Here is a 228,749-nt window from a genome sequence, read left to right as displayed (position 1 = left end):
TTCCATGTCGGATTCACCCGCGGTGAGAGCACGCTTGGCGGCCCATAGTCGCCAAATGACAAATATGGACGCCGGCTCAACAATGGCTGACTGCATGGCAGCCTTGGCGAACTGCTCGTCGACAATCCGGACCTATCTCGATCGTCGCAGGCAACACAGCATTGCGGGCGATCGGCGCCGGAGAGCCGGACGTCGACCATCAATCTCTGATCGGCAGTTTTGCCGCCGAACGGTGGCGTGTGCCGAGAGCATCCAGGCCAGATAGACGGGCGCGTTGGGGCGCGATCGCAAATGGTCGCAGCTTCGCGTTCGACCGCGCCCCAAAATCACCCGTCACCAGGTAATCGCCTGGTGGACATGCGTCAGCCGATCGCCGCACGAACCGAGAGCGCTGCCCTGGACGATTGCATAACCTCGCCGACATGGCAGTAGCAGACGATCTCGTGCAGTTGGTGGTCGGTCAGTTCGAAGAAGCGCTTGGCTTCGCCATAGCTGTCGTCTTTCAGACCTTCGTCGTGCAATATGGGGTCCGTGAAGGCAACCGCTATCGGCGAGCCATCGCCTCGCATGACATCGCGCTCCGGCGGGGCACGGTATTCAGTCCCAGCGAGCGCGGTCAGGAGCCGGCTGGGCTCACGTTCAAGAAGCTCGGCCCAACGTACGAGACGTTGGGTTCGGCTCATTACCGGCTGTGTGTTGACCTCGGCCACTGCATGCAGTTGGTCCAGTGTTTGGTGTTTCATGGCAACCTCCTAGTAATAGGTTGGTTGACCCCAAACGCCCTTCATCGACATCATAGCGCCGAAGCGTCGATCCGTCATTCGAATTCCATGTCGGGGCAATCGCGGGAGACTGCTTGGCATCCTCTTCAGCAATAACGCCCCTGATCACAAGGTCGATCGTCCGCTGACGTTCGCCTTTTACCCGATCGCGCTTCCCTTCCAGCGCTATACGCACCGAGTTCGCCTGTGCCGCCTGCCCATCAGTAGTCAGAGGCAACTGCTGGGTGTCTTGATGGTTCCTTTGAGGGGGCCGGAATATTTGGTACAAATTTCTGAGCGGGTGATCGGATAACAGGCACGCGCGCCGACCCCCGTATCCCCTCGGTTACACCACACAGGCTCCAAGGACTGGCGGGGCTGGCGACGGCAATGACCGGCGGGGCTCATTTCATACCATGAGACGAGGCCTGAACTTGAGAAGGCTCTTGAGTTTGCCCGCGAGCGTGACGTGTTCGTGGTGACCAAGGTGGACCGTCTGGCGAGATCAGCGGCGCATCTTCACCAGATCGTCAAGACGCTCGACAAGAAGGGCGTCGGGTTCAAGGTGCTGAACGACGCCTCGCTCGACACGACCACGCGGACGGGGAAGCTGGTGTTTAGCATCCTTGCCAGCATTGCCGAGTTTGAGACCGCCCTGAGGAAGGAGCGGCAGATGGAAGGCATTGCTAAGGCGAAGGCCAAGGCAGAGGCCCAAGGCGAGCTGTGGAAGACCGGCAGGCCGGTGACGGTGGATCATGACCTGATCAAGTCGCTGAAGGCCGAGGGGCGCTCTGTGAGGCAGATCGCCAAAGAGGCGGAGTGTTCACCTTCAGCGGTCCAGAAGGTTCTCACGGCGGCCTGAGGAATACGAAGGGCAATAGCCCCACCCACTAGCACTGAAAGGGCCTCCTGGGCCCATACGCACCCCATCCAAGCTTTCGTGCCCATGATCGTGGTCCGTAAGCCATGACGTCCTAGCGTTGGGTCGTCCGGATTCATGCCTTGATACCGGTCCATCCATCCCACGAGAAGCTCGGACATCATCAGGCAGCCCGCAACCAGCCCGACAAAAGGAACGCCAACCGTGCGCGAGGCCAGTTGCGATGGTCGACTATCTGAAATCGGCAATCAGGGAACTCATGCCGGCCTGGCTCATGCGGAAGTCGGTCGACGTGGACGTGCGCAAGGTTGAGCAGCCACCCCTTCGCGATCTGATCGGCGCTCGCCGCCTGTTCGATACCGTGGTCCCGTAAGGTCGGAATCCCAACGATAGGCTCACCGACCCGCAGATGTAGCTATCATTCGTCGCGGCCTTCCGGCCAGCGGCGCCAGTATTCCCGCTCATAGGCGCTGGCCATGGCCTGGCACGACTTTGATAGCGCTGAGGCCGAACATCGCGCGTAGGGCTGGCACCAGTGGCCGCGGCCGCGCGTCGGGCTCGGTGATGGCAAGGAAGCGCGTGCCGCCTCATCGAGGCGTGCCGCCTCATCGATCGCCGACGTGCTTTCGTGGCAAATGCCGGTAGAGCCTGCCGGCAAATCGTCATGGGTGGACATCGGCGACGAAACGCCAACGGTTTCAATGGCCCCATTTTGGGTTGAACGAACTAAGCGGTTGATTTTGGCCGAAACCGCTACGCCCCTTGGGCGCACCAGATATTTCAAGGACTTAGCGAAAATCTCCCCTCGCCTGTCCCATTTTTGGCCAATATCAGCCCCGACGAATCCTACCTTGCAATCTCCGTTGACCCGGCGACTAATCGAAAGAACCGGCGATCTGCGCGGGAAAATGGGGGAAGCAATGGACATGTTGGACAAGGCCGTGCTTGACTTGGAGCAGGCGGCCGATGCCTGTGAGGTCAATTGTGACTTGTTAGAAGAGCAGGACGAGAGGGTGTTTTCAGACCCTGGCGTGCTGAAGGCTGTTATCAACCAAATATTCCAGCGACAATTGGTAATCAGTCGCCACTTATCGCTCTTGGGCACGATACTGCAGGCCGTGCGATCAGATCTGGAGATCCCGGATGTCCAGCGCCCGCCTGAATGAAAAAGCCCGCCACCGTTAAGGCAGCGGGCGCTAATTCGGGAGGTCGGGCAGCCCCTTTGCCCGCAAAAATAATGGTACGCCTCGCTTAGGTGGATAATAAGCTCGTTCCGGTTGAAGCTCTGTATATTCAAGCTGCGTGACTTTTCTGCCACAAGATAAGAAAGCCCGCCACCGGAGCAGCGGGCCCGATTGTTTCGGCTGCAGAATGATCAGCGCCCGCCCTCATGACTGGCGAGAGCTTCATGGACGGGGTTCCAGCAGTGCCTGAGCCAAATGGAGCCCGGACCCTATGGTGTTTGCGAGCCCTAAGTATTGCTGCCTCCGTTGGATTGCCCAAGCGGCAGCTTCGCACAGTTGGATGATGGCCAATGCCTCGCAACTGCAGGCCATGATATCGGCCGCCGTCATGTCGCGATGATCGGCGACGCCAGCACTTCCTGCCATTTCAGGTCATCGCACCACATAAGCGTTTTCGGCGCGTTCGGTGCCGATGACATAAGCTCCGGCCTCCCTTGCAAGCTGCGCCACCATCGAACCGACGGCACCCGCCGCGCCATGAGCGAGCACGCTCTGCCCCGCCCGAAGGCAGCCGTGCTGGAACAGTCCCTGCCAGGCGGTCAGGCCCGAGATCGGCAAGCTTGCGCCAACCGTGAAGTCCACGTCGCCGGGCAGCGGCGCGAGGTTACGGGCCTCTATGGCTATATACTCGGCAAGGGTGCCGTCGCGATGCCAGTCCGCGAGGCCGAACACCCGCTGACCGATTGAAAGCCCCGTGGTGCCGTAGCCGAGCGCAGTGACCACACCGCTCATGGCCCAGATCGACGGCGTCCGGTCACGGGAGGCTCGATCGGCCCAGGTCGAGGGCCACTCCAGTTCGGTGTTGACGAATCCCGCCGCATGAACTTGTACGACGACATCGTTTATTGCCGCCTGCGCTCGGACCGCTCCACCAGCTTCATCCCAGCCGTTCCTGCAGCCTGGTCCGTCACTACGATCGCTTTCATGGGAATTGTCTCCTCAGTGATTTGTTGGTTCGGGGTAAATAGCAGGCGTGGAAGGTCTTTTCGATCTCTCACGCAGTTAGCTATCGGCTCGACGCCTTCCGCGACCACCTTGATGTTGGATTGCTGTGGGATGCCGACGAGACATCTGGCAGGCGCTTTATAGTTCAGAAGCTCCGTCTTGCCGAAGTGACAGCCATAGGAATCCGGTTCGGGCCTGTCGGCTACGAAATGATCCTGTTTTGTCTGGCCGGCCTTGTAACGCTTGCAGTAGGCGGTCCCGGCCGTTTATCGCTTGAGACGATCTTGTCTCGGCCCAAAGCAATCGGGCGCACGAGATGACTACCCTTGGCCAAACCGGCGATCTCGAAGGCTTCTTGGTTTTTGCCCAAACTTTTTTGCCCGGCATGCGTTGTTCGTTCTTCGAGCAGAGGAGAAAGCCATGCAGACGAAGTCACAGACATCAGCTGAAGCCGCCAAGCAACGTCATATCCAGCGTGGTATCGACGCCAAAGACGAGACGAAGAGCAATGGCAAAATCCAACACGCGATGCAAGCCGGCGCCCGCAAATATCCCGAGCCGCCTTTTCCCGAGCAGCATCAACCCAAACCGGGGCATGAATGGGCGATCGAACCCGCTCCGCTCTACGATGCGCCGTACTATCTCGGCTCAAAAAAATTGGAAGACAAGGTAGCGCTTATCACCGGTGGCGATTCCGGCATCGGCCGTTCGGTGGCGGTGCTGTTCGCCCGGGAAGGTGCCGATATAGCGATCGTCTATCTGGCTGAAGACAAGGACGCCGAGGAAACCAAGGCCGCTGTCGAAAAAGAAGGGCGGCACTGCATGCTGATAAAAGCCAATGTCAGCAGGCGCGAGGATTGCCGCAGCGCAGTGGCAGACATTGTGAAGAAATTCGGCCGCATCGACGTGCTCGTCAACAACGCGGCCTTCCAGATCCACTCCACCGATTTCAGCGACCTGACCGAGGAACATTTCGACACGACGTTGAAGACCAATCTCTACGGCTATTTCCATATGGCGCAGGAAGCGGTGCCGCATATGAGCCCCGGAGCAGCGATAATCAACACGGGCTCGGTAACCGGGATCGATGGATCAAAGGCGTTGGTCGACTATTCGATGACCAAGGGCGGCATTCATGCCTTCACGAGGGCGCTCTCGGGCAATCTCATCGACAAGGGCATCCGGGTAAACGCGGTCGCGCCAGGTCCAGTGTGGACGCCGCTCAACCCTTCGGACAAGGAAGCCGACGACGTCTCGAAATTCGGCGCTGACACGCCGATGAAACGGCCGGCGCAACCGGAGGAACTTGCGCCGGCATACGTGTTCCTCGCCTCGTCGCAGTGTTCAAGTTACATCACCGGCGAAATCCTGCCTGTCGTCGGCGGCTACTGAGGCCAAAGCGATGTATTTCATTGCATTGGCAACGGACTATGACGGCACACTGGCGCATGACGGGGTGGTCACCAAAAAGACGCTCGCTGCCGTCGAGCGGTTCAAGAAAAGCGGCCGCAAACTGATCCTGGTCACCGGGCGCGAACTGTCCGACCTCAAGCGTGTCTTTCCCGAGGTTGGCCTGCTCGACAAGGTCGTCGCCGAAAACGGCGCGCTGATATACACGCCGGCAAGCGAGGAGGAGCGGACGATCTCACCGTCGCCCGATCTCAAATTCGTCTCCAGACTGAAGAAGGCGGGCGTCAAGCCGCTGTCGGTCGGCAGGTCGATCGTCGCCACCTGGGAGCCGCATCAGGCAACCGTGCTCGAGGTCATCAAGACGATGGGGGCTGGGGCTCGAAATCATCTTCAACAAGGGCGCGGTGATGATCCTGCCGAGCGGTGTCAACAAAGCCACCGGCCTGGCCGCCGCACTTCAGGACCTTAGGCTATCGCCGCATAATGTCGTTGGTGTCGGCGACGCCGAAAATGACCACGCCTTCCTCAGGGTTTGCGGCTGCAGTGTCGCCGTCGACAACGCCATTCCCGCCGTCAAGGATACGGCCGATCTCATCATGCGCGGCGCGCGCGGGAAAGGCGTCGAGCAACTGATCGACAAAATGATCAAACGCGATCATCAAATTGTATCGAGGCGGCATGACGGCATCGTTCTCGGCTCAGGCGGAGGCCATGACATTTACCTGTCGCCGACTGATACTGTGTTGATCGCCGGCAGTTCGGGCATCGGCAAATCCACCCTGGCCACCGCGCTGACGGAACGCCTTGTCGAAGGCAAGTTCCAGTTCTGCGTCTTCGACCCCGAAGGCGACTATGACGGCCTGGAAGGTGCCGTCCGCCTCGGCGATGGCTCCACCCCGCCGACGAAGACGCAGGTGCTGGACCTGATTGCCAAGGCCGACAGCAATGTCGTCGTGAATGGGCTGGCGCTGCGTGTCAACGAGCGCCCGGATTTCTTCGCCAACCTGCTGCCCGACCTCGGCAGCTTCCGCAGGCGCACGGCGCGGCCACAATGGCTGATCATAGACGAAGCCCACCATCTTCTCCCAAAGCGACGCGACGATACGCGCGCGATCCTGTCACTAGAGTTGCCGGGCACGATCTTGATCACCGTTCATCCCGAGGCGATCTCGACCGATGTCTTGCGCCTGGTAACGGCTATCATCGCGCTAGGCCCCAAGGCGAAGGATGTCATTAAGGCCTTTTGTCACGAGGCCGGCATGGAGCCGCCGAAAGAGATACCCACGCCCAAGGGCTCGCGTGTGCTGTTCTGGCGACCGCATGCGGGCAAGAAACTCAAGACAGTCAAGGTGGCCGAGCCGCGTCAGTCGCTCAAGCGGCACAGCCGGAAATACGCCGAGGGCCAGCTCGATGAGGCTGGCAGCTTTTATTTCCATGGCCCCGACAATGCCATGAATCTCAGGGCTCACAATCTGATGATCTTTGCCCAGATCGCCGAAGGCATCGACGACAAGACCTGGGAGTTCCACTTGCGCGCCGGCGACTATTCGGAATGGTTTCGACACCAGATCCGGGACAAGGATCTGGCGCGCGAAACCATCGCGATTGAAAAGGATAAAAAGCTCTCTCCCGAAGAGAGCCGAAAACGCTTGATCGACGCCGTGCGCCGCCGCTATACGGCACCAGCTACGGCTCCGGAGGAATAGCGCCTCGTTGACCGAAGTCCTTGCCCGCGTTGTCCGTTTTCTGAATTTCCGCTTGGAACTCTCTCGCCGGCATCCCGTTCAAACATTATCGAACCAGGAGAACGGCCATGCCACGAGGCGACAAATCGAAATACAGCGACAAACAGGAACGCAAAGCCGACCACATTGCCGAAGGCTATGAGAAGCGCGGTGTTTCCGAGAAGGAATCCGAGCGGCGGGCATGGGCGACCGTCAACAAGGACGATGGCGGCGGCAAGAAAGAAGGCGGCTCCGGCCGTGGTAAACACACCGGAAAGCCCGCCGCTCACAAGGGCGGCAAAAGCGGCGGCGAGGCATCGGCTTCACGGTCAGCCGCGAGCCGATCGGAATCGGCAAAGAAGGCCGCGGCAACCCGCAAGCGGAATGTCGAGCACCATGCTCATTGACTGCCCAACCAACGTGGCGGGAAAGCAGACATGAAATCGCAACTCGTCAACGAGGTCAGCGGACAAAGGACCTTCGTCGTGGTTCTCGACCCCGGCGAAGAAGCCTTCGCCGCGCTGAAAGCCTTCGCAACCGACAAGAACCTCGGCGGTGCCTCTTTGACTGCGATCGGCGCGTTCGAACGAGCAACCGTGGGCTGGTTTGATCCGGGTGAGAAGACCTACCGCAAAATCCCGATCAACGAACAATGCGAGGTCTTGAGTGCGATCGGTGACGTTGCGGTCAGCGACGATGGCAAGCCTAGTCTTCATGTCCATACGGTGCTGGGGCTGCGCGATGGCACCACCAGAGGTGGGCATCTGCTTGACGGCATTGTGCGACCGACACTCGAGGTCACGCTTGTGGAGGCGCCGGTTCATCTGCGCCGCCGCAAGCGTCCCGAACTCGGCGCCGCCTTGATCGATCTGAATGCGTAAGGTTGGTAAGCGCCTAGCCGGTTCCCTTGCCATCAATGGCGGATGCCTCTGCGGCAAGATCCGATTCAGCGTCGGGATCGAACCGAGGGTTCACTACTGCCATTGCGATATGTGCAGACGAGCGACCGGCAGCGCGTTTGCAGTTCTTGTCTGGATGCCCTGCCAAAGTCTGGTCTGGAATTCGGGAATGCCAACATATCGCAGGTCTTCGCCAATCGCCCAAAGAGGCTTCTGCCCAGAATGCGGGTCGCCCCTCAGCCTTTGCTACGACGCATCGCCAACCGAGATCGCGCTGCACGTCGGTACGTTCGATGATCCGGCTCACCTGGAGCCTCAGTATAACTATGGCTCAGCGCAGCGCCTTGGTTGGGTGTGCTGCGGGATAGACCTTCCGGACCACAATACCGAGGAGAGCTGGTAGGGCCGCCTCTTGCGAGCGGCCAAGATTGCCGTATCACCATGCAGCGGGACAGCACGGCGTGACCGCTGGATATTTCCCGTACAAGATTTTTTGGTGATATCCGGATGCCGGCGGATTTATCGACAGGCTTGACGACAAGCATGTCCGCTGATGCTGCCACAATACCGGCCGTCAATACCAATCCGGCGATGATGATCATAATAGATGCGACTTCATCTCTGGTCCCCTTTCTGACTGTCTGAGCGCACCTGCAGCTCACCTCACTGTAGAGCCGCCCTTGCTTTTAAGGTTCATCTCTTGCCCTGGCGCAGCACCATCACTTGGATGCGGCGAGACGCGATGCTCGTCCTCGAAGATCGGATCCATCTCGAATGGAAGGTTGGGGCCGAACCGAGCAGTTATTGGCCGGGGTGAAATCGTCCGCTTCTGCCCCGGCATGGGCCGGGTTCTTAGGCCTTTGTTGCGAGTCGTCAGACCTCTTGGCGCGACGACTTCCGGGAAATACCGCCCTAACGGCTTGCCGGATTTTGCTCGCAACTCCACGGCCGCGCCGAATTTGAAGGCCAGACATCGAAACCCGTCCCATTTGGGTTCGTATTGCCATGGGCCGGCGTCGACCGGCAACGTGTCGGCAGCCTTTGCTTCATCGGTGCCGTGCTCAACGGCACGCCGAAAGACGATTTCACACTCGTCGGTAGATCGCGAGAGATCAGGTTCGCCCGTCATGGAAGTTCCGTGGACAACGATGGTGTTCGACTCAACGCAGCACTGGAGATCTGGTTCGGTTCACGCTGGAGGCGAGTTCCATTCGCGGCGGGAACGAAGCGCTTGCACGGTGGTTACTTCGCCGGGTCCATGGTGGCTACCCACGAGGTCTGAAGATGTTCGATTGGCTCAAGCGAGGAGAAACGGCGCCGGATCCTCGAAAGGGCATGCCCAGCCCTCGGCTCGATGAAACAGAATTCAAAAGGCGCTACCGCGAACAGTTCAACGATCCGGCTTTCGAAACCGCAAACGCCGAACTCGACATGATCGCCGAAATTGCCTGGCAGGCTTACGCTGACTCCCGCAAAAGCCCGCGGACAAGAAAGGCGGGCGCCGGCTTTGCGGACCCGAGCTACGATCTCTCTGTCGACTGGATCGCCGCCAAGGATGCTGTGGACGCGGCTCAACGCCGTTACAATGACAACAAAAAACGCCGCATCCTGATCGTCAATGGGTCGTCACGCAGCGAGCACACCTGCCCGGGCGAGATGTCCAAGAGCTACCGTTTTGCCGAGATAGCTCGCGAAGTCTTCGAGGCCGGGGAGGCAGAAGTCGAGATACTGGACCTGTCGCGGCTGGCGTCGGAATATGGCCGCACCATCCACCCCTGCAAAGCCTGCTTCTCGACGGCGTCTGCCCTCTGCCATTGGCCGTGTTCTTGCTACCCGAACCACTCCCTTGGGCAAACGCAGGACTGGATGAATGATATCTATCCGATGTGGGTTGCAGCGCACGGGGTGATGATCATCACGCCGGTAAACTGGTACCAGGTGACGTCGCCCCTCAAGCTGCTGATGGACAGGCTGGTTTGCGCCGACGGCGGCAATCCAGATCCAAGTTCGACGCATGGCAAGGAAGCGAAGGAGGCCAAGGCGCTAGAGTTGAAGGGCTGGGATTATCCAAGGCATTTGGCTGGCCGGCTATTCTCGGTGATCGTGCATGGCGACACGGAGGGCGCGGAGAACGTGCGACACTCCTTGTCGGACTGGATGAAGTCGATCGAGATGATCCCGGCGGGGCCAAAGGCGGAACTGGACCGCTATATCGGATACTGGAAGCCCTATGCGACCAGCCACTACGAAATGGACGAGGATACCGACTTCCAGGAGGAAGTGCGCAACGCGGCCCGGACGTTGCTCAGCGCCGTGATGGCCCAGCGGGACGGCGAACTGGGGACTGCTGGCCAATCGCTGGAAGACCCGAGAAAGAAGTAGATGGTCGCCAAATAGGCCGTGCGGTAGCCCTGAGCTTTGGAAACGGCATGGAAAAGGCCGGCCAGCCCTGGGGTGGCCGGCCTTTAGCACGGTCTACTCGGCAGCCTGCATGTTGATCTTGCTTTCCGCCATTTCGGTAAGCTTGCGATCGGTCGCCTGCTCTTCTTTCAGGTTTTTGGCCAACACGTTGGCGCAGTCACTGCGGCCAAGCTGCTTGGCCCAGGCGATGAGGGTGCCGTAGCGGGTCATCTCGTAGTGCTCGACCGCTTGTGCGGAGGCAATCAGCGCCGCGTCGAGAACCTCCTTGTCGTCGACGTCACCGCTGACATCGTCGGCTTCCTCGAGGATACCGTCAATCGCCGGGCAGTTGACCTCCCTGGCCTTGACGCCATGCAATTCGAACACCTGTTCGACGCGCTCGATATGGCCTTTGGTCTGCTCAAGGTGTTTTTCGAATCCGGCCTTCAATTGCGGATCGGTTGCCTTGTCGATCATCTTCGGCAGCGCCTTCTCGATCTGCTTTTCAGCGTAGTAGATGTCGCGCAGCGTGTGCACGAAGAGATCGTCGAGTGTCTTGATGTCCTTCGAAAAGAAGCCCATGGCCTTACCTTTCATTGCGCAGAAGTTCGGTTTTGGCGGCGGCTTGCCCGCCACTCGCGAAGGCCGGGACGCGTCCCGCCTTGCTGGTCAACGCGCCGGTGCCGGAGGAGTTCCAGATTTCCCAGCCGGGCCGTTTCTCCTTTTCGAGAGGCTGCGATCATCTCCGTTGGGAGAGCCTTGACCCGATCACACATTCCATGCCCCCGACGATGAGATGACCCTCAACGCGTAGCCGGCGCGGAAAACTGTCGGAGAAAAAACCGAAAGCGCGCGTTCGATGCCTTGCGCGCCATTCGGCTCCGCGACAGGCGCCGGAGGATTGTTGATCCAAACCTCAAGTGATCAGCTGGTCGATCCCGCTTGCCGGTGGCATGGTAGACCGCACTAGCCACGGCAGCAGCCGTCCCGACACCGGCGCCGGCGGCAAGGCGCTGTCACCCATCTCGACCGAGACCTTGCCGATATCCAAGCCAAGCCGCCCGGCCGCCATCTGGCCGGCGACTGTGCGCACGCCGGTGCCGATTTCGTGCGAGCCGCACTGGATGCGCACCTGGCCGTCGGCTGTCAGGCGGACACGAGCAGCACATGGCGCGCTGGACGTCGGATAGATGGCAGTCGCGCAGCCCATGCCAGTCGCCGTCACGCATGGAACCGACCGCCGCGTCACGCTTTGACCAGCCGAAGGCTTCGGCTGCCTGATCATAGCACTTGATCAGTGACCGGCTTGAGAACGGCTTGCCGCCAATCGGATCTTTTTCGGGCTCGTTGATGCGCCGAAATTCGACCGGATCCATACGAAGCGCCACGGCCATCTCGTCCATGGCGTTCTCGAGCGCGTAGACATAAGGCGTTTCCGGCGGGGAGCGCATGTAGCCCGGCGTGTTGCGATCGCCATGGACGATCGACACATGCGTGAGCACCGAGCCATAGTCATACATCCGGCCCGTCGCCGAGGTGCCGCCGACGACATAAGGGTCCGGGCGTGACGTCACCTCCCAGCCCTCATGTCCGAACGCCGTGATACGGCCGTCCTTGCCGGCTCCTATGCGAACCCGGTGCCTGGTTTCGGCGCGATAGGTTTGCGTATTGAACGCCTGCATGCGGCTGACGACACAGCGAACCGGCCGACCGATGCGGCGTGCCGCAACCGCGACAATTGCCGTTCGAGCGGTCATCGGTCCCTTCGAGCCGAACGCACCACCGATGTAGGGACTGACAATCCGGACGTTGGCCGGGTCGATCTTCAGCTGCCGTGCGAGCTCGACCTTCCAGCCGGTGACATTCTGACTTGGCTCATGAACAGTGAGCTGGTCGCCCTGCCACATCGCAGTGGTTGAGAACAGTTCGATCGGATTGTGATGCTGGGTTGGCGTCGAATACTTCTCATCGATCTTCACCGCCGCATCCGCCCAGGCCGCGTCGAAATCGCCCGCCTTAACGTCCTCCTTGAACATCGGGCTTTTTCCCGCCGCCGCTTCTGTCTTCACGCCTTTCGACTCGAAACCGGCGCTGGGCCGTTCATCCTCGTAATCGGCGTGGATCAACATCGCCGCCTCTTCCGCCGCTTCGAATGTCTCGGCGACAACGAGGGCCATGATCTTACCATCGTGGAAAATTGTTCTGTCGTGCAAAGGTCCGATGGAACTTGCGCCGGTGTTGCCGAATTCAGGCGTGTCTGTCTTGTCCATGTCGCCATAGGTCACGATATCCAGCACTCCAGGCACGGCTCTGGCATCTTGCAGATGGAGCTTGACTACCCTGCCCCGCGCGATGCTGCTGGTGGCAAGGGCACCATAGGCGACATTGGCGGCTGCGATGTCGGCCGGATAGCTGCCTGCCCGGTGACCTTCAGCCGGGCGTCGATACGCACAACCGGCTCGCCCTGATTTTCTTTTGAAACTGGCGCGGCTTGGTTCATGGCTCAGACCTTCATGTCACGGGTTTCGAGCAAGGCCCGCACCAGCGTATGCTTGCCGAGCGGCACCTTGAACGCATTGTGTTCTCGCGGCTTGGCATCGGCGAAAGCGGCGTCGGCAGCTTTCTCAGCCACATCTTCGTCCAGCACCTTGCCCTGGAGCGCCTGTTCCGCCGGCTTGGCGCGCCAAGGCACGGTTGCGACGCCGCCCAGCGCTATGCGCGCTTGCCTCACGGTACCCCCTTCCATCTCCAGCGCAACAGCGGCCGAGGCCAGCGCGAATGCATAGGATTCACGATCGCGTATCTTCAGGTAGCGTGAACGACGGCTCCATGCGTGTAACGGAACATGGATGGCGGTGATGACCTCATCGGCAGCCAGATTCGTCTCGACGTTTGGTGTGTCGCCGGGAAGCCGGTGCAGCTTGGCGAAGTGTATCGTGCGCGCACCGCGCCGCCCTTCCACGTCGACGGTCGCGTCAAGAGCGATCAGGGCCTACGCGAAATCGCCGTGATAGATCGCAATGCAGGCATCACTGGTACCAAGCACGGCGTGCTGGCGGTTGAAGCCTTCCATCGCCGCACAACCTGAGCCGGGCTCGCGCTTGTTGCAGGCCCAGGATGTTTCGCGAAAATATTCGCATCGGGTGCGCTGCAGCACATTGCCGCCGAGGCTTGCCATGTTGCGGAGCTGGCCGCTGGCGGCCAGTTTCAGACTGTCGGCAAGCAGCGGACAGCGCCGCTTGACCTCATCGTTGTCTGCCGCTTCGCCCATGCGCACCAGCGCACCGAAATGGATGCCGTCGTCGTCAATCCTGATCTGGTGCAAGGCAGGCTCGGTCAGCCCGTTGAGATCGAGCAACCGCGCGGGTTGCGCGACACCAAGCTTCATGTAGTCGGCAAGGTTGGTTCCCCCGGCAATTAACTGCACATCAGCCTGTGTGGGCGGCATGGCATCGGCATTTGACGCCATCGCGATCGCCGACGAAACGCTGGATGGTCTTTCATGAATGAAGGGCCGCATCGTTCAGGCCCTCCTGATCTCGTCGCGCGCCTGGACGATCGCAGCGACAATGTTCGGATAGGCCGCGCATCGGCACAGATTACCACTCATATATTCGCGGATGTCATCTTCCGAGCCGGCGTGGCCTTCGTTGATGCAGCCGATGGCCGACATGATCTGGCCCGGCGTGCAATAGCCGCATTGAAAGGCATCGTGGTCGACGAAAGCCTGCTGGACCGGATGGAGTTCTCCATGGGTCGACGCCAGGCCTTCTACCGTCGTGATCTCACGCCCGTCATTCAGGACGGCAAAACTCAGGCACGACAAAACCCGTTTTCCGTCGACAAGAACGGTGCAAGCACCACATTGGCCGTGATCGCAACCCTTCTTGGTGCCTGTCAGGCCAGCATGATCGCGCAGCGCGTCAAGCAGGCTCGTTCTGTTGTCAAGGGCTAGATTTTAGGCCTGCTTGTTGATCCGCATCGAAACCGCCGACAAGTCGCGCGGATCGGGCGTCTTGGCGGAGGCGGCTGGGCCTCGCTGTTGCGCTTGTGGCCAACGGCTGCCGAAACCGTGCCAGTCATGAATTTGCGACGGCTGAGGCCGTTGGATACTGCGGAATCGGACATGCTGCGGACCAAACCAGAAGCGCCCGGCAAAGTTCCCTCCTCACATCGTCGTGATCATTTTATTATATCGAGCAGTCATCCTGACCTCAGTCGCAGGCGATGGAACACAGTGTTGGGCGCCCGCTATTGCCCGGAGAACTCTTGGTCAAGTATGCGAAGGCCCTCTTCATATTCGGCCGCCGACGCTCCGACCTGCCTCGACTGCCAGATGTTGTCCTCTAGGTCGGCGCGTTTTACACGTAGCGCCAGCGGATTCGACGCAGCCCTCCGGACGAAGGCGGAATACTCCTCATCGTGCCTGCGCGACATGGCATCGACCGCCGAGGCTATTGTCGGTCCGAAGCCTGCTTCTTCGAGCTTGGCCCGGGTCCAGCCTTCGCCTTTCTCCAGAACATCATGAAGGTAGGCAACTGTCTTCTCATCGATTGTCTCGACAGCGTCGACGACACGGCGGCAATGCTCGATGTAGGGCTGCCCGGTCTTGTCGCGCTGCGACGCGTGAACTTCCTCCGCAATCTTTGCCGCCCGGTAGAAAATGCTCATCGCGCCTGTCGCCGCCGTGACCGTTCTGCTTATTCAACGAGATGCGGCGTGTGCCGCTTGTCCTCGGCGGGGTCGACATCGATACGAGCCTTTTCCGGATCGAAAGCGCCGTGACCTGCAATGGCCAGAGCAGACGCGTCGGGCGTTTCATAGGCCCACATGAAATCGTCGGACGAACTGCCGACGGCGTGGACCCGCCAGTAGCTTGCGGTGCCCTTAAGCGGGCACCGGCTGGTGGTGTTGGTCTTTTCGAAAAGATCGAAATAGATGTCCTCGAAGGGGATATAGAACTCGGGCTCGTGCCCGTCTTCACGCAGGATTTTTGCCCGTTCCGTGGCTGCGACTATGGCGTCGGAAAATCGCACCGTCACCGTGCCGGAAAACGGCTCTATCGCCAGTCGGCCAATGTGCTGTTGTGAAGTTGCGCCTGAAGTTTGCATTTGATTTTCTCCTTGGCGATTGACTGCAAGATCCGTCATGCATGGAGACGAAATGCGCGGCGGCGCTTCAGGTTCCGGAATGCCCAGTAAGCTGAACGGTGGCCGGGCTTAAAGCGCCTACCGCTTGCCATAGCTTGTGAGAAAGCTCGCCAAACAACCGCGAAACTCCATCGGGGCTTCCCGGGTCGGGAAGTGTCCCACGCCATCTAGCAACACTCGATGGTAGGCGCAGTGAAATGCTCGTCCAACCCACTCGAAGACTTTGGAAAGACGATACGGTCGTCGCCACAGTGGAGCGTTAGAGTTGGCACGGTGATGATCTTGGCCGCTACCTGCCGGCGGGCGAGTTCCCTAGCGTGAATCAGGCTCCGCCCCTTCCGCGCGCGATAGGATTGCAGCGTGACCTCCGGCCAGCCCGGGTTGTCGAAGGATTTGGCGACTTCTCGAAAATCGCATCGGCGGGTCGTCGATGCCGTCTCGGGCCTGAACGCAAATGTCATCGCAAATCCGATGAAAAAACCAGGCGTTTTTGTTTCAGGAGAAGTGCGGTTATCGGGCTTCTCGTTGGGTTGGCACCCCTCCGCTATCCTGCTGTTCTGCCAAAGATGTCGGTTGAACACCGAGCATATTTCGCACGGCCTCGACCAAGGCTGCGGCCCACACGGGTTTTGACAGCATCTTGTGATGACGCAAATCTTCCGGAACGTCGGACGCCGTGTATCCACTGACGAAAACAAACGGAATTCCGCGTTCCACTAGAAGAGGGATAAGGGCAGCGCTGGTCTCACCGCCGAGACCAATGTCCAGAACTGCGGCAGATATGGCTTCATTCTCGATCAGCTTTTTCGCGCGAGGAACGGACGGCGCTGGCCCGACGATGGCGAAGCCGGCCTCTTCCAGAATTGTGCGGTGCTCCTCCGCGACCAGCCATTCATCTTCGACGATAAGGATACGAGGTTCAGTCACGTTTCGCTCTCCCGATGATCAAACGGAAATCCAATCCGCAAGCTCAAACCATCGGAACCGAAAGATGTTTCAAAATTTCCGCCAAGCCGATACTCAATTTCGCCCTTCACCAGTGAAAGACCAAATCCCGTCTTCTCAGGCGGACTGACAGCGGGACCGCCGCTCTCGGACCAATCGAGCTGAAAACCTTGATCGGACTCGGACCAAGTCACGGACACCATGCCGCCTGGCATAGACAAGGCGCCATATTTTCCAGCATTCGTGGCAAGTTCATGGATCACCATGCCAAGCGACAGGCCCTGCTGAGGCTTGAGCCGAATGTCCTCGCCGGTGGTGTTAATGCGTTCCAGCCCGAAGGGCTCGACTTCCTGTCGCACGATTTCCTCGACCGAGGCCTCTTTCCAGCTTTCGCGCGAGAGCACTCCGTAAGCGCGTGCCATGGCGCGCAGACGACCAATGAGCGCTTCCGCAAAAGCCTCCGGAGAGGGAGCATTTTTCAGGGTTTGACTGGCAATGCTGACCGTAACAGCCAGCATGTTCTTGACCCGATGATTGAGTTCTGAGATCAATACCCGCTGGTGGGCTTCGGCTTCAGCCATGGTCGTCACATCGACAAAGGTCACCACCACGCCCTGGATTTTCCGCACGCTGTTGCGGTAAGGGATCAGCCGCACGAGATAGTGGACGCCATCGCTATCCCGCGGCAGTTGGTGCTCGATCATCTCGCCAGCCTTGAAAACCTGGGCGATATGGTCGCGCAGGTGCGGATAATCGAGCCGGCTGGCAAGATCGGTCAGCGGTCTTCCGATGTCGGTCGGCAGCAAATTGAAGAATGAGGATGCCGCCGGCGTGAAGCTGCGGATCACCAGCTTGGTATCGAGAAAAACAGTAGCGATCTGAGTACTCTCGAACAGGTTCTTCAGATCGCTGTTGGCACGATCGAGATCCTCGATCTTGGAAACCAGTTCGGCATTGATGGTGTTCAATTCCTCATTGAGGGACTGCATTTCTTCCTTGGAGGCCTCAAGCTCCTCATTGGAGGACTGAGCTTCTTCGTTGACCGAAACGAGTTCCTCATTGGAGGATTTCAACTCCTCCAGTGCGGTTTCATATTCTTCGATCGTCGACTGAAGGCGTTCGCGCATATCGCGAAGGTCGCGTTCGAAATCTGCAATCCCGGACGCGGTCGGCTCTCGACGCTTCAAAGCCTCCGCCCTCGGCTGCGACGGGCCCATCGGCTCGAACAGGACAAGAAATAGCGGCTCGCCACTGCTTCGATCGGCCAGGGGCTCGATCGTCAATGTGACGAACTGGACACGATCTTCATCTTCTTCAATAGCTATTGCTTCGCGCACAACCGTGCGCCGGCCTTCGGCGGCTTCGCGCAAAGCGCCCCGCAATTCCAGACGCAGGCCGCTGCGTGCCATGGTGAGCAATTGTCTGCTCGGCACCCCTTGCGGCGGCTCGAGATATTTGCCGGTTCTGACCGAGTAATAGACGACATCGCCGTCACTATTGACGACGACGTGGGCCGGAGCGAAGCGTTCGAGAACCTGGGCTTCAACGGTTTGCCTTAGGGAGTAAGACAAGCCGCGGCGGGCGTGCGTGTCATTGGCGCTGGAAAAGTTGCTTGCAGGCGCAGCATTCAACAAGATCGGCAGCCGCGCCGGCGCCGTATGTTCCCGTGCCTTGAAGATTCGTTGTTTCTTGTCGACCGGAGCAAACAGGTCGGCATGCTGGCTGATGCTCTCGGAGGTGCCAAGGAACAAATAGCCGCCGGGCTTCAGCGAATAGTGGAATGTCGGAATAACCTGTTTTTGCACATCGGGGCCGAAGTAGATCAGCAGGTTCCGGCACGACACCATGTCCATACGCGAGAAGGGTGGATCGCGGATGACGCTGTGCGCCGAGAAGATGCAGAGATCACGTATGCCCTTGGTCAAGACGAAACTTGTGCCGTCATTGCTGAAGAAACGTTCACGACGTTCAGGCGAAACGCCCGCAAGCAATGATTCCGGATAGCGCGCCGAACGTGCGACGCCCAGCGCCGCGTCATCGATGTCCGTGGCGAAAATCTGGATGCGCGGCACAGCGGAAAGTGTATCCATATGCTCGCGCATCAGCATTCCGATCGAGAAGACTTCCTCCCCGGTTGCGCAGCCGGGCACCCAGACGCGGATCGTATCGTTGGCGCCCCTGCCCTCGAAAAGTTTGGGGATGACGGTTTCTTCCAAGGTCTTGAAAGCGTCCGTGTCGCGGAAGAAATTTGTGACGTTGATCAACAGGTCGCGAAACAGCAGGCGCACTTCTTCCGCGTTTGAACGAAGCAGATCTAAATAGGGCTCGATCGCGGTGTTCTGTGTTATCTGCATGCGTCGCCTGACACGACGCAAGAAGGTCTTGGCCTTGTAGCCCGAGAAATCGTGTCCGGAATGGCAGCGCAGGATCGCGTAGATTTCCTCCTGGGCCTTGCGAAGTTTCAAAGCACCCGCCTTGCCATCGTCAGCTTCAAGCTCGTCGAGCAGTTCAAAGCTGTGGGCAAATTCAATGAGTTTTGCACCCATCTCATCGGCCGAGATGGCGATATCTATCAGACCGGATCCGATCGCGCTGCGCGGCATATCGGGATTGATCGGACCTGACTCGTCGGAGAGTTGCGCTAGCGTCAGGCCGCCGTGCTCCTTGATTGCTTTAACGCCCAATGTGCCGTCAGAATCGCCGCCCGACAGCACGACGCCGACCGAGTACTCGCCCTGATCCTCGGCCAGCGCGCTGAAAAAAATATCGATGGGCTTGCGCTCTCTGGACACCGAATTTGGCTGGCGCAGTTTCAAACTGGAATTTTCGATGGTGAGGATCGCGTTGTGCGGCATCACGTAGACGGTGTTGGGATGGATATCCATGCCATCTTCAGCGACACGAACCGGAATTCCGGTGTAACGCGCAATCACTTCGTGCAGCAGACTTTCCCGTTCGGGGCTGAGATGGGTGACGACCACGAACGCCATCCCGCCCGCAGATGGCATCCCGCGAAAAAATCCCTCCATGGCCGCAATGCCGCCCGCAGAGGCGCCGATACCGACTATTGGGAACCTCGGCAGCTTTTTCATAGATTATCCTGCTTGTGAGAGGCAACGCGGCAGCGCCGATTTCGATCCAATGTAAACCGGTCCTAATTAAATTCCCATCCGCACCCACGAAAGCAGCCACGGAACCTATGGGCACGACCGCCGTTTAAACTGCGGAGGGCGGCGATGTTATTGGGCATTCGAATTCTGCTCGTCGAGGACGAATTCCTGCTGGCAAACGAACTCGCTTCCTATTTCAGCGATTGTGGGGCGACCGTTTTGGGGCCGGTATCTTCAGTCAGCCGGGCTAGACGATATATCGATTTAGCGGATGGCGCGGTGCTGGACATCGATCTCAACGGCGAGACCGTTTTTCCCCTCGCCGATGAACTGTCGAACCGGGGCATACCATTCGTATTCTTCTCCGGAAACGATCAGATGACCCTGCCGGAGCGGTTCCGATACGCCCAAAATCTCTCCAAGCCGGCCGGGTTCAGGACGGTCGCCGGCATTCTCGCCGCGCAAACAACGCTTGGTGACGACAGCGTTTTCCGCGCCCTTCCAAAACTAAGGCTGTCCGCGCGACTATTGTTAGGCGACCCACAAGCGGCCGATCGCCTCGTTGAACGGACATTGAAGGCGGCGCTGGAGGAGCGGTTGTCGACGCGACATCACCGTCCTTTGAGCGAATGGCTCAATACACTCATGGAGGAGGTGTTCCGCCACGACAGGTCTGCCATTATGAATTAAGGGTCGATAGTTTGCCGCAGGCCGCCCTGTCTACCGGCCCCGGCCGCGGTATTCTGCCGCCAAGAGCGCTTCGCTTCGTCTTGCAAATACGGCCGCATCCTTGGTAGAAATCGTCGTGGCCAAACCTTCACAAACTAAACCTGCTTCATTCCGGGATCCCGTTGAGGGAGACCCTGCACTCGCAGCGCTGCTCGACGAAATCGCAGAGGAAGAAACACCTGAACGGCTGGTGAAACTCGCCCTCGAGTTGTAGCAGCAACTACTGCTGTTAAAGCAGCTGAAAAATCCCAACTGAACCGCCCGCAGCTAGAAATCTTGACTGGCCTCAACAAGGCAGTTCAGCCGGTTCAAGCATCGTCTGCGGCGGAGGCTTCACCGAGATCTTCAAGAATCTGGATACGCGCACGGTTGAGACGACTTTTCACCGTGCCGACAGCGCAGCCGCAAATTTCGGCCGTCTCTTCATAGGAAACGCCGAGCATGCCAATCAACGTCAGGACCTCGCGCTGGTGCGGAGGCAGTTTATCGAGTGCATTCGCGACTTCCCGCGCGCGCACCGACCATTCCTGCGTCGCCTGGACAGAAAGTTTTCCAGCTACACAATCCGCGGCTGCGGGTGCTTCTCGGGCGTACACCTTGACCTTCGTGTAAAACGTGTTTCGCATGATCGTGAACATCCACGACTTTAGTCGTGTACCCGGCTCGAAGCTCTCAAAGGCTTTCAGCGCTTTGACCAGGGTCTCCTGGACAAGGTCATCGGCGTCGTTCGGCGCACCGTAGAATGTGCGCGCAAAAGCCCGCAATGCGGGAATGAGTTCCACGATGGAGTCATCGTCTCGTCCGCCAGAACCGATGCTGCGGTAATCTTTCTCCGCTTGAAACGGTCAGGGGCCCGAGAGATAATGTCTTAATCGGTCAGGGGTTCCTGCGGCCAGAAACCTCGTATCCTGACGCCGATGAGGCGACCTGGAAATCAGAGCCGACTTGGGTCGCCGCCCAACATCGATCACTGCTGCCCTGGCATCTCGGTATTTTCCTGCGGGTTCTTTTTAACGCCAGCCCCGGGTGATGTGTCGGCAGGGGCATTGCCGCCCTGGTTTTGTTCCGGGGCGCGCTTTACCGGCGATGTATGCCACGATCCGCTTGAAAGGGGTGTGAACACAAAGAAGGCTAGCAGGGCGACGAAGATCACAGCAACAATGACGACACCCCACCCGAGCACATTTCGGGTGCCACGCTGTTCTTCCTTCCGGGACACATGTTCCGCCATCACTTGACTCCTTTGTGTCGTTCTACGAGGTCCAAATTTGTCATGGTCGATCGACGCGGGCACGGTCTACTCTTCCAACGCGTGTCACCGGCAACAGCCAAAGAGAGTGGGCCTAATCTTCTCCAGCTTTGCGGGTTGCTGATTTCCCGGTTTCCTTTGGCGTTTTCGGCAGGGGCAGCTTCCGCTTGGATGCAGGCGGATTGACCGCCTCATGCGCCAAACGGGCCTTGCGCAAGCGCGCCGTTTTCTCTTCCCGCGCCTTGCACTCGACTTTCGTGGCTCGCGCGTCCCTGTCGTTTGCGTATCCACTGGCCGCCATAGTCAGCCCTCCGCCTTGAAATTTTTTGCCTCCTTGCTGGCGCCCTCCTTGCCGTGCTCGGCTGCAAGCTCTTTGGCCTGCCTCGGTGAAACGTCGGTGGTCTCAGCCAATTTGATTGCCTCTTTTTCAGAGAGGTCGCCGTCTTTTCGCGCGGGGTTCTTGGTCATCGCAGTCTCCTATTAGAGTCCAAAACGACCGGACCGGCGGTGTGTTCCGTAAAACCGTCGACAGCTCACGGATTGAGGAGGGCTATCGCGCTTCCGTCAAACCAGTCGTGGCGGGAACGGATGCGTTTCAGGCGTCAATGTCAGGGCGTTGGTTCTCACCCGTGAGTGTGGCGAGAAATGACCGCCGCCATTCAGCTGCGTCATTGCGCCGGATGCGCTTGAGCAGTGCACTGTGCCTTGCGATCCTTTCCTCAAGTGGCATCGCGAGCGCTTTGGCGATGGCATCTGCAACCTCGTCGACCGCATACGGGTTCACGATCAAGGACTCCGCAAGTTCTTCGGCCGCACCTGCAAAACGCGACAATACCAGCACTCCGGGATCGGCTTCGTCCTGCGCGGCTATGTATTCCTTGGCGACGAGATTCATTCCATCACGCAGCGGCGTGACCAACCCGACTTGACTAGCGCGCAACAGGCCAGCAAGCCGAGAGCGTGGTACGGCTCGGTGGATGTAGCGGATCGGGGTCCAAGCCAAATCCGCGTATCTTCCGTTCACTGCGCCGGCGGTAGCCTCAAGCTGTGCCCGGATGTCAGCATAGGCGCTGACCTCCTCGCGCGTCGGCGACGCAATCTGCAAATAGGTTGCCGCCCGCTCGTGTTCCGGATGCCTTTCCAAAAGACGCGCGAAAGCCTGCATGCGGCCCGGGAGACCCTTGGAGTAGTCCAGCCGATCGACGCCGATGATTTGCTTGAGACCCAGAATCTGGCGGCGCATGGAATCGATCTGAACATCCTCCCCCGCCTCATTGGCCATGCGTGCGAATGAATCGACGTCGATGCCTATCGGAAAACACCTCGACAACACGGTGCGGCCGTCCATCTCAGCCGAACCATCGATATCAAAAGTAGTGGAGTTGGCCGCCTGCACTGAGCGCCGGAAATTCGCCACGTCCGTTTCGGTCTGGAAACCCACGACGTCATATTGAAGCAGATCATCGATAAGTTCTTCGTGATCGGGGATGGCTACGAACAGGTCAGGCGGCGGGAACGGTATGTGAAGAAAAAACCCGATCCGATTCGGGACTCCCAGCCGCCGCAACTGGGCGGCCAAGGGGATAAGATGGTAGTCGTGAACCCACACCAAGTCGTCGTTGCCCGACAGCAGTCCTGTGAGCGCCGTCGCGAACCGCGCATTTATCTGCCGGTAGGCGTGTAGAAACTCGGTCCGGTGGTTGACCAGGTCGAGCCGGTAATGAAAAAGCGGCCACAGCGTGCTGTTGGCATACCCATTATAATAGAACGAATACTCCTGTTGGGGCAGGGTGAGCGCAGCCGTCTCGATCTTTCCCACGCGTTCAAGATGGATCATAGGTTCGTCGCTGGCGGCGGAGTCCTGATGCTCGGCGCTTGCGCCTAGCCACAGACCTCCGCGCTCCGTCAACGCATCCGCGATGCCTACAGCCAGTCCGCCCGCTTGCGACGGATCGCGAATGTTTCCCAGCCTATTCGAGACGACAACCAGACGACGCGGAATCGCGCGATCGCCAATTAGCTCGGCCTCCCCCCCTACAGCGTCGCGCTCAAGCGGATAACCAGCCGTTTGCGAGGCCTCGTTGGGAATGTCTAACGGACGCTGCAACAAGAGCAAATCCTGAGCGTGAAGATCGCTTGGGGAACGGTCAGCGCAGGCGATTGTTCCACGCAAATACTCCCAGGCATTCCTGACGCCAGGCGAATACAAGGTCGACTCTGCCCATCAGCCACAAACGCAAAGGCCACGCCAAAAGTGCTGACAGTGACGGGCTTGACGCCGCCTCCAGGCAATCATCGATTGCATGTCGAAGCGGATGGACCTGCAGACGATACATTGGCGCTGAAGCGGCTCGTTACCGTCGCCGTTGCGCTTGTGAGTTTAATGCTAACAAGAAGGGACCAACCCTCAATGGGCGACGACAGGGACGAAGGTGCCAGCAAGGGTCGTGACATCCTCGCCCGTAGTTTTGCCAAAGAGGCGGGATCTCCGAAGGAACAGGCGCGCGAACTAATCCGCATGTGAGCCGCCGTGGCTTCACGGTACCGTCCATTCTGGTGTCGGCTATCGCCCACCGGTGATCGTTCCGCATGACACCGACTTCAAGGCGGCGGCCGATACTCACAATCACGGGAAGCGCATTGCCCTTCTCGTTGGGGGTGGCACGCTAGGCGCGACTGGGTCACTGTCTTTATGGGCGTCATCATTTCCAAGCCGGACAAGCCGCGATTGAGTATCGCTCGAATGTGACTCGAGGAAGCATACCGGGTACGCGGACACATGTTCGAGATGGCGAGGCCAGTACTGTCGACTGGCTGACCCGGGGACAGCTCGGCGTTGCATTTTTGCTGACGGGACCCAATGACGGCAATTCCCTGACCAACTGGTCCTCGGCAATATCGAGATCTGGGATGGCTAGAGTTGAGATTCAATCGGCAGGTGACGGACGCAGACCGCCAGGATACGGCGAAACAATCCGGCTTCTGGTTCACTGGTATAGTCTCGGAGCTTGCCTTCATAGCAACCATGCCAGTGTAGAACATTGTGTTTCAGTTCGAGCCGATAGCTCGCTTCCGGAGATATCTCTGATTGGAACTGATTCCGCAGCTTCGCCACCAATTTCTCATCCTCAAAAAGCACGCCCATTTCCGAATTCAAGGACACTGACCGTGGATCGAAATTGAAGGAGCCGACGAAACCGGTCTTTTCGTCAACGGTGAAAGCTTTCGTGTGCAAGCTGGCGCCCTTTGACCCAAATACCGAGATCGCCGGCTGCCGGCTGAACGGCTGGAGCTCAAAAATTTTGACGCCATTCCTCAGCAGCCGCTTGCGATAGTTTGCGTAAGCGCCATGGACGGCGGCGACATCTGTAGCGGCCAGGGAATTGGTCAGAACCGAAACGTCAACCCCGCTGACGATAAGGTCCACCAAGATGGCGGAACCCCTTTTGCCGGGGATGAAATAAGGAGAGACAATTTCCAGACATTGGCGCGTCGATTGAATGACGGGAAGCAACTTCTTGATCAACCAGCTGCGACGTCTCCAGCCACGAACCTTCTCCGGCGGATCGGAAATCACCCGCACTCCTTTCACCCAATGAACCTCGTTGCTGGCCGCAATAAACTCTGCGATTGAGCCCCGCTCGCCGATGCCGTTCAAGAATCTTGACTCGGTTTCGGGATCGCTTCCTTCAAACAGGCTAGCTTGCTTATGCTCGGTCCCTGAACCGAGTGCTTCGATTGGCTTTGATTCCTCGCAAGCCCAGAACGCATCGAATATCTGCACGGTTTGCTGTACCGCAGGGCCAAGGAGCAGCATGTCGAGATCCCGGAAATTGGTCTCCGCCGCATCGAAATAGGCATCGCCAAGATTTCGACCGCCAACGATGGCGAACTTGTCGTCGGCGATCCAAGCCTTGTTGTGCATACGTCGCGTCAGTGCAAAAAGCCGTAAGAGCACTTCCACGCCACGCATGATCCGGCCGCGCCTGATACCGCTCGGATTGAACAGCCTCAATTCGATGTTGGGATGATTGTTTAACGCTAGATATGCAGAATCGTTTTTGCGCGGATTGACGTCGTCAAGGAGCATGCGCACCCGCACGCCGCGTTCAGCCGCCCGAAAAACCTCCTGGAGCAGCAAGCGACCGGTGTGGTCATCGTGCCAAAGGTAGCACATGAGGTCGAGGGTACGCAAAGCGCTCCTTGCCGTAAGCACACGCACAGCGAAAGCGTCATAGTTGTCCGAGACAAGCAGCAAGCCGCTTTTGCCGGCTTTGATGTTGTCGTCTGCAGTTCGCGAAACCGATACGTCCATGAAACGGGCTACCTTTGGACTGAGGTCGAAGCTGGCCCTGCTCAAAATCATAGCAAAAACCATTCAGAGGTAATCTGGTTGCATATGCACCCGCTCATCCCATCATGCCGGAACCGGGCCCAGGTTTCCGAGTTTAGAAAATGCTCGCGACGGCAATTTTCAACAGAGAAGACCGGCACATGCCTACTGCCAAAAAAGCCAATGGCAACAACAAGGACCTGGAGGACCTTTTCCTCGATGGTCTCAAAGACATCTACTATGCCGAGAAGAAAATTCTGAAAGCCCTGCCGAAGATGGCCAAAGGCGCATACGAAGAGCAGCTCTCGGCGGCATTCGAGAACCACCTCGCCGAAACCGAGGGACAGGTCGAACTTCTGGAGGAAGTCTTCGATATCCTCGGCGTCGCCGCCCGCGGCAAAACTTGCCCGGCGATCGACGGCATCCTGGAGGAAGGATCTGAAATTCTCGAGGAATACAAGGGTTCGACTTCGCTCGATGCGGGACTGGTCGGTGCCGCGCAAGCCGTGGAGCACTACGAGATCGCCAGGTATGGAACCCTGATTGCTTGGGCTACCACGCTCGGCAAGGATGACGTGGCGGCGCTTCTAAATGCGACACTCGAGGAGGAGAAGGCCACCGACGAGGCATTGACTGCCCTCGGTGAAGCCGACAGAAGGCAGCTTGATTGATCATCTACCCAACCGCCTCGGCGACCAAAGCGCCGGGGCGGTCCCGAGAGATGAAGGGCATGATCATGCAGTATAAACGACTGGTCTACAAACGACTGGAATGTCTCCTGTTTGAGTTTTCGGCCGCGTTGGTCAGGCGCCGAGCGCTTGCAGCGCAGCGATTGCGGCAGTTCCGAGAAGAGCGCCGAAATCATTGAAGAGCACAGGGGCCGCGCAAAGCCGCCCAACTCGCTAGCGCCAATCCGCGGGTCATTTCGGGCAACAAAGGCGACGCGACATTTCCTATCAAAGTCAAAGGGCCGAAGAAATCGCCGAAAGCCCTCTAGTAGGCGGTCTGCTGGCTCGGCGGTGCCAAGGGACGCTCGTTTAGTGTACAGGTGAGCCACCATGAGGCAGGCGTCAGGGATGTCGCTCGCCGCCAGTCGAGTAAGTCACGCGCCTAGACCAGTCGCATCTGTGCCTTCTCAGTAGCTATGGAACGAAAGCCTTCATAGAGAATTGTTACTTCGTCTCAGCACCTTAAAGGAGGTCGATATGGGCCGAGGTATTTTGCTTTGGTTGCTCGGGGTTCCAATCCCAATCATCATTCTGATTATGCTTTTTGCGCGGTAGGGGGTGAAAATGGGAACCGAGCTTTCATCGACAGACGTCACGCCGGTCCCTGAATCATCCTCATCGGCTGTCAGCTGGGCGCCGATCGTCGCGGGCGCTTTCGCGGCCTCGACGCTCACGGTGATCCTGATGCTGGTCGGCTCGGGTCTAGGACTGACCATGGTTTCGCCCTGGACCGGATCGAGCGCTTCGACCACGACCTTCGCGGTTTCGGCGGCGGCCTGGCTTGTCATTGTTCAATGGCTATCAGCTGGCATAGGCGGCTATCTCACCGGTCGGCTGCGCACCAAGTGGGTAAATGTCCACACCGACGAAGTCTATTTTCGTGACACCGCACACGGTTTCCTTGCGTGGGCGCTGGCAACGTTGCTTGTCGCCGGCGTGCTCGGCTCAGCTCTTTCAGCGGCGCTGGGCACGGGTGTGCAGGCTGCATCCTCAGTGGCGTCAGGCGCCGCGATGGGGGCAACGACGGCAGCCGCCAATGCGGTAGCGACAGATGCCCCATCTTCTGGCATATGGACCGGCTATTTTGTAGATTCTCTGTTCCGGGCGGCGAACCCCGCCGCAGCGCCTGCCAATGAACAGAACGGCTCCACGGCTGCGGACCAAGCAACGGGCATCCTGCTAGCGGGGGCGGCAAATGGCGAGGTATCGCCTGAGGACAAGGCCTATCTGGCGCAACTCGTCGCCGCCCGCACAGGCCTGTCGGACGCCGATGCGAAGACCCGAGTGGATGCGGTGATCGCCAAAGTCGACGATGCCAAAGTCAAGGCCAAGCAGGCGGCTGATACAGCAAGGAAAGCCACTGCATCCTTCGCGCTTATAGGCGCATTGTCGATGGTTATCGGCGCCTTCATCGCGAGCGTTGCAGCAGCGTTCGGTGGCAAGCAGCGCGACGACGAGGAGGCCTTCGTCCTGCCCCACTGAAGTTTGGATCGCATGGCAGGTGGGGAGTTTAGCCTAATAGGTTAATCCATCGCCGGTCGAACCAATGAGATGATCGCCCCTACCCGGATTGCGGGTTTCTTGCGAATCGAAGTTTGGCAATGCCGCGACCGGCCAACAGAATTCCAGCAAATAGAGAACCACGTAAGCGGGGCTCGTCGTTTTGCAGTGGGGAAAGCGTCAGGCCCTGAAGCCAATTGCTCAATAAATGGCGCCAGCTCAGCAGCGCTGATTGACTCTAGCGTCGCACCTTCAGCGGCTTCGGCGTGATCTCTTTGACCTGGGCCTTTACGCCGTCCTGAACTCCTGAACCATCGCTTGTTCAAGCGCCTGTGCTTCGGGCCTTGTCTTTGGTGGTCAGCACGGTGCGCCAGAACGGCTTTTCGAACGCTGACGACGCAGGTTGTGGTCGGCTTGCCGCCACCTATCGGAGTCCGAAGAAGCTCAATATCGCCAACACGATGACAATCGCTCCAACGATCCAATGATATTGTTCATGATCTCTCTCCTGGTGTAGGAAGCTCCCTCTCCGAGGCCTGATTTTCGGCAGGCGACGGGGGCACCGCCTGACGCAAGCATCAACTGTTAGAAGCCGCTAATGTTCCCTTCGATCGAACGTCGGCTTTCTGTCTCGATTGCGCTTCGCCTGGAGGCCTTCGTAATCAGGAGGGCATGTGAAGAACACCGGGCTTCGGTCGCGGCCTGCGGCCTTGCAATCCGAGCAACCAAAGGCCCCAACGATCGCATGACCGCGCCCGGCGAGGCTCCTAGACAAGCAGGTAGGGGGCCAAGGTCTTAGGGCAATCGCGCAAAGGTCTGATGCGCCAAAACAGGCTGGAACAATAGCGCACTCTACAGGTTGGACCTGCCGCCGGGTTTCCAACGCCCGAGCCAACCAGCGCCTGCCGCTGCCGAAAATGGAGCGGCAGGGCTTTTTGCTAACCGCGTGCGGCTGTCCAGCAATGGATCAATTGCGCTTGGCACTGGAATTGCGACGTTGAGATCAAAAACAGCAGGGCGTCACCTCATATGATCGAAAGCGCTACTAAGATCGGCTGCAATCGATGCAAAGTACCCCTTTGCAGCGTCGATGAGCCGAATCTCATGCAGTGAGGTAGCGAAATGTGGTTTTTTTGGCCGGCTTATGGCCGTTCTGAATAGTTCCAGGCCTCCGGCACTCGACTCTTATGCGAGAATAGGAAAATGGCAGCCGAACTGATCCGGAATCCCACTGCTGCCGAAATGGCCGGTATGCAGTCGTGGATTCCCTTACCGAGGCTGAGCGCGCGGACTGGCTGACCCGGGCGGATTCGGCAGTGCCCGCCGAGGCTTGGGCAGCATATAAACGTCAAGGGCGGCTCACTATACAGCCTGCAGCGGGGAGCCACTAAAACGCCGGTGACTTCCGCGGTGATCGCAGCTGTAAAATTCAAACGACCGGATTCGGACCTTAATGGAATTGAAGGCTGAGCCCTGACCCGAAAACGACGTTCGCAGTTCCACTGCCAGACGTCTGCTTCGCGCCGCATGACGGTCATAGAGGTCAACTTCGCCACTGCCTGAAAGCAGAGCTGGATGGCTCCCGCTCCCGGCATCACAATGCCACAGTGAGTTTGCTGTCAGGCAACCCCGAGCCAAGGAGCCATCCGCCATGCAGATTACAACCGTGGGCCTTGATCTGGCCAATCGCATTTTTCAAGCTCACGCCGTCGACGCGTCTGGAGACGTTGTTGTGCGCAAGGCACTGCGCTGATCGCAAGTTCTGGGGAGGCGTGCGGTACATCGCATCATTGGCTCGAGAATTGACGGAGATCGGCCATGAAGTCCGCCTGATGCCACCGTCTTTTATGAAGCCCTATGTGAAGCGCGGAAAGAATGATGCGGTGGACGCGGAAGCGATTTGCGAAGCGCTCGCCAGGAAGCCAGCGCGCGTGGCGAGCGTAGCGATGGCAAACAAGATGGCGGGAACCTATCCAGCGCATCATGCTCCGAACCTTGCAGCGTAAGTTGCGCAAAAGACGAGACACTGAAGCAAAAATCAGATCGAGCCGATCAATCGGCTCCATGAGGTGTAAGAGCGACGCGATGTGATGGCGAGACCGGTCAGGCCGGGAACAGGGATATGCTTGGCACCGGTTCGCTTTCGTCAGCGATGAGAACGATTGTCGTATCGGTATTTGTCCACGCCCTCTTCCCCGAAGAGAGGATGCGATAGGCAGACTTCAGAGCCCAGGCATTGATCACTTCTGCCCGCTGCCAGGTAACTCGGCCTTTTTAACTCGCCCTGATTTTCTTGGAACCGTCGTTACGCTGCGATGTTAGGTGACCGAAGGGGCGTTCAATTTGGAGTTAATCATGAAACGGCTTCTTTTCGCCGCAACCATTGCGGCATTGTCAACTGGGTTCGCCGTTGCACAATCGACCACCACAACCACAGGCGGATCATCGACAACGACAACCACGACGATGCCGAGCACTACGACTGACCAAGGAACGACGACTGACCAGGGAACGGATTCGACCACCACGAGTGGAACGAACTCGAATTCGGCCAAGGACTGCGCGCCGGGTCAACAGAGCGGTAGCGCCAAACAGGCCGCACCCGGCCAGCAGGACACCGAGGCAAAATCTGCAGCTCCTGGTCAGATGAAAACGACGACGGAAGGTTGCTGACGAGCAGCTAGTCCTAAATCGCCCGCTGGCGCAAGCCAGCGGGCTTCGTTGACCAATGGCAGGGTTCCTTCTTTTCGTTGCGTGACCGGCGGCGACCGATCGGTACCTCGTAACCGACGTGGATTAATCGGAGTTTCAGCACGTCTCTTTGAGCCGGTGACGATCAATTCAGGCCCATCTTTCCAGCCCTTGCGGGCAGCATCGGCCATGATATCAGCGCGCATGCTGGATTTTCACATCCGATCCACATCTGCTTGCATCCGCTTGCGAACGACGGCGGCGGTGCACCTAGCTGCTACCGACCACCACTCCGGTGTAGCAGAGCCTGGTAGCGGGCGAGACCACCGGCGGGTATGTCGGCAAGCCGCACCGTAAGCATCGCTGTACGGCTACGCACTCTCTAGCCGTTTCGCAAAGCCCGCTGCCGAAGGGTGGCGGGCATTTTAGATCAGCTTGACAACTTGATGGCCCCAAAGCACCTTCGGTGGGAACGGGAGGGAGCCACCGTATGAAAAAGACCTATAAAAAGCCTGTCCTAACGAAGCGCGGAAACCTTTCCTATCTCACGTCGCAAGTCATCATCGTTCCGTCGGGTCCTGCTTCTGAGTCCTGAGCCGATCTTCGCTATCTGGCCTTGGCTCGGCAGTGCCGCGCCACATAGGCCTTCCACAAGGCGCACGTGCTCGGCGTCGACAGTGACCAACGGCCGGAGGCTGATTGTCAACCCTTGTCGCCGTCGATGCGCGTGACCGGGGCCGGTCAATTCCATATGTTGGCCAATCACAGCCTTCGAAGTCGAATCGGCGACCGAATGCGGGCGCATAAGAGCGGATCGTCACGTTGATGCGACCTGGCGTTACCCGACCGCGCATCACGGCTGTGAGGGCGACCTCATCGCCTACTTTGGAACTACCCCGCGCCATGACAGGGTTCTGAGCGGTCGAACTCTTATTCAAGAAGTTGCTAATATATGCGAAATGGCCGACCCGATTGCCGGTGAAGGCAATCCGCTGTGTCGCGCCGGCCACTGCGGCGGACCGAAGGAGGAACGCCGCCTGCCGGAGTTAGGGCGCGCCAATGACCCGGCAATCCCTTGGTTTACAAAAGTACAGTGAATCTCTTTTTGGGGTAACGCTCAAAAGAGAGTAAAAAATAGGCCTGCGCTGGAAGGGAGGCCGCGATTGTTGACAGCGCAAGAGCGGCCCTAGAAGCCACCTTGTCACGGCGCAGAAACCTGCGGCGCCTCGCGCGAGCTCCTGAAACGAATTCGCCACCGCCAGTGCGACTAATTCCAAGCTGCTCCGGTTACCGTTTGACATCATCCGTACGGTCTTCTCTGTCTTGGGAACCGGAGCACTTGAAGGTCAGTGGCTCGATTTGGCCAAGACCTGGTACGCGAATTCACCGGGTGCGAGCGGGTTGAAAGTCACTTGCTGGATTGGATCATCAAAGCCGGTCATCAAAATTGTTTGGAACCGGTGCAGAAATACCGCGTTGGGTCTGCGGCGGTCGATTCCTTCAGGGATGTAGCCGTCTACTCCAAGGATGAGACGAACCCGCCACCGGCGCTCCCAACAGGTGGCGGGTTTCGTGATGGAGCGCTTGGGCCCGTAAGGACCGGGGATAGCTTTCCTGATAGACCTTTCATCGGGGACAATGCGGACGCCGTGTTGCGCAATCAGCCGGGCCCTGGCTCCAGCCTCGGCCGGCCAGTCTGACGGTTCTCCATTCCACCCAATGTCGGGCCGCCCTTGAATGAATGCGTATTGAAAGATGTAGTCACGCGTAATGGCAAACTTCCTCTATCGCAGCGATCGGTGTGGATGCCTCCCACTGTCGACTGGTCCGCAAGACGGTCGGGCCCGCGCTCCCTTCGATAAAGCAGCGCGGGCCGTTTCGAATTCGAAATTGTGTCAACAATCCGATGAGCCTGCCGTCAGCCGGAGTGCGTTTTCGAAGGCACGTCATTGTCGTCAACGTCGAAATAATAGAGGGCCATTCGCCAAAACTCGACGTTTGAAGTTGAAGCAGAACACCGTTTCCGGCGGTGGCAGCTCCCCGGATTCACACGTCTAGTAGCGTCCGCGCAGCGCGAGCGCCGCGAGGAAAGCCCGCGCCGCAGCGTGGCACGCAATTTGCGGGGCCCATTGCAATAGAGGATGACCTCAGCGCCCTTCAACGAGAGCCCGTGTTTCTTCGGCAAAGAACCCCATTGGATAGATGGCCTTCTGAAAACCGGATCTAGCACTCGTTGCGCCTTTGACATTTCGCGCTCGGGCACGTTGAGATCCCACCGCTTCTGATCCTTCGCAGGGGGTGCCGAGCGCGACATTCGGCGGAGAGCCCGCGGGCGGCGATCGACAAGGCGATGATGTTTTGCGGCTGCTTTGCAGCAGCAGCCGCACCAGAGTAGCCCGGATGAGATCGAACAAATCCTCGCCCACTCGGCCGGCACCGCCTTGTCGAAGACGGCGGCCTGAGCACTCGTTAAATTCGACCGGGGCCGCCGGTCTTTCTCAAGGTGAAATAAACAGTCCGAGCAGGAACGAAACCCCGCAATCAAAGTTGCAGGGCCAGAGCAGAGTGGTGCTCGTCTCTCGGGAGGAGAAAATGCTTGAAGCGGATAGGATCGCAACCAGACGAATAGACATCCTCGTTGAGCAGTACCTCGAGGTCAGGCATCGGAAACATGATTTCGTGTCGATCAGTCTAGCAATCGCAGCCATCCGCCAAGTGACCAGATTTCCAATCCCTGACACGGAGTTGTCGCAGATGATCGCCGAACGCGCGGTTCAAAGCGGCCTCGACGTGCGCTTCGATCAAAATGTGCAACAAATTCAACTCTAGAACAGGAGGACAGCTGTGAGTGAAGACGTAAGACGGGACATATTTGTAGCGGGACTGCGCAATGCGCATGCAATGGAAAATCAGGCGCTTGCGATCATGAAACCGCAACTGAGCCGCATCGAGAACTATCCCGAAGTGGCGGCTCGCCTGGAAGAACATATCCGGGAAACAGAGAGCCAGCTTGCACGGCTTGACGAACTCCTCGATGCCATGGACGAAGACAGCTCGACCATCAAAGACACTGCACTTTCTATGATCGGCAGTCTTACAGCCATGGGGCATGCTGCGGCCGGAGACGAAATCATCAAGAACAGCTTGGCGAACTTCGCTTTTGAGAATTATGAAATAGCTGCTTACAACTCGCTCCTGACGATCGCGGAAGCGGGGCAATTTAACAAAGCAATGGATCTCCTCCAGCTCAACCTCAATGAGGAAGAGGCGATGGCAGATTGGCTGCGCGAAAATCTTCCTAAGGTGACGCTTAGGTTCGTAGAGCTCAGCGACGAAGGTCGCGACGCAAAGGTGTGATTACTGGCTGCAGGGTTTCCGGAGGAAGGCTAATAGTCGCTGACGAAGGATTTGACAAACCACTGTTCGTCCGAAAGCGTACAAAGAAAGAGGTCGTCAGCTAAACAGCAATGGGCGCTGACTCTTGGGAGCGACCATCGCGCTCTTGCCCTGAAGCGAGAGCAAAACGCGAAGAACGTCCCCCCGGCCTTAACCCGAAATCGTCAAAGCGCTTGCGCTGGAATCGGGGCCACGGAGCAGCAGATCACTGAGATAATTTCGTTGATTGGCTTCGATCGTTCCTCGATATTGCGGGAAGCTCGCCTGCTTAAGAAGAGGTAAGTGAGCACGCAATTGTCGGTTTCGTACCGAGTAGGACAGACGCTGCCGCTGCCGTTATTTCTGCTGCATCGTCTGCAAATTGTCTTGGGCGCCGACGATTGAGGGAACGCGTGCTCTCGCCCGTGAGGAGCGAGCGCTATGGACCTGTATCTTGATACAAACAAAAATGGGCTGCTGCGCGTTTCGATCCCGCTGATCTGGACCGTCTCAAGCTGCATCTGCGCGACAGCGTGCTCGAACTACACACACCGCTCGAAAATGCCGGACATAAGATCGAGTATGTTTATTTCCCTTGCAGCGTCCTTGCCTCTGTAGTGGCAAAGAAGAGGTGGGGAGCCGACGCAGAAGTTAGCATCATCGGTTTCGAGGGCATGACCGGCTCAGCTCTCGTCATGGGCGATGACCGTGCCACGCACGATGGCTTTATTCAGATGACCAGCCAGGCGCTGGCGATCGACGCCTCGCAGTTCAAAGCGGCCTTAGACACGAGTGAGACCCTTCGGCCGTTTCTGATGCGCTACGTCCACGCTTTTCACACAAGCCACCTACACCGCTTTGATCAACGCGCGATGCAAAATCGAGGAACGATTGGCTCGATGGCTACTGATGTGTGACGACCGCCTTGTTGGTGGTCGCCTTGTCATTGCCCATGAATACCTGGGAGTGATGCTTGGCGTGAGGCGCCCCGGCGTCACGGTCGCGCTGCAAGTGATTGAGGGGCGCGGGCTCATACAGTCCCGGCGGGGTGAAGTGGTCATCAGCGACCGAAAAGGGTTGATCAATCTCGCAAACGGTAGCTATGGGGATTCCGAAGCGGAATACCGGCGAGTCGTTGGCGAAATCGAGATTCAGCCGCAGATCGTGCCCCAACGGGAACTATCACTCTAGGCGCGAGTTTGGGCAAATGGCCCTGTATTATTTCGATGTCGACGAGAACGGCACGGTTTACCCTGATGATCAGGGCACCGATTGTGAAACCTTGGATCGCGTAAAAGAGGAGGCCATCCGCGCCCTCGTTGAAATGATCAAGGACAGCCTGCCGGACGGCGATCGTCACAGGTTGATGATCAAGGTGCGTGATGACGGCGGCGGCGTTGTCTTGCAGGTCTCGCTAAACTTTGAGGTCGAAGCAGAACACCGTCCCCAAGGCGGCAGCTCTCCGGATTCACACGTCCAGTAGCGTCCTCGCAGCGCAAGCGCCGCGAGGAAAGCTCGCGCTGCAGCGTCGCACGCGATTTGCGAGGGCCCATTGTGATAAGGAATAACCTCAGCCGCCTTCAACGAAAGTCCATGCTTTTCAACAAAGAACCCCATTGGATATGTTTGGCCTTTCGATTCCGGGTCTAGCACCCTTTGCGCCTTTGACACTTTCACCTCCCCTGGAAGAGTATGCGGACAAGACCACTGGCGAATTCATCCGCACGTTTGCCGTCGCGACCTGCGAGCCAAACGGACTGATGACGACCATCCATCATCGTATGCCGGTCATCTTTGCGCCGGACGATCACATGCGCTGGCTTGGGCCGGAGCAGGATCCTCACGACGTGATGAAGCCATTCCCGTCCGATCTGATGACCATGTGGCCGATCGACAGCAAGGTCGGCAAACCCCGGTCATCTCCGCCGCGATCGCAGCTGTAAAATTCAAAATCGGTTTCGGACCCTAACGGGCCTTCAGCCAGGGAAGTTGAAGGCTAAGCCTTGACCCATCGGCGACCTTCGTTTCAGCCCGTTCGATGGCAGCTTTGCGCCGGTGGGTTCAATAGGTCATCGCAACACCTTCTGTAGCCTGTCGGCCGGCGTTTCGAAGTCCAGGGTTTTTCGGGGTCGCTGATTGAGCCGCAGGGCGACGGCGTTGAGGTGGTCCTGCGAGACGTGGGAGAAGTTGGTAGCTCTGGGGAAATACTGCCTGAGCAGACCGTTGGTATTTTCGTTGCTGCCGCGCTGCCAGGGACTGCGCGGATCGCAGAAGTAGACCTGTAGGTCGGTGGCAACGGTAAAGCTCTCTTGTGACGAGCCATCTCCTTGCTCTGGTCCCAGGTTAACGAGCGCCGCAACTCTTCGGGCAATGTGCCGATCGTCTGGGCAAGGGCCGCCACGACGGTGGTCGAGTCCCTCCTCGCCACCTTTACAAGCATTGTGAACCGGCTGTGTCGCTCGACGAGGGTGGCGATGTTCGTGTCGTTAGCACCGGTAAGCAGATCACCCTCCCAATGACCTGGGATGGCACGATCCTCCGCCTCGGCGGGGCGGTCGCGGATGGAGATCATATCGAGTATTTGTCCTTGCCCCGTCCGGCTCTGTGCGCCTTTGGCGAGGCGCATCTGTCGTTTGGCTCGCAGATGCGCCGTCAGTTCCTTCTTGAGCACCCCTCGCGACTGGATGAATAGACTGCGATAGATCGCTTCATGAGATATCCGCATGCTTGGATCGCCCGGGTACTCTCGCCTCAACCAGCCCGCTATCTGCTCCGGCGACCATTGCAGCGCCAGCTTTTGCGCTACCCGCCATCGTAGCCGTCCAGAGCATGCCAGGCGACACTTCTTCGGGCGCAGCGCTCGCTCCCAAGCATGCTTGTCAGCCCGGGTTGCACGATACGTTTGTGCACCGCCATTGCGCGAGATCTCGCGACATATTGTCGATGGGGATCGCCCGAGACTTCGTATTGCGAGACCCGCCGCGATCCCGCGAGAGATCTCTTCGCGCTCCGCCAGCCCGAGCGCCAAGGCCGCTCTACGCCTTGCTGACGGAGCAATGCCGCCGCGTAAGGATACGGTCCGCTGAACGCCGGTCTTGTTCCGGCGGTCCAGTGCCCGCGAGATCGACGAAATGCTCTGACCTTGCTTCCACCGCTCCCAAAGCTCGGCCTTCTGCGCTGACGTAAACCAGATCCGTGACGTCACCATGCAACACCTCCTCATCTTCTCAGATTAAGAGTGTTGCGGCGACCTATTGAACCCACCGCCCTACTCCGGCCATTCCGACGAATGGTTCCTAGGTTCCAAAGCCGATGAGGTGGAGGGCTCCCGCTCCCAGCATCACATTGCTGATCCGCGGCCTATTGGCGGAGTTTGGCATCGATATCCCCGAAGGTTTGGAGCGGGCGCTTAAGCTGGCGCGCCAGATAGCTGGGAGGAAATCTACATTGGATGTACCGGCAATGGCACTGCAGATTCTGTGTACCCTGTGCGGGTGCTCGACACCCATGCCCGGCTCCAGACCATTCCGGTCAATCCTTGCCCAACAAAGAACGAATGAAGTGGCACGGCGGCGTCTATCGACCATACCTGGCATTGGCGATCGGTGCCACAGCGTTGGCGGCCTCAGTTGCTGATCCGGGGCAGTTCCGCTCGGGTCGAGATTTCGCCGCCTGGCACGGGCTGACACCTTCTCAACACTCGAGCGGGGAAAGGACCGTCTCGGGCACATCACCAAGGCAGCGACCGGTACCTGAGAAAGCTCCTTGTGATCGGCGCGACCTCTCTGATCCGACGGGCAAGGCATAAGCCCGAGGCTGCGGATCCGCGCCTCTTCGCGTTGCTCGCCAGCGCACGTGGCGCGCGTAGCGATGGCAAACAAGATGGCCCGCGTGGTGTGGGCTATCATGGCGCGCGGGAAACCTATCAAGCGCATCATGCTCCGAACCTTGCAGTGTAAGTTGCGCAAAAGGCGAGACACTGAAGCAAAAATCAGATCGAGCCGATCAATCGGCTCCATGAGGTGTAAGAGCGACGCGATGTGATGGCGAGACCGGTCAGGCCGGGAACAGGGATAACCCATGCGATGTCGGAGGCATCATAGCTGCAAGCAGATTGGGAGCTTGTTTCGCCGACCCCATCAGGGCCAGCAGCTTCAAAAGGCTGCAGGGATAGGCCGGACAGAAGACGGCACCCGACCAATGCGCCAGAACAACGAATTACCTCTTGCAATACGGGAAGCCATCCACAGAAGACATCGCAGCAGACGTCGTCTCGGCCGAGACGTTGTTGCGCCGCGCCACACGTCTCGATCCCGACTATGCTCGCGCCGACAGTCTGCTGGGCGGAGGGAGGCAGCCCATATGCAGCGAGGCCTCACGAGCGCACTGGCCTGGCCGAGAAGCTCCTCCGCAACCATGTGACAGACCTTGTGCTGCGGCATGTCGACTCCTGCGATGCAGCCTAGTTGGCGACCCCTTTTTCGCATTCCAGCAATCGCTGAGGCTTGGCGAATTTCGCCAGCGCCTCGGAGCTCGCACAGGCCGGGAAGCCGGCCTTGCGCATGGTCTCGATGAAGCGCAGGTGCTCGGCGTCGCTGAAGCCCGGCTCGTTGGCCATGGCTTCGATGGTCAGGTCGGGGAAGCGTTTGAGCGCCTCTGCGACACAGGCTTTCGCGTCTTCCGTTCGACCAAGGGCGGCCAACGAACCGCACCGCATCGACCACTTGGGAAGGTTGTAGGTTTCCAGTGTCATGCGCGCCTGCATCTTCAGCGCATCCTCATAGCGGCCGGCCATGAAGTAGGCAAAGGAGAAGACGCCTGTGGCCCACAATGGGTAGTTCGGATCGAGTCGGATCACCTGATCGACCAGTTCCACGCCGCGTTCGGGTTCCCCGAAGGTGGACGCCCAGCCGACATAGAAGGTCAGGATTTCAGCTGAACCCGGAGCCATGCGCAAGGCGGTGTCCAACTCGATCTTGGCGCGCGCCAAGTCGCCCCTTTCGCCAAAACTCATGCCGAGCACGGCATGCGCCTCGGCGTCGCTCGGATCAAGCCTGACGGCACGCTCGGCCGCTTCCACAGCCACCTTCCGCTCGCTCTCAGGGTTGACGCCGAAGCTCGCTAAGAGACTGTGCGAATGATAAAGCTCGACCCAGGCGCGGGCGAGGCCGGGGTCCAGCTCGACGGCGCGGGTGAGCAAACGAATGGCCTCCTCGATATCGGCTTCGGTCATCTGCTCGAGCTTTTCGGTGCCGAGTAGATAATACTCATACGCGTTCAGGTTTTCTGGCCGCTTGCGTTTCGCCGCCGTCCGTCCGGTCTCCTGGATCAGGCCGGCGCCGCCGCCGAGCCTGTTGGTGACCTGCTCGGCGATCTCGGTTTGGACAGCGAACACGTCTTGATCCGGCCGGTCCCAACGATCCGACCATAGATGGTTGCCGGACGCCGCCTCGATCAGCTGCGCATTGATCCGCACACGGGTACCCTGGCGCTGGATGGAGCCTTCGAGCACATATCCGACGTGTAGCGCTGCGGCGATCTGGCGGACGTCCACCGGCTTACCCTTGTAGGCTTCAGTCGAATTGCGGGCGACGACTTCGAATTCGGGGAAACGTGCAAGGTCGGTGATGATGTCTTCGGTAATGCCGTCGGCAAGGCGCCCGGTGGCCTCGTCGCCGCCATAGTTGCTGAAAGGCAGCACCGCTATCGAAGGCTTGGCGGTGGCAGTATCAACCGGCCTCAGCCACGACCAAGCTCCAGCAGCCACAAGCGCAAGCAAAACAAGGGATACAGCCGCCGTCGGCAGAAAGCGCCGGATGCGGCGAGTGCGCGGGCTCCACCCACGCTTTGCCCCTTGCATTCTGACACTGTAGGTGCGAACCGGCTCGGCGATATTCTTGACCTTTTGAGCGCCGGCGAAGTCGATTGGCAGGCTGAGCTTGCCCTTCATGTGATCGTAGGCAGTGCCCGAGATGAGAACGCCGCCCGGCGGGCAAAGCTGCTCAAGGCGCGCCGCCACGTTCACGCCGTCACCGAAGAGATCATCGCCTTCAACCACCACGTCGCCGAGGTTGATGCCGATACGAAATACTATGCGGCGCTCGGCAAAAGCCTCGCTTTGATGCGCGGCGACCCTGGTCTGAATGGCCACGGCGCAAGCAACGGCATCGACGACGGAGTGGAACTCAACCAGGGCACCATCGCCCATGAGCTTGACGACGCGTCCCTTATGCTCGTTGAGTAGTGGATCGATCACCTCCACCCGGAGCGCCTTGATCGCTCCGAGCGTCGCCGCCTCGTCGGTCTCCATGAGCCGCGAGTAGCCCACGATGTCGGCGGCCATAATGGCCGCCAGCCGCCGCTCCGCTCGAGTGGTCACCACGCTGGCGTGCTCCCACAGCCAAAGGTGTGCGCTCGCATCTGGCTCGCTTCGATCTTTGCAGGTCTCGATTCAAACCGCAAGGCGAATGCGAATGGGCTACGGGGAGTGGGTCGAAATCGATTGCTCGGCAAAGAGGCCTGATCATCCCGAAGGCCGCAGGTCGGGCTAAACGAGCACTGAAGTCGCGCACTGAAGTCGCATCAGATTTCGGCCATCCGCTTTGTCCTCGATCGCGAATTACCTTGCCTTCCCGAGCAGGATCGATCGTTCAGGTCCTATGAGCACGCGGCAGTATGCCCGCCTCGTTGATGAGTGGGTATCGGCGATTGGACTGCGCCGTGCAGAATACGGCACACACTCGAACCAAGGCCTCGATCATTTACAAGGCGACGGGAAATCTTAGAGCTATCCAGATCCTGCTTGGCCACACCAAGATCGAGAACACGGTCCATTATCTCGGGGTCGACGTCGAGGATGCCCTTGAACTTGCCGAGGCGACGGAGGTCGGCCCAAGAGCGGCTCCACTTCGCGACTTGAGCCGCGAATGCTTTGCGCCCAATCTCGGTCATCAAAGTTAGCTTTGCCACTGCCTTAAAGCGGACATTCCCGATGATCGCGCTAGAGGTTGCGGGTGCGCCAACACCGGACTCTTATCGGCGTTTGTCCGATCCGGTCGAATGATTCCGCTTGAGGCCATCTCACGTATCAAGCGTCAGGCTCCAGTACACACAATTCTCGAGCGGGATCACAGGCAATTTCCCGGTAAGGGGCTTTAAGATTCGCGTTCCGATCTACCCAAGAACCGCCAGCACGGTCAGCGCCACGCACTCTCGTTTTTCTGTTCGTAGTCCCTGAACGCCTTTTTCAAACCGCCGAGGACTTCTGCCGCCGTTTCGAACATCGCCTTGAGTTGAGGTTCGTCCACCTTGCCGATGTCGTCGCGAAGATGGTCCATGGTCTCCTGCAGGCGGGCCTGCATTTTCTGGGTATGGTGCCTCGGATCGCAGTCTGCTTCGCTGGCCATGACTTCCTCCTCGATTACCTGTCTACGGAACGACCCGCTGCTTTGAACCAGCGAGTTGCAGGTCCAACGAATCAAACCTGGGTCCGTTCCAGAAGTCAGGTCGCGAATCTGTCAGTGAGCGGCGGGTTGGAACAGCTCGATCACGTTCCCGGACGGGTCTTCAAGCAGGATTTGCGAGCCTCCAACCCCGCTGATGATCTTGTTCCGGAATGGCAGCCCGGCGCCTTTCAGTCGTTCAACTTCCCCTTTCAGATCTTCGACAAGCAGCAGGATGCGGTTCCATCCGCCGGGCACCGGACGGCGACCGTCCGGCATCGGCCGCGCGCCAGAGCTTGCAGCGCCACTCAACAGCAGCCGCAAGGGACCACGGGTCACCGACGCAAACGCTGGCCGTGCGTCCTGCTCGATGGTGAACCCAAGGTGCTGCGTGTAGAAGGCGACGGAGATTGCGACATCATTGACAATGTACCGGACACTGGCTGGCGTCATTATGGATCACCTTTCAAATCACCCCCGGCAATTTTATTAGAAGCGATTTCGTATGGGCAACGCAATGGACCAACAAGTAGCCGCGCCGATACGTGGGTCCGAAGGCGAAGTCTTTCGTGTATTTCTGAGGCTTGGCCTCACATTGTTTGGCGAGCCTATCGCGCATCTCTGTTACTATCGCAACGAATTGGTGTTGCTTCGCAAATGGCTCGACGAGCAAGCGTATGGCGATCTCGTCGCCCTTTGCCAGTTTCTTCCCGGTCCGACGTCAAGGGGACTTGTGGCGTTCGCCTTTGGTGCGGCAGCGCTTCGTGGGTCGATCGCAGATGGCGTATTTACGGGCTCACGCTGGTCGCCGTCGCCGTGGTGGCACAATCAATCTGGGGCATGGCGCGAACGTTGACGCCGGACAAGGAACGCGCCGCCGTTGCGCTTCTCGCGATTGCCGTTGTCGCTGGCGTCGGCGGTTCGTTCGGCAAAATCGCTTCAATCGTTCTTGGAACCCTCGCCGGGCTGTGGCTTTGCCGTGGTGAGGGAACCTCGGTGCCCGGACATTTGAGTTTCCCCGTGTCGGCCCGCAACGGCGCTGTTTCGCTCGCACTCCTTGCTGCCCTCCTTGTCGTTCCGTCGCTGACGGAACGGGCCACGGGCAGTCACGCTGTAGCACTCTTCGATGCCTTTTATCGCTCGGGGGCTTTGGTCTTCGGCGGAGGCCATGTGGTACTGCCGCTGCTGCAAACGGAGGTCGTCAACACAGGCTGGGTGACGAATGAAGCGTTTCTGCAGGGCTATGGACTGACGCAGGCGATGCCGGGGCCGCTCTTCACTTTCGCTGCCTATCTGGGGAGCGTGGCAAGCCCCGTTCCGAATGGCCTGGCTGGTGCGGCGATCGCGCTTGTAGCGATCTTCCTGCCCGGCACGCTGCTCGTTTACGGCATGTTGCCGTTTTGGGACGCCCTGCGGTCGCGCCCAGGCGCTCAGGCTGCGATGCGCGGTGCGAATGCGGCTGTGGTCGGAATCCTGGGGATGGCTCTCTACGATCCGGTATGGAAGAGCGCCGTCGTCACGCCGGGGGATTTTGCTCTGGCTGTGACAGGGTTCGTGCTTCTGGTCGTTTGGCGGATGCCGTCGTGGGTTGTGGTGGTGTTTCTTGCCGCTGCTGGCGCGCTTCGCGCCGCTGCGATGTGACAATGGCCTTTGCAATGGCGCGTGCCTGAATCCTGGCGTTGGCGAAACAGCCGCGAACATTCGGCCGCATTCCCGCGAACCACAGACCCGGCAGCGTCGGATCATGATCGCCGCCGTTGAAAAGCGGAACGCCTTTGCCGTCCAGAACGCCAAGCTTGCCGACCATCGGTTCGAGGCCAGTGCGATAGCCCGTCGCCGCGATCACGATATCAGGGCCGATCAGATGGCCATTGGCCAGGATCACGCCATGTTGGGTAAATTCCCGCACCGCAGGAAGAGCGATGACTTTGCCGGCCTTCATGGCCTCGACTGCACCGTCGTCGGTCGCAATCGCGATGTGCTCCGGGCCAGCCGGCTTACTCCTCCGGCGGCCGCAGAGGGCAGCCCGATTTTCGTCAGGTCGCCGAATGCCAGACGCTGTGTGGCAGCCATTACCGCGTCGGCGGCCTTCATCGGCAGCCGGGCGACCAGCGGCGACAGCAGATGGACCGCGAACTTGAATATCCGCTTGGGAAGCAGGGTTGGGCCGCTCCTTGCGGAAAGCCAGACGTGCGCCGTGTCGACTTTGGCCAGATGGTTGAGGACATCGAAGCCCGAATTTCCTGCGCCAACGACGAGAACCTTGCGTTGAGAATAGGTTTTCGCCTCGCCGAACGCAGCCGAATGGATGATCTCGCCGCGAAAATTCTCCATGCCCTTCCATTGTGGAATGTAAGGGACCCGGTCGCGCCCCGTTGCGATGACGATGTGGCGCGCGATCCTGCGGCCAGCATTGGTTTGAATTACCCAGTGACCGCCCGTCAAAGAGACTTCTCCGACGTCGATGCCGTACTCGATCGCCAAGCCGTGGTATCTGACGAACAGGTTGAGGTATTCGACAACCACCGACTTGTGCGGAAAGGCTGGCGTTCCTTCTGGATAGTTCACGCCTGGAAGCGACGAAAGCGCGCGATGCGAGTTGAGATGCAGATCGTTGTGCCGCCGCCGCCAAGGCTCCCCGACATGATGCTCCTTCTCCAGGAGAAGGACAGCCAGCCCTGCCTTCGTCAAAGCGTATGCCGCAGCCAGTCCCGCGGCTCCAGCTCCTACTACGATGACGTCTTGGAGGGCTGCGTTTTTCGTCACGATTTTTGTCAGCAGTCCAGTTCGCGTCAGTGGGCCAGGAAAGGGGGTCGCCGGAAACTAAATGAGGCGGAATGCAAATGCCAGCTTTGGATTGACGATCTTTAGTCGGGACGTTGGAACGTCCGCTGGCTGATGACTTCAGCCTAGAAGCTAACCGTCAGCTAGCGGCCCCTTCCAGACATTGGCACCGATCACCTAGGGTAGCCGACTCTCCCATAGTCTGTCGCCAGCGACGGACTCTTTGCCAATCCCGCATTTGAAGCCTATGCTGTCCTATCGGCCGCCAGATTCTTCGGATGCGGCCGACAGTGAGAGGAGACGCGCTCTTGCCCGTCAGGGAGAGAGCCATGCCACAGTCCCTTCTTCGAAATCATGTATTGAAAACCCTCTCGTCTGAGGACTTTGCCCTTTTGCAGCCATCGCTGCATCAGGTCGAACTGGAGATTAAAACACGGCTGGAGGTCGCACATCGGCCCATCGAGCATGTGTATTTCCCGGAGGTGGGTATTGCTTCGGTGGTCGCCACCTTGACCGGGGGGCGGCAAAGCGAAGTCGGCATCATTGGTCACGATGGCATGACAGGGGTTGCCGTCATTCTCGGCCAAGACAGTTCTCCCAATGAAACCTATATCCAGGTCGCCAGCAATGGCTGGAGCCTGCCCGTTGGAAATCTTCGCTCTGCGATTGCAAAAAGCTTGTCCCTCCGTGAGTCACTGCTTCGCTATGCTCACGCGTTCCTTGTCCAGTCGTCCCGCTCGGCATTGGTCAACGGCCATTCGAAAATCGAGGAGCGGTTGGCCCGCTGGCTGCTGATGGTCCAAGACCGCGCCGATGGAAACAAAATCTACCTGACACATGAATTTCTAGCGACCATGCTTGGTGCCCGGCGCCCCGGCGTCACGATCGCCCTCCAAATGTTGGAATATCGGGGGCTCGTTCTCGCAAAGCGCGGCGAGATCACCATCGTCGACCGCGCTGGAATGATAAAACTCACACACGGCGCTTACGGCGAGGAGGAGCAGAGTCACTTCGGTCTAGCCTCGCCTAACTGTTCGGTATCGGACAAACCCTTACAGGCTGCCGAATTGGTGCCATAATTCGTATTGGTTTGGGTTTCAGGGAGGAGCTCACATGACCAACACTTTTCACACCGTCACTGTTGAAAGAGCCGCCGAAGCCTATGTGCTCTCTAGAGGCAAGGCCCACTTCCTCTCCATCGCACAGGCAATCCGTGCCATCCGAACGCTCATGCCGGCGTGCAAAGCTACCGACCGCGACTTGGAAGAGTTACTGGCGGCAGCATCCTTTATTCACGGTGTGCCCGTCGCGTTCGACGTAAAAACAGCCGTGGCCGCAGAACCGCAGCTCCATTCATAGGGCCGGCGATGCCGGCGCTCGCGCAGACGCCTACCTTATCAGACGTTCGCCAAGCGATTGTTCGTCACCTGATCGACAATATCGGCAGCCCGATTATTTCGATATCCGGTTAGCCACACCGTGAGGAGAATGCTTCCCCTTTGCGAACTCGCGGATTGGGAACTTGGCGATCTCATTGCCCGAAGCGCGATCGATGCGGGATTTGCGATCGAACTCGACGAGACGGATTCCTAATACGCCTGTCGAGGCAAAGTTTTCCTCGGCGATTTCGCGCCCCGACTCGCAGGCGTCACAGCCAATTGCAGACGATCGGCCCCGAACAGTAAGCGTCTTGTTTTGGTGGTCAAGGGAACGGCTGCTTGCTGGTAATTGGTCCCAATAGCAGACAGGCGGCTCTCGTGAAGAGTTTCGGGCGCCGGCAGGCGTACGAAAGTCCCCGAGGAAGGAACCCGTGGGCCACAGTCGATGGCTATGGGGATTTCGATTTGCGGCTGGTGTCGGCGACGGCGCGACCGCCGCCGGCAAGCGTCGGTTTTGATGTGGACGGACCGCTTCGCCTTTCAGCCACGCGGTATTGTCGGCTCGGCGCGCGGCCGGACGCGACCCGTTCGGCGTCGATGATCACCATGGACACGCGTGGGTCCGTTGCCGGAGGCTGGGCGCCTGCGGCTGAACGCTGGAGCATGCCATGCCGGGTCATGGAGAGTTCTCCCGGTTCGTCGCGGTGGTGTCCGGCGGTCCGCGCGGCTGTCGCCACCGTTCGAACGTCTCGATGATGATCATGCTTCCGCCGCAGCATCGGCATGGCGGACGGAAGTCAGTCGGTTCTACCGAGTTGTCGTCCTCCGACGGCGCAGCAACGTTCAGCAGTTCGCGGGCGCGTGCGAGGCTGCCTTTGCGGGAGCCGCCGGCGAGCAGGCCGTAGTGACGGATGCGGTGGAAGCCGCGCGGCAGGATGTGGAGCAGGAATCGGCGGATGAACTCGTCGGTGGCGAGTGTCATGACCTGCTGCCGATCGGTGCCGTCACGACGATAGTCCTTGTAGCGGAACGTGACCCCTGCTTCATCGAACCGGATGAGGCGGCGGTTCGAGATCGCAACCCGGTGGGTATAGCGGGACAGATAGGCGAGCACTGCCTCCGGCCCGGCGAACGGCGCCTTGGCGTACACCACCCAGCGCTTCTTGCGGACCGGCGACAGGTGCCGCACGAATGCCTGCCGCGCGGACAGGTGCGCCATAAATCCGAAGAAGGCGAGCCGTCCTGCGTCGTGCAGAGCGACCAGCCGGGTGAGGAAGAGCCGTCGGAACAGCTTGCCGAGTACGCGCACCGGAAGCAGGAAGGCCGGCCGAGAAGATATCCAGCGGCTTCCGTCCGGCGCGATGCCGCCGCCCGGCACGATCATGTGGACATGCGGATGGAGCGTCATCGCCGAGCCCCAAGTGTGAAGGACGGCGGTGATGCCGATGCGCGCGCCGAGATGCTTTGGATCCGCCGCGATCGTCAGCATCGCCTCCGCTGCCGCCTTGAACAGCAGGTCGTAGACGAGCGCCTTGTTCTGGAACGCGATGTCGGCGACCTCGGCGGGCAGCGTGAACACGACATGGAAGTAGCCGACCGGCAGCAGGTCGGCCTCGCGCTCGGCCAGCCACGTCCGCGCCGCCGCGCCCTGGCACTTCGGGCAGTGCCGGTTGCGGCAGGAGTTGTAGGCGATCCGCCATTGGCCGCAGTCCTCGCAAGCCTCGACGTGACCGCCAAGGGCTGCGGTGCGGCAATACTCGATCGCCGACATGACCTTGAGCTGCTGCAGGCTCAGATGACCTGCGTGGGCGGCCCGGTAAGCGGGTCCGGCAGCACGGAAGACGTCGGCAACCTCGATCGAGGCGCGCACGCTCAGCCGTCGGATGAGATCTCTTCCGGCTTGAACAGGCCAAGCTTGTCGAGCGGGCTCGTGACCGTGCGCACCGTTCGGGTCGCCACCTTCGCGTAAAGGGCGGTGTTGTTGAGCTTGGCATGCCCGAGCAGGACCTGGATGATCCGGATGTCGGTGCCGTCCTCCAGCAGGTGGGTGGCGAAGCTGTGGCGCAGCGTGTGCGGCCCGACCCGCTTGGCGATGTCGGCGGCCTGGGCCGCCTCGACGACGATGCGATAGAGCTGCCGCGTGCTGATCGGCTTCATCGCGTGCTGTCCGGGGAACAGCCAGCCGTCACGGTGCATCACGCCCTGCTGACGTCCGACCTTCCACCACTCACGCAGAAGCGTGAGCAGGTCCTCCGAGAGCATGGCATTGCGATAGCGCCCGCCCTTGCCACGCTCGACGCGCAGCAGCATGCGCTCGCTGTCGACGTCGGCAACCTTCAGCATCGACACCTCGGCGACACGCAGGCCCGCGCCATAGGCGACTGACAATGCGGCCTGGTGCTTGAGACACGTGGTGGCGTTGAGCAGCCGGGCCACCTCGTCGCGGCTGAGCACCACGGGCAGGTTGCGCGGATGCGCCAGCCGGACAAGCCTGCGCGCCAGGTCCGGGCGGTCGAGCGTGTGGGTGAAGAAGAAGCGCAGTGCCGACACGATGCTGTTCATCGTTGGCACGGGAACGCCGTCCTCCTGCTGCTCGATCTGGAACCGGCGCAGGTCGTCGGCGGTAGCGGTGTCTGGTGAACGCCCGAGGAATGTCGCCAGGCGTCCGATGTCGCGGAGATAGTTGCGCTGCGTCTCGCGTGAGAAGCGCCGCATGTTCATGTCGTCGATCAGCCGCTGGCGCAGCGGGCTGACGGGTGCATCGAGAACGGGATGGTGCATGGTCAGGCTCCTTGTTGAAGAAGCCCGCCATGCTCTGCCGCTGCCGAACCACCCTCAATGCGAGCGCGACGTCCGGGTCGTGATCGCTACCTCACCCCACGCGCCCATCCCGCGCAGCGGGTTCGTTCCTCGGCCCAAAATCGGCCGATTCCGCCAATCACGGGCCGACACAAGTGGCGAACTAAGCACGAGGGGCGACCGTCCAGCGCTGTAAGTCGTGCCCCCTGTTGTTCCTCGCGCCATTGGTACTGAGATGTCGCCGTGGCGAATGCTGCCGCTCTGGCCTGCATGCTGGTGCTCAGCTCCTTTAGTTTCAGACCGAGTTCGTCGTCCATGGTGGATCTCCTATCGTTGCGGTGCGTTGTCTCCGACTGGGACAATCGCCAGCGATGCAAGGCTGACAAAGGAGGCTAGTGCGCCCTAATCCCTCATCAGCGGTTTCTTGGTCCCAGAGTCGTCTCTCCAACACAGGCGCCCCGGCTCCAAACTGCCTTCCCGGGTTTGTTCCGCCTACGTCAGGATAAGACCGCCCGGAACAAATCGGCTATCAGCAGCTTTCACCTCTCATGAGACCTATCGCGTTATTGCTCACCATCTGGCTTACGGCCTGTACGGCACAACCGACGTGCCTGGAGACGCCGAATAATATGAGCTGCAAATCGGGTCCTGAACTGAAACGCGATCTTTCGCACAAGCCAAAGACGGCCCCGATCAATCCGTAGACGTCGCGGGCGCTATGATCATCTTTTGCCGCTGTCGATCAATTGCATGAGTTTGGGCGGGCTCGACAGGCGGGGGCGTATTCAGGAACGATGCCGCACGTTTTGTCGGTAACCCTGATCCACACGCCTTTAGCTTTGCGCACCGTAGCATCACGCTCGGCCGCAATCCGGGAGCCCTTGAGGTGTCGTCGCAACGACACGTGCAGGCTCGGCGTGGATGCGATCATCCGGTTGGCTTTTGTTGTAGGTGATCGGTTTCACGCCGTGGAGACTGGAGTGACGTTAGAGGATATCCGCGTTGGGTAGCCTCTAATCGAAGCCCGCTTGCCTAAGCAGTCGGCGCATGGTTAGGGCATTCTCGGGGGCAAAGCCGTCGTAGTCGTTGTTGAAATAGACCCATGCGCTTCGCGCGCCGCTATCCTTGATCCTCGCGACCCACGCGGCCAGTTCGTTTTCCGAATAATCATGCCGGTACCAGCGCTGCGGCCCATGCAGCCGCAGGTAGACTTCGTCGGCGGTGCGAACCAGCACGTCCGGAAGTCGAGGGCCGCTGCACGAGCAGAATACCGTGCCGGTCTCGCGGAAGGCGGCATAAACCGTCTCGTTCCACCAACTGGCGTGCCGAAACTCCACAACATTGCGTCGGCTGTGGTCGAGCTGACCGAGAATGGCGCTGAGCTTTTCCTCGGTGTAGCGATAGCTCGGTGGTAGCTGGAAGAGGAAGCATCCCATACGATCGCCAAGGATGTCTGCGATCGTGCCAAAATCTTTGACAAGGGTTCCAGTGTCCTCGAACTTCCTGATGTGGGTGATCAGCTCGCAAACTTTTACCGTATAAACGAACTCGCGCGGGCCGGGCTGACGGAGCCAGCTCTTCACATTCTCGATGGTCGGCCACGAATAGAACGAGGCGTTTATCTCCACGGTGTCGAACAGCTTCGCGTAGTGGTTGAACCATTCGGAAGTTGGCATCTCTGCGGGATAGAACTTTGCCCGCCATTTCCAGTAGAACCATCCGGAGCAGCCGACATAGGCGAAGTTCGCCAACTTCTTCGCTGGAACGGGAGGTTTGTTCGCTGTCAGCCGCGCGAGGTGCATTTTCTCGGCGCGCGCTTTGTTCTCCGCCCTCTGCTTTTCGCGTCGAAGCTTGCGCCGCTCACGGCGTTCTTTCAGTGTCATACCTGTCTTCGGGGCGTCGATGTCCACTGCATTCCCTCCCGCCATCTTAACGGGGAGCAGTGCAAATAGCTCCGAACCGAAGCTCCTTGACGCATCGTGGCGACGCGATGGAGGTGCTTTAGTTAGAGAAGTCCGCTCGATGAGGTTGCGCTCGCGATAGAGCCGCTTACTGAAACAGGGCTACTAGCGCCGGTTGCACTTGGGCGGGATGTTGGCGTGGCACCCTGATCGTGGATCAACTCGGATGCGGTGGCGTCATAGGCCTTGTCCGCCAGCACGATAGTACGCGGGCCGAGGTGGTCGCGCAGCGTGTCGGGGACTTGGCCGTCGTACGCCTGACCAGTAGGCCGAGCCGGATCCACGCCACCGCCGAACGCGGCGGGGCAGTTTGGGTGGTAGGACAGAATAGCGTCGAACCCAATTAAGGGCGCTGTCACGGGCCACGCCCTTTCGTTGTCAGCAACCGGATGTTGCATTCCGCGGTCCTCTCCCCGCTGCTACGCTCGCAGTTGACTGCCCATTCGCCGGTCGCAGATCGGACTGTTGCTTTTGCGGCCAGGTTTCCGCGAACTGGGCGGCAAGCCGAACTAGCGCCTACACCAAAGCCCGCTGCCTCGGAAGAGAGCAGCGGGCCGATGCAGAGCCCGACGGGCTTAAGGTGGGTTCCAGCCGCGACGAGATATCGAAGCGGAGGAAAGTTTGTTCCCATGACACACCGAAGAAATGCCGCTCTCCGAAAACAAACTGCAATGGTTGTCGCAATCTTAGGCGGCCTCAGTGCCACATTCTCTCTCTGAGCCAATTGAAAAACCTGTTGCCACCGGTTGTCCGGCGGAGCCTGGCAGCAGCCCATTGCCCTCTCATCGTAGTCCCGACATGACAACTACAGACGACGTCGTGCAATTGCCAGTCAGTCAGTTCGAAGAAGCGCTTTGCTTCGCCATAGGTATCATCCTTCAGGCCCAACGCACGCAGTACTGGATCCTCGAAAGCCACTGTGATTGGCGAGCCCTCACAGCGTACTGTGTCGCGGGCTTCGCGCTTCAGATGCTCGGTGCCGGTCAGCGCTCCCAGGCGTCGCTCGGGATGTTCTGCTAGCAGCTTTGCCCAGCGCTCGATGCGCTGTTGCCGGGTCATGATCGGGTACGTCGACAGGGGTTCCACTTCTGCGATGTTCTGCAGTTGGTTTACAGTTTGATGTTTCATGGTCGGCTCCTCTGGATCGAAGGTCCCTTCCCAACAAAAATTATCGCGCCCCGACGCGCTGACAAGACCGGCAAACGGTTTCTCGACGGATAATCGCGGAGCCAGTGATGGTAGTTGGCACGTTCGCCTGCCAAAAAGGCAATGACCTCGCCGTATTGCTGAGGGGAGCCGTAGCGCCCGGCTGGGATTGATGCCACGTTGCCCGGTGGTAATTGCCTTTCGTAAGGCGGCAAAATCGGACAGGCCGCTTCGTTGAGAACAATAATTTCCCCGTCGATGATTGCGCTCTCGACACTGAGATCCCGAGCCGCCTTAACAAGATCACGGTACTTCGACGACCAATCAAGTCCGCGCCTTGTGTGGATGCGCACGCCGGCATCATCGATGACTATCTGAGAGCGGTATCCGTCGAATTTGACTTCATGAATCCAGTCGTCGCGCTCTGGAGGTTTCTCCACCAAGGTCGGCATTAACGGCCCGCCAGCCGCCGGCCGCCTGCGCGCTTAAGCACCCGACCCCGCACAACTCAACCGGCGGTTCAATTAGCATGCGCTAAAATGGTTCCGATTTTATTTAAAGTTGTCTCTGCGACCCAACCAAAAATGCCCTTGTTTCGTTGCGGCGTTTTCCACGATCGGGAGGCCGAGCATGGGCTATTTTTTCCCACTCTCCATTAAGCTGGTGGACGGGAAATCAATGATGGTTTCGTCTATCTGTAACGCTGAAACAGCGCTCCAAGGACAGTGGCCAAACAAAAGCGCTGCACCATACAGGGACGCTTGCTTGCCTCGCGGCTGCCAAAGGTGGAAACTGCAGCCCGGCCATCGTTTCGCGGGGTTCAAGGCCGCCGCTATCGATAAGCGCCTACTGCAGCCGACTAAGAGGAGTCCGGCGCTCGGCATGTTGGACAACGTGACTAAAGACCTGCAAGCGTGACAGCGAGTGGAACTTTTGCTGCGGCAGCGTGTTTGATCGAGCATGACCAGAATCGCGGTGGCCTTTGAGGCGTTTAAATCCACCTTTGCAAAAGGCGGCCATTTCAGCAATCACATCCGCAACCGCTACGCACTCCGGCTGACGGCAGGCTCATCGGACTGTTGACACAATTCCGAATTCGAAACGGCCCGCGCTGCTTTATCGAAAGGGAGCGCGGGCCCGACCGTCTTGCGGACCGGTCGACAGCGAAGATTATCCGCAACCACCGCTGCATTCCACCAACTTCGAGCATAGGCCCAGGTTCCAAGTCTGCACAAAAAAGCCCGCCGACCGACGCCAGCCGGCTTCGTGATGGGATGGCCCGCGCCTTCGGTCAAGCCTGCGCGGGCCGACCAGGATGACTGAAAGGGACATCTTGGTCACCGACACGGACCGATGAAGGAAGTGCCGGGTGTGACAGAGCAGCCCGAGGGAGGGGATGTTCCCGGCGGGGCGCAAAAAAGCGGCAAAGGCGCCGTCTGCGGCTGACATCAGGCGCATTGCTGTCCAGCGCCCAATGGGGGCCGCCTCTTATTTTGGAGCTAAACCCTGGATGCCATGCGTCCGCAGAGATCTTCTACTCTACGACGCCGAGTTAAGCGTCGAGCAAAACCGTTCCCTGCGGGCGGCTGCAACATGCCAGGACATAGCCGGCCGATTTCTCTTCAGCATTCAGTCCGCCTAGATCGTCCATGGCAACTTCGCCAGATAGTTTGGCTATTCGGCACGTTCCGCAAACGCCCTGCTGGCAGGCCGTTGGGATGTAGATGCCACAGTTCCGTGCCGCTTCCAGCAGGGTCTCTCCGGGCGCGCAGTGATGCTCCACGCCCGAGCGGGCAAAGCGGACCGAAGATGAAATCGCCGATGCCAATTCCGACCGCGAACCATTGCTGCCGCCGAAACTCTCCTCGTGATACTGCGCCGGCGGGAAGCCTATTGCGTCAAGGCAGGCGCGTGCCGTCTTCATGTACCCTTCGGGCCCACAGGCAAAAACGGTGCGCTTGTGGAGATCGGGAACCAGGCTCAGCAGCATCCGACCATCAATTCGGCCGGTTGAACCCATCCAAGCGGGACCTCCCTGACTGCAAACCAAAGTCACTTGAACATTTGGAAAGCGAGCGGCAAGTGCGTCCAGTTCCGATCGGAAGATGATGTCGCCTGGCGTTTTCGCACTGTGAATGAAGCGGATCTCCCTGTCGTCTGCGCGGTCGGTAAGTGCACGCAGCATGGACATGGTCGGAGTCACGCCGCTGCCGCCCGAAAGGAAAACAGGTTTCTCCGACGGCAATTCATCCAGATTGAACGAGCCGAGCGGCCCTTCGATCTCGATCTCGCTGCCTGACGTCAAATGGTCATGGAGCCAGTTGGAAGCGAGCCCGCCCGGCGTTCGTTTCACGGTGATCTGAAGATCAAGCGGCCGCGTCGGCGGTGACGATACCGAGTAGGCGCGCGTCATTGCGGCACCGTTGACCCTTAGGTGCACGAGAACATACTGACCTGCGCTGAAGCAGAACATCCGACCAGCGGCAGACGTGAGAACAAACGTTTTCACATCGTGCGTCTCGTCGATAACACGACGGCAGAGCACAATATCTCGCGTCTTTTGTGCCCATTGCCGCTGACGCATGGTTGGCACGGCATCGGAGGCTTGGATGGAAGCGTGTGCATTCATTGTTCGGCTCGGCATTAGGTAGAGCGAACATGCCAGTTCTTACCCCGCTGAACAGCAGTATTATTCCAGCATTATGATCGGGAATATCGATTAAACCTCCAGCGACATAACGGCGAGATGGAGAGCACGGATGCCTTTGCGAATGATCGGTTCGTGTTTGCGGCGTGCGAGTATCGCCGTGTGGACTGGCTGGTGCAACGTCGGCGCTCCTTCGACCAGGAACGATGGAAGCTCAGCGGTGAACCTGCGCGCATCATCGCTACGCATGTAGCAAGTGCCGCCCGTTCGCCGCAGCATGATCTCCGCCAGAGCTTCCGATCCGGTCGAAAGTCGGCAAATCGCCAATTGGGCCAGCAGCTCTGCGTGCGTTTTCTCCAGCACGACGGTGTAGCCTGGGCGGATGTAGGTGTCGGGATCGACGTCCGACAGTGTTCTGGCCGCAGTCGAAACCATTACATATTCCTCGACCATCAGGTGCTCGTAGGCGACCTCGGGTAGGTAGCGAGGAGCATAAAGCACGGCGATGTCGAGGTTTCCCATGCTGAGGTCGCTGACCATCTGGTTCGAATAGTCAGACTCCACATGGATCGAGGATTTTGGAAGGGCCTGGCATAGTGTCTCGACCCATCCAGGCAGGACCGACCGGGTCATGCCTACCTGTGCGGCTATGCGCAAAGTGCCTTCGAAACGGTTGAAGGCCCGGACATCGTGGCGCGCCTGCGACCAAGTGGACAGCATAGATCTTGCGTAAGCTTCGAACCGGCGCCCTGCGGCAGTCGGCTCTGCCCCGGCGCGTCCGCGCTGGAAGAGCTCGGACCCGATCGCGCTCTCCAGATTCTTGATGCGCGTGCTGATCGTCGACTGGGTCAACCCCAGCCGATCGGCGGTACGATTGAAATTTCGCGACTCGATGATGTCGAGAAAGGTTTCGATGTGATCTAGCTGCACGTAACTTCCGATCGAAAAAGTCGATCATATTGCCCAAGATCATAAGCTTGATCAAATAATACTCAAGGCGGAAGCTGCATGGAAATCGGCCGGGCACCGTCGACCAGGCTGAAGCTAGGGAGCTGAGCAACGTGTTCATAGTCGACTGCGATTGTCATAATTACTGGTCGAGCGCCACTGTATTGGAACCTTACCTTTCCGGCCTATGGAAGGACATGTTCGTCGAGGGCGAGAAGACAGGTCCCGTGGGCGCCTTCCCGCATGGCCATCGTCCTTGGTTTCATCCGCAGGACTTCTCGCGCAAGGATGTCCGTCCGAAAACGGAAGCCGACAACTATCTCATCATGAAAGAGAAGCACCTCGACAAGTACAAAGTCGACGTTGCGATCCTGACCGGCGATGAGCCGATCGAGGCATCGACCTTGGCCAACCCCTATTATGCCAGCGCCTTGGTCAGCGCCTACAACGACTATCAGATCGATCTGTGGCTGCCGAAAGACGACCGTTTCATGGGCTCGATCATTATCGCGCCACAGGATCCGAAGCTTGCTGCCGCCGAGATACGCCGCCTTGGCAGTCATCCGCGTATGGTTCAGGTTCTTGCTTCCCAGGGATCCGTCAAACCTTACGGCGACCCGTTCTACCATCCGATATACGAAGCCTGCGCGGAAGTAGGGTTGCCATTCGCCATACATCTGGGCGGGCATGGCGGCGTGAATTCAACGGCCATTGCGCCTGCCCCGACGACATTCTTCTGGGAGACACACGCCATTTTGCACATGTCGGCGATGTCGCACGTGGCAAGCATGATCGCCCATGGGGTCTTCGAGAAATGGCCGGACCTCTACTTCGTGATCATCGAGTGCGGCGTCGCCTGGGTCCCGTCGGTCCTGTGGCGCCTGGACGCCGACTACAAAGCGCTGCGCAAGGAGACACCATGGCTGAAGATGCTGCCGTCTGAATATTGCCGGCGCAATATCCGCTTTTCCACGCAGCCGCTGGAGCAACCTGCAAACATCCAACATCTCTGGTCCACGCTCGAAGCGATGGACGGGGAAAACACGCTGATGTTTGCGTCGGACTATCCGCACTGGGATTACGACGATGCCAACACGCTGCAAATCCCTCCTGCCTGGAAGAGCAAGATCATGGGACTGAATGCGTTGGAAGTCTACAAACGCATCCCCCCCGCGCAGGCCGCGAATGCTGCCTGAGGAAGCATACGATGCCCGAGAAGACATATATTTGCCGCGTCGACGAGATCGAAACAGGGTCTCCGTTTATCGCCAAGATCCGCAGCCTTTCGGTCGGGATTTTCCGCATCGGAGATTCATTCCACGCGCTGTTGAATGTCTGTCCGCACCGCGGCGCCCCGCTTTGCGAGGGGCCCCAATGCGGAACAACCGCGCCCGTTGAACAGGCGCAATTCATCTATCATCGCGAAAACGAGATCGTTCGATGCGCCTGGCATGGCTGGGAATTCGACATCAAGTCAGGTGAGGCCTTGGTCGATCCGTCGGTTCGCGCTCGCACATTTCCAGTCACCGTCGAGGCGGGGAGCATCTATGTGACGGCCTGATTGAGGTGTTGATTCGAGGCGCTAGAAGAAACGGTGATCGCGACCAATGAGCAGATTGCTTCACAGGTGATTGACGAACAATAACGCGGAAAATCCGCAATGGGAGAGTCAAATGTCAGAATCTGAATACAAGCTTGGTATCGCTCGAAGCCTTATTGGTCGCGGCAAGGTTTCTCGCCGCGACTTCATTCATCTTGGGCTGGCCGCAGGGCTGACCGTCGCCGCTGCCGACAGACTCTTCGCCAGCACGGCACGGGCCGAACCGATGCAGGGCGGCTTCGCCAAGCTCGGCATGGCACATGGCGCAACAACGGATTCGATCGATCCGGCCGGCTACCCCGATACGTTCACACAAACCGCATTCTCGGGCTCGATGTCCAACAGCCTCACCGAGGTCGACGCGAAAGGCAACGTCCAACCGGACCTGGCTGAGAGCTTTGAATCGTCGGATGGGGCCAAAACCTGGACCTTCAAGCTTCGCAAGGACGCAACTTTCCACAACGGCAAGAATGTGACGGCGGACGACGTCGTGACTTCGCTGCGCTATCATATGGGCGAGGAAACCAAATCGGCGGCGAAGCCGCTGCTTGAGCCCGTCGCAAGCATCAAGGCGGATGGCCCGGAAACGGTTGTCTTTACGCTCAAGAGCGGCAACGCCGACTTCCCCTACATTATGAGTGACTACCATCTTGTCATTATGCCGGCCAAGGACGGCAAAGCGGATTGGGGGTCGGGCGTTCGCACCGGTGCTTTCGTGCTTGAGAATTTCCAGCCCGGAGTTTCGGCAAAACTCAAGCGCAATCCGAACTACTTCAAAAACGGCAAACCCTATCTCGACGAGGTAGAGTTCATCGCCATCACCGATCTCGCCGCTCGGATGGCCGCGCTATCGACAGGGGAGGTGGACTATATCGGCCGCGCCGACCTCAAGACCCTCGGCATGTTGAAACGCAATCCCAAGGTGGAGATGGTCGAGGTCACCGGCTATGGCCATTATACCTTGCCGATGAATGTCACGGTGGCGCCCTTCGACAATCCAGACGTTCGAATGGCTTTGAAATGGGCGATCAACCGTCAGGAGATTGTCGACAAGATCTTTCTCGGCCACGCCACTGTAGCCAACGACAACCCGATCGCGCCAGCGATCAAATTCGCTACGAATCCGCAGCCGCAACACAGTTTTGATCCTGAAAAAGCCAAGCACTATCTGAAAAAGGCCGGAATGGAGAACCTGAAGGTGGATCTCTCGGTGGCCGATGCCGCTTTTGCAGGCGCGGTGGATGCGGCTTCGCTTATTCGCGAGACGGCAGCCCAGTGCGGCATCGACGTCAATGTCGTGCGAGAGGCCGAGGACGCTTATTGGGACAATGTCTGGCTCAAGAAACCCTGGTGCGCTTCCTATTGGAGCGGTCGGGCCACCGCCGACTGGATGTTCACGCAAGCCTTCGCCGCCGACTCCAGCTGGAATGAGTCGTTCTGGAAAAATCCCCATTTCAACCAATTGCTTGTTAAGGCGCGGGCCGAGACGGACGAGGCCAAGCGAGCGGCGATGTACGCCGAGATGCAGCAACTAACTCACGACGATGGCGGCAGCATCGTGCTGGTCTTCAACAATTTCGTCAGCGCCCAATCCAAAAAGCTCGCACATGGCGAAGTGGCGCCCAATTGGGAGAACGATGGACTGAAAATGGCCGAACGCTGGTGGATCGCCACGGCATGAAATGGCGGGCCGGAGCCGCGATGGTTGTGAGGCTCCGGTCGGCTTGCTCCGAGTACAGGGCTGCCGCCCAAAGGGAAACGCCACTCACATGAACCCCGTCGCAAGAACGGTTCTGCAGCGCCTTGGCCTCGGCCTGGTCACTTTGTTCATCGTGTCCATCATCATCTTTTCTGCGATCGCGATGCTTCCGGGCGACTTCGCCAAGGCCACGCTCGGGCAGTCGGCGACGCCCGAAACGGTCGCCGCCTTTCAGCGGGAAATCGGCATCGATCGTCCGCCTGTCGAGCGTTATTTCGTCTGGGTCGCGCAAATGCTTCACGGCGACTTCGGCTCTTCGTTCGCGAGCCGCACCGGATATCGGCGTTCCGTGGCCGAGATCATCGCGCCGCGCCTCTACAATACGATGTTTCTTGCAGCGGTGACCGCGCTGATAGCGGTTCCGCTGGCGCTCGGGCTCGGCATTCTCGCCGCGCTGTACCGTAACGGCTGGTTCGACCGGCTGGTGAATGCCGTGACGCTGACAACCATTTCGTTCCCGGAGTTTTTCGTCGCCTATATGCTCGCCTACCTGGTCATCTCGCGCGACACGTTCATCGGATCCGATTTCGCTCAATCGCTCCCGCATTGGGTCGCTGTCTCACTGAGCTGGGCGCTCAACGCAGTTCCCAAATTTCCGACATTGTCGAATGTGAACGACCAGACGCCATTTGGGGAGCATGTCTGGAAAGTGGCGCTGCCGGCAATCACCCTGACACTCGTGATCGTGGCCCATATGATGCGCATGACCCGAGCGGCCATCATCAACATGCTGGCCAGCCCCTACATCGATATGGCGCGCCTCAAGGGAATGTCCTCGTTGGTGATCGTGCTGAGGCATGCCCTGCCCAATGCCTGGGCTCCCATCGTGACTGTGGTGGCGTTCAATTTGGCGTATCTCATCGTCGGAGTGGTCGTGGTCGAGGTCGTGTTCGTCTATCCCGGCATCGGTCAGCTGATGGTTGATGCGGTGAAATCCAGGGATGTTCCGGTCGTCCAGGCCTGCGCCTTGATTTTCGCCGCGACCTACATCCTTCTCAATCTACTGGCCGATATTATTTCCATCGCCACCAATCCCAGGCTCTTGCACCCACGATGACCAGCTTCGAACCTACGGCGACGGTTCGGAGGCAGAGACGCTCACGTGCCTCCCGGGCGAAAAAAGCGCTGAAGAAAGCACCGTTCAGTGCATGGTTCGGCATCGTCGTCATCCTCGGCTACGTCTTTGTTGCGGTCTTCGCGCACTGGATTGCCCCATATGGCGAGACGCAAGTCTTCAGCGAAGCCTTCGCGCCGTGGACCCAGGAGTTCAAATTGGGAACCGATCAGCTCGGCCGCGACATGCTCACCCGCTTGATCTACGGTGCGCGCAACACCATCGCTATCGCGATCACGACTACGTTGCTGTCCTTCGCGGTAGGCGTCTCGCTCGGTCTTCTCGCCGCATTGTACAGGGGGTGGCTCGACCAGATCTTGTCGCGTGCGGTGGACGTGTTGATGTCGATCCCAAGTCTGATCTTCGCTCTGGTGCTGCTGTCGATCTTCGGCTCGTCGATCACCAGCCTTATTGTCATCATTGCGCTTCTTGATTCGACCCGTGTCTTTCGGCTTTCTCGCGCCGTCGGGCTTAACGTGGCCGTGATGGAATATGTCGAGGTGGCGCGATTGCGTGGCGAAGGCGCAAGGTGGATCATCGCCAAGGAAATCCTGCCCAACGTGATGCCGCCACTGGTCGCCGAGTTCGGGTTGCGATTTTGCTTTGTATTCCTGACGATCGCGGCGTTGTCGTTTCTCGGTGTCGGTATTCAGCCGCCGACGGCCGATTGGGGGTCGATGGTGCGCGAGAACGCAACCCTGATCACTTACGGCGATGTCACGCCGCTGCTTCCGGCCGGCGCGATCGCCCTTCTCACGGTCTCCGTAAATTTCGTCGTGGACTGGTTCCTGCACGCAACAAGCGGGTTGCGGGATGAAAAGTAGCGGTCCGGGCTCACGCGAAAAAGGCAAGAATCTGCTTCAAATCCGCAATCTGCATGTGGAGGGGTTCTCGGACGACCGCTGGCATCCGATTGTCCGCGGGATCGATCTGACGCTAAAGCGGGGAGAGGTACTTGGCCTAATCGGCGAGTCAGGCGCCGGCAAGTCCACCATTGGCCTTGCCGCAATGGGTTATGCCAAGCCGGGCTGCCGGATCACAAAAGGCTCGGTCCTGTTCGACGGGATTGATCTTCTGGCAGTCAGTGAAAAACGGCGCCGTCGCCTCAGGGGGTCCCGCATTGCCTATGTCGCCCAAAGCGCGGCCGCCTCTTTCAATCCGGCCCACCGGCTCCTTGACCAGACGGTCGAAACTGTAGTGTCGCACGGGATTGCCACGCGGGAGAAGGCAAACCGGAGTGCGGTCGATCTTTACCGACGTCTTCAGCTCCCAGATCCGGAGACCATAGGTTTTCGCTATCCTCATCAGGTCTCCGGCGGGCAGTTGCAACGGGCAATGACCGCAATGGCTATGGCTTGTCATCCGGATCTCATAGTCTTCGACGAGCCAACGACCGCGCTTGATGTGACGACGCAGGTCGAAGTCCTCGCCTCCATTCGTAACATCGTGCAGGAATTCAACACGGCCGCAATCTACGTGACGCATGACCTGGCGGTGGTGGCGCAAATGGCGGATCGCATCATGGTTCTGCGCCACGGACTTACTGTGGAAGAGGCTGACACACGCCTGATGCTGGCTTCGCCCAGTCAGGAATATACAAAAACGCTCTGGGCCGTGCGCAAGCTCGCCAAGCCCGAAGTTCGGGCCGACGAGTATCTGCTGACGATCGACCACGTCACCGCGGCTTATGCCGGAAGGGTTAAGGTGCTCCAGGACGTCTCCATCAAGGTTCCGCGCGGAAGAACAGTGGCTGTGGTCGGCGAATCCGGTTCGGGGAAATCGACGCTCGCTCGAGTTGTCACCGGACTCCTGCCGCCAATTTCCGGGTCGATTTCTTTTGCCGGCCACGCCCTTTCCACGAGCCTGAAGACGCGGCCGAAGGAAATCCTGCGCCGCATACAGATGATTTATCAAATGCCCGACAATGCCCTGAATCCGCGTCAGACGGTCGAAGAAGTCATAGCCCGGCCGCTCGAATTCTACCTCGGCCTCAAGGGCGCGCAGAAGGATCGCCGGATCGGCGAACTTATGCACATGGTCGAGATGGGCGAAGATTTTCTGGAACGTCTGCCTGGCGAGCTATCGGGTGGCCAAAAACAGCGCGTCTGCATTGCCCGGGCGTTGGCTGCCGATCCGGAGCTTATCATCTGTGACGAGATCACGTCCGCGCTCGACCAGATTGTGCAAGAGGAAATCCTCAAGCTCCTCATTCGTCTGCAGCGTGACCTTGGTATGAGCTACATCTTCATCACTCACGACATTGCCACCGTACGGGCGATAGCCGACGAAATTGTCGTCATGCACCAGGGGAAAGTCGTTGAGCAGGGTTTGAAGAGCGAAATTTTTACGCCGCCGCATGCCGCTTACACCGAGCGACTCTTGTCGTCCGTACCGGAAATGGATCCGGACTGGCTCACAAGGCTGCTGGCCAGTCGAAAAATCTGATAGGGAGGTTGCAAGGGCCTGAGCGGACGCCGCTCGTCATGCCGGGCGAAAACACGCGACCACTGCTTGAAGGGAAAGGCGTCTTGCGAGGGCACACCAATCTGGACCGGCAGCGGCGTTCCATAGCTATGGAACAGCTCCGGCATGGGCGGCAGCCGAATGCGAAGCAACAGGCCGCGCTTGGACAGATCCCATCCCGGAGTATCGAAATAGAGGATTTCTGCTGAAGAATGGTAGGCGAGGATCCAAACGGATTTTTCTTCAGGAGCGTTCCCGCACCCGACCGCGAAAGCTCGAGCTTCAGTTCCGTTTCCTGCATGATTATACCCTCGGCGCAGCGTCGCTTGACGAATCGAAGGGCCCCCACGCATGGTGCGTCATAAGACTGTCATAACAACCACCTGTCCAACCACTGCGGCTGGCTTTAAGCCGGCGAACGACAGTTGCGAGCCCGGAACCACACCTCTCAGTCCTCGTTCATCCGATGATGCAAGAGAAGGACACAAGAGATGGCTACCAAAGAAAAGAAAGAGAAAGCGAGCCGTGTGGTGAAGGGGCAAGAACTGGAGGTGGAGCCTAACGGAAATTGCCGACGTCTCGCCGAAACAGGCGCGCGATTTGTTGCGCAAGCATGGTGCCGACTGGACCAAGCTCAAAGACGAGGCCAAGGATTTGAAGGAAGACTAATATTCCCGGCGCGGCTTGTTATCTCTCTTCTCTCCGCCCATTGCGGCTCGGCTGGTGGCGCGCCGCTTCCGGCGAACGCCGAAATCCGCGCTGTCGACGCTGTAGTCGCCGAAATGCGCGCTGTCGACGCTACAGACCTAAGTATGCGCTCGGTAGCGTCCAAGCCGCTCCACACTGTCCAACCGCATCTCAATGGATCGTGGAATTAGCTGGTTGGCTTTGCCGGCCAGGCGAGTGCATTGTTGTGCACTAACGCTTGCGCAAGAAAACCGGTACGACGTGGTGAAAAGCGATGCCTTCATCGCGGTGTTCACCCCCGGCAATCGCTGCAAACCACGCTGCCGCAGCGCCAAGCGCGGAGCCTGCAGCAGTCGCGAAGCTAAAGATGGCAGTTATGTGGGCTGAAAGGCGCACCGTGCTTTCGTCGAGTTGCGCGTCGGGGCCATTGAGCACGGCGGCGGCGCCGTGCTCGCCAACCATTGCCAAGAAAAACGCTGCTCCAAGTGTCGCAAGGGCCCAGACTGCAATGCCGTGTATCCCATCGCGGAACTCGCTTTCACTTTGGTTGCTGTCTTCCCAGCGCGTGCGCATGCGTCCAGCTACATAACCGCCGGCTGCGGAACTTGCCACAGCAACGATAACTACCCACAGCCCGGCCACCAGTACATTCCAGGAGGCGCCACCATTGGGAAGATTTGGAGAACCCAGCGCCAAACCAGCGCTCGACCCGAATTGCAAAAGAACCACCGAAATCGCGCAAGCGATCACACCTCCGCCAAATATGCCTCCCCACTCTAGGTAGGACGATGTAGCCACTTTTGGGGTCTCTGCAGCGCTCTCGGTTGGGGATATTTTGGCCATATCTTACCGAAGTCCAAAAAATGACAGAATGAACAAAACGATCACGACGAGGCCAACAAGATAGATTATTCCGTTCACGGCATCCTCCTCCTGATTGCGGATCTAAACACAACGTGTCTGTGATGTTTTGGTTGCAAAAGAGCCCGGGGCGGAAATCTGGACGTTGTCGATAAGTGGAAATACCGCCGGAGATCGGCGCTTAAGCGAAGGCCTTCCTGCTGCGGTCAGTGCTGGACGCGGGTGCTGGGAATGGTGTCTTCCTGCCTTTGATGGCCGATCTGCTGGGTGCCGACGGACATATCGAGGCTCTGGATCTGGCGGAGGAAAATGTCGAAGCAATCGAAAGCATGATTGCAACCCAACCGTTTGCCTGACCGATAGCACCAGAACCGGCGACATGACTTCGCTGCCTGAGACCGGCACGTTCGATGCGGTCTGGAGCGCGAACTCCACCCAGTATCTGAGTGACGAACAACTCACCCGGGCAATCGAGGAGTTCCGCCGCGTCCTAAGACCCGGCGGGCTTGTTGTCGTGAAGGAGGTCGATATCTCGGTTGGCAGTATCAGCCCCAAGCCCCCAAACTGATGTGGCGCCTACTCGATGCGCTATCCGATGATACACAGATCTCCGGCGCCATGAGGGGAACTCGCTTGTCAGCCTAGTTTCGCGCGGCGGGCCTTGAGAACGTTTCCGCCATCACAACGCTCGCCGAACGTCGCCAACCATTGCGGTCTGTGGAGCGCGAATACATCGGCAACAACCTCGCATTCTTATCCGGCCTGGCCCGAACGCGCGACCTGCCAGAAGCCGATCTTCGGCAATGGCACGCTGTCGGAGAAGAACCGAAGCGCCTGATTTCCGACCCCGACTTCTGCTATCGCGAAATGTGGGTCCTCAGCTTGGGGGTGCGGATGTAGGTCCAAGGCAGGAGTTCATCAATTTGGCTGTTCGGGTGGCCGTTGACGATCCTCGCGAGCAATCGGTCAGGTAACCGAGCGGCTCGACGTTGTTCAGCTTGCAAGTCTCGATCCAGCGATGCGTCCGTCGTTGAGGAACCGGGCGAGCCCTCCCAGCGCGACAGCGAATAGCGGATCGCCTCGGCGAGCTTGGTCTTCTGGCTGATCAGGCCGAGCTTCTCGCGCAGGCACGGCTCGAGCTCGGCCAGGATCGGCCGGCTCCTAAGCCGCTTGAGCCGGAGGGCTTGGCGTCGAAGGTCATCGAATTTCCGCGCCAGAAATGAAAACCCCGCCGGCCGGAGCCAGCGGGGTTTCCCTCGAAGGCTGATGTAGAAAGCGACGTCGCCCTGCAAGCTAACAGCCTTCGGTCGTGGTTTTCATCTGCCCTGGGGCTGCGGACTTGGCGCTGGTATCCTGCTGGCCAGGAGCCGCCTGCTTCGCACTGCCACTCTGCTGGCCCGGCGCACAGTCCTTTGCTGAGTTGGAGTTGGTCGACTTCGTTGTGGTCGAATCCGTGTTGTTGCTATCTGTCGTCGGCACCGTTGTGGTTGTGGTGGAGGACCCACCCGTAGTCGAGGAGCCACTCGATGATGTCCCCGTCGTCCCAGCGAGAGCGAGACCGGTGGAAAGAGCCATCATGGCAGTACCAATAAGAAGGCGTTTCATCCTTCATCTCCTAATGACAAGGCAATGTCCCTTCGATCCGATAACAAGGGCGGGAAGGATCGGTTCCCATCCGTCAATTGGTTACCGACCATTTGCCGCTCTATCGGCAAGCCCAGATCATGAGCCGCCAGGGCATCGATCTCGATCCCTCCACGCTTGCCGATTGGGCACGCAGCTTTGCCTCATGCCTGCTTCATGAGGACCGCGTGAGGTCTGGCGGCCTTTACGAGAGGCTGATCCGGGAAATCTTTGAGAAGCGCGGGATAGGCTTTAGTTCGCCTGTGACCAACATGCTGAATGCACCTTCGGTTCTGTCTCTCTCCTATCGTCTCAATGGGTCTGAAGAGGTTCAGCGCCATGTTGCCAAAATTCGCGAAAGGTTTGCGGAGGTCATAATTCCGGATGATGGCGATCTGATCTGCCCGGACCAGCTTGAACTGGCTCTCTCTTCACCCACCCGCACTCATTACCATTTGGCGGCGATCGGAGATGTGATGACGGGGATGCGGATGCGGCACCGCATCCGCAGGTTCGGGCCGGACTATTGCTTCGCCTGGGTCCGCCCGATCCTTAGCCGCTGCGCTCTGATTACAGGAAACCTCGAAGGGCCGTTCTCCTCCGATTCCGAGAAGGAAGAAACCACGCGCAACCACTCTTACAAGGTCGATCCCAAGTCTGCCTCGGTCCTGCGCCGCGCCGGCTTTGCTGCGATGACTATCGCAAACAACCACATACAGGATTGTGGTCGAGATGGTGTGATTGAGACCCTGGACACCCTGGAGCAACACCATATTCGGCCGTATGGTGGCGGAAGAAACCAGAGCGTGGCGCACGATCCCGCGATCTTTGACGGGACGGATATCCGTGTCGGACTTCTCGGCTATTACTGGAATCGCCGAACGGCGGCGCATGGCGATCTCCCGGGTTCAGCACAAGATCTAACGGAACTGGTCGAGCGTGACCTCGCAAGGCTGCGGCCGCTGGTCGATCGGATCGCCGTGATGGTACATTGGGGCGTACCATACCAGCGCCAACCTACCGAGGAGGATCGCATGAAAGCACAGCTTTTCATCGATCTGGGCGCAGACGCGGTCATCGGCCATCATCCACATATCCTTCAGCCAGTCGAGATCTATAAAGCTCGGCCGATATTATACAGTGTCGGCAATTTCGCCTTTGGATCGGGAAACAGCAAGGGCGAGTCTATCTTGCCATGCTTCCACTTTGGCGCGAGGCAGATAGATTTGGATATTTTTCCAGTTTACGTTCAAAACAGAGATCCTCGCCTCGACTACCAGCCAAAAATAATGGGAGGGGCGGCCGGCCGCGCGACGATCGATCGGCTGCTCGATTTATCGCCTGGACTGGGCGGTGCAATAGCCGATGTCCAGGACAGATGCCTCAAATTGTCTATCCCGTCGCGCTGAGATGATCGGACCGCCCTCGTTGGAGCCAAGTCGTCTCTCTCCAACCAGACATAGCGGGTCGGGGAAGGCCGTCCTTCGATAAGCAGCAAGTCCCTATGACTGAAACGAAGTCTTTACCGCCCCGGTGGTTTTGATTTGTTTAGAAAACTCTAATGAAATATGGCAACATGCTAATCGTCATGAGGAGGAGCAGGTGCGATTTGTAATCCGTCTGCTGGCTGCGGCGCTGATGGCCTGCAGCCTGATTTACTCAGGTCCGGTGCTTGCCTGGAAGGTGGGCAAGGGTACGACTACAGCAACCATCAACGGGACGAAGCTGACGGTCTATACCTACCACCCCAAGAGCTGCAGCAATCCCGCGATCCTGTTCGTCTTCCATGGGCTAAGCCGAACGGCGTCTTCGTACAGGGATTATGCGCAGTCTCTCGCTGATCGAAACTGCCTGATCGTTATGGCGCCGCTCTTTGACTTGGAAAGGTTCCCAAGCTGGAGCTATCAGCGGGGGGGCATCGTCAACAGCGGCGCTATTCAACCGCGGGATCGATGGACCGTCTGGTACGTGAAGGGCCTGGTGAACTGGGCAAGGACGCGAGAGGGACTGCCGAACGCGCAGTATTACCTTTTCGGGCACTCCGCCGGCGGCCAATTCACGTCTCGTGTAGCGGCCTTCGCCCTGGCCGACGCGAAAAGATTGGTGGTTGCCAACCCATCCTCATATGTTTTGCCCTCGCTGGCGGAAGCCGTAGCCTATGGACTCGGCTGCGTCTCCTCGGGATGCGTCTATACGCCGGATCAAGCCACCCAAGAGATGAAAGCGTATCTGGCTTTGCCGCTGACGATCTATCTCGGAGAGGACGATACAGGCGATACCGATCTAAACGAAAGCGCTGCCGCTATGCGCCAGGGCGCGACACGCCTGGAGCGGGGGCAGTACACATACGAGTTGGCGCAAGCTGTCGCCGCCGCCAACGGATGGCCCTTTAACTGGCGTCTTGTAATCTTGCCGGGCGTCGGGCATTCCGCAAGGGATCTGTTGGGCTCGGATCAGGCAGCGAGCGCATTCGGACTCAAATAGCGAAATTTGCGGTCCTGCAGCCCGGCAAGCCGTAGATGACTCTAGATGTTTAGTCCCGGCATTTGCTGGAGCGGATCGACCTTGAAGCGCTCGGGCTGCGCGCCCCAAGCCTTGCAAATGAACTCATAGGGCATGAGACCTTTGAGGGTCTTGAGCCTGCGGCCGAAGTTGTAGGCCGAGATGAAGTCGGCAAGGTGCAGGCGGAGTTGATCGTGGCTCCCATACTAGAAGCGCCTGACGGTCGCATCCTTGATGGTCCGGTTCATCCTCTCGAGTTGGCCATTGGTCCACGGATGCCTGCCTTGGTCGTTCGGTGCTCGATGTCGTTCCTGGCGCAAGCGTATTCGAAGGCATGGGCCCAGAATCGTTCGCCGTTTGCGATGGCCTCTTTGATTAATGGCACGGCTGAACCGCCGGCTCCCGGCGTCGTGAACTGGATGCCGTTGTCGGTGAGCACGGTGTGTACCTTGTAGGGAGCAGCAATCAGGCGCAGCAGGAAGTCTCTCGATATGGCGGTGGTCGCCTTCTCGTGCAGTTCGACGAAGGGGAACTTTCGAGGTGCGATCGATAGCGACGAACATGTGCAGTTTGCCCTGTTCGGTGCGCACCTCGGCAACGTCGATGTGGAAGTAGCCGATCGGGTAGCTTTTGAACTTCTTCTTCGCTGGCTTGTCGCCTTCTACGTCCGGCAGGCGGCTAATGCCATGACGGTTGAAGGCAACGATGGAGCGACGAGCGCGTCAGCTGCGGGATCGTCAGTTGTAAGGCATAGAGGCAGTCATCGAGCGGCAACAGAGTGTAGCGCCGGAAGGCGACGATGACGGCCTCTTCCTCGGGTGAGAGCACCGTCGATCTCGGCTCTCTTGGACCGGTCGGCAGATCAGCCACCGAAGTCCGCTCCCGCCATTTGGCAACGGTCTTCTGGTTGATCCCGTAACGTTTAGCCAGCGCCCTCAGGCTCTCTTGCCTATGTTGTATCGCTCGACGGACCGCCTCTGTCGTCGTGGCGCTCCCATGAAGAACCTGGCCCATAGCGAATCCCTTGATTCTGAGGACAAGGATGCCCCATCAAAGCCTGGGATCAAACATCTAGAACATCCGAGTTCAGAACCCGGTCTCCCGTGCGGTCAGTGGGCAGGCGGCCGACGTGGCGAGCCGAGCGCACTCTGACCAAGCATCGACAATGCCCTGCGGAAGGGATGAACGCCGAGGTTACGATGCGGCAAACTGTCCAGCCGCGGGATGCGAGAGCGCCTCAAACTCTGCCTTCGTTAGCTCTTGCCCGGTCTGAAACCCCCGCGCCATGACGACGCCGAGATCTTCGGGGATCCGCAACGCCTTTGCTTGGTCCCGCCCCAACTGCGCCAGGAATGCGCACCATTGATCGTATTGCGTCTCGCCGGTCTCGCTCTCCCACTCAACATAGGCATGCTTGGCCAGAGTCTTGATTTCGTCGCTGGGGATCGGTTCGATGCCGTCACGGTATGCGCCTTGCAGGACGTGATAACCGAATACAAGCAGAGCGCAGGCTCAGTCCAGCGCACTCCGTCTCAAACGCCGGTTGATGCTGACGGAAAATCCGTCGGTTTCGACCTCGTGCCACCAATGGACTGGCATATACAAAACGTCACCTGCATTCAGTACGGCAATCTCTCCATGCAGTTGCTTCAACAACGGGTACCGGTCAAAATCGGGATTATTCAGATCCACAAGCGCTCGTCGGGGCTTGTCGGCCGCCTTTTCATGCTGCGGATAGATGAAACTATAATCCCAAGGGGGGAACATTTTTACCGCTTTTGTCCCGTGCAGCTGCACCAGGAATGCGTACCAATGATCATAATGCGCCTTGGCAGTAACGCCTTCGGAAGCGACGTAGGGAGACGAACCAGCGAACTCCAGGTCCCTTGGCCAAGGCAATGCTTCCAAAAGGCTGCTCGGGACTTTCCCACCAAACATGTAGTAGCGCTCGTTTGCGTCGATCAGCGGTTGCCATTTCCCCTGGCCTAGGATCCGATCGAACAACTCGCGAAAGGTCATTTCGCGTGTCATCCCGCTCTTGCGCAAGACATAGGATGCAGTGGAAACCGTGGCATCGTCCCCCGGAACCACCGTGACCTGCCCGGTATGTCCCGCCCATTTGGGGTCATCCAGTCCCCAACCGTCGGAGGCTGCAACCCAGCCTCGAACAAGAAACGGCCGGTTTTGCCGGACCGCCGTGGAGATTTGCCCGCTGTCAATCTCCTCGATCGGCTTCATGTTAAGCTTTGGCAGCGCTGTTTCAGCGAGTTTGGCAACGGCTACTTGTCTGGCCATGGTTCCCCCTTTTAAGATAACCGTCAGGCATATCCTTTGCAGACATCCCCAATCTTACCGCGGATATAGGTTCATTCGCAGTTCCTGTTACGAGCAACCGTGCCGTCTCAACATGGTTGGCGACACAGCCCAACTCTGGCCGCTTGTATAAAGATTGCGCAGCCTGCGACCATCTGGGAGTTAGTTAAGTTAGATTATTCTAATTTAGTAAAATGTAAACACAGTTCGATTTAGGCTGCTTCTCTGCGAGGGCAACTCATGCGAAAGCTGAAGGACCTGCTGCTCGATAGGCGGGGAAACTTTGCCGTGGCAGCGGCCTTGGCGGCGCTACCGCTGTGTTTGGTCTTGGGCGTGAGCGTCGACCTTACCAATGCCGTCACTTGGAAATCCCGGCTGCAAGAACTAGCCGATTCCGCCGCTCTGGCAGCTATAGAGAGCGAGGGAGAAGACGAAGAAGCCGTTCTGGCCGCCAAGAACCTTGCGCTTGGCAACGGCTCTTTTGCGGTCGGCGCGGTGGTTCAAGTCGACATCACAACGCCCACTCCCGTGTCGCGGGAGGCAGCCGTTGAAATCACCGCCGCAATGCCGACCGACTTTATGAATCTTGCCGGCATTCGGGCGATCAGCCTTCACGTCACGGCAAAGGCACGAAAGGCCCCCCCGGAATACTGCATCTATGCTCTCGATCCAGATTCAACCGGAGCGCTGAGTGTGATCGGCTTGGGAAAGGTGTCGGTGCCAAACTGTGGCATCCAGGTAAATTCTTCCAGCCCCAAAGCACTGAGACACGTCGGGCCCGGGAAAATCGCCGCGACAAAAATCTCGGTAGTCGGCAATTACCAAGGCGGCGGATACAGTGTTTCCCCGAAGACGAACCAGCCCTCCCTCGCCGACCCACTTGTCAGCACACCAGAACCGGTCCCGCCGGACGGTTGCGATTACAGTAATCAGACACTCTCGGATGTCACCATTCCGGCCGGGCGGGTGTTCTGCGGGAGCATCGACTTTGGTGGAAAAGTTGTGCTGTCCCCAGGGGTTCACTACTTTCACAATGCGATAGTCGGCATCACCAACAATGCGAAAATCACAGGCAAGGAAGTCACCATATTCGTCGATTCCAAGTCCAGTATCATACAGGCAGGTGGGAACGGCGCCATGGAACTTTCCGCTCCCAAGAGCGGCGTTTATACCGGCATTGCCATCTTCGGATCACGCACGATCCTGACAGCATTACCAACCATATCGCTTGCGACAAATAAGAATTATTCGATAAATGGAACAATATACTCACCAGTGCATCGCCTTAAGATGAAAGGGACCAGTGACAAAAAGTTGTCTACCGACCTAGGGTGGATTGTTGCTTGGCAATTCTCTTACAATGGAGATTCGAGCGTCAACCTGAACGGCTACAGCGGCACTCCGCCAAAGGGTCTCGGAGACACCGCGATCGCGCTACTGCAATAAGGAAACAACCACCAGCTTCGCGGCTGGGGGCTGGCTGAGGCGAGAGTACCCAGGCGATCCAAGCATGCGGATATCTCATGAAGCGATCTATCGCAGTCTATTCATCCAGTCGCGCGGGGTTCTCAAGAAGGAACTAACAGCGCATTTGCCTACCAAACGACAGATGCGGCTCGCCAAAGGCGCACAGAGCCGGACTGGGCAAGTGCAAATACTCGATATGATCTCCATCCGCGAGCGCCCCGCCGAGGCGGAGGATCGTGCCATCCCTGGCCATTGGGAGGGTGATCTGCTCACCGGGGCGAACGACACGAACATCGCCACCCTCGTCGAGCGACACAGCCGGTTCACAATGCTTGTAAAGGTGGCGAGGAGGGACTCGGCCACCGTCGTGGCGGCCCTTGCCCAGACGATCGGCACATTGCCCGAAGAGTTGCGGCGCTCGCTAACCTGGAACCAGAACAAGGAGATGGCTCGGCACAAGAGCTTCACCGTTGCAACCGAGGCAGAACTTCCCCAGAGAAACCAACCTGTCCTATGTCTCGCAGGACCAACTCAACGCCGTCGCCCTGCGGCTCAATCAGCGACCCCGAAAAACCTGGACTTCGAAACGCCGGCCGATAGGCTACAGAAGGTGTTGCGATGGCCGGTTGAACGTACTGGCGCATAGCGGACGTTCAGCACGTGAACTATCGGAGATTTGCGCTAACCAGCAGAACCGGGTGAGCGCGCGCCAGAAAGTCGAAGTCTCCTCAAATTTTCCCCAAAGCCGGATCCAATGTCCTAACTTGCGCTATAAGCACACGCAACTCGGGCTGAGGCGCGACCCAGAAAGTTCGAAATGCTTCCAGGAACCCCAGCCAAACCGGATTCTGGGCAGGCACCTTCGCTCCCCGAGCCTCTCCAATAGCTGGTCACTGCCAGCGGCTATCGCCGGCGAACACGTCTCAGGCACCTCGCCAGCGCCTGATACTGTCATCGGACCGCTTCGCGATGATCAAGACGGACTCGGCTTTCAAGTCGTGCCGTAGTTACCGCGTTAATCCTCTGATTATCCCGTTACTCCTACATGACGACATGGGATGAAATGTTGAGAGTAATTCGCCTCGCGTCTCTTGCGGTGGCCCCGCTCAGCCTTCCTGGCTAACTCAAGCTCGCCGACAAGCATCGCCTCATCGCAATTCGCCGACTCCGACGTCAATCCCAAGCACGAGCGGGGCGAGGCGATGGGACCGGAGATCGCACTCCTCATTTTCCGGTTGGCCCGGGTCGACCGACTTGCACACTCTGTTGGCAGTTGATCCGATTTCTATCCAGCCATATCCGCTGCTTCTACTCGCTCGCTTTGCAGCTTTTATTTTCGACGCACATACCCACTCATGGCGCAACTGCATGATCCAGGGTTTGGGAGCGTGCTTGAGCCTGCTCACATGTTCCCGACGTCGGACATTTGGAGAGCTTGATGGACGACAGGAAGTTTTTGACAGCTGAGGAAGTGTCAGAACGCTATCGCGGCAGCATCTCGCTTGGAACGTTTCGAAATTGGCGGGCCGCAAGAATTGGACCGGCGTACGTCAAGCTTGGCAAAGCCGTGTTGTACCCAATTGAGGAACTCGAGACGTGGGATCAAAAGAATAAAGTGGCATGCCGTGCGTCAAAGCGATTCAGCATAGACGGCGGTGCGTGAGCGTGATTAGTGACGGAAGCAGCATCCAATACCGCCCCCAGTATCCGCTCCGCACGTTCTCGGAGATAGGGATTTTTGTAATACATTTCAACAAGATAGATTACGACGAGAGGAAATTCCACAAGTACCCCACTCGTCCCTATTTGCCCTACGCACTATTCGCTATGAGCGGCGCCCCAGAAAGTTCGAAAAGCTTCCACGACCCCAACCAAATATTTTTCTACTAAATTCATCATTTAATCGAGATGATAGCGGCTGATCCGTGTTGCAGCCGCCATACTGTCCTATGACCCGCAAACCCTTGTATTCCGGGCATGTCCTGACCCGTCCCTTTCTGTCCATGCAACATCTGCAACACGGGTTGGCCAATTGTTCCCGCGACGTTCCCGCCTCCCTGCCCCCTCGTCCGGTGCCGATTGCTGTGCCAATTCTTTCCTGAGACTATCGGCAAGTCCGTGAACGCGACATGGGAGAGAGCAATGGCTGAAACAAATCAAATCGGGGAAAGTAAGATCGGGCAAGGGTGTCCGCTGGCGAGCCTTACGAGGTGACCTACTTCGCCCGGAAGCACGCAATCACAAAGGAGCTAGCCTTGAAAATAATCGCGGAAACGAAGGGCAACAGGGAAGAGGCAAACGCCGCCGCTGAAAAGCTCAAGTAAGAAGCTTGCCCCAAGCAAAAAGCCGCCATCGGAGGCAGCGGGCGGAGGGCCTGAGACACCAAACTTTCGCCATTTGTCGAAACGTCAGTGGTGGCAGATCATCACCCCCTCCAAATGCATGATGTCGAGCGACCGTGTTCTTGTAGCCTGCTAATGCTAGCGCTCGTAGCTCAATCAAGGACAGAGCGGGACCTTCCCAGGGTAGATGCAGGTTCGAACCCTGCCGAGTGCACCAAAAGCCCGCCGCCGTGAGGCAGCGGGCGTTAGTTGGGGAGGAGTCTCAGGGGCTGTCGTCCCCTTCTTGCCCCACCGAACGACGGTCTAGCCGGATAATAAAGCTCGCAGCGGTTGAAGCTTTGCATATTCAAGCTGCGTGACTTTTCTGCCACATAAGATAAGCTCGCCACCGTGGGGCAGCGGGCAGTCGGATATCGCGGCCGAGGAAAAAGGCCCGGAAGCTAAGCCGGGCTCAAACACCAGGATGTCTATTAATGAAGACAACCGAGCATATCATTTAAGCCGGCGCTAATAAACCAGATCAAGGGGCTCCCGCGCCCATCTAGGAAGGCAGCGCTCACGCGGCGAGTCGCAGGAAGTGCTGGTGTCGCTATGGGTAGCCTAAGCAGATTTCAAAGCGATGTCGCCGGACCGAGGAGACTGGAGTTACCACGCTTCAGCATCCACCGGAGGGTCCGAATGAACATCCACAAGAACTCGACGCCGGCAGATTCGAGGGCGATGCGGATGGCTTCCACAGCATCGCTTTCGGCTCTTTTGATGGTCGGCAATTAGAGGCCAGTCGCTGCCGAAAATATCGGCCTGTGACATGCTCACAAGCATGGGAGGGCCGCGAGGAACGGTCGACCATGCCGGCCCGCCCTTCGGCCTTATAACGCTCGACCCAGGTGAGGCTACGGAAGGGCGGCGGCATAGACAGCGGCGGTTAGTGGGGACGATGGCAAAGGAAGAGTTCCAAGCAAACTGGCGTGGGGCACGCAAATATCAGTTTGACGAAGAAACGCGTCGGAAGCAGGCCGCGCTGGATCGTAACTTCCCCGATCCTGATCCTGCCCCTTTTTTGCCGCAGCATGACGAGCCCATATCCACGAGCACCGAAGCACCAGGGGACCTCCCACAGTCGTGACCGAGACGGCGCGGTCTCTTCATCGCCACGATGCTTCTATTCGCGACCGTCGGCTCGATCGTGGGCTACGTCACAATGCTGCTTTTGGGAGGCCACCAGATTGTCTCGCCGGCGCCGACGCAGACGACGGACGCGCAGCCTAAGACCAGCAGCACGTCAGAACTTTCTCTGCCTTCGAAGGTGCCCCTCCCACCGGACAGGCCGCGACACTAGTCGGCGTGATCTTCTCGACCCGCCCTTGGTCGCCGATCTCGGGCTTCCGCGATCACACCATAGGCTAATGCGATCACGGCAGTTCACAATACAACTACAAGCGGTCGATTCCTTAAGGGATGTAGCCGCCTCCATCAGAGGTCCGTCGCGTGGGGGCACGCGGCGGACTGCTGGTGGCCGGCGGCGCGGTTGCCTGGAGCATCGCCAGACGACGTCGCGTTTGTTTAGGGCTCCCTAATGTAAGAACGTGTCTTGCACGTTTCTGGAACGTAGGGAGCCCCATTCTACAACACGTTATATCGGCGAATGATCCCTTGCCAGCCGGCACCCTCTCCTTCGCCGGTTAGGCCCGGTAGTCAAAACCCCCAAGCCCCCCGGCTTAACCGCTGGGCCGCTAGCAGTCTCGCCAGCGCGCGCTCGCCGCCGCGGCGCTACCGGCAGCACGAGATGGTCGGCATCGTTTTCCGCGGCCGGTGGATCGGGCTCTTATTTTAGCAGTCGCTAAATTTCTCAATAATTTGAATGCCAGAGTTTAACGCAGTCGCGCAATTGATGGCGACATTCTGCTGTGGGATTGGAAATGCGAACCCTGTCGCGCACTTCAAACTGGCGCGCGACGGATGATAGAAGGCAAAAGTAGCCAGTTTACCCGCGAGGGTATTAATGGGGTAGGAAATGCGCCCTTCCCTGCCCTCAATGCGTCGATTTCACCCCCGCCACGCCCGATTTTGCCCAAGCGCTCCGGATCTGTTCCAGCGGGCCGCTTCATCGTCGAGGCGCAGCAGTAGGAAGGAACCTGTCGCGGGGGGTGTTCGGGTGCCGAACGACGTCCGAAGCCCTCGGCCTTATACTTTAGTTGTAACCTCTCGCGTGTTTGATATCGTGACGGCGGGAGGAAATTCAGATGGCGGTGAAGTGCGCACTTGCGCCGCATATGGGCGTCTTTCCAGCCATTGAACTGGCTCTCTTGAGAGGTGTGGTTCGGGAAATTTTGCAGTCCAGCGAAGCGGAGCTTGACGAAGAGGACGCCGAAATGATCGCGCGCGCAGTGATCGCAGCCTACAAAGACCGCGCCTCATGTCGCGAGGAATTGCTTGAAGCCGCCCGGATTGCCGCCAGGCGCTGCGCTGCATAGGATTTCACATCTGACGCAATGCAGGGCGGAGTTACTCGTTCTTGCGCCCTGGCAATCCGCGCAAATGAAGGGACGTTACGACATCCGAGCTATCTTGGTCTCCGCGAAGACAAGAAACCGGAGGCGGTCCTGCTCGAGACGGAACGTCATGCAAGCGACCTCGCGGCGTCTGCGACGACCGCCATAGCCACAAGCAACCGTGACCGCGTCATCTATCCGGAGTCCAACATCACCAAGGGACAGCTCGCCGACCATTACGCAGCGGTCGCGGCGATCATGCTTCCTTGGGTTGGCGGCCGGCCGATCGGTCTGGTTCGGTGCCCACAGGGCCGCGCGAAGAAGTGCTCTTCCAAAAACACGATGCCGGCGGCTTTGGCGACAAAGTCCACCACGTCGGCATCACGGAGAAGGACGGGCACGAGGAACCATATCTCTATGTCGACGATGCCGACGGACTGATGACTTGCGTCCAGATGGGAACGATTGAGCTGCATGGATGGGGGTCTCGGATCGAGGATGTCGAAAAGGCCGACCGCCTCGTGTTCGACCTCGACCCCGATGAAGGCCTCGATTTTGAGGCCGTCCGCGCCGCTGCCTTTCAGTTCCGCGCCATCCTTAAATCGCTCGGGCTCACGACTTTTCCGATGCTGACGGGAGGCAAAGGAGTGCACGTCATCGCGCCCCTCACTCCTGACGCCGAGTGGCCAGAGGTGAAGGACTTCGCGTCTCGCGTGGCGCAGGCGGTCGCCCAGACCGATCCGGCCCATTTCACGGCCGTGTTGTCAAAGGCGCGCCGCAAGGGTCGCATCTTTGTGGACTATCTACGCAATCAGCGCGGGGCGACCGCAATAATGCCCTACAGCGCAAGATCACGTCCGGGCGCTCTTGTCGCGGCACCGATCACGTGGGCGGAGATGAAGACAATAGATGCGCCCTCACATTTCCACGTGGGCGATGCTCCTGAATTAAAGAAACGCGCAGCCTCCAAAGCTCTGGCGGGATGGGGTCGCGCTGACCAATCCTTGCCCCATCTGTAGCGTCTGGCGCGGGAAGAGGCAGCAAAGCCAGCATTCAAAGGGCAACGCGGCACTCATGGCCTTGCCTGATTGGAACCTGCGGAGATCAACCTCGTTTGGCTGAAGCCATGGCAAAAATCGATCCGAGGACCGTCGCCAATCTTTTGAGGGAATACGCGCAACGGGCGTCTATGCGCGGCGACAATCCCTATCGCACAAAGGCATACTTGCGCGTGGCAGACAGTCTGACGGCGCTGTCGCAGCCGCTTGATCGGATCATCGCCGCCGGCGCCCTCACCAAGATCCCGGGGATCGGCGACGCGATCGCAGACATCGTGACCAAGCTTTACCAAACCGGCACGCACCCGAGCCTTGAGAAACTGCGCGAGGATGTTCCAGAGGGCGTGATGGAGCTGTTTGCCATACCCGGGCTTCGTCCCGATAAGATACTCAAGCTTCATCAGGCGCTCGGCGTGAACTCGCTGGCGGAGCTCGAGGCCGCAGCAAGAGAAGACCGCATACGCCCAGTGAAAGGCCTCGGCGCCGCGCTTCAGGCAAAACTCCTGCAGAACTTGGCCATCGTGCGAAGCGGCGAAACACAACTTCACCTGCACAAGGCCGCCGCGCTTCTCGAACATGCGGTCATATCGGTGAAGCAAGAGCATCCAGAGTTTTCGCGCGTCGAAATCGCAGGCGACTTCCGGCGAGGTTGCGAACTCGTTTCCGACCTCGCCCTGGTAGCGCAGGGCAGAAAGTCGGCTGGTAGCGAGGATACGACCCTGAGGCTTGTTGTCACGGACAGGAAGCACTTTGGCGCGAGCCTGCTCGAAGCAACCGGTTCGGCAGACCACCTCGAGCAACTGAAGACGTTCGCGGCCAAGAAGGGTTTCAGTCTAAACGCCGACGGGCTTCATCGCGGGAGAAATCTGATCGCGTCAGCCACAGAAGAAGAAATCTACCAAGCGCTAGGCTTACAGTTCATCGAGCCTGAATTGCGCGAAGGCAGGGGCGAGATTGAGCGAGCGGCAAAGCAGAAGCTACCCGCCCTCGTCCGGGATGAAGATCTGCATGGCATTCTGCATTCTCACACGACCGCATCGGATGGCACCGAAACGCTTGAGGCAATGGCTGAAGCTACCCGCATGCGCGGTTTCGAATACTATGGTGTCGCCGATCATTCGCAGTCCGCTCACTACGCAGGCGGCCTTTCGCTGCAGGAGATTGCTGAACAGCACCGCGAAGCTGACCGGCTGAACAAGGAATACAATGGAAAATTTCGCATTTTGAAGGGCATCGAGGCGGACATCCTGGCGGATGGTTCGCTCGATTACCCGAATGATATCTTGGAGCAGTTCGATTTCGTCGTCGCGAGCGTGCACAGCCGCTTCAAGTTGCCCAAGAAGGAGCAGACGGAGCGTATCATTGAAGCGATCGGAAATCCTCGGACGACAATCATCGGGCACATGACCGGTCGCCAGCTGTTGCGCCGTCCCGGTTATGATCTCGACGTCGACAAAGTCCTCAAAGCGTGTGCGAAACACGGCGTCGCTGTCGAAATCAACGCACATCCTTGGCGCCTCGACCTCGATTGGCGCTGGCATCAAACGGCACTTGATCAGGGCTGCATCTTCAGCATCAATCCGGACGCTCATTCGATACGCGAGCTCGACCACATGCATTGGGGTGTCGAGATGGCGCGCAAGGGCGGTGTCCCTGCGAAGCGGGTCCTGAATGCGATGCGTTTGACGGCTCTCCTTGCGCATCTCGCACGGCGCAGGCAAACGTCCTAACCTGCTTGTGCGGCCCGGCCTATCAGCGCAGGAGACCCTCCTTTTTAAAATATTCCCAGCCGCGCAAACTGGAGTGCGAGTTCTTATTGGGGCCATAGCCAGCTGAAGCAGCAGTTCCGCGACCGCTTCTTAGAACACGTTTCATAGCGGCCTTCCCGCGCCTCGCCGCCTATTCTCGCAACTGTCGCTGCGTCCTGTTCGCGCCAGGCCGTAACCAATCGCGGTCGAACACGTGAAAGGTGATGTTCCTTGCCCGCCGCGAAGTTTCACCGTTTTCGTCCCGGCGCTCTGCAGGCGACCATCTTTCAAGCGGCGCCCGATCGTCGGCGCGATGAGCCGATCGCAAAGCCAATATGAGTTCTAATCCGCCAGCAACCATGATGCCCTAAAGGCGCAACCGCGATTGTTAGTGGGGCCGCTTGCACCTTCGGCTAACAACGGCAGAGTTGATCTCAAAGTGCGATATCAGACCCGATGCCGCCTGGCGGCTTTTTAGGCCGCGACCCCCCTGTCTGCTATCGGGACCAATTACCAGCAAGCAGCCGTGCGCCATTAACAGGCGCTGTAGCGGGCGAGCGGCTGGTTCGCGCCTGATTCCGGTCATAGAGGCCTTGCCGCCGTAGCTCCATAAACGGACATTGCCGACCTCCAAGGAGGTCGCTGTTGCGCCCGAAGCGCCACTTCGGCTCGTCCTTCAGCGGCGTGGCGGCCGAGGGGCGTCGTCCTCCGCGGCCCGACCTCGTCCGCAACTCATTGTTGCCGCCAGCGGCTGTGCTCTTGGATGCGCGCGATGACCGAGCGGTAGCGAACATCATGGTCAAGCCTGAAAAGCAAGGACCAACCTCGCGACCCTTCCAGGCCTGCGCCATCATCCCTCCAGCAACTCAGGCAATGGTTCCAGGCCAGGAACTTATGCACCCCGACCCGCTTATCTTGATGACACAGGATTTGCACGCCGGGCCTTCCCGGTCAGCAAGGATCGGAGACCATTCTTTGCGCTTGTGGCGTGAACATCGCAATTTACGCGTTTTGGCAGCAGGCAAGCCAATTCGGGCTGCGGCTTGTCCTACGATCCGTAGGCCTACGAGGGTGTTTTGCAATAAAGGCGTGTCGAGGGACGACATGAACGCCGGAAGGCTGCTTCCTTGAACCCAACGATGTGGATGGCTTTCGTCGGAACGGCCGTGGCGATGCAGTTGCCGCCAGGCCCGGACAGTATGCTGGTGATGGCGAGGGGCATCGGCCAAGGGCGGCGTGTTGCTATTTTTACGGTGGTCGGGATGACCGTTCTGGGCGGGTTTGATCCAGCTCCCACTCCTCGCTTTCGGCATATCGTCGTTGTTCCGAACCTCGCCATTCGCGTTCACGCTCCTGCAGTGGGGCGGAGCAGGCTATCTCATCTGGTTCGGGCTGAAACTTGTCTTCGCATCCCCGTCGAATTCCAGTCCTCCAAAGCAGGACGCTGCCGATCCGTTAGCTGCGGCACGCGAAGGGATGATTGCTAATCTCGCCAATCCCTGGCCAATCACATTTATGGTGGCCTTTCTTCCGCAGTTTGTGGATCCCGCGGCGGGCTCTGTGACTTTGCAGATGCTGCTCCTGGGGTGACCCAGAAGATGACCGGCGCCTTTGTCCTCGGGGCCTACGCAGTCAGTTCGGGAGCCATCGGCGGCTGGATAATGCGACACCCCTCATTCATGTTTTGGCAGAAAAGCGTAGCAGTGTTTCCGGACTACATTATCAGTCTGGAAGACGGCCGGAAATTCAGGTCGATGAAGCGCCATCTCGGCTACTTGGCATGACGCCTGACGACTACCGCGCGAGGTGGGGATTGCCCCACGACTACCCCATGGTCGCCCCGAGCTATTCGGTTGCGCGATCTGCAATGGCAAAAGCTAGCGGTCTTGGGCGCAAGGCGCCGACGACTAAGGCGCCTTCTAAGCGGAAGGGTAAGTCGGCTTAGTTCTCTGTTCGTACCCATAGATGACGCAACGTAAAGTCTCAGATGCCGGTGAAGCGGCGGACCTTTCCGCTTGGCCGGCACCATTCAAGGCAAACTCCAGCGAGCGGCGCCGGCCACCTTGCGGTTGCTGGCAACGAGATGCATTCTCGCACTATGTCGCCGCAGCAATATCTGCCGACGACAACGGTAAGCCAGAGCACCATCTGACTGCGGTGACTGCGGCCCTGCATGCCGCTATGAAAATGCTGGCAGCACCCGCTGAGCTGTTGGACTATCTGCAAGGATGCGTGCGCAAGGGGATAGGAGCAGTGGCCTACACGGTGATCTGGTACGGGAAACATGGAATCGTTGAAAAGGTGCCTTTCGACGCAGAGAAGGCCGCGCGGGACCATACCCTCGCGACTTTTCCAAATCGAAAGTCCGGTATCGTGGCGGTGGAAGTTCGTAAAGACGACGGCACGGTCAATTCAGCAAAGCAGGTGGCAGTTAAAGCCCAAAATCACGCGGTCGGGAGCGTAGTAGAGCCCCGGTCGGACTCGATTTGCCCGAACGGGGAAGGAGTATGGTTCTAGGCAGGTATCAAGACGGCGATACGATGTATGCCGACTACCTTGCTTGTATTCGTGGCCTCGTCGGTCTTGCCCTTGGTGCACGTGTATATGCCGCCTTCCTCGAGCTTGAATTCCTTGTCCGCTTTCTTGATCGTGAAAGCACCAGCGGTAATCGTGCAGACCATGTCATTGTCCATCATCATCGCGGGAGCGTGCGCTCCGGGCTGAAACACGACGTCTACGATTGAAATGCTCTTGTAGGCAGGAATGTCGGAGTTTCCCGTGCCGACCTCCACGACCCTGACGCCTGGGGCAATCTCCTTGCCTTCCGTCGGGCCGTATTCCTTGGCCTTCGCAGATGCCGCCAAGGTGAACAAAGGCGCTACGGCGGCTGCCGTCACACCGAGCGCAATTGCAGACCTGCGATTTATGGTTTTCATCGCATCCTCCCAGATGTTTGGTCACGCGTGAATTTGCGAGACGGTTCATGTTAGCAGGTATGCATCTACTTGGCGCTTGCCATCTATCATCCACCCTTGGCTAAGCCGTAGGCGCTCGGTCTGCTGTCTGGCGTGTAGATCAGGCCAACATTGTTGCCGTTGCATTTCTTACAACGAAGCTTGGGTCTATATCCCACTCCATTGCCGGCGCATCCGAGCCGAACCGGTCGCGGAGCTTCGCAAGGTCGAGTTCCTGGTTATAGTGACAGGCCGGGTTGTGGCAGTAAGCCGTAACCTTCATCTTATCATCGATCAGCGATTGCAGCGTCCAGCCTTTTGACATCGATTGGCGGCCCAGAGGTTGCCTTGAAAGAGTAATCAGCTCCGCGTCAACGACCCAGCCATAAAATTGGCTATTATCCGAGCGGCCAGTCTGCTCTGAGAATCGGCTGATTTGTCATGGGTTTTCATCTGCGCGAAAACTCGCCCCAGCAAGGCCAATTCGTCAGGATCAAAAATGCCGGCATCCACGGCTTTTCGTCTGATAGGCATGCTAATCCTCTTCCCGGAAATCCTGAAGCGAAGCGTGCCGCAGGTCTTCCTCTGCCCGCAGATGCTTCCCACAGATGAGCCCACATGCGCCGAAATGGTTCCGGAAAAGAAAAAAGCCTGCCGCACCCCAGTGTCCAGTTGAGCGACGGGCTGTTGCCTGCGAGCGCGGTACTGTAACTAGGCCGCAGCTGCATGCTGACGGTAAATGGAATATTAAAGCTAGCTAAAAAGGCCCGGCTGGCGATTGGCCTGATAATTTTCCTTTAGGACGGCCAGCGGTGCCAATCCAACGCTATCCGGTTGCGCCGCCATCAACGAAATTCTTAATTGCGCAATTGCTAATATACCCGTAATTTCCTCAGCGCGAGGGACGCCCAATGGAGGATCACTATGTCCGGTAAGCCAGCAATCTTTCCAGCGCTAGATCACCTGCCGACACAAGCCCAAGACCATGCCCCACCGGGTTCGTTCGATATCGATACGCTGTTCCCCTCTGCGGTCGTTAATTCCAAAGGCCCGGGCGAGCATTTTGCTCCCCATGCAACCTTTGACCTACCTGATGCCGGCCTTGCTGGCATCGATCACGCGAGCCTGCCAACTCACATTTCGGATTGGTTGCTGATCTAGCAATTCCCTGCGACGTATGACGGCCCGCCTTGGTTGGCGGGCCGTGAGAGGCTTGCTCTACAACCTCATCGACCACATTACCACCAGCCACCACGATGCCAGACGAAAAAGAACGCGACCCACACGCTGGTCATGGCACGTTCCCTGTGCAGCGCTGGCCCCGTTCATCCAGTGGAACGGGACAGGACCGGTTAGGCCACTTACGGCTGGGTCAGTTGGGTAGATGCGTGAAGTCGTCACGGCTCGCATGGACTGCAGCTAGCAATTCCTTTTCGTCAACGATGCCTTGTTCAAAATTTGCCAGCACAGCGGACGCCAAGGCCTCACCGTCTACCGATCTGCGTTCTAACTTAGCATCGGCGCATATCCAGTTGAACACGCGCTGACAGGTCGCCAAAGCGTCCGGGCCTAGGAACCGACTTTGCGGGATGCGCAGCATCTCTACCCTCCCTCAAAATGGGCGAGAGTGCAGTTAGTCTCCCAAGCGGCGATGCCCCTCACGAGCGCCGACGAAGATAGAATACGCGCTATTGCGCGATTATCGAGTCAATTCCAGGGTAGCGTTTAGCGATCCTTACCCTTGCCTGCCACATGGGCGACGGGCTTTGGAGGGATGGCATCTTTGATAAGCTTCAAGGCCTCATCATGAGTAGGGCCACATCTGCGGGCGTAGTAATCAGCCTCGACCACCCATTCGCTGTCGATTGGTTCTTCTCGGCTCTGTTTTGCCTTCTTGCTCATTGAAGGAACCAAAATGCGAGTAGAACGAAGGAGACAAGAAACAGCGACGCTGCCGCTACCAATGCCCCCTTGCTCGCCTCCCGCCTTGGCCGAGGGTCGGGTACAAGTGTCTTACGATTCGGCAGTTCGTTCATGGGAGAAAAATTTGCGGCAGCAAATTTGGTTCCGCTAATCCTTGACTGCTCGGAAACCCGCCGGGCCATTCACGGCAGCGGCAGGCCGATCCCGCTTTTGGGCTGGACCTGCGGCAGACGAAATTTGAGAGAACTCCGCCTGCCGTCAGCAAAAACCTTTGACGATCATTTGCGTTCCGGATGCATGAGCCCGTCAGGAGCGGAAAACACCGCTGATGACAAGCCTTGAAATAAAAAGGGGGGATTCTATGTTCGCCGAATGGAAGCGATTTTCGATGATATCGCCAACGCCCTCAGAGCGCCCCGTATAGACGCTTGGCGCCCTGTCCGCGCCTTCGCCCTCGACATGGCGGCAAGTTGTTCATGGGCCTCGCCATCGGCCTAGGCGTTGGCCTGGAATAGCGCTGGCCGGTTAGCTGCCCTTGCCTTGCCGTAACCGGTTGGGCTGGTGTCGGGCGTATAGATCAAGCCAACGTTGTTCCCGTCACATTTCTTGCAGCGAAGCTTGGGGCGAATATCCCATTCCATGGCCGATGCGTCAGGGCCGAAGCGATCGCGAAGGGATTTGAGGTCGAGCTCCTGCTTATGATGGCATGCGGGGTGTGGCAGTACGCCGTCACCGTCATCTCGTCGCCGGGCGGATCGAGAACTCCGAAATCGACTGAACGTGCACCTCGATCTACATCATGTCCCTTCGCCGCCAGACCTCGCCGGAGCAACTCCCGCACTGCGTCAGACCGGCTCGACATTCGATTCTCAAATCGCCAAGCGTCCAAGACGGCGAGTTCCTCGACTTGAGCATGGTCTGAGACGGTATGTTCGCTTAGATTGCAGCACAGTGAGATCCACTGATGCAGGGTCAGTTGGCGCCACGTGTGGTCAATTCGAAACACCCGATTCCGTTCCCTTCCAACTGTACGATGTCGTACCCAAACCCGTACCCTATTGCTCACGGTCAGCCTTAGGCGGATATTTAGACCATCGCTTGCCGACTATAAGGGCGCAAGCGGCTGAGAGATGATGCATGTGCTCTTGCCCCAACCGGGAGCGGAGAGCATGGCTCAGCTTCAGCAATCAGTTATTCGCAATCGCCTGCTGGCATCTCTGTCGCCTGACGATTTTGCGCTGGTGCAGCCGCATTTGGAAACCGTCACATTTGAATTGCGCCAACATCTGTTCAGAGCAGATCAAAGGATCACCCATGTCACTTTCCCCGAACGTGGGATTGCCTCAATCGTCGCCGACACTGCGGAAGGACGGTTCGAGGTCGGCATGGTTGGATCGGAGGGCCTCGTGGGCATAGCTCTCTTGCTCGGCATAGACCGCACGCCTCATACCTGCATGGTGCAGGCTCCGGGCGAAGCACTCCGCATTGGGGCCGGCGAGCTAAAGGCCGCGATGGAGCATAGCCCCACTTTGCGGGCTCTGCTTCTTCGCTTCGTGCACACCTTCATCGTACAGGTCAGCCAGACCGCCTATGCCAACGCCGGCTACTCCATCGAGGAGCGGCTGGCGCGCTGGCTGCTGATGACGCATGACCGGCTGGAGCACGACGACATGCCTGTCACGCATGAATTCATGAGCATTATGCTGGGCTCGCGTCGTCCAGGCGTCACAATCGCGGTGCAGATGCTAGAGGGCGTCGGTGCTATCGGGGCCACGCGCGGTCACATCACGGTGCGCGACCGCCAGAAGCTGGAACAGCTCGCTGGCCAGTCCTATGGCTTTGCGGAGAAGGAATACTCCAACGTGTTCCAGTTCCCGATCAAGCGAGGCAGTTGAGGTGGACGTGCGCTACTTCATGAATATTCGCTACCGCGGCCGACTGATATCTGACCCCGAAGGCGACGAACTTTCAAACGAAGCGGCCTTGCACGGCCATGCGCTTGACATTGCGCGGGATCTTGTCTTCGGCACCCGCATGGACACAATCCGCAGCTGGTTCGATTGCAGTTTTGAGATCACCGATGAGGGTGGCAGAACCGTACTCGTAATGCCTTTCGACGAGGTAGTTCCAGAGCCTGGATTTGGATCGGCCTAGCGTGGTTTAAGGCGATCGAGCAACCCGAAAGGTACGGTTTCCTACCATTTATTGACTTTCCCCGCCGGCAGTAATTACATCCATTGAGTAGCAAAATCCGGCCATCCGGAGGGGAGGGTGTTGATGCTGACGCGGCTCGATCTCTCAGTGTTTTGCCCCGCCGACCTTGCGATCTGTCAAGGCGTCTTTGATCAAATTTGTGCTAAGCGAGGGTCGCGCGGGCAACCAAGGAAGCCGAGTTAACCGCGAACGCAGTGCTGGTATTATTTCAGCTCGGATTCATCGAGGAATCCGATCTGTTGGTGGCCGCCATGCGATTCATCGACCGGAACGGTGGCTGGCGCAAAGCTAGCCCTTACGAAAATCCTGCCGGGAGGAGTGGAGCAGGTCTTCGTCGCCGCGCAGGGATTGAAGTGGCAACACTAGCCCTGACTTTAATCCTCTCTGTGTAGCCGATCCCGGGCGACGCACCGTCTTCTCTGCAGGTGGCCGTTCAGTGCCGTGCCCCGCCAAGGCGAGTAGATGTCCTTGTCCAGATCGCCCCGGGCGGCCTCGTGAACGGCGCCGAGCCTGTGGCTCACTTGGGATTTTCCCCACCACCAAATGAAAAGCCCGCTGCCCCGGTGTTCGAAGCAGCGGGCCAGGATACGGCCGGGGGGAATCCGGGGGTGCTACCGGACATCCGGCCAGCGCAATAAACGTTGGCTGCCAGACGATTGTTCCGGTTGCCTCCGTCTTGGTTATTTCCGTACAATTTTAGCGCTTCGGCGTGATCTGCCAAATAGCTCGTACACGGCTCAAGGCCCCAGCGCGCCAACCCTGCGCCGGGGCCTTTCCGATCCCCAACGGAATTACTTTCGCACGATCCATTCCAGCAAGTCGGGATCGAGGTCATCGCAATCGGTGAAGTCGCTGATCAAAAGCGCTGCCTCTGCCCGCCATTGGTCTTCGGGAATGTTCTTTTCGATGACGCATTTTATGAAGGCGCCGCGTAGGATGTCGCAGTCAAACACCGATACCCGATTACCTGGTTGATCCATGATGCCAACTCCCATCAAGGGCGGGAGCGCAAAAGAACTCTCAATCACCGATGCCCTATAACTCAGTCGGTGACGATAAGATTCATAATCCTATCGAATTAGGCAATTCAACGGGATTCCACTGTACGTTTTTTACCAAGCCACGAGCCATTCTTGCCCGACTTCTGGCGAGCGCTAGCTTGGCGGGGCGGCTCCCCATTGCCGCAGTGCCGACGCGGGTTTCACTGTTGTCTCACCGGGCAATGCCGCGTCGGCTTTTTGGGTTAAGCTTGGACAAGGTTGTGCGGCTGTCGAGGGAACTCGAAAGCCCGCGCCTCTTGCGGAAAACGCGGGCCGATCGGAGGCCCGATCTTCGGCAGGCGATGGAGGGCACCACCTGCCGCACGCACCACTGTTAGATATCGCTAATGTTCCGTCAAGGCGGTTTGGTCCGTCGGCTTCCAATGCGGCTTTAGTCGCCTACTTTGTACAGAATTAACCAATCTTCGCATTCGGGAACATCGCGTAACGACCGTGCGTTGTTCTGGTTCAGTCGACCAGGGTTCGCGTTATGGACCAGCGTTTCAATCGCACCTGTCTTAGCCCTCACGATATGGCCATTTGCCAACGCGTATTCGATCAGGCTTGCGCAGAGGAACACCTCGATCCTTTAAGCCGAGAAACTCAAATAATAGCGTCGATAGTCGTGGGGATTTTTCGAAATGCTCATACCAATGAACACAAATTGCTCGAGTCCGTCAGGTCTCGTCGACTTTCAAAAACGGACCGCTAAGGCATAATAACAAACAGGGGATTCACAGATTTCCGGTTTCGATCTAGAATCTGGGAATGGAAATGATAATCTCTCCAAGCTCTCGGAGAGCCCCGCCGGGACGTATAGCGCCCGCTACAAGTTCATCGACCATAGCACCACCGCTGCCACCACGATGCCGGCGAAACAGTATGCGACCCAGACGCTGGTCATTCCCCTTCAATCCGAAAGTCCTGCAGCGAGGCATGCCGCAAGTCCTCTTCCCCTCGCAGGTGCTTCACACGGCCGACAAGCCCCGGCTTGACCCATTGCGTCGCTGGCCGCTTCATGCCGGCGCCGGTCCGGCGTGCTCTAGGACACGCTTCCATAGGCGTCTCGAATTGCGCCCCGCGCGTTGATGAAGGCCGAGCCGACATATCGTCCGGTTGCGCGGTCCGCCATGAGGGCGAACGCCGGCTTACCTGGCTCTCGCTCGACCCCGAGAAGGTCGTATTCTTCCACCATGTAGCTCTCGATCTTCAGCCAGGCAGTCGACCGGCCACTACGGTATTTGCTGTCGCGCCGCTTCGAAACCATGCCCTCGATGCCCATCGCGACTGATCTCCTTGCCGAAGAAAGACGACAACTATGTCCATCGAAGAATCCGCCCCTGGGTGCGTCCGCGACGGTAAAGTGGTTCTGGCGCGCGAGGGCATAGCTCACAGTGCGGTCTTCTCGATTCGCATCGGCAACAGTGAGCCGCTCAACGGCATATGGAGCGCCGGCAAGCCCACGTACTCTCTTCCAGACCCTATTCCTCCCGAGGTGAGATCTGTTGTCGTGGAGACCAACAAGACATCGGCGTCGATCGAAATCAAAACGTTTCCAAAGAACGCCGTTCTTGAAAATCCGCTGGAAGTTCTTGGATGGATGGTGAGCAGCGGTTGCAAACGCCAAGCGTTGGCCCTGGTGCGTCAGCTTGTGACAAAAAAGCAATAGATTATCGGCTTGGCGCGCCGTCATCCGTGCTCGCTCGACCCCGGCCGGGACGTCGCAATTTACGTCGAGACGGCGTTGTTTCGCTAGAGCGGGATGAATTGAGGCTGAATCGGCGTGGGATTCCCTCAGGCGTGCAAATCTGATTCAACCTTCTTGCTGGGCAAGGAGGTCAGCATGGATGGGCAAACCTTACTCGATGGATCTTCGCGAACGGGTTGTTGCATCGGTTGAGCGGGATGGGCTGCCACGACGGCAAGCCTCGGCGCGCTATGGGGTTGGTATCAGCACCGTCATCAGATGGGTGAGCATAGTCGCGAAGAGTCGCATTGAACCCGCCGTCACCCAAAGCATAGCCGGCAGCGTCCACGGTGAAATAGGCGTCTTCCTCCGCCCCCTTCGGCGTCCACAATTCACGGCTGACGAGTTCTGCAAGCGGGGTAGCGGCGGCGCGCTGTAGAAATGAAGGACAGGACATCCGTCTCGATCGAGCGATAGCGGAAGGAGGTACCGTGCGGGCACTCCAGATCCTTCAAAGACAGGATCAGGTCCCAGACATGCGTGGGCCAGTTCGGGTTCTAACGATCCTTCCAGCCGCTGGCGACATCCAGCTGCGCCATGTGGGAATCGAGCGCGGTATAGGTCTCGTCAAAGGCCACGCCGCTGGTCATGTCGAGTACGTGCTGGACGGTCGCGCCGCGATAGGCCGTCGCCTCCAGCTCCGGCAGATAGTGCGTCAGGGACGCGGCCGGGTCGACCACTCCGCGGCCGATCAGGATGCCCGCCACGGTGCCGACCACCGACTTGGCGACCGATTGCGACAGGTGCTGGGTATGCGGTGTCATGCCGTTCAGGTAGCGCTCGGCGGCGATCTTGCCGCCATGGAGCACCAGGAGGCCATCGGCATAGCTCGTCTCGAGGAAACTGCCAATGGTATAGGCCTGCTTCGACCGGCAGTAGGCTTGCCGGCCCCGCTCCGCGCCAGACCTGCGTGGTCGGCAACAGGTCCCGGACATGCTGGAAGGTCCATCGGTCCAGGGCGCGCGATCCCAGTCTTGCCTTCGAATGAGAGAATTGCCGGGTGCAGTCGGATCACGGAATGGCGCCATGATCTCCCACCGGAACCTAGCGGGGCTGCCGACGGTGGCGGGCGAGACGCCGACCTGATGGGCGATGTGCTTGCCGGTCCAATGTTGCCGCCGCAGCGTCATGATGCGCTCGGCGATCAACGCAGCGGTGGCCTGTGGCATATTGGCGGGCCGCGAGGAACGGTCGATCATGCCAGGCCCTCGGACTTATAGCGCTCGACCCAGCGCGCCACGATCTTGGCCGACACGCCGTAGACACGCGCCGCATGGGCTTTGGAGAAAGCGCATTCTATCACCGACAGCGCCATCTCCTTTCGACGCAGCGGCGTGAGACGGCATTCTTGTGGATGTTCATTCGGATCCTCCGGTGAGTGCTGAAGCCTGGTAACTCCAGTCTCCCCGGTCCGGTCGCAAAGAAGGCGGCGTCATGCGTGGAACCGACCGGCACATGCCAAGTTTTATATATCCGGGCTCGGCAGGCTGATCAGTAACTTGGATAGTTCCAGTACATCTTCGAATGCCGCCTCACTTGCCGGCGGAGCTTCGCTTGGGAATCCAGCGATGAAGGGCATTGCGTCAAAAGTGGGTAATGCAACGAGGCGGAAATGACATCTAAAACCAGGTCTGCCACCATCAAGCCTTATAGCGGACCGGTCGGTGGCTGGGGCTCTGCCAAGTCCGTCGCCTCGATCATCGCCAAAGAACACGTGCCTCTGAAAGGCCCAAAGCTGCTTTCGACGCAGAACAAGCCTGAAGGCTACATGTGCGTGAGTTGCGCCTGGGCGAAACCTTCCCAACCGCATCCGCTCGAATTTTGCGAGAACGGCGCAAAGGCGACGGCGTGGGAAGTCACCTCAAGACGGGCTGACCCTGCGTTCTTCGCCAAACATAAGCTAGCCGAGCTGGAGCTCTGGCCGGATCATGATCTGGAGGAACGGGGCCGACTGACCAATCCCATGCGCTGGGATACGACGAGCGACACATATGTCCCGGTCGCGTGGAGCGAGGCGTTCGGCGAAATTGGCAGAGAACTGCGGGCGCTCGATCCCCATCAGGTCGATCTCTACACCTCAGGCCGCGCGTCGCTTGAGACGAGCTACATGTACCAGTTGTTTGCGCGCATGTATGGCAGCAACAATCTGCCTGACAGTTCCAACATGTGCCACGAAAGCTCGTCGGTGGCGCTTCCGGAAAGCATCGGCGCCCCTGTCGGCACAGCAATCCTGTCGGATTTCGAAAACACCGACTGTATTTTCTATATCGCCCAGAACGTCGGGACGTCCTCGCCTCGCCTGCTGCACGACCTCCAGGATGCGGTCAACCGTGGCGTCAAGATCGTCACCTTCAACCTGCTGCGCGAGCGCGGACTGGAACGCTTCGTCAATCCGCAGTCTCCGGTCCAGATGCTCACCGGCAAAGAGACCCAGATTTCATCGGAGTACTATCAGGTCAACAATGGCGGCGATATCGCGGCATTGTTCGGCGTCTGCAAGGCACTCATCGAAGCTGATGACGCCTTGAAGGCTTCCGGCAACAGCCGTGTGGCGGGAGAGGATGGCGAACCGAAGGATCCGAACAATGCGGCAATGTTTGCTTTTGCGGCTTCAATAGCCTCGGTCGATAAAAAGCATGTGCTAGACCACGATTTCATCAATGAGCATACAGCCGGGTTCGAGGACTTTGCCCGGGCCGCGCGGGCACACCAGTGGGATGAGCTGGAGCGGGTGTCCGGGCTGTCCCGCGATGAGATGATGCAGGCCGCCGCCACCTACGCCAAATCCGACGCCGTCATGATGGTGTATGGCATGGGCCTGACGCAACACCTCATGGGCGTCCAGAACGTCCATATGGTCTGCAATCTCGCGCTGCTACGCGGTAATATCGGCAAGCCCGGAGCAAGCATCTGTGCTGTTCGCGGTCATTCCAACGTCCAGGGCCAGCGGACTGTCGGCATTACCGAGAAGCCAGGCCTGGCCCCATTGGACAAACTCTCCGAGCTCTATGACTTCCGGCCGCCGCGCTGGACAGGTCGCTCGACCGTCGAAACGTGCGAAGCGATCATGAACGGGCAATCCCGCGCTTTCATCGGTCTTGGCGGGAACTTCTTGAAAGCGGTGCCTGATACCGCCGCCATGGAAGACGGATGGCGCAAACTACGTCTGAGCGTGCAGATCGCGACTAAGCTCAACCGCAGCCACGTCTTGCATGGCGAAATCGCCTATCTCCTGCCCTGCCTGGGCCGCATCGAGGTGGACGAGCAGGCGACCGGTCCGCAGGCCGTGTCCATGGAGAGTTCGATTGCCCATTTCCATGGCTCTCGCGGAAAGACAAAGCCGGCTAGCACCGAACTGCTGTCGGAACCCGCGATCGTCGCCGGTATCGCCAAGGCCACGCTCGGCGAGACCAAAGTCCCATGGGATGCCTGGGTCGGCAACTATGCCGAGATCCGCGACGCCATCGAGCGGACATATCCGGAGACCTTCAAGGATTTCAACAAGAGGCTTTTCAAGCCTGGCGGGTTCGCCAGACCCCTGCCGGCGCGTGAGCGCAAGTGGGTGACGCAAAGCGGGAAAGCCAATTTCATCACCCCGGACAGGCTTTTTCCGGAATTGTCCACGACGCAGAGCGCCGAAGTCCTTCATCTGGCGACGCTTCGCTCCAACGATCAGTTCAATACCACGATCTATGGCTACAGCGATCGCTTTCGGGGCGTCAACGGAACGCGCATGATCGTCTTCATGAACCCCGCAGATATTACGCGGCTCGGATTTGTCGACGGCGAAGATGTCGATCTTACAACGGCGATCGATGAGCCCACCGTGCGCAAGGTGTCGGGATTGAGGATCGTTTCCTACAATATCCCCGAGGGCTGTTGCGGGGCATACTATCCCGAAATGAACCCGCTCTTCCCTTTGGCCCATCATGACCCGAGATCGAAGACGCCCTCTTATAAGCTTTTGCCAGTCCGCCTCAGCCGTTCGCAACTAACTCCAGATGGTTGAGCCCTATTGGGGAAGAAGACCGCGTGTCAGAGAGGGTAAGCGAAAATCTGAAGTCGGTATTATTGGCCGGAGGCCTCCTGCTTGTCGTCGGCTTGGGAGGCGTGCTTGGCTGGTTGAGGGGACCGAGAGACCTCCGCGTCGATCCGCCGGCGGTGGCCGATCTTGACCGGTTCCGGCTTATGCATAACGGCATCAGCGGAACACCGCCCGAGACCTATTTCGCGCTCGGGAAGCCATATGAAACAGACGCCTACAATCTAAGTCAAGGCAAGCGCCTCTATGCCTGGTTTCGTTGCCCGGCTTGTCACGGAGATGGCAGTGGCGGTGTCGGACCGAGCTTCCTGGATGGTTGGTGGCTTTACGGGCCTGAGATGGTTTCGATCGTCGCTTCCATCCGCGACGGCCGGCCACACGGCATGCCAGCCTTTCGCGATCGGATGGCGATCGAGCAGATCTGGCAGCTCGCGGGATATGTCCAGACGATCGGTTCCTATAAGCCGAAGATTGCTGCGCCCAGTCGCAACGATGACAAACACACGCGCCCGGCCGAAAATCGTGGCCCCGCGATAATCCTGTTCGATCAGGGGCCTGTAGGCGTCCACCCAGACGAGGGGCCGTCGCCGTGAGAACCCCACGCAGCCTCCTGATATCGATCATCGCCGTCATGTCGGGCTGCAGCGGCAACCAGTCGGCGCTTGACCCCCATGGCGCTCCGGCGATTCATCTCGAGCACCTGATCATCGGCGTAGTCGCCGTGTGCACGCTGGTCTGGATTCTGGTAATGGTCATGCTGGCCATGGCGCTTCTAAAGGGACGCCGCGCTGGACCGGAAAGCGCGGCATCCGAGAAGCGATTGACAACGATAGTGACTGCCGCGGTGGCGGTAACTGTTGTCATCATCGCCGGTCTGACGATCGCAAGTTTCTTCACGACCCGCAGCATCGGCGTCCCGAACGACACCGCCCTTACGATCACGGTCAAGGGACAGCAATGGTGGTGGCAGGTGTTCTATGCCGGTTCCGGCACAACGCCCGGCTTTCAGACCGCCAACGAAATCCACATCCCGATTGGCGAGGATGTTCAACTCCGGCTTGAAAGCTCCGATGTCATTCATTCGTTCTGGGTGCCTAGCCTCGCCGGAAAGCAGGACCTCGTGCCGGGGCGGTCCAACACCTTGCTTCTGCGGGCGGAAAAACCGGGCGTCTATCGGGGACAATGCTCGGAGTTCTGCGGCTTGCAGCACAGTCACATGGCGATCATGGTCATCGCCGAGGCGCGAGCGGACTATGAACGCTGGGCCGCATCACAGCGTGGTAATGCGGTGATGCCGGCCGATCCGGACGCAGCCTCGGGACAAGAAGCCTTCCTGCGTAAACCCTGTGCTGCCTGCCACACAATCCGCGGCACGGCCGCCAATGGCACCACTGGACCCGATCTTACGCACATAGGCGGCCGTCAGACCATCGCCGCCGGGCTGCTGGAAACCACGCGCGGTTCGCTCGGCGCCTGGATCGCCGATCCACAGACGCTCAAGCCCGGAAACAACATGCCGATGGTGACGCTCACCAGCGCAGAGCTCCAGAATATCTCCGCCTACATGGAGAGCCTGAAATGACGCGCGCGGATGACCGGAAGCTTCGTGACACGGCATTGAGCGATGCCGAACTCCATCGCCGTCTTGCATCGGTCTGGTCAACACCGCCGGGTCTGTGGGGTTTCCTTTCGACGGTCGATCACAAGATGATCGGCCGGCGCTACATCATCACGGCGTTTGTGTTCCTGGCGCTTGGCGGATTGCTGTCCCTGCTGATGCGGCTGCAACTCGCACAACCCGAAGCCCGTTTTATCGGGCCCGATCGCTACAATCAGATTTTCACCATGCACGGCACGAACATGATGTTCCTTTTTGCCGTGCCCGTGATGCAGGCGATGGCCGTCTACCTCGTGCCGTTGATGGTGGGAACGCGCAACATCGCTTTCCCGCGCCTCAACGCGTTCTCCTACTGGATGTATCTCGCCGGCGGCTTACTGTTATGGATCGCCTTTGTGCTCGATACCGGCCCGGATGTCGGATGGTTCGCCTATGTCCCGCTGTCCGGCCCCCAATATGCGGCTGGAAAGCGAGCCGACATCTGGGCGCAGATGATCACATTCACCGAAGTCTCCGCGCTTGCCGTCGCCGTCGAGATCGTCGTGACCGTCTTCAAGCACCGCGCGCCTGGAATGTCTCTCGACCGGATCCCTTTGTTCGTCTGGTCGATGCTGGTCACGTCTTTTGTTGTCATCCTGGCAATGCCGGCGATCATGATCGCAAGCACTTCGCTTATTCTCGATCGGCTGGTCGAGACACATTTCTTCAATCCGGCCGAGGGCGGCGACGTGCTGCTGTGGCAGCACCTCTTCTGGTTCTTCGGACACCCAGAGGTATACATCATCTTCCTGCCGGCGGTGGGCATGGTATCGACCATCGTCGCGACATTCGCGCGGCGGCCCGTGTTCGGCTATCTGGCCATGGTAATGGCCCTGATCGCCACGGGCGTTCTGGCATTTGGACTTTGGGTCCACCATATGTTCGTCGTCGGCCTTCCCCGGCTTGGAGAAAGCTTCTTCACCGCCTCGAGCATGGCGATCGCAGTTCCGGCGGGAGTGCAGATCTTTTGCTGGCTAGCGACGATCTGGGCAGGACGGCCGCTCTTCAAGACGCCGTTTTTGTTCGTCATCGGCTTCGTTGTCACTTTCGTCATTGGCGGCCTGACCGGTGTCATGGTGGCGTCAGTCCCGTTCGATACGCAAGTCCACGATACCTATTTCGTCGTCGCCCACTTCCATTATGTGCTGGTCGGCGGCGCGGTTTTTCCCTTGCTCGGCGCGATCTATTACTGGTTCCCAAAGCTCACCGGCCGGATGATGAGCGAGCCACTCGGCCGCTGGGTGTTCGGCCTTATCTTTGCCGGCTTCAACCTTACTTTTTTCCCCATGCATATTCTCGGCCTGCGAGGCATGCCGCGCCGCATCTATACCTACCAGCCCGAGATGCCATGGTCCGGCCTGAACATGTTCATCAGCCTCAGCGCGATCGTTCTCGGTCTCGGTTTCCTACTGTTTTTCGTCGACGCGATACGCAGTGCCAGGTCAGGTCCCCCCGCGCCATCCAACCCATGGGACGCCTCGACGCTCGAATGGGCGACGTCGTCGCCACCGCCGCCGTACAATTTCGCCCGGCTGCCGGTGGTCGGCAGCCTCGAACCGTTGTCAGACCGCCCAGATGCCCTTCCCGTCGCTGCAGGCCTTCGTGTCGACCGTCGTGAGCTGTTGGTCAGCAGCGTTGTCGAAGCGGTGCCGGAGGCGCGAGAATCTTCGTCCGGGGATTCGATTTGGCCGTTGTGGGCGGCATTTGCCACCACGGCGACGCTGATCTGGTCGATCTTCACCCCGTGGGCAGTCGTCTGGGGCTCGATACCGATCGCGATCGCACTCATCGGCTGGTTCTGGCCGAAGGGCGTACCGGAGGACGAGTCATGAAGGCTGGTGTTGCACTCGACCTGACCGAACTCCCGCCGCACGGCTTGGGCACCGCGAGCCCGTCCTGGTGGGGAACGCTCGCTTTCATGCTCATTGAAGGCATGGGCTTTGCGCTTTCAATCGTCGTCTATCTCTATCTCATGAGCCTGGCGCCGCACTGGCCGCTGGATGCCGCGCCGCCCGATCTGCTTGCCGGAACGACCCTGACAGCTTTCCTGATGGCAAGCCTTGTTCCCAATATCTTCGTCGCCCGTTGGGCGCGCAACCAGGACCTGCTGAAAGTGCGCATCGGGCTCATCGTCATGTCCGTGCTCGGCATCGTGCCGCTGATCCTGCGCGCCTTCGAGTTTCCGGCAATGCACATCATGTGGGACCAGAATGCTTATGGTTCGATCGTGTGGGTCATGCTTGGCCTCCATACGACGCACATTCTGACTGATCTGGTCGAAACGCTGGTGCTGACCTGCCTCATGTTCTCGCGGCATGGCGACAATGCGCGGCGTTACGGAGATGTCAGCGACAACGCGATGTACTGGAACTTCGTGGTCGCGACGTGGTTGCCGATGTATGCCTGTCTCTATTGGGTTCCACGGCTATGATCAAAAGTTGGCTTCGATGCGGTGGCCTGCTCGCACCGCCACTTGCCTGGGCGCTCAGCACTCAGCTTGGACAGATCACACCCTATCTCGATTGCAGGCAGGCTGTTCCATGGACCGCGGCCTTTGCGGGCGCGTTTCTCGTCGTCTCCATTGCCGGTGTCGCAGCCTCGCGGGCCACCTCAACCGAACTGGTCAAGTCACAGCGTTTCGTCGCCGATGCAGGTTTCCTCATCGCACTGGCGTTTGTCTTTGCGCTGTCGTTGCAGGGGACAGCAACGATGCTGCTCGACCCATGCCAGCGCTGATCTGCACCCTGATCTTTTTCATGAGTGCCACTGCGGCGATGGCGCACGGCGACGAGGTCCATGCTGGCGGGCTTCCCTGGACGTTTGATCTTTGGATCGTTCTGCCTCTCGCGATGCTGGCAGCGCTCTACGGCATAGGCGTCATGAGGCTGGCATGGCGCGCCAGGCGGCCCGGCGGTCTTCTCATCCGCGCACTGTTTTATTTCGGAGGCATGCTGACGCTTGCGGGAGCGCTGCTGTCGCCGCTTCATTGGCTGGGCGAACACCTTTTCACCTTCCACATGATCGAACACGAGATTGTCATGGCCGTCTCGGCACCCCTTATCGTGCTGGCACGGCCGGTTGGCGTCCTCCTGTGGGGGCTGCCCGGAAGAGCGCGTCGCATCGCCGGATCTGCGATGCTTTCCCCATCTATAAGGGCACCATGGGACTGGTTTGCGGGCGCCACAAACGCGACCATCATTCATGGCGCGGCCATCTGGATTTGGCACGTGCCGACCCTTTTTGATGCGGCCGTGACCGACACGGCCGTCCATCGTCTCCAGCATCTCAGCTTCTTTGCCACAGCCATTTTGTTCTGGTGGGCAATTGTGTGGCGAACCGACTACGGGGCCTCGGCCTGGCATCTGTTTGCCACCATGATCCACACCAGCGTCTTGGGTGCCTTGATGGCGCTCGCCCCACGCGTGCTCTACACCGCGCAGACCCAGGCTGCGATGGAATGGGGGCTGACGCCCCTGGAAGACCAGCAATTGGCTGGCATGATCATGTGGATTCCGGCCGGCACGATCTACGCGGCGGCGGCAATGACGATGCTGGCGCTCTGGATTCGCGGATCGAGCGAAAGAAGGCCGAAAAATGCCTGACCTACCTGCCTCTCCCGCTGGCCGCGCCGCCTTTATGGGCATTGCCCTCATCGGGGCGTCGGCCGCCTTTGTCGCGGTCAACATCGCGCGCGACAATCACACTCAGACGGCTCTGGCCAAAGCGATCACTGGCGGCGATCCCGCACGAGCCCCAGAGATCTTTCGTCGTTACGGCTGTTCCGGCTGCCACACCATACCCGGGATACCGGGAGCGGATGGGCAGGCCGGTGCGCCGCTCACCGGCTTGTCAAAGCGCGTGTACATCGCTGGCGTGCTGGAAAACAACTCCGACAACCTTGTCGCATGGATTGTTTCGCCCCGGAGCTTTTCCCCGCGCACGGCAATGCCGGAGACCGGCATCTCCCAAGAGGAAGCCAAAGACCTTGCAGCGTACCTCTACGCGCAATGAGCTTAGGGCATTGTGGACGTCGTACCGCACGGATTGGCTCAAGGATGCGGCGTCGCTATCGGGAGCAAACCCTTGATGTAACGCGCAATCGCCCGGCGGTCGGTGTCAGGCAAAATTGCCGTATTTGCCACCACATCGGCCATGGAGGATCCGACGCGGCCATGGCTGGGTGTCTCCCCCGTTTTGAGCATCGCCGCGATATCGCTCTCGGCCCATGTGGACAACCTGTCCTGGGTGATGTTGGGCACAAATCCCGTGCCTTGAGGATCGATGCCGCCGGCAAAGCGGGTGGCCGGTTTGATGGCGCCAAAGGTGTTGCGGGTCGAGTGGCATTCGGCGCAATGCGAGACGGATTCGACAAGATAGGCGCCGCGATCATGGACTGGATCTCCGTCGCGACGCCCAATCGTTTGTCCTTGACGAAAAAACATCAGTTTCCAAATGCCGACAGACCTCCGGATGCTGAACAGGATCGCAGGATCATGGGGTGGCGTACGCCCAGTAACCTTGGGAAGCGTCCTGAGATAGGCGTAAAGATCTCGCACGTCCGTAGCCGTCATGCCTGTAAAGCTCGCATAGGGAAAAACGGGATAGTAGTGTTCATGCTCTGGCGACACGCCGCCGGTGAGCGCATTCGCCAGGTCGCTGACGCTCCACGCCCCGATGCCATCGGTGGGATCCGGGGAAATGTTGGGCGGCCGAAAGGTCCCGAACGGTGAAGCGAGCGCCATACCGCCGCCAAGCTTCAGGCGATCGGGCTGCCCCGGCATTGCGTGGCAGGAAGCGCAGTCACCTGCCGCGAAGATAAGCTCCCCCTGCGCGACATCGCCGGGACCCGCAAATTGCTGGTCCTCATCGGAAAACGGCGGCCGTGCCGCGGTCACGTACCACAGGGCAGCAGCAGCGCCTGCCGCACAGAGAAAAACGACGAGAGCAAGGTTCCAGATGACGCGCCGCAAGCTCTTGGAAGACTGTCTCTCGCCCTCGCCTTCGATTCGCGCCTTCATATGGGAAAGTTGCTCGAGCGTGCATCGCAGCCGGGGCTTGACCGGGTCGGAGATGTCGAGCTGGTCCCAGGGAATCCGGTACAGGCAATCGCGGTGGCGCAAGCGAAAGAAGTCGAGCATTGCGAGGCCGATTGCCGAGCCGGAGAGTCGCTCGAAAGCAGCGAAAATGCCGACGTGAAATTCGGTGATGACAACATCCTCCCCGTCGCGCTCCGCACGGATCTCCTCTATATGACCGATACTTTTTCCGCGTAGTGATAGGACCCGTCGACCGGCAAGGAGTTCGATGTTTACTGTGGCCATCGTCAAGCTCCCGGGATGCGGCCGATGACGTGATCGCGCAACCAGTCCTGCCAATCGAAGATCGCCGTCTTGCGCACGTCGACGTCGACTTCGATGTCGACGCCGACGTCGCGCACCTTCTTCCAGGCTATGCGGTGCGGCTCGGCATGGCGCTCACCGCCAAGCCTTGCTGCGAGCCATGTCATCCAGCGCCCGGGCCGTGCACCCAGTCGCCGCGCCAGCGCGATCGACCCGAGTTCGATCGCAACTATCCTGGGCGGCATGTCCGGCCTCAGCTCGGCCACCAATCCATCCACCTTGCCAATCTTGACTCGCTCGCGGTCAACAACCTGTTTGTCCAGTAGATCGCGCAGCAGATCCATCATGAACCCCCGAATATCTGCAAGGGAATGGTCACCACCGCAAGGGCGAACCCGAGCGCGATGATCAACATCACCGCGGCGTTCGAGATGATCCCGTTGCGGTGATCTCCAACATAATTTTCATCGTTGAGCAGGAAGAGGAAGGGGACCACGGTCAGCGGCAGGCTGGCAGCCGTCACCGCCATCGAGAAGATAGTCAGCTTCAGTGGGTCAAGGCCAAGCATGATCGGGATGGGAGCAAGCAGCAACGCCAGCGTATAGACTCCGCAAAAGGCGGGGTCCTCGCGGGGTTTGCGGTCCTCGCCCCACGTCCATCCGAAGCCTTGCGCGACCAGATATGCCTGCTGCAGCGCGATTTCGAGTGCCGCGCCGAAGCATGCTATCCCAAGCGAAGCGACGAATAGGACAAACCCCCAAAAGCCGAATATCGGGATCAGCATCAGCGGCAGTTGGTGATAGTCGTTGACCTGGTTTATGCCGTGTGCCCCGAGCACAAGTGCAGCAACGATCAGCACGCCGAGCGAGATGGTGCCACCGAAACTCATGCCAAGTGCCGCAATGGCCCGATTGGTGCCGAGATAGGTTTTGTCCCAGTGATCCTCAATGGCGCCCGAGGAATAGAACATGAAAAGGTAGGGCGATATCGACGCGCCCAGAATGCTGACGGCCATGAACCAGTAGTTCGCCGCGTCATGCTCCGGCAGGCTGGGCACCGCGCCAAAAGCAACTTGTGTCCAATCCGGTTTCAGCATCACCGCCCCGACTACAAAGCAGAGCGTGACAAGGCCGAGAATCGCCACGCCCTTCTCGATGAAACCGAATGTGCCTTTCCACAGAAACAACCACGCCAGGAACGCCACTGGCAGCGCCCACCATTGAAATCCGATACCTGTCGCAAGTTCGGCCGCGATGGCGACGCCGCCGAGCTCCGCCGACATCACCATGAAGTTCACCAGCAAGACCGCCAACAACGGCAACAGGAAGGCGTGGAAGCCGAACCTTTCACGGATTCCGTCAGTGATCGTGTGGCCGCTGACGGCAGCGCACCGGCCAGCCATTTCGACCAGGAAGATGATGCAGACGGTGCCAAGCAGGATTGCCCAGATCAGCTGGAAGCCGAAGGTCGCGCCGGCTTGCGCGGCTGTCGCCATCGATCCCACCTCGAGGAAGCCGCCAACGCTGGTAACGATGCCAAGTGAAATTTCAAGCAGCTTCTTCATGGTTTCGGCGCGACCAGTCTGGCACGGGCGGCGAGGTCGCTCGCGGCCGCCTTGAGTTCCTGCCGCGCCTCGCTCACCCGCCGTGGGTTGTCAGCCGCAACCCCGGCCTGAGCGTGCCGTGCCGCGGCCGACAGCCGACCGATCGCCGTCATGACCGCGCCCTCCGTGGAGAGTTGAGCAGAAATGTCGGACTGCATCTGCCGACCGGCCTCGGCAAGGATCTCGGCCGTCGATTGCAACGTGGCGGATGCATAATGGGAGGGGACGGCCCTAGCGGCCCAGGCGTCCAAGACCATGGTTGCCGTCTGAGATGCCGACGCCGCGATCTTCACCTGCTGTTCGGGACGCTCCGCAGACGAGCACGCTTCCAAAGCAAGCATGATCGACAGCAGGCACAGACGGCAAAGCCGATAGCTTCCGTCTTTGCATGGCAGCTGCGCAGTTATCACCCGGCCAGCTATGTCTCGGACGGACATCAGGGTTCCCGGACTGTGGATTTGGGTTTGCAGGGAAAACGGAGCACATCGTCGGGCAACCGCTGATTTGATGTGCGGGAAGGATTGGGACCGGCCTGTTCCCCGCAGTGTAGCGCACGACGGTGCAACTCCGTAATGCTTGACGCTGAAAAAGCGGCCCGCTGTGCGAAAAGACGTGCAAGTTCGGGGTGAAGTCCGTCACTTCGGCGCGCGGCCACGTGGTGAAAAAATAAGAACAACTCCATTGCGTACCCTCCACGGGTATTTGCATTCGACCTGCCCAACATCCCTTCGTCTCATCTGAGTAAAGCTGCCGCGGACGGATGGTTCCGCGGAACTCACAAATTCCCGACAGGTTGGCAAGCTTCAGAAAACGGTATCGCGGTGCACGCGCCTCAAAATGCTCGGTGATCCTGTCGATGACCCGAGAGACCAGCAATCGGTCGGGACAAACCCGCATGTTTGAGAAGCAGGTGCGCGAGCGGTTCATGGCGCTGTCGAGATCTCACGATTTGTTTTGTCTCTACTGACTGGAAGGGTGCCACTATTTCCGAACTGCTCCTGTCCCCCGTTCTTATCAGTCCTAATGCTGTCCAATATCTCGCCATTGCATTCCACGAACTTTGCACGACTCCGCCAAGTATGGGTGTTGTCCGGCCATTAGGGCGACATCGCAGTCTCATGGGAGATAGTCAGGGAGCAAGGCCATCAAATACTTATATTGACGTGAGCAGAGCAGGATGGACCTGAGATCGAAACGATCGGCAAAAACGGCGTCGGCAGTGTCGTGCTTAGTCTAGACGCGTCGCCCCGCAGGCATTCGACGGGAGAGCCGATCTGAAGTACGGCACAAATAATGTGATTTGGACACTCAAGGCGCCGCTATCTTTCGCCGGGCGTCCCTGTTCGATGGGACGCAACGGCACCAACGGCCTTTTGAGCGTCAATCGCGCCGACGTCGGCCGTCAGTGTCTTCCGCCTCGGCGTTGTGCGATGGCTCGTTCGGCAACACCCGCGGTTTGGCGCTCGCCACGCCGTCGTTTTTCCGGCCATGATCGCCTCGCGAATATTGCCCTTGGGCGTCCTTTTCCACCTGCTTGCTGGGTGCATCTTTCTCTTCGGCCACTTTTTATCCTCCGCTGCGATTTCGGCACGTGCTTGAAGCGAAATAAGCAAAAGCAGCTTGGCTACGCCCCGCGTTTTGGAAGAAGCCGGGGCTCCCGCAGGATCGATCCGCGATCCAAAGCGCAACATTGGCACGATTCACCATGGGCGATGACAAGGACAGCGGTGAGCGTGTGGCCGGGAATGAAACACTGGCGGAGTCCATTGCCAGGGAGACCGGCGTCACCGAGGATCAGGCGCGCGAGCTTATTCGCCTGATCGGCACCGACCGCAATTCCCTGCTCCGTGAGGCGCGGCTGTTGCTCCGCCAACGCCTGGGTTAGGCTTTGCAAGACCCACTCTCAAGCGCCCTCAGCTATCCGGTCATCTTCTATTGCTGGGTGGCAGTCATGGCTTTGAGGACCCGGACCACTTCTGCCGATTCGGTGGGCTTCAACACTGTAATTCCGTGTGAGAATACTCCATGGCTGGCCTCGACGCTAAGGCCCGTATAGACTACAAAGGGTACATTCAAGTCTGCAAACGTCTTAGCCGCCTCATGGCACTCGCCATCCGACAGACTGACGTCAAGAACGGCGGCGGCAGGCGTGTGTTCCTTCAAAAACAGATTCGCCTCGGAACAGGACCTCACCACCGCCACCGTGAAACCTGCCTCGGAAAGCGCGCACTCTAGGTCCAAAGCGATCAAGGCTTCGTCGTCAGCGACCAAGACCAGAGGACTTTCCATGCTCAGCACGTTCATAAATTTAGCATTATGGGACGAGTCGTTGCCGTCCGAACTTGGCCATCAAAGTTAACTGCGATTGCGGCCGGATGGCAATATGGGCCGTGCAACCCTCAAAAAAACACCGATCGTGGAACGAAGTTAATACGAGCCGCGTTGTTGGCGGTTAAGCCAGATTGGGACCGGGAATGGATGAACTGCGGCAGGCGAATGTTGTCGCCTTCAAGAACCCGGAAGTTTCCGGTCACGACAGCCTGAATTTCGATTATCAGGATTTTTTCGAGAATGGCGCCTTCGCGCTTCACTTAGTGGGCGCTGACGGCATTATTCTGCAAGCCAACAAGGCTGAGCTCGATCTGCTTGGCTATCCGGCAGAGGACTATATCGGCCGCCACATCGCGGACTTCTATCCCGACCGGCACGTGATAGAGGACATTCTGGATCGCCTCTCCAGGGGCGAGCGGATCGCGAGATATCCGGCGCGTTTGAGAGCCCGCGACGGATCCATCAAGCATGTCGAAATCACTTCGAGCGGCCATTTCCGCGACGGCGAGCTGATCAACACGAGATGCTTTACGGCTGATGTAACCGACCTTGAGCGGACACGGACGCAGCTCAGGCAGCACGACAGTACCTATCGCCAGATTCTCGAGAGCCTCCCCGTGGCGATCTATACGACTGACCAGGACGGCACCATTACCTACTACAATCGCGCTGCTGCCGATCTGGCAGGCAGGGAGCCCTCCGTCGGCAAAGACAAATGGTGTGTGACGTTCAAGCTGTTCACTGCCGACGGCCAGGAACTGCCGCACGACGAGTGCCCGATGGCTATCGCGCTCAAGGAAAACCGGCCGGTTCGTAATCAAGAGGCGGTAGCGCAGCGTCCGGACGGATCCTTCTTTCCGTTCCTACCCTACCCCACACCTTTGCAAGACGAGCATGGCAACCTCATTGGTGCGGTCAACATGCTGCTCGACCTGACGGACCGCCAGCGTGCGGAAGAAGCCAGGCAGCACTTGTCGGCGATCGTGGAGTCCTCGTTCGACGCAATCGTCAGCAAGGATCTCAACACCATCATCAAGAGCTGGAACCATGGCGCTGAACGACTGTTCGGCTACACCGCCGACGAAGCGATCGGTCAGTCGGTGACCATGCTGATCCCGGATAACCACCAGGACGAAGAACCCCGAATTCTCCAACGCATTCGCCGTGGCGAACGCGTCGAACCGTTCGAAACGACCCGCCAGCGCAAGGATGGCAGCCTGGTTCCGGTTTCGCTGACGATATCGCCCGTGCGTAACGCAACTGGGCAGATCGTCGGCGCTTCGAAGATTGCACGGGACATCACGTCGGCGAGGGAAAACGAGCACCGCATCCGCATGCTGATGCGCGAGGTCAACCATCGGGTGAAAAATCAGTATTCGGTCATCCTGTCGATGATCCGGGAGACCAACAAGCGATCGGAGACGCCCAAGCAGTTTGAAACCCAGGTGCGCGAGCGCATCATGGCACTGTCGCGATCCCACGACCTGCTGGTGTCGGCCGACTGGAAGGGCGCCACAATCCGTGATCTGTTGGCGGCGCAAGCCGAGTCCTTTCCTCGGGGTGACGTTATCGAGATGTCAGGCCCATCCTTGGTCCTTAGTCCCAATGCGGTGCAGTATCTCGGGATCGCCTTCCATGAACTGGCGACCAACTCGACCAAATACGGAGTGCTCTCGGGCGACGAGGGCCGGATTTCGGTCACGTGGGGCATCAACGGTTCCGGTGCTTCGAAGCTGTTTCAACTCACCTGGGCCGAAACCGATGGGCCGGAAGTCCAGAATATCGGACAGGGCGGCTTTGGAACCGTGGTCCTGAAGCGGGCGGCGCCCGCGGCGGTTGGAGGGCAGGGAAATCTCGAGTACGGGCCGCATGGGGTCATCTGGAGCTTGGAAGCCCCGTTACCGGCCGTGGAAGCGTCCGTTGCAAATGGGAGCTAAAGGTCGGGGGTTTCAAGGCCTCTGACGCCTTTGCATGATCTGTAGCCTCAGCCGCGCATCAGGTTTTGAGAGCGCAGCCGACGCGCGCCTCCCTCATGGCGTCGTGTCACGGCCAAGCCTGGATTCTCTTATGGTAGTCGGAAGCCGTCTGCTTGGACCGGCGCCGCAGGCAATCGCAAGATCACAGTTGTTCCTGACCCGACTGCGCTGTCGATTTCGACACTTGCATCTAAGGATCATGGATCACACACTCGCGTCGATCGGTAGAAGCAAGATTGCGGTGATTGCACACGACGACATTCTCAAGGTTCTCCGTACTCGCCTGGCAAATCTATTTTGGCGGGAAAGTTTGGTAGACGCGGCGGTCGCGCGCGCCTGGGTCAAGGTATTGGGAGGGCAGGATGTGGTGGGCAGGTTAGCCCACCTCGCCTGTGAGCTTTACGTGCGCATGAAGGTCATGGGGCTGGTAAGAGAGAATTCCCATCCGTTACCGCTAACTCAAGTTCAGATCGGCGAGACTATCGGCGCGAGCGTAGTTCACGTAAATCGCATTTTGAAGAAACTGCGTTCTGACGGCCTTTTGGAGCACAAAGAAGGACGGCTGGTCATCCTGAACTGGGACGCCTTAAGCGAGATAGCAGACTTCGACCCGGGTACCTAAACCTTCGAGACCCACTCTATTTGGATGTAACGCCAGCCGCTGGCGGTTAGCATCTCCGTTCGCATCCCAGAAATCGTATAGCGAGGCAAGCGGCGGCCCGCGCCGTGAGGAAAGCGCGGGCTCGAGTGTCTTAGGGGAGCAGCCGACAGGGGAGGAGGAGCGCCGGCGCCCTCAACTAACTTCGCGGGCTTTTGTAGTTCCGTAGTAACAAAAAAGCCCGCCGTCTCTGAACAAAACGGCGGGCTTCTCACCAGCACCAAAAAAAGGCCCGCCGGTTTGCCCAGCGGGCAAGTGGGCTGGGGACGCACTGAGAGGTCAGTGCAATAGTACAAGTTCGGATATTTCGAGATGTTCCAGCAACTCACAAATTTGGATCGTACGTGCTGGAAGAGGACGCTAGTTAAGCCTGGCGGAGCAACCTGATGTTTCCCGACCTCTACGGCAACAAAAAGCCCGCCGACTTGGGCCAGCGGGCAATCGTCTGGAGTAGCCGGAATCAACCGGCGCGAGTTCAACGAACGTTGAAGATGTCGGCTGCAACCTCGCACTCATATGCCGCTGGGTGACGCCCTTCATAGGGGCGCCGCCTCGGTCGCCTTATGGTTCGAATGCCGCCGCCTTCTTGCGCGAGCACGTTGGCAGGCGATTCCTTCCCATGGGAAACAGGCATCTTTTTTCCTTTCGACGGGGAAATATATTCAGGCCGCCGCGTTATGAGGGCGCGCGGATGGATGCGTGGGGGTTTAAGGTGAAGGTTTTCGACAGGCTCGAAGAGCTACTCGATGCGGGCGATCTGCAGTGCGCGTTAGCGGAGGCGCGCGCCCTCACGGGTCAGATTGAACGGCGCTCAAACGTGGTTTCGGGTGCAATCGACGACTTTTTGATCGACCTGATGACCCTTGCATTCGTCGCCGAAGCTTTTGGCAATCACCTCGCAGATGCAGCTCGCAAACTGGCTCGGCGAAGGCTCTCGAAAGTCCGGTTGCTTACGCTGAATTGACCCACAACGCGGGGCAAAGTACGCGTCTGCGCCCGCCCAAAACCTGCAGCCCGCCACAGGGAGGCAGCGCGGGCTGGTGGCAGCGGCGAACCGCATCTGCCCCTTTATTATCCTTCCGCGGCCGCCCCCTCTCCCTGCTCGTTTTCCCATGCCTTGTAACAGGCCGTCTTGATTTCTTGGGCTGAGCCATCTTCGTTGAAGGACCTATGCGACGACCCTGAAATTCCCGGCACCGCTAAGCAAGTAAGACGCCCTGGATCGACCCAGAGATCCTTCCTTTATTCGCATGTTTCGCTGAGCTTGCAGGGATGCAAATATGTTCGCCAGTCGGCGCTGCCATACTCAAACGGGCCTGCCGGTCAGGCCCAGCGGGCGGCGATTGCTAGTCCCCTCGCAGTACCACCGAAGCCGCTGGGCCGCAGTGCCATTGAGGGCCACCCTGAAAAGAAGCGATCCTAACGAGCAGCAGACGCCAGTCGTCATCGGGATGTGGCTGATATTGCATAAGTCTCGACTTATGGGCAAGGCGTCGAAATTTACGACGCCCTTGCCTCGCTACGCTGGTCTTCTGGACTCTTTGTTGAAACAGTCGCATCCTCTCTTCAGGGGAAAAGGGGCGTGGACAAATACCGATACTACAATCGCTCTGACCACCGGCGAAAGCGATCCGGTGCCAAGCATAGCCGTGCGCGCCGATGGGCGAGCGTGCCGCTGCGCCTGGTCTTGGTGACTGTGGCCGCGGCTGGGGCGCTGGTCGCGCAGACCCCCATCCAGCGCAGCCAAGGTTTGTTAGAGATCAATGCATCGAACTGGTTCGGTCCAAAGCCGGCGCCGATCGCCGGTATTGCGTCTGTGATCGATGGCGATACGATCGAAATTCACGGGCAGCGCATCCGCTTCAATGGCATCGACGCCCCCGAGAGCAAGCAGTCTTGCGATGACGCCGAGGGATTCGAATATCCTTGCGGTCGACGAGCGGCCGAAGCGCTCGACAAGTTCCTTGCGGCCTCCAAGCCCGTGCAGTGCTCCTTTGTCTCCTGGGATCGCTATGGCCGCTTCGTAGGCGATTGCCGACGTGCCGACGGCACCAGCGTGGCATCATGGATGTTGGAGCACGGTCAGGCCTTGGATTGGCCCCGCTACAGTCAGGGGGCCTATGCTGGGCAACAGGCGACGGCCGAGGCTGCGAAGGTCGGTCTGTGGGTCGGAAAGTTTGAAGCGCCTTGGGATTGGCGTGCACGGCACGCTGACAAGGCACCAGCGATCAGCCAACCTCTCGGGGTCATCAACAACCAAGTGGCGCAAAGCTATTCCTGTCAGCCGCGGCGGACCTGCCCTCAAATCAGTTCGTGTGACGAAGCAAACTGGTATCTGGCCAACTGCCCCTGGGGCGGCAAGCTGGACCGCGATAAGGATGGCATTCCTTGTGAATCGCAGTGTTAAGGGTTTCATGAGGATCGATGCGGCTAGTGTTCTGACAAGAACGACCTTCGGCCCATTGGGACTGATCGCTTTCATGGTGGCTGGATGCAGTTCGGTCGATTACCAGAAGCTTGTCACAGGCCAACTTTCTGGAAGTCTGTTCGTCATGTGGGTCGGAGAGGGCAGCAATTCGGGCGACGGAAATTTTCTCTTCGTGCCCGATCCACGGGATCCATTGATCTTCCACCGCTCAGATCCAGGCTCTCCGGGGAGCACCATCCAGCCGGGTCTCATGTACACTGACGGCGGATCGATCCCGAAAATCGCACAAGTCTTCAAGGGACTATCGCCTTGGGGCTACGCGCCTGCCTATATGGTTCACGATTGGGTCTTTATCGCTCACCACTGCATAGTAGACGGCAGCACGGAGAACCGGTTTGACCAAGTTCGCGGAGTCGAATTCGACGACTCAGCCGCGATCCTCGGCGAAGCGATCAAAGCATTGATCAAAGCCCGACAAGTGGCTCCCGACGATGTAGCGCCTAGTGCCATAACTGCTGCCGTCGGGAGCGCGGTTGCGAAGAACCTCTGGGATGAGAAAGGAGCATGTCAGTCGCTTCAGGTCAGCGCGAAGGACATCGCTGCTGCGGAGGCAGCCATACCGGGATCAACCACCAAGGCGCGGAACTTGAGGGCCTTCGGATTCCGGAGACCATCGTGACTGCAGTTGCCCCCGCAAAGCCGGCGAAGATTGTGGCTCGCGTGACATTTTGAAATGCAAGCCACAAGCGGCGGCCTTCGTTCTTGATAAAGGTCCGATCGACATAGTTCGCCTTGGACTACGCAGTAGAGGTTCATATCTGTTGCGTGGGCGAGCTTCATCTTGGCGATGAGGTGACGGCTACATTCCATCTGCTCGATCATGGCGAGAAGCGTATTCGATTCTTCCAGGAGCTGCGCCATGTCGAAGGCTGGCTGGCAGCCACTGCCGAACAGCTCTCACTCCACATTGACATGTCCGGTCCGAGGGTCGTGCCATACCCTTCCGACATACTGCCGACACTCGAACAGGTCCAAGCCGCGCACCCCGTGCTCGGGACTCCGGTGCGAGCTGGGAAGAGGATTGCGATCGCCAGTTGCCAGGGCCGGCCTTGCATTCCTGACCTGGAAAAGCAAATACTCAGACTAGACGACCGTGGCTTGGTAACAGTCGTTCACGAGCATTCGCCGCTTGGCGATGACGCCCGCGCTCTCAAGGCTTTCGCTCCTGCTTGGCTCTGGCAAAGCCGCGATCCGTCGCGATGAAGCGTTCCAACATCGGCACAATCAGCGCACGGGATCGGCTGATGGCTGACCTGAGTCTCGCCCTAGGATCTCGGCATATCTGGACAGGTCGCGGTGCAACCGCGCCGGCACCTCCACTGTGACTTTGACTGGCTTATCGTCTGCGATCGGACCGAGTTTCAACTTGGCCATTTCAGCCTCCATAGGGTTCGAGCACGAGATCGCGCGTGACGACGACGCGCACGGCAAAGCCTGGCCGTATCGTCAGCGTGGGTGCGATGTTGAGCTGGCGCTGGACGATCTGCTGGCCCACCTGGCTGAGGCTGTCGGAGGCGCCGCCGCGCAAGGCGCGCACGATGTCACTTTCCTGTCCAGACGAGCCGGCCTCCGCGCCGACGCTAAGGATAGTGGTGAGTGCCGCGGCCTTGAACAGCTCGGCCCAATGGTAGTCGACGCCGTCCTCAAGGCCGGCATAGCCTTGAGCGTCAGTGCCAGGCTGGCGTTCGAGAACAATGGAACGGCCGTTGGGGAAGACCAGCCTGCTCCAGACAAGCAGAACGCGCCGCTGGCCGAATCCGACCCCGTTGTCGTATTGGCCAATGACGCGCGTGCCTTGCGGGATCAGCAACGAACGACCCGTCGGACTGTCATAGACATTTTCTGTGACCTGAGCGGTGATCTGACCGGGCAGATCGGAACGGATACCGGTTATGAGCGCCGCCGGGATGACGGCCCCTGCCTGAAGCACATAGGGCGATACCGGCGGCGTGACGCGATCCGGCGCCACGGTGCGCCGATCAGTGGCCGCATTCAGAAAGGCGAGTTGACGGTCTTGCGTGGTGGACTGGCCGATCTGATCGGCAAGGTCGGGGCCGCCAAGGTTCGGCGGGGAGGTTCCTCCGGGCTGGGTTTCGGCCGTCACCCCAGTTGACTGCCCTGTCTGGAAGAAAACACGCGAGATTCGGGCCGCCTCCTCTTCGGCCCGCCGGCGTTGTTCGGCCTCATCGACCATGGGTGTCGCGATTGTCGGCGGCACGACGGGCTGCCCCTTGTGCTGTGCGTCAAGTATCGGCCGGCCAAGATCGCCAGGCAGCGGCGGCCCAAGAACGGGACCGGTGTAGTCGCGTGGCAAGCTGGCCAGTCCGTCGGCGGGCTGCCTGTTGGACGTCGAGTACAGCTCGTCGCCATGCCGGCCGGTTTCACTGGTTTGAAGCGCGTAGATCAGCGCACCGCCGACGCCAAGCGATGCACATAAGCCAATGCCGGCGAGCACCTTGCGGGACAGGCGCGTGACGCGCGGCGGATCGGCGCGAAGCTGCATGGGGGCGGCCGGGATTTCGTTCTCATTCATGATTGCTCCCTCCCCTTTGACGAAATCCGTTCCTCGCATTCGGCGCCGCGTTGGTGCCTGACATCCACGGACCTCTCCTCGTGGCATCGGTGCGAACGATCCTGACGGTCTGTTGCCGCTTGCCACTGCCAAGCCGCAATTCCGCCGCGCCAAAGAGACGGTCGACGATCAGGGTGTTCTGGTAGACGCGGCTGTTGGCAATCTCGGCCTCGCCGTCCGGGCCGATGACGAAGATGGGCGGCATCTCGCCTTGCACGATCCCGCGTGGAAACTCGACAATCAGGGTCTGGCGAAGGTCATGTCGAATGGCACGATCGCCACTATCATGGCGAAGTACGGATTTGGCCCGACGGAGAACGTGCCGCCAGGATTGACGACGTCGCAGTTGTGCGGAGCCGCCAACTGAACGCCATCAGCAACAGAACCCAGCTGGCATTGGTGGTGCAGCCCGCCTTTTTGCTGCCGCGAATCACGTTTGCGACAACCTGATTTTCCTAGCAAAATCCACACGGAATCCGAGGCGATTTGTCGCAGCCCCCGGCTAAGTTGTGGGAAATTGGCAATTATCCCTAGCTCAATGGAGCGAGGCTATAGCCGGGTAGCGCCTCGGCTGGTCAAAGATGGACGGACCAGTCGGGCGCATCCAAAAGCCAAACGGTAAATACGAACGCGATCAGCACCACCAGCGCGATCAGGAAGATGATCCTTTCAGCCTTACTCATGGGCGGTAGGTAGGCAGAGAGCGCCTAGGCCGCAATTCACATGGCCGTGAGTGCGCCTTAGGGCTGGGTAGCGCCTACGGAACCATTTCCTGTCGGCTTACGTTGGGTCGCACGGAAGGGACATCCGACAAATGGTTGACGAGGAAGGAAGGCCACCGGCTTCGACGGATGGCCTTGCTCGCCGTCTTGTCAGCGAAACCGGCATTACCGAAGCTCAGGCCCGCGAGCTTATCCTCTTCTTGGGACCGCACACTTGGTCGTCGCTCTTGCGCGAAGCCCGCATCATGTCGGGAAAGCGCTAGTTCTTCCTGTCAGCTGGGTAGATATGTGAACTCGTCACGCCGCGCGCGAACTGCTTCCAGCAACTCCACCTCGTCAACTATGCCTCGTTGAAAACTCGCCAGTACAGCGGACGCCAAGGTCTCACCATCTACCGATCTGCGGTCCGACTTAGCATCGACGCATATCTAGTCGAACACCCGCTGACAGAGCGCTAAATCGTCAGGACTTAGGAAATGGCTTTGCGGGATACGCAGCATCTCTACCCCTCAAAATGGGGCGAGAGTGCAGTCTAGTCTCCCAAGCGGCGATGCCCCTCACACGAGCGCCGACGTAAGGTAGAATACCTTCAATTTTTCGATTATCGAGTCAATTTCCCGTGCCGGCCCTGTCAGGATCATATTCCTATTTCCGGCCTAGGTTTGTCAACGACATAATCGCCTTTCAGGACGCGTCTCGTCGTAGCCGTTTGGCATCTGAAGTTCCGCATTCCAGGTGTAGATGCCAGTTAGGTTGATGGGTTCCCAACTGAGCGGCGAGATGTGCTTCAACAAAATATCAAGAGTGTCTCGTCCTCGCTCGGTTTCAGCTGGGGCGCCAAGACCGCCGCTGCCAGCTGACACGTTGGCATCATACGCGATCGCGTATATCTTCCTTATATACGTGATCGCGTATATCTTCATTCTATACGCCACTTCGTATATTGACGATTAATACGCGATCGCGTATATTGCGGCGTGGAGACCCACCATGACAGACCAGATCGCTCGCAACGAAAAACAACTCGGTGCCATTCTGCGCCGCGCCCGCAAGAACGCCGGCCTCACGCAAGGCTCGCTCAGCAACCAGATCCACCTGCGCCAGGGTACGGTCTCCCGCCTCGAGGCCGGCGAGCCCGCGATGCAACTCCGCACCTTGATGGCCGCCCTCTCCGCCCTCGACCTTGAACTCGTCGTGCGCGCGCGCAGCAAAGGCAGCTCTGCTGATATCGAAGACCTGTTCTGATGGCCCGGCGTCCGGCTCACATCCCCCTGAAAGTGTTCCTGAACGGGCGCCTGGTGGGCGTCCTGCGCAGGGAATCGACGGGCGCCATTGACTTCCAATACGCCCGCGAATGGCTGGACTGGCGCGGCACCTTCCCGATCTCACTCTCGCTTCCCTTACGCGAAGACCGCTATATCGGCACGCCAGTGACCAACGTCTTCGACAACCTGCTTCCGGACAATGACGCCATACGCAGGCGTGTTGCCGAACGCGTCGGCGCCGACGGCACGGACGCCTACAGCATGCTGGCTGCGCTCGGCCATGACTGCGTCGGCGCGTTGCAATTCCTGCCCGATGGCATGGATCCAGGCCCTCCCGGCAGTGTCGAAGGCAAGCCGGTCAGTAACGAGGACGTCGCCGGGATAATCGAGAACCTTGCTGCCGCTCCGCTAGGCCTCGGCGAGGATGAGGACTTTCGCATCTCGATTGCCGGCGCGCAGGAAAAGACCGCACTGCTGCGCAAGGACGGAGGCTGGTTCAAACCGATCGGCACGGCGGCGACCACCCACATCCTGAAGCCGCAGATCGGCCGGCTGCCGAACGGCATTGATCTCTCCAACAGCGTCGAGAACGAGTATCTGTGCCTTAAGCTGCTGCAAGCGTTTGGCGTTCCCGCCGCCCAAGCGGAGATCGCTGACTTCGGCAAGCGCCGTACGCTGATCGTAGAACGCTTCGACCGGCTGTGGGCCCGCGACGGCCGCCTCCTGCGCCTGCCGCAGGAAGATATCTGTCAAGCGCTGTCGGTGCCGCCGACGCGCAAGTACCAGTCCGATGGTGGTCCCGGAATGCGGGAGATTATCGACCTCTTGAAGGGCAGCGATACGCCTGATGAAGACATTGCCACCTTCTTGCGCACCTGCATCTTGTTCTGGCTGATTGGCGCGACCGACGGCCACGCCAAGAATTTCAGTATTTTCCTCAGCCCTGGCGGACGATTCCGCATGACGCCGCTTTACGATGTGCTGACCGCGCAACCCAGCCTTGATACCGGACAGATTCCGCGCAAAAAATTCAAATTGGCAATGTCGGTCGGCAAGAACAGGCACTATTCAGTACCTGACATCATGCCACGCCACTTCCTGCAGACCGCAGACATTGCCGGTGTAGGCACCCCCGCCATGCGCAGAATTTTCGATGACATTGCTGAAAACGTGGAGAGGGAGGCCGACGAGGTGATCATGTCGCTGCCCCACGGTTTTCCTGAACAGCTGGTCGACGCGGTCAAGTCGGCCATCGTCAAGCGGGCGGCCCTCCTCGCCGGCAACAAGGCCGATGCCATCGATTGATCGAGGTGCGACGAACCGGCTGCAGGGGCTTGCTCGCCCATCCTGTTGCCGCTGCTGATCATCATCGTCGTCATCGGTGCAACAACATTGTCGTCATGACCGCCAGCGGCGTCGAGCATACCCATCATCATGATGAACATGACCATCCGGCTCCAAGCCAGCCGCTTATTGGCCCTGCAATCGATCAGGGTGGGTTTTCGCTGTTGTCGATCGGATTGATATCCTCGGAAATCTCCTGTCGCAGTTTCGGCCCCTTCGCCAGGCGCCTCCCCAGGGCCGTCACGAAGGCATCATAGCGTTCGGCCGCCTTGGCGCGCGCGGCCTGGGCGGCGGGCTCGGGCAACGCCGGCGTTGTCGCGAGCCAGAAACGGACGAACACCGCCAGTGTCTCGACCGCAATGCCGATATCGCGCTCCTGCCTGGCCAGGCGGCGATCGACCTGGTCGAGGCGTTTGGCGATAGCGGCCTCGCGACGTTCATCCGCATCCGGCGACAGGAAGGAAGCCAGGGCTGCTTCCGCAATCATGGATTGGGGTTGACCGCGCCGTACCGCATAATCGCCAAGCATCGTCATGATGGTCTGATCGAGATAAACGGAAATCTGCGCCTTCTTTTTGCGAGCCATCATGACGCCTACAACTCCATGCCGTCATCGGGGTCGAGGGAGACCTGTCGCGCGACGCCCTGCATGAGGCGCGCCAGACGTCGGTTGCGGACGGCATCATCGTCGTCGGCATCTTCGTCCGGTCCCATATCGAATTCGTTTTCAATCGGCGCCGCTTTCTCAACCGCCTGTGCCCGATCGAGTTCGGCTTGCAGGCGTCGCTCCGATCCCGTCGGATCGCCATCGCCCTGCCGTAGCGTTCCGGAAATTTGCGTCGCCTCAGAGTGAGCCAGGATCGGCAACTGGCTCCAGTCATCAGGCTCGGCCTCTCCGGACCGCGCCAGTTCGGGTGGCGGCAACACGCGCTCCTTAAAACTGGCGTGCTCGTAATACCGCGCCTTCTTGGCCCTGATCGGCGGCGCGCCTGCCACCATGACGATCTCGTCGGTCGGCGGGAGCTGCATGATCTCGCCAGGAGTGAGCAACTGCCGCGCAGTTTCTTGCCTCGACACCATGAGATGCCCGAGCCAGGGCGAAAGCCGGTGACCGGCATAGTTCTTCATCGCCCGCATTTCGGTTGCCGTGCCGAGTGCGTCCGAGACCCGCTTGGCAGTTCTCTCGTCGTTTGTGGCGAAGCTGACGCGGACATGACAATTGTCGAGGACCGAGTTGTTGGGACCGTAGGCCTTCTCGATCTGGTTGAGCGACTGCGCGATGAGAAAGCTTTTCAGGCCATAGCCCGCCATGAAAGCCAGCGCGCTCTCGAAGAAATCGAGGCGGCCCAGCGCCGGGAACTCGTCCAACATCAGAAGCAACCGGTGGCGGGATGTCTTGATATGCAGGTCCTCGGTGAGGCGGCGACCGATTTGATTGAGGATAAGGCGGACAAGCGGTTTGGTCCGGTTGATGTCCGAAGGCGGCACGACGAGATAGAGCGTTGCCGGTTGCTTCCCGCCGACGATGTCGGAAATTCGCCAGTCGCAGCGCCGTGTCACCCCGGCGACCACCGGATCGCGGTAGAGACCGAGAAAGGACATCGCGGTGGACAGCACGCCCGAGCGTTCATTGTCGGATTTGTTGAGCAGCTCGCGCGCCGCACTGGCGATAACCGGATGCGGGCCGGCATCACCGAGATGCGCGGTCTTCATCATCGCGGCGAGCGTCGATTCAATCGGGCGCTTCGGATCGGAGAGGAAGGCGGCGACGCCGGCGAGCGTCTTGTCTTGCTCGGCGTAGAGGACGTGGAGGATCGCGCCGACCAGCAGCGCGTGACTGGTCTTTTCCCAATGGCTCCTCTTTTCCAGGCTCCCTTCCGGATCGACGAGAATGTCGGCGATGTTCTGGACGTCGCGGACCTCCCATTCTCCACGGCGGACTTCCAGAAGCGGATTGTAGGCTGACGATCTCGAGTTGGTCGGATCGAAAAGCAGCACGCGACCGTGCAGAGCGCGAAAGCCAGCGGTGAGCTGCCAGTTCTCGCCCTTGATGTCGTGGACGATCGCCGAGCCCGGCCAGGTCAGAAGCGAAGGCACCACCAGGCCGACGCCTTTGCCGGACCGGGTCGGGGCGAAGCACAACACGTGCTCGGGCCCATCGTGACGCAGATAATGGCGATCATAACGCCCGAGCACAACACCATCGTTGTCGATCAGGCCCGCTGCCTCCACCTCTCGCTTTTCGGCCCAGCGCGCCGACCCGTAGGTCTGGACAGTCTTGGCTTCGCGCGCCCGCCACACCGACATGCCGATCGCAACAATGATCGAGAGGAAGCCACCGGATACTGAGATCAAGCCGCCTTTCACGAAGATAGACGGGGCGTAGGCGTCGTAGAGATACCACCACCAGAACAGAGCGGGCGGATAGTAAACGGGCAACCCAGCAATCTCGAACCAGGCTGGACCGAGCCCCATCTGGAAACCGAGTTGCCATGCGGTCCACTGCGTTGCCGCCCAGGTCGTCAAGAGGACGATCAGGAAGACCGTGAGTATCTGACCCCACAAGATTTTCGTGGCGGACATGGCGTGCTCCTTTCATCTGGTTTTCAGAGGCCGAGCCCCTTCTTGCGGCCAAAACTCCAGTCGATGCCGCCATCGCCGCGCACGACACCGGAGACGTGCTGGCCAAGATGCTTTTCGAGTGAGGGCGTCCAGGGGACGAGCTGGAAGCCGAGCCCGTCGTCGATCATGGCGAAGCGGCCGGAGGCGAGTGACAAGCGCTGGCGATAGGCGCCGGCAACAAAGTCTCCGCTGGCGGCGCGCTTGAAGGGCTGACCAGTGTCGGCCGCGAGCCTGTCGCCAAGCGTCCCCAGTTCCGCCCGCCGCAGTGTATCGAGCAAGCTTCGGGTGAAGATGATGCGTCTGCCTTGACGCTCCGCGAGCCCCTGTTTGACAAGATGTTCGGCGCGCCGGTCGAGGGCGTCGCGAACCTCGGCGCCGAAGCCGGCCCCGGCCAGGGCAGCCGGTTCGCGCGCGATCGCCTGACGGTCGAGCCAGGTCGCACCCGATGCCGTAATCTGCTGATCCACAGCAAGGTCGGAGCGCACGGCGAGTGCGGCCCGGCGTTGACCGCGCGCATCATCGAATTTTCGCAGCTCGACGATCGATCCCGGTGCGCCGTCGCCAGCCGCCTCCAGATCGGAGAGCTTGATGTGATGGGTGCGTCCGTCGACACCGTCGACCACGGCATAGGCCGTGCCGATCAGTTCGTCATCGAGCCCACGATCGACCAGCCGGCCGATAACCGGCGTCTCCAGGCTCTCCGCGGCTAGCACATAATTGGCTGAGCCACGCTCGATGCCAGCCGCACTCATCGCGCGGTGGATACGCTTGATGATGTCGCCGCGCTCGCCAAGCTCGCGCAGTGTTGCCTCGGCCCGTTCGTCGATTGCCCATTGGCAAGGCCCGGCCTGTTGGGCAAGACCAAGGGTCTCGAGCTTGCGCAGGCGGCCGATTTTCAGAGCGTGATACTCGTCTGGTTGCTTTTGGGGAGATGGCGCGAGATCAATGAACCCGCTGTCACGGCTGTCGCGAAGCAACTGCCGATCGAGTTGCGTCCACCGCTCGGACTGGATCTGGCTTTCGAGCCGGTGGCGGATATCGAGATCGGTGCGCGGACCCAGTTCCTGGGTAACCAGATCGCGAGCCCGGTCGCGCATGCCTTCCTTGATGTAGTCGCGCGCGATGACCAGATCCTGGCCATCGTCGCGAACCCCTCGCACGATCAGGTGAATGTGGGGATGCTCGGTGTTCCAGTGGTCGACCGCCACCCAGTCGAGCCGCGTGTCGAGGTCCTTCTCCATCTGTCCAACAAGATCGCGGGTGAAGGCGTTGAGGTCCGCCATTTCGAGAGCGTCGTCCGGCGAGACGATGAAGCGGAAATGGTGACGATCGTCCTTGGCGCGAGCGTCGAAGGCCGCGCCATCGGCATTCTCCGTCCCCGGCCCGAACAATTGCCCCTTCTCCCCGTCCCGGCTGACGCCCTCGCGGCGCAGATAGTTGAGGTGGGTGCCAAGTGGTGCGGGGCGCGCGGAATGACGAACGACTCGTGCCTTGACGACGGCGCCGCGCGACCGCGAGGTGATGATGCGGTTGGCCTGAATGCTGGCGCGCTGACCGTGACCAAAGCGGGAGCGGCTTGCTTGTACAATCCGGCCCGATCGCGAAATGCCGCTGCCGGCCTTTTTCGCCGCGGCCAACACCTGCGCGATGAAGGGTCGGGCCTGCTGGGCGCGCGTGGAGCGGATGCGCCCGGGTCGAATGCGAAACTCGCGCTCATCAGCCATGGCGCGGCACCGCAATGTGGAAAAAGAAAAACAAATACAATACCTTGGCTGCTTCATATACATTGCGCCGATGGCCGGCAATGTGCGGAACGCGCCAGAAAATCAAGCAAGAACAACCACCCGACCGCCGCGCAATGTGCGCCCTTTTATCCTGCCATCCCTCGGTTGTTGCCCTGTGCTCTGCCCGCCTCATTGGCTGCGACGTCAAACGAGACGCCAGGGCGCGACCGGAAGGAGACGTCGTCATCGCTGCGATGTCCGGATGTCGGACCCAATGAACAGCTGGCGCGGCTGCGAACCGGCCGCGAAAAGTCTGCGCACCAACGGTGGCGACGAAACCTCGACGGAAGCGTCCTCGCCGGACGGAACACCGGAAGCGGCTATGGACGCGGACGGCACGATGAACAGCGGCGCGATCTTCCAGCTGACGGCCCTGGCATGACCGGCGGTGAGCGCGCCGGATGCATCACCGCCGCCCCAGAACGGGCGAAGCGTCGCAACATAGGCCCGGGTCTCGGCCGGCAGCGGACGGCCCTTCAAGGAGGCTTCGTAACGCCCTGGCCCCGCATTGTAGGCGGCAAGAAAGCCCGGAGAACCGTATCGATCATACAACTCGCGAAGATAGGCGGTGCCGGCAAGGATGTTGTCGCGCGGATCATAGGGATCGCGGCCGAGCTGGTGACGAAGGCGCAGCTCAGCCCAGGTTCCAGGCATGATCTGCATCAGGCCCAGGGCCCCCTTTCGCGACACGGCGCGCGGGTCGCGGGCGCTTTCGAGGTGCATGACTGCCAGTATCCAGCGCTGAGGAACGCGGAAGCGATGCGACGCCTCGGCAATAGGCGCGGCATAAGGATCGTCCGCGGATTTGCGCGGGGCCGGCGTGGATTGTGCGAAGGCGCCCGTCATTGCGTGACAGAAGATCAGCATGCCGCCGATAAGGAAAAGTGCTTTGCACCAAACAGGCAACCAACTGACGGGGCGGCATTCGTGCGCACAGTTCGGCGCCGATGGCCCACTCATCGAGCGCGCTCCGGCCGCGCTTTCGGCCGAATCCAGCGCAGCGACCAGGAGCCGTTGTCAGCTAGGAAGAGACTGGCGCGGAAGCGCCGACCAAACAGTGGATCCTCCAATCGACACGACAGATAGTCGCCAGCCGTCTGTCCGGTTTCCTTCCAGGCCGCGCCGACCTCGGGGCCGCTGCCGTCGCCGATGTGGATACGAAAATCCGGCGCTTTGCCGTCAGAGGTTTTGGTCGGCACGAGCACCAGCTCGGCATCCACGAGCAGCGTTCGAATGCGTCCGGAGTAACCCGATTCTGTTTTGTGGAAGATGCCGATCTCGGCCATGGATTATCTCCTTCCCTTGTTGGCTGGGCTGAATTTCAGTTCGCCGGAGCGAGCCAGGTGTAGTGGCCATCGCCCCTCTCGTCGGTCCAAAGCGGCAGCGCGGCTCCGACGATCGAGCTCGCCGGGAACGGGCCGAAATAGCGGCCGTCGAGACTGTCCTTGACCTTCCGGTTCATGACGAAGATTTCGGCGGCGGTGATGATGTGGCAGCCCTGCCATTCAGGCAGGGCGCGCCCCTTGCGGTCGCGTTCCAGTGCAGCACCGACCGCACGCCCGTTCACCGTTATGACGCGACCGAGGCGGCAGACTTGCTGCCCAGGAAGTCCCTCGATGTGTTTCAGCATCGGCACGCCGAGCGGAAGGTAGCCACGCTTGGCGGCGAACCGGGCGACCTTGTCTGGCGGCTCGATGACAGCCAGCGCGCCAGCCGTTGGTACGGCCATTTTCCTGATCGCATAGAGCCCAAGAGGCGCGCTGGCCGATGCATTCCACAGCAGCAGCGGCGGCATCTCCACGACAGCCGGAGCGACCGTCGCGACGACGGCCGCAAGTGCTGCGGCCATGCAGGCGGCGCGGCTCATGATGTCGCCCGCCTGCGCAACAGATAGGCCCGGTGCTGCTCGAGCGAATAGGCACGAGGCATTGCGCCGGCAATGAGACGGTTGTGGGTCTGACGCCAATAGTCCGGTGCGGCTTCGGCCGGATCGAGACCGATCGCCTCGATCGCATCGATCCGTTGGAGAACCCGCTCAACCTCGTCCCAGCCGGCGATCTTGAGCAGGATCTCGCCGCCTGGCCGGATGTAAGGCAGCGTCTGATAAGGTTCAGCGGGCAACACCGCGCGCACGATGTCGATGCGCGAAACGACAGTGCCAAAGTCATTCGCCGCCCAGCGCACGAACGCAAAAACACTGCCAGGCGCAAATCCGACGGCGCGGCGCCGCTTGTCGATGATCGTCTCATGGGATGGACGTCCAAAGCGGATGCGATGCTCAATCCGCTTCTCGATCCAGATCAGCTCGACCGTCGTGAGGTCGCCGCGCGGCGGCGATTGGGTAGACGACGTCATGCGTCGTCTCCCTCGCGCCGGCCAACGCACCGCCGCTTCTGCTCCTCACCGCCGGTCCGCGGCTTGAGCGCAAGACTGTTAGATTGAGAGTTAGACTCTAAGTTAAGAGTGGGATTTTCCGTTGCGGGCCCGTCCCTTAAGGCCGATCGCGGTTCCCGAAAGCACGAGGATGCGGTTCCCGATGGCACGATAGTTCGGGTTCCCGATGGCACGATCCTGTCAACTGGCGCGGGCGCCGGTTCAAAAGCCAGCAGCACACGGCCGCTGGCTTCGACCTCCGTGAACAGCAGATATCCCGGCAAAGGTTGGCGGCGCACGATGTCACGCAGCTCGAAAGCGAAGCGCTTGAGCGGCGAGAGGCTGCCGGACTTCTGATGCAGATGCCGGATGTCGAAACGCCAGCCAGCGCGCTGGCGTCCGCCATGCTTGCGCACCAGCCGATAGAGCCACCGATCCAGCCCGCCCGTCAGTCCGAAATAGGCCCGGTCTATTGTCAGGATCAGTGCGTCATCCATGACGGCGCGATAGAACCAATCGGGCAGGATCAATTCGACGCCGAGGGGGCGGCCGTTTCGATCGAAGCGCTCCTGCCATTCATTGATCCACGAGAAGCGATGGCGCCGGCCTTCGGCGGGTTGGCGAATGGAAGTGACGACGCTTGTGGACTGCAGGCGGTCGAGCGCCGCCTTGAGGCGAAGGTAGTCTCGCTTCGAGACACCGCGGCCGACGAAGGTGAGCATTTCGTATGGCGTCGCAGCCATCAGGCGCGACGTGCGCAAGCCGGCATCCCGCGCGCTGACGATCTGGCTCGCGGCCCAGATCAGGATATCGGCATCCCAGATCGTCGCCATGCCGTGGTCGGGCATCGCTTCGACACGGATCGCCACATCGCCGGCGCGAAAGTCGATCGGCGCGATGCGCCTGGATTTGGCGAGGGAGAAGAAGGGATAGGCCATGAGGTCCTGCGCATCGCGTGGGGCGACGACACCGGGCAACGCGTGGAACAGATCAAGCTGTCCGCGTTCCGACGGTTGGCGTGGTCGTGCCGACATGGGGGAGATCAGCCGGGTCAGCGCCTCTCGCGCCCGGCATAGGCGATCAGGCGGGCGGCTTGAGGCTTGGCAGGCAGCACCGACCCATGCGGATCTGATGTCGACGTCATGGCGCCGCGCTGGACCCAGGCCTGGAGGTCGGCGACGGCGTAGACGACGCGGCCGCCGAGTTTGCGATAGGCAGGCCCGGTGCCGTAGGTGCGGTGTTTTTCCAGCGTCCGCGCAGAAAGACTGAGGAAATGCGCAGCTTCCGAAGTGCGCAGGTAGCGCGGCGGCAATGGCGCGGCGTCGGCATTCATGGGATGTCTCCTTGCGGCCGTCGCGATTGAACGGCGATCGATGGCCAGGATGGAGGAGCGTGGGGACGGTGATCAGGTGCGCAATTGAGGGCCGCTATTTCGCACCGCCAAGAGCCCATCAGGCAGTGGCGCCGGCGCGCGCAGCAATTGTGATAGCCGCGCTCCACCATCTTCACGCCATCGCGCGTCAAGCAGCGCATGATGAAAGGAAACTCGGTCATGGCGCCCGGCGGCGCGGAAAGCTTCTGCGGTCACCGGCAGAAGACGCCTCGCCCGGTACCGGGCGAGGCGTTTGCCGCTTCACTCACCATTACGGCGGTTGGGGCGGGACCAGATGAGGCTGTGGCCCTCGCCTTCCTCGTCGGCGAAGAGGTTGGCGTAGATCGGAGCGGTGAAGCTCGGATCGTCCAGCTTGAGGCCGAGATAGTCACGGCCCTCGTTGGAGCGCTTGGACCAGGCGGCGCCGATTTCGGCCTTGCCGACCACCACGCGGTGGCTTGGAGCGTTCTCGCCGCTGGCCCTTGTATCGGGGACGATGCGCACGCCCTTGGCCTGGACGCTGAGGGTGACGATCTCGCCGGTGAACTCGTTCGCATTGGTCTTCTTGAAAGTGCCGATGGTAGCCATTTTCAGTCTCCGTTTTCTCGTTTCCGAGCCCGCACCATGCGACCTCGATGGCGATCGTGGGGCCGGAGGCGGCCGCCGCCGCATCGCTTGCGACCGCAGCGAAGCGGAGGATGGCGCAGGCGCGCGTTTCTTGGTTCCGCGAGGAATGGGCTTCGCCCAGGGGAAGAAACGCGCGACGCACCATTGCGGCATAGGCGGTCGAGGCTTCAGCCGTCCTTCGGCCAGATCAGCCCGTTCGAGAGGTCGTTGGTGCGCTACGTCGAAAAGAAGGAGGGAGGCAATGGCGGCATCAGTGGCCCAGAGACAAAACGGACTGGTTTGCCAGGACGTCAGCCTACAATGGCTTGCTCCGCATCAAAGCGTTTGCCCATCCGCTGCCAAGCGCATACGACGACACACTGCGCGTGTCGTGTTTGGGGCTGACAGCAGACCGCCTGCTTCGAGGCAAGGATTTCGATAAGCGGACCTTCAGGCTCTCGCAAACATCGACCTGATCTGACCCCGTGCAGACGGTCAGGCTAGTTGTGTGAAAGCGCCGACTGAAAGTCCTGGTGTCTTGCGCATAGTTGGGGTCGCTCCCGGGCGCGTTTTTTGTCTGTGTTAGCCGGGCCATTGCCCGCCCCTACTGTCATTTGCGATATCCGGCAGATGATTGATGCTGATGTTGTGCTAATTATATGGGCGTCATGAGCGTGGCTAAGAAGGTCCGCTAAGCGCCACTAACAGCCATTCGCCTCCGGAATACTGAATGCCTGGATCCGACCCAACTTGGACATTTGGGACGGTGAGTAGGCTTACCCGAAGCGGACGTCGAGCCCGCAGGTCAATTCAGAGATAAGACGCGTTATCGTCTGCGATGAAGCAACCGGCAGCCGCCTGTTCCGACGAAGGGCGAGGGTCAGCCGATGAATTGCGTATCACCATTCTTGATTTCCACGCCTGGTTTCTCCAGTCGGTACGACCGTAGGGTTGGGTTTGGTCAGCCATTAACTGTTCCGCTAGGTTGGATGTTGACCCCCCCCCAAGAGAGTTAATAATCCCCTAATATAAGCGTCGCACAAAACTACACTCGACATGCAACAACGAGTTGGACGACGCCATTGGGGCTTGGGAAACACAACGCGGCGAAGGGTATCGTCGTAGCCATCACCATTTGAGCCATCACTCGCCCGCGACCGGCCACCCATTGTGCTGGCCGTCGCAAGGCGACAGTGTTGGGGCTTTCGGGTGCGCTGACAGGATTGATGTCTGCCGGAATCTGCATGTCAGGAGCGCAATGATTTTCGGCAGGAAGCGGCTGGTCTTCAATACGGTCGACAGGCGCGGGGGCGTCTGTCGTTAAACAACAGGGGTGAAAAATGGCTACTCAGATCACCGGAGCCGGTGGCACCACGACGTCGTTCTCCAACACGCCGCAGGCGAAGGACGATCTTCTTGCCTATTTGGAAGATGCCACTGGCGTCTTGATCCTGAATGTATTGGCAAACGATCTGGGAGGAGCGGCCAAACAGCTGTATTCCATCGACAACGCAGACAGCCTTACGACAGCAACGAAGATATACGCGCCGGCAGATCTACTGGCACGCGACATCACATACTCCAGTGATAGTGCAGCGCTCGCCGCGCTCCCCGCGACCGCGAATACGAGCCTTCTAGGCGCTCGCATCTGGATAAGCACCGATGGTACGATCCACTACAACAAGGCAGATATCGACGCCCAGGTGCAGGCACTTGGGCAGGGGCAGGTTCTCACCGACAAAGTGACCTACGCCATTCAGCTCGGCAATGGCACGCTAAGCTGGGCCACGGCTACCATTCAGTTCACCGGCGCCAACGACGCCGCGGTGATCACTGTCAATGGTGCCGAAGACACCTCGGTGACGGAAAAGAGCGGTGTCGCCAACGGCACAGCAGGCGACGCCTCAGCCTTCGGCGATCTCAATGCGACCGATGTCGACAATGCGGCGACCTTTAACGTGCAGGCCGCCGTCGCCAAGACCTATGGCACCTTCTCGATCGATGCCAACGGCACCTGGAGCTACACGCTCGACGACAACAACGCCGCGGTCCAGGCGCTTAACAGCACCGGAGCGAACACCACGCTGCATGAACTGGTGACGGTCACCACCGCCGACGGCACCCAGAAGGTGATCGACATCACCATCAATGGCGCCAATGATGCCGCGGTGATCACCGTCAATGGTGCCGAAGACACCTCGGTGACGGAAAAGAGCGGTGTCGCCAACGGCACGCCAGGCGACGCCTCAGCCTTCGGCGATCTCAATGCGACCGATGTCGACAATGCGGCGACCTTTAACGTGCAGGCCGCCGTCGCCAAGACCTATGGCACCTTCTCGATCGATGCCAACGGCACCTGGAGCTACACGCTCGACGACAACAACGCGGCCGTTCAGGCGCTTAACAGCACCGGAGCGAACACCACGCTGCATGAACTGGTGACGGTCACCACCGCCGACGGCACCCAGAAGGTGATCGACATCACCATCAACGGCGCCAACGATGCGGCGGAGATCACCGGCGATGCCTGCGGCTCGCTGACGGAAGCCTCCGGCGTTGCCAACGGCACGGCCGGCACCTCGCCGGCAACCGGCGATCTCGACGCCAGCGATGTCGACAGCGGCACCGACTTCTCGGTGCTGACCAACGGCGTGCACGGCACGCTGTCGATCAACGCGGCCGGCGAATGGAGCTATGCGCTCAACGAGGACGATGCCGCCGTCCAGGCGCTCAACACCGGCGATCCGGCACTCACCGACACCATCACCGTGCAGACCTCCGACGGCACCACCAAGGACATCGTCATCTCGATCAACGGCGCCAACGATGCGGCGGAGATCACCGGCGATGCCAGCGGCTCGCTGACGGAAGCCTCCGGCGTTGCCAACGGCACGGCCGGCACCTCGCCGGCAACCGGCGATCTCGACGCCAGCGATGTCGACAGCGGCACCGACTTCTCGGTGCTGACCAACGGCGTGCACGGCACGCTGTCGATCAACGCGGCCGGCGAATGGAGCTATGCGCTCAACGAGGACGATGCCGCGGTCCAGGCGCTCAACACCGGCGATCCGGCACTCACTGACACCATCACCGTGCAGACTGCCGACGGCACGACCAAGGACATCGTCATCTCGATCAACGGCGCCAATGATGCGGCGGAGATCACCGGCGATGCCTGCGGCTCGCTGACGGAAGCCTCCGGCGTTGCCAACGGCACGGCCGGCACCTCGCCGGCAACCGGCGATCTCGACGCCAGCGATGTCGACAGCGGCACCGACTTCTCGGTGCTGACCAACGGCGTGCACGGCACGCTGTCGATCAACGCGGCCGGCGAATGGAGCTATGCGCTCAACGAGGACGATGCCGCCGTCCAGGCGCTCAACACCGGCGATCCGGCACTCACCGACACCATCACCGTGCAGACCTCCGACGGCACCACCAAGGACATCGTCATCTCGATCAACGGCGCCAACGATGCGGCGGAGATCACCGGCGATGCCAGCGGCTCGCTGACGGAAGCCTCCGGCGTTGCCAACGGCACGGCCGGCACCTCGCCGGCAACCGGCGATCTCGACGCCAGCGATGTCGACAGCGGCACCGACTTCTCGGTGCTGACCAACGGCGTGCACGGCACGCTGTCGATCAACGCGGCCGGCGAATGGAGCTATGCGCTCAACGAGGATGACGCCGCCGTCCAGGCGCTCAACACCGGCGATCCGGCACTCACCGACACCATCACCGTGCAGACCTCCGACGGCACCACCAAGGACATCGTCATCTCGATCAACGGCGCCAACGATGCGGCGGAGATCACCGGCGATGCCAGCGGCTCGCTGACGGAAGCCTCCGGCGTTGCCAACGGCACGGCCGGCACCTCGCCGGCAACCGGCGATCTCGACGCCAGCGATGTCGACAGCGGCACCGACTTCTCGGTGCTGACCAACGGCGTGCACGGCACGCTGTCGATCAACGCGGCCGGCGAATGGAGCTATGCGCTCAACGAGGATGACGCCGCCGTCCAGGCGCTCAACAGCACCGGAGCGAACACCACGCTGCATGAACTGGTGACGGTCACCACCGCCGACGGCACCCAGAAGGTGATCGACATCACCATCAATGGCGCCAACGACGCCGCGGTGATCACTGTCAATGGTGCCGAAGACACCTCGGTGACGGAAAAGAGCGGTGTCGCCAACGGCACGCCAGGCGACGCCTCAGCCTTCGGCGATCTCAATGCGACCGATGTCGACAATGCGGCGACCTTTAACGTGCAGGCCGCCGTCGCCAAGACCTATGGCACCTTCTCGATCGATGCCAACGGCACCTGGAGCTACACGCTCGACGACAACAACGCCGCGGTCCAGGCGCTTAACAGCACCGGAGCGAACACCACGCTGCATGAACTGGTGACGGTCACCACCGCCGACGGCACCCAGAAGGTGATCGACATCACCATCAATGGCGCCAATGACGCCGCGGTGATCACCGTCAATGGTGCCGAAGACACCTCGGTGACGGAAAAGAGCGGTGTCGCCAACGGCACGCCAGGCGACGCCTCAGCCTTCGGCGATCTCAATGCGACCGATGTCGACAATGCGGCGACCTTTAACGTGCAGGCCGCCGTCGCCAAGACCTATGGCACCTTCTCGATCGATGCCAACGGCACCTGGAGCTACACGCTCGACGACAACAACGCGGCCGTCCAGGCGCTTAACAGCACCGGAGCGAACACCACGCTGCATGAACTGGTGACGGTCACCACCGCCGACGGCACCCAGAAGGTGATCGACATCACCATCAATGGCGCCAACGACGCCGCGGTGCTGTCGTCTGCCTCGGTCAACCTGACCGAGACCAACTCGGCAGCCGATATCTCGACCTCCGGAACACTGACCATCTCAGATGTCGACAGTCCGACAACCTTTGCCGCCCAGGCTGGGACCGCGGGCAGTTACGGGACCTTCGCCATCAATGCGGCCGGCGCCTGGACCTACACCGCATCCTCGGCGCATGACGAGTTCGTCGCCGGTCAGCATTACACCGAGAACTTCGATGTGGTCAGCTCCGATGGCACACATACTTCGGTCGCTATCGACATCCTCGGCACCGCCGACGCTCCGCCACGGTTCGCTCCGACGGACATCCAGCTCACGCCTAGCACCACTACCGGAGACGTGAATTTCAGCGCGTTCCAATTCACGGGAACGTTGAGTGCAACCGACCCGGATCCTGGCAGCTTTGTCTACAGCATCACCTCGCAATCGGACGTAGGACTGTTCTCGATCGCCGGCAGCACGCTGAGCTCAGGAGATCTCTCGCCGAGCAAGACATTCTCCGTGACCGTGCAGGCGACGCAGGTCGGCGACCCCGTCGGGCCCGCCTACCAGTACAGCGAGACGTTCCAGGTCATCACCGGCACCAACGGTAACACGGTCGATGGCAGTGGAGCCAATGGCGGCGACGACGTTCTTTACGGCAATGGCGGGGCGGACTCGATCTTCGGCCTGGCCGGCAATGACACGTTGTTTGGCCAAAGCGGCAACGACACGCTGAGTGGCGGCGACGGCAACGACAGGCTCGTCGGCGGCGTCGGTGCCGACACGCTTACCGGCGGGGCGGGCTCCGACACGTTCTACTATGGACCAACCGTCACGGATTCCGCGCCGACTGCCGGCAATTTCGACACCATCACCGACTTCGTGCACGGGGTCGACAAGATCGACCTGTCCTCGATCGATGCCAGCGGAGCCGCCGGCGATCAGGCTTTCCTGTTCGGCGGGCAGAATGCGCTCACCGTCGCCAACAGCATCACCTGGTCGGAAGTCGGCGGCAACACGATCGTCCGCGCCGACGTGACCGGCAACGCAGCAGCTGACTTCCAGATCACGCTGACTGGCATCGGGCTAGGCCTGACGGCGAGCGATTTCGTGCTTTGAGACCATGAGGTGAGCCGCGTTGCGGCTCACCTCCCTTAGCGTTTCCTGATGCAGCTTACGCGTTAAGGTTTACGACAGGAATATCGACAGGCCGCATGGCCGATCGAAGGACCAGGAGTAGTATCGGTTCCGGGCGTTGGACAGGGGGGGCGGTTTTCCGCTGGGTATTTGAGTCTCGACAACAAATCCAAGATCGTGAAGGACGCGCTTCGGGCGTGCCGCTACTATTTCCTGGTCGCGGCGGCGTTCAGCCTGGCGATCAATCTGCTCTACCTGGCCTCCCCACTTTACATGCTGCAGATCTACGACCGGGTGGTCACCAGCGGCAGCGAAACCACGCTGGTGATGCTGACCCTGGTGTTGCTGGCGGCGTTCCTTTCGCTGGCCGGCCTTGACCTGGTACGCGCCTCCGTGCTGACGCGTGCCAGCGCGCGGCTCGACCGGCTGCTTTCGGCAAGGATCCTCGCCGCGTCGGTCGAAACCCCATCGGCAGGCTCCTCGCCGAGCCAGCCTATCCGCGATTTCGACACGTTCAGGCAGGTGATCACCGGCAGCGGCATCCATGCCCTGTTCGACCTGCCATGGTCACCCATCTACATCGGCATCATCTTCCTGCTGCATCCGTGGCTCGGCTTCTTCGCACTGGGCTGCTCATTGCTCCTGGTCGCCATGGCAGTGCTCAACGAGTATCTCGTGCGCTCGCCGCTGAAGCAGGCCAACGACCTGGCGACGACCAACTATAACTTTACCGAGATGAGCCTCAGAAATTCGGAAGTCGTTCGCGCCATGGGGATGATCGACGGTCTCATCCGCCGCTGGGGGCGCGACCGCAACCTGGCGCTGCGGCGCCAGGCGGAGGCAAGCGATCGCGCCGCCCTTATGTCAGGTCTAATCCGTTTCCTGCGGCTAACCATGCAGTCGCTGATCCTCGGCCTCGGCGCCTATCTGGTGATCGAGCGGCAGATCACCGGCGGCACCATGTTTGCCGCGAGTCTCTTGCTGGGCCGGGGGCTACAGCCGGTCGAGCAGATCGTTGGCCTTTGGCGCAGCCTGATCCTGGCGCGGGCGGCGTTGGCAAGGGTCGAGAAGCTGGTCGACGGGGGAGCGCAGAACGAAAGATCGTTCAACCTGCCGAAGCCCACCGGCAAGATTTCGGTCGAGCAGGTCAGCTTTGCAATTGTCAGCCAGCAGAAAGTGCTTCTCCGGGACGTATCGTTCCGGCTGGACGCAGGCGAGGCGCTGGGAATCGTCGGCCCTTCCGGCGCCGGCAAGTCGACGCTGGCGCGTCATCTCGCGGGCGTCATGCAACCCAGCCGCGGCACCGTCAGGCTGGATGGCGCTGACCTGTCGCAATGGGGGCACGATGCGCTAGGCGACCACATCGGCTACCTGCCGCAGGATATCGAGCTCTTCTCCGATACGGTCGCCGCCAACATCGGCCGTTTCAAGACCAATGTCGACCAGGAGGTGATAGAGGCCGCGCGGCTCGCTGGAGTGCACGAGATGATCATCCGCCTGCCGCAGGGTTACGAGACCCAGATCGGCGAAGGCGGCGCAGTGCTGTCCGGAGGATATCGGCAACGAATTGCCCTTGCCCGGGCGGTGTTCGGCACACCGAATTTGATCATTCTCGACGAGCCGAGTTCCAATCTCGACGCCGATGGCGACCGCGCGCTGAGCGACTGCGCGCTTGAGCTGAAACGCCGCGGCAGCACGGTGATCATAGTCTCGCATCGGCCCTCGACGTTGGCCAATGTCGACAAGATCCTTCTGTTGCGCGATGGCGCCGTCGAGGCATTCGGGATGAGAAACGAGATCGTGGCGCTGCTCAACCAGCGCGCGGCGCCAATGGCGGTGGCGACCCAATGAGCTGTGGCCGGAGAGATCGATGAGCGACGGCGCCCTCACTTACCGAAGCCTGCCCGGCGAGGTCGGCATCGTGGCTACGGATTCGATCCGGGTGCCGGCCTGTGTCGGCCTGCTGATCATAATCGCCTTTTTCGGCATTTTCGGCGGCTGGGCAGCCTTTGCCCCACTGAACGGTGCCGTGCTCGCCGACGCCATCGTCAAGGTGGAAGGCAATCGAAAGAGCGTACAGCATTTCGACGGCGGCACCGTGAAGGAGATCCGCGTCAAGGATGGCGACGTCGTCAGGAAGGGCGACATAATGCTGAAGCTGGACGACACCAGAATCCGGTCAGAGTTCAATCTCTATGCCCAGCAATATGCGCTGTTGGGCGCAACCGATGCCAGGATCCGGGCCGAACTGGATGGCAGCGAGGCCGTTGCCTTTCCCAAGGACATTCTCAAAGAGCACGAGGACTACCTCAGGGATGCGATGGCGAACCAGATCGCCGATCTGGAAAGCCAGCGTGCCTCGATGGCCGGCGCCAAACAAATCCTCGCGCGGCGCATTGCCGAGCTCGAGGAGCAGATTCAGGGCAAGCAGTCTCGGGTCGAATCCTACCAGGCCCAGCTGCAATCGACGATCGACGAGAAGGCCAGCCTGTCAAAGCTGCTCAAGGCCGGATTGACAACCCGCCCGCGCATTCTGGAGCTGGAACGATCCGCCTCGGATCTGCAGGGTCTGATCGACGAGAACCTCGGCGCGATCGGCGGCAGCCAACAGAGCAAAGCCGAACTTCAGAGCCAGATCGCGCAATTGACCTTTGAACGCCGAGCCAAGCTGTCGGCCATGTTGATCGATACGCAATCGAACCTTGCCGACCTTGTGCCCAAGATGTTTGCCGCCCAGGCTGCCATGGACCGGGCCGAAGTGCGCGCGCCTTATGACGGCCAGGTGATGGATCTCAGCGTATTCTCGATCGGTGCGATCGTAGCGCCAGGCCAGACAATCCTCGACATCGTGCCGACCGAGAATTCGCTGATCGTCCAGGCGCAGGTTCGTGTCGAGGACATATCGAACCTGAGACCCGACATGGCCGCCGAGGTTCGTTTCACGTCCTACAACCAGCGTTCGATACCCATAATTCATGGACGCGTCACCCGCATTTCGGCGGATCGCATCACCGACACCAAGACGGGGTTTCCCTACTACCTCGCCGACGTGGCAGTCGATCCGGTGGAATTGGCAGCGGCCCCACAGATTGCGCTTTACCCAGGCATGCCGGCGTCAGTCATGATCGTTACCGAGGAACGCACCGCACTCGACTACATTTTAGGCCCGCTGGTTGTGTCGTTTCACTCGGCGTTTCGCCAGAAGTAATGGGGTTCGCGCCAAACCTAATCGCGATTCCAATATCGACGGGTGGTCAGGCTCGCAACGCGCAAAGAAGGCGGAGAACTCCCCCAGCATTTCCACCCCGGCCTGAAGCCGCCGCGAGCTAATACGTGCGCAAATGGCGCGTCCCTGACATTCCATCTGTTTCCGATTTGGGTGGCGGACATCGGCAAATGACTGCTTCTGGTCGAATGTACCTCTAATCACTTCGTCCGATATGTGGCGCAAAGCCGCCATCCGCTTCAGGATTGAGAGTAAGCGTTGGGCTGGAGACAGCGCAAGAAAGTGAACAACGCGGCCGACGGCACTCGTCAGAGATGGCGCCTTCGCGCGCGCAGCAATTGGCGATAGCCGCGATCGACCATCCTCAGCCCGTCGCGCATGAGGCGATACGTCTGGTAGCGAAAAGTGGAGTCATGCCAGTCGGCGGCGCTGACCAGCCGCGGACCGAACAAGGCGGTCGCGACTTCAAAATGGGATGCCCGCTGGGCGCGGCCATCAAGGCATCGCAGCATGTGGCCTAGGCGCCGGCGCTGGGCCGTAGTCAAGCGGGCGTCGGGAACGTGTTGCCTATGGATAGAGCGGATGAACCGTTCGATCGCCTGGAGCCTGTCGTGCGCCATGTCGTCGAGCGGGATGATGGCGGCAAGGGGCTCGCCTGGCTTCGCGTCGTCGAGAAGCGCCAGTTGCGTTCCGACCGGCGAAGAGCGCATGTGAAGGCCCACCTCGTCATGCCGGCCCGCGGCCAGCGAGACGCCGGAGGCGATGCCCTCTCGCGCTCGCAGATCCGGCGGAACTTCGACAAGGTTCACGACCCCAGGATCGATCTGAGGTGCCCAATAGACTGGCTGCTCGACGGCGGACTGATCAGGCCTGGCTGCGAAACTGTAAACCCCAGCGCTTGCGCAACGCGCGCATCGCCTTGGCGGAGTGGGAGGCGGCGAAGTCCTGCTGATACTGGGGATTGCGTCGCAGGAACTCCCAGGCGATCACATCGGCGGCGGCGGCTTTGACGAACGCATATGCTTGTGGGTCACGCCACTGTGATGTATCTGGCTTCATCCGCATCCTTCCCTTCTCAAGGATTTGATAGAGGGACGCGGCGTTGGACGAAATCCTTGGATTCCGTCATTGACGAATGGACGAAGAGAGATCTCGGCGCCGAGCAGTCAGGCCGAGAGTTTGCGATGCCTACTGGCTCGCGCCTTGCAACGTCTTGAATGTGTCCGTCCAGGCGCGATAGGCATCATCATCACCTTGGCTCCAGGCACTGAAGGCGCGCCAGGCAGCGAACGATGATGCAGGCTGCTCGAACAGCGCACCGATCGACTGATTGCCTGCGGGCCAGCCGGGAGGCTGACCGCTTATCGCTTCATGCGTGAGGCGCCGCAGATCGGCCAAGACCGAACGGATGTGCGGCAGCGGAAATTCGCAGAGGTCGGTGTTGTCAGTCGCCTCCCGAAGGATGACCGCGAGCTTGGCGACCACGCCCGCCAAGGATTGAGCAGGCGTCGCGGCAATCTCAGCCAGCAAGGCGTCGGCCTTTTCAGCGCCATCCTGCTCTTCCTTCAGGAAATCAGGACAGTCGCGGTCGGCGCAAGCCCCCTCCCCGCGCCCAATCACTTCGCCGACAGGAAAGAGCGCGCCGCTCGCCAGGAGCCCCGCCTCAGCCTGCTGCTGCCGGACACACGAGGCCAGCATTCCAACGTGAGCGTCGATCCAGGCAAGGGACAGGACCAGTGCTGGATCGGCCAACGGCGGATCTTCGGTTGCATGGCCAACCAAAGGCTTAGGATGCCCGGCGATCAACGAACTGCGTGGCTTCCGTCCAGGCGTGACGGATGGCAAAGTCGTGGTATTGTCGGAATCAGCCATGATCCGAGCTCCACACAGCTTGGTTTTGGTCAGGTCGGGCACGGGTGTTCGTGCGCTCTGCTCGACCGTTTCACCGCAGCATTGGCGAGATTGGAGATCACCCCTCCCAGGCCACATGCGTCGGTAAACGGTGGTGATTTAAATGAACGCAGGCAAAAAATCAAGCCCTATGGCATCAAATGATACTTTTGGTATAGATGAACTTACAAGCGGACAAATGCGAGCCGCACGCGCTCTGCTTCAATGGGATCAGAAAACGCTGGCGGAACGGTCGAAGGTTTCCCTGGCTACAATCAAACGACTTGAGCCTCTGGCGGGTCCGATAAGGGCAAACAGAGTGACTATTGACGCGTTGCGGCGTGCATTCGAATCCGCAGGTATACAGTTTCTTCCGGAGAATGGTGGAGGCGCTGGCGTCCGCCTCGCCAAACGTTCTGATCAATCATAGGCGAGCTTCCGGGGTCACCGGCAGAAGACGCCTCGCCCGGTACCGGGCGAGGCGTTGGCCAGCTATCACGAAGCGTCTTTGGGCGTCAGAGGACATTCCCGACGGACCAACGACCATTCAAGGCCGCGATATCGACGAGGTCTATGAGCGCGTGATGGAGGTGGCGCGGGCAGAGGCTGACGGAAATACACTTATCGTTCATCTCGACCTGCCATCCCTCGACACCGTGATGTTGCCACTGCCAAACAACTACCCGATGGCTGAGCCGCTTGAATCCGGTGCTCGTCAGGAATGGCTGAGGGAACTCGTTGGCTGGTGGCAGCTCGGCCGGTCAAAGCTGGAACAGCGCATGCCATTTGTCCATGGGAGCCGGTTGCGTCGCTATGGTGGCAAGATCGATCAGATCGAGCGCATCAAGAAGCTTCTTAAGCAAAAGGCCAGCACACGTGCTCTGGCCGTGTTGGTGGATCCGTTCCGCGACTTTACCGCTAATGGAAGCGGCGAGGAGTTTGCCTCCTGCAGCCTCGTCGAATTCAGCGCAGGATTCTCGGAAACGGTCGGAATTCAGTGGAAGTAATCGCGTTCTATCGAGCCCAGGAGTTCGCGCGATGGTGGCCGATCAACGTCGCCGAGCTGCGATCGCTGCAGTTGGAGGTGTGTCGCCATCTGGATTTCGCTCCTGGGCGGATCACAACTATTGCTGCCGACGCCCGAACGCATTCCCGCAGCCTACGCAGGTTGCCATGCCAATTGTCGATCGCTGGCTCGACCAGGCACCTGAGCGGTTGCATGCCCTGGCGAATGTGCTCGTTCAGAAGGGCGCGCGAAACGAGAAGGAGCGCGTCGCGCTTGGGGGTTGGGGCCGCTGCCTAATTGAGCTTGAAGATGTGGCCAAAAACTACAATCCAGATGGCGTGCCGGTCGCCGTTGAAGGTCTGGAAGTACTGGCATCCTACGTGCAGATCAATATCGAAGGCGACGCTAAGCTAAGTGGGCTCGTACGGGGACTGACAAGATTGGCCGAGGACAATCGGAGCTTCGAGCATTGAGCGCGTGATCGGGCGGCCTTTGACACTTGGTCCAAGCGCACACTGGCATCCATTGCTGACCTTCGCGAAATGACGGCGCTGCGTGTCTGAGCCAGCCCACCTGCGGAATGCGAACGGCAAAGCCCTGCCTTCTCGTAAAGGCGCGCGCCCCTATCCCAGTACCGCTGTTAAAGCCATAGTGAGCAAATAGCAGACGTGCGGTTCGAGCTGTAGCGCTGCCTCGGGCCGGGTTCAAAGGACCACCGGCCGCAACTTGTCCGGATCATCGCTCATGTGGATCGATCTCGCGGACGATCTGGGAAACCTCTCCTTCATATTCGTCGGCCCGCACCACCGTGAGTGTTCCGACGCCGGCGCGGAAGATAACGATGCTGACCATGGCTGGTGGCGAGGCTGAGGGCGAAGGCGTTGGCTTCTACGAGGGACATTTTTCCGGCTCCTGTTCTGGAAGCGGGAAGCGATCCCCGCGTGACAGGCGCCCGATGTGTCCGGCCGAGGGCCGCAATCACCGTGAAGGCAAGGCCGAACCGGCGGCACGCTTTGCGTAGTCCGACCCTTTATGGGTTGATGGCATCAGGCCCTCGGACCGGACCAAGGAATTGCGCCGACAAACGCGGCGATTGGTTCCCTGTTCTCCATTCCAGGACGGGATGGGATGTGAATCTCGTGGTTCGCCGCCTTGCCCTCATCGACGCCACATCGGCGAAGCGGTCGTTCGATCAACGCGCCGAGAGGGACGGAAATCAGAGCGAATGACTTGAGGCGAGTGGAACTGGTGGCCCGTCACGCGGCGCCGAACTTCATCACCGGAATGCCCAGCCTGCGGGCCTTGTCGGCGAGATTGTCCTGGATGCCAGAGCCGGGGAAATGAATGACGCCGATCGGCAAGGTGTCGAGCATGGCGTCATTGCGCTTGAAGGGCGCGGCCTTGGCATGTCTGATCCAGTCCGGCCTGAAGGCAATCTGCGGCACCTTGCGACTGTGAGCCCATTTGGCCGCGATCAACTCGGCACCTTTTGGTGATCCGCCGTGCAGCAGGACCATTTCAGGATGTTTGCCATGGACTTGGTCTAGCTTGGCCCAGATCAGCAGATGATCGTTGAAATCGAGCCCACCGGTGAAGGCGACTTTCGGTCCGGGTGGCAACAGCACCTGGCTGTCTGCATGCTTCCTCGCGGCAACGAAGTCCCGGCTGTCGATCATTGCCGCGGTCAGGTTGCGATGGTTGACGACAGAGCCCGAACGCGGGCGCCAGATCGAGTGGGTGTGACGCTCGTAATGCTCGGCGGCCTGGTCGCGCATCAATTCGAAGGCGCTGCGGCGTTCGAGCAGTGTCTGACCTTGGGCGATGAGGCGCTCGAGCTCGACCGACTTGACCTCGGATCCGTCTTGTTCGCGCTGCAGCCGTTGCTGGCAAAGCTCGTTTTCATCGAGCTCGCGTTCGATCCGCTTGGTGGCGCGATGGAACAGATTGACCGTGCCCCACAGCAGCTCTTCGAGATCGGGCTCAAGGCGTGTGTCGGCCATCGCCACCAGGAGAGCGTCGAAGATGTCGGCGATGCTGGCTGCCACGACCCGGCCTTCGGGAAGCGGGCGCGGATCGGGTTCATCGTCGAAGGGACGGTAGCCGTAGAGCTGAAGCTCCTGCAGCACGTGGTCGATCGGTGATGATGCGGGTTGCGGCTCGAAGTCGGTATTGTGCTCGGTGCTCATGGCGGCTTGCCTTCGGGGGATCGGCCGCGCCCATCGCGGCCTTCATGGCGACGAAGGCGATGGACGGTCCGGACTTGCACCCGAAGCGCCAGCGCAGGGCCGGAACGGAAGTGAAGGATGGCAAAGCCCGGCTATTTTGCCTCGCGATGGAAAGGCCCGAAGACGGGGCCCCGCGCGATCCGACGCGTCGGGTGGCAAGGGCCGCCGGAAAATAGCCGAGCACGGCCATTGCCTGTCCGGACCGGCGGGCGCCCGATCGCCCTCTGGAAGGCCGTGGGCGGGCCCTCGCCCTAGCGAAGGTCCCCCTGCGACCCGAGCCACGCATCGCTGGCGCCCCCCTCTTCCCCTTTCCGGTCAGGCCGCCAGCTTCATGAAGCGTTCGACATCCTGCGGCGCGATCTGGACACGCAGGATCGCCCTCAATGCATCAGTACCGAGCAGACGCAGATCTTCGTTGAAGTCACCGAGCCGCGGTGTGAGCACCATCGCCTCGATACCGGCCGCGCCGGTGCGTTCAATGAGGGTTGCCACCGCTGCGTCGCCTGCCGGATCATTGTCGCGGGCGATGTAGAGCCGCCGCAATATGTCAGGGAATAGGATTGCGGACAGATGTGCCGCCGACAGCGCCGCGATCGCTGGCATGGTGGGCAGGAGAGAGCGTTGCGACAGCATGGTCTCGATGCCTTCGCCGGCGGCCATGACGTCGTGGCAGCAGCCGAAGCGGACGGCGTGTCCGAGCAGTTCGCCCATGGCCCGCCTCGGCGTGTCGATCGGAGCGCGGCCAAGATTGGCCGCGCTGAATCCGCCCGGATCAAGCCAGGTGCGGTGGGCGCCGGTGAGCTTGCCTCTGAGGTCGGTGACCGCCGCAATCATCGCCGGCCAGGTTTCGGTCAGGCCGCGCTCCGGACGATAATAGCAGCGCGGATGAAACCGAAGGCTCCCGGTTTCATGCAAGGCTGTAATCGCGCGTCCACGCAGATACGTCTCCACAAGTGTTCCTGGTATCGGCTGCGACATGGAGACCAGTCGCCGCGCCGCTTCGGGAGAGCCGCCAGCAGCAGGAACGGCTTGCTCCCGCCGGTCCTTTGGTCCGCTCGTCGTCAGGGGCATCGACAGAAAGCTGCGCGCCTCGTCGCAGACGTCCTTGAAATCGACAAGGCCAAGCGATTCCCGAATGACGTCCAGAAGGTCGCCGTGCTCGCCGGTGGCTGCGTCGGTCCATTTGCCTGCGGCGCCCTTGCCGGAAACCGTTCCCGTGAGACGGACAAACATCGAGCGCCCCGGCGCATTGCGGGCGTCGCCAACCAGCCAGTAGCGGCCTTCGCGGCGACCATTGAAGAGGTAGTGGCGGCAAACCACCTCCGCCCGCTGAGCGAGACGGCTTGCCAGTTCGGATGCATCGCGAGGCGGCATCAGCCGGCCTCCCTCTCGCTGATACGCTGTATCGGATGACGCTCGATGACCTTGGCGAGCACCGTGGGCCCGCTTGCGTCCGCGGGCACGAACATGCGCAGCTTCCAGGATATGATCTCATGGAAAAGTCCGTAGGCCGCGAGCCGCTCGCGCATGGTATCGGTAAAGCCGGACAGCTCGATGCGATAGGCGCCCATGACGCGGACGCGGCGCAGATGAAGTCCCTCGGCAAGGTCGAGCATCGTGCGCCCATCCGCAACGGCGTTGAAGGCATCTGATGCTGTGATCGCGCTGACACCGGTTGCGAGCGCGCCGGCGGCCCATGCGGCCGAAACCCTGCGTCCGATGATGCGCTCCCCCCAGTCGGTCTGGAGCCGATAGACCCGGCTCGATTCGTTTGGAAGTCGCTTCCAGATCGGCAGCAGCAGCCCCGCGACGATGTGGATGGTCGAGTCCGAGAAAGCCGGGACGCTCGCGACCTCGGCACTCCAGGCGGCGGTGAAGGTCTCGCGATCAGCTTGCTGCCAATGACTGTCCTCCATCATACGCAGGGAGGCATGGTGTTGTTCCATCGGCCGGATCAGCCTGACACGCCGTTCGATTTCGCCATCATCGAGCATGAACGATGGCGCGGGGACCTGCAGGGCAGCACGCCCTGAGCGTTCGTTGACCAGCAGGACAGCGCGCTGGTCGTCGAGCTGGGCGACAGCTTCCTCGACGGGCACGGGTCGATTGCGCTGGCGCTGATCGATGGTGAGGAGCTGCGTTTCGGCGCCGGTGCCCGGATGGGTGTAGATCGCCCGCCGGTCGGTGACGACGAAGCTCTCTGCTCGCAGCGTTTCGAGCCCAAGATCATAAATCCCAGCGGCGATGGCGCCTTCCACCTTCGCGGTAAGCAACTGCTCGAAAGCCGCGAACAGGATGTCCTGCAGTTCGATGGTGAGCGCCAGCAGTCTATTGAGGAAAGTGGTGATCGGCGGCAACTCGTCCTTGATGCCGTTCTCGTCCGTCAGCGTCAGCCCCGTGGTCTGCTCGAACAGCGTGAGTGAGCAGCCCTCGACCTTGCCGCGGACGATCAGCAGGTAGAGCTGGCGCAGCGCATCGCGCGCATAGTGCGATTCCAGATTGTCCTCTGGCCGGAACAGGCCTTGCCCGCCGGTCTGGCGCTGACCCCGCGTGATTGCGCCAAGCGTATCGAGACGCCGGGCAATCGTGGAGAGGAAGCGTTTCTCGGCCTTCACGTTGGTGGCGATCGGTCGAAAGAGCGGCGGCTGCGCCTGGTTGGTCCGATGCGTTCGGCCAAGGCCCTGGATGGCGGTATCGGCTTTCCAGCCAGGCTCCAGAAGATAGTGGATGCGCAGGCGCGTGTTCCGCGCCGAAAGCTCCGCATGGTAGCTTCGGCCCGTCCCGCCGGCATCGCTGAATACCAGAATGCGCTTGATGTCATCCATGAAGGCCTGCGTCTCGGCGAGATTGGCCGAGGCCGCGCGGACCTCGACCATCAAGCGTTCGCCCTTCCTGACGATGCGTCGCGACCGGCCCGTCACCTCCGCGACCATGCCGGTACCGAAGCGCTGGACGATCTGGTCGAGCGCGCCAGGAACCGGTGGTAAGCTCGCCAGCTTCTCGATCAGGGCCGTACGGCGCGCGACCGCCTCGCGGCTTTCAACGGGTTGGCCGTCGCGAAACACCGGCCGCGACGACAGGTTCCCTTCCGAATCCGTGAAGGGTTCGTAGAGTTGAGCTGGAAAGGAATGCTGGAGGTAATCGAGCACATATTCGCGCGGCGTAATGTCGACGCGGACATCGTTCCATTCCTGCGTCGGCACCTCCGCCAGCCTGCGTTCCATCAGCGCCTCGCCGGTGGAGACGATCTGAACCACGGTCGAATGCCCGGACTGGACATCCTGCTCGATCGAGCGGATCAGTGTCGGCGTCTTCATCGACGTCAGCAGGTGACCGAAGAAGCGCTGCTTGGCGCTTTCGAAAGCCGAGCGCGCGGCGGACTTGGCCTGGCGGTTCAACGTGCCGCTGTCGCCGGTGATGTTGGCGGCCTGCATGGCCGCGTCGAGATGGTTGTGAATGACCGCAAAAGCGCCGGCATAGGCATCGTAGATCTGCCGTTGCTCAAGCGTCAGTTGGTGCTCGACCAGTTCATATTCGACGCCGTCGAAGGAGAGCGAGCGCGCCGTATAAAGGCCAAGCGCACGAAGGTCCCGGGCGAGCACCTCCATTGCCGCCACGCCACCCGCCTCGATCGCCTCGACGAACTCCGCGCGGGTCGAGAACGGGAAGTCCTCGCCGCCCCAGAGGCCAAGCCTCTGGGCGTAGGCCAGATTGGCGACGGTGGTCGCGCCAGTGGCGGAGACATAGACTACACGGGCGCCGGGCAAAGCATGCTGCAGGCGCAAGCCGGCGCGACCTTGCTGTGAGGGCGCGACATCGCCACGCTCTCCCTTGCCGCCGCCGGCATTCTGCATGGCGTGCGCCTCGTCGAATATGAGCACTCCGTCGAAATCCGAGCCCAACCATTCGACGATCTGCCTGACGCGCGAAACCTTTTCGCCGCGGTCGTCGGAGCGTAGCGTGGCATAGGTTGTAAACAGGATGCCTTCCGGCAACGTGACGGGCCGCCCTTGCGGGAAGCGCGACAGCGGCGTGACCAGCAGACGCTCCATGCCGAGCGCGGCCCAGTCGCGCTGCGCGTCCTCGAGCAGCTTGTCTGATTTCGAGATCCATACAGCCTTGCGCCGGCCTTGCAGCCAGTTGTCAAGCACGATGCTCGCCGACTGCCGGCCCTTGCCGACGCCGGTTCCGTCGCCGATGAAGAAGCCGCGCCGGAAGCGCACGGCTGCCTGCGCGTCATCGGGTGCTGCTTTGACAACATCGAGCGTGTGGTCGACTGACCACGAACCGGCGAGAAACCCGCAATGGGCCTCGCCGGCAAGGATCACCGTTTCGAGCTGGGCGTCGGAGAGCGACCTCAGGATATCGTCGGGCAGGGTCGGGCGATAAGTGGGCTTTGGCGGCGCGACCGACGCCATCGCTGCGGACTGAACCAGCCTGGTCGGGTGAGCCTGTGAGCCGGGAATACGGATCGTCTGCAATCCATAGTCCTCGTAGATCGCGTCGGTCAGCCGTGCTCCCTCGTCGGGCGTCCAATCGACCGTCTCGTACGACAGTTCAACGCCGACGGGCTCGGACAGCTGCCGGTGAACTGGGCCTGTGACAGTGCGGGCGAGATAGCCGCGGACGGTCGGTGGAGTGGCGGGAACGACCTTGGCCGCTTCGGCGACCGGCAGCCGGGCCGGAACGTGTTCCTCGATCCAGCTGAGCAAGGTGGCGACATCCGGCGCAACGCCGAGTGCATTTGGGATGAGGGACGTATCACCAGCAGGCGTCTTGTCGATGACCGTCAGTCGGGTCTCGATCGTCGTGCCATGCTTGGCATAGACGGCGCCGCTGATCGTGGCGGTGAAAACGACACGACCATGCTCCTGGAGGCGCACGAATGCATCGCGCCACGCCGGCATCTCCGGCCCGAAACTCGCACCGGTGATGGAGACCAGCCGGCCCCCGTCAGCAAGTCGGGCGAGGGCTGAGGCGACATGGCGATAAGCCGCATCTGGGACGCGACCACGCACATTGGCGAGGACTGAGAATGGCGGATTCATCAGCACGACGGTGGGCAAGCTGACGGGATCGAGATGATCATCGATCTGGGCCGCGTCGAACCGCGTGACCGTAAGGGCCGGGAAAAGATTGGACAGAAGGCCCGCACGAGTCTCTGCAAGCTCGTTCAGGACAAGCGAGCCGCCCGCGATCTCGGCGAGGATGGCAAGCAGCCCGGTACCGGCGGAAGGTTCAAGGACCCGGTCGGACGCCGTTATGGCGGCCGCGGAGACGGCTGCGAGGCCCAGCGGGATAGGTGTCGAGAATTGCTGCAGCGCCTGAGTTTCCTCGGAGCGGCGGGTATGCGTGGGCAGAAGGTCCGCAATCCGGCTGAAACGCGGCAAGGCGGAAGTCACGGAGCCGGCCTTGCGCAGAAGCGACCTGCCGTATTTGCGAAGGAACAGGACGGTGGCGGCCTCGCAGGCGTCATAGGCCGTCTTCCAGTCCCAGGCGCCGCTTGTGTCGGATGCTCCGAATGAGGCTTCCATCGCGACTCGCAGGACGACGGCATCGACGCGCCGGCCGGATTCTAGGTGGGGGAAAAGACGCAGGGCTGCCGCGTAGACTGGTGCGGCTGGATCGACAGGCGCAGCGGCGGAAGAGACCGGGTTGCCGGTTAATGTCGGAGACAAGAAATTCATCGGAGTTCCTCTGGAGAGCGAGACCGGGAAAACCCATCGGCGCTCTCTCTGACCGGACGGGCTCAACCCGTTCCGGCCGGACACTCACTCTCACCACCGTACGCAGAAAACGCCCGGCACTCTTGCGAGAGCCGGGCGATGGGCGCGGAAGGAAAACGGCCTATTCGGCGGCGTCTAGCTGTTTTTCTTCCTGGTCGACCAAAGCGACATCGTTGTCACTTGCCAGGAATTCAGGCAGAGCTTGATCTTCGTCGCTAGCGTTGGTGTCGACTGCTTCGGCATCGAGGTCGACAAGCCGCAGAGGCTCGGGCAGCCAGCCACTATCGGCGAGCAGGCGTTCGGCTTCCTTGGCCATGTCGCCCTTCTTGAGGTGATCGATGAGCTGGGAGGCGCGCTCGCCGGCACCCTCGCGAACGGCTTCGAGGATACGCGCCTTGGTGACGCGGCCGAGATAGTTGCCGACAGTGGGGCGCCATCCCGCGGCGATCATGTCGAGCCCAACTGCCCGAGCAAGGTGATCGGCATCCGCAAGGCGCTGCTGGACGCCGTGCGCCGAGATGGCGCCGTTGCCGTAGCGATCAGCCCTTTCGTATAGGGCGTTGACGCCGAAGGATGCGCAATGAGCGAACAACTCAGTTTGCTCGGTACCCGTCAGTGCAGAGAGCGCGTCCCACAGGTCGGCGACGTCCGTTGGGAGACGCTTTTCCCAAGCCTCGTGGCGGGCCTGGATCGAGCGCGCATACGTCGTATCCCGAAGCCTTTCGGACTGGACCGGAAAGACGGTGCCACGGACAAAGACTTCCATCGCCACGCCTTGCGCGCTGAAGCGAGAGAAAGCGTCACGGACGAATTTGTGAAGCACGGCCAGAAAAGCGGTTGCGGGATCGTTTGCGAACTTGTCGCGCAGAGCCAGCGTGCGATCCGCGGTCAGTTCCATGATGAGCCGATCCGGCAATGGCTTGTTGCCATCCTCCTCATCATCGTCCGGGTCGACCGGCTGGCCACAGATGGTGATGATGGCCCGCCGAACCGAACCCGTCGCCTCGACGTCGGACCCGTCGACGTCGGGATGGTTGCCACCCTCGGGCGTAACCGGCGCCTCATCTTCGGGCTTTACGTAACCGCGCTCCACGAGAAGCGCTCCGTCGGTATCGATGCTGACGAAGACACCCGCACGCGCGATTTCCGCAAGATCGAAGCGAACGGGACGCGCCTCGATCGACTTGATCGCCTTTTCGATCTCGCCAAACCGCTGGTCGACGTCATCCGGCAACTCGTCGGCCTCCTCGTACTGCGCCTGAAGCTTGTCGAACTCTTCACGCAGCGCATCGAGCGTTGCCTGTTCGTCATCTGTGAGTTCGATCGGCGTGCCCTCAAGCTCGCGCAAACCGCTTGTAGCGCCATAGGGGAAGCTCACCGCGACTTCGATCCACTTCCAGCCCTCATTGGCGATCTCGCCGGCCATCGCCTTTAGCTTGCCACTGACCAGCCGTTCAAGCAGCGGTACGTCTTGCAGCCACCCGCCATCATCAGACTGGAACAGATCGCGCAGCACTTCGCCGCCTGCCGCCTCATAGCTTTCGAGGCCGACGAACACGGCCCGCTTATCGGATGCACGAACCGTCCCTTCCGTCAGCATGCGGCGGATCCGGTAGGGTTCCATCGACCAGTTGTTCTTGATCGCGTCCCAGACCTGCTCCTGTCGGGTGTGGTCGCTGCTAACGGAGAATGCCTCGAGCTGAGCGATCGTCATGCCGTCATCGGCGTAAACGTCGAGAAGCGCCGGCGACACGGTTGTGAGCTTGAGACGTTGCTTGACGATGTTGACCGAGATGAAGAAGGCGACTGCGATCTCCTCCTCCGACATGCCCTTGTCGCGCATATCCTTGAACGCGCGATATTGGTCGAGAGGATGAAGCGGAGCGTGTTCAATGTTCTCGGCAAGAGAGATCTCCGCGGCGGCTATCGGACCGGACGAATTTCCCACGACACAGGGAACGGACGCGGTCTTCGCGAGACGTTTCTGGTTCACAAGCATCTCGAGCGCGCGATAGCGGCGCCCACCGGCGGGGACCTCGAACATTCCGGTCTCCTCGCCGCCGGCATCGAGCACGGGACGAACATGAATGCTCTGGATGAGACCGCGGCGGGCGATCGAGGCCGCGAGTTCCTCTATTGAGACGCCGGCCTTGATATGTCTGACATTGGTCTGGGCGAGCACCAGCTTGTTGAAAGGAATATCGCGCGAAGGCGACAGGGTGATCTTCTGAGCAGCGTTAGCCATCAAGGTTTCTCCACGACGGGCCGCCGAGAGCCTCTCTCTCGGCCTTGAACCCGTCACGAAATCCCTTCAACCCTCTCCCTCTCCTACCAGCACGAGCCGGCACGCCGTTGTTCGACAACCGAGCCGGCACCGCGCGCACGCTTGGAAAGGCTTGTGGCCGTCAACGCGGTTTCCGCATGGCCGATAACGAGAGGGGATCGATGAAACGCGGCTAGCACTTGATACCTATGCCGATCGGCAGGGAGGCCGCGTGCAATCCGGAGGCGGAACCCTGTGAATTCAAGGCAGCCGGTCCGTGATCGACGGGACCGCGCTTGCTCTGGTCGCGTCAACGAAGGTTATGCTGCCCATCTATCGTTGGCCGCGTCCGCCTCGATGGATGCTCCGACCTCTTCCGGCAGATGGCCAAGAAGCCACTCCGCCGCCTTGCTGGCCTGGCTGGCGGCACGAACGATGGCGCGACTGTCCTCGCGCAGAACCTCCAGCCATGAGCCGATATAATCCGAATGCCGAACCGTGGGTACGATGCCCAAGGCCGCGCAGCAGAAGGCCGCGTTGATCTCTGCCACGAGTTCTTCGAACGCATATTTTCTGGAGGCGGTAGAGCCGGAGAATTTGCGATCCAGGCGTGAACTGTGACCAGTGGCATGTCCAAGCTCATGCAAGGCTGTCCGATGCCAATTGATCGGCTCGAAGAAAGCTTGGGGCGGAGGCACCTGGATATAATCGTGGGCAGGCACATGGAACGCCCTGTCGCCGCCAATACGGAAGTCGATACCGGTGGCCTTGATCAGCGCCTCGACCCGCGGTTCGATCGGGCTTGCCACCGACAGCGGGGCCGAAGCTGCGACTTCGTCAGGTAGTCCTTCACATTGCTCGACGTTGAAAAGGGTGAAGCGCTTGAGGAACGGTATGGCTTGAGCATCCTCGCCCGTCTCGCGAGCGCGCTTCTTCTCGTGATCCGGGACAAAACGATCGGCATAGACGACCGTTATCCCGTGCTCTCCTCTGCGGACGTTCCCGCGGAGCGCGAACGCCTGTCGATAGGTTATCCAATTCTGTGTTGGGAACCCGTGTTCGACGACAGCACCCCAGAGGATAAGTACGTTGATCCCGCTGTACGTGCGATGCGTGCTGGCATTCCGCGGCAGGGAAAGCGACGCTTTTATCGCAGACGTCCCCCATGGCTGAACCCAAGGAAAACGACCCGCTTCCAGCTCGGCAATTATCTTGCCAGTGATCTCGTCGTAGAGGTTCGGCCGGTCGGCGACGGCATGCGTTCGATTGGTCCGGACAGACATTGCGGTTCTCCGCCACGGGCGCCGAAGGCCTCTCCTTCCGCTTTCAACCCCGTCGCGAAAACCCGCCCCTCCTCTGACTCTCCGCCGGGAGAGCCCCTGCTCTCCCGACCAACGTAAAAAAGGGCGTACAAGGCGGAAGCACCGAAATGTCCGTCAGCGGGAATAAGTCAGTTCGGTGCTGGAGCAGGTTCGTGGCCCTGAGACCGGTTCAACAGGGCGGCCGAAGGAGCATCAGCATAGCGCCGCCGTGAGGCGGGATGCGGGACCGACCGCCCCCGGCGAAGGGCGCCATATGAAACTTTGCTCGCTAACCTGACCGCAAAACAGGAAGCGATCCGCCGCGCATGACGTTCGATCCGGGCCACAGCTAACCCTCACCGGCCGATATGTACGAAATGACCGCCCTGCATACGCTTGCCGGCTTTCCCCATTTCCATCCCTGAAGACCATCACCTTCAATTGTCTGCCTAGCGATGGAGGAATGGCGCCATGACTGGTCCCGGGAAAAGTGCAACAAAGCGGACGATCCGCCGCAAGGAGCTGCGCGAAATCGTACCTCTGGCCGACACCACAATCTATGAAATGGAACAACGCGGGCAATTTCCTCGACGCTTCGCTCTCACCCCTCGGTGCGTGGTTTGGGATCTGGCCGAAGTAGAAGCCTGGCTACAGGCTCGCAGGGCAGTTCCGATCCCCCGAGCGAGTCCTCCTGATGTGCGTTTACGGAAAACCTCTCCGGTCAGAGCGCGGGATCGGGCACAAATACCGTAAGCATCTAGGACCGATCGTCACGGTGCGGTGTCGATGATCAATCTGTTCGGGCACATTTGCCGCTGCGGCGGACGCATGGCGCCTCAAAGCCCACTGAGCAAGTCGCTCCAGCACCCGGTTTGGACTCCAGGTAGGCGTCCATGAAACCAGGTTGAGCGGCCGTGAACGTCGAAAGCCGCTAACCCGACATCCGGCACATCTGTGGTGACCATCTATCCTGCCGAAGATCAGCGATGCTCATGTCGGCACGATCACGCCGGCGGCGTGTGCCGTAGACTCCACCGCGGGCTTGCAACCGCCACTCATGCCCAATTCTCCAAGCATTCCGCCGGCGCGGGCTCGTCCAGTTAAAGCGCCGGATCAGGCTCCAAGATCGGCATCGACGGCGGGATCAGTGTCGGCACATGTTTCTTGCCACCGACCCAGGCATCGACGATATCCGACCATTCCTGCATCATGTGGCGGCGTTGCACCTCATATTCGGCCTTGTTGTAGACACCACGCGACGAGCGCCCGTCTTCGTGTGCCAAGCATTTCTCGATCCAATCGCTGTTGAAACCAAGTTCATTCAACAGCGTCGAGCCCGTTCGCCGCAGGTCATGAACCGTAAACGGCTCCAGAGGCAGTCCCTCGGACTTCGCCCGCTCGACGACCGCGTAGGTGACGCGGTTAAAGGTAGCGCGCGACATCGGAGCATCCGCATCGTACCGCGATGGAAGAAGGTATCTGGAATTCCCTGCACAGGTCTTCAGGGCAATCATGATGTCGAGCACTTGGCGTGACAGGTAGACGTTATGCGCCTTCGATCGCTTCATGCGTTCTTTCGGGATCGTCCAGACTGCATTTTCAAAATCGACCTCGTCCCACACCGCGTCCTGCAGCTCGCTTTTACGCACCATAGTGAGCAGATAAAGCCGCATTCCCAAACGGATCGTGGGAAGTGTGGGGATGTGCTCGAGCTGCTTCAGCATCACACGAATTTCCGAGGGCGAGAGCGAGCGATCCTTTGGCACGAACGTGGCAATCGACGCCGGCCCAACTTCATCAGCCGGATTGGACACCTTCTCCCCGTGCAGGATGGCGAAGCCGTAGATCTGCTTCAAGATATCTCTAACGTGGATAGCGGTCGCCGGAGCACCACGTTCGACGATGCTGCCGCAGTGGGCTCTTAGATCGTCCGGCGTGATCTCCGTCAGGAGTCGATTGCGCCAGGCCGGAAGCAGCTCTCGCTCGAAGATGGAGCGCCGCATGGCGCGCGTACTGTCGGCCATCGGCGCGGCGGTGAGCCACTTCTGCCCGAACTCGCCAAAACTCTTGGCCTCTTTCAAGCGGCGCTTCTCGCGCTGCTTCTCGATGGCCGGCGATCGTCCCTCGCGAACAGCGCGCTTCGCGTCGAGGCACTTCTCCCGGGCCAACGCGAGCGAGATGCCGTCTCTGCCATATCTGCCTAGATAGACCGTTTCACGGCGTCCATTCAGCCTGTAGTCCAGCCGAAACGAGATCGCGCCACTCGGCATGACGCAGATGTACATGCCGTCACGGTCTGCAATCTTGTAGATTTTCTGTTTTGGTTTCAGCGCCTTAAGGGCGACATCCGTCAGCATGCCTACTGCCTCCTGAAAAAGTACCGTCAGTACAATTTTGAGGCTTCGCGGCAGAAAATTCCTTTTTTCTTCAATGCCTTATGTGGCAAAAAAGTACCGTCACTAGCCTCATTGACTGTGACGGTACTCAGAAAATTGCGGGTGGGCAATATGTACGCGACCCGTCAGCCGGTCTGTCACAACCAATCTCTGCGTGCCGATTGTCGCTGATTGTCTCTGAAATGATTTATCTTTGTTTTCAGTATGTTACGTCGCAGATTGGCGTAGGTTCGGCGGCGTTTGAGTGGGCCTGAATCATTCCCACTCGATCGTCCCTGGCGGTTTCGAGGTCACGTCGTAAACAACACGGTTGATGCCCTTGACCTCGTTGATGATGCGGGTAGCGGCGGCGCCGAGGAAAGCCATGTCGTAGTGGTAGAAATCCGCCGTCATGCCGTCGACCGAGGTGACGGCGCGCAGCGCGCAGACGAATTCGTAGGTGCGGCCGTCGCCCATCACGCCGACGGTCTGCACCGGCAAAAGCACGGCGAAAGCCTGCCAGATGGCGTCGTAGAGGCCGGCTTTGCGGATCTCGTCGAGATAGATGGCGTCGGCCTCGCGCAGGATTTCGAGCTTTTCGCGGGTGATGCCGCCTGGGCAGCGGATGGCGAGGCCGGGACCCGGGAACGGATGGCGGCCGATGAAGCTTTCGGGCAGGCCGAGCTCCTTGCCCAGCGCCCTCACCTCATCCTTGAACAGTTCGCGCAGCGGCTCGACCAGCTGCATGTTCATACGCGCGGGCAGGCCGCCGACATTGTGGTGCGACTTGATGGTCACCGACGGGCCGCCGGTGAAGGAGACGCTTTCGATGACGTCGGGATAGAGTGTGCCTTGCGCCAGGAAATCGGCGCCGCCGAGTTTCTTGGCCTCTTCCTCGAACACTTCGATGAAGAGCCGGCCGATGGTCTTGCGCTTCTTCTCGGGGTCGGACTCGCCTTCCAGCGCCGAGATGAATTTTTCCGAAGCGTCGACCAGGATCAGCGGCAAATTGTAGTGCTGGCGGAACATCGCCACCACGCCCGCGGCCTCATCCTTGCGCATCAGGCCATGGTCGACGAGGATGCAGGTGAGCTGGTCGCCGACCGCCTCATGGATCAACAGCGCGGCGACGGAAGAATCCACACCGCCCGACAGCGCGCAGATCACCTTGCCCTTGCCGACCTGCTTGCGGATGGTCTCGACGGCATGCTCGCGATAGGCGCGCATCGTCCAGTCGCCTTCGATGCCGGCAATGTTGTGGACGAAGTTCCTGAGCAGCCTGGCGCCATCGGGCGTATGCACCACTTCGGGGTGGAACATGATGCCGTACATCTTGCGCGCGACATTGCCGAAGATGGCGAAGGGCGAGCCTTCCGACTTGCCGAAGACTTCGAACCCCTTGGGCAGCGAGATGACGCGGTCGCCATGGCTCATCCACACCTGGTGGCGCTGGCCTGGCGCCCACAGGCCCTCGAACAGCGGGCTGTCCTTCTCGATCTCGACGAAGGCGCGGCCGAATTCGCGATGGTTTGAGCTTTCGGCAACGCCGCCCATCTGCACGCAGAGCGCCATCTGGCCGTAACAGATGCCGAGCACCGGCACGCCGGCATCGAAGACGATCTGCGGCGCGCGCGGGCTGCCTATGTCCGATGTCGAGGCGGGACCGCCAGACAGGATCACGGCTTTGGGATTTATGCGCTTGAAGGCAGCTTCGGCCGATTGGAACGGCACGATCTCGGAAAACACGCCGGCCTCGCGGATGCGGCGGGCGATGAGCTGCGTAAACTGGCTGCCGAAATCGACAATCAGGACTGTATCGGGATGATTGGCTGTCGTCATGGCGAGCCTTTAGAGAAAGAAACGAGTCGGCGCAATGGGTTGTGTAACCCGACTTTCAGAGCGGCGACGGCTCGTCCCCAGGCTGTTCCTTGCGCAGAAGGCCGGACCCGATGGCCTGTTCGAGGCGCATGACAGCATCCGCCAGCTTCTCGTCGATGACATGCAGATATTCAGTCCAGCCACCGACATGCCTGAGATCAGCCGCGCCGTCGGAAATGCCGCGCAGGCCGATCAGCGGGATATCGAACAGCTGGCAGGCGCGCAGGCAAGCGAAGGTCTCCATGTCGACCATGTCGGCGGCGATTGCGTCATAGGCGCCACCGGTGATGATGGCGCCGCCGGTCGACAGGCTGGCCTGCTTGATGTCGGGAATCCGGAACGGCAGCGGCATGGCCACCGGCAGGTCGAGAAACGGCGTTGCGCCCTTCTCGAACCCTAAGGGCGAGGCGTCGATGTCGCGATAGCTGACCGAGACGGCCTGGTAAATTTCCGTCTGCTCCAGCGTGCGGCTGCCGGCGGAGCCGAGCGAAACGACGAGATCGGGCAGCGTCTTCTCGGATTTCAGCCAGGACAGTTCGGCGCCGAGGCGCACGCCTGCCTCGACCGGGCCGACGCCCGTCATCAGCGGCGTGAACAGTTTCTGCAGATGCGGACCGTACTCGGCCTGCGCGGCCATGACGAAGAGGACATTTTTGCCGCCAATGCGCGTAATTTTGGCCATCAGCCTGCAATCCCATCACGCCCGACCACCGTCATCATCGTCCCGGTCATCGTCGCAATGAGCTTGGCCTCGCCGTCGACGGCGAAGGCGTAGGCCTGGCCGTCGGCGACGATGATGGTGCGGCCGGGCTTGGTCACCGAGCCGCGAAACAGGAAACGCTCGCCCCTGCCCGGCGCCAAAAGATTGACCTTGAACTCGATGGTCAGCACACCAGAATTTTCCGGCATCAGCGAAAACGCGGCATAGCCACAGGCCGAGTCCAACGCCGTCGAAATCACGCCGGCGTGCAGGAAACCATGCTGCTGGGTGAGTGCCGCCGAATAGGGCATCTCGATCTCGATGATGCCTGGCGTCACCAGCGTCAGCTCGGCGCCGATCGTCGCCATCGCCTGCTGGCGCGCGAAGGACGCCCTGACGCGATCCTCATAATCTGGAGCCGGTACGATCTTTGCTGCCATGGCTGTCGCCCTGATTGATCTGCAAAGCTTATTGCAGAGGCTTGAACGCCGCGCAAATGCTTTTGCTGCACTGCAGCAAAGCGCCGCCTGCCATCAAGGGCGCAGAGCCGGCTGAAGACTGCCGATTTGCGGCAAGGCTCAGGCCGCCCGGCGCAGCGCGCAGAAATAGAACCCGTCAGTGCCGCTCAGCGCCGGCGACAGGGAGATGTCGCTTGTCTTGCCGATCCGCGCGGCCGCCGCATGACCGGGGAAGCTGATGTCCCAGAGCGCGCGATGATCTACCGGGGCAAAGCCCTTGTGCCGCTCGCGGAAGGTGGCGATCTGCTCGCCATTCTCGTCGTCGAACACCGAACAGGTGATGTAGACCAAGAGGCCACCAGGTTTGACATAGGTTTTAGCGGCATCGAGGATTGCCGACTGTTCGTTCTTGCGGGCATCGAGCTGTCTCTGTGTCAGCCGCCATTTGGCATCGGGACGGCGCCGCCAGGTACCGCTGCCGGTGCAGGGCGCATCGACGAGCACGATGTCCATATGGCCCGCAAGGGGGCTAAGTTCGGCCGGCTTGGTGACCACCTGCACGTTGCGGTTTTCCGAACGGCGGATGCGGTCGAAGATCGGCGCCAGCCGCGCCTTTTCGGCGTCGTGGGCGAAAACCTGGCCTTTGTTGGCCATCGCCGCCGACAGGGCCAGCGTCTTGCCGCCGGCGCCGGCGCAGAAGTCGAGCACCTGCATGCCGGCTTGCGCCCCGGCGAGTGCGGCGACGATCTGCGAGCCCTCGTCCTGGACCTCGAACCAGCCTTTCTGGAAGGCCGGCTCCGCCTGCACATTGGGATGCCGGCCATCGCCGTCGATGGGCGGAATGCGGATGCCTTGCAGCGCGATAGCGGCCGGTTTGGCGCCGGTGTCGGCGAGTTCCGCCAGCACCTTGGCACGGTCGGACTGCAGCGTGTTGACCCTGATGTCGAGTGGCGGGCGGGTCGCCAAGGCCGCGCCCTCCTCGACCCAGCCTGCGCCAAAGGCTCGCTCGAACAGCGGCGCGCACCAGTCGGGCACGTCTGCCCGCACCGCCTCCGGCGCGTCTTCAGGCCGGCGTTCGGCCAGCGCCTGCAACTCGGCGGCACTGAGCAGCGGCGGCGCGAACTTGTCGCCGTCGAGCGCATCGTTGAGCGATTGCGCCGTCTGGCTCCATTCGATCAGCAGCGCGCCGAAGCCGATGGCGCGCGGTGTGTCTTCACCCAGCAGCCAGCCGGCAGAACGCTTGTGGCGCAGCGCGTCGTAGACGATGTTGCCGATCGCCGCGCGGTCGCCACCGCCGGCAAAGCGATGCGACAGGCCCCAATCCTTCAGCGCATCGGCCACCGGCCGGTGGCGCCGGCCAATGTCTTCCAGCACTTCGATGGCCGCCGCCAGCCGTCCGCCCAGTCGCATTCGTCATTCCATCTATCGAGCTTCCCGGCCTGCTCTTAGAGCCTTTCACGTCGAGATTGAACCCCGCTTGATTTTCGTGGCAACGAGGCCATTCCGATCGCGGTCGGCGAATTTCCCCGGCCGGCAAATGTCCGTCCGCCGGCGACAATAAATCCCCAATAGATGCAGGGTCTCTAATGTTGATAACTGGCTGCCGCAAGCATGGCCTGTGGCGCAACTGCTCTGCTTTCCAAGCTTTTGCGTTGGTAATACTCTCTGCTCCATGATTCGCGGCGCAGAAAACGCGAACCCGCGGATCGATACGAGGAGAGGGCAATGAAAACGTATCTTGCGGAAGTTCTAGGGACATTTCTGTTGGTGTTCATCGGCACAGCATCGGTGGCGACGGGCGGCTTTCTTGCCGACCTGCCGCTCGGCCAGGAGGCCATCGGCCTGGCGTTCGGCATCGGCCTGATTGCGGCGGCCTATGCGGTCGGCCCGATTTCCGGCGCTCATCTCAATCCGGCCGTCACGCTCGGCGTCTTCCTTGCCGGCCGGCTGCCGGCCAAGGATGTCATCCCCTATTGGATCGCGCAGGTCATCGGCGCCATCCTGGCCTCGCTGGCGCTGTGGATCATCGTTTCCGGCCAGACCGGCGGACACACCACCGGCTTCGGCGCCAATGGCTGGGACGTGGCGAAATGGGGGATGAGCTCGGCCTTCCTGTGGGAGCTGATCGGCACCTTCACCTTTGTCACCGTCATCCTCGGCGTCACCGCGGAAAAGCACTCGACGGCGTTCGCCGGGCTGGTCATCGGCCTGACCTTGGCAGGGCTGCACTTCGCCATGATCCCGGTGACCGGCACCTCGGTCAATCCGGCACGTTCGATCGGCCCGGCGCTGTTTACCGGCGGCGCCGCACTCAGCCAGCTCTGGCTGTTCATCGTCGCGCCGCTGATCGGCGGCGGCATTGCCGGCGTCGTCGCCAAGGCGCGCATCTTCGAAAAGGACTGATTTTCGAAAGCATAAACAAAAAGGCGCGGGCCTCGGCCCGCGCCTTTTTGTTGGGAGGGCTGCGATCAGCCGACTATGTCGAAGCGGTCGGCGTTCATCACCTTGGTCCAAGCCTTGACGAAATCGCCGACGAATTTCGGCCCGGCATCCGCCGACCCGTAGACCTCGGCCAGCGCGCGCAACTGCGCATGCGAGCCGAAGATCAGGTCGGCGCGGGTAGCCGTCCATTTGACCGCCTTGGTCTTGCGATCGCGCGCTTCGTAGACCTCATGCGAGCCCGGTTCGGAGGCCGGATCCCAGACGGTGCTCATCGACAGCAGGTTGACGAAGAAGTCGTTCGTCAGCGTGCCCGGCCTGTCGGTGAGCACGCCATGCTTTGAGCCACCGGCATTGGCGCCAAGCACACGCAGGCCGGCGACCAGCACCGTCATCTCCGGCGCCGTCAGGTTGAGCAGTTGCGCTCGGTCGACCAGCAACGCTTCGACCGACATCGGCAACTTACCGCCGACATAGTTGCGGAAGCCATCGACTTTCGGCTCAAGCGCGGCGAAGGAATGAACGTCGGTCTGCGCCTGCGAGGCGTCGGTGCGGCCCGGCGTGAACGGCACCTTCACCGCGTTGCCGCCATCCGTCGCGGCCTTCTCGACCGCGGCGACACCGCCGAGCACAATGAGGTCGGCCAGCGACACCTTCTTGCCGCCAACGTTGAACTCCTTCTGGATGGCCTCAAGCTTCGCCAGCACCTTGGCCAGTTCAGCCGGCTGGTTGACCTCCCAGTCCTTCTGCGGTGCCAAACGAATGCGCGCGCCATTGGCGCCGCCGCGCTTGTCGGAGTTGCGGAAGGTAGAGGCCGAGGCCCAGGCGGTCGAAACCAGCTGCGAAACGGTGAGGCCCGAAGCCAGGATCTTGGCCTTCAGGGAAGCGATATCCTGGTCGCTGACCAGTTCATGGTCGACTGCCGGCACCGGATCCTGCCAGATCAGCTCTTCCTTCGGCACCAACGGGCCGAGATAGCGCACGATCGGACCCATGTCGCGATGGGTGAGCTTGAACCAGGCGCGGGCGAAGGCGTCGGCGAACTGCTCGGGATGCTCATGGAAACGCCGCGAGATCTTCTCATAAGCCGGGTCGGCACGCAGTGCGAGGTCGGTGGTGAGCATCGCCGGTGCATGACGCTTGCCCGGATTGTGGGCGTCCGGCACCGTAACGGCGCCGGAACCGCCTTTCGGCGTCCACTGATGAGCGCCGGCGGGGCTCTTGGTCAGCTCCCATTCGAAGTTGAACAGATTGTCGAAGAAGTTGTTGCTCCACTTAGTCGGCGTCGTCGTCCAGGTGACTTCGAGGCCCGACGTGATCGCATCGCCGGCAATGCCTGACGCATACTTGCTCGACCAGCCGAGGCCTTGCGCCTCGATGCCGGCGCCTTCCGGCTCGGCGCCGACAAGGGCTGCATCGCCGGCGCCGTGGGTCTTGCCGAAAGTGTGGCCGCCGGCGATCAGCGCTACCGTCTCTTCATCGTTCATCGCCATGCGCCCGAAGGTCTCGCGGATATCGCGCGCCGAGGCCAGCGGATCAGGCTTGCCGTTCGGCCCTTCCGGGTTGACGTAGATCAAGCCCATCTGCACGGCGCCGAGATGGCCGTGCAGTTCGCGGTCGCCGGAATAGCGCTTGTCGTCGAGCCATTTGGTTTCCGAACCCCAGTTGACGTCCTGCTCGGGCTCCCAGACATCGGCGCGGCCGCCGGCGAAGCCGAAGGTTTTGAAGCCCATCGATTCCAGCGCGACGTTGCCGGTGAGGATCAACAGGTCGGCCCAGGAAATCTTGCGGCCGTATTTCTGCTTGATCGGCCACAGCAGCCGGCGCGCCTTGTCGAGATTGGCGTTGTCCGGCCAGCTGTTCAACGGCGCGAAACGCTGTTGGCCGGCGCCGGCGCCACCACGGCCGTCGCCGATGCGATAGGTGCCGGCGCTGTGCCAGGCCATGCGGATGAACAGCGGCCCGTAATGGCCGAAATCGGCCGGCCACCAGTCCTGCGAATCCGTCATCACCTTGTGCAGGTCCTTGATCACCGCATCGAGGTCGAGGCTTTTGAATTCCTCGGCATAGTCGAACGCCTCGCCCATCGGGTCCGAAAGGTTCGACTGCTGATGGAGAACGCTGATGTCGAGCTGGTTCGGCCACCAGTCACGGTTGGTCCTACCGGAGGTTCCATGCGCGACCGGGCATTTGCCGGCGCTGTTGTCGTCGGTGTTCGCGTCCATCTTAGCCTCCGAATTGCTGATTTTCTTTATTGGTTTTCCAGGCCGGCCGGGAGCCGCGCCACTCTGGAATGGTTCCAGACTAGGCCGTCTCCTCGATAAAAACAAATTGCCTTTCCTGTTTGTTGCGATAGGTTTTCCTTATGATTGGTCTCACCGTCCGGCAGATGCAATATTTCGAAGCTTTGGCGCAAACGCTGCATTTCGGCCGCGCCGCAAAGCTCGCCGGCGTCAGCCAGCCGGCGCTGTCCGCACAGATCGCCGAGATGGAGCAAAGGCTGAACTGCCGGCTGTTCGAACGCGGCGGCAAGACGGTGCGGATAACCGAGGAGGCGCAGGCTCTGCTGCCGCGCATCGAGCGCATCCTGCGCGATATCAGCGAGGTCGAGACGACGGCGCGGCGCGGCCGCCCGGCCATGGAAGGGCGCTTCCGGCTGGGCATCATCCCGACGGTGGCGCCCTATCTGCTGCCACATGTGCTGCCGGAGCTGAAGCGGCATTTTCCGTCCCTGCAGCTCGAACTGCGCGAAGCAGTCACCGCATCGCTGGTCGAGGACACAGCGACGGGACGGCTCGACGCCTTCATCGCCGCGCTGCCGCTCGACCAGCCCGGCTTGGTTACCGAGGCGCTGTTCGCCGACCGCTTCTTCCTCGCCGTGCCGTCAGGCGACCCCGCCTTTGCCTCGCCGCCGGTGCCGCCGGAAAGCCCGGCGCTGGAGCGGCTGATGCTTCTGGAGGAAGGCCACTGCCTGCGGGAACAGGCGCTGGCGCTGTGCGGCAGCGTGCGCCCGGTGGCGATGGCAAGCTACGGCGCCACCAGCCTGACGACACTTCTGCAAATGGTGGCGCATGGGCTCGGCGTCACGCTGATCCCGGAAATGGCGGCAGGTCCGGCCGGCGCCATCCAGGATTTGAAGATCGTCCCGTTCCAGGAGCCGATGCCGCAACGCACGATCTGCCTGGCATGGCGCCGCAACAAGGTGCGGCATGATGAGTGCGTGGAACTGGCGAAGATCATTCGCGGGCTGGATCAGGCGGTGCTGGGGGTTTGATGCGCGTTGGAGGCGACTCTATTCTTCACTGATAGGCCGGCCACATGTTGTCCTTGACGACCTTCTGACGTCGCGGCGTCTGGTCGTTCAGATGATCGTTCAGGCATTTGATCATACGCCCGCCGCCTTGTTCCATGGCTTTGCAGAATTCTCGTAGTCAGCCTGGCAGGCCTCGCAGGGCCGTAACAGGCTTTATGCCTCACACTATACTGTCCCGACTATTTGATGTAGACGAGCACGTACCTGTTTTTGTAGGGCTGGTAGTATTTCGTGCCGCACTTCCAGACCACGATCCCACCGCTATAGGTGGTCTTCACGCAGCCCGTTGGAAGTGTCGTAATGTAGATGGTGGTCTTCTGGATGAAGACCGTCTTTGCTTCCGCTGATGCGATTAAACCGAATCCAGAGGCGCCTGCCATCGACAAAATCGTGAGCAAAGCTCCAATGGCAAATATGCGCGCAAACAAACCGCGTCTGACCATAGGTTTCCCCTCTCCTTAACCTGCAGCCTCTCTAATATAGCATCAGCGAGCGAAAGCCTCAACAGATCGATTGATTCTGTTCCATTGAGGCGCGGCCAGATCATCGATGCAGCCCCGGCATAGCCCGACCCTGCATCAGTGGCCAGCAACAATTTCACGGCACAAAGATCAGAAACACATACGTAAAAAACACCACGATATGGACCATGCCGGTCAGGAACGTGGTTCTTTCGGTACTGAAGCTTACGGCGCATGTGAAAAGCGCCAGGACCAAGAGGACCGCGTCTGCCGCCGGCAGCCCCAGGGTCAAACCCCTCCCCGTTAGCAGGCTGGCGGCTGCTACTCCCGGTATCGTCAGGCCGATCGTGGCGCAGGCTGAACCCATCGCGACATTCAAGCCGCGCTGCAACTCATTGTTGAGCGAAGCGCGAATTGCCGAAATGGCCTCCGGCATCAACACCAGCCCTGCGATCATTGCTCCGACAATGCTGTCGGCCTGGGTCACCTGGTACGCAACGAGCGTATCTTCAACGCTTGCGGCGACCTGCTCGGCAAGCATAACAATTCCGATCAGCCCGGCCACCAGCAGCACAGCGCTGACAAAGATGTTCTCGTCAGATGCCATTCGCACCGAAACGTGGTGCTCTTGTCCCTCGACAAAGTCTTCCCGGTGCCGGACAGTCTGCGCGAACACGAAGCTTGCATAGAGCAGCACTGAAAGGGAACTGACGAAACCAAGTTGAGCTGCCGAAAACGTGCCGGGACCCGTGGTCTGGGTGTAGGTCGGCAGAATAAGCGTCATCACGGTCAGCGCGGTCAGCACCGCCAGATAGGCACTGGTCCCTTGCCGGACGATTGCCTGCTTGCGATGAAGCCAGCCGCCAAGCGTGAGGCATATGCCGACGACGCCGGTTGAAGTGATCATCACCGTCGAGAAAACGGACTCGCGCGCCAGCGTCGGATTGTTTTCTCCGTGCAACATCATAGAAACGATGATCGACACTTCGATCGCCGTCACCGCAAAAGTCAGCACCAAGGTTCCATAGGGCTCCCCCACGCGCCGGGCGACTGCCTCGGCATGGTCGAGCACCACGAAAATGGTGGTGAACATGATCGCGCTCGACAGCGCGCCAACGAGGATCCTGAGGTTCAGCGATCCTTGGTCGACCGAAAGGCCGCTGGCCCTCACCGCGAGAGCCATGGCCAAGGCACCCAAAGGCATCACCCAAGACACCACCGATCGCCCGAAACCGCCCGATGCGGCCTTGGATGTTGCAACCTTGGGCGTTTGCGTAGGCCTGTCTTCAAGCATCCAGCCAACATTCCACGAGATCAGCGGGCCTTGCCGGCCAGCGTTCGCTGATTCCGCTCAGTCGTCGGATAGGCCGAGCCCTAGAGCACCCTATCCCAATTCCGGAGGCAAAATCACCGCGCACTTTTGCTGGAATTGCGGTGGCCCTATTGGGGCGTATTCTCCTTGACGACCTTCTGGCATTGCGGCGTCAGGTCACTCAGATGATCGTTCAGGCACTTGATGATGCGGCCTCCGCCCTGCTCCACCCCCTTGCAGAATTTCTCGTAGTCAGACTGGCAGGCTTCTCGCTCGGCCGCAGTCTGTGCAAATGCGGCATTGGCCATCACCTGAGTTGCCAGAAAAAGCACGCTTAACGCAATCCGCATGACAAACTCCCCAAAAAAAGCTAGGTTCACGCAATTTCACAGCAATACGATATATATACCGAAGTATTCAGAGGGGCAAAATGGTTTTCTCATCGAGGAGAGCCACGCCGACGGCGGGTTCATTAGCACTTGCAGCAATGTTATTGTGCGCCTGCAGCAAAGAAAACAGTTACGCGCCGCCCCCGCCACCCAAGATAGATGTAGCGCTTCCGGTCAAGCAGACTGTAACCCCCTATCTCGAGGCCACAGGCAGCGCCGCGGCGGTGAATACGACGCCGCTGGTTGCGCGTGTCTCCGGCTTCATCCAGGAAATCGACTATAAGGACGGAGATGAGGTCAAGGCTGGTACCCGGCTGTTCCTGATCGAACAGGATACCTATAAATTGGCACTCGAACAGGCCCAGGCCGGGCAGGGTTCGGCCGACGCCTCCGCCAAGCAGTCCGGAGCCGACCTCAAGCGGCAGCAGGAGCTGCTATCACAGAAGATCATCTCGCAATCGACCCTCGATCAGTCCGCCGCCGCGGCGGATGTCGACGCCGCCAAGCAGAAGCAGAGCGCCGTCGACGTCGAGCAAGCCCAGCTCAATTTGAGCTACACCGAGGTCAAGGCGCCGTTTGCCGGCATCGTCGGCGCCCGCCAGGTGTCGATCGGGCAACTGGTTGGCGCCGGCAGCGCGACGACGCTGGCGACCATCGTTCAGCTCGCGCCAATCTATGTCAACTTCAACGTCTCGGAGCAGGACGTGCTGCGCATTCGCGCCGCCATGGCCAAACGGGGCCTGACCGGCGAGGACCTCAAGAAGATACCGGCCGAAGTCGGCCTGCAGAACGAGACAGGCTATCTGCACAAGGGAATGCTGGACTACGCCTCCCCAGAGGTTACGGCCACCACCGGCACGCTCGCGGTGCGCGCTGTGCTACCCAACGACGATCGGGCATTGCTCCCGGGTTACTTCGTGCGCGTGCGCGTGCCGCTGGGAGAGGAACCGGACATGCTGCTGGTTCCCGACCGAGCGATCGGAAGCGACCAGAGGGGTCGCTACCTGCTCGTTGCGGGAAAGGACGACGTCGTCGAGGAGCGTCCGGTCGAGATCGGCCAACTTGTCGGTGCCTTACGCGTGATCAGCAAGGGGATCACTGCGGAAGACCGCGTCCTAGTCTCCGGCTTGCTGACAGCCGTGCCCGGCCAGAAGATCGAGCCGCAGGTGAAAACGCTGGAAGCGGCTGCGGCCGACGGCGCTGCCCAATGATCTCCAAATTCTTCATCGAGCGGCCGGTCCTGGCCAATGCAATCGCCGTCCTCATGGTCGTCATCGGCCTGGTCTCGCTCTTCGGCCTGCCGGTGGCGCAATATCCCGACGTGGTGCCGCCGACCGTTTCGGTGACCACCCGCTATCCTGGCGCCAGCGCGCGCTCGGTTATCGACACGGTGGCGCTGCCGATCGAGCAGCAGGTCAACGGCGTCGAAGGCATGCTCTACATGCAGTCCTTCTCCGCGTCGGATGGCAGCTACAATCTGACCGTCACTTTCCAGATCGGCACGGATCTCGACCAGGCGCAGGTGCGTGTCCAGAACCGGGTGTCCACTGCGCTCGCATCGCTGCCGCAGGCAGTGCAGGTGCAGGGCGTCAACGTCCAGAAGAAATCGACCTCCATTCTCGAGATCGTCACGCTGACGTCGCCGGTCAAACAATACGACAGCCTTTATCTCGCCAACTACGCAACCATCCGGCTGAAGGACGAGCTCTCCCGGATACCAGGTGTCGGCAACGTGAACGTGTTCGGCGCCGGGCAATATTCGATGCGCGTCTGGCTCGACCCGCAGAAGATGCAGGTGCGCGGCCTTACCACCCAGGACGTCGTCCAGGCCCTGCAGCAGCAAAGCGAGCAGGTCACCGCGGGCCAGGTTGGCGCGCCGCCGGCGCCCGACGGACAGTCCTTCCAATATACGATCGAAGTGTCCAGCCGCCTTGACGACCCCGATCAGTTCGGCGCGGTGATCGTCAAGACCGGCGCCAACGGCGACCTGACCCGCGTGCGCGACGTCGGCCGGGTCGAGCTCGGTGCCCAGACCTATGGGCAATTCTTCAATCTCGACGGCCAGCAGGCGGCTGGCCTGGCCATTTTCCTGTCGCCCGGCGCCAACGCTCTCGACGTGGCCGGCAAAGTCGAGGCCAGGATGAAGGACCTGTCTGGCGAGTTCCCACAAGGCCTTGCTTACTCGATTCCGTTCAACACTACGATCTTCGTCAGCCAAGCGATCGACGAAGTCTACAAGACGCTGCTTGAAGCCGCGGTGCTGGTGCTGATCGTGATCCTGCTTTTCCTACAGGACTGGCGGGCGATGCTGGTGCCGGCAACGACCGTGCCGGTGACCATCATCGGGGCCTTCGCGGCGATGCTCGCGCTTGGCTTTACCGTCAACCTGTCGACTCTGTTCGCCATCGTGCTTGCCATCGGTATCGTCGTCGATGACGCCATCGTTGTGGTCGAGGGGGCCGCGCACAACATGGAGCGCGGCATGTCCGGCCACGATGCGGCGGTCGCGGCCATGAATGCGCTGTTCGGGCCGATCATCGGCATCACGCTTGTGTTGATGGCGGTGTTCCTGCCTGCCGCCTTCCTGCCAGGCCTTACCGGGCAGATGTATGCGCAATTCGCCCTGGTGATTGCGGCAACGGCCTTGATCAGCGCCATCAACGCGGCAACGCTGAAGCCCACGCAGTGCGCGACCTGGCTGAGGCAGCCGGTGCCGCTGGACAAGCGAAACGCCTTCTTCCGCGGCTTCAATGCCGTCTATCAGCGCGCGGAAAACGGCTACGCCCGGCTGATCGGATCCATGGTGCGCCACAGCATGGTGATGGGCATAATCGCGTTGCTCATCATTGGCGCGGCGGGCTACGGCATGTCGCGCGTGGCCACCGGTTTCATTCCGATCGAGGACCAAGGCTATCTGCTCGCTTCGGTGCAACTGCCTGACGGCGCGTCCCTCGGCCGTACGCAGGAGACACTGCAGCAGATTTCGACGATCGCCAAGACAACGCCGGGCGTAGACCAGGTGGTGACGATCGCCGGCTTATCGGCCCTCGACAACAACTCGACTTTAGCAAATGCCGGCGTTGCCTACATCATCCTCAAGGACTGGAGCGTGCGGGGCAAGGGTGAGGATCTCGCCTCGCTTTATGCGACGCTGAACAAGAACCTGTCAGACATGGCGGACGGCAATGTCCTGGTGCTGCCACCGCCGCCGATCCAGGGCATCGGCAACGCCGCCGGCTTCACCATGCAGGTCGAGTTGCGTGACGGCAGTTTCGACCTTGCGAAATTGCAGGGTGCGACCAGCGCGCTGACCAGGGCAGCAGCGACGCAGTCCGGCATCCAGCGTGTGTCGGCAACGTTCCGATCCAACGTCCCGCAATACAAGGTCGAGTTCGACCGCGAAAAGGTACAGATGCTCGGGCTGACCACCGATCAGGTGTTTCAGACGCTCGCCGGCTATCTAGGCTCCACCTATGTCAGCCAATTCAACAAGTTCGGGCGGGTCTTCCAGATCTATGTGCAGGGCGATTCTCAGTTCCGACTGTCGCCCGAGGACATCGGCCGCCTGACGGTGCGCAACCAGAACGGCGATATGATCCCGCTTGGCACAGTGCTGACGGTCACGCCAAGCGTAGGCCCCTCGCTGATCAGCCTCTATAACCTCTATCCCTCCGCATCGGTCCTTGGCGTGCAGGCGCAGGGTTTCTCATCAGGTGATGCGATCAAGCTGATGGAAGCGGCCGCGGCCGACACGCTGCCGCCCGGGACCGGCTACGACTGGACTGCACTCTCCTTCCAGGAAAAGCTCGTCGGCAGCCAGATCTACCTGGTGTTCGGCATGGCACTGCTGTTGGTCTATCTGGTGCTGGCGGGCCAGTATGGGAGCTGGCTGGCGCCGATCTCGATATTGCTCGCCGCGCCGCTTTCGCTGGTCGGCCCGGTGCTGGTTCTCACCGGGCTCGGTATCGATAACAACCTCTATGTCCAGATCGGCCTGATCCTGCTGATTGCGCTGTCGGCCAAGAACGCCATTCTGATCGTCGAGGTCGCGCGCGAATTGCGCGCCGCCGGCAGACCGATCGTCGAGGCGGCGATCGAGGCCGCGCGCGCCCGCTTCCGCCCCATCTTGATGACGTCCTTCGCCTTCATCCTCGGCGTCGCGCCGTTGGTGCTGGCGACAGGCGCCGGAGCCAGTGCGCGCAAATCGATCGGCATCACGGTCTTCTCCGGCATGATCGCCTCCACCTGCCTTGCTGTTCTCTTCGTGCCTGCCTTCTTCGTGATCTTACAGCGGTTTGAGGAATGGCGCGCCGAGCGCAAAGGGAAGCGGGAGGTCACGTCCACGCTTGCCGGCTAGGCACGGCAAGAGAGCCGCGTCCAACGACTACCAAGGAGATTTGCCTGCTATCGGACGCATCGCAACTTAGCCAAGCAAAATCGGACATGCTTTTCCACTCCCTCATCCGCCTCTTCGCTCTTGCGGGCGCTTCATTTCTGCTTGTCCCGACGGCGCCAGCCTGGGCGGTGAACGCCCAGATCGGTATCCTGAAATGCGACACCTCGACTGGCATCGGCGAAATCATTACGCGCAAACAGACAATGACTTGCGTATTCACCAAGAATGACGGCACGAAGGAAAATTACACCGGCTCCATCAACGAATTCGGCATTGAACTTGGCGACGTGAAGGAGGGCCATCTCATATGGGCCGTCGTGAGCGGTTCGGCTGCAAAGGACAATGGCCTGCTAACCGGAAAATATGATGGCGTCGATGCGGAAGCGGCCGCGGGCCTTGGACTTGGCGCCGATGTCCTGCTTGGTGGAACTGAGAAAGCCTTTGCACTTCAACCGCTCGCAGTCGAGGGCGAAACTGGCATCAACATCGCGGCGGGGGTCGAGCAGATCGAACTCACTGCCGCAAACTAGTGGCCGCGTCCTCGGGACTATCCGGCCAAGCCTGTACGGTAAGGCAAGATGCCTACCGGCGCGAACTGCGGCTAAGTAACCGCTTTACGCCGTCTTCTGCACCACCAGCCCCAGCTCCTCCACCATCGCCTCGCGCATCAGAAACTTCTGCGGTTTTCCCGTCACCGTCATCGGCAGTTCGGTGCGGAAGCGGATGTAGCGGGGGATTTTGTAGTGGGCGATCTGGCCGGCGCAGAAGTTCTTGATCTCCTGTTCGGTGGCGATCTGGTTGGGTTTCAGCACGATCCAGGCGCAGAGTTCCTCGCCATATTTGGCGTCGGGAATTCCGAAGACCTGCACCTCCTTGACCTTGGGATGGCGGTAGAGGAATTCTTCGACCTCGCGCGGGTAGACGTTCTCGCCGCCACGGATGACCATGTCCTTGACCCGGCCGACGATGTTGCAATAGCCCTCGGCGTCTATTGTTGCGAGGTCGCCGGTGTGCATCCAGCCATCGCTGTCGATCGCCTCGCTGGTTTTTTCCGCGTCGTCCCAATAGCCCTTCATCACGGAATAGCCGCGCGTGCACAGTTCGCCGGGCGCGCCGACGGCGACGGTGGCGCCCTCGGCGTCGATGGCCTTGACCTCGACATGCGGGTGGATGCGGCCGACGGTGGAGACGCGCTTTTCCAGCGGGTCGTCGACGCTGCTCTGGAACGAGACCGGACTGGTCTCGGTCATGCCGTAGGCGATGGTCACCTCTTCCATATGCATCAGCGAGACCACTTTCTTCATCACCTCGATCGGGCATGGCGATCCCGCCATTATGCCGGTGCGCAGGCTGGAGAGGTCGAAGCTGGCAAAGTCGGCGTGGTCGAGCATGGCGACGAACATGGTCGGCACGCCGTAGAGGCCGGTGCAGCGTTCCTGCGCCACTGCCTTCAGCGTTGCGCCGGAGTCAAAGCCCTCGCCCGGGAAAACCATCGTGGCGCCTTTGGTGACACAGCCCATCGTGCCCATCGACATGCCGAAGCAGTGGTAGAGTGGAACCGGAATGCAGAGCCGGTCGTCAACAGTGAGCTTGATGGCCGCGGTGACGAAATTGCCGTTGTTGACGATGTTGGTGTGGGTCAGCGTGGCGCCCTTGGGCGCGCCAGTCGTGCCTGAGGTGAACTGGATGTTGATGGCTTCACCCGGCTTCAGCCCCTCGGAGATGCGGTCGAGGCTGTCATGCTCGTCGCGGCCGGCCATCGACAGCACATCGGCGAAATTGAACATGCCGGGCGAATTGTCGTCGCCCATGCGGATGACGATCTTCAGCGTCGGCAGTTTTTGCGCCTTGAGCTTGCCGGGAGTGGCCTTGGCGAGCTCCGGCGCCAGCGTCTCAATCATACCGAGATAGTCGGAGGTCTTGAAACTGGCCGCCGTCACCAGCGCCTTGCAGCCGACCTTGTTGAGGGCATATTCGAGTTCGGTCAGCCGGTAGGCCGGGTTGATGTTGACCAGGATCAGGCCGATGCGGGCGGTGGCGAACTGCGTCACCAGCCATTCCCAGCGGTTGGGCGACCAGATGCCGACGCGGTCGCCCTTTTCGAGGCCTAGCGCCAAGAAGCCGGCGGCCAGCGTGTCGACGGTGTCCGACAGTTCGCTCCAGGTGAAGCGCTTGTCCTGGCCGACGAAGACGGCAGCATCCTGCGTGGCGTATTTGCTGACCGTGTCGGAAAACAGCTCGGGGATGGTCTTGTCGAGCAGCGGCACCGAACGATCGCCCGAAACATGCGCCCGGCCATCGAGCGGAGCGATGAACGCCCTGCCGCGCTCGCGCAGATTGGTGGCGTTGTTGAGTTCGTCGAGATTGATCGCCATCGCCGTCTCCTCCCGGGATAGGCCGAACCTATCAGCCTGATGGGGCGGTGGAAATCCCGTCGATGGTACCCCTCTCCCTCTCGAGGGGAGGGTGCCGAGCGAAGCGAGGCGGGTGGGGTCGCCTCAACTGCCTCGACCTCTATCTGGCTTTGACCAGAGATGGAGCACTGCCGCAGCGACCCCACCCGGTCCAGCCGCCTTCGGCGGCTGTCCACCCTCCCCTCAAGAGGGAGGGAGGGCGCTCATCTTCGCGGCGATATCGCGCAACAGCGCCTCATCGGGCGCAGCACGCACCTTCTTCGAAGCCACCAGACAAGCCTGCGACTTGAGCACAACGCCGTCGGCCAGCACCTTGAGATGGTTGGCGCGCAGGGTCGAGCCGGTGGTGGTGATGTCGACGATGACGTCGGCAAGGCCTGCCGCCGGCGCGCCTTCGGTGGCGCCCAGGCTCTCGACGATGCGGTAGACCTGGATGCCGTGCTTTTGCGAGAAGAACTGTTGCGTCAGCCGCCAGTATTTGGTGGCGATCCTCAGCCGCCGGCCATGGCGCTGGCGAAAATCGGCGGCGACATCGTCGAGGTCGGCCATGGTGTCGACGTCGAGCCAGATGCCGGGCACGGCCACGACCACATCGGCCTGGCCGAAACCGAGGCGAGCGACGATCTCAGCGCGCGCTTCCCAGTCGGCAAGGTTTTCGCGCAGCAGATCTTCGCCGGTGATACCGAGATCGACCGAGCCTTGCCCGATCTCGCCGGCAATTTCCGATGCCGACAGGAACGCCACCTCGATGCCTTCAGCGCCATCGATGCGGGCGCGGTACTGGCGCTCGTCGCCGGGCAGGCTGACGGCAAGCCCGGCTTTGGCCAACACCTCCAGCGCCTGCTCCTTGAGCCGGCCTTTCGACGGGATTGCCAGCGTGATCATTGCGGTTCTCCCCGCAGCGCTTCGATGCGGTCGAGCCAGACCGAAAAGCCGACGCCGGGAATCGGCGTCTTGGCACCGAGCAAGGTCAGCAGCCGGTCGTAACGGCCGCCGCCGGCCAGCGGCCGCTCACCACCTTGCGCCGCGATCTCGAAGACGATGCCGGTGTAATAATCCAGCGGACGGCCAAAGGCAGCATCGTAGCGGATTGTTTGCATCGGCAGGCCGTGCGCCTCGATCGCCTTGGCGCGGGCGGCAAATTTTTCGAGTGCCGCGCCCAGCGAAAGCCCGGCAGAGGCGGCGAAGCTTTCGAGCGCAGCACTCGCGCCGTCGAGCGGCACGTCGATGGCGAGAAAATCCTTTAGTGCCGCGAAGGCTTCGTTCGACAGCCGCACGCTGCGCAGTTCGGCCTTCTCGATCAGGCGCCGCGCAATGTCCGCCGGCCCGCGTCCGCCGGATGCCAGCAGGCCCGCCTCTTCCATGCCACCAGCAATGTGGGCAGACAGCGCTTCGAGATCGCCGTCGAGCACAAGGGCCGCGACATCGCCGTCAAGCTGGCCGTTGCGCGGCGGGTTGGCGAGGTCGGCGAGCGCTGCCTGCAGCATCGGCGCGGAACCGAAGGCGCGTGCCAGCCGCATGCGCCAGCCGCGCGGCAGGCCGAGCGCCGCAAGCACCGCCTCGAAGATGGTCTGGTCGCCGAGCGTGATCGCCAGGGGCTGCGCCGGCAGCACCAGCTGCAGCAGCGCATGCGCATCGGCCAGCGAACGGGCGTCGGCCTCAGCCGTATCGCGGTCGCCGAGATCCTCGATGCCGGCCTGGAAAAACTCATTGCCGCCCTCGCGGCGCTGGCGAAACACTTCGCCGAGGTAGGAATAGCGGCGCGGCGTGCCGGCCTGGCTGGCTATGTGGTCGAGGCAGACGGGAATGGTGAATTCGGGACGCAGGCACAGCGTCTTACCGGTCTCGCTTTCGGTGAGAAAGATGCGGCGGCGCAAATCCTCGCCGGCCATGTCGAGGAACGGATCGGCCGGCTGCAACACGGCCACTTCCACCGCATGGGTGTTGCGGGTGGCGAAGAGGTTGGTGATTTCGGTTGCGATGGTGGGGCGGGATGTCATGGGCAGCGCGAGGCACCCCCCTCTGGCCTGCCGGCCATCTCCCCCTCAAGGGGGGAGATCAGCAGCTTGACGCGCAGCGCCTCTTCTTCAACGCCGGAGATTGGCGAAAGCATGCACGACATCCAATCTCCCCCCTTGAGGGGGAGATGGCCGGCAGGCCAGAGGGGGGTGTTCAAGCGCCACCCTTCGCACGGTCAGCCGCCTGCGCCGCGAGTATCTTCTTCACCTCGGCGACCAGTTCACCCTCCGCCACCGTCACCTGGGCCGGACGCGCGGCGCGCCATTCGGCGTTGTCGGTGATCTCCGCCGACATGCGCGCGCCTTCGATCAGGTCTTTGATCTGCAGCTCGCCTTTGGCGCGCTCGTCGCCGCCCTGGATGATTGCGACCGGGCTGCCACGGCGGTCGGCGTATTTCAGCTGCGCCTTCATGCCGGCGCCGCCGAGATACATTTCGGAGCGGATGCCGGCAGCGCGCAGTTGCGCAACCATCTTCTGGTAGCGGCCGAGGCTTTCGGTATCCTTGTCCATCACCAGCACGACGACCGGCGCGATGACATCGGTGGTGTCCAGCTTGCCGAGGTTCTTCAGCGCCGTCATCAGGCGGGAGACGCCGATGGAAAAGCCGGTCGCCGGCACTGGCTCGCCACGGAAGCGCGAGACCAGGCCATCGTAGCGCCCACCGCCGCCGACTGAACCGAAACGGACGATCTGGCCGTCTTCATTGGGGATCTCGGCCAGAAGCTCGGCCTCGAAGACGGGGCCGGTGTAGTACTCGAGGCCACGGACGACGGAGGGGTCGATGCGGATGCGGTCATCGTTGTAACCAGATGCATGCGCCAACTTTGCGATGACAGAAAGCTCCTCCAACCCTTCTACTCCGCGAGCATTGCCCTCTACTGCCTTTGCCATACTCGCAAGGGTTTCATCGTTGGAAAGCCCTAATGCACCACCCAATGCATCCGGATATGCTGCAAGGCTCAACACTCGTTCGATGTGAGCTGCGCCAAGACCCGCGCCTTTAGTAAAGTCCCCTTCGCCTTCCTTACCGCCATCCCATCGTCCGGCGCCAAGCAAAAGAGCCACGCCGTCTGGGCCGAATTTATCCAGCTTGTCGATCGCCCGGAGGACGTGCAGTCGGCGCCCAGCATTCTCGTCGCCGCCAAGGCCGATTGCTTCCAGCACGCCATCGAGCACCTTGCGGTTGTTGACGCGGATGACGTAGTCGCCGCGCTTGATGCCCAGCGCCTCCATCACATCGGCCATCATCATCGCCATCTCGGCGTCGGCGGCGACACCCGGCGTGCCGATGGTGTCGGCGTCGAACTGCATGAACTGGCGGAAGCGGCCGGGGCCGGGCTTTTCGTTGCGGAACACCCAACCGGAGCGGTAGCTGCGATACGGCTTCGGCAGCCTCTCAAAATTCTCGGCGACGTAACGCGCCGTCGGCGCGGTCAAATCATAGCGCAGCGACAGCCATTGCTCGTCATCGTCCTGGAACGAGAACACGCCCTCGTTGGGCCGGTCCTGGTCGGGCAGGAATTTGCCGAGCGCATCGGTGTATTCGATCAGCGGCTGGTCGGCCGGCTCGAAGCCGTAGAGCTCATAGACCGAACGGATGGTCGCCATCATCTTCTCGACGGCGCGGATGTCTTCCGCACTGCGGTCGGCAAAGCCGCGCGGCAGCCGCGCTTTCGTCTTTTCCGATTTGTCGGCCATGGGATGGGTACTCGGCGTTTCGTGGCGTTGCGTGGATCGGTCAAATTACCGCTTTCCACGGCGCGCGTGTCCTAACCGATGCAGCAGGGAGCGGCAAGGGTTTGCAGGCTTGTCCGCGAGGTGGCTTGGAACGGTTCGATATTTTGCCAACGCTGCGCCGCCCCTCATCCGCCTGCCGGCACCTTCTCCCCATATAGGGACGGGGAGAAGGGGACGACCGCAACCCGGCGCGCCTCCTGCTGCGCTGGTGATTGGCGAAACCTTGCGCGCAAGCCCATCTATCCGGTTCGGACAAGCAATCTTTCTCCCCGTCACTATACGGGGAGAAATGCCTGGCAGGGCAATGAGGGGCAGCACAAACGGTCAAAGCCGTCTGCGAATCCGACTCCGAAACAAAACGCACCGAAAAGGAAACAATTCCGCCATCGGTGCGGCATCGTGCCGACACAATCGGAGCCGATAAGCGCGCCGAAACAAGGGGTTGGGGCCATGACTGCGGCACAGAAATTCGATATCAGAGACGACGGCTTGCATGAAGTCCGGCTGCCGCCGGCCGAGAGCCGTGCGCCGGTGACGGCGAGCCTCGGTCCGTTTGAGGTCACTGCCGACGAGCGCAAGGGCTCGACGATGCGCGAGGCGCTGATGACCGGGCTGCTGGTGATCTATCCGGCCTTTGCAGCGCTGGCGGCGATTGTCGCGGGGTTGTTTTTGACGGGCGCCAGTGGGGTGTGAGCTTACCCTCCCCCTTGTGGGGAGGGTCGACGCGTAGCGTCGGGGTGGGGGGCAGCGCCAAGGGACCCCCACCCGCGCCTTCGGCGCGACCTCCCCACAAGGGGGAGGTAGGGGACAGCGCTACTTCGGCCGTTTGAACGCCTTCTTGTCCTTCTCGACCTCCTTGCGGCAAACACACCCTTCGAGGTGGTCGTTGACCAGGCCCATCGCCTGCATGAAGGCATAGACTGTTGTCGGGCCGACAAAACTCCAGCCGCGCTTCTTCAGTTCCTTCGAAATCCTGACCGAGACCGCCGTCGTCGGATTGGCGCGCAGATGGGCGAGGTCGACGATTTCGGGTCGCTCCTCCTTGCCCGGCTCGAATTTCCAGAACCATGCGGCCAGCGAGCCGAATTCATCGACCATTTCTCTCGCCCGCTTTGCATTGTTGATGGTCGAGACGATCTTGCCGCGGTGGCGGATTATGCCAGCATTGGCAACCAGGCGCTCGACATCCTTGTCGGTGAAGGCGGCGACCTTGTCGAAGTCGAAACCGGCGAAGGCCTCGCGAAAGTTCTCGCGCTTGCGCAAAATGGTCAGCCAGGACAGGCCGGACTGAAAGCCTTCGAGGCAGATCTTTTCGAACAGCCTGCGGTCATCAGCCACCGGCCGGCCCCATTCATGGTCGTGATAATGCAGATAGTCCGGCAGATTGCCGTGCCAGAAGCAGCGCTTGATCCCGTCGGGGCCGGCGAGCAGGCCGGTGTTTTCTTTTTCCATAACCAAGATCCGTTCGTTAATGCGCTTTGCCTTGCATTTACCGCGGCTTTACCAGATTCCTGAACGCCGCGGTAACCACACCAAAAGGTTTACTGACAGAACGGCATTTTACGCATTCCGATTCATGTTTCGGTTGCGGCTTCGCGCCAAGGATCGCGCAACAGGGGGCAAGTTCCGCCTCCGTCCGTTCGACGATCAAGGTGCGTTCCGATGAAGATCTTTTTGCGTTCCGTGCTCGGCGCCGTAGCCATCCTGGCCGCCGGCGTCACCTCGTCTGCCGCCAACGACCGCTATGCCGACAGGCCGCCGGTGATGGTGAGCCCCGACCTTTCGGCACCCTGGGTGCTGCAGCTTGGCCGCGCGCCCGGCGTCGTGCGCCAGAGCCGCCAGCTGATCCAGCAGCCGCGCGTTCGCTATGCACAGCCGGCGCAGCCCGACCGGGTGCGTACCGCTTCGGTGCAGGCGCCGGCCAAGCGCATGGTGATGCGGCCGCAGATCAACCCGCTCTATCTGCCACAGGAAGTCGCCTATGACGGCCCGCAGAAGCCGGGCACGATCGTCATCGATACGACGCAGAATTTCCTGTTCCTGGTCGAGAAGAATGGCAAGGCGCGGCGCTACGGCGTCGGCACCGGCAAGCCGGGCTTCGAATGGTCAGGCACGCACAAGATCACCAACAAGCGCGTCTGGCCGGACTGGCGCCCGCCGGTGGAGATGATCAAGCGCGAGGCCGCCAAGGGCCGCTACCTGCCGACCTATCTGGCCGGCGGCGAAGAGAACCCGCTGGGCGCCCGCGCGCTCTATCTCGGCACGACGGAATACCGCATTCACGGCACCAACCAGCCCTGGACGATCGGCGGCGCGGTGTCGTCCGGCTGCATCCGCATGCGTAACGAGGACGTGGTTGACCTTTACGAGAGGGTCAATGTTGGAACGACCGTGGTCGTGATATAGTCGGCTACCGAATCATCTGATCCAGAAGGCTAGCCCTTCAGGCATCGGCGAGGGTTTACGGGGGACGGGCCGTGTGGGGATGCGGCCAGTCAGGAAAGGGCAGCACGGGAAGCCGCGCTGCCCTTTCTCTTTGTCGTGACACCGATGGCAGGTGAGCCAAGCTGCGCCAGAACGTCGCGGCAGGGGGATGAGGGTTCGCTTTCACGCTGCCCTTGCCACATTTCCCCTGCTATAGGGGCGGCCAAACTCCCTGCGCCAAATTCCCCTACAAAGGTCCAGCCATGTCTCAGCCAGACGACAGCCGCTATCTCCGGGGCGGCCCGGTCGCCCAGCGCATCATCGATGCCGTGCGCGAGGATGCCGCGATCGCCACGGCCGAAGGTTTTCCGCCCAAGCTGGTGTCGATCACCGTCGGCGATACCGATGCGGTCGATGTCTATGTGCGCAACCAGCGCGCCAAGGCCGCGCTTGCCGGCATCTCCTTCGAGGAGCGGCGCTTTCCCGCTGACATCACCGCCGGCGAACTCGAAGCGGCGATCCATGGCCTGAACGCCGATCCGCGTGTCACTGGCATCATCATCCAGCGGCCGGTGCCGGCACACATCCCGATCAAGACGCTGCAGGCGGCGGTGCATCCGCTCAAGGATGTCGAGGGCATGCACCCGGCCTCGATCGGCAACATCGTCTACAACCAGCTCGACCTCGCGCCCTGCACGGCCGCCGCCTCGGTCGAGCTGCTGAAGGAAACCGGCCTCGATCTCAAGGGGCTCGAAGTGGTCGTCGTCGGCCATTCCGAAATCGTCGGCAAGCCGATCGCCTTCCTGTTGATGAGCGAAGGCGCAACGGTGACGGTGTGCCATCACATGACGCGTTCGGTGGCGGCCCATGCGCGCCGCGCCGACGCGCTGTTCGTCGCCGTCGGCAAGCCCAGGCTGATCAAGGCCGATATGGTGAAGCCCGGTGCAGCCGTCATCGACATCGGCATCAATTCCGAGATCGGCCCGGACGGGCAAAGCCGCATCGTCGGCGACGTCGACACCGAAAGCGTCAAGCACGTTGCGTCCTGGATCACGCCGGTGCCGGGCGGCGTCGGCCCGATCACCGTGGCAATCCTGCTGCGCAACACAATGGTCGCGCTCAGCCGCCAGCGCGCGCGCTACCAGGCGACGTATGGAACGGTGGACAGGCTGGCGGCGGAGTAAGCGCCGTCGTCACGTAAATTGCGGCACGTGGCAGGTGATGCGGCTTTCTTCGTCCCAGAAGACGTAAAGCATGCCACCGCTGCCCCAGAAGAAGCCGGCCAGTGAATCGAACTGCAGAAGAAATTGCATCTTTCGATTTGTTCCGGGAACAAGCGGAAACTCAGGCCCCTGAACCCAGGACGGCAGGCCGCCAAGCCGGAAGAGATTTTGCCGCGAATTGCTTATCCCCCATGACTGCCTGAGCCAGCGCGAGGGTGTGGGCGCAAGACGGACGATGCGCTCCTCTGCCGCCCGATCGGACGGCAAATCATAGTCCGAATGGAAAGGTGCCATCGGTGTCGGCACTCCATTGGCATCATGAGAATAGTAGGTCGGCGAGAGGGAGCCGTCGCAACTCTCAATGCGGAGCCGGGGAAAAGGCGACGTTATCCCGATACCGAAGTCATCCAGTGTCACGAGATGGACCAACCTCCTGCCGCAAGCCGGGCATTGAGCCATCCCCTCACCGCCAATCGTGAATGGTCGCCCTGCGGTCGCCAGATGCCAGGTGGGATGATTGCGGTGCGTCGGAAAGGACAGGTCGCTTGGCGTGCCCCCTTCAAAGACAAGATGGTGACAGGCCGGCGGCGAGCGCGGATCGGCATGCATCAGCCAATCCGTGAAATCGGGAATGTCGCTTAAGGTGCTGTCCGGAAACAATTCCGGCGCCTGCAAGGCCACGTGAGCCAGTAGATCCTCGATGTCGTTTCCACGTTTGACTTCCCCTTGTAGGAAAAATGCCAACCGGGCCAGATCTGCATCGTCGAGAAACGACACCACGTCGTCGATCAGAGTGGTCTGGTGAACGCCGGCTTCAACGGCTGCCTTTATCAGCGCCAAAAGGAACTCGGACCCGCCCTTCAGATGCTTGGCGACGATTGCCGTGCAATCTTCATAGCGTGCCTGCAAAGTCAGGCGCGGCGTCATCGACAGGAGCCGAACGACGGTTTCAATTTCCAGCGTTTCTAAATCGGTCATCGCACTATTGTTACGAGCGAGTGCCCGGCAATCAAATCATTCTTGGCGGCTCGCCGCCATAGGCCCAGTCCAGCAGCCTGATCGTATGAACCACCGGCAGCTTTGCGGCCGACGCGATCTGGGTGATGCAGCCGATGTTGCCGGTGGCGACGATCTCGCCGCCGGTCGCCTCGATGTTTTTCACCTTGCGGTCCCGTAGTTTTGCCGAGATCTCCGGCTGCAGGATGTTGTAGGTGCCGGCCGAGCCGCAGCACAGATGCCCCTCGCGCGGTTCGCGCACGACGAAACCGGCCTTGGCGAGCAATTCTTTCGGCTGGCGGGTGATCTTCTGGCCGTGCTGCATCGAACAGGCGGAGTGATAGGCGACAATGGTGCCCGGCTTGCGCACCGGCTCCGGCAGGTCGAGAGCAGAGAGATATTCGGTGATGTCCTTGGCCAGCGCGGAGACCCGAGCCGCCTTGTCGGCATAGGCCGGGTCGAGGCGCAGCATGAAGCCGTAATCCTTGATGGTGGTGCCGCAGCCCGATGCGGTGATGACGATGGCGTCGAGCCCACCCTGGTCGATGGCGCGCGTCCAGGCATCGACATTCTGCCGCGCAGAGGCAAGGGCTGCTGCCTCACGCCCCATATGATGCACGAGCGCGCCGCAGCAGGCCTCGCCTTTGGGCACCACGACCTCAACGCCAAGCCGCGTCAGCAGCGCAATCGTCGTCTCGTTGATGGCGGGATCGAGCACCGATTGGGCGCAGCCGGTGAGAATGGCAACGCGGCCCTTTTTCGCTCCCTGCCCCGGATGGACGCCGGGAGAGGCCATCGGCGACGCCACGGGAACAGAGGCCGGCGCCAGCTTCAGCATCGCACTGAGCGGCTTCAGGGCCGGGAGCTTTTCGAACAGGCCGATGAACGGCTTGCCCAGTCTCGCCAGTTTAAGAGCGGCGCGAAAACGCGCGGGATAGGGCAGCACGAAGGCCAGCATGGCGCGGGTCAGCCGGTCGAGCAGCGGCCGCTTGTAGGTCTCCTCGATGTGAGCGCGGGCATGGTCGACCAGATGCATGTAGTTGACGCCCGACGGGCAGGTGGTCATGCAGGCAAGGCAGGACAGACAGCGGTCGATATGGGTGACGATCTCCTTGTCGGCGGGACGGCCGTTCTCCAGCATGTCCTTGATCAGGTAAATCCGCCCGCGCGGCGAATCCAGCTCGTTGCCAAGCGTCACATAGGTCGGGCAGGTGGCGGTGCAGAAGCCGCAATGCACGCATTTGCGCAGGATCTTTTCCGATTCCGCGACATGTGGATCAGCTAGCTGGGCAAGGGAGAAATTGGTTTGCATCTCGTTCTGATCCTAAGCCATGCGGCCGGGATTGAGGATGGCCTTGGGGTCGAATTCGGCCTTGAGCCTGGCCGACAGGGCCGCCAGATGCGGCGCCTGCGGCTCGAACACCGGCACGGCGGCGCGATGCGCGGGGGCAGCGCGCACCAGCGTCGCGTGGCCGCCGCCATGCTTTCTTATCAGCCCGCGCAGCAGGCCGGCCTCGGGATCGCCCTCCTCCATGCGCAGCCAGACCAGCCCGCCCTGCCAGTCGTAGAAGGCGCTGACGCCAATCTGCATGCGCAGTGTCAGCACCATCTGATGGGCCTGCGACGGCGCCATGGAGACGCGCCATACCGGCTTTTCAGTGCCATCGGCGAATGGCGCGCAATCCCTGACGTCGCGCCAGACTGCATATGAGGCTTCGCCCGCAATCTCCTGCAACGGGCCGGCGTTTTTCAACAGGGTCTTCAGCGCCTCGATACGATAGGCGACCGAAGGGCCAAAGCCTTCGACACGCAGCAGCGTCGCGGCGTCAGCGCCGAGACTGCCGCCGGCAACGCGCGCGGCGATGCGTTCGGGCAGATGCGCGGCGCTCGACACTTCAGCGCTGGAGCCGAGCGCCAGCGCCATGGCGCTTGCTGCTGCATCGTCGAGCAGGCTGCGGACGGCGAGCGTGACTTCGGTCTCGGCCGCCGGCAGCACCTTGAAGGTGACGTCGGTGAGCACGGCCAGTGTGCCCCAGCTGTTGGCCATCAGCTTCGACAAATCGTAGCCGGTGACGTTCTTGACGACGCGGCCGCCGGACTTGAACGCCTCGCCGCGACCGGCAACCGCGTTGATACCCAGGATGTGGTCACGCGCCGCACCCGCCTTCAGCCGGCGCGGGCCGGACAGGTTCGCGGCAAGCACCCCGCCGATCGTGCCTTTGCCGGGCTCGCCGGCGAGCAGCGGACCGTAATCCATCGGCTCGAAGGCAAGCTGCTGGCCGTTGTGTGCAAGCAGGCTTTCGATCTCGGAGCGCGGCGTGCCGGCTTTCGCCGACAGCACCAGCTCAGCCGGCTCATAAAGCGTGACGCCGGTGAGCTTCGACAGGTCGAGCGTGTGCTCGCTCTGCTGCGGCCGGCCAATGCCGCGCTTGGAACCGTGGCCGACGGTTTCCAGCGGCGTCTCCTCTGCCGCGGCCCATTGCACGATGGAGAGGGCTTCGGTGGACGAGGTGGGGGTGAAGGTGGTCATGGGTGCCACGCGCCACTTGCGAGTGCAGAGACGTCGCGTTCCTTCGCGCCCCCCTCTGTCCTGCCGGACATCTCCCCCACTTGGGGGGAGATTGGCAGCTTCTCCGACCGCGCCTCTCTTGCGTCGAAGATTTGCGAAGGCCGAGATGACAGCTGATCTCCCCCCTTGTGGGGGAGATGTCCGGCAGGACAGAGGGGGGCGTGAAGGATCGCCGACATGCGAAATTCAAACCCCATCAAAACCTCGGAATATCCGGAAACGCCACCTGCCCGCGATGCACATGCATGCGCCCCAATTCCGCGCATCTGCGCAGTTGTGGAAACACTTTTCCCGGGTTGAGCAGATGATTGGGATCGAAGGCGCATTTGACGCGCATTTGCTGGTCGAGGTCGATCTGGTTGAACATCTCCGGCATCAGGTCGCGCTTTTCGACGCCGACGCCGTGCTCGCCGGTCAAGACACCGCCGACCTTGACGCAAAGCCGCAATATGTCGGCGCCAAAGCTTTCCGCCTTGTCGAGTTCGCCCGGAACATTGGCATCATAGAGGATCAGCGGGTGCAGATTGCCGTCGCCGGCATGGAAGACATTGGCGACGCCGAGCCCGTATTTCTCCGACAGTTCGCGCATGCCGGCGAGCACCTTCGGCAGCTCCTTGCGCGGGATGGTGCCATCCATGCAGTAATAGTCGGGCGAGATGCGGCCGACCGCGGGGAAGGCCGCCTTGCGGCCGGCCCAGAAACTCAGCCGCTCCTGTTCGGACTGCGAGATGCGGCAGGTGGTGGAGCCGTTCTTGTAGGCGATCGCCTCGACGAGACCGATCAGGTGATCGACCTCGACGCCCGGCCCGTCGAGTTCGACGATCAGCAGCGCCTCGACATCAAGGGGATAGCCGGCATGGACAAAATCCTCCGCGGCATGGATTGCCGGGCGGTCCATCATCTCCATGCCGCCGGGAATGATGCCGGCGCCGATAATGTCAGCGACGCACTGGCCGCCCTGCTCGCTCGTGGGAAAACCGATCAGCAGCGCGCGTGCCGTCTCCGGCTTTTTCAGGATGCGCACGGTGACTTCGGTGACGACGCCGAGCAAGCCTTCGGACCCGGTCATGACGCCCAGCAGGTCGTAGCCTTCCGAGTCCAGATGATTGCCGCCGAGGCGCACCACCTCGCCGTTCATCAGCACCATCTCGATGCCGAGCACATTGTTGGCGGTGAGGCCGTATTTCAGACAGTGCACGCCGCCGGAATTCTCCGCAACATTGCCGCCGATCGAGCAGGCGATCTGGGAGGATGGATCGGGGGCGTAGTAAAACCCCTCCTGCTCGACGGCGGTGGTGATGCCGAGATTGGTGACGCCGGGCTGAGCGACGACAACGCGGTCGGGATAGTCGATCGCAAGGATGCGGTTGAAGCGGCTCATGACCAGCAGCACCGCATCTTCGAGCGGCAGCGCGCCGCCGGACAGTGAGGTGCCGGAGCCTCGCGGCACGACGCGAATGTTGCGGTCGTTGCAGTATTTCAGCACCCGCGACACCTGCGCCACCGTTTCCGGTAGCACCACGACCAAGGGCAATTGCCGGTAGGCGGTGAGGCCATCGCTCTCGAAGGCGCGCATTTCGTTGGTGGCGTCGACGACGCCCTCGCCCGGCACGATGATGCGCATGTCGGCAACGATCTCTGCCCGCCTTCGCATCGTGGCGTCGTCTGGCTTGGGCATGACAAGGCCGGACATCGGCAACGTCCTCCGCGTGACTGGTAAAAATCTTTTACCAGCCGTCGGCGCTTGTTGCAAATCCTGCTTTGGTCGAGCGCGCGGCAAGGTCCAGCGGCGAGCTTCCGCAGCGGCAATCTGCCGCTGGCGCTCTCCCCCCTTGAGGGCAGGGCTATCGCATATGGATTCTTTCGAAGAGGGACCCCCACCCTGACCCTCCCCACAAGGGGGAGGGAACGCGGCCGCGCGCCAACATTTTCCCGCCCAAACCTCGGTAATTTGCTGAAATCAGCGCTTACGGAGTTCTCCCTCCCCCTTGTGGGGAGGGGTTAGGGGTGGGGGGTACGTGCCGGGCAAACCTTCGGGAAGTTTCATATGCGATTGCCCTGCCCTTGAGGGGGAGATGGGCGCGAAGCGGTCAGAGGGGGTCCTTGCGCGTGAAGCGCCGACGTCGTCTCCGTCGCGAGACGAGGCTAGCGCTTCACGCGAGACGCCCCCCCTCTGTCGCCTTCGGCGACATCTCCCCCTCAAGGGGGGAGATTATTCGCCCGGATGTTTCGCCGGCTCGGAGTGCATCCGCCTCACTCGCCGCACACCCCACCAGACCAGGAGGATGGCAACCGGCACCGACGCGGCAGTGACCAACTCCGGCGCAAAGGCATGGCCGAAGATCGAGGCGCCCTTGGCGAGATAGGAGATCAGGCCGACGACATAGTAGGACACCGCGGCAACCGAGAGACCTTCCACCGTCTGCTGCAGGCGCAGTTGCAGCCGGGCACGGTTGTTCATCGAGGCCAGCAAATCGCGGTTCTGCTTTTCGACCTCGACATCGACCCAGGTGCGCAGCAGCGTCGTGGCGCGGGTGAGTTTTCGCGACAGATTGGCCTGGCGCTCCTCGACCGAGCGGCAGGTGCGCATGGCGGGTGCTACGCGGCGCTGCAGGAAGCCGCCCCATGTGTCGTAGCCGGGCACCGCCTCTTCCTCCAGCGCTTCCAGCCGCTCGACAACGATGCCGTCATAGGCGCGGCTGGCGCCGAAGCGATACAGGCTGGAGGCGGCATCGGCTTCCAGTTCGGCGGCAAGCTCGGTCAGATCGGCGAGCAGCGTCTGGCTGTCGCGGGTTTCAGTGACCTTCATTTCCAGCGTCGTCTGCGCCAGCCGGTCCTCGATGCGGCGGGCGCGGCTCGACAGCGTCAGCGCCAGCGGCAGGCCGAGCATAGCAAGCGTCCGGTAAGTCTCGATGTCGATCAGGCGCTGCGACAGCGCGCCGGTGCGGGCCGGCGTCAGGCCGCGGTCCAGCACCAGGATGCGGGTCATGCCATCGCCATCCTGGCGGAAGTCAGTGATGATGGCGGCGTTGCCGCGCTCGACCAGCGAATAACACAGGCTCGTCGGGTCGAAGCCGGCGATCAGCTTCTCGCTCGCCTGCGTCCATTTGCGGATGTCGAGGCGGATGCCGGAAATGACCGTTCCAGGCGGCGAAAATCCATTGCCGAAGGGAGAATCCTCCTGCGCCCTGCCGTTTTCGGCAAGCGGCCCTTCCCACAGATAGGTCGAGAATTCCGTATGCCGCTCCCAGCGCAGCGTGCCCTTGCCCCACTTCATGGCGTGGTGGCGGGCGTGACGGTCGGGCGCGGCGATGCCGAGGCGCCGCGACAATTCGGAGAGCACGGCCATGTCAACGCCGGAGCCGCCTTCGGTCATGAAGGCAAGCTGCACCAGCACACGCGGCTTCTCGATCAGCGGATGCGGCCGGGCATGAACCTCGCCAAGCGCGCCGGGCCGTCCCTCATGCGCGGGAAAGCCCATCACGCTGCCTTGGGCGCGCGGCTGGAATTCGAGATTGGACGTCTCGTCCGACACGGCTGGTCCCCCTGTTCTCGACCCTTCGTGTTGTCGCGTCCTCTTGAGACAATCGATGAGGCGCGTAAACAGCAAAGTTTAGCCGAAGCGATTTCGCCGGCACCGCACGGAAAGCGACTGTGTCGGGGCGAATTGGATAAATAATTTGACCAGTTGGCGACACCGGCTTTAATCTGCACGACAAGAAGCAGAGCATGATGTCGTCCCGAAAACCGCTTCACACTTTTCGGCATCATGCTCCAGGCAAGATTTCCCAGGCGCCCCTTTGAGCGATATTTTCTCCAAGATCGAGCATTCGCGCACCGCCGACGAGGTGGTGCAGCAGATCGAAAGCCTGATCCTGGAAGGTGTGCTGCGCACCGGCGACCGGCTGCCGGGCGAACGCGAACTGGCGCGCCAGTTCGACGTGTCGCGGCCGATCCTGCGCGACGCGCTGAAGGCGCTGGAGGGGCGTGGACTGTTGACGACCAAGGCCGGCGGCGGCACCCATGTCGCCGATGTCATCGGCCAGCTGTTCACCAAGCCGGTGACCGACCTGATCTCCATGCACCGCAAGGCGGTGACGGACTATCTGGAATATCGCCGCGAGATCGAAGGCGTCGCCGCTGGATATGCGGCGCGGCGTGCCACAGCAGACGACATCGCGTTGCTCGACCGCATCATGGCGCGCATGGACGAGGCGCACCGCACCGGCGATTTCGACGACGAGGCGGAGATCGACGTCGAGTTCCATCACGCGGTCTGCGAGTGCGCGCACAACATCATCCTGTTGCACACGCTGCGCTCCTGCTACCGGCTGTTGTCGGAAGGCGTGTTCCAAAACCGGCTGCTGGTGTTCAGCGTGCCCGGCGCGCGCGAGGCGCTGCTGGCCCAGCACCGCGCGATCTACAAAGCGGTGAAGGCCGGCGATCCCTCAGCCGCCCGGCAGGCGGCGATGGACCACATCTCCTATGTCGAGCGCTCGATGCTCGAGGCCGAGCGCAGCGGCGACTGGCAGCGCGTGTCGCGGCTCAGGCTCAAACAGCGCTCCGACGCCGGCAACGGCACGAAAACAACAGGTTAGGGACCACCATGAGCGACATCCTCACCATTGCCGACCTCAAGGATCTGGCGCGCCGGCGGGTGCCGAAGATGTTCTTCGACTATGCCGATTCCGGCGCCTGGACCGAAAGCACCTACCGCGCCAATGAGGAGGATTTCGGCAAGATCAAGTTCCGCCAGCGCGTGCTGGTCGACATGAGCAATCGCTCGCTGGAATCGACCATGATCGGCGAGAAGGTGGCAATGCCGGTGGCACTCGCCCCGACCGGCCTGACCGGCATGCAGCATGCCGATGGCGAGATGCTGGCGGCGCAGGCGGCGGAAGAATTCGGCGTGCCGTTCACGCTGTCGACGATGAGCATCTGCTCGATCGAGGATGTGGCATCGGTGACGACGAAGCCGTTCTGGTTCCAGCTCTACGTGTTGCGCGACAAGGATTTCGTGCTCAATTTGATCGACCGAGCGAAGGCGGCGAAATGCTCCGCACTGGTGCTGACGCTCGACCTGCAGATCCTCGGGCAACGCCACAAGGATATCCGCAACGGACTGTCGGCGCCGCCCAAGATGACGCTGGCCAACATTGTAGACATCGCCATGCGGCCGCGCTGGCTGATGGGCATTGCGGCTACCCCGCGCCGCACCTTCCGCAACATTGTCGGCCATGCCAAGGGTGTCGGCGACGTCTCCTCGCTGGGCTCGTGGACAAACGAGCAGTTCGATCCGCATCTGTCGTGGAAGGACGTCGCCTGGATCAAGGAACGCTGGGGCGGCAAGCTGATCCTGAAAGGTATTCTCGACAAGGAGGACGCGCTGATGGCGGTCGAGACAGGCGCGGACGCCATCGTCGTTTCCAACCATGGTGGGCGCCAGCTCGACGGCGCCTCATCATCGATCATGGCGCTGGAAGAAATCGCCGATGCGGTCGGCGACAAAATAGAAGTCCATATGGATGGCGGCATCCGTTCCGGTCAGGATGTGCTGAAGGCGCTCTGCCTCGGCGCCAAGGGCACCTATATCGGCCGGCCCTTCCTGTACGGCCTCGGCGCCATGGGCAAGGAGGGGGTAACCCTGGCGCTGGAGATCATCCGCAAGGAGATGGACATTACGCTGGCTCTATGCGGCAAGCGCCTGGTGACCGACATGGGCAAGGACCAGTTGCGGCGCTAGGGTCTTGTTCACCGATTGGCCCTAGCTTCGCTGGGATCACGGAGACGACGCCAGCCTTGACCGAGACCGGCATCCATTACCTCGACGCGCGCGTGCCGGATGGCATGCGCCTTTATGCGATCGGCGACGTGCATGGCCGGCTCGACCTGCTCGCAGCCATGCACCGCCGGATCGAGAGCGAGCTCGAATACAAGCCGACCGCCGACTGGCGGATCATCCACCTCGGCGACTATGTCGACCGCGGGCCAGACTCCAAGGGCGTCATCGATTTCCTGATCGAGGCGCAAAAGCGCGATCCGCGCAACCTGATGCTGGCCGGCAACCACGATATCGGCTTCCTCGATTTCCTCGACGTGCCCGACCCGGAAGGGCTGTTCATGCGCTATGGCGGTGTGCAGACGGCACAATCCTATGGCGTTGACTTGATTGGAGACGCACGCTGGTTCGGCAAGGCAGAGGCGGTGCAGCGGGGGCACGCCGACCTGGTCAAGGCCGTGCCGCAAGCCCATGTCGACTTCCTGCGGTCGCTGACGTTTTCAGTAAGCTTCGGTGATTTCTTCTTCTGCCATGCCGGCATCAGGCCGGATGTGCCACTGGAGAGCCAGAACCCGCAGGATCTCATCTGGATTCGCGACGCCTTCCACAACCATCCAGGGCTTTACCCGAAAGTGGTCGTGCACGGCCACACGCCGGTGCCGGAGGCCGAGGTGATGCCCAACCGCGTCAATGTCGACACGCTCGCCTGGCAGTCAGGCATGCTCACCGCGCTCGCCGTAGACGGCGCGGACAAGCGTATCCTGACGGTACAGGCAAAAGCGTTTTAACGGAGCGCGGCGGTGACGCCGTAGCCGTCGACGGCTTGATGGTTGTTGGCTGCATCGGCGGAATAAATGCCGAGACCGCACAGCACGATGGCAGACAGCATGACAAAGGACAGAAGCGCTGCTTTCACGGACGTCATCTCTAGTTGAGCTTCCTGCATCTGGGCACGAGGCGGTTACCAATGCGTTGAAACGGAGAATTCGTCTCAAAGTTTCGACGATTTCGCGCTTGTAGGTCGATTCTGTATCGGCGGTGTGTCGCGCGGAGCACACAGAAGGTTCATCGCGGTTGCATTGCCGATGCAGAGCGCGCGCCTTGTAGGATAGCGTTCGGCCACAAACCAAGCATGAAAGAGGTTTTCCCCGGCGGATTCACCGCCGCGTGCCAATTATGCAACGGCTGGCTTCCGCGCGGCTACCGGGGTTCAGATCGTCGCCACCCAGGCGCGGGCAATGGCGAGGCCGGCGGCATCGGCGTCCGCGCCGTTGCTAGCCATTTCGCCATCGAGCCGGTCATGCCAGTCGGGATGCCGCTCGGCGATGAGCGGCGCAAAGGACGTGCTCCAGTCCTTCACCATCGGCCGGTCGGCTTCGAAATGGAACTGGAAGCCGTAGACGGCGCGGCCGATGCGGAATGCCTGGTTCTCGGCAATTTCGCTGCCGGCTAGCCGCACCGCATTTGCAGGCAACACGAAGGTGTCGTCGTGCCATTCGAAGATGGGGAAATCCTGGGGCAGTGCGCCAAGCACCGGATCGGTCCTGGCGTCCGGTGTCAGCGACACCTTGTGCCAGCCGAATTCCGAGGCGCCGCCGATCTTGTTCTCGCCACCGAAAGTGCGGGCGACCAGCTGGCTGCCCAGGCAGATGCCGAGCACAGAGCGATCCTTCGCGGCGAAATCGCGGGTCAGTTCGAGCAGCGCGGGGAAATAGGGGTAGTCATCGTCGGCCAGCGCGTTCTGACCGCCGCCCAGCATCACCATGGCATCGTGCCCGGTCGCGTCGTCAGGCAGCGGATCGCCCTTGTAGGGTCGGCGCAAGTCGAGATCGGCGCCGGCTTCGGCTAGTGCCGCGCCGACCTGGCCGAGACCGGTGTTGTCGTAGTTCTGGACCACCAGCACTCGCATACGGAAATCCTGCTGACATGAAATGACGCGACGAGCGATATCATGTCGCCAGCATTGCAGCCAAGATGCGCGTTCCAGGAGAGAGCTATGCCACTGCAAAACCGGGTCGATCCGTTCGGCGCCATCCATGCCGTGCCGGAACGCGGCCTGTTCACAGGCAATCGCGGCATCATCCACGACCCGCACACCACAACGCTGCTGAAAAAGCGCTGGGCGCTTCAGGCGTGGATCATCTGCGTCTGCAAGTTTGGCAATGTGCGGCGCGAGCCGATGGGCCGTAATCGGCCGGGTGGCAAGGCCGGCTGGACCGAGCTGTTCTTCCTCGACGAGGTGACGGCACTGGCAGCCGGGCACCGGCCCTGTTTCTACTGCCGGCGTGAGCGGGCCACGGATTTCGTCGGCCGTTTCGGCAAAGCTTTCGGTGTGACCGAGCCGCGCGCGCCAATGGTCGACAAACGCCTGCACAAGGAGCGGCTGGCTTCGGGCGGCAAGCCACCGGCGATCAAGGCGGAAGATTTGGCCGGATTGCCGGACGGAGCGATGATCGCGGATGCCGGCACCGCCTATGCGCTACGTGGCGGCAAGGCGCTGCGCTGGTCGTTTGCGGGCTACGGCGATGCATTAGCCTTCGACAGTCTTGCCGGGCGGCCACTGCGCCTGCTCACTCCAGCCACGACCATTTCGGTGTTGCGGCAGGGCTTTGAACCTGTGTGGCATCCTTCCGCCGAGGCTTGACGCCGGGAACCGCCTCGACCATTCCTCGGCGATGCGCGCCAATTACAAGATGCAGCGGCTGTTCGTGCCGGACGATCTCGGAGCCGACATCGAATTCGATTCCGGCCAGCAGCAGAGCCATTATCTCATGCATGTGTTGCGGCTCGGGGAAAGCGCCGAGATCCTGGTCTTCAATGGCCGCGACGGCGAGTGGTCGGCAGTGATCGCTGCCAAGTCGAAGAAGGCGGTGCGACTGAAGGTGCTGGCCTTGCAGCGGCCGCAGCCGCCGCTGCCTGATCTGATCTACTGCTTCGCACCGCTGAAGCAGGGCCGACTCGACTATCTCGTGCAGAAGGCGGTGGAGATGGGCGCCGGCATGCTGCAGCCGGTGGTCACCCAGCACACGCAAGTGGCAAAACCCTCCATCGATCGCCTGCGCGCCAATGTCGTCGAGGCGGCCGAGCAATGCGGCATTCTGGCGGTGCCTGAGGTGCGCGATGCGGAAAAATTCGAGCGCCTGCTCTCCGGCTGGGACAAGGAACGGCGGCTGATCTTCTGCGACGAGGACGCCTCGACCAACAATCCGCTGCCGGCATTGCAGGCGATCAGGGAAAAGAAGCTTGGGCTGCTGGTCGGGCCTGAGGGCGGCTTTTCCGATGACGAGCGCAAGATGCTGCGGGCCCTCCCCTTCGTCACCGCCATTCCGCTCGGCCCTCGTATCCTGCGTGCCGACACGGCGGCGGTAGCCGCCCTTGCGGTGATGCAGGCGACGATCGGGGACTGGTGAGACTTCGCCTATTGCAAGGGGCGGGCGAGGCAGTCACATTCAATTCCTGTTGACCTGTGGCTCAGGATTTTTTGCTTGATCGGCTGCTGACATTTCGTCCATTTAGCGCCGGCGGGCTCCGAGAGCCGCAGAGGGGGCCCCCATGGCGCGCGACACCACCGATTTCCGGCCAATCGAAGACTTCGACGAACTCGTCGAGCATCTGGCCGAAGGCAACAAGCCGCGCGACAAGTGGCGGATCGGCACCGAGCACGAGAAGTTCCCGTTCTATGTCGACGGCAACGCGCCGGTGCCCTATGGCGGCGAGCGCGGCATCCGCGCCATCCTCGAAGGCATGCAGCACAAGCTCGGCTGGGATCCTATCATCGATGACGGCCGCATCATCGGCCTGGTCGAGCCGACCGGACAGGGCGCCATCTCGCTGGAGCCGGGCGGCCAGTTCGAACTGTCCGGCGCGCCGCTGGAGTCGATCCACCAGACCTGCCGCGAGGGCAATGCGCATCTGGCGCAGGTGCGCGAGATTGCCGAGCCGATGGGCATCCGTTTCCTCGGCCTCGGCGGCAGCCCGAAATGGTCGCTGGCCGAGACGCCGAAAATGCCGAAATCACGCTACGAGATCATGACGCGCTACATGCCCAAGGTCGGCAGCAAGGGTCTCGACATGATGTACCGCACCTGCACCATCCAGGTGAACCTCGACTTCGAGAGCGAAGTCGACATGCGCCGCAAGATGCAGGTGTCGCTGAAGCTGCAGCCGCTGTCGACGGCGCTGTTTGCCAACTCGCCCTTCACCGACAGCCGGCCGAACGGGCTGCAGAGCTGGCGCGGCGATATCTGGCGCGACACCGACAACCAGCGTTCGGGCCTGCTCGAATTCTGCTTCTCGCCCGAGTTCGGCTTTGCCGACTATGTCGAATGGGCGCTCGACGTGCCGATGTATTTCGTCATTCGCGACGGCCACTATCACGACATGACGCACGTCACCTTCCGCCAGTTCATGGCGGGTGCTGCGCGCAATGAAGTGCCCGACGGACTGCCGACGATGGGCGACTGGGCGAACCATCTGTCGACCTTGTTTCCCGATGTGCGGCTGAAGCGCTTCCTTGAAATGCGCGGCGCCGATGGCGGGCCGTGGCGGCGCATCTGCGCGCTGCCGGCCTTCTGGGTCGGATTGCTTTACGATGAGGCCGCTCTCGACGCCGCCGAGGCGCTGACCTCGAGCTGGACCTATGAAGAAACGCTGGCGATGCGCAATGCGGTGCCGGAACAAGGCATTTCGGCGCCCTTCCGCAACACGACGCTGCGCGACATCGCCCGCGACGTGCTGGTCATTTCGCGCATGGGCCTGAAGAACCGCGGCAAGAAAAACCGCGACGGCTATGACGAGACCTCGTTCCTCAATACGCTGGACGAAGTCGTGGCGCGCGGCACCACCAGCGCCGAGGAAATGCTGTCGGCCTACCACACGCGTTGGGGCGGTTCGATCGAGCCGGTGTTCATGGAATATGCCTATTAACGGCGCGGCTCAAGTTGCGGCAAAAGCCGCTTCAATCGAGCATTGAAACCAACTACGCTCTTCTTCGAGGATTTCCCGGAGGAGAAACCGATGCCCACCTTGTTCGACATATTGGCGCAGGCCCAGAACGGCAACGGCATGCAGGCGCTTGCCCAGCAGTATGGGCTTTCGATGCAGCAGACACAGGCTGCGGTCGCCGCATTGCTGCCGGCTTTCTCGCAAGGGCTGCAACGCAACACCGCCGACCCTTACGGGCTCGGCGCTTTCATGACGGCGATGGCAAGCGGCCAGCACGCCAAATATTTCGAGGACGCGACCAGGGCTTTCTCGCCGCAAGGCGTTAATGAGGGCAATGGCATTCTGGGTCATCTGTTCGGCTCCAAAGAGCTGTCGCGTGCCGTGGCGGGCCAGGCGGCGCAGGCGACCGGCGTCAGCCAGCAGATCCTGCAGCAGATGCTGCCGGCCATCGCCTCGATGGTGATGGGCGGACTATTCAAGCAGACGACAGACCGGTTGATGGGGGGCCAGATGCAGGCTGCCGGCGGCTTCGGCGCCGGCAGCAATCCACTCGGCGAGATCATCGAACAGATGATGCGGCAGGCCGGTGGCGGCGCACAGCAGGCGCCGCAGCCGGCACCCAATCCTTATGGCGAGAACCCGTTTGGCAAAGTTCTGCAGGACATGTTCGGCGGCGGCGCCCAACAGCCACAAAGCCAACCGCAACAAGCGCCCAACCCCTATGGCGACAATCCGCTCGGCAAGGTGCTGCAGGATATGTTCGGTGGCGGCGCGGCACAACAGCCGCAAGGCCGGGCGCAGCAGCCGCAACAAACGCAGAGCCCTTACGGCGACAATCCGCTGGGCAAGATTTTCGAAGAAATGCTGCGGCAAGGCGGTGGCGGCGGTTTCGGCCAGCCTGGCGGACAGCCGGCGCCGCAGCCCCAGGCGAAGCAGCGCCAGGCGCCGCAACCTCAGGCCAATCCGAGCGGCAGGCCAAGAAATCCGTTCGACGATATTTTCGGCAAGATGTTCGAGACCGGCGCCCAGCAGCGCGACGAATATCAGAAGGGCGTGGAAACGATCTTCGACCAGTTCAAGCGGGACATGGACCGGCGGTAGTCAGAGGCTGAGCAAAAAAGAAAAGCCCGGTCCTGAGAGGACCGGGCCAGTGTGCAGGCTGGCCGGCGGGGATCCAGCAGGGAGTGGGGAGCCTGCGATAGTCCTTGGTTGCCGCGAGCCGCAGAAAGGTTCACGGCAGCCGAAACAAAGTGCCTGATATCAAGCTACCTGGCGGGCAAGATTTTCGATCGTATCGGCACGATCACTCGCGATCGCACGCAGCTTCGCGGTCGGATCGCAGCCGAACGGCACATCGATGGCGACATGGAGGTCGGCGCGCGTCAGGCCGATATCGGCGAGTTCAGCGTCCGACATCTCGCCAAGGCGATAGAAGGCGCGGCGATTTTTCCAGGCCTGGAAGGCGTTGAGAAGAGCATTGGCCACGCGCGTCGCAACGGCCGGACGCGAGGTGATGCGCGAGGTCTCGGTGGCGAAATCGATCGTGGTCATGTCAGTCTCCTTCGGAGTCGAGCGGACGAAGCCGGGCAAACAGTGCTTGGGAGAAGCGCCGTTCCGGTCTCGATTCACATGCCTTCATGTGGATGTCAGGGAATTTGCCACGACGCGATTGATTAATCCAACGAATGTTTCTAATCTTTAGCATCAACGCTAGTGATGGATTGGACCCGATGAAAGCGCCACTCGATCTCGACCAGTTGCAGACCTTCATCTCGATTGCCGATACCGGCAGCTTCACCCGCGCGGCCGAGGAAGTGCTTCGCACCCAGTCGGCGGTGTCGATGCAGATGCGCCGGCTGGAAGAACGGATCGGCAAGCCGCTGTTCGAAAAGGACGGCCGCACCAACAGGCTGACCGAGGAAGGCGACAAGCTGCTCTCCTATGCGCGGCGCCTGCTCTATCTCAACCGCGAGACGCTGGCCGCCTTCGACGACCGGCGGCTCGAAGGCACGATCCGCATCGGCACGCCCGACGACTATGCAGACCGCTTCCTGCCCGAGATCATGGCGCGCTTCACGCGCTCCAACCCGCGCGTCGAGTTGACCGTCATCTGCGAGCCGACGCCGGGGCTGGTCGAGCATATCAAGCGCGGCAATCTCGATTTGGCGCTGGTGACGCACAACGATACGCGCGGCCAGTCGGAAGTGGTGCGGCGCGAACCACTTTTGTGGGTGACCTCGGCCAACCATGCCACGCATGAACAGGAAGTGCTGCCAATGGCCTTCGGCCGGCCGAATTGCATCTGGCGGCGCGCCGCCGTCGATGTGCTCGACCGGCAGAACCGCGACTATCGCATCCTGTTCACCAGCTTTTCGGCAACCGTCATCACCGCCGCGGTGCTGTCGGGGCTCGCAATCTCGGTGCTGCCTGAATGCGCGCTGCGGCCCGGCATGCGGGTGCTGGGCGAAGCCGACGGTTTCGGCGTCCTGCCCGACTGCCGCATCGGCATCATGCGCGGCCAGACCTCGCGGCCGGAGATTGTCGATGCGCTGGCCCGCCATATTTCGGAAAGCCTCGACAACATTTCCGTGCCGCTCGGCGAAGAGACGGGAAGCTTCGATTTCGCGGCACTTGCCTTCGCCAAGATGAAGCGGAGCAAGCCGAACCAGATCCTGCCGGGCTGGTGAGGCGGATCAGGCCGATGCGGCCTCCTCTGTCGTTGCGTTGGCCGACGACAGGCCGGGCAACGCCAGCAATTGCGCCGGCTCCAGTGGCGACGACAGGAGATAGCCCTGCAGTTGCTGGCAACCCATGGCGACCAGCAGCGTCTTCTGCGCTTCGGTCTCGACGCCCTCGGCGGTGACCTCGACCTTGAGGGCGCCGGCGAGATCGATCAGCGCCTTGACGATGGCGCCCGAATTGCCGTCGCCGTCGAGGAGCCGCACAAAGGAGCGATCGATCTTGAGCTTGTCGATGGCATGGCGGCGCAGATAGCTCAGAGACGAATAGCCGGTGCCGAAATCGTCGAGCACGATGCCGACGCCCGACCGGCGCAGGTTGGCGAGCGTCGTTCTGGTCGCGTCGCTGTTTTCCAAAAGCACGTTTTCGGTGATCTCGAGCTGCAGGCGCTCCGGAGCCAGCCCGGTCTCGGCGAGGATCGAGGCAACCTCTTCGGCAAAGCCGGCGTCACGCAATTGCAGCGGCGACACGTTGACGGCGAGCCAGGGCAATTCGGTGCGGACGGCGAAGCGGCAGGCTTCCAGCAACACCCATTTGCCGAGCTGGCCGATCATGCCGCGTTCTTCGGCGATGGCGATAAACTGCGCCGCCGGCAATGCGCCATGCACGTCGTGTGCCCAGCGGATCAGCGCCTCCGCGCCGACAATGGTCTTGCCGTTGCTGGCAAAGACCGGCTGGTAGGCGAGCTTGATGCCGGTGCCGCCGTTCAGCGCATTGCGCAGCTCGCTCTCGACCTTGCGCTTGCGCAGCAAAAGGTCGTCCATGTCGCCGGCGAAGACCTGGTAACGGCCGCGGCCATTCCTCTTGGCTTCGTAAAGTGCGATGTCGGCCTTGCGCAGCAGGTCGTCGGCATCGGCATCTGGCCCCGTCGACAAGGCAATGCCGATGCTGGCGCCGACAAAGACCTGGTCGTCTATCAGTTTGAACGGCTCCTGCAATTTTTGCAGCACCCGGTCCGAAATGTCTTCTGCGCTCCTGATGTCGCGGACATCGAGCAGGATCACCGCAAATTCGTCGCCACCCAGCCTCGCCACCGTGTCGACGTCGCGAACCGTATGCTGCAGTCTGGCGGCGGTCTGGCGAACGAGCTCGTCGCCGGCCGGATGGCCAAGCGTGTCGTTGACATGCTTGAAACGATCGAGGTCGAGGTAAAGCAGCGCCACCTTGCCGGCATCGGTGCCGGAACTGAGCAAGGCACGCCGCAGCCTGTCCTCGAACAGTGCCCGATTGGGCAGGCCGGTAAGCATGTCGTGGAAGGCGAGATATTGCGCCTGGTCCTGGCTGGTTTGCAGCGCCCATGATGCACGGCGCAGACGCCGGAGCAGGAAGGCGAGCACGCTCGCCGCGAGCAGCGTGGCCAGAGCCAGAGCCGGGCCGGCCTTGCGCACCAGCGTCAGGCCTGGGCGCTCCTGGTCCCAGCCGATATAGCCGAGGATGACGCCGCGCGAATCTAGCAGCGGAATGGCGGCAGAGCCGGTCGGCTGCGACAGCGTCAGCAGATGAGCGCCATCCAGCAGGTATTTTTCAGCAATCTTGGCGATAACCGCATCGTTGAGGAACTCGACCGACACATGCAGATACTCGCTTCCCGGCGCCTGGCTGATGCGATCCGAACTGGGCACCAGGGGCATGATGCTGAGGATTGCAGGCTTGCCACCGAGCGACACCAGATCCTCGGCGATCATCTTCGCCGGCGCCCCGGAAGCATCAGCCTTCGGTGGCTGGCTGATCATGCCGCGCAGTTTTTCGATGGTGGGCTGCATCGCGGGCTCGTCCTCGCCATAGACGGATGGGTCGAGCACCTTGCCCTCCCGCATGGCGTGGACCGGATGGTTCCCGGCGTCGAGTATGTAGACCCGGTTGTGACCGTAGTAGGAGTACATCCAGACGCTGAGATTTTCCTCTATCCAGGTCTGATTGCCGGCCTTGGTGTTGATCACGGAATCGTCCCAGACGGTAACGCTTTCCTGCTCGCGCGCGACCGCCGCGATCTGATCCTTCAGTCCATTGGTGAGGAAGATCTTCTGCCGTTCGAGCGAGACATGATCGGCTTGCGCGGTCGCGTATATGCCAAAGCCGACGACCATCGCCAAAGCAAAGGCGGCGAGCATCAGCACGGTCAGCGTGACCTGGTGCGTCAACGGGCTACTGTTCGGGCGTGCGCTCATGCGTCCTTGGCCATTTGAGTGACCCTACACTCAAAGCAAATCGGGCTTAAGATCGCGTTATTGTATTGGCGACGATTGAGCGCCGCCTTGACGCAGGCCGATAACCGCTCCCCAATCGAACCATGAGCGACGCAGAATCCGAATCACGCACAAACGCCACCGAATATACGGTGAGCGAGATTTCCGGCGCGCTTAAGCGCACGGTCGAAGATGTCTTCGGCCATGTGCGGGTGCGCGGCGAAATCTCCGGCTATCGCGGGCCGCACTCTTCCGGCCATGCCTATTTTACGCTGAAGGACGACCGCGCACGGCTCGATGCGGTGGTCTGGAAAGGCACGATGAGCCGGCTGAAATTCCGCCCCGAAGAGGGGATGGAGGTGATCGCCACCGGCAAGCTCACCACCTATCCCGGCAAATCCAACTACCAGATCGTCATCGATAATCTCGAGCCGGCCGGCGCCGGTGCGCTGATGGCACTGTTGGAAGAGCGCAAGCGACGGCTGCAGGCTGAAGGGCTGTTCGACGCCGGTCGCAAGCGGCGACTGCCGTTCATGCCATGCACCATCGGCGTCGTCACCTCCCCGACCGGATCGGTCATCCGCGACATCATTCACCGCATCAAGGACCGCTTTCCACTGCATGTGCTGGTCTGGCCGGTGAGAGTCCAGGGCGAGACGGCAGGCGCGGAAGTGACGGCCGCCGTCAACGGCTTCAACGCGCTGGCCTGGGATGGCGCCATTGCCCAGCCCGACCTTCTGATCGTGGCGCGCGGCGGCGGCAGCCTGGAAGACCTCTGGGGGTTCAACGATGAAGGTCTGGCGCGTGCGGTTGCCGCCTCGCGCATTCCGGTGATTTCGGCCGTCGGCCACGAGACCGACTGGACGCTGATCGATCTCGTCGCCGATATCCGGGCGCCAACGCCGACGGGCGCAGCGGAGATCGCGGTGCCGGTGAAGGCGGATCTCGAAGCGACGCTCGCCAGTCTTGGCGCACGGCTCAAGGCGGCGGTCTTGCGCAATTTCGAACGCAAACGGCAGGCCTCGCGCGCGGCCGCCCGCGCGCTCCCCTCGCCAGACCAGTTGCTGGCGCTGCCGCGCCGGCGCCTGGACGAGGCGACCAGCCGGCTCGGCCGGGCGCTGTCGGTCAGCATCGAGCGCAAGCGGACCAAGCTTCAGGGACAGCGGCTGACGCCGGCCACCCTGTCGCGACGCATCAACGAGGCACGCACGCTGACCGGACGCGACCTGGCGCGGGCGCAAGCAGCATTTTTCGGCATCGTGCGCGAACGGCGCACCCGGTTTTCGCGCGCAGCAAAGCGGCTGTCGCCGGCGCCGATCGCCAGGCGGCAGAAATTGCAGGCGGACGCGCTGGCAGCACTGACGCGCCGCCAGGATCATGCGGTTTCGCGACGGCTCGACCGGCTGCGCGGACAATTGACCCAGGCTGACCGGCTGCTGGCGACGCTGTCGCACAAGGCGGTGCTGGCGCGTGGCTTCGCGCTGGTCAAGGACGCTGAAGGCGCAGTGATCAAGCTGGCGGCGGATGTCGCGCCGGGCGCATCGCTGCAAATCGAGTTCGCCGACGGCACCACGAATGCGGTTGCGACCGGCGGCACGGGGCAGCCGGGGGCAGTTGCCAAACCGGCTACGCCGCCTGCCAGCAAGCCCGCGGTCACCAAGGCTGCCCCCAGCAAACCAAAAGAACCGGGCAATCAGGGCTCGCTTTTCTAGAGGACGGCATGACCAGCCACGACCCGCATCTTCAAACGCCGGCCGGCAAGCCGCGCGCCCGTGCGTTCGGCATTGCCTTTGAAGGCACGCCAGGCCGCTTCAATGCCATCACCGACGTGCCCGGTGTGAGCGTCGGCTATGCGACGCTGATCTCAGGCGATGGTCCGCTCGATGTCGGCACAGGACCGGTGCGCACCGGCGTCACCGCCATCCTGCCGCGACCGTTAGCGGAGCTCGCCACGCCGGTGTTTGCCGGCGTGTTCAGCCAGAACGGCAATGGCGAGCTGACGGGCTCGCATATCATCGAGGAGGTCGGCGCCTTCAACCTGCCGGTCACCATCACCAACACGCATTCCTGCGGCGTCACCCGCGACGGCACGCTGCGCTGGATGCAACGCGTGCTGCCGGCGGCACTCGACAGTGGTTGGGGGCTGCCGGTGGCGGCGGAAACCTATGACGGCTTCCTCAACGACATCAACGGCCATCATGTCGGCTTCGAACATGTCGAAGCCGCGCTCGATGCGGCTTCGGGCGGAGCCATCGAGGAAGGCAGCGTCGGCGGCGGCACCGGCATGATCGCCTTCGGCTTCAAGGCCGGCTCCGGCACGGCCTCGCGCCTCGTCGAATGGCAAGGTGTCAGGCATACGGTCGGCGTGTTCGTGCAGGCGAATTTCGGCAAGCGGCACAATTTCACGCTGCGCGGCGCGCGCGTCGGACCTGATCTGGTGGAACCGGCGATGCGCGAAGGCACGCCGCGCGCCGAGAAGGGTTCGATCATCGCCATTGTCGCCACCGATGCGCCCTTCCTACCGCATCAGATGAAGCGGCTGGCAAGGCGTGTGCCGCTCGGCATCGCCATGACCGGCGGCTTCGGCTACCACAGTTCGGGCGACATTTTCCTCGCCTTCACCACCGCCAACCCGCAAGCAGCACTTGCGCCGCCAGGACAGATGGCCAGCGCCGCTTACATTCCGGACGTCGATATCGACCCGTTCTTCGATGCGGTGGTGCAGGGTGTGGAAGAGGCGATCCTCAATGCGATGGTTGCCAATGAGGATATGAGCGGGCGCGACGGCAATTTCGTGCCGGCGCTGCCGAAGGCCTGGCTGAAAAATCGGTTTGGATAGATGGGAGCCCGGCTCTCGCGACCGGGCATGACATTTATTCGGCGGGCTTGCCCGAATTTGCGTTGCTCTGGTCGGCCTCGGCCGCCTCTTCGAGCCGCGAGGCGATCAGCTCCTGGATGTCGCCGACTTCTTCCTGGATATCCTCCAGCGGGATGCCGACCTCGGCCGCCTTGGCGGCGCATTCCTTGGCCAGGGTCTCGGCCTGCTTCTCGATCTTTACCGGCGAGTGCTGGCAGTGGACCTTTTCACCAATCCACCCGCGCAAAAACTCGATCGCATGTTCACTCATACTGCTTTTCCCTGGCGGCTATGCCGGTTGGTAATCGTAAACGTCCGCACCCGGTAAAGGATGCATGCCCGCATTCGAACCGAGTCGGCTTCGCCGGGCAAGCCGATCTTGCCCGAGGTCCACAAAGCCGAAGGAAGGGAAGGGTTCAAGGAGCACGTTCTGATTGTTTGATAGAGTGGTACCGTTGGCTGGGATCGAACCAGCGACCTCCGGATCCACAATCCGGCGCTCTAACCATCTGAGCTACAACGGCACGTTCGCCTGAGCCAGATCGTGGTGAAAAATTCATTCTCCGAGATCCGCTCTGTCGTTCGGCGATGCGTCCAATACGGTCTATCAGAGTCTAATTCAAGGCCTTTGATAAGGCAAAGCCCGGTTCCTCGAGCGGGCGCCGCTTTTCAGCAGGCAAAAGAAAAGGCCGGCGGGAGGAGGTGCCGGCCTTTTCCTGTTACGAGCCAGCGGGAGGAGGTGCTGGCTGGTCACCCCGGAGAGCAGAGGGAGGAGGTTCCACTCGCCGGGTATTCACTGGACAACTCTATCGCACACCTATTTGTCTGACGAAATGCGACGTTTTGATGCATCGCAGAGTTGTGCGTAATTATTAGGCGGCCTTGATGTCCTTCAGGGCCTTCTCGAAAGCGGTCTTGACCGGCTTGGAGACGTCTTCGGCAGCCTTTGAAGCAACGGCCTGGAATTCCTTGGCCTGCTCGACGGTCAACTCGACGCGCTTGCGCAGGAAGGCGGTCTGCAGCTCGACGACTTCCGACAGCGACTTGGCGCCGATCAGGGCTTCGAGATGCGAGAAGCCGGCTTCGGCATTGGCGCGCAGAGCGGCGATGGTCTTGAGCGACAGGTCGCTGGAAACGGTCTTGGCGGTCTCGAAGGTCGATTCCAGAACTTTCTGGGTCTCTTCGGCGCCGGTCTTCAGCTTGGAATAGGCTTCCTTCGACTGCTCAACGCCCTTTTCGGCGAAAGCGCGGATCTGGTCGGTCGCCTTGGAGGCGTCGAAGCTCGGGAATTCAACGTTTTCGACGGTCTCAGCGGTCTTGGCCTTGGTCATTTTCCATCCTTTCGGGAGGTAGCGGCTTTGACAGAAAGCCGTCTCGTTCATGTATGATGGCAATATAGCGGTTTTTTTGTGCGATGCAATATCTTTGTTGCAGTGCACCATAAATTTCTTCCGCAACGTTACCCCGGGCATTACCCAAGGGTCGTTAACCAAGAGGCCAGAGATTCCGTCTGCTTTCCGCCACAGCTTGTGGACCTTCGCCGCGTGGGCTTTTATTAACAAAGCGTTAACTGCAAATTGCCCGCCTTGTAGGTTCGCCAAGAGGTTTCACCGAAAGGGTCCGCCAAGCGCATGCCGTCCGAGAACTACTCTTTCCTCGATGTCGCCGTGCTCGACGCGGTCCGCCGGCGCTTCGCCGCCGGCGACGCGATCGCGATTCTGTCGACTGACCTCGAACAGGTGATCTGGGCCAACGGGCCGGGCGCGGCGGTGTTCGGCTATTCCGATATCGAAGCCATCATCGGCGCCTCGGCACAGCTGCCGCTGATCGCCAGGCGGCAGATCATGGCGACCGCCGGCTTCCCGAAGATCGGCAGCGACCGCGCCATCACGGTGCGGCTGGCGACCGGCATGACCAGCCGTGCCGTCGGCTTCCTGGCCAGTGCGGTGACTATGCCGGACGGCGAAAGCGCCATCATGCTGGCGCTGCCGGCAGCACAGACCGGCTCGCGCAGTGCCGCCGACATTGCGGCCCGCGCCATCAGCGGCTTTAACGAAGACGGCCATTTCATCGCCTTTGTCGACGCCGCCGGCACCGTCGAGGCGGCTTCGGATGGTTTTGCCGCGCTCGCCATCCGGCCTGAAACGCTGGCGGCGCTCGTCGCCGATGTGGCGAGCCAGGACGACCGCATCGTCAAGCGGCTGGTCCCGGGCGGTTCCACGTCCTATCCGGCGGGCTTTGCCCGTCTGACCGAGTCCAGGCATCTGCTGGTGGTCATCGACGAGGATCAGCTCGGGGAGGAAAATCCCGTCGGTGAGCTGGATGCCGAACCTGCTGTAGCGCAGCAGGACGCGGACCCGACGCAAGCCGCCCCAGAGGACGCGGCAGCAGTAGCGGCGGATGCGGTAGCCGACCAACCCGCAGCAAGCGGGAATCAGGGCGCACCGCTCGCGGTCGTGCCAGACGTCGCCGAGGCCGCTCCGACAGCGACTGAGCATGATGCTTCGGCGCCAACCGATACAAAGGCAGACGATCGCGGGCAAACGACCGGCCGCGAGCAGGCGGCGAACGACAGCGCGCCTGTGCAACATGATCATTGGTACTTCCATGCCGGCGAAGAGCCGCAGGCGAGCGAGCCGGACAGCCCGACCGAAGCCGAGCCGGAATCGGTTGTGTCGGCCGTGAACCCGCAGCCGGACAGTACTGTTGCCACCTCGCCCACCCTGCCCTCCAATGTAACCTCACCGGCTGCGCCACCCGCCGCCCGCGAGATCGACCGCACGGCGCCGCCGCTGCGTTTCGTCTGGCGCACCGACGCCGAGGGCAAATTCAGCGCGCTGTCGCCGGAATTCACCGACATCGTCGGCAAGCCCGCCGCCGATGTGATCGGCCGCCGCTTCAAGGATGTCGCGACAACATTCGGCCTCGATGCCTCTGGCGAGATCGCCGGCCTGCTCGAACGGCGCGACACCTGGTCGGGCCGCTCGGTGCTGTGGCCGGTGACCGGCACGGACCTGAAGATTCCTGTCGATCTGGCGGCACTCCCCGTCTATGGCCGCAGCCGCGCCTTCGAAGGGTTCCGTGGGTTCGGCGTCGCCCGCGCCAGCGATGCGGTGGTCGATCCGGAAGCGATCGGCATGGCGCTGGTCCCCAACCGCACGCCACCGGCGGCAGCCGAGCCAGGCGCGGAACAGACCGTGGCGGAAGCTCCTAAGGCGGCCGATCCGTTCGAGGGCGAAGTGCCTGCACTGACCATCGTGCCGAAGCAGGAACGGCGTTTCGCCGACAAGGTCATTCGGCTGGCCGAGCATCGGCAGCCCGCCAATGACAAGGGCCTGTCGACGCTGGAACGCAGCGCTTTCCGAGAGATCGGCGAGCGGCTGAAGAAGGACAATCCTCCGCCGGAGCAGCCGGAGACCAGCAAGCCGGCCGAACCTGCCAAGCCACATCAGGTGGCGCCGGACCAGGCCGGGCCGGACCACGCCAAGGCAGATCAGCCCAAGCCGGATCATGTCGAGGTGGACCAGGCTGAAACGGCCGCGCCAGCCCAGCAACCCGCCGAGGCCACGGACGAAGCCATCCCGGCAGCCGCATCCGAAACACCGGCAATTGAAAGCGAAACGGCTGAGGCCGAACCGCCCGAAGGCGACGCCGAGGACGAAAAGGATCTGGCGCGGCTCGACGGCGCCGAGCCGGACAAAGCGGCTGCAGACAAGGATGCGGGCGCGACGAAAGCGCCGATCGTGTCGCGCTCGCTGCTCGACTATGCCGATCCCGAACCAGGCTCCGTCACCGGCGAAGGCGACGCGGCGACGTCTTCCGGTAGCGAACCGGCGCCGGCTTCCGAGCCGGTAGAGACGAGCGCACAAGAGACCGTCGAAGCTTCCGAACCGCAACCGGCTGTTGCCGAGGCGCCGGCCGATGCCGGCGAAGACGGCAGCATGACTGCCGCCGATTTCCGCGATGCCGAGGACAATGAGGATTGGGCCCCGGCTGGCGAGGCGACCGGTTCGGCCGTGCAAGACGGTGACAAGACCGGTGCTGCGGACACCGCGCCGGCAGAACCGCCGCGCCTGAAAGTGCCGCCGCTCAAGCTTGAAGGGTTCGTGCCCTCGGCATTTTCGGCCGGAGATGAACGCAAGGCGCCGGACACCTCGTTGCTCGGCAAATTGCCGGTGCCGCTGCTGATCCATTCCGGTGACGAGCTTCACTACGCCAATGAGGAATTCCTCGGCCTCACCGGCTATGACACGCTCGAGGATTTGAGCGATGCTGGCGGCCTCGACGCGCTATTTGCCGATCCCTATTCTGAAGCGGCAGATGAAAGCGACCACGCGCTTCGGCTGAAGACGCGCGAGGGCCAAGAATTTCCGATCGAAGCCATTTTGCGTTCGGTGCCATGGCGCGCCGGCAAGGCGCTGATGCTGGTGGTGCGGCGCACCGGCGACGATGAGGCGCCGGTGGCCGCGCATGTCGCAGCTGAAGAACAGACGCAGCCCGACGTTTCCGAGCTCAAATCGCGCATTGCCGAAATGCGCACCATCATCGACACCGCGACCGATGGCGTGGTGCTGATCGGCCGTGACGGCGACATCCGCTCGATCAGCCGGCCGGCCGAGGCGCTGTTCGGCTTCGACAGCGACGAGGTGACCGGCAAGCCGTTCGCTTCGCTGTTTGCCATCGAAAGCCAGCGCGCGGCGCGCGACTACCTCAACGGCCTGTCCGAGCCTGGCGTGGCGAGCGTCATGAATGATGGCCGCGAGGTGATCGGGCGAGAGGCGCAGGGGCGCTTCATTCCGCTGTTCATGACCATAGGCAGGCTGCCCAACGACAGCGGCTTCTGCGCCGTGGTGCGCGACATCACGCAGTGGAAGCGCGCCGAAGAGGACCTGACCCAGGCACGCGCGGTGGCTGAGCGCGCCTCCTCGCAGAAGACCGATTTTCTCGCGCGCATCAGCCACGAAATCCGCACGCCGCTCAACGCCATTATCGGCTTCTCCGAGCTGATGGTGGATGAGAAGTTCGGCCCGGTCGCCAATGATCGCTACCGCGACTATCTGCGCGACATCAACCGCTCGGGCAACCACGTGCTCGACCTCGTCAACGACCTGCTCGACATCTCGAAGATCGAGGCCGGCCAGCAGGAGATGGACTACGAGGCGGTGTCGCTCAACGATACGCTGGGCGAGACGGTGGCGATGATGCAGCCGCAGGCCAATCGCGAGCGCGTCATCATTCGCTCCAGCTTTGCTTCGCGGCTGCCGGAAGTGGTCGCCGACCTCAGAAGTGTGCGCCAGATCGCGCTCAACATCCTGTCTAACGCCATCCGCTATACGCAGGCCGGCGGCCAGGTGATCGTGTCGACTGCCTATGAAACCTCCGGCGACGTCGTCATGCGGGTGCGCGACACCGGCATCGGCATGAGCCATGCCGAGATCGAGCAGGCGCTGAAGCCGTTCAAGCAGATCAACGCGCTGAAGCGCGGACGCGGTGACGGCACTGGCCTCGGCCTGCCGCTGACCAAGGCGATGGTGGAGGCGAACCGCGCCCGCTTCACCATCACCTCGACACCCGGCGAAGGAACGCTGGTCGAGGTCGCCTTCCCGTCGACGCGTGTTCTGGCGGAATAGAGCCGCTCCATCCAGAACCGGCACAAAGAAAAGGCGTCCAACAGGACGCCTTAAAGGGATTTTGCTGTCACAACGGGGGCTTGAGCGAATCTGATCCTCAGGGGACGAGGAACGGGATTTCTCCCTCAAGTTACGTGCCACTATCGACGCCGGGCCTTAACAACTCCTTACCGGCCGCCCAAAAAATTTACGAATGTGTACCACTCGTGAAATCTAGGTAAATTCGACCGACATATCTCGTTAACCATGCCGGCGGCGGTCACTCCGCCAGCTGCGGCAAGTTCCTGAACAGCTCCAGCGCCTCCGGATTGGCCAGCGCCTCCTTGTTCTTGATGGCGCGGCCGTGGACCACGTCGCGCACCGCAAGCTCGGTGATCTTGCCCGATTTGGTGCGCGGAATGTCTGAGACGGCAACGATCTTTGCCGGCACGTGGCGCGGGCTGGCGCCGGTGCGGATCTTCGCCCGGATGCGCTTTTCCAGATCCTCGTCCAGCGTCACGCCGGCGGCCAGCCGCACGAACAGCACGACGCGCACGTCATTGTCGAAATCCTGGCCGATGCACAGCGCTTCGAGGATTTCCGGCATCTGTTCGACCTGGTTGTAGATCTCCGCCGTGCCGATGCGCACCCCGCCCGGATTGAGCGTCGCGTCGGAGCGGCCATGGATGATCATGCCGCCATGCGCCGTCCATTCGGCGAAGTCGCCATGGCACCAGACGTTGTCGAAGCGCTCGAAATAGGCGGCCTGGTATTTCTTGCCCTCGGGGTCATTCCAGAAACCGATCGGCATCGACGGAAACGCTTTTGTGCAGACCAGTTCGCCTTTCTCCTCGCGAATCGGCTGGCCGTCATCATCCCAGACATCGACGGCAAGGCCGAGGCCGGGTCCCTGGATCTCGCCGGTCCAGACAGCTTGCGTCGGGACGCCGAGAACGAAGCAGGAGACGATGTCGGTGCCGCCGGAGACCGAGGCAAGGTGCACGTCCTCCTTGATCCCGTCATAGACAAAGCGAAAGTCCTCGGGCGACAGCGGCGAGCCGGTGGAGGAGATCGCCCGCACGGTCGACAGATCATGGCTGCGGATCGGCTTGAGGCCGGCCTTGCGCACGGAATCGATGAATTTGGCCGAGGTGCCGAAGAAGGTCATCTTCTCGGCATCGGCGAAGCTGAACAGCACATTGCCGTCAGGGTAGAAGGGCGAGCCGTCATAGAGCAGCAGCGTCGCGCCTGACGCCAGGCCCGACACCAGCCAGTTCCACATCATCCAGCCGCAGGTGGTGAAGTAGAAGAAGCGGTCGCCTTCGACGAGGCCGGCATGCAGCCGGTGTTCCTTGACATGCTGGATCAGCGTGCCACCGGCCGAATGAACGATGCATTTGGGAATGCCGGTCGTTCCCGACGAAAACAGGATGTAGAGCGGATGCGCAAACGGCAGGCGCTCGAATGTGAGGGACTTTGCCGCAAAAGGCGACAGCGCCTCTTCCAGCGCCACGGCCTTGTCGATAATCCCTGCGATATCGCGCGACGTGCCGAGATAGTCGACGATCAGCACCTTGCCGACGGTTTCGAGCTTCGTGGCAACGGCAGCGATCTTGTCGGCAACCTCGATTGCCTTGCCATTGTACCAGTAGCCGTCCGGCGCGATGAAGACGACGGGTTCGATCTGGCCGAAACGGTCAAGCACGCCCTGTTCGCCGAAATCGGGAGAGCAGGACGACCAGACCGCGCCAATCGAGGCGGCGGCCAGCATGGCGGCGACGGTTTCCGGCATGTTGGGCATCATTGCCGCGATACGGTCGCCCTTTTTCACCTTGAGCGACAGGAAAAGCTGCTGAAAGCGCGAGGTCAGCTGGTGCAGTTCGTTCCACGACAGCCGCCGCTCGATCTTGTCCTCGCCGCGAAAGACGATTGCCGCACCGGAACCGGTCTTTTTCAGCAGGTTCTCGGCGAAGTTGAGCGTCGCATCGGGGAAGAACGATGCGACGGGCATCTTGTCGCCATCGACGAGCACCGTCTCACCCTTGTCGCCGACAATGCCGCAAAAGTCCCACAGCAGGCTCCAGAAGCGTTCGCGATCCTCGACCGACCAGCGGTGCAGCTCGGCGTAGGAGGCGAAGGATGCGCCGGTTTTGGCTGCCGCCGCCTTCATGAAGGCGGTCAGCGGCGCTGCATCGATCCGGTCTTGCGTCGGGGTCCAGAGCGGTGCTTCGGCAGCCATGATCGATCCTCCTTGAAGCCGGTCGCGTCGCAAGACTGATATGCTTTTGTTTCTATGCATGTCGCTGTCCCGGAACCGCTGCGCACTTCCGGGCGACATGCATTAGCCCCAGCTTTACAGGCGCCGCTGTCCCAAAAACGCCGCGTCTCGTGCCAGGCTGAAGCTGCATCGCTTATGCCTATCGCCATGCGGCAGAGCAAGATTTTGTTCAGCTAAGCTCGGCCAGCTGTGCGCAATTGCCATCGCCGGGCCATAAAGACTTGAAATGCGTCAGCGCTGGGTTACACCCATCGGGCGATTTTTGTCGGAATGAAAGCATACGGGGCGATATGCCATCACCTTTGATCCGGCACGGAATATGGGCGATCGGCGTTGCCGTGCTCGTCATCGCGCTGGTCGTCGCCGCTCTGCCGCTGATTGCCTCGACCCGGATCGTGCGCGACCGCATCGCCTGGGAGATGAGCGCATGGAGCGGTTTCAGGGTCACCATTGACGGTTCGCCACGTATCGAGGTGTGGCCGAACTTCCGCGCCATATTGAGCGACGTCACGCTGTCGCAGTGGACCGAGACCGACGCGCCGCCGGTGATCGAAGCCGAGCGGGTCGAGGTCGACCTTTCAGCCATGGCGGCGCTGCAGGGCGATGTGGTGTTTTCGACGGCGCGGCTGGTGCGGCCGACGATCCGGGTCCAGCGCACCGCAAACGGCATGTTTCTGCCCGCCATGCCGACCGGAGGGCGCATCACGCGCTCCATCGACACCGCGCGCGGCGTGGTCAGCGCCGATCCGGCGAAGCCTGATCTGAGCAAGCTGCCGACCGATCCGTTCGGCACTGTGGAGTTCAGGGACGGCCGCATGGTCGCCTCCATCGGCGGCAAGGACGTCGAATTGCTGACCAGCCTCAGCGGCCAGGCAAACTGGGCGGCGATGAACAGCAATGCGACCTTGTCGGCGACCGGCATCTGGCGCGGCGAAAGCGTCACCGTCGATGCATCCTCGGCCAATCCGCTGGTTCTGTTTGCCGGCGGTGCTGCGCCAATCACCTTTTCGTTGAAGGCTGCGCCGGCCAGCTTCTCGTTCGACGGCACGGCCGGCATGTCGCAAAACGCCTATTTCGACGGCCAGGTGAAATTCGCCGCACCGTCGCTGCGGCGCGTGCTGGAATGGTCGCAGGCCGGAATTGCACCGGGCGCCGCCATCGGCTCGGTGTCGATTTCGAGCAAGATCACGGCGACGGCCGGCCGCATCAAATTCGAAAACACCGCGGTCGCGCTCGACAACAACCCGGGAATGGGGGCGCTGGACTTCTCGTTCGGCGACGCCTTGCCGGTGATTTCCGGCACGCTCGCCTTCGATACGCTCGATCTCAGGTCGCTGTTCTCCGCCTTCACGCCGCTTGCGCCCACCGGCGAAACCGGCCCCGGGGAAATCGACACCAACTTTGCCGACCGCGTCAATCTCGATCTGAGGCTATCGGCGGCGCATGCCTCGGCCGGCGCGATCCAGCTTGCAGACGTCGCCGCCACGGCGCAGGTCAAGAACGGGCTTGCCGTCTTCGACATTTCCGATGCGTCGGCCTTTGGCGGCAACGTTCAGAGCAGCCTGCGCTTCGACCGCAAGCCGGAGGGTTCGCAGGTCGAGATCCGGCTGCTCGCCTCCGACATTGACGGCGCCGCTTTCGGCAAGGCTGCCGGCATGACGCGATTGGTGCCGGCCAGCACCGGCACGGTCTCGGTTATCCTCAAAGGGCCGGGGAAATCGTGGGACTCGATCTTCGAGAACGCTGACGGCTCGGTCTCGGCGACGTTCGGGCCAGGCGCACTGAGCGGGCTCAATTTGCCGGCGTTTCTGAAGCACACCGAACAGGGCGGCTTCTTCGCGCTCGACGATGTCTCGGACGGGACGCTGCCGATCGACGGCGCCGAGCTCAAGGCCACCATCTCGAAGGGCGTGGCGCGGCTGGACAAGGCCGAGGCCAATTCGGCGAAATACAAGATCTGGCTGTCCGGCATCGCGTCCTATGGCGGACGCGGGCTGGCGCTGTCGGGCGGTATCACCCAGGCCGATCCGGCGGCAGCGCCCGCCAATGGCCAGCAGGGGCCCAACCAGTCGTCTTTCTTCGTCGGCGGCACCTGGAGCACACCGTTCATCTCGCCGATCAGCCGCGGCATCTCAGGCGAATAGGCAGCCCCTCCACGGGAGCTGCCATGCTCTGTTTGTTTGACGCAATTCCGAACGGAATTGCTCGGGATCAGCCGCGCTGCGCGGCCTGTTCGTCGAGTTGACGCTGCACCTCACGCCGTTTGTTGGCGACCGAGGCGATGACAACGCCTACCGCCACGACGGCGATCAGGATGGTGCAGGCGGCATTGATCTCCGGCGTCACACCGAGACGCACCTGGCTGTAGATCTTCATCGGCAGCGTGGTGGCGCCGGGGCCAGAGGTGAAACTGGCGATAACCAGATCGTCGAGCGAGAGCGTAAAGGCCAGCATCCAGCCGGACACGATGGCCGGCATGATGACTGGCAGCGTGATCTGGAAGAAGGTCTTTACCGGCGTTGCGCCGAGATCCATCGCGGCCTCCTCCAGCGACCGGTCGAACGAGACCAAACGCGACTGCACGACGACGGCCACAAAACACATGGTCAACGTGATGTGGGCAAGCGTGACCGTGAAGAAACCGCGGTCGAGACCGACGGCGACGAACAACAACAGCAGCGACAGGCCGGTGATGACTTCCGGCATGACCAGCGGCGCAAACACCATGCCGGAAAACAGGATGCGGCCCCGGAAGCGGGTGTAGCGGGTCAAGGTCAGGGCCGCCAGCGTGCCGAGCACGGTCGCCACCGTGGCGGAGATGACACCGACGCGCGCCGTCACCCAGGTTGCGTCCATCAGCCCCTGATTGTGGAACAGCGAGACATACCATTTGGTCGAGAAGCCGCCCCAGACGGTGACCAGCTTCGATTCGTTGAACGAGAAGACGACGAGCAGCACGATCGGCAGATAGAGGAAGGCAAAGCCCAGCACGACCGAGGTGACATTGAAGCGGCTCCAGGTGGCGTTCATTTGTCCTGCTCCTGGGCGCGTGCTTGGGCCTGCTGGAACAGCATGATCGGCACGATCAAGAGCAGCAGCAGGATGACGGCGACGGCCGACGACACCGGCCAGTCACGGTTGGCGAAAAACTCGTTCCACAAGGTCTTGCCGATCATCAGCGTCTGCGAGCCGCCGAGCAGGTCGGGAATGACGAACTCGCCGACCGCCGGGATGAACACCAGCAGGCAACCGGCAATGACGCCAGGCAGCGACAGCGGGAAGGTGATCTTCCAGAAGGCGGCGGTCGGCGGACAGCCGAGATCCTTGGCTGCCTCAATCAGCGAATAATCCATCTTTTCCAGCGACGAATAGAGCGGCAGCACCATGAATGGCAGGTAGGAATAGACGATGCCGATGAAGATCGCCGTGTAGGTGTTGAGGATGATCAGCGGCTGATTGATGACGTGCAGCGACAGCAGCAGCTGGTTGAGCAACCCTTCGGGCTTGAGGATGCCGATCCAGGCGTAGACGCGGATCAGGAACGAGGTCCAGAACGGCAGGATCACCAGCATCAGCAAGGTCGGGCGGATGGTCGCCGGCGCGCGCGCCATCCCGTAGGCGATGGGGAAGCCGACGACCAAGGTCAGGATCGTCGAGACTGCAGCGATAATGACGCTGGTGACATAGGCTTTGAAGTAAAGCGCGTCCTGCGTCAGCCAGACATAATTGTCGAAGTTGAGATCGCGGAAGCCAGCGAAGAAACCGGAAATGCCGTCCGTGAAGTCGAGCACCGGCGTGTAGGGCGGCATTGCGATTGCCGATTGCGACAGCGAAATCTTGAAGACGATGATGAACGGGATGAAGAAGAAGAACAGCAGCCAGAGATAGGGGACGATGATAACGAGCCTGCTTACAAAGCCGGCGCCGAGCCGTGTCAGCAACGGTTTGGCCGCTGTCGATGGGCCGGCGTCGGTGATGGCGATGTTGGACATGGCCGCCCCCTATCGTGTCAGCACGACGCCGGCGTCCGGCCTGAAGGAGACCCAGGCGCGGTCGTTCCAGGTCAGCGGATCCTCGGTGACGCGCGCCGCGTTCAGGGCGCTTGCCCGCACCATCTGCCCGTCGTCAAGCCTGATATGATAGACGGTCATGTCGCCGAGATATGCGACGTCATAAACCTCCCCTTCGAGCACATTGGCGCCATCGGCCGGCTTTTTGGACGACACCTTGATCTTCTCCGGCCTGATGGCGAAGACGATGTTGGAACCAGCGACGGCATCGGCGCTGTTTTCGACGACGATGTGGGCTCCGGTCGCTCCGGTGATGCGCGTCGTGTTCCCCGCGCGCTCGGCGACCTTGCCTTCGAACATGTTCACATTGCCAACAAAGTGCGCGACGAAGCGCGAGCTGGGCGCCTCATAGACTTCGGCGGGCGTGGCGACCTGCATCACCTCGCCCTTTTCAAGGATGGCGATGCGGTCGGCCATGGTCATGGCCTCCTCTTGGTCGTGGGTAACGACGACAAAGGTGAGCCCCAGCGTCTGCTGCATATCCATCAGCTCGAACTGCGTTTCCTCGCGCAGTTTCTTGTCGAGTGCGCCGAGCGGCTCGTCGAGCAGCAACACTTTTGGCCGCTTGGCAACCGAGCGGGCGAGCGCGACGCGCTGGCGCTGGCCGCCCGACAATTGGTGCGGCTTACGCTTGGCGAACTGCTCGAGCTTGACCAGCTTCAGCATCTCGGCGACGCGCTTTGCGATGTCCGGCGCCGGCATACCTTCCTGCTTGAGGCCGAAGGCGATGTTCTTTTCCACCGTCATATGCGGGAACAGCGCATAGGACTGAAACATCATGTTGACCGGGCGGCGATAGGGCGGGATGCCACGCAGGTCCTGGCCGTCGAGAAGGATGCGGCCGGCGGTTGGCTCCTCGAAGCCGGCAAGCATCCGCAGCAGCGTCGACTTTCCGCAGCCCGACGCGCCGAGCAGGGCGAAGAACTCACGCTCGAAGATGGTCAGCGACAAATTGTTGACGGCGGTGAAGTCACCGAACTTTTTGGTGACGTTTTCGAATTGAATGTATGGCTTGGCGTTCGGGTCGTTCCATGGCGCGAAATCCCTGCGGATGCTGCCAAGCGATTTCATGTCCCACTCCGTCCTGTTTTTTTGCTTCTTGCCCCAGAGAAGAATGGCCCCGGCAGGTGACTACCGGGGCCATGTCGCATTGCTTACTGGCCGGTGACGATCTTGGTCCAGCTGCGCGTGATCAGACGCTGCGTCTTGGGATCGTAGGGCTGGACCGTATAGAGTTTTTTCAAGGTCTCGGCGTCCGGATAGACCGCCGGATCATCCAGCAGCGCCTTGTCGACGAACTGCTGCGAAGCCTTGTTGCCGTTGGCGTACAACACATAGTTGGACGACTTGGCGATCACTTCGGGCTTCATCATGTAGTTGAGGAATTCGAGTGCCTCGGCGACATGCGGCGCATCTGCGGGGATCGCCATCTGGTCGAACCACATCTGCGCGCCTTCCTTCGGCACGGAATAGCCGATCTCGACGCCTTGCTTGGCCTCCACGGCGCGGTTGCGCGCCTGGAAGACGTCACCCGACCAGCCGACCGCCAGGCAGATATCGCCATTGGCGAGCGCGTTGATGTATTCAGACGAATGGAATTTGCGGATGTAGGGCCGCACCTTCAGCAAGGTCTCCTCGGCCTTGGCGATGTCGTCGGGCGAAGTGCTGTTGGGGTCGAGGCCGAGATATTTCAGTGCCGCCGGGATGAGGTCGGCCGGCGAGTCCAGCACATAGACGCCGCAGTCCTTCAGCTTGGCCAGGCTGTCGGGATTGAAGAACACATCCCAGCTGTCGATCTTGTCGGTGCCGAGTGCTGCCTGCACCTTCTTGATGTTGTAGCCGATGCCGACCGTGCCCCACATGTAGTTGACCGAATATTCGTTGCCGGGATCGTATTTGGCGGTCCGTTCCAGAACGGTGTCCCACATGTTGGAGATGTTCGGCAGCTTCGACTTGTCGAGCTTCTGGAACACACCGGCCTGAATCTGACGCGCCAGGAAATTGCCGCTGGGCACGACGACGTCGTAGCCGCTGCCGCCGGCAAGCAGCTTGGTCTCGAGGATCTCGTTGGAATCGAAGGTGTCATAGACCACCTTGATGCCGGTTTCCTTGGTGAAGTCCTCGATGATCGAGCTGTCAATGTAGTCCGACCAGTTGAAGACGTTGACGACGCGGTCCTCGGCATGACCACCGACGGTAAAAAGCGTCAGAAATGCCGAGGTTGCCGAAAGCCAGAGCGCTTTGCGGATCATGCTATTCTCCTTTGATGAGTGTTCCTTCGCCAATTCGTCGCAGGTTCAGCGCGATTGGGCATTTGCTTCAGAGTATTGAGCTTTCCGGGCAGCCACAAGCGTGAACTGCCGGCGCCATGCGGGCGGTTCGACAAGCAGCGGATGATGGCTCTGTGTGCCCGCCTGGCGGGCGCGCCGACACCGTCAGAGGCTTTCGCCGTGGCGCGGGCAGGGATACGACGCTGTGATCCGGTCCTGGTCCGACCGGCGGGGACACTTGGCAAGATACGCCTGTCTTGTTGTTGCCGTGTCTCCAGCCTGCCCGTGCGGTAGCAACATTGTCAATGGCCCATCTCGCGCTTTGGGCGCGCGGCGTCGTCAATTGGGCAAAGGCAGGTCAATTGGGGGAAGGCAGGCCGGTGACGCCGGGCCGCGCCGGCCGCGCCTGGCGCTTGAATTCAAGCCCGATATGGACGAGCAGCGCGGCAACCACGACCGCGCCGCCGATGATGGTGCGCACCGAGGGCACCTCGCCATGGACGAGCCAGACCCAGATCGGGCCAAGGATCGGCTCGAACGTGCCGAGCAGTGCCGCGATGGCCGCCGGGACCAGCCGGGCGCCGGTGGCGAAGAAGGCAAGGCCAAGGCCGAGATTGACGACGCCGAAGGCAAACAGGAAAGCCATGTCGTGGCCGGAAACCGCGAACTGCGTGGCTTGCGACGCGGCAAACGCCGCTGCCAGCATCGTGCCGAGGCAGGTCGCCGGTGTCATGCGGACATGGGCGAAGCGACGGGTGATGACGGTGGCGATGGAGAACATGACCGCGATCAACAGCGCCAGGCCGTCGCCAATCGGCGATACGGCGCCGTCGAGCGATTCCGACACCATGATGGCGACGCCGGCGATGACGGCGGCGATCGCCATCCAGGTCGCGACGGCGACGCGTTCGCGAAACAGCACCCAGGCAAGCAAAGCCGCCAGCAGCGGCACACCGGCCTGCATCAACAGGATATTGGCGACGGTGGTGTAGGCAAGGGCGACAACGAAGCAGGTCGAGGCGGTGGCGAAGCACACGGCCACGGCAAGGCCGGGCAGGCCCATGTCGCGAAACAGCCGCGGCACGCCGCGCCAGCCGTCGCGCCAGGCCATGAAGCAAACCAGGAACGCAGCCGCCCACAGCGAGCGCCAGAACACCACCGTCCAGCTGTCAGTGGTGTGGATGAAGCGGGCAATGGTGCCGCCAAAGCTCCACATCAGCGCCGACAGGAACACCAGCAGGAAGCCGATGCGCTCCTCGCGCGGCGACACGGTCGGCGAAGCAGTTATCGGCATTGATGCGGTGTCGGTCATGGGCTGCGACTGTCGGCTAACTCGGAATGGCATGATGCACAATGGACGACAGAAACGTGCCGCATTCGCCTAGCGCAAAGGCTACAGCCGGACGTGATCCAGCCCGGCATTCCCTTTGGCGCACCGCGTGCCAGCCGGCGGCATTCAGTCAAAAAAAGTCGATGGCGCCTACGACGTGGTTTTGTTGCCGCGGATGAAGCGCCAGAGACCGGCCAGCGGAACCAACAGGAGAATGCCGAACTTCTTCAGCGCGATCAGCGCGACCGCAATGAGCCCTGCCTTGGCCGCCAGTTTGCCGGCGATGAGGCCGCCAATGCCGACTGCAGCCACGGTGTCGGTGCCGGGCAGGAAGTCGGTGTATTTCTTGCCGGTGTTGAAATCGGCAACGCCGAGCACTTCATCCAGGCTCTGCTTGATCTCCGGCAATTGTTCCACCGTGGCGATGTAGCTCATCACGAAGACGCCTTCCCGGCCGAGGAAACGGACATCGTAGTTGAGCGTGTGGACGGTATCGTCGCCGAACTGCAGCTCCTTTGCCCAGTGCAGCCGCTTATGGATGAAATCATAGACAGGGGGCGAAGCCCAGCCGATCAGCTTGATCGGCTGATAGCCGTCCTTCACCCGCTGATCGTTGGCCGACAAAGTGTCCGCCTGCATGCTGCTCAGCAGTTCGGCGTAGTCGATGGCGGTGGCGTCGCTGTCATCGACATGGCCGATCTTTTTATAGCGCAGCTCGATGCCCCAACCGTTGCCGGCGATGGGTTCATACTTGGCCGGGAAAATCATGCCGATCGCTTCAGAGGCGGTATCAGGCGGGTTGCCCCAGGCCTCGGTCAGAACGGATGTCGCATCCTTCTTGTCCAGAAAGTAGAACTTGTCCTTGAGATCGAGATGGATGCCTTCCGGAAGGTCGACCGCGCCGGTCTTCGGATCGATCTTGTCCAGGAATGCCTTGCCGTCGTCGCTATACTGTTGATAGCCCTTGAAGAATTCAGAGGATTTTTCCGCCAGAGCAGGCCCTGCCGAAAAGGCAAGCGCCACGCCAAGCCACAAAGCTTTCCTGTCCATATAAGCCATCCCCCTTGGCTGCCCTCACCTTTCGATACCGCAGCGCCGATGCTTAATCAATATTTCGATCGCCTCGGCTGGGACAGGATCTATATTTCTCGTCGCTAATGTGCAGGCGTCTCTTCGAGGACCCACAAACCTCGACAAGCATCACTGAAAGTCGAAGGCGCTCAAGCCCGTCACCATCTCGTCGAGGCCGAGCGGGCGGGTCACCGGCGGCTCGGCGCGGGCGAGACAGCCGATGCGTTCGCACAGCCGGCAAGCCGGGCCGATCGCCGTGGCGGCGCCCTGTCCGGTCTTTGCCGACGCCGGCAGCCCCGCGCCATAGACGATCTCGTCGCGAAAGCCGATGTCGCAGCCCAACAGCAGCGCGGTACGGCGCGGGCGCTCCGAGAACGAGCCTTGCGGCCCCTCGAGCGTGCGGGCGATGCAGAGGAACTCGGCGCCGTCGGGCATTTCCACAGCCTCCACCAGGATCTGGCCAGGCAGTGCAAAGGCGGCATGCACAGGCAGTTTCGGACAGCCGCCGCCAAAACGGCTCTGTGGAAAGCCCTGGCCGCCCGCCTTGCGGAAGCGGTTGCCGGCATTGTCGACCTCGAGCATGAAGAACGGCACGCCGGAGGCACCGGGACGCTGCAGCGTGGTCAGACGGTTGGCCGCCTGCTCGAAGGAAACGCCAAAGCGCGAGCGCAGCACATCGATGTCATAGCGGGCCCGAACGGCGGCGGCATGAAAGGCCTGGTAAGGCATCATCAAGGCATGGGCGGCGTAGCGGCCGAGTTCGAAGCGGGCGAGCCGGCGGGCTTCATCGGTGCCGAGCTTCAGCGCCTGGATTTCGCCGGCGACTGCGACGGTCATGCGGATCAGGCAGGCCTCCATGGCGACCTCGCGCAACTGGTCGAAAGGCGACAACCGTTCGGACAGGAACAGGCGCTGCGAATGGCGGTCATAGCGGCGGCGCCAGTTCGGCATGGTGGCGACCGGCAACACCTTGACGACGATGCCGTATTCGCGTTTCAGCCAAGCCTTCAGCGCGCCGAACAGATCATCGCCCGGGTCGAGCACGGAGGTGAAGGCCTCGGCCTCTTCCTCGAGTGCTGCAAAATGGTTCGGCCGGCGTTCGAAAATCTCGTGCACCTCGTCGATCGGCAGCCGTGCGCCGGAAAGTGCGGTGGCCCGGCCCTCACGCGCCAGAAGTTCGTTGAGATCGGACAGCCGCTCGGCCTGCTCGCGATAGGCGCGAAACAGCTTTATCATCGCGGCCGACGCGTTGGGCGCAGCCTCGGCGAGCTCGATCAGCTCCTGGTCGCCCGGCAATTCGCCGGCAAGCAGCGGATCGCCGAACACCTCCTTCAAGGCCGAGATCGACCCCCTCGCCTCGCCCTGCAGCTCATGCGGGTCGACCTTGTAGACCGAGGCCAGTTTCAGGATCAGCTGCACCGTCAGCGGCCGCTGATTGCGCTCGATAAGATTGAGATAGGAGGGCGAGATGCCGAGGCCTTCGGCCATCGCCGTCTGGGTCAGGCCCTTGGCGAGGCGGATGCGGCGGATGCGCGGCCCCGCAAAGATCTTCTGGTCGGCCATCGGCTGTCCTTGACAAGAATTTTACACCGCTTGCGCGCCATGAGCGCGCATCGGCTTTTACAATCGTGACAAATTTACAGCGCTCGCCCGTCAAACACAACACAGGTTTTCTCTTATTTTCTGCGAGATATGGCGGTTTCTCTGGGCTCTCTTCGCGCCGCAATGTAAATGATGTCATACATCGACGGCGCAAATTTCGAGAACGCGGCGTTGCAGACACTGGCATCGATTGATCTGGAGTGAAAAATGACCGATTTTTACAACCTCGTCCCATCCGCGCCCGAAGGCCGCTTCGACGGCATCGAACGGCCTTACTCGCCGGACGATGTGAAGCGGCTGCGCGGCTCGGTCCAGATCCGCCAGAGCCTTGCCGAAATGGGCGCCAACCGGCTGTGGAAGCTCATCCATGAGGAAGACTTCGTCAACGCGCTCGGCGCCATGTCGGGCAACCAGGCGATGCAGCAGGTGCGCGCCGGGCTGAAAGCAATCTATCTCTCAGGCTGGCAGGTCGCCGCCGACGCCAACACCGCGTCGGCCATGTATCCGGACCAGTCGCTTTATCCCGCCAATGCGGCGCCGGAACTGGTCAAGCGCATCAACCGCACGCTGCAGCGCGCCGACCAGATCGAGACCTCGGAAGGCAACGGCCTGTCGGTCGATACCTGGTTCGCGCCGATCGTCGCTGATGCCGAGGCCGGCTTCGGCGGCCCGCTCAACGCCTTCGAGATCATGAAGGCGTTCATCGAGGCGGGCGCTGCCGGCGTCCACTATGAGGATCAGCTGGCCTCGGAAAAGAAGTGCGGCCATCTCGGCGGCAAGGTGTTGATCCCGACCGCAGCGCATATCCGCAACCTCAATGCGGCGCGCCTTGCGGCCGACGTGATGGGCACGCCGACGCTGGTCGTGGCGCGCACCGACGCGGAAGCGGCAAAACTGTTGACCTCGGACATTGACGAGCGCGACCAGCCGTTCGTCGACTACGATGCCGGCCGCACGGTCGAAGGCTTCTACCAGGTCAGGAACGGCATCGAACCATGCATCGCGCGCGCCATTGCCTATGCGCCGCATGCCGACCTGATCTGGTGCGAGACCTCGAAGCCCGATCTGGCGCAGGCCAAGAAGTTCGCCGAGGGCGTGCGCAGGCATCACCCTGGCAAGCTGCTCGCCTATAATTGCTCGCCGTCGTTCAACTGGAAGAAGAACCTCGACGACGCGACGATCGCCAAGTTCCAGCGCGAGCTAGGCGCCATGGGCTACAAGTTCCAGTTCATCACGCTGGCCGGGTTCCATCAGCTCAATTTCGGCATGTTCGAGCTGGCCCGCGGCTACAAAGCGCGGCAGATGGCGGCCTATACCGAGCTGCAGGAAGCCGAATTCGCGGCCGAAGTCCATGGCTACACCGCGACCAAGCACCAGCGCGAGGTCGGCACCGGCTATTTCGACGCGGTGTCGATGGCAATCAGCGGCGGCCAGTCCTCGACCACCGCCATGCATGAATCGACCGAGCACGCCCAGTTCAAACCGGCAGCGGAATAGCAGCAACCAACAGAGGAAACGCCCAACAGGGCAAGGGACATAGGAGAAGAAAAATGGCATCGATAAGCCGTGTCAAGGAACGTGCAGAAGAGCAGTCCACCACCATGAGCGTCGACCAGCAGGCGACCATCCGCATGCTGGCCAACGACCTGCACAGGCTCAATCAATCGGTGATGAAGGCAGTCGAGGCGGGTGTCTCGGTGGAACTGGTGCGCTCGGCCCGGCACCATGGCGGCGACGGCAATTGGGGTGACCTGCTGATCCCGGTGATCGTCACGCAGCAGAATCACGGATGATCTTCCCTTGCGGAAGCTTTGTGCTTACGGAATCTTCTACACGGTCATGCACTGGCTGATTTCAACGTCACCCGCGCGTTTTCAGCGCGGGTGACTTTCGCTTTTGAGCACAAACTTAACTACAGTTTGAAAAAAGACCTTGGTTTCGCGGTTTAATATTTCCGGCTATATTTCCCGGCTTCACCATTTCAGCTTGACATGGCGCGCGATCTCGCGCCAATTGGCTCTCGTATTTCAACCCTGCATTGAAGCAGCGCCGAGTGCCCGCATCGCCCATGTGCCCTGTGAATCGCGAGACCGACACCGCCAAACATCCGAAGTCGACAAGCAGGGATGCGAACTCCGAGATATCAACGGATTTCTCCCACGTGCTGGTCGTCGGAAAATCGCCGATCAACCGGGTGGTGGTGTCGAAGATCGTCGAGAAGTCCGGGCTGAAGCCGATCTCCGAGTCACTCGAAATGGCGACCAAGACACTGCGCACCCTCATTCCGGGCGCCGTCGTTCTCGATGGCGGCGCCGACAACAAGGATTGCGACGCGCTGATGTCGGCCATCGATGCCTTGCGGCGAGCGTCGGGCCGGTCGCTTCCCTCGGTGATCCTGCTTTCAACCAAGACCGGCACGCCCGAAAGCCTCGGCCTGTCCAGCGTTGTCGATGTGGTGGTGACCAAGCCGATCACCACCGAAAGGCTGCAGCCGGTGATCGACCGGCTGATCGGTCTTGGGCGCGGCTGATCGCACTCCGCGCCTTACTGTCTGAAACGAGGATAAGGCGGTCAACCTTTCCTGTCGATGCTTTCGATCAAAGCCGGCAGTTCACCAAGATCGGCAATCGAGCGGAAGCGGGGAGCTTCGACCGGCGGCTCGACGTGCTCCAGCACCCAGGTCAGTTCGTGCGGCACGTGGACGCCCCAGCTGCCGGCCTCGATGGCCGGCACAACGTCGGACTTCAGCGAATTGCCGACCATCATGCTGCTCTGCGGGCTACCGCCATGGCGACTGAATATCCGGGCATAGGTGGCGGCGCTCTTGTCGCTGACGATCTCGACGGCGTCGAAAAGGTCGCCAAGGCCGGAGGCCGCCAGCTTGCGCTCCTGGTCGAACAGATCGCCCTTGGTGATCAGCACCAGATGATAGGCGCCGGCGAGCCTTTCCACGGTCTCGCGCGCATGCGGCAGCGCCTCGACAGGGTGGCCGAGCATGTCACGGCCGGCGGTAAGGATTTCGGCGATGGTCGCGGCCGGCACACGGCCCTCGGTCACCTCGATCGCCGTCTCGATCATTGAGAGGGTGAACCCCTTGATGCCGAAGCCATAAACGGCAAGGTTGCGCTTTTCGGCTTCGAGCAGCCGTGCCGAAATCTGTTCCGCGTCGCCATGGTCGGCTAAGAGTGCGGCAAAGCGCTTTTCGGTCATGCGGAAGAACTGTTCGTTCTGCCACAGCGTGTCGTCGGCATCGAAGCCGATGGTGGTCAATTTGACTGGCATGTGGTGTCTTCTGCTGCTCGATCTGCGGGAGGCCGACCCTAATCTGAGCGGAGCGATTTTCAACCAGGAAGGCGAACGGAACCGCCTCCCCTTCCCTTCCATCACCCGCCCCGGCTATACTCCAAAATCCGTAACCCAATCTGGTGAATGATGCCGCCTGCAAAAAAGGAAGTCCGTCCGTCGAGCCGCGGAGGACGCGTCCGCACGCCTGCCTTCGTGAAAAACCAACGCGGCGTGAAGAACTGGAAGGAAGTCAGCGCCTGGCTGGAATGGCGCGGCATCGAAGACATAGAATGCATCACACCCGACCAGGCCGGCGTCGCCCGCGGCAAGATGATGCCGTCGAAGAAATTCACCTCCAACACCTCGCTGGCGCTGCCTTCGGCAGTGTTCATGACGACGATTTCGGGCGGCTATCCCGAGGATGGTAACGGTTTCCACTATCCGGAAGACGATGGCGATCTGAAGCTGATGCCGGATCTGTCGACCCTGACCGTGGTGCCGTGGGAAGAAGACCCGACGGCAGCTGTCATCTGCGACCTCGTCCACCAGGACGGCCGCTCGGTCGAGTTCACGCCGCGCAACGTGCTGAAGCGCGTGCTGGCTGCCTATGACAAGCGCGGGCTGAAGCCGGTGGTGGCGCCCGAGATCGAATTCTACCTGGTGCGCAAGAACCCCGATCCGGACTATCCGCTGACGCCGCCGGTCGGGCGTTCGGGACGCGCCATCGGCGGCGGTGCCGGCTATTCGATCGCCGGCGTCAATGAGTTCGACGAGCTGATCGACGACATCTACCATTTCTCCGAAAGCCAGGGCCTGGAGATCGACACGCTGATCCACGAGGAGGGCGCCGGCCAGCTCGAGATCAATCTGCGCCACGGCGACCCGATCGAGCTTGCCGACCAGGTGTTCATGTTCAAGCGCACCATCCGCGAGGCGGCGCTCAAGCACGAAATCTATGCCACTTTCATGGCGAAGCCCATCCAGGGCCAGCCTGGCTCGGCCATGCACATCCACCAGTCGATCATCGACAAGAAGACCGGCAAGAACATTTTTTCGGCCGAGGATGGTTCGGAAACCGACGACTTCTTCCACTTCATCGGCGGCATGCAGAAGCATGTGCCGAACGCGCTGGTGATGTTCGCGCCCTATGTCAATTCCTACCGCCGGCTGACGCAGTCGGCCTCGGCGCCGGTCAACAACAAATGGGGCTATGACAACCGCACCACGGCGTTCCGCGTGCCGCGCTCGGACCCGGCGGCGCGACGTGTCGAAAACCGCATCCCGTCTTCCGACGCCAATCCCTATCTGGCGCTGGCGGCGTCGCTTGCCTGCGGGCTGATCGGCATGACCAACAAGATCAGGGCCGAGCCTCCGGTGCTCACCACCGCCAACGCAGACGAGATCGACCTGCCACGTGGCCTGCTCGAGGCTGTCGACCTGTTCGAAGGCGACGAGGAACTCTGCGCCCTTTTGGGCAAGTCGTTCGCCGCCACCTATGCAGCGATCAAGCGGGCGGAATTCGAGACCTTCATGGAAGTGATCAGCCCGTGGGAGCGGGAGTATTTGTTGCTGAATGTTTAGGGGAATAGGGGAGTAAGGCAGTAGGGCAGTAGGGCAGTAGGGCGAGGATGGCAGCCAAGATTGAATCGTACCGGGATTTGATTGTCTGGCAGCAGGCTATGGATTTGGCGGTTTCAATCTACGAAATAACCAGAGCCTGGCCAAAGGATGAGCGCTACGGGCTGACAGCTCAGGTACGCCGTGCGGCGACCTCCGTTCCCGCCAACATCGCCGAGGGCTACGGTCGAGAGAGCCGGGCTTCCTATCAGCAATTTCTCAGAATTGCCCAAGGCTCCCTCAAGGAATTGGAGACACATCTTTTGATTGCGCAACGTGTCGGGATCGCCTCGCACGAAGCTGTCAACGCTTTGATGACCACCAGCGAGAGCGTCGGAACGCTCTTGCGACTTCTGATCCGCAAATTGTCTCCGGAATAACCCCACCCTACTGCCCTACTGCCCTACTGCCCTACTGCCCTACTGCCCTACTGCCCTACTGCCCTACTGCCCTACTGCCCTACTGCCCTACTGCCCTACTGCCCTACTGCCCTGCTGCCCTAGCGAGCATCATGCCTTACCAATCCCCCATTTCTCCCGGCCGCTCCTGGTATGAGGATACAGCTGGGCCACGGCCCGAGTACCCTTCGCTAGACGGTGATCGCCAATGCGACGTCGTCATCGTCGGCGGCGGTTTCACCGGTCTGTCAGCGGCGGCGCATCTGGCCAAAGCCGGTGCGAACGTCGTGCTGATCGAGGCGTATCGCTTCGGCGACGGCGCCTCCGGGCGCAATGGCGGCCAGCTCGGCACCGGCCAGCGCGCCTGGGCCGAGGAGATGGAGGCCGAATACGGCTTCTCCCGTGCCAAGGCGCTGTTCGATCTTGCCGAGGAAGCCAAGGCGCACCTGCTCGAATTCGCCGCCGTCAACCAGATCGACATCGACTATATGCCCGGTCAGTTGTCGGTGGCGCACAAGCAGCGCTATGTCGACGACTACAAGGCGCATGCCGAGATCATGGCGGGCCGCTTCAACTATCCGCACATCGCCTTCATGGATGCCAGGGAAACGGCCGAACGCCTGGGCTCCACACGCTACTTCGGCGGCACCCGTGACACCGGCACAGGACACATCCACCCGATGAAACTGGTGATCGGCACGGCAAAGGTGGCGACTGCTGCCGGCGCCCACCTGTTCGAACAGACGCCATCGACCGGCATAACGTCCAGCGGCGGCAAGGTCAGGGTCACGACGCCGAGAGGCACCATCACCGCGCAGAAATGCCTGATCGGCGTCAACGCCTATGGCGGCACGCTCGAGCCGGTGAGTGCCGCGCACATCATGCCGATAGGGTCGTTCATCGGCGCCACCGTTCCACTCGGGGCGGACTCGAAAGTGCTGCCGGGCGGCGAGGCGGTCGATGATTCGCGTTTCGTCGTGCGCTATTTCCGCAAATCGAAGGATGGGCGCCTGCTGTTCGGCGGGCGTGAGATCTATGGTGTCAACGACCCCAAGGACATCCACATCCATATCCGCCGGCAGATCTCCGAACTTTATCCCGACTTGAAGGATGTCGAGATCACGCATGGCTGGGGCGGCTATGTCGGCATCACCGTGCCGAGAAAGCCGTTCGTGCGCGAGGTAATGCCCAATGTGATCTCGGCCGGCGGCTATTCCGGCCATGGCGTCATGCTGTCGAACTTCTTCGGCAAACTCTATGCCGAAACCGTCGCCGGCAACCGCGATCGGCTCAAGCTGATCGAGGATTTGAACATCCCGGCCTTCCCCGGCGGCCGACGCTTTCGCACGCCGCTGCTGTTCCTGGCGCTCAACTGGTTTGCGCTGCGGGATCGAATCTAGAGCAACAAGCGATTCCGTCTGTAATATTCGTTGCTTGAGCGACACATTGCAGAATCCTTAACAAGGGTGCAGACTCCACGGTTGGGGCGCACTGATGCCACAATCGCGGGTAAAAGGTGCCGGTTCTGGGTGATTGAACGGGGACTTTTGCGGGCCTGCCCGCTTGTTTTTGGGACCGATGCCGATCGAATGCCGGCCTTCCGGCGCTGATCGAAAGAACATCGGCCGCATGTTGGAGGTGGCAAACGTGAACGAGCCCTTCAGTTTCGGTGCGCCGGAACGACGGCGCTTTGCCATGCAGTTCGGTTATGACATGCGGCCCTCCTTCTGGCAGGGGGTGCGCACGAATTCGCATCTGGTGATCGCCGCGGTCGGCACCGCTGCGCTGCTTGGCGTGGCGGGTATCGCGCTTTGGCTGGCGTTGCCGGCCAACGACCGGCAGGCGAGCGCCAGCACACAGCCTCTTTCGCAGCAGAGCGTTCCAACCATCCCGGTCAAGACAACCAAGATCGCCCCGGTCACAGTTGCCGCGGTAGCGGCGCCGCAGGCCGCACGTAAGGGCGATGCGGTTTCGCCAACGGTGGCTGCTGGGGCGGCCGCGATACCGGCGCTGGCGGCCAACGATCCGCGCTGGACGGCGCCGCAATCGAACAGCGACGCTGAAGCCACGCCGTCCGATCAGGCCGCGGCCGAGCAGGCAGCAGCCAAGCCATCAGATGCGGCAGCTTACGAGGAACCGTCGGCGCAGAGCGATGCCACGACGCAGCTGTCAAAGGTTGCTGCACCAGACGCCGCTGCGAAGGACGGTCACAACCACGGCGCCGAAACCGCCGCTATCCCAACACCGAAACCGCAACTGCCGGATGCGCAATCTTCCGCGGCAGCGGATGATGCCCAGGCCAAGCCACAGAAGGTGGCTGCTGCCGATGCCACCGGACGCATACTGAGGACAGTGACGATGCGCACCGGTCCGAAGAAGAATGCCGCCGCCATGGGAACCGTGCCCGCCAAGTCATCGGTGCAGGTGGTAAGCTGCAAGAAATGGTGCCAGATCGTCTACAACGGCAAGCGCGGCTGGATTTACAAGAGCTACATCAAGACCGGGGCGTGAGACAACGACGTCGTCGAGGCTGCCCGGGACCAAGCCGCCAGATTTTGGTCAGCCACCGAGCAACCATCTGAAACGGTGTCTTCTGCGGGCAAGTTTGCGCTTTGCCAGGAAATCCGAGTGCTCCTCGAACGGCACCTCATACAGGCCGCACATTTGGCAGCTTTCTGACTTGGCGCATACCGGAATCCAGCATTTCACATCGTGCGTCCAGGCGAGCGCGATCCTTTCCCGATGAAGGTTGGACGAACTTTTCAGCAGAATCAGTTCTCCTGGGACTGCCGTCTGTTTGATATTATCCGAAACTTCCTTGGCACTGCGAAGCTCGATGAAACGGCCGCTGTCACGGTCGGCCTGGCTGGCGCGCGAGCGATGCGCATTGTCGCCCGTGTAGATGACCTCATCGGCGATTTCGCGCGCGATCATGTAGGCGATGCCGTATTTCCTCGACGAGCCGGCGTAGTCGGATATCTGCCCAAGCACAATGCGCTTACGAGAGGCCTTGGCCTTTGCAATCATCTCCAGGGCAATGTTGATCGAATGCCAGGGCGCTTTGGCCGTATCGACCAGGAATTGCGGGCCTGGCGTGACGACGTCAACTGTTCGTTCCTCGGCTGGCCGGCGAACCGATGCGAACTCTTGCTGACGTTGCTCTATCTGCCACGCGCATTGCGAACAGAGAGGTACTTCCCTCAAATTGCTTAGATGCAGCGGCCGCCATCGACCTCCAGCGCCACGCCGGTGATGAAGGCGGCTTCGTCGGATGCGAGCCACAGCGCGGCGTTGGCGATATCGAGCGGCGTCGACAGCCGGCCGAGCGGGATCGAGGCGCGGAACTTCTCGCGGATTTCGGGCGTGTCGGCGCCCATGAATTTCTCCAGCATGGCGGTTTCGCCGGCGACAGGGCAGAGACAGTTGACACGGATGTTCTTGGGCGCGAGTTCGACCGCCATCGACTTGGTGGCGGTGATCGCCCAGCCTTTCGAGGCATTGTACCAGGTAAGGCCCGGCCGCGGCCGCAGACCTGCGGTCGAAGCCGTGGTCAGGATGACGCCGCCGCCCTGCCGCTCCATGATCGGCACCACGGCAAGCGCGGCATGGTAGATCGCCTTCATGTTGACTGATGTGATCAGGTCGAAGGTCGCCTCGTCGACGTCGAGCATGTCGCCATTGCGATGGGTATAGCCGGCATTGTTGACCATGATGTCGATGCGGCCGAAGGCGTTTTTTGCCGCATAGACCATCTCGTCGAATTCGGAACGCTGCGAAACGTCGGTCTGGGTCCAGATCGCGGCCTCGCCGATGTCGGCGGCGACACGCTCCGCGCCCTTGGCGTTGAGGTCGGCGACGACGACCTTGGCGCCCTCTTCGGCAAAGCGCCTGGCCATGCCTTCGCCGAAGCCCGCTGCCGCACCGGTGATGACGGCGACCTTGTTTTCCAGACGCATGCTTTTCCCGCTCATTCCAAGATCACCTCGCAAGCGCATTTCTCTCTTTGTTTTTATGCATGTCGTACTCTCAAAACCGGGGCCACTTTTGAGCGACATGCATTAGCTTTCGTCACATTCCCGCTCTATGTTGCAGGTGCGAAAAGCTCCCCGGGACCATACCTTGACGAAAAGCCTCCGGGTGGCAGCCAGTGTCAAGGCACATTTGGACCGAATCAATATGCAGTGATTGGTCCTTGATGTGACACCATGGCACTGGATAATTTAAATCGATTAGATTATATCCAGCCGCGTCACAGTGTGCGGCGTCAAAGCGGACAGACCATGACCAGCCAGATCATCCCCGTCGATCCCTTCGACTTCATCATCTTCGGCGGCACCGGCGACCTGTCGGAACGCAAGCTCCTGCCGTCGCTCTACCATCGCCAGCGCGACCATCAGTTTTCCGAGCCGACCCGCATCATCGGCACGTCGCGCTCGAAGATGAGCGACGAGGAATTCCGGGCTTTCGCCAGCCAAGCGATTTCCGAACACGTCAAGCCGGCCGATATCGACGCCAAGGAGCTGAAGACGTTCCTGGCGCGGCTGTCCTACGTGTCGGCCGACGCGACGACGGGCGCCGGCTTCGACAAGCTGAAAAAGGCGATCGGCGACAGCGACCGCGTCCGCGCCTTCTACCTGGCGGTAGCGCCGGCGCTGTTCGGCGACATCTCGCACCAGCTGAAAGCGCACAATCTGATCACGCCGAATTCGCGCATCGTGCTGGAAAAGCCGATCGGCCGCGACCTCGTTTCGGCGCGCAAGCTCAACGACCTGGTCGGCGACGACTTCCACGAAAGCCAGATCTTCCGCATCGACCACTATCTCGGCAAGGAGACGGTGCAGAACCTGATGGCGCTGCGCTTTGCCAATGCGCTTTACGAGCCGCTGTGGAACTCGGCGCATGTCGACCATGTGCAGATCACGGTCGCCGAGACCGTCGGGCTGGAAGACCGCGTCACCTATTACGACAAGGCCGGCGCGCTGCGCGACATGGTGCAGAACCATATGCTGCAACTGCTTTGCCTGGTTGCCATGGAGGCGCCGTCGTCGATGGATGCGGACGCCGTGCGCGACGAGAAGCTGAAGGTGCTGCGCGCGCTGAAGCGCATCAATGGCAATGAAGCGCCCAAGCACACCGTGCGCGGCCAGTATCGTGCCGGCGCCTCGGCCGGTGGCGCCGTCAAAGGCTATGTCGACGAACTCGGCAAGGACAGTAACACCGAGACCTTCGTCGCCATCAAGGCCGAGATCGGCAACTGGCGCTGGGCCGGCGTGCCGTTTTATCTCCGAACCGGCAAGCGCCTGGCGACCCGGGTCTCTGAAATCGTCATCGAGTTCAAGCCAATCCCGCATTCGATCTTCGGCGACAGCGCCGGACCGATCTTCGCCAACCAGCTGGTCATCCGGCTACAGCCCGACGAAGGCGTCAAGCAGTTCATCATGATCAAGGACCCGGGCCCGGGCGGCATGCGGCTGCGCCAGATCCCACTCGACATGAGCTTCGCAACATCTTTCGACGGTCGCGCGCCCGATGCCTATGAACGGCTGATCATGGATGTCGTGCGCGGCAACCAGACGCTGTTCATGCGCCGCGACGAAGTAGAGGCGGCATGGAAGTGGATCGATCCGATCCAGAACGCCTGGGAAAGCGCCAGGCAGGAAGCGCAAGGCTATACGGCCGGCACATGGGGCCCCTCGGCCTCGATTGCGCTGATCGAACGCGACGGGCGGACATGGCACGAGAGCAATTGAGCGAGCCCGCCTACAGCTGGAACGGCTTTGCCGGGCGCCAGGACCTGGCGGCAGCCCTTGCCGGCAATGTCGCGGCGCGGCTGACCAAGGCCATCGACGAGCGCGGCACGGCTCTGCTTGCCGTTTCCGGCGGCACCACGCCGGCGAAGTTCTTTGCAGCGCTGTCGGCCATTCCGATCGCCTGGAACAAGGTGACGGTCACGCTGGTCGACGAACGGTTCGTGCCGGCCTCCTCCCCGCGCTCGAATGCCGGGCTGGTAGCCGCCAATCTGCTGCAGAACGCGGCGGCGGCCGCACACTTCGTGCCGATGTATCACGAGGCCGCAAGCATCGAGACTGCCGCAGCGTCCGACGACATGGCACTCAAGGCACTGGCCTGGCCGCTCGACGTCGTCGTGCTCGGCATGGGCGGCGACGGCCACACCGCGTCGTTCTTTCCCGATGCAAATAACCTCAGCGCCTTGCTCGATCCTGCCTCGCAAAGGATCGTGCTGCCGGTGCATGCACCGAGCGGCGGCGAGCCGCGGCTGACCCTATCGATGGCGCGCATCATCGCCGCCGGCTTCATCGCGCTGCATATCGAAGGCGAGGACAAGCGCAACGCCTTCGACAATGCGATGGGACCGGGTGCGAAGAAGCCCATTCGCAAAGTGCTCGAAGCAGCCCCCATACCGGTAGAGGTGTTCTGGGCACCCTGATTTTCACGAAAAGCAGCCCCGGCAAACAGTGGGAGGACGTTCTCCGGGGCTCGAAAGGACCGACCATGACAGCCAGACGCGACATCGAAGCCATTACGGAACGCATCCGCCAGCGCTCGAAAGCCGGGCGCGAGCGCTATCTCGGCCGCATCGCCGAGGCCTCGAACCGCACCGCCAACCGTTCGGTGTTGTCCTGCGGCAACCTCGCGCATGGCTTTGCCGTCTGCAGCCCGTCTGAAAAGCTGGCGCTCGGCGCCGACAAGGTGCCGAACCTCGGCATCATCACCTCCTACAACGATATGCTGTCGGCGCATCAGCCCTTCGAGACGTTTCCGGCGCTGATCAAGGAAGCCGCGAAGGAAGTTGGCGGCATCGCGCAAGTGGCCGGCGGCGTGCCGGCCATGTGCGACGGCGTAACCCAGGGACAGCCGGGCATGGAGCTGTCGTTGTTCTCACGCGACATCATCGCTATGGCCGCCGCGATTGGCCTGTCGCACAACATGTTCGACGCCGCCGTCTATCTCGGTGTCTGCGACAAGATCGTGCCGGGGCTGGTGATCGCGGCCCTCACCTTCGGCCATCTGCCGGCGGTGTTCGTGCCGGCCGGACCGATGACGACGGGCCTACCCAATGACGAGAAGGCCAAGGTTCGCCAGCTCTATGCCGAAGGCAAAGCCGGTCGCGCTGAATTGCTCGAGGCCGAGTCCAAATCCTATCATGGGCCGGGCACCTGCACCTTCTACGGCACCGCCAATTCCAACCAGATGCTGATGGAGATCATGGGCCTGCATACGCCCGGCGCCTCCTTCGTCAATCCAGGCACGCCGCTACGCGACGCGCTGACGCGTGAGGCAACGAAGCGGGCGCTGGGGATCACCGCGCTGGGCAACGCCTACACGCCGGTCGGCCGCATGATCGACGAACGCTCTTTCGTCAACGGCGTGGTCGGCCTGCACGCCACCGGCGGCTCGACCAACCACACCATCCACCTCATCGCCATGGCGGCGGCAGCCGGCATCACGCTGACCTGGCAGGACATTTCCGACCTGTCGGAAGCGGTGCCGCTTCTGGCCCGCGTCTATCCGAACGGGCTTGCCGACGTGAACCATTTCCATGCCGCCGGCGGGCTTGGCTTCCTGATCCGCGAACTGCTCGACGAAGGCGTCCTGCATGAGGATGTGCAGACGGTGTGGGGCGAAGGCCTCCGGCCCTATGCGGTCGAGGCCAGGCTCGGCGAAGACGGCAGCGTGGTGCGCGAAGCCTCGCCGCTGCAGAGCGGCGACGAGAAAGTGCTGGCGCCGTTCGCCAAAGCCTTCCAGCCGACCGGCGGCCTGAAGGTGCTGGCCGGCAATCTCGGCCATGCCGTCATCAAGACCTCCGCCGTGAAGCCGGAACGCCGCGTCATCGAGGCGCCGGCCAAGGTGTTCGACAGTCAGCAAGGCCTCAACGAAGCCTTCAAGGCCGGCACGCTCACAGGTGACTTCATCGCCGTCATCCGCTTCCAGGGGCCGAAGGCCAACGGCATGCCGGAACTGCACAAGCTGACCACTGTGCTTGGCATCCTGCAGGATCGCGGCCAGCGCGTCGCGCTGGTCACCGACGGGCGCATGTCGGGTGCTTCCGGCAAGGTGCCGGCGGCGATCCATGTGACGCCGGAAGCGGTCGAGGAAGGTCCTATCGCCCGGATCCATGACGGCGACATCATCCGGCTCGACGCCGACGCTGGCACGCT

General features: G+C 61.0%; 195 protein-coding genes, 2 tRNA genes and 20 pseudogenes (1 of these 217 cut by a window edge). 106 read left to right on the top strand and 111 right to left on the bottom strand.

Going from position 1 to position 228,749, the window contains the following annotated elements; all coding sequences use genetic code 11:
• Window positions 1–362 precede the first annotated feature (362 nt).
• Window positions 363–743, bottom strand: coding sequence for a hypothetical protein (locus ACYHH6_RS12385; protein WP_112562746.1), 381 nt, complete (start codon window positions 741–743; stop codon window positions 363–365).
• 487 nt (window positions 744–1,230) lie between these two features.
• Here ACYHH6_RS12385 and ACYHH6_RS12380 point away from each other — a divergent pair, with 487 nt between their 5' ends.
• Window positions 1,231–1,623 (top strand): recombinase family protein, encoded by a 393-nt coding sequence (locus ACYHH6_RS12380; RefSeq protein WP_435053416.1) that lies wholly within the window; start codon window positions 1,231–1,233, stop codon window positions 1,621–1,623.
• A gap of 241 nt (window positions 1,624–1,864) precedes the next feature.
• The gene (locus tag ACYHH6_RS12375; RefSeq protein ID WP_352590471.1) at window positions 1,865–2,014 is read left to right on the top strand and encodes a hypothetical protein; all 150 of its coding nucleotides are present in this window, start codon (window positions 1,865–1,867) and stop codon (window positions 2,012–2,014) included.
• Window positions 2,015–2,059: 45 nt separating this feature from the next.
• On the opposite strand, the gene ACYHH6_RS12370 is transcribed toward ACYHH6_RS12375, so the two are convergent.
• The gene (locus tag ACYHH6_RS12370; RefSeq protein ID WP_352590468.1) at window positions 2,060–2,569 is read right to left on the bottom strand and encodes a hypothetical protein; all 510 of its coding nucleotides are present in this window, start codon (window positions 2,567–2,569) and stop codon (window positions 2,060–2,062) included.
• Here ACYHH6_RS12370 and ACYHH6_RS12365 point away from each other — a divergent pair.
• Window positions 2,568–2,807: a hypothetical protein gene (locus ACYHH6_RS12365; RefSeq protein WP_352590465.1), complete on the top strand. Its 240-nt coding sequence runs from the start codon at window positions 2,568–2,570 to the stop codon at window positions 2,805–2,807. The two genes, ACYHH6_RS12370 and ACYHH6_RS12365, sit on opposite strands and share 2 nt — an antisense overlap.
• Window positions 2,808–3,281: 474 nt before the next feature.
• Here the strand turns inward: ACYHH6_RS12365 and ACYHH6_RS12360 are convergent.
• Window positions 3,282–3,811, bottom strand: a pseudogene (locus ACYHH6_RS12360) (NADP-dependent oxidoreductase); the annotation flags it as partial.
• Between the two features lie 439 nt (window positions 3,812–4,250).
• Between ACYHH6_RS12360 and ACYHH6_RS12355 the strand changes: the two are divergent.
• The 5 genes and pseudogenes from ACYHH6_RS12355 to ACYHH6_RS12335 all read left to right on the top strand — a co-directional run bounded on the left by ACYHH6_RS12355 (window position 4,251) and on the right by ACYHH6_RS12335 (window position 8,266).
• Window positions 4,251–5,222, top strand: a complete 972-nt coding sequence (locus tag ACYHH6_RS12355) for an SDR family oxidoreductase (RefSeq protein WP_352590462.1) — start codon at window positions 4,251–4,253, stop codon at window positions 5,220–5,222.
• 10 nt (window positions 5,223–5,232) lie between these two features.
• Window positions 5,233–6,946, top strand: a pseudogene (locus ACYHH6_RS12350) (HAD family hydrolase).
• Between the two features lie 107 nt (window positions 6,947–7,053).
• Complete coding sequence (locus tag ACYHH6_RS12345; protein ID WP_352590459.1) at window positions 7,054–7,371, top strand: plasmid stabilization protein; 318 nt, start codon at window positions 7,054–7,056, stop codon at window positions 7,369–7,371.
• Between the two features lie 30 nt (window positions 7,372–7,401).
• A complete protein-coding gene (locus tag ACYHH6_RS12340) occupies window positions 7,402–7,845 on the top strand; it encodes a PPC domain-containing DNA-binding protein (RefSeq protein WP_352590456.1) in 444 nt (147 codons plus the stop codon).
• Window positions 7,838–8,266 carry a GFA family protein gene (locus ACYHH6_RS12335; protein WP_352590453.1) on the top strand — a complete coding sequence of 143 codons (429 nt, stop codon included), beginning with the start codon at window positions 7,838–7,840 and terminating at the stop codon, window positions 8,264–8,266. Before ACYHH6_RS12340 ends, ACYHH6_RS12335 begins: the two co-directional genes overlap by 8 nt.
• A gap of 483 nt (window positions 8,267–8,749) precedes the next feature.
• On the opposite strand, the pseudogene ACYHH6_RS12330 reads toward ACYHH6_RS12335, so the two are convergent.
• A pseudogene (locus tag ACYHH6_RS12330) lies at window positions 8,750–8,952 on the bottom strand (ATP-dependent DNA ligase); the annotation flags it as partial.
• Window positions 8,953–9,147: 195 nt separating this feature from the next.
• On the opposite strand from ACYHH6_RS12330, the gene ACYHH6_RS12325 reads away from it, so the two are divergent.
• Window positions 9,148–10,245 carry a flavodoxin family protein gene (locus ACYHH6_RS12325; protein ID WP_352590450.1) on the top strand — a complete coding sequence of 366 codons (1,098 nt, stop codon included), beginning with the start codon at window positions 9,148–9,150 and terminating at the stop codon, window positions 10,243–10,245.
• A 93-nt stretch (window positions 10,246–10,338) separates the two neighbouring features.
• On the opposite strand, the gene ACYHH6_RS12320 is transcribed toward ACYHH6_RS12325, so the two are convergent.
• The 9 genes and pseudogenes from ACYHH6_RS12320 to ACYHH6_RS12280 all read right to left on the bottom strand — a co-directional run bounded on the left by ACYHH6_RS12320 (window position 10,339) and on the right by ACYHH6_RS12280 (window position 19,450).
• Window positions 10,339–10,845 carry a YciE/YciF ferroxidase family protein gene (locus ACYHH6_RS12320; protein ID WP_352590447.1) on the bottom strand — a complete coding sequence of 169 codons (507 nt, stop codon included), beginning with the start codon at window positions 10,843–10,845 and terminating at the stop codon, window positions 10,339–10,341.
• Between the two features lie 334 nt (window positions 10,846–11,179).
• Window positions 11,180–11,473, bottom strand: a complete 294-nt coding sequence (locus ACYHH6_RS12315; protein WP_352590444.1) for a molybdopterin cofactor-binding domain-containing protein — start codon at window positions 11,471–11,473, stop codon at window positions 11,180–11,182.
• Between the two features lie 196 nt (window positions 11,474–11,669).
• Window positions 11,670–12,617, bottom strand: a pseudogene (locus tag ACYHH6_RS12310) (xanthine dehydrogenase family protein molybdopterin-binding subunit); the annotation flags it as partial.
• Window positions 12,618–12,766: 149 nt separating this feature from the next.
• Window positions 12,767–13,783 (bottom strand): annotated as a pseudogene (locus ACYHH6_RS12305) (FAD binding domain-containing protein).
• Window positions 13,784–13,786: 3 nt separating this feature from the next.
• The gene (locus tag ACYHH6_RS12300; protein WP_435053419.1) at window positions 13,787–14,164 is read right to left on the bottom strand and encodes a (2Fe-2S)-binding protein; all 378 of its coding nucleotides are present in this window, start codon (window positions 14,162–14,164) and stop codon (window positions 13,787–13,789) included.
• Between the two features lie 350 nt (window positions 14,165–14,514).
• Complete coding sequence (locus tag ACYHH6_RS12295; protein ID WP_352590441.1) at window positions 14,515–14,934, bottom strand: HD domain-containing protein; 420 nt, start codon at window positions 14,932–14,934, stop codon at window positions 14,515–14,517.
• A gap of 29 nt (window positions 14,935–14,963) precedes the next feature.
• Complete coding sequence (locus ACYHH6_RS12290) at window positions 14,964–15,374, bottom strand: DUF427 domain-containing protein (RefSeq protein ID WP_352590439.1); 411 nt, start codon at window positions 15,372–15,374, stop codon at window positions 14,964–14,966.
• 549 nt (window positions 15,375–15,923) lie between these two features.
• A complete protein-coding gene (locus ACYHH6_RS12285; protein ID WP_352590437.1) occupies window positions 15,924–16,340 on the bottom strand; it encodes a response regulator in 417 nt (138 codons plus the stop codon).
• A complete protein-coding gene (locus tag ACYHH6_RS12280; protein ID WP_352590434.1) occupies window positions 16,337–19,450 on the bottom strand; it encodes a CheR family methyltransferase in 3,114 nt (1,037 codons plus the stop codon). The genes ACYHH6_RS12285 and ACYHH6_RS12280 overlap by 4 nt, the downstream gene beginning before the upstream one ends.
• Window positions 19,451–19,594: 144 nt before the next feature.
• On the opposite strand from ACYHH6_RS12280, the gene ACYHH6_RS12275 reads away from it, so the two are divergent.
• Window positions 19,595–20,158 (top strand): response regulator, encoded by a 564-nt coding sequence (locus tag ACYHH6_RS12275; protein ID WP_352590431.1) that lies wholly within the window; start codon window positions 19,595–19,597, stop codon window positions 20,156–20,158.
• Between the two features lie 100 nt (window positions 20,159–20,258).
• Window positions 20,259–20,411, top strand: a complete 153-nt coding sequence (locus tag ACYHH6_RS12270) for a hypothetical protein (protein WP_352590428.1) — start codon at window positions 20,259–20,261, stop codon at window positions 20,409–20,411.
• Between the two features lie 94 nt (window positions 20,412–20,505).
• Here the strand turns inward: ACYHH6_RS12270 and ACYHH6_RS12265 are convergent, their stop codons facing one another.
• From ACYHH6_RS12265 to ACYHH6_RS12245, 5 genes are all read right to left on the bottom strand, one after another.
• Window positions 20,506–20,979 (bottom strand): sigma-70 family RNA polymerase sigma factor, encoded by a 474-nt coding sequence (locus ACYHH6_RS12265; RefSeq protein WP_352590426.1) that lies wholly within the window; start codon window positions 20,977–20,979, stop codon window positions 20,506–20,508.
• Between the two features lie 185 nt (window positions 20,980–21,164).
• A complete protein-coding gene (locus tag ACYHH6_RS12260; RefSeq protein ID WP_352590423.1) occupies window positions 21,165–21,428 on the bottom strand; it encodes a hypothetical protein in 264 nt (87 codons plus the stop codon).
• Window positions 21,429–21,749: 321 nt separating this feature from the next.
• Complete coding sequence (locus tag ACYHH6_RS12255) at window positions 21,750–21,914, bottom strand: hypothetical protein (protein WP_352590420.1); 165 nt, start codon at window positions 21,912–21,914, stop codon at window positions 21,750–21,752.
• Window positions 21,915–22,041: 127 nt separating this feature from the next.
• Window positions 22,042–23,556, bottom strand: a complete 1,515-nt coding sequence (locus tag ACYHH6_RS12250; protein ID WP_352590417.1) for an alpha,alpha-trehalose-phosphate synthase (UDP-forming) — start codon at window positions 23,554–23,556, stop codon at window positions 22,042–22,044.
• 804 nt (window positions 23,557–24,360) lie between these two features.
• Complete coding sequence (locus ACYHH6_RS12245; protein ID WP_488473651.1) at window positions 24,361–25,761, bottom strand: phospholipase D-like domain-containing protein; 1,401 nt, start codon at window positions 25,759–25,761, stop codon at window positions 24,361–24,363.
• 179 nt (window positions 25,762–25,940) lie between these two features.
• Between ACYHH6_RS12245 and ACYHH6_RS12240 the strand changes: the two genes are divergently transcribed.
• From ACYHH6_RS12240 to ACYHH6_RS12230, 3 genes and pseudogenes are all read left to right on the top strand, one after another.
• Window positions 25,941–26,450 (top strand): YciE/YciF ferroxidase family protein, encoded by a 510-nt coding sequence (locus ACYHH6_RS12240; RefSeq protein ID WP_488500510.1) that lies wholly within the window; start codon window positions 25,941–25,943, stop codon window positions 26,448–26,450.
• A gap of 621 nt (window positions 26,451–27,071) precedes the next feature.
• Entirely contained in the window at window positions 27,072–27,989 is a 918-nt protein-coding gene (locus tag ACYHH6_RS12235; protein ID WP_488500434.1) for a hypothetical protein, read from the top strand.
• A gap of 1,669 nt (window positions 27,990–29,658) precedes the next feature.
• Window positions 29,659–29,971: pseudogene (locus ACYHH6_RS12230) on the top strand (IS110 family transposase); the annotation flags it as partial.
• 354 nt (window positions 29,972–30,325) lie between these two features.
• Here ACYHH6_RS12230 and ACYHH6_RS12225 read toward each other — a convergent pair.
• Together ACYHH6_RS12225 and ACYHH6_RS12220 are read right to left on the bottom strand one after the other, a co-directional pair.
• Window positions 30,326–30,562, bottom strand: a complete 237-nt coding sequence (locus ACYHH6_RS12225) for a hypothetical protein (RefSeq protein ID WP_352593687.1) — start codon at window positions 30,560–30,562, stop codon at window positions 30,326–30,328.
• A gap of 87 nt (window positions 30,563–30,649) precedes the next feature.
• A complete protein-coding gene (locus ACYHH6_RS12220; RefSeq protein ID WP_352593487.1) occupies window positions 30,650–30,904 on the bottom strand; it encodes a hypothetical protein in 255 nt (84 codons plus the stop codon).
• A gap of 2,386 nt (window positions 30,905–33,290) precedes the next feature.
• On the opposite strand from ACYHH6_RS12220, the gene ACYHH6_RS12215 reads away from it, so the two are divergent.
• The 6 genes from ACYHH6_RS12215 to ACYHH6_RS12190 all read left to right on the top strand — a co-directional run bounded on the left by ACYHH6_RS12215 (window position 33,291) and on the right by ACYHH6_RS12190 (window position 36,016).
• On the top strand, window positions 33,291–33,527 hold the full coding sequence (locus ACYHH6_RS12215; RefSeq protein ID WP_352593490.1) for a hypothetical protein: 237 nt from the start codon (window positions 33,291–33,293) through the stop codon (window positions 33,525–33,527).
• Between the two features lie 15 nt (window positions 33,528–33,542).
• Entirely contained in the window at window positions 33,543–34,055 is a 513-nt protein-coding gene (locus ACYHH6_RS12210; RefSeq protein ID WP_352593493.1) for a ferritin-like domain-containing protein, read from the top strand.
• Window positions 34,056–34,606: 551 nt separating this feature from the next.
• Complete coding sequence (locus tag ACYHH6_RS12205; RefSeq protein WP_352593495.1) at window positions 34,607–34,990, top strand: cyclic nucleotide-binding domain-containing protein; 384 nt, start codon at window positions 34,607–34,609, stop codon at window positions 34,988–34,990.
• Complete coding sequence (locus ACYHH6_RS12200; protein ID WP_352593498.1) at window positions 34,983–35,264, top strand: helix-turn-helix domain-containing protein; 282 nt, start codon at window positions 34,983–34,985, stop codon at window positions 35,262–35,264. Before ACYHH6_RS12205 ends, ACYHH6_RS12200 begins: the two co-directional genes overlap by 8 nt.
• Window positions 35,265–35,280: 16 nt before the next feature.
• The gene (locus ACYHH6_RS12195; protein ID WP_352593501.1) at window positions 35,281–35,556 is read left to right on the top strand and encodes a DUF6894 family protein; all 276 of its coding nucleotides are present in this window, start codon (window positions 35,281–35,283) and stop codon (window positions 35,554–35,556) included.
• A 139-nt stretch (window positions 35,557–35,695) separates the two neighbouring features.
• Window positions 35,696–36,016, top strand: coding sequence for an SOS response-associated peptidase family protein (locus ACYHH6_RS12190; protein WP_435053498.1), 321 nt, complete (start codon window positions 35,696–35,698; stop codon window positions 36,014–36,016).
• Between the two features lie 126 nt (window positions 36,017–36,142).
• Here ACYHH6_RS12190 and ACYHH6_RS12185 read toward each other — a convergent pair.
• Window positions 36,143–37,281: pseudogene (locus tag ACYHH6_RS12185) on the bottom strand (IS30 family transposase).
• Window positions 37,282–37,524: 243 nt separating this feature from the next.
• Here ACYHH6_RS12185 and ACYHH6_RS12180 point away from each other — a divergent pair.
• On the top strand, window positions 37,525–37,881 hold the full coding sequence (locus ACYHH6_RS12180) for a transposase (RefSeq protein ID WP_488500433.1): 357 nt from the start codon (window positions 37,525–37,527) through the stop codon (window positions 37,879–37,881).
• 654 nt (window positions 37,882–38,535) lie between these two features.
• On the opposite strand, the gene ACYHH6_RS12175 is transcribed toward ACYHH6_RS12180, so the two are convergent.
• The gene (locus ACYHH6_RS12175) at window positions 38,536–40,416 is read right to left on the bottom strand and encodes an adenylate/guanylate cyclase domain-containing protein (protein WP_352593521.1); all 1,881 of its coding nucleotides are present in this window, start codon (window positions 40,414–40,416) and stop codon (window positions 38,536–38,538) included.
• Window positions 40,417–40,699: 283 nt separating this feature from the next.
• On the opposite strand from ACYHH6_RS12175, the pseudogene ACYHH6_RS12170 reads away from it, so the two are divergent.
• Window positions 40,700–40,961 (top strand): annotated as a pseudogene (locus ACYHH6_RS12170) (tyrosine-type recombinase/integrase); the annotation flags it as partial.
• A 308-nt stretch (window positions 40,962–41,269) separates the two neighbouring features.
• Here ACYHH6_RS12170 and ACYHH6_RS12165 read toward each other — a convergent pair.
• Together ACYHH6_RS12165 and ACYHH6_RS12160 are read right to left on the bottom strand one after the other, a co-directional pair.
• Entirely contained in the window at window positions 41,270–41,479 is a 210-nt protein-coding gene (locus ACYHH6_RS12165) for a hypothetical protein (RefSeq protein ID WP_352593504.1), read from the bottom strand.
• Between the two features lie 111 nt (window positions 41,480–41,590).
• Complete coding sequence (locus ACYHH6_RS12160; protein WP_352593506.1) at window positions 41,591–41,968, bottom strand: VOC family protein; 378 nt, start codon at window positions 41,966–41,968, stop codon at window positions 41,591–41,593.
• A gap of 64 nt (window positions 41,969–42,032) precedes the next feature.
• On the opposite strand from ACYHH6_RS12160, the pseudogene chrA reads away from it, so the two are divergent.
• Window positions 42,033–43,156, top strand: a pseudogene (gene chrA, locus ACYHH6_RS12155) (chromate efflux transporter).
• A 297-nt stretch (window positions 43,157–43,453) separates the two neighbouring features.
• Here the strand turns inward: chrA and ACYHH6_RS12150 are convergent.
• Window positions 43,454–44,281 (bottom strand): FAD-dependent oxidoreductase, encoded by an 828-nt coding sequence (locus tag ACYHH6_RS12150; protein ID WP_352593509.1) that lies wholly within the window; start codon window positions 44,279–44,281, stop codon window positions 43,454–43,456.
• A 347-nt stretch (window positions 44,282–44,628) separates the two neighbouring features.
• On the opposite strand from ACYHH6_RS12150, the gene ACYHH6_RS12145 reads away from it, so the two are divergent.
• The gene (locus ACYHH6_RS12145) at window positions 44,629–45,378 is read left to right on the top strand and encodes a Crp/Fnr family transcriptional regulator (protein WP_352593512.1); all 750 of its coding nucleotides are present in this window, start codon (window positions 44,629–44,631) and stop codon (window positions 45,376–45,378) included.
• Between the two features lie 34 nt (window positions 45,379–45,412).
• Complete coding sequence (locus tag ACYHH6_RS12140; protein WP_352593515.1) at window positions 45,413–45,658, top strand: hypothetical protein; 246 nt, start codon at window positions 45,413–45,415, stop codon at window positions 45,656–45,658.
• A gap of 469 nt (window positions 45,659–46,127) precedes the next feature.
• Here ACYHH6_RS12140 and ACYHH6_RS12135 read toward each other — a convergent pair whose 3' ends face one another.
• From ACYHH6_RS12135 to ACYHH6_RS12095, 9 genes and pseudogenes are all read right to left on the bottom strand, one after another.
• Window positions 46,128–46,358 carry a hypothetical protein gene (locus ACYHH6_RS12135; RefSeq protein ID WP_352593662.1) on the bottom strand — a complete coding sequence of 77 codons (231 nt, stop codon included), beginning with the start codon at window positions 46,356–46,358 and terminating at the stop codon, window positions 46,128–46,130.
• Complete coding sequence (locus tag ACYHH6_RS12130) at window positions 46,355–47,548, bottom strand: IS91 family transposase (protein ID WP_352593664.1); 1,194 nt, start codon at window positions 47,546–47,548, stop codon at window positions 46,355–46,357. Before ACYHH6_RS12130 ends, ACYHH6_RS12135 begins: the two co-directional genes overlap by 4 nt.
• Window positions 47,549–47,550: 2 nt before the next feature.
• A complete protein-coding gene (locus ACYHH6_RS12125; RefSeq protein ID WP_352593666.1) occupies window positions 47,551–48,459 on the bottom strand; it encodes a tyrosine-type recombinase/integrase in 909 nt (302 codons plus the stop codon).
• A gap of 1,031 nt (window positions 48,460–49,490) precedes the next feature.
• The gene (locus ACYHH6_RS12120) at window positions 49,491–50,387 is read right to left on the bottom strand and encodes a DUF72 domain-containing protein (RefSeq protein ID WP_352592071.1); all 897 of its coding nucleotides are present in this window, start codon (window positions 50,385–50,387) and stop codon (window positions 49,491–49,493) included.
• Window positions 50,388–50,455: 68 nt separating this feature from the next.
• A pseudogene (locus tag ACYHH6_RS12115) lies at window positions 50,456–50,701 on the bottom strand (IS5/IS1182 family transposase); the annotation flags it as partial.
• A gap of 433 nt (window positions 50,702–51,134) precedes the next feature.
• Window positions 51,135–51,566 carry a hypothetical protein gene (locus tag ACYHH6_RS12110; RefSeq protein ID WP_352592068.1) on the bottom strand — a complete coding sequence of 144 codons (432 nt, stop codon included), beginning with the start codon at window positions 51,564–51,566 and terminating at the stop codon, window positions 51,135–51,137.
• Window positions 51,563–52,036: an ATP-dependent DNA ligase gene (locus ACYHH6_RS12105; protein ID WP_352592065.1), complete on the bottom strand. Its 474-nt coding sequence runs from the start codon at window positions 52,034–52,036 to the stop codon at window positions 51,563–51,565. The genes ACYHH6_RS12110 and ACYHH6_RS12105 overlap by 4 nt, the downstream gene beginning before the upstream one ends.
• 1,100 nt (window positions 52,037–53,136) lie before the next feature.
• On the bottom strand, window positions 53,137–54,213 hold the full coding sequence (locus ACYHH6_RS12100) for an FAD-binding oxidoreductase (RefSeq protein ID WP_352592062.1): 1,077 nt from the start codon (window positions 54,211–54,213) through the stop codon (window positions 53,137–53,139).
• A 90-nt stretch (window positions 54,214–54,303) separates the two neighbouring features.
• Window positions 54,304–55,161, bottom strand: a complete 858-nt coding sequence (locus ACYHH6_RS12095) for a LysR family transcriptional regulator (RefSeq protein WP_352592060.1) — start codon at window positions 55,159–55,161, stop codon at window positions 54,304–54,306.
• 131 nt (window positions 55,162–55,292) lie between these two features.
• Here ACYHH6_RS12095 and ACYHH6_RS12090 point away from each other — a divergent pair, with 131 nt between their 5' ends.
• From ACYHH6_RS12090 to ACYHH6_RS12065, 6 genes are all read left to right on the top strand, one after another.
• Window positions 55,293–56,375 carry an amidohydrolase family protein gene (locus ACYHH6_RS12090; protein WP_352592057.1) on the top strand — a complete coding sequence of 361 codons (1,083 nt, stop codon included), beginning with the start codon at window positions 55,293–55,295 and terminating at the stop codon, window positions 56,373–56,375.
• A gap of 11 nt (window positions 56,376–56,386) precedes the next feature.
• Complete coding sequence (locus tag ACYHH6_RS12085; RefSeq protein WP_352592054.1) at window positions 56,387–56,740, top strand: Rieske (2Fe-2S) protein; 354 nt, start codon at window positions 56,387–56,389, stop codon at window positions 56,738–56,740.
• 112 nt (window positions 56,741–56,852) lie between these two features.
• Complete coding sequence (locus ACYHH6_RS12080) at window positions 56,853–58,460, top strand: ABC transporter substrate-binding protein (RefSeq protein WP_352592051.1); 1,608 nt, start codon at window positions 56,853–56,855, stop codon at window positions 58,458–58,460.
• 88 nt (window positions 58,461–58,548) lie between these two features.
• On the top strand, window positions 58,549–59,595 hold the full coding sequence (locus tag ACYHH6_RS12075; protein ID WP_352592048.1) for an ABC transporter permease: 1,047 nt from the start codon (window positions 58,549–58,551) through the stop codon (window positions 59,593–59,595).
• Complete coding sequence (locus tag ACYHH6_RS12070) at window positions 59,592–60,476, top strand: ABC transporter permease (protein WP_352592045.1); 885 nt, start codon at window positions 59,592–59,594, stop codon at window positions 60,474–60,476. Before ACYHH6_RS12075 ends, ACYHH6_RS12070 begins: the two co-directional genes overlap by 4 nt.
• Window positions 60,466–62,097, top strand: a complete 1,632-nt coding sequence (locus tag ACYHH6_RS12065; protein ID WP_352592041.1) for an ABC transporter ATP-binding protein — start codon at window positions 60,466–60,468, stop codon at window positions 62,095–62,097. Before ACYHH6_RS12070 ends, ACYHH6_RS12065 begins: the two co-directional genes overlap by 11 nt.
• A 936-nt stretch (window positions 62,098–63,033) precedes the next feature.
• Here the strand turns inward: ACYHH6_RS12065 and ACYHH6_RS12060 are convergent.
• A complete protein-coding gene (locus ACYHH6_RS12060) occupies window positions 63,034–63,645 on the bottom strand; it encodes a hypothetical protein (protein WP_352592038.1) in 612 nt (203 codons plus the stop codon).
• Between the two features lie 227 nt (window positions 63,646–63,872).
• On the opposite strand from ACYHH6_RS12060, the gene ACYHH6_RS12055 reads away from it, so the two are divergent.
• Window positions 63,873–64,019 (top strand): hypothetical protein, encoded by a 147-nt coding sequence (locus tag ACYHH6_RS12055; protein ID WP_352592035.1) that lies wholly within the window; start codon window positions 63,873–63,875, stop codon window positions 64,017–64,019.
• Between the two features lie 23 nt (window positions 64,020–64,042).
• Window positions 64,043–64,231 (top strand): class I SAM-dependent methyltransferase, encoded by a 189-nt coding sequence (locus ACYHH6_RS12050; protein ID WP_352592032.1) that lies wholly within the window; start codon window positions 64,043–64,045, stop codon window positions 64,229–64,231.
• A 289-nt stretch (window positions 64,232–64,520) separates the two neighbouring features.
• On the opposite strand, the pseudogene ACYHH6_RS12045 reads toward ACYHH6_RS12050, so the two are convergent.
• Window positions 64,521–64,835 (bottom strand): annotated as a pseudogene (locus ACYHH6_RS12045) (transposase domain-containing protein); the annotation flags it as partial.
• 519 nt (window positions 64,836–65,354) lie between these two features.
• On the opposite strand from ACYHH6_RS12045, the pseudogene ACYHH6_RS12040 reads away from it, so the two are divergent.
• From ACYHH6_RS12040 to ACYHH6_RS12030, 3 genes and pseudogenes are all read left to right on the top strand, one after another.
• A pseudogene (locus ACYHH6_RS12040) lies at window positions 65,355–65,468 on the top strand (IS66 family transposase); the annotation flags it as partial.
• A gap of 90 nt (window positions 65,469–65,558) precedes the next feature.
• Complete coding sequence (locus ACYHH6_RS12035; protein ID WP_352592083.1) at window positions 65,559–66,695, top strand: CapA family protein; 1,137 nt, start codon at window positions 65,559–65,561, stop codon at window positions 66,693–66,695.
• Window positions 66,696–66,888: 193 nt separating this feature from the next.
• Window positions 66,889–67,770: an alpha/beta hydrolase gene (locus ACYHH6_RS12030; protein WP_352592029.1), complete on the top strand. Its 882-nt coding sequence runs from the start codon at window positions 66,889–66,891 to the stop codon at window positions 67,768–67,770.
• 41 nt (window positions 67,771–67,811) lie between these two features.
• Here ACYHH6_RS12030 and ACYHH6_RS12025 read toward each other — a convergent pair.
• Together ACYHH6_RS12025 and ACYHH6_RS12020 are read right to left on the bottom strand one after the other, a co-directional pair.
• Window positions 67,812–68,802: pseudogene (locus ACYHH6_RS12025) on the bottom strand (IS481 family transposase).
• Between the two features lie 498 nt (window positions 68,803–69,300).
• Window positions 69,301–70,083, bottom strand: a complete 783-nt coding sequence (locus tag ACYHH6_RS12020) for a cupin-like domain-containing protein (RefSeq protein ID WP_352592026.1) — start codon at window positions 70,081–70,083, stop codon at window positions 69,301–69,303.
• 258 nt (window positions 70,084–70,341) lie between these two features.
• Between ACYHH6_RS12020 and ACYHH6_RS12015 the strand changes: the two genes are divergently transcribed.
• From ACYHH6_RS12015 to ACYHH6_RS11965, 11 genes and pseudogenes are all read left to right on the top strand, one after another.
• Window positions 70,342–71,547, top strand: coding sequence for a pilus assembly protein TadG-related protein (locus tag ACYHH6_RS12015; protein WP_352592023.1), 1,206 nt, complete (start codon window positions 70,342–70,344; stop codon window positions 71,545–71,547).
• 28 nt (window positions 71,548–71,575) lie between these two features.
• Window positions 71,576–72,214: pseudogene (locus tag ACYHH6_RS12010) on the top strand (IS30 family transposase); the annotation flags it as partial.
• A gap of 792 nt (window positions 72,215–73,006) precedes the next feature.
• Window positions 73,007–73,231, top strand: coding sequence for a helix-turn-helix domain-containing protein (locus ACYHH6_RS12005; protein ID WP_352592020.1), 225 nt, complete (start codon window positions 73,007–73,009; stop codon window positions 73,229–73,231).
• An 820-nt stretch (window positions 73,232–74,051) separates the two neighbouring features.
• Window positions 74,052–74,127 (top strand) — tRNA-Gly (locus ACYHH6_RS12000).
• A gap of 2,026 nt (window positions 74,128–76,153) precedes the next feature.
• Window positions 76,154–76,384 (top strand): hypothetical protein, encoded by a 231-nt coding sequence (locus ACYHH6_RS11995; protein ID WP_352592014.1) that lies wholly within the window; start codon window positions 76,154–76,156, stop codon window positions 76,382–76,384.
• Window positions 76,385–76,402: 18 nt separating this feature from the next.
• Complete coding sequence (gene ligD, locus ACYHH6_RS11990) at window positions 76,403–76,843, top strand: non-homologous end-joining DNA ligase LigD (protein ID WP_352592011.1); 441 nt, start codon at window positions 76,403–76,405, stop codon at window positions 76,841–76,843.
• Window positions 76,726–77,421, top strand: coding sequence for a non-homologous end-joining DNA ligase (ligD, locus tag ACYHH6_RS11985; RefSeq protein ID WP_352592008.1), 696 nt, complete (start codon window positions 76,726–76,728; stop codon window positions 77,419–77,421). Before ligD (ACYHH6_RS11990) ends, ligD (ACYHH6_RS11985) begins: the two co-directional genes overlap by 118 nt.
• A 107-nt stretch (window positions 77,422–77,528) precedes the next feature.
• Entirely contained in the window at window positions 77,529–79,190 is a 1,662-nt protein-coding gene (locus tag ACYHH6_RS11980; RefSeq protein WP_352592077.1) for a DNA polymerase/3'-5' exonuclease PolX, read from the top strand.
• A 1,299-nt stretch (window positions 79,191–80,489) separates the two neighbouring features.
• The gene (locus tag ACYHH6_RS11975; protein WP_352592006.1) at window positions 80,490–80,798 is read left to right on the top strand and encodes a LysE family translocator; all 309 of its coding nucleotides are present in this window, start codon (window positions 80,490–80,492) and stop codon (window positions 80,796–80,798) included.
• Between the two features lie 110 nt (window positions 80,799–80,908).
• Window positions 80,909–81,153, top strand: a pseudogene (locus ACYHH6_RS11970) (Ros/MucR family transcriptional regulator); the annotation flags it as partial.
• A 20-nt stretch (window positions 81,154–81,173) separates the two neighbouring features.
• Complete coding sequence (locus tag ACYHH6_RS11965; protein WP_352592003.1) at window positions 81,174–81,725, top strand: hypothetical protein; 552 nt, start codon at window positions 81,174–81,176, stop codon at window positions 81,723–81,725.
• Here the strand turns inward: ACYHH6_RS11965 and ACYHH6_RS11960 are convergent.
• Together ACYHH6_RS11960 and ACYHH6_RS11955 are read right to left on the bottom strand one after the other, a co-directional pair.
• The gene (locus ACYHH6_RS11960) at window positions 81,722–82,144 is read right to left on the bottom strand and encodes a hypothetical protein (protein ID WP_488500432.1); all 423 of its coding nucleotides are present in this window, start codon (window positions 82,142–82,144) and stop codon (window positions 81,722–81,724) included. The two genes, ACYHH6_RS11965 and ACYHH6_RS11960, sit on opposite strands and share 4 nt — an antisense overlap.
• 139 nt (window positions 82,145–82,283) lie before the next feature.
• Complete coding sequence (locus ACYHH6_RS11955) at window positions 82,284–82,487, bottom strand: hypothetical protein (protein WP_352591997.1); 204 nt, start codon at window positions 82,485–82,487, stop codon at window positions 82,284–82,286.
• A 599-nt stretch (window positions 82,488–83,086) separates the two neighbouring features.
• On the opposite strand from ACYHH6_RS11955, the gene ACYHH6_RS11950 reads away from it, so the two are divergent.
• The gene (locus tag ACYHH6_RS11950; protein ID WP_352591995.1) at window positions 83,087–83,323 is read left to right on the top strand and encodes a hypothetical protein; all 237 of its coding nucleotides are present in this window, start codon (window positions 83,087–83,089) and stop codon (window positions 83,321–83,323) included.
• Between the two features lie 211 nt (window positions 83,324–83,534).
• Here ACYHH6_RS11950 and ACYHH6_RS11945 read toward each other — a convergent pair whose 3' ends face one another.
• Together ACYHH6_RS11945 and ACYHH6_RS11940 are read right to left on the bottom strand one after the other, a co-directional pair.
• A complete protein-coding gene (locus ACYHH6_RS11945) occupies window positions 83,535–83,762 on the bottom strand; it encodes a hypothetical protein (RefSeq protein ID WP_352591992.1) in 228 nt (75 codons plus the stop codon).
• A 125-nt stretch (window positions 83,763–83,887) separates the two neighbouring features.
• Window positions 83,888–84,064, bottom strand: coding sequence for a hypothetical protein (locus tag ACYHH6_RS11940; protein WP_352591989.1), 177 nt, complete (start codon window positions 84,062–84,064; stop codon window positions 83,888–83,890).
• A 1,190-nt stretch (window positions 84,065–85,254) separates the two neighbouring features.
• Here ACYHH6_RS11940 and ACYHH6_RS11935 point away from each other — a divergent pair.
• The gene (locus ACYHH6_RS11935; RefSeq protein ID WP_352591986.1) at window positions 85,255–85,980 is read left to right on the top strand and encodes a Crp/Fnr family transcriptional regulator; all 726 of its coding nucleotides are present in this window, start codon (window positions 85,255–85,257) and stop codon (window positions 85,978–85,980) included.
• 1 nt (window position 85,981) lies between these two features.
• Window positions 85,982–86,239: a DUF6894 family protein gene (locus ACYHH6_RS11930; protein ID WP_352591983.1), complete on the top strand. Its 258-nt coding sequence runs from the start codon at window positions 85,982–85,984 to the stop codon at window positions 86,237–86,239.
• Window positions 86,240–87,090: 851 nt separating this feature from the next.
• Here ACYHH6_RS11930 and ACYHH6_RS11925 read toward each other — a convergent pair.
• Window positions 87,091–87,279 (bottom strand): hypothetical protein, encoded by a 189-nt coding sequence (locus ACYHH6_RS11925; RefSeq protein WP_352591980.1) that lies wholly within the window; start codon window positions 87,277–87,279, stop codon window positions 87,091–87,093.
• Between the two features lie 1,102 nt (window positions 87,280–88,381).
• Window positions 88,382–88,621 carry a hypothetical protein gene (locus tag ACYHH6_RS11920; RefSeq protein ID WP_352591977.1) on the bottom strand — a complete coding sequence of 80 codons (240 nt, stop codon included), beginning with the start codon at window positions 88,619–88,621 and terminating at the stop codon, window positions 88,382–88,384.
• 36 nt (window positions 88,622–88,657) lie between these two features.
• On the opposite strand from ACYHH6_RS11920, the gene ACYHH6_RS11915 reads away from it, so the two are divergent.
• Both ACYHH6_RS11915 and ACYHH6_RS11910 read left to right on the top strand, forming a co-directional pair.
• A complete protein-coding gene (locus ACYHH6_RS11915; RefSeq protein WP_352591974.1) occupies window positions 88,658–89,008 on the top strand; it encodes a hypothetical protein in 351 nt (116 codons plus the stop codon).
• A gap of 178 nt (window positions 89,009–89,186) precedes the next feature.
• A pseudogene (locus ACYHH6_RS11910) lies at window positions 89,187–89,315 on the top strand (IS630 family transposase); the annotation flags it as partial.
• Here ACYHH6_RS11910 and ACYHH6_RS11905 read toward each other — a convergent pair.
• Window positions 89,313–90,114 (bottom strand): annotated as a pseudogene (locus ACYHH6_RS11905) (serine hydrolase domain-containing protein); the annotation flags it as partial. The pseudogenes ACYHH6_RS11910 and ACYHH6_RS11905 overlap by 3 nt on opposite strands.
• A gap of 30 nt (window positions 90,115–90,144) precedes the next feature.
• A pseudogene (locus tag ACYHH6_RS11900) lies at window positions 90,145–90,448 on the bottom strand (leucine zipper domain-containing protein); the annotation flags it as partial.
• Window positions 90,449–90,698: 250 nt separating this feature from the next.
• On the opposite strand from ACYHH6_RS11900, the gene ACYHH6_RS11895 reads away from it, so the two are divergent.
• From ACYHH6_RS11895 to ACYHH6_RS11860, 8 genes are read left to right on the top strand one after another with little or no spacing between them, the layout of a single operon-like run.
• Window positions 90,699–93,095, top strand: coding sequence for an FdhF/YdeP family oxidoreductase (locus tag ACYHH6_RS11895; RefSeq protein WP_352591971.1), 2,397 nt, complete (start codon window positions 90,699–90,701; stop codon window positions 93,093–93,095).
• 23 nt (window positions 93,096–93,118) lie between these two features.
• Window positions 93,119–93,721: a c-type cytochrome gene (locus ACYHH6_RS11890; RefSeq protein ID WP_352591968.1), complete on the top strand. Its 603-nt coding sequence runs from the start codon at window positions 93,119–93,121 to the stop codon at window positions 93,719–93,721.
• A gap of 38 nt (window positions 93,722–93,759) precedes the next feature.
• Window positions 93,760–94,710: a cytochrome c oxidase subunit II gene (coxB, locus tag ACYHH6_RS11885; RefSeq protein WP_352591965.1), complete on the top strand. Its 951-nt coding sequence runs from the start codon at window positions 93,760–93,762 to the stop codon at window positions 94,708–94,710.
• Window positions 94,707–96,617 carry a cytochrome c oxidase subunit I gene (ctaD, locus tag ACYHH6_RS11880; protein ID WP_352591962.1) on the top strand — a complete coding sequence of 637 codons (1,911 nt, stop codon included), beginning with the start codon at window positions 94,707–94,709 and terminating at the stop codon, window positions 96,615–96,617. Before coxB ends, ctaD begins: the two co-directional genes overlap by 4 nt.
• Window positions 96,614–97,216, top strand: coding sequence for a cytochrome c oxidase subunit 3 (locus ACYHH6_RS11875; protein WP_352591959.1), 603 nt, complete (start codon window positions 96,614–96,616; stop codon window positions 97,214–97,216). Before ctaD ends, ACYHH6_RS11875 begins: the two co-directional genes overlap by 4 nt.
• A complete protein-coding gene (locus ACYHH6_RS11870; protein ID WP_352591956.1) occupies window positions 97,213–97,521 on the top strand; it encodes a hypothetical protein in 309 nt (102 codons plus the stop codon). The genes ACYHH6_RS11875 and ACYHH6_RS11870 overlap by 4 nt, the downstream gene beginning before the upstream one ends.
• On the top strand, window positions 97,509–98,387 hold the full coding sequence (locus ACYHH6_RS11865; protein WP_352591954.1) for a cytochrome c oxidase assembly protein: 879 nt from the start codon (window positions 97,509–97,511) through the stop codon (window positions 98,385–98,387). Before ACYHH6_RS11870 ends, ACYHH6_RS11865 begins: the two co-directional genes overlap by 13 nt.
• Entirely contained in the window at window positions 98,380–98,796 is a 417-nt protein-coding gene (locus tag ACYHH6_RS11860) for a c-type cytochrome (RefSeq protein ID WP_352591951.1), read from the top strand. The genes ACYHH6_RS11865 and ACYHH6_RS11860 overlap by 8 nt, the downstream gene beginning before the upstream one ends.
• Window positions 98,797–98,834: 38 nt before the next feature.
• On the opposite strand, the gene ACYHH6_RS11855 is transcribed toward ACYHH6_RS11860, so the two are convergent.
• The 4 genes from ACYHH6_RS11855 to ACYHH6_RS11840 all read right to left on the bottom strand — a co-directional run bounded on the left by ACYHH6_RS11855 (window position 98,835) and on the right by ACYHH6_RS11840 (window position 102,164).
• A complete protein-coding gene (locus tag ACYHH6_RS11855; protein ID WP_352592074.1) occupies window positions 98,835–99,803 on the bottom strand; it encodes a c-type cytochrome in 969 nt (322 codons plus the stop codon).
• 305 nt (window positions 99,804–100,108) lie between these two features.
• Window positions 100,109–100,468, bottom strand: a complete 360-nt coding sequence (locus tag ACYHH6_RS11850) for a hypothetical protein (protein WP_352591948.1) — start codon at window positions 100,466–100,468, stop codon at window positions 100,109–100,111.
• The gene (locus ACYHH6_RS11845; RefSeq protein ID WP_352591945.1) at window positions 100,468–101,688 is read right to left on the bottom strand and encodes an Nramp family divalent metal transporter; all 1,221 of its coding nucleotides are present in this window, start codon (window positions 101,686–101,688) and stop codon (window positions 100,468–100,470) included. Before ACYHH6_RS11845 ends, ACYHH6_RS11850 begins: the two co-directional genes overlap by 1 nt.
• The gene (locus ACYHH6_RS11840; protein ID WP_352591943.1) at window positions 101,685–102,164 is read right to left on the bottom strand and encodes a hypothetical protein; all 480 of its coding nucleotides are present in this window, start codon (window positions 102,162–102,164) and stop codon (window positions 101,685–101,687) included. Before ACYHH6_RS11840 ends, ACYHH6_RS11845 begins: the two co-directional genes overlap by 4 nt.
• Window positions 102,165–102,487: 323 nt before the next feature.
• Between ACYHH6_RS11840 and ACYHH6_RS11835 the strand changes: the two genes are divergently transcribed.
• A complete protein-coding gene (locus tag ACYHH6_RS11835) occupies window positions 102,488–102,694 on the top strand; it encodes an HWE histidine kinase domain-containing protein (protein WP_352591940.1) in 207 nt (68 codons plus the stop codon).
• 413 nt (window positions 102,695–103,107) lie between these two features.
• On the opposite strand, the gene ACYHH6_RS11830 is transcribed toward ACYHH6_RS11835, so the two are convergent.
• On the bottom strand, window positions 103,108–103,290 hold the full coding sequence (locus ACYHH6_RS11830) for a hypothetical protein (RefSeq protein ID WP_352591937.1): 183 nt from the start codon (window positions 103,288–103,290) through the stop codon (window positions 103,108–103,110).
• Between the two features lie 142 nt (window positions 103,291–103,432).
• Between ACYHH6_RS11830 and ACYHH6_RS11825 the strand changes: the two genes are divergently transcribed.
• The gene (locus ACYHH6_RS11825; RefSeq protein ID WP_352591934.1) at window positions 103,433–103,612 is read left to right on the top strand and encodes a hypothetical protein; all 180 of its coding nucleotides are present in this window, start codon (window positions 103,433–103,435) and stop codon (window positions 103,610–103,612) included.
• A 47-nt stretch (window positions 103,613–103,659) separates the two neighbouring features.
• Here ACYHH6_RS11825 and ACYHH6_RS11820 read toward each other — a convergent pair whose 3' ends face one another.
• Window positions 103,660–104,031, bottom strand: a complete 372-nt coding sequence (locus ACYHH6_RS11820) for a response regulator (RefSeq protein WP_352591931.1) — start codon at window positions 104,029–104,031, stop codon at window positions 103,660–103,662.
• A 170-nt stretch (window positions 104,032–104,201) separates the two neighbouring features.
• Here ACYHH6_RS11820 and ACYHH6_RS11815 point away from each other — a divergent pair, with 170 nt between their 5' ends.
• The 6 genes from ACYHH6_RS11815 (at window position 104,202) to ACYHH6_RS11790 (ending at window position 110,383) form a co-directional block, all read left to right on the top strand.
• Window positions 104,202–105,995, top strand: a complete 1,794-nt coding sequence (locus ACYHH6_RS11815; RefSeq protein ID WP_352591928.1) for a PAS domain S-box protein — start codon at window positions 104,202–104,204, stop codon at window positions 105,993–105,995.
• 238 nt (window positions 105,996–106,233) lie between these two features.
• Window positions 106,234–106,656, top strand: coding sequence for a Crp/Fnr family transcriptional regulator (locus ACYHH6_RS11810; RefSeq protein ID WP_352591925.1), 423 nt, complete (start codon window positions 106,234–106,236; stop codon window positions 106,654–106,656).
• Between the two features lie 748 nt (window positions 106,657–107,404).
• On the top strand, window positions 107,405–107,656 hold the full coding sequence (locus tag ACYHH6_RS11805) for a hypothetical protein (RefSeq protein ID WP_352591922.1): 252 nt from the start codon (window positions 107,405–107,407) through the stop codon (window positions 107,654–107,656).
• A gap of 618 nt (window positions 107,657–108,274) precedes the next feature.
• Window positions 108,275–109,099, top strand: coding sequence for a thermonuclease family protein (locus ACYHH6_RS11800; protein ID WP_488500431.1), 825 nt, complete (start codon window positions 108,275–108,277; stop codon window positions 109,097–109,099).
• Window positions 109,071–109,799, top strand: coding sequence for a hypothetical protein (locus ACYHH6_RS11795; protein ID WP_352591916.1), 729 nt, complete (start codon window positions 109,071–109,073; stop codon window positions 109,797–109,799). The genes ACYHH6_RS11800 and ACYHH6_RS11795 overlap by 29 nt, the downstream gene beginning before the upstream one ends.
• Before the next feature lie 113 nt (window positions 109,800–109,912).
• Window positions 109,913–110,383 carry a thioesterase family protein gene (locus ACYHH6_RS11790; RefSeq protein WP_352591913.1) on the top strand — a complete coding sequence of 157 codons (471 nt, stop codon included), beginning with the start codon at window positions 109,913–109,915 and terminating at the stop codon, window positions 110,381–110,383.
• On the opposite strand, the pseudogene ACYHH6_RS11785 reads toward ACYHH6_RS11790, so the two are convergent.
• The 4 genes and pseudogenes from ACYHH6_RS11785 to ACYHH6_RS11770 form a co-directional block, all read right to left on the bottom strand.
• A pseudogene (locus ACYHH6_RS11785) lies at window positions 110,331–110,554 on the bottom strand (DUF2274 domain-containing protein). The gene ACYHH6_RS11790 and the pseudogene ACYHH6_RS11785 sit on opposite strands and share 53 nt — an antisense overlap.
• Before the next feature lies 1 nt (window position 110,555).
• On the bottom strand, window positions 110,556–111,713 hold the full coding sequence (locus tag ACYHH6_RS11780) for a TraB/TrbI/VirB10 family type IV secretion system protein (protein ID WP_352591910.1): 1,158 nt from the start codon (window positions 111,711–111,713) through the stop codon (window positions 110,556–110,558).
• Window positions 111,706–111,993: pseudogene (locus ACYHH6_RS11775) on the bottom strand (TrbG/VirB9 family P-type conjugative transfer protein); the annotation flags it as partial. The pseudogene ACYHH6_RS11775 and the gene ACYHH6_RS11780, both read right to left, overlap by 8 nt.
• Before the next feature lie 1,146 nt (window positions 111,994–113,139).
• A complete protein-coding gene (locus ACYHH6_RS11770) occupies window positions 113,140–113,397 on the bottom strand; it encodes a hypothetical protein (RefSeq protein ID WP_352592086.1) in 258 nt (85 codons plus the stop codon).
• A gap of 67 nt (window positions 113,398–113,464) precedes the next feature.
• Here ACYHH6_RS11770 and ACYHH6_RS11765 point away from each other — a divergent pair, with 67 nt between their 5' ends.
• Window positions 113,465–113,719: a helix-turn-helix domain-containing protein gene (locus ACYHH6_RS11765; RefSeq protein WP_284276439.1), complete on the top strand. Its 255-nt coding sequence runs from the start codon at window positions 113,465–113,467 to the stop codon at window positions 113,717–113,719.
• Window positions 113,719–115,044, top strand: coding sequence for a type II toxin-antitoxin system HipA family toxin (locus ACYHH6_RS11760; RefSeq protein ID WP_352591907.1), 1,326 nt, complete (start codon window positions 113,719–113,721; stop codon window positions 115,042–115,044). Before ACYHH6_RS11765 ends, ACYHH6_RS11760 begins: the two co-directional genes overlap by 1 nt.
• A gap of 184 nt (window positions 115,045–115,228) precedes the next feature.
• Here the strand turns inward: ACYHH6_RS11760 and ACYHH6_RS11755 are convergent, their stop codons facing one another.
• From ACYHH6_RS11755 to ACYHH6_RS11710, 10 genes are all read right to left on the bottom strand, one after another.
• Window positions 115,229–115,672: a CopG family transcriptional regulator gene (locus tag ACYHH6_RS11755; protein WP_352591905.1), complete on the bottom strand. Its 444-nt coding sequence runs from the start codon at window positions 115,670–115,672 to the stop codon at window positions 115,229–115,231.
• A gap of 5 nt (window positions 115,673–115,677) precedes the next feature.
• Window positions 115,678–117,666 (bottom strand): conjugal transfer protein TraG, encoded by a 1,989-nt coding sequence (locus ACYHH6_RS11750; protein ID WP_352591902.1) that lies wholly within the window; start codon window positions 117,664–117,666, stop codon window positions 115,678–115,680.
• Window positions 117,667–117,689: 23 nt separating this feature from the next.
• Entirely contained in the window at window positions 117,690–119,429 is a 1,740-nt protein-coding gene (locus ACYHH6_RS11745) for a relaxase/mobilization nuclease domain-containing protein (protein ID WP_352591899.1), read from the bottom strand.
• Window positions 119,430–119,672: 243 nt separating this feature from the next.
• Window positions 119,673–120,449 carry a lytic transglycosylase domain-containing protein gene (locus ACYHH6_RS11740; protein WP_435053445.1) on the bottom strand — a complete coding sequence of 259 codons (777 nt, stop codon included), beginning with the start codon at window positions 120,447–120,449 and terminating at the stop codon, window positions 119,673–119,675.
• Complete coding sequence (locus ACYHH6_RS11735; RefSeq protein WP_352591893.1) at window positions 120,446–120,775, bottom strand: DUF736 domain-containing protein; 330 nt, start codon at window positions 120,773–120,775, stop codon at window positions 120,446–120,448. The genes ACYHH6_RS11740 and ACYHH6_RS11735 overlap by 4 nt, the downstream gene beginning before the upstream one ends.
• Before the next feature lie 35 nt (window positions 120,776–120,810).
• Window positions 120,811–121,356, bottom strand: coding sequence for a S26 family signal peptidase (locus ACYHH6_RS11730; RefSeq protein ID WP_352591890.1), 546 nt, complete (start codon window positions 121,354–121,356; stop codon window positions 120,811–120,813).
• Window positions 121,353–121,844 (bottom strand): DUF2840 domain-containing protein, encoded by a 492-nt coding sequence (locus ACYHH6_RS11725; RefSeq protein ID WP_352591887.1) that lies wholly within the window; start codon window positions 121,842–121,844, stop codon window positions 121,353–121,355. The genes ACYHH6_RS11730 and ACYHH6_RS11725 overlap by 4 nt, the downstream gene beginning before the upstream one ends.
• Window positions 121,841–122,896: a replication initiator protein A gene (locus ACYHH6_RS11720; RefSeq protein WP_352591884.1), complete on the bottom strand. Its 1,056-nt coding sequence runs from the start codon at window positions 122,894–122,896 to the stop codon at window positions 121,841–121,843. Before ACYHH6_RS11720 ends, ACYHH6_RS11725 begins: the two co-directional genes overlap by 4 nt.
• A 17-nt stretch (window positions 122,897–122,913) precedes the next feature.
• Window positions 122,914–123,195 carry a helix-turn-helix transcriptional regulator gene (locus tag ACYHH6_RS11715; protein ID WP_352591881.1) on the bottom strand — a complete coding sequence of 94 codons (282 nt, stop codon included), beginning with the start codon at window positions 123,193–123,195 and terminating at the stop codon, window positions 122,914–122,916.
• Between the two features lie 300 nt (window positions 123,196–123,495).
• Window positions 123,496–123,822 carry a DUF736 domain-containing protein gene (locus tag ACYHH6_RS11710; RefSeq protein ID WP_113190782.1) on the bottom strand — a complete coding sequence of 109 codons (327 nt, stop codon included), beginning with the start codon at window positions 123,820–123,822 and terminating at the stop codon, window positions 123,496–123,498.
• A 1,358-nt stretch (window positions 123,823–125,180) separates the two neighbouring features.
• Between ACYHH6_RS11710 and ACYHH6_RS11705 the strand changes: the two genes are divergently transcribed.
• The 3 genes from ACYHH6_RS11705 (at window position 125,181) to ACYHH6_RS11695 (ending at window position 133,002) form a co-directional block, all read left to right on the top strand.
• Window positions 125,181–129,776, top strand: coding sequence for a beta strand repeat-containing protein (locus ACYHH6_RS11705; protein WP_488500430.1), 4,596 nt, complete (start codon window positions 125,181–125,183; stop codon window positions 129,774–129,776).
• Between the two features lie 195 nt (window positions 129,777–129,971).
• On the top strand, window positions 129,972–131,645 hold the full coding sequence (locus ACYHH6_RS11700) for a type I secretion system permease/ATPase (protein WP_352590852.1): 1,674 nt from the start codon (window positions 129,972–129,974) through the stop codon (window positions 131,643–131,645).
• A 19-nt stretch (window positions 131,646–131,664) separates the two neighbouring features.
• The gene (locus ACYHH6_RS11695; protein WP_352590855.1) at window positions 131,665–133,002 is read left to right on the top strand and encodes an HlyD family type I secretion periplasmic adaptor subunit; all 1,338 of its coding nucleotides are present in this window, start codon (window positions 131,665–131,667) and stop codon (window positions 133,000–133,002) included.
• 326 nt (window positions 133,003–133,328) lie between these two features.
• Here ACYHH6_RS11695 and ACYHH6_RS11690 read toward each other — a convergent pair whose 3' ends face one another.
• The 3 genes from ACYHH6_RS11690 to ACYHH6_RS11680 form a co-directional block, all read right to left on the bottom strand.
• Window positions 133,329–133,829, bottom strand: a complete 501-nt coding sequence (locus ACYHH6_RS11690; protein WP_352590858.1) for a DUF2285 domain-containing protein — start codon at window positions 133,827–133,829, stop codon at window positions 133,329–133,331.
• Between the two features lie 55 nt (window positions 133,830–133,884).
• The gene (locus ACYHH6_RS11685; protein WP_352590861.1) at window positions 133,885–134,079 is read right to left on the bottom strand and encodes a transcriptional regulator domain-containing protein; all 195 of its coding nucleotides are present in this window, start codon (window positions 134,077–134,079) and stop codon (window positions 133,885–133,887) included.
• 129 nt (window positions 134,080–134,208) lie between these two features.
• Complete coding sequence (locus ACYHH6_RS11680; RefSeq protein WP_352590864.1) at window positions 134,209–134,892, bottom strand: hypothetical protein; 684 nt, start codon at window positions 134,890–134,892, stop codon at window positions 134,209–134,211.
• 398 nt (window positions 134,893–135,290) lie between these two features.
• On the opposite strand from ACYHH6_RS11680, the gene ACYHH6_RS11675 reads away from it, so the two are divergent.
• Complete coding sequence (locus ACYHH6_RS11675; RefSeq protein WP_352590867.1) at window positions 135,291–135,917, top strand: thymidylate synthase family protein; 627 nt, start codon at window positions 135,291–135,293, stop codon at window positions 135,915–135,917.
• Between the two features lie 31 nt (window positions 135,918–135,948).
• Window positions 135,949–136,389 carry a hypothetical protein gene (locus ACYHH6_RS11670; RefSeq protein WP_488500429.1) on the top strand — a complete coding sequence of 147 codons (441 nt, stop codon included), beginning with the start codon at window positions 135,949–135,951 and terminating at the stop codon, window positions 136,387–136,389.
• Window positions 136,390–137,172: 783 nt separating this feature from the next.
• Here ACYHH6_RS11670 and ACYHH6_RS11665 read toward each other — a convergent pair.
• The 5 genes from ACYHH6_RS11665 to ACYHH6_RS11645 form a co-directional block, all read right to left on the bottom strand.
• Entirely contained in the window at window positions 137,173–138,102 is a 930-nt protein-coding gene (locus ACYHH6_RS11665; protein ID WP_352590873.1) for a DUF2493 domain-containing protein, read from the bottom strand.
• 354 nt (window positions 138,103–138,456) lie between these two features.
• Window positions 138,457–139,515, bottom strand: coding sequence for a DUF7146 domain-containing protein (locus ACYHH6_RS11660; protein ID WP_352590876.1), 1,059 nt, complete (start codon window positions 139,513–139,515; stop codon window positions 138,457–138,459).
• The gene (locus tag ACYHH6_RS11655) at window positions 139,515–143,828 is read right to left on the bottom strand and encodes a strawberry notch-like NTP hydrolase domain-containing protein (RefSeq protein WP_352590878.1); all 4,314 of its coding nucleotides are present in this window, start codon (window positions 143,826–143,828) and stop codon (window positions 139,515–139,517) included. The genes ACYHH6_RS11660 and ACYHH6_RS11655 overlap by 1 nt, the downstream gene beginning before the upstream one ends.
• Window positions 143,829–143,988: 160 nt before the next feature.
• Window positions 143,989–146,112, bottom strand: a complete 2,124-nt coding sequence (locus ACYHH6_RS11650) for a ParB/RepB/Spo0J family partition protein (RefSeq protein WP_352590881.1) — start codon at window positions 146,110–146,112, stop codon at window positions 143,989–143,991.
• Between the two features lie 338 nt (window positions 146,113–146,450).
• Window positions 146,451–147,413 (bottom strand): ArdC family protein, encoded by a 963-nt coding sequence (locus ACYHH6_RS11645; RefSeq protein WP_352590884.1) that lies wholly within the window; start codon window positions 147,411–147,413, stop codon window positions 146,451–146,453.
• A gap of 489 nt (window positions 147,414–147,902) precedes the next feature.
• Here ACYHH6_RS11645 and ACYHH6_RS11640 point away from each other — a divergent pair, with 489 nt between their 5' ends.
• Entirely contained in the window at window positions 147,903–148,184 is a 282-nt protein-coding gene (locus ACYHH6_RS11640; protein WP_192250478.1) for a helix-turn-helix transcriptional regulator, read from the top strand.
• Between the two features lie 347 nt (window positions 148,185–148,531).
• Here ACYHH6_RS11640 and ACYHH6_RS11635 read toward each other — a convergent pair whose 3' ends face one another.
• The 5 genes from ACYHH6_RS11635 to ACYHH6_RS11615 form a co-directional block, all read right to left on the bottom strand.
• On the bottom strand, window positions 148,532–149,788 hold the full coding sequence (locus ACYHH6_RS11635) for a tyrosine-type recombinase/integrase (protein ID WP_352590888.1): 1,257 nt from the start codon (window positions 149,786–149,788) through the stop codon (window positions 148,532–148,534).
• A gap of 294 nt (window positions 149,789–150,082) precedes the next feature.
• Complete coding sequence (gene guaA / locus ACYHH6_RS11630; RefSeq protein ID WP_192250469.1) at window positions 150,083–151,645, bottom strand: glutamine-hydrolyzing GMP synthase; 1,563 nt, start codon at window positions 151,643–151,645, stop codon at window positions 150,083–150,085.
• Window positions 151,646–151,700: 55 nt separating this feature from the next.
• Window positions 151,701–152,366: a 5'-methylthioadenosine/S-adenosylhomocysteine nucleosidase gene (locus ACYHH6_RS11625; protein ID WP_352590891.1), complete on the bottom strand. Its 666-nt coding sequence runs from the start codon at window positions 152,364–152,366 to the stop codon at window positions 151,701–151,703.
• Window positions 152,366–152,824: a PaaI family thioesterase gene (locus tag ACYHH6_RS11620; protein ID WP_013893903.1), complete on the bottom strand. Its 459-nt coding sequence runs from the start codon at window positions 152,822–152,824 to the stop codon at window positions 152,366–152,368. The genes ACYHH6_RS11625 and ACYHH6_RS11620 overlap by 1 nt, the downstream gene beginning before the upstream one ends.
• A gap of 138 nt (window positions 152,825–152,962) precedes the next feature.
• Window positions 152,963–154,252, bottom strand: a complete 1,290-nt coding sequence (locus ACYHH6_RS11615; RefSeq protein ID WP_352590894.1) for an RsmB/NOP family class I SAM-dependent RNA methyltransferase — start codon at window positions 154,250–154,252, stop codon at window positions 152,963–152,965.
• A gap of 315 nt (window positions 154,253–154,567) precedes the next feature.
• On the opposite strand from ACYHH6_RS11615, the gene ACYHH6_RS11610 reads away from it, so the two are divergent.
• Complete coding sequence (locus ACYHH6_RS11610) at window positions 154,568–155,245, top strand: MIP family channel protein (protein ID WP_352590897.1); 678 nt, start codon at window positions 154,568–154,570, stop codon at window positions 155,243–155,245.
• A gap of 65 nt (window positions 155,246–155,310) precedes the next feature.
• On the opposite strand, the gene katG is transcribed toward ACYHH6_RS11610, so the two are convergent.
• A complete protein-coding gene (gene katG, locus ACYHH6_RS11605; protein ID WP_352590900.1) occupies window positions 155,311–157,506 on the bottom strand; it encodes a catalase/peroxidase HPI in 2,196 nt (731 codons plus the stop codon).
• A 140-nt stretch (window positions 157,507–157,646) separates the two neighbouring features.
• Here katG and ACYHH6_RS11600 point away from each other — a divergent pair, with 140 nt between their 5' ends.
• Window positions 157,647–158,555 (top strand): hydrogen peroxide-inducible genes activator, encoded by a 909-nt coding sequence (locus tag ACYHH6_RS11600; protein ID WP_352590903.1) that lies wholly within the window; start codon window positions 157,647–157,649, stop codon window positions 158,553–158,555.
• Between the two features lie 218 nt (window positions 158,556–158,773).
• On the opposite strand, the gene ACYHH6_RS11595 is transcribed toward ACYHH6_RS11600, so the two are convergent.
• The 3 genes from ACYHH6_RS11595 to ACYHH6_RS11585 all read right to left on the bottom strand — a co-directional run bounded on the left by ACYHH6_RS11595 (window position 158,774) and on the right by ACYHH6_RS11585 (window position 160,717).
• A complete protein-coding gene (locus tag ACYHH6_RS11595; protein WP_352590906.1) occupies window positions 158,774–159,037 on the bottom strand; it encodes a hypothetical protein in 264 nt (87 codons plus the stop codon).
• 154 nt (window positions 159,038–159,191) lie between these two features.
• A complete protein-coding gene (locus ACYHH6_RS11590) occupies window positions 159,192–160,349 on the bottom strand; it encodes a calcium:cation antiporter (RefSeq protein ID WP_352590909.1) in 1,158 nt (385 codons plus the stop codon).
• A 146-nt stretch (window positions 160,350–160,495) separates the two neighbouring features.
• A complete protein-coding gene (locus ACYHH6_RS11585; protein ID WP_352590912.1) occupies window positions 160,496–160,717 on the bottom strand; it encodes a cysteine rich repeat-containing protein in 222 nt (73 codons plus the stop codon).
• 80 nt (window positions 160,718–160,797) lie between these two features.
• Between ACYHH6_RS11585 and ACYHH6_RS11580 the strand changes: the two genes are divergently transcribed.
• The 3 genes from ACYHH6_RS11580 to ACYHH6_RS11570 all read left to right on the top strand — a co-directional run bounded on the left by ACYHH6_RS11580 (window position 160,798) and on the right by ACYHH6_RS11570 (window position 165,682).
• Entirely contained in the window at window positions 160,798–161,967 is a 1,170-nt protein-coding gene (locus tag ACYHH6_RS11580; protein WP_352590915.1) for an efflux RND transporter periplasmic adaptor subunit, read from the top strand.
• The gene (locus tag ACYHH6_RS11575) at window positions 161,964–165,113 is read left to right on the top strand and encodes an efflux RND transporter permease subunit (protein WP_352590917.1); all 3,150 of its coding nucleotides are present in this window, start codon (window positions 161,964–161,966) and stop codon (window positions 165,111–165,113) included. The genes ACYHH6_RS11580 and ACYHH6_RS11575 overlap by 4 nt, the downstream gene beginning before the upstream one ends.
• A 167-nt stretch (window positions 165,114–165,280) precedes the next feature.
• Window positions 165,281–165,682 carry a DUF992 domain-containing protein gene (locus tag ACYHH6_RS11570; RefSeq protein WP_435053424.1) on the top strand — a complete coding sequence of 134 codons (402 nt, stop codon included), beginning with the start codon at window positions 165,281–165,283 and terminating at the stop codon, window positions 165,680–165,682.
• Window positions 165,683–165,766: 84 nt separating this feature from the next.
• On the opposite strand, the gene ACYHH6_RS11565 is transcribed toward ACYHH6_RS11570, so the two are convergent.
• The 4 genes from ACYHH6_RS11565 to hisS all read right to left on the bottom strand — a co-directional run bounded on the left by ACYHH6_RS11565 (window position 165,767) and on the right by hisS (window position 171,283).
• The gene (locus ACYHH6_RS11565) at window positions 165,767–167,527 is read right to left on the bottom strand and encodes an AMP-binding protein (protein ID WP_352590920.1); all 1,761 of its coding nucleotides are present in this window, start codon (window positions 167,525–167,527) and stop codon (window positions 165,767–165,769) included.
• Window positions 167,528–167,749: 222 nt separating this feature from the next.
• Window positions 167,750–168,451, bottom strand: a complete 702-nt coding sequence (hisG, locus tag ACYHH6_RS11560) for an ATP phosphoribosyltransferase (RefSeq protein ID WP_352590923.1) — start codon at window positions 168,449–168,451, stop codon at window positions 167,750–167,752.
• Window positions 168,448–169,566 carry an ATP phosphoribosyltransferase regulatory subunit gene (locus ACYHH6_RS11555; RefSeq protein ID WP_352590926.1) on the bottom strand — a complete coding sequence of 373 codons (1,119 nt, stop codon included), beginning with the start codon at window positions 169,564–169,566 and terminating at the stop codon, window positions 168,448–168,450. Before ACYHH6_RS11555 ends, hisG begins: the two co-directional genes overlap by 4 nt.
• A gap of 172 nt (window positions 169,567–169,738) precedes the next feature.
• Window positions 169,739–171,283, bottom strand: a complete 1,545-nt coding sequence (hisS, locus tag ACYHH6_RS11550) for a histidine--tRNA ligase (protein WP_352590929.1) — start codon at window positions 171,281–171,283, stop codon at window positions 169,739–169,741.
• 489 nt (window positions 171,284–171,772) lie between these two features.
• Between hisS and ACYHH6_RS11545 the strand changes: the two genes are divergently transcribed.
• Entirely contained in the window at window positions 171,773–172,015 is a 243-nt protein-coding gene (locus tag ACYHH6_RS11545; RefSeq protein WP_352590932.1) for a hypothetical protein, read from the top strand.
• A 120-nt stretch (window positions 172,016–172,135) separates the two neighbouring features.
• Here the strand turns inward: ACYHH6_RS11545 and ACYHH6_RS11540 are convergent, their stop codons facing one another.
• Window positions 172,136–172,774 (bottom strand): DNA-3-methyladenine glycosylase I, encoded by a 639-nt coding sequence (locus tag ACYHH6_RS11540; protein ID WP_352590935.1) that lies wholly within the window; start codon window positions 172,772–172,774, stop codon window positions 172,136–172,138.
• 210 nt (window positions 172,775–172,984) lie between these two features.
• Here ACYHH6_RS11540 and ACYHH6_RS11535 point away from each other — a divergent pair, with 210 nt between their 5' ends.
• Entirely contained in the window at window positions 172,985–173,728 is a 744-nt protein-coding gene (locus tag ACYHH6_RS11535) for a L,D-transpeptidase (RefSeq protein WP_352590938.1), read from the top strand.
• Window positions 173,729–174,009: 281 nt separating this feature from the next.
• A complete protein-coding gene (locus tag ACYHH6_RS11530) occupies window positions 174,010–174,930 on the top strand; it encodes a bifunctional 5,10-methylenetetrahydrofolate dehydrogenase/5,10-methenyltetrahydrofolate cyclohydrolase (RefSeq protein WP_352590941.1) in 921 nt (306 codons plus the stop codon).
• Between the two features lie 9 nt (window positions 174,931–174,939).
• Here the strand turns inward: ACYHH6_RS11530 and ACYHH6_RS11525 are convergent, their stop codons facing one another.
• The 5 genes from ACYHH6_RS11525 to ACYHH6_RS11505 all read right to left on the bottom strand — a co-directional run bounded on the left by ACYHH6_RS11525 (window position 174,940) and on the right by ACYHH6_RS11505 (window position 182,069).
• Entirely contained in the window at window positions 174,940–175,947 is a 1,008-nt protein-coding gene (locus tag ACYHH6_RS11525) for a hypothetical protein (RefSeq protein WP_352590944.1), read from the bottom strand.
• A gap of 31 nt (window positions 175,948–175,978) precedes the next feature.
• Window positions 175,979–177,277: a glycolate oxidase subunit GlcF gene (gene glcF, locus ACYHH6_RS11520; protein WP_352590947.1), complete on the bottom strand. Its 1,299-nt coding sequence runs from the start codon at window positions 177,275–177,277 to the stop codon at window positions 175,979–175,981.
• A gap of 12 nt (window positions 177,278–177,289) precedes the next feature.
• Complete coding sequence (locus tag ACYHH6_RS11515; RefSeq protein WP_352590950.1) at window positions 177,290–178,495, bottom strand: FAD-binding protein; 1,206 nt, start codon at window positions 178,493–178,495, stop codon at window positions 177,290–177,292.
• Window positions 178,496–178,730: 235 nt separating this feature from the next.
• Entirely contained in the window at window positions 178,731–180,227 is a 1,497-nt protein-coding gene (locus ACYHH6_RS11510; RefSeq protein WP_352590953.1) for an FAD-linked oxidase C-terminal domain-containing protein, read from the bottom strand.
• Between the two features lie 519 nt (window positions 180,228–180,746).
• Window positions 180,747–182,069 (bottom strand): DUF3422 family protein, encoded by a 1,323-nt coding sequence (locus ACYHH6_RS11505; protein WP_352590956.1) that lies wholly within the window; start codon window positions 182,067–182,069, stop codon window positions 180,747–180,749.
• 265 nt (window positions 182,070–182,334) lie between these two features.
• Between ACYHH6_RS11505 and ACYHH6_RS11500 the strand changes: the two genes are divergently transcribed.
• Genes ACYHH6_RS11500 through ACYHH6_RS11490 form a run of 3 tightly spaced genes read left to right on the top strand, consistent with a single transcriptional unit; the run spans window position 182,335 to window position 185,101 of the window.
• A complete protein-coding gene (locus ACYHH6_RS11500) occupies window positions 182,335–183,132 on the top strand; it encodes an FCD domain-containing protein (RefSeq protein ID WP_352590959.1) in 798 nt (265 codons plus the stop codon).
• 8 nt (window positions 183,133–183,140) lie between these two features.
• Window positions 183,141–184,277, top strand: coding sequence for an alpha-hydroxy acid oxidase (locus tag ACYHH6_RS11495; RefSeq protein ID WP_352590962.1), 1,137 nt, complete (start codon window positions 183,141–183,143; stop codon window positions 184,275–184,277).
• Window positions 184,278–184,333: 56 nt separating this feature from the next.
• Window positions 184,334–185,101 (top strand): metallophosphoesterase, encoded by a 768-nt coding sequence (locus ACYHH6_RS11490; protein WP_352590965.1) that lies wholly within the window; start codon window positions 184,334–184,336, stop codon window positions 185,099–185,101.
• On the opposite strand, the gene ACYHH6_RS11485 is transcribed toward ACYHH6_RS11490, so the two are convergent.
• Both ACYHH6_RS11485 and ACYHH6_RS11480 read right to left on the bottom strand, forming a co-directional pair.
• A complete protein-coding gene (locus tag ACYHH6_RS11485; protein WP_006206855.1) occupies window positions 185,098–185,238 on the bottom strand; it encodes a hypothetical protein in 141 nt (46 codons plus the stop codon). The two genes, ACYHH6_RS11490 and ACYHH6_RS11485, sit on opposite strands and share 4 nt — an antisense overlap.
• A gap of 285 nt (window positions 185,239–185,523) precedes the next feature.
• Complete coding sequence (locus ACYHH6_RS11480; RefSeq protein WP_352590968.1) at window positions 185,524–186,222, bottom strand: type 1 glutamine amidotransferase; 699 nt, start codon at window positions 186,220–186,222, stop codon at window positions 185,524–185,526.
• A gap of 87 nt (window positions 186,223–186,309) precedes the next feature.
• On the opposite strand from ACYHH6_RS11480, the gene ACYHH6_RS11475 reads away from it, so the two are divergent.
• From ACYHH6_RS11475 to ACYHH6_RS11460, 4 genes are all read left to right on the top strand, one after another.
• Entirely contained in the window at window positions 186,310–186,957 is a 648-nt protein-coding gene (locus ACYHH6_RS11475) for a hypothetical protein (RefSeq protein ID WP_352590971.1), read from the top strand.
• Between the two features lie 31 nt (window positions 186,958–186,988).
• Entirely contained in the window at window positions 186,989–187,723 is a 735-nt protein-coding gene (locus ACYHH6_RS11470; RefSeq protein WP_352590974.1) for a 16S rRNA (uracil(1498)-N(3))-methyltransferase, read from the top strand.
• 142 nt (window positions 187,724–187,865) lie between these two features.
• Complete coding sequence (locus ACYHH6_RS11465; protein WP_352590977.1) at window positions 187,866–189,239, top strand: glutamate--cysteine ligase; 1,374 nt, start codon at window positions 187,866–187,868, stop codon at window positions 189,237–189,239.
• Window positions 189,240–189,329: 90 nt separating this feature from the next.
• Window positions 189,330–190,358, top strand: coding sequence for a DUF937 domain-containing protein (locus ACYHH6_RS11460; protein WP_352590980.1), 1,029 nt, complete (start codon window positions 189,330–189,332; stop codon window positions 190,356–190,358).
• 159 nt (window positions 190,359–190,517) lie between these two features.
• Here ACYHH6_RS11460 and ACYHH6_RS11455 read toward each other — a convergent pair whose 3' ends face one another.
• Window positions 190,518–190,808: a DUF1127 domain-containing protein gene (locus ACYHH6_RS11455; protein ID WP_352590983.1), complete on the bottom strand. Its 291-nt coding sequence runs from the start codon at window positions 190,806–190,808 to the stop codon at window positions 190,518–190,520.
• Between the two features lie 179 nt (window positions 190,809–190,987).
• Here ACYHH6_RS11455 and ACYHH6_RS11450 point away from each other — a divergent pair, with 179 nt between their 5' ends.
• Window positions 190,988–191,944 carry a LysR substrate-binding domain-containing protein gene (locus ACYHH6_RS11450; protein WP_192248162.1) on the top strand — a complete coding sequence of 319 codons (957 nt, stop codon included), beginning with the start codon at window positions 190,988–190,990 and terminating at the stop codon, window positions 191,942–191,944.
• Window positions 191,945–191,950: 6 nt separating this feature from the next.
• Here ACYHH6_RS11450 and ACYHH6_RS11445 read toward each other — a convergent pair whose 3' ends face one another.
• On the bottom strand, window positions 191,951–194,164 hold the full coding sequence (locus ACYHH6_RS11445; RefSeq protein ID WP_352590986.1) for a bifunctional diguanylate cyclase/phosphodiesterase: 2,214 nt from the start codon (window positions 194,162–194,164) through the stop codon (window positions 191,951–191,953).
• 122 nt (window positions 194,165–194,286) lie between these two features.
• Between ACYHH6_RS11445 and xseA the strand changes: the two genes are divergently transcribed.
• Window positions 194,287–195,894 (top strand): exodeoxyribonuclease VII large subunit, encoded by a 1,608-nt coding sequence (gene xseA, locus ACYHH6_RS11440; RefSeq protein WP_352590989.1) that lies wholly within the window; start codon window positions 194,287–194,289, stop codon window positions 195,892–195,894.
• Between the two features lie 8 nt (window positions 195,895–195,902).
• On the top strand, window positions 195,903–197,021 hold the full coding sequence (locus tag ACYHH6_RS11435) for a DmpA family aminopeptidase (RefSeq protein WP_352590991.1): 1,119 nt from the start codon (window positions 195,903–195,905) through the stop codon (window positions 197,019–197,021).
• A gap of 34 nt (window positions 197,022–197,055) precedes the next feature.
• Here the strand turns inward: ACYHH6_RS11435 and ACYHH6_RS11430 are convergent, their stop codons facing one another.
• From ACYHH6_RS11430 to ACYHH6_RS11420, 3 genes are all read right to left on the bottom strand, one after another.
• A complete protein-coding gene (locus tag ACYHH6_RS11430; RefSeq protein ID WP_192248174.1) occupies window positions 197,056–197,310 on the bottom strand; it encodes a DUF768 domain-containing protein in 255 nt (84 codons plus the stop codon).
• 176 nt (window positions 197,311–197,486) lie between these two features.
• Window positions 197,487–197,563 (bottom strand) — tRNA-His (locus ACYHH6_RS11425).
• 348 nt (window positions 197,564–197,911) lie between these two features.
• Window positions 197,912–198,370 carry a phasin gene (locus ACYHH6_RS11420; protein WP_488500428.1) on the bottom strand — a complete coding sequence of 153 codons (459 nt, stop codon included), beginning with the start codon at window positions 198,368–198,370 and terminating at the stop codon, window positions 197,912–197,914.
• A 300-nt stretch (window positions 198,371–198,670) separates the two neighbouring features.
• On the opposite strand from ACYHH6_RS11420, the gene ACYHH6_RS11415 reads away from it, so the two are divergent.
• Window positions 198,671–202,669 (top strand): PAS domain S-box protein, encoded by a 3,999-nt coding sequence (locus tag ACYHH6_RS11415; RefSeq protein WP_352590997.1) that lies wholly within the window; start codon window positions 198,671–198,673, stop codon window positions 202,667–202,669.
• A 259-nt stretch (window positions 202,670–202,928) separates the two neighbouring features.
• On the opposite strand, the gene ACYHH6_RS11410 is transcribed toward ACYHH6_RS11415, so the two are convergent.
• Window positions 202,929–204,887: an acetoacetate--CoA ligase gene (locus ACYHH6_RS11410; protein ID WP_352590999.1), complete on the bottom strand. Its 1,959-nt coding sequence runs from the start codon at window positions 204,885–204,887 to the stop codon at window positions 202,929–202,931.
• Window positions 204,888–205,216: 329 nt separating this feature from the next.
• Here ACYHH6_RS11410 and ACYHH6_RS11405 point away from each other — a divergent pair, with 329 nt between their 5' ends.
• The gene (locus ACYHH6_RS11405; protein WP_352591002.1) at window positions 205,217–207,070 is read left to right on the top strand and encodes an AsmA family protein; all 1,854 of its coding nucleotides are present in this window, start codon (window positions 205,217–205,219) and stop codon (window positions 207,068–207,070) included.
• 67 nt (window positions 207,071–207,137) lie between these two features.
• On the opposite strand, the gene ACYHH6_RS11400 is transcribed toward ACYHH6_RS11405, so the two are convergent.
• From ACYHH6_RS11400 to ACYHH6_RS11370, 7 genes are all read right to left on the bottom strand, one after another.
• The gene (locus ACYHH6_RS11400; protein WP_352591005.1) at window positions 207,138–207,956 is read right to left on the bottom strand and encodes an ABC transporter permease; all 819 of its coding nucleotides are present in this window, start codon (window positions 207,954–207,956) and stop codon (window positions 207,138–207,140) included.
• Window positions 207,953–208,918: an ABC transporter permease subunit gene (locus ACYHH6_RS11395; RefSeq protein WP_352591008.1), complete on the bottom strand. Its 966-nt coding sequence runs from the start codon at window positions 208,916–208,918 to the stop codon at window positions 207,953–207,955. Before ACYHH6_RS11395 ends, ACYHH6_RS11400 begins: the two co-directional genes overlap by 4 nt.
• A gap of 9 nt (window positions 208,919–208,927) precedes the next feature.
• Complete coding sequence (locus ACYHH6_RS11390; protein WP_352591010.1) at window positions 208,928–210,067, bottom strand: ABC transporter ATP-binding protein; 1,140 nt, start codon at window positions 210,065–210,067, stop codon at window positions 208,928–208,930.
• 83 nt (window positions 210,068–210,150) lie between these two features.
• On the bottom strand, window positions 210,151–211,248 hold the full coding sequence (locus ACYHH6_RS11385; RefSeq protein ID WP_352591013.1) for a polyamine ABC transporter substrate-binding protein: 1,098 nt from the start codon (window positions 211,246–211,248) through the stop codon (window positions 210,151–210,153).
• A 376-nt stretch (window positions 211,249–211,624) separates the two neighbouring features.
• On the bottom strand, window positions 211,625–212,578 hold the full coding sequence (locus tag ACYHH6_RS11380; RefSeq protein ID WP_352591016.1) for a DMT family transporter: 954 nt from the start codon (window positions 212,576–212,578) through the stop codon (window positions 211,625–211,627).
• A 168-nt stretch (window positions 212,579–212,746) separates the two neighbouring features.
• Window positions 212,747–213,646: a DUF2167 domain-containing protein gene (locus tag ACYHH6_RS11375; protein ID WP_352591019.1), complete on the bottom strand. Its 900-nt coding sequence runs from the start codon at window positions 213,644–213,646 to the stop codon at window positions 212,747–212,749.
• A 150-nt stretch (window positions 213,647–213,796) separates the two neighbouring features.
• Window positions 213,797–215,230: a helix-turn-helix domain-containing protein gene (locus ACYHH6_RS11370; RefSeq protein WP_352591022.1), complete on the bottom strand. Its 1,434-nt coding sequence runs from the start codon at window positions 215,228–215,230 to the stop codon at window positions 213,797–213,799.
• Window positions 215,231–215,476: 246 nt separating this feature from the next.
• Between ACYHH6_RS11370 and aceA the strand changes: the two genes are divergently transcribed.
• From aceA to ACYHH6_RS11355, 3 genes are all read left to right on the top strand, one after another.
• Window positions 215,477–216,766 (top strand): isocitrate lyase, encoded by a 1,290-nt coding sequence (gene aceA / locus ACYHH6_RS11365; RefSeq protein ID WP_352591025.1) that lies wholly within the window; start codon window positions 215,477–215,479, stop codon window positions 216,764–216,766.
• 53 nt (window positions 216,767–216,819) lie between these two features.
• Window positions 216,820–217,062, top strand: coding sequence for an SMc00767 family acetate metabolism repressor (locus tag ACYHH6_RS11360; protein ID WP_352558581.1), 243 nt, complete (start codon window positions 216,820–216,822; stop codon window positions 217,060–217,062).
• Window positions 217,063–217,337: 275 nt separating this feature from the next.
• Window positions 217,338–217,799 carry a response regulator gene (locus ACYHH6_RS11355; protein WP_352591028.1) on the top strand — a complete coding sequence of 154 codons (462 nt, stop codon included), beginning with the start codon at window positions 217,338–217,340 and terminating at the stop codon, window positions 217,797–217,799.
• 41 nt (window positions 217,800–217,840) lie between these two features.
• Here the strand turns inward: ACYHH6_RS11355 and ACYHH6_RS11350 are convergent, their stop codons facing one another.
• Window positions 217,841–218,551: an HAD family hydrolase gene (locus ACYHH6_RS11350; RefSeq protein WP_352591031.1), complete on the bottom strand. Its 711-nt coding sequence runs from the start codon at window positions 218,549–218,551 to the stop codon at window positions 217,841–217,843.
• A gap of 147 nt (window positions 218,552–218,698) precedes the next feature.
• On the opposite strand from ACYHH6_RS11350, the gene ACYHH6_RS11345 reads away from it, so the two are divergent.
• The 4 genes from ACYHH6_RS11345 to ACYHH6_RS11330 all read left to right on the top strand — a co-directional run bounded on the left by ACYHH6_RS11345 (window position 218,699) and on the right by ACYHH6_RS11330 (window position 223,080).
• Entirely contained in the window at window positions 218,699–220,135 is a 1,437-nt protein-coding gene (locus tag ACYHH6_RS11345; RefSeq protein WP_352591034.1) for a glutamine synthetase family protein, read from the top strand.
• A 47-nt stretch (window positions 220,136–220,182) separates the two neighbouring features.
• Complete coding sequence (locus ACYHH6_RS11340) at window positions 220,183–220,551, top strand: four helix bundle protein (protein ID WP_352591037.1); 369 nt, start codon at window positions 220,183–220,185, stop codon at window positions 220,549–220,551.
• 131 nt (window positions 220,552–220,682) lie between these two features.
• Window positions 220,683–221,969 carry an NAD(P)/FAD-dependent oxidoreductase gene (locus tag ACYHH6_RS11335; protein ID WP_352592792.1) on the top strand — a complete coding sequence of 429 codons (1,287 nt, stop codon included), beginning with the start codon at window positions 220,683–220,685 and terminating at the stop codon, window positions 221,967–221,969.
• Between the two features lie 247 nt (window positions 221,970–222,216).
• Window positions 222,217–223,080 (top strand): SH3 domain-containing protein, encoded by an 864-nt coding sequence (locus ACYHH6_RS11330; RefSeq protein WP_352592795.1) that lies wholly within the window; start codon window positions 222,217–222,219, stop codon window positions 223,078–223,080.
• A 48-nt stretch (window positions 223,081–223,128) separates the two neighbouring features.
• On the opposite strand, the gene ACYHH6_RS11325 is transcribed toward ACYHH6_RS11330, so the two are convergent.
• Both ACYHH6_RS11325 and ACYHH6_RS11320 read right to left on the bottom strand, forming a co-directional pair.
• Entirely contained in the window at window positions 223,129–223,773 is a 645-nt protein-coding gene (locus tag ACYHH6_RS11325; protein WP_352592798.1) for a hypothetical protein, read from the bottom strand.
• 5 nt (window positions 223,774–223,778) lie between these two features.
• The gene (locus ACYHH6_RS11320; RefSeq protein ID WP_352558744.1) at window positions 223,779–224,525 is read right to left on the bottom strand and encodes an SDR family oxidoreductase; all 747 of its coding nucleotides are present in this window, start codon (window positions 224,523–224,525) and stop codon (window positions 223,779–223,781) included.
• A gap of 324 nt (window positions 224,526–224,849) precedes the next feature.
• On the opposite strand from ACYHH6_RS11320, the gene zwf reads away from it, so the two are divergent.
• The 3 genes from zwf to edd form a co-directional block, all read left to right on the top strand.
• Window positions 224,850–226,319, top strand: a complete 1,470-nt coding sequence (gene zwf, locus ACYHH6_RS11315) for a glucose-6-phosphate dehydrogenase (RefSeq protein WP_352592801.1) — start codon at window positions 224,850–224,852, stop codon at window positions 226,317–226,319.
• The gene (gene pgl, locus ACYHH6_RS11310; protein WP_352592804.1) at window positions 226,301–227,017 is read left to right on the top strand and encodes a 6-phosphogluconolactonase; all 717 of its coding nucleotides are present in this window, start codon (window positions 226,301–226,303) and stop codon (window positions 227,015–227,017) included. The genes zwf and pgl overlap by 19 nt, the downstream gene beginning before the upstream one ends.
• Before the next feature lie 65 nt (window positions 227,018–227,082).
• On the top strand, window positions 227,083–228,749 hold the 5' portion of the coding sequence (gene edd, locus ACYHH6_RS11305) for a phosphogluconate dehydratase (protein ID WP_352592807.1). The gene runs 157 nt beyond the window's last position; the window shows 1,667 of its 1,824 coding nt (coding positions 1–1,667); it begins with the start codon at window positions 227,083–227,085; the stop codon falls past the right edge of the window.

Source organism: Mesorhizobium sp. P171375 (genome assembly GCF_057786075.1).
This window is presented reverse-complemented; position numbering and strand designations above follow the sequence as displayed.

What these genes read in the sequence shown, in the direction of transcription:
- ACYHH6_RS12385 (WP_112562746.1), bottom strand. Translation starts at nt 743, where the DNA reads ATGAAACACCAAACACTGGACCAACTGCATGCAGTGGCCGAGGTCAAC.
- ACYHH6_RS12375 (WP_352590471.1), top strand. Translation starts at nt 1,865, where the DNA reads ATGGTCGACTATCTGAAATCGGCAATCAGGGAACTCATGCCGGCCTGG.
- ACYHH6_RS12365 (WP_352590465.1), top strand. Translation starts at nt 2,568, where the DNA reads ATGTTGGACAAGGCCGTGCTTGACTTGGAGCAGGCGGCCGATGCCTGT.
- ACYHH6_RS12370 (WP_352590468.1), bottom strand. Translation starts at nt 2,569, where the DNA reads ATGTCCATTGCTTCCCCCATTTTCCCGCGCAGATCGCCGGTTCTTTCG.
- ACYHH6_RS12355 (WP_352590462.1), top strand. Translation starts at nt 4,251, where the DNA reads ATGCAGACGAAGTCACAGACATCAGCTGAAGCCGCCAAGCAACGTCAT.
- ACYHH6_RS12345 (WP_352590459.1), top strand. Translation starts at nt 7,054, where the DNA reads ATGCCACGAGGCGACAAATCGAAATACAGCGACAAACAGGAACGCAAA.
- ACYHH6_RS12340 (WP_352590456.1), top strand. Translation starts at nt 7,402, where the DNA reads ATGAAATCGCAACTCGTCAACGAGGTCAGCGGACAAAGGACCTTCGTC.
- ACYHH6_RS12335 (WP_352590453.1), top strand. Translation starts at nt 7,838, where the DNA reads ATGCGTAAGGTTGGTAAGCGCCTAGCCGGTTCCCTTGCCATCAATGGC.
- ACYHH6_RS12325 (WP_352590450.1), top strand. Translation starts at nt 9,148, where the DNA reads ATGTTCGATTGGCTCAAGCGAGGAGAAACGGCGCCGGATCCTCGAAAG.
- ACYHH6_RS12320 (WP_352590447.1), bottom strand. Translation starts at nt 10,845, where the DNA reads ATGGGCTTCTTTTCGAAGGACATCAAGACACTCGACGATCTCTTCGTG.
- ACYHH6_RS12315 (WP_352590444.1), bottom strand. Translation starts at nt 11,473, where the DNA reads ATGGGCTGCGCGACTGCCATCTATCCGACGTCCAGCGCGCCATGTGCT.
- ACYHH6_RS12295 (WP_352590441.1), bottom strand. Translation starts at nt 14,934, where the DNA reads ATGAGCATTTTCTACCGGGCGGCAAAGATTGCGGAGGAAGTTCACGCG.
- ACYHH6_RS12290 (WP_352590439.1), bottom strand. Translation starts at nt 15,374, where the DNA reads ATGCAAACTTCAGGCGCAACTTCACAACAGCACATTGGCCGACTGGCG.
- ACYHH6_RS12280 (WP_352590434.1), bottom strand. Translation starts at nt 19,450, where the DNA reads ATGAAAAAGCTGCCGAGGTTCCCAATAGTCGGTATCGGCGCCTCTGCG.
- ACYHH6_RS12275 (WP_352590431.1), top strand. Translation starts at nt 19,595, where the DNA reads ATGTTATTGGGCATTCGAATTCTGCTCGTCGAGGACGAATTCCTGCTG.
- ACYHH6_RS12260 (WP_352590423.1), bottom strand. Translation starts at nt 21,428, where the DNA reads ATGGCGGAACATGTGTCCCGGAAGGAAGAACAGCGTGGCACCCGAAAT.
- ACYHH6_RS12255 (WP_352590420.1), bottom strand. Translation starts at nt 21,914, where the DNA reads ATGACCAAGAACCCCGCGCGAAAAGACGGCGACCTCTCTGAAAAAGAG.
- ACYHH6_RS12245 (WP_488473651.1), bottom strand. Translation starts at nt 25,761, where the DNA reads ATGGACGTATCGGTTTCGCGAACTGCAGACGACAACATCAAAGCCGGC.
- ACYHH6_RS12240 (WP_488500510.1), top strand. Translation starts at nt 25,941, where the DNA reads ATGCCTACTGCCAAAAAAGCCAATGGCAACAACAAGGACCTGGAGGAC.
- ACYHH6_RS12235 (WP_488500434.1), top strand. Translation starts at nt 27,072, where the DNA reads ATGGGAACCGAGCTTTCATCGACAGACGTCACGCCGGTCCCTGAATCA.
- ACYHH6_RS12220 (WP_352593487.1), bottom strand. Translation starts at nt 30,904, where the DNA reads ATGCGCGCTGATATCATGGCCGATGCTGCCCGCAAGGGCTGGAAAGAT.
- ACYHH6_RS12215 (WP_352593490.1), top strand. Translation starts at nt 33,291, where the DNA reads ATGCTTGAAGCGGATAGGATCGCAACCAGACGAATAGACATCCTCGTT.
- ACYHH6_RS12200 (WP_352593498.1), top strand. Translation starts at nt 34,983, where the DNA reads ATGTGTGACGACCGCCTTGTTGGTGGTCGCCTTGTCATTGCCCATGAA.
- ACYHH6_RS12195 (WP_352593501.1), top strand. Translation starts at nt 35,281, where the DNA reads ATGGCCCTGTATTATTTCGATGTCGACGAGAACGGCACGGTTTACCCT.
- ACYHH6_RS12190 (WP_435053498.1), top strand. Translation starts at nt 35,696, where the DNA reads ATGTTTGGCCTTTCGATTCCGGGTCTAGCACCCTTTGCGCCTTTGACA.
- ACYHH6_RS12180 (WP_488500433.1), top strand. Translation starts at nt 37,525, where the DNA reads ATGTACCGGCAATGGCACTGCAGATTCTGTGTACCCTGTGCGGGTGCT.
- ACYHH6_RS12175 (WP_352593521.1), bottom strand. Translation starts at nt 40,416, where the DNA reads ATGGCCGCCGACATCGTGGGCTACTCGCGGCTCATGGAGACCGACGAG.
- ACYHH6_RS12165 (WP_352593504.1), bottom strand. Translation starts at nt 41,479, where the DNA reads ATGGCCAGCGAAGCAGACTGCGATCCGAGGCACCATACCCAGAAAATG.
- ACYHH6_RS12160 (WP_352593506.1), bottom strand. Translation starts at nt 41,968, where the DNA reads ATGACGCCAGCCAGTGTCCGGTACATTGTCAATGATGTCGCAATCTCC.
- ACYHH6_RS12145 (WP_352593512.1), top strand. Translation starts at nt 44,629, where the DNA reads ATGCCACAGTCCCTTCTTCGAAATCATGTATTGAAAACCCTCTCGTCT.
- ACYHH6_RS12140 (WP_352593515.1), top strand. Translation starts at nt 45,413, where the DNA reads ATGACCAACACTTTTCACACCGTCACTGTTGAAAGAGCCGCCGAAGCC.
- ACYHH6_RS12135 (WP_352593662.1), bottom strand. Translation starts at nt 46,358, where the DNA reads ATGACCCGGCATGGCATGCTCCAGCGTTCAGCCGCAGGCGCCCAGCCT.
- ACYHH6_RS12125 (WP_352593666.1), bottom strand. Translation starts at nt 48,459, where the DNA reads ATGCACCATCCCGTTCTCGATGCACCCGTCAGCCCGCTGCGCCAGCGG.
- ACYHH6_RS12110 (WP_352592068.1), bottom strand. Translation starts at nt 51,566, where the DNA reads ATGAAACATCAAACTGTAAACCAACTGCAGAACATCGCAGAAGTGGAA.
- ACYHH6_RS12105 (WP_352592065.1), bottom strand. Translation starts at nt 52,036, where the DNA reads ATGCCGACCTTGGTGGAGAAACCTCCAGAGCGCGACGACTGGATTCAT.
- ACYHH6_RS12100 (WP_352592062.1), bottom strand. Translation starts at nt 54,213, where the DNA reads ATGAATGCACACGCTTCCATCCAAGCCTCCGATGCCGTGCCAACCATG.
- ACYHH6_RS12085 (WP_352592054.1), top strand. Translation starts at nt 56,387, where the DNA reads ATGCCCGAGAAGACATATATTTGCCGCGTCGACGAGATCGAAACAGGG.
- ACYHH6_RS12080 (WP_352592051.1), top strand. Translation starts at nt 56,853, where the DNA reads ATGTCAGAATCTGAATACAAGCTTGGTATCGCTCGAAGCCTTATTGGT.
- ACYHH6_RS12075 (WP_352592048.1), top strand. Translation starts at nt 58,549, where the DNA reads ATGAACCCCGTCGCAAGAACGGTTCTGCAGCGCCTTGGCCTCGGCCTG.
- ACYHH6_RS12070 (WP_352592045.1), top strand. Translation starts at nt 59,592, where the DNA reads ATGACCAGCTTCGAACCTACGGCGACGGTTCGGAGGCAGAGACGCTCA.
- ACYHH6_RS12065 (WP_352592041.1), top strand. Translation starts at nt 60,466, where the DNA reads ATGAAAAGTAGCGGTCCGGGCTCACGCGAAAAAGGCAAGAATCTGCTT.
- ACYHH6_RS12060 (WP_352592038.1), bottom strand. Translation starts at nt 63,645, where the DNA reads ATGGCCAAAATATCCCCAACCGAGAGCGCTGCAGAGACCCCAAAAGTG.
- ACYHH6_RS12050 (WP_352592032.1), top strand. Translation starts at nt 64,043, where the DNA reads ATGACTTCGCTGCCTGAGACCGGCACGTTCGATGCGGTCTGGAGCGCG.
- ACYHH6_RS12035 (WP_352592083.1), top strand. Translation starts at nt 65,559, where the DNA reads ATGCTGAATGCACCTTCGGTTCTGTCTCTCTCCTATCGTCTCAATGGG.
- ACYHH6_RS12020 (WP_352592026.1), bottom strand. Translation starts at nt 70,083, where the DNA reads ATGGCCAGACAAGTAGCCGTTGCCAAACTCGCTGAAACAGCGCTGCCA.
- ACYHH6_RS12015 (WP_352592023.1), top strand. Translation starts at nt 70,342, where the DNA reads ATGCGAAAGCTGAAGGACCTGCTGCTCGATAGGCGGGGAAACTTTGCC.
- ACYHH6_RS12005 (WP_352592020.1), top strand. Translation starts at nt 73,007, where the DNA reads ATGGACGACAGGAAGTTTTTGACAGCTGAGGAAGTGTCAGAACGCTAT.
- ACYHH6_RS11995 (WP_352592014.1), top strand. Translation starts at nt 76,154, where the DNA reads ATGGCGGTGAAGTGCGCACTTGCGCCGCATATGGGCGTCTTTCCAGCC.
- ligD (WP_352592011.1), top strand. Translation starts at nt 76,403, where the DNA reads ATGCAGGGCGGAGTTACTCGTTCTTGCGCCCTGGCAATCCGCGCAAAT.
- ACYHH6_RS11980 (WP_352592077.1), top strand. Translation starts at nt 77,529, where the DNA reads ATGGCAAAAATCGATCCGAGGACCGTCGCCAATCTTTTGAGGGAATAC.
- ACYHH6_RS11965 (WP_352592003.1), top strand. Translation starts at nt 81,174, where the DNA reads ATGACGCAACGTAAAGTCTCAGATGCCGGTGAAGCGGCGGACCTTTCC.
- ACYHH6_RS11960 (WP_488500432.1), bottom strand. Translation starts at nt 82,144, where the DNA reads ATGAAAACCATAAATCGCAGGTCTGCAATTGCGCTCGGTGTGACGGCA.
- ACYHH6_RS11955 (WP_352591997.1), bottom strand. Translation starts at nt 82,487, where the DNA reads ATGTCAAAAGGCTGGACGCTGCAATCGCTGATCGATGATAAGATGAAG.
- ACYHH6_RS11950 (WP_352591995.1), top strand. Translation starts at nt 83,087, where the DNA reads ATGTCCGGTAAGCCAGCAATCTTTCCAGCGCTAGATCACCTGCCGACA.
- ACYHH6_RS11945 (WP_352591992.1), bottom strand. Translation starts at nt 83,762, where the DNA reads ATGCTGCGCATCCCGCAAAGTCGGTTCCTAGGCCCGGACGCTTTGGCG.
- ACYHH6_RS11940 (WP_352591989.1), bottom strand. Translation starts at nt 84,064, where the DNA reads ATGAGCAAGAAGGCAAAACAGAGCCGAGAAGAACCAATCGACAGCGAA.
- ACYHH6_RS11935 (WP_352591986.1), top strand. Translation starts at nt 85,255, where the DNA reads ATGGCTCAGCTTCAGCAATCAGTTATTCGCAATCGCCTGCTGGCATCT.
- ACYHH6_RS11925 (WP_352591980.1), bottom strand. Translation starts at nt 87,279, where the DNA reads ATGGATCAACCAGGTAATCGGGTATCGGTGTTTGACTGCGACATCCTA.
- ACYHH6_RS11920 (WP_352591977.1), bottom strand. Translation starts at nt 88,621, where the DNA reads ATGGGCATCGAGGGCATGGTTTCGAAGCGGCGCGACAGCAAATACCGT.
- ACYHH6_RS11915 (WP_352591974.1), top strand. Translation starts at nt 88,658, where the DNA reads ATGTCCATCGAAGAATCCGCCCCTGGGTGCGTCCGCGACGGTAAAGTG.
- ACYHH6_RS11895 (WP_352591971.1), top strand. Translation starts at nt 90,699, where the DNA reads ATGACATCTAAAACCAGGTCTGCCACCATCAAGCCTTATAGCGGACCG.
- coxB (WP_352591965.1), top strand. Translation starts at nt 93,760, where the DNA reads ATGTCGGGCTGCAGCGGCAACCAGTCGGCGCTTGACCCCCATGGCGCT.
- ctaD (WP_352591962.1), top strand. Translation starts at nt 94,707, where the DNA reads ATGACGCGCGCGGATGACCGGAAGCTTCGTGACACGGCATTGAGCGAT.
- ACYHH6_RS11875 (WP_352591959.1), top strand. Translation starts at nt 96,614, where the DNA reads ATGAAGGCTGGTGTTGCACTCGACCTGACCGAACTCCCGCCGCACGGC.
- ACYHH6_RS11870 (WP_352591956.1), top strand. Translation starts at nt 97,213, where the DNA reads ATGATCAAAAGTTGGCTTCGATGCGGTGGCCTGCTCGCACCGCCACTT.
- ACYHH6_RS11865 (WP_352591954.1), top strand. Translation starts at nt 97,509, where the DNA reads ATGCCAGCGCTGATCTGCACCCTGATCTTTTTCATGAGTGCCACTGCG.
- ACYHH6_RS11860 (WP_352591951.1), top strand. Translation starts at nt 98,380, where the DNA reads ATGCCTGACCTACCTGCCTCTCCCGCTGGCCGCGCCGCCTTTATGGGC.
- ACYHH6_RS11855 (WP_352592074.1), bottom strand. Translation starts at nt 99,803, where the DNA reads ATGAAGGCGCGAATCGAAGGCGAGGGCGAGAGACAGTCTTCCAAGAGC.
- ACYHH6_RS11850 (WP_352591948.1), bottom strand. Translation starts at nt 100,468, where the DNA reads ATGGATCTGCTGCGCGATCTACTGGACAAACAGGTTGTTGACCGCGAG.
- ACYHH6_RS11845 (WP_352591945.1), bottom strand. Translation starts at nt 101,688, where the DNA reads ATGAAGAAGCTGCTTGAAATTTCACTTGGCATCGTTACCAGCGTTGGC.
- ACYHH6_RS11840 (WP_352591943.1), bottom strand. Translation starts at nt 102,164, where the DNA reads ATGTCCGTCCGAGACATAGCTGGCCGGGTGATAACTGCGCAGCTGCCA.
- ACYHH6_RS11835 (WP_352591940.1), top strand. Translation starts at nt 102,488, where the DNA reads ATGGTTCCGCGGAACTCACAAATTCCCGACAGGTTGGCAAGCTTCAGA.
- ACYHH6_RS11825 (WP_352591934.1), top strand. Translation starts at nt 103,433, where the DNA reads ATGGGCGATGACAAGGACAGCGGTGAGCGTGTGGCCGGGAATGAAACA.
- ACYHH6_RS11820 (WP_352591931.1), bottom strand. Translation starts at nt 104,031, where the DNA reads ATGAACGTGCTGAGCATGGAAAGTCCTCTGGTCTTGGTCGCTGACGAC.
- ACYHH6_RS11815 (WP_352591928.1), top strand. Translation starts at nt 104,202, where the DNA reads ATGGATGAACTGCGGCAGGCGAATGTTGTCGCCTTCAAGAACCCGGAA.
- ACYHH6_RS11810 (WP_352591925.1), top strand. Translation starts at nt 106,234, where the DNA reads ATGGATCACACACTCGCGTCGATCGGTAGAAGCAAGATTGCGGTGATT.
- ACYHH6_RS11795 (WP_352591916.1), top strand. Translation starts at nt 109,071, where the DNA reads ATGGCATTCCTTGTGAATCGCAGTGTTAAGGGTTTCATGAGGATCGAT.
- ACYHH6_RS11780 (WP_352591910.1), bottom strand. Translation starts at nt 111,713, where the DNA reads ATGAATGAGAACGAAATCCCGGCCGCCCCCATGCAGCTTCGCGCCGAT.
- ACYHH6_RS11770 (WP_352592086.1), bottom strand. Translation starts at nt 113,397, where the DNA reads ATGAAGATATACGCGATCACGTATATAAGGAAGATATACGCGATCGCG.
- ACYHH6_RS11765 (WP_284276439.1), top strand. Translation starts at nt 113,465, where the DNA reads ATGACAGACCAGATCGCTCGCAACGAAAAACAACTCGGTGCCATTCTG.
- ACYHH6_RS11760 (WP_352591907.1), top strand. Translation starts at nt 113,719, where the DNA reads ATGGCCCGGCGTCCGGCTCACATCCCCCTGAAAGTGTTCCTGAACGGG.
- ACYHH6_RS11755 (WP_352591905.1), bottom strand. Translation starts at nt 115,672, where the DNA reads ATGATGGCTCGCAAAAAGAAGGCGCAGATTTCCGTTTATCTCGATCAG.
- ACYHH6_RS11750 (WP_352591902.1), bottom strand. Translation starts at nt 117,666, where the DNA reads ATGTCCGCCACGAAAATCTTGTGGGGTCAGATACTCACGGTCTTCCTG.
- ACYHH6_RS11745 (WP_352591899.1), bottom strand. Translation starts at nt 119,429, where the DNA reads ATGGCTGATGAGCGCGAGTTTCGCATTCGACCCGGGCGCATCCGCTCC.
- ACYHH6_RS11740 (WP_435053445.1), bottom strand. Translation starts at nt 120,449, where the DNA reads ATGAGTGGGCCATCGGCGCCGAACTGTGCGCACGAATGCCGCCCCGTC.
- ACYHH6_RS11735 (WP_352591893.1), bottom strand. Translation starts at nt 120,775, where the DNA reads ATGGCCGAGATCGGCATCTTCCACAAAACAGAATCGGGTTACTCCGGA.
- ACYHH6_RS11730 (WP_352591890.1), bottom strand. Translation starts at nt 121,356, where the DNA reads ATGAGCCGCGCCGCCTGCATGGCCGCAGCACTTGCGGCCGTCGTCGCG.
- ACYHH6_RS11725 (WP_352591887.1), bottom strand. Translation starts at nt 121,844, where the DNA reads ATGACGTCGTCTACCCAATCGCCGCCGCGCGGCGACCTCACGACGGTC.
- ACYHH6_RS11720 (WP_352591884.1), bottom strand. Translation starts at nt 122,896, where the DNA reads ATGTCGGCACGACCACGCCAACCGTCGGAACGCGGACAGCTTGATCTG.
- ACYHH6_RS11715 (WP_352591881.1), bottom strand. Translation starts at nt 123,195, where the DNA reads ATGAATGCCGACGCCGCGCCATTGCCGCCGCGCTACCTGCGCACTTCG.
- ACYHH6_RS11710 (WP_113190782.1), bottom strand. Translation starts at nt 123,822, where the DNA reads ATGGCTACCATCGGCACTTTCAAGAAGACCAATGCGAACGAGTTCACC.
- ACYHH6_RS11705 (WP_488500430.1), top strand. Translation starts at nt 125,181, where the DNA reads ATGGCTACTCAGATCACCGGAGCCGGTGGCACCACGACGTCGTTCTCC.
- ACYHH6_RS11695 (WP_352590855.1), top strand. Translation starts at nt 131,665, where the DNA reads ATGAGCGACGGCGCCCTCACTTACCGAAGCCTGCCCGGCGAGGTCGGC.
- ACYHH6_RS11685 (WP_352590861.1), bottom strand. Translation starts at nt 134,079, where the DNA reads ATGAAGCCAGATACATCACAGTGGCGTGACCCACAAGCATATGCGTTC.
- ACYHH6_RS11680 (WP_352590864.1), bottom strand. Translation starts at nt 134,892, where the DNA reads ATGGCTGATTCCGACAATACCACGACTTTGCCATCCGTCACGCCTGGA.
- ACYHH6_RS11675 (WP_352590867.1), top strand. Translation starts at nt 135,291, where the DNA reads ATGGTGGAGGCGCTGGCGTCCGCCTCGCCAAACGTTCTGATCAATCAT.
- ACYHH6_RS11670 (WP_488500429.1), top strand. Translation starts at nt 135,949, where the DNA reads ATGGTGGCCGATCAACGTCGCCGAGCTGCGATCGCTGCAGTTGGAGGT.
- ACYHH6_RS11665 (WP_352590873.1), bottom strand. Translation starts at nt 138,102, where the DNA reads ATGAGCACCGAGCACAATACCGACTTCGAGCCGCAACCCGCATCATCA.
- ACYHH6_RS11660 (WP_352590876.1), bottom strand. Translation starts at nt 139,515, where the DNA reads ATGCCGCCTCGCGATGCATCCGAACTGGCAAGCCGTCTCGCTCAGCGG.
- ACYHH6_RS11655 (WP_352590878.1), bottom strand. Translation starts at nt 143,828, where the DNA reads ATGAATTTCTTGTCTCCGACATTAACCGGCAACCCGGTCTCTTCCGCC.
- ACYHH6_RS11650 (WP_352590881.1), bottom strand. Translation starts at nt 146,112, where the DNA reads ATGGCTAACGCTGCTCAGAAGATCACCCTGTCGCCTTCGCGCGATATT.
- ACYHH6_RS11645 (WP_352590884.1), bottom strand. Translation starts at nt 147,413, where the DNA reads ATGTCTGTCCGGACCAATCGAACGCATGCCGTCGCCGACCGGCCGAAC.
- ACYHH6_RS11640 (WP_192250478.1), top strand. Translation starts at nt 147,903, where the DNA reads ATGACTGGTCCCGGGAAAAGTGCAACAAAGCGGACGATCCGCCGCAAG.
- ACYHH6_RS11635 (WP_352590888.1), bottom strand. Translation starts at nt 149,788, where the DNA reads ATGCTGACGGATGTCGCCCTTAAGGCGCTGAAACCAAAACAGAAAATC.
- guaA (WP_192250469.1), bottom strand. Translation starts at nt 151,645, where the DNA reads ATGACGACAGCCAATCATCCCGATACAGTCCTGATTGTCGATTTCGGC.
- ACYHH6_RS11625 (WP_352590891.1), bottom strand. Translation starts at nt 152,366, where the DNA reads ATGGCCAAAATTACGCGCATTGGCGGCAAAAATGTCCTCTTCGTCATG.
- ACYHH6_RS11620 (WP_013893903.1), bottom strand. Translation starts at nt 152,824, where the DNA reads ATGGCAGCAAAGATCGTACCGGCTCCAGATTATGAGGATCGCGTCAGG.
- ACYHH6_RS11615 (WP_352590894.1), bottom strand. Translation starts at nt 154,252, where the DNA reads ATGCGACTGGGCGGACGGCTGGCGGCGGCCATCGAAGTGCTGGAAGAC.
- ACYHH6_RS11610 (WP_352590897.1), top strand. Translation starts at nt 154,568, where the DNA reads ATGAAAACGTATCTTGCGGAAGTTCTAGGGACATTTCTGTTGGTGTTC.
- katG (WP_352590900.1), bottom strand. Translation starts at nt 157,506, where the DNA reads ATGGACGCGAACACCGACGACAACAGCGCCGGCAAATGCCCGGTCGCG.
- ACYHH6_RS11600 (WP_352590903.1), top strand. Translation starts at nt 157,647, where the DNA reads ATGATTGGTCTCACCGTCCGGCAGATGCAATATTTCGAAGCTTTGGCG.
- ACYHH6_RS11595 (WP_352590906.1), bottom strand. Translation starts at nt 159,037, where the DNA reads ATGGTCAGACGCGGTTTGTTTGCGCGCATATTTGCCATTGGAGCTTTG.
- ACYHH6_RS11590 (WP_352590909.1), bottom strand. Translation starts at nt 160,349, where the DNA reads ATGCTTGAAGACAGGCCTACGCAAACGCCCAAGGTTGCAACATCCAAG.
- ACYHH6_RS11585 (WP_352590912.1), bottom strand. Translation starts at nt 160,717, where the DNA reads ATGCGGATTGCGTTAAGCGTGCTTTTTCTGGCAACTCAGGTGATGGCC.
- ACYHH6_RS11580 (WP_352590915.1), top strand. Translation starts at nt 160,798, where the DNA reads ATGGTTTTCTCATCGAGGAGAGCCACGCCGACGGCGGGTTCATTAGCA.
- ACYHH6_RS11575 (WP_352590917.1), top strand. Translation starts at nt 161,964, where the DNA reads ATGATCTCCAAATTCTTCATCGAGCGGCCGGTCCTGGCCAATGCAATC.
- ACYHH6_RS11565 (WP_352590920.1), bottom strand. Translation starts at nt 167,527, where the DNA reads ATGGCGATCAATCTCGACGAACTCAACAACGCCACCAATCTGCGCGAG.
- hisG (WP_352590923.1), bottom strand. Translation starts at nt 168,451, where the DNA reads ATGATCACGCTGGCAATCCCGTCGAAAGGCCGGCTCAAGGAGCAGGCG.
- ACYHH6_RS11555 (WP_352590926.1), bottom strand. Translation starts at nt 169,566, where the DNA reads ATGACATCCCGCCCCACCATCGCAACCGAAATCACCAACCTCTTCGCC.
- hisS (WP_352590929.1), bottom strand. Translation starts at nt 171,283, where the DNA reads ATGGCCGACAAATCGGAAAAGACGAAAGCGCGGCTGCCGCGCGGCTTT.
- ACYHH6_RS11545 (WP_352590932.1), top strand. Translation starts at nt 171,773, where the DNA reads ATGACTGCGGCACAGAAATTCGATATCAGAGACGACGGCTTGCATGAA.
- ACYHH6_RS11540 (WP_352590935.1), bottom strand. Translation starts at nt 172,774, where the DNA reads ATGGAAAAAGAAAACACCGGCCTGCTCGCCGGCCCCGACGGGATCAAG.
- ACYHH6_RS11535 (WP_352590938.1), top strand. Translation starts at nt 172,985, where the DNA reads ATGAAGATCTTTTTGCGTTCCGTGCTCGGCGCCGTAGCCATCCTGGCC.
- ACYHH6_RS11530 (WP_352590941.1), top strand. Translation starts at nt 174,010, where the DNA reads ATGTCTCAGCCAGACGACAGCCGCTATCTCCGGGGCGGCCCGGTCGCC.
- ACYHH6_RS11525 (WP_352590944.1), bottom strand. Translation starts at nt 175,947, where the DNA reads ATGACCGATTTAGAAACGCTGGAAATTGAAACCGTCGTTCGGCTCCTG.
- glcF (WP_352590947.1), bottom strand. Translation starts at nt 177,277, where the DNA reads ATGCAAACCAATTTCTCCCTTGCCCAGCTAGCTGATCCACATGTCGCG.
- ACYHH6_RS11515 (WP_352590950.1), bottom strand. Translation starts at nt 178,495, where the DNA reads ATGACCACCTTCACCCCCACCTCGTCCACCGAAGCCCTCTCCATCGTG.
- ACYHH6_RS11510 (WP_352590953.1), bottom strand. Translation starts at nt 180,227, where the DNA reads ATGTCCGGCCTTGTCATGCCCAAGCCAGACGACGCCACGATGCGAAGG.
- ACYHH6_RS11495 (WP_352590962.1), top strand. Translation starts at nt 183,141, where the DNA reads ATGAGCGACATCCTCACCATTGCCGACCTCAAGGATCTGGCGCGCCGG.
- ACYHH6_RS11485 (WP_006206855.1), bottom strand. Translation starts at nt 185,238, where the DNA reads ATGACGTCCGTGAAAGCAGCGCTTCTGTCCTTTGTCATGCTGTCTGCC.
- ACYHH6_RS11480 (WP_352590968.1), bottom strand. Translation starts at nt 186,222, where the DNA reads ATGCGAGTGCTGGTGGTCCAGAACTACGACAACACCGGTCTCGGCCAG.
- ACYHH6_RS11475 (WP_352590971.1), top strand. Translation starts at nt 186,310, where the DNA reads ATGCCACTGCAAAACCGGGTCGATCCGTTCGGCGCCATCCATGCCGTG.
- ACYHH6_RS11470 (WP_352590974.1), top strand. Translation starts at nt 186,989, where the DNA reads ATGCGCGCCAATTACAAGATGCAGCGGCTGTTCGTGCCGGACGATCTC.
- ACYHH6_RS11465 (WP_352590977.1), top strand. Translation starts at nt 187,866, where the DNA reads ATGGCGCGCGACACCACCGATTTCCGGCCAATCGAAGACTTCGACGAA.
- ACYHH6_RS11460 (WP_352590980.1), top strand. Translation starts at nt 189,330, where the DNA reads ATGCCCACCTTGTTCGACATATTGGCGCAGGCCCAGAACGGCAACGGC.
- ACYHH6_RS11455 (WP_352590983.1), bottom strand. Translation starts at nt 190,808, where the DNA reads ATGACCACGATCGATTTCGCCACCGAGACCTCGCGCATCACCTCGCGT.
- ACYHH6_RS11450 (WP_192248162.1), top strand. Translation starts at nt 190,988, where the DNA reads ATGAAAGCGCCACTCGATCTCGACCAGTTGCAGACCTTCATCTCGATT.
- ACYHH6_RS11445 (WP_352590986.1), bottom strand. Translation starts at nt 194,164, where the DNA reads ATGAGCGCACGCCCGAACAGTAGCCCGTTGACGCACCAGGTCACGCTG.
- xseA (WP_352590989.1), top strand. Translation starts at nt 194,287, where the DNA reads ATGAGCGACGCAGAATCCGAATCACGCACAAACGCCACCGAATATACG.
- ACYHH6_RS11435 (WP_352590991.1), top strand. Translation starts at nt 195,903, where the DNA reads ATGACCAGCCACGACCCGCATCTTCAAACGCCGGCCGGCAAGCCGCGC.
- ACYHH6_RS11430 (WP_192248174.1), bottom strand. Translation starts at nt 197,310, where the DNA reads ATGAGTGAACATGCGATCGAGTTTTTGCGCGGGTGGATTGGTGAAAAG.
- ACYHH6_RS11420 (WP_488500428.1), bottom strand. Translation starts at nt 198,370, where the DNA reads ATGACCAAGGCCAAGACCGCTGAGACCGTCGAAAACGTTGAATTCCCG.
- ACYHH6_RS11415 (WP_352590997.1), top strand. Translation starts at nt 198,671, where the DNA reads ATGCCGTCCGAGAACTACTCTTTCCTCGATGTCGCCGTGCTCGACGCG.
- ACYHH6_RS11410 (WP_352590999.1), bottom strand. Translation starts at nt 204,887, where the DNA reads ATGGCTGCCGAAGCACCGCTCTGGACCCCGACGCAAGACCGGATCGAT.
- ACYHH6_RS11405 (WP_352591002.1), top strand. Translation starts at nt 205,217, where the DNA reads ATGCCATCACCTTTGATCCGGCACGGAATATGGGCGATCGGCGTTGCC.
- ACYHH6_RS11400 (WP_352591005.1), bottom strand. Translation starts at nt 207,956, where the DNA reads ATGAACGCCACCTGGAGCCGCTTCAATGTCACCTCGGTCGTGCTGGGC.
- ACYHH6_RS11395 (WP_352591008.1), bottom strand. Translation starts at nt 208,918, where the DNA reads ATGTCCAACATCGCCATCACCGACGCCGGCCCATCGACAGCGGCCAAA.
- ACYHH6_RS11390 (WP_352591010.1), bottom strand. Translation starts at nt 210,067, where the DNA reads ATGAAATCGCTTGGCAGCATCCGCAGGGATTTCGCGCCATGGAACGAC.
- ACYHH6_RS11385 (WP_352591013.1), bottom strand. Translation starts at nt 211,248, where the DNA reads ATGATCCGCAAAGCGCTCTGGCTTTCGGCAACCTCGGCATTTCTGACG.
- ACYHH6_RS11380 (WP_352591016.1), bottom strand. Translation starts at nt 212,578, where the DNA reads ATGACCGACACCGCATCAATGCCGATAACTGCTTCGCCGACCGTGTCG.
- ACYHH6_RS11375 (WP_352591019.1), bottom strand. Translation starts at nt 213,646, where the DNA reads ATGGACAGGAAAGCTTTGTGGCTTGGCGTGGCGCTTGCCTTTTCGGCA.
- ACYHH6_RS11370 (WP_352591022.1), bottom strand. Translation starts at nt 215,230, where the DNA reads ATGGCCGACCAGAAGATCTTTGCGGGGCCGCGCATCCGCCGCATCCGC.
- aceA (WP_352591025.1), top strand. Translation starts at nt 215,477, where the DNA reads ATGACCGATTTTTACAACCTCGTCCCATCCGCGCCCGAAGGCCGCTTC.
- ACYHH6_RS11360 (WP_352558581.1), top strand. Translation starts at nt 216,820, where the DNA reads ATGGCATCGATAAGCCGTGTCAAGGAACGTGCAGAAGAGCAGTCCACC.
- ACYHH6_RS11355 (WP_352591028.1), top strand. Translation starts at nt 217,338, where the DNA reads ATGTGCCCTGTGAATCGCGAGACCGACACCGCCAAACATCCGAAGTCG.
- ACYHH6_RS11350 (WP_352591031.1), bottom strand. Translation starts at nt 218,551, where the DNA reads ATGCCAGTCAAATTGACCACCATCGGCTTCGATGCCGACGACACGCTG.
- ACYHH6_RS11345 (WP_352591034.1), top strand. Translation starts at nt 218,699, where the DNA reads ATGATGCCGCCTGCAAAAAAGGAAGTCCGTCCGTCGAGCCGCGGAGGA.
- ACYHH6_RS11340 (WP_352591037.1), top strand. Translation starts at nt 220,183, where the DNA reads ATGGCAGCCAAGATTGAATCGTACCGGGATTTGATTGTCTGGCAGCAG.
- ACYHH6_RS11335 (WP_352592792.1), top strand. Translation starts at nt 220,683, where the DNA reads ATGCCTTACCAATCCCCCATTTCTCCCGGCCGCTCCTGGTATGAGGAT.
- ACYHH6_RS11320 (WP_352558744.1), bottom strand. Translation starts at nt 224,525, where the DNA reads ATGCGTCTGGAAAACAAGGTCGCCGTCATCACCGGTGCGGCAGCGGGC.
- zwf (WP_352592801.1), top strand. Translation starts at nt 224,850, where the DNA reads ATGACCAGCCAGATCATCCCCGTCGATCCCTTCGACTTCATCATCTTC.
- pgl (WP_352592804.1), top strand. Translation starts at nt 226,301, where the DNA reads ATGGCACGAGAGCAATTGAGCGAGCCCGCCTACAGCTGGAACGGCTTT.